The organism is Mycobacterium sp. NTMscope_Eco_3 (genome assembly GCF_976985685.1).
In genome coordinates, this window is the sequence record NZ_CDRJYZ010000001.1 from 2,121,289 (window position 1) to 2,346,858 (window position 225,570).

The 225,570-nt window shown below is 66.7% G+C and carries 216 protein-coding genes, 9 pseudogenes and 1 other annotated feature (2 of these 226 cut by a window edge); of the genes and pseudogenes, 115 read left to right on the forward strand and 110 right to left on the reverse strand.

Translation table 11 applies throughout. The features are described from left to right. On the reverse strand, positions 1-287 hold the 5' portion of the coding sequence (locus tag AC0KTM_RS09700) for an acyltransferase family protein (RefSeq protein WP_238957990.1). It extends 1,021 nt beyond the left edge of the window; 287 of the gene's 1,308 nt are visible here — the first part of the coding sequence; it begins with the start codon at positions 285-287; its stop codon lies off the left edge, out of view. Positions 288-369: 82 nt separating this feature from the next. Here AC0KTM_RS09700 and AC0KTM_RS09705 point away from each other — a divergent pair, with 82 nt between their 5' ends. Together AC0KTM_RS09705 and AC0KTM_RS09710 are read left to right on the forward strand one after the other, a co-directional pair. Next, positions 370-1,341 (forward strand): aldo/keto reductase, encoded by a 972-nt coding sequence (locus tag AC0KTM_RS09705; protein ID WP_225326778.1) that lies wholly within the window; start codon positions 370-372, stop codon positions 1,339-1,341. Next, on the forward strand, positions 1,341-2,318 hold the full coding sequence (locus tag AC0KTM_RS09710) for an NAD-dependent epimerase/dehydratase family protein (protein WP_238958050.1): 978 nt from the start codon (positions 1,341-1,343) through the stop codon (positions 2,316-2,318). Before AC0KTM_RS09705 ends, AC0KTM_RS09710 begins: the two co-directional genes overlap by 1 nt. On the opposite strand, the gene AC0KTM_RS09715 is transcribed toward AC0KTM_RS09710, so the two are convergent. The 3 genes from AC0KTM_RS09715 to AC0KTM_RS09725 all read right to left on the reverse strand — a co-directional run bounded on the left by AC0KTM_RS09715 (position 2,315) and on the right by AC0KTM_RS09725 (position 4,809). After that, a complete protein-coding gene (locus AC0KTM_RS09715) occupies positions 2,315-3,415 on the reverse strand; it encodes an NAD-dependent epimerase/dehydratase family protein (protein ID WP_238957991.1) in 1,101 nt (366 codons plus the stop codon). The two genes, AC0KTM_RS09710 and AC0KTM_RS09715, sit on opposite strands and share 4 nt — an antisense overlap. A 6-nt stretch (positions 3,416-3,421) precedes the next feature. Then, positions 3,422-3,940 (reverse strand): nuclear transport factor 2 family protein, encoded by a 519-nt coding sequence (locus AC0KTM_RS09720; protein WP_225326776.1) that lies wholly within the window; start codon positions 3,938-3,940, stop codon positions 3,422-3,424. Between the two features lie 62 nt (positions 3,941-4,002). Beyond that, entirely contained in the window at positions 4,003-4,809 is an 807-nt protein-coding gene (locus AC0KTM_RS09725) for an acyl-CoA thioesterase (RefSeq protein WP_238957992.1), read from the reverse strand. A gap of 208 nt (positions 4,810-5,017) precedes the next feature. Here AC0KTM_RS09725 and AC0KTM_RS09730 point away from each other — a divergent pair, with 208 nt between their 5' ends. From AC0KTM_RS09730 to AC0KTM_RS09745, 4 genes are all read left to right on the forward strand, one after another. Continuing rightward, positions 5,018-6,265: an acyl-CoA dehydrogenase family protein gene (locus AC0KTM_RS09730; RefSeq protein WP_472415484.1), complete on the forward strand. Its 1,248-nt coding sequence runs from the start codon at positions 5,018-5,020 to the stop codon at positions 6,263-6,265. Next, a complete protein-coding gene (locus tag AC0KTM_RS09735) occupies positions 6,262-7,128 on the forward strand; it encodes a hypothetical protein (protein WP_238957993.1) in 867 nt (288 codons plus the stop codon). The genes AC0KTM_RS09730 and AC0KTM_RS09735 overlap by 4 nt, the downstream gene beginning before the upstream one ends. 78 nt (positions 7,129-7,206) lie before the next feature. After that, complete coding sequence (locus AC0KTM_RS09740) at positions 7,207-8,136, forward strand: TIGR03564 family F420-dependent LLM class oxidoreductase (protein WP_238957994.1); 930 nt, start codon at positions 7,207-7,209, stop codon at positions 8,134-8,136. A gap of 77 nt (positions 8,137-8,213) precedes the next feature. Further along, a complete protein-coding gene (locus AC0KTM_RS09745; protein ID WP_238957995.1) occupies positions 8,214-9,005 on the forward strand; it encodes an SDR family oxidoreductase in 792 nt (263 codons plus the stop codon). A gap of 28 nt (positions 9,006-9,033) precedes the next feature. On the opposite strand, the gene AC0KTM_RS09750 is transcribed toward AC0KTM_RS09745, so the two are convergent. The 4 genes from AC0KTM_RS09750 to AC0KTM_RS09765 form a co-directional block, all read right to left on the reverse strand. Further along, the gene (locus tag AC0KTM_RS09750; RefSeq protein WP_225326770.1) at positions 9,034-11,937 is read right to left on the reverse strand and encodes an MMPL/RND family transporter; all 2,904 of its coding nucleotides are present in this window, start codon (positions 11,935-11,937) and stop codon (positions 9,034-9,036) included. After that, on the reverse strand, positions 11,934-12,368 hold the full coding sequence (locus AC0KTM_RS09755) for an MmpS family transport accessory protein (RefSeq protein ID WP_308011532.1): 435 nt from the start codon (positions 12,366-12,368) through the stop codon (positions 11,934-11,936). Before AC0KTM_RS09755 ends, AC0KTM_RS09750 begins: the two co-directional genes overlap by 4 nt. A gap of 299 nt (positions 12,369-12,667) precedes the next feature. Next, complete coding sequence (locus AC0KTM_RS09760; RefSeq protein ID WP_225326769.1) at positions 12,668-13,276, reverse strand: TetR family transcriptional regulator; 609 nt, start codon at positions 13,274-13,276, stop codon at positions 12,668-12,670. Positions 13,277-13,455: 179 nt separating this feature from the next. Beyond that, the gene (locus tag AC0KTM_RS09765) at positions 13,456-14,382 is read right to left on the reverse strand and encodes an alpha/beta hydrolase (RefSeq protein WP_238957996.1); all 927 of its coding nucleotides are present in this window, start codon (positions 14,380-14,382) and stop codon (positions 13,456-13,458) included. 322 nt (positions 14,383-14,704) lie between these two features. Between AC0KTM_RS09765 and AC0KTM_RS09770 the strand changes: the two genes are divergently transcribed. From AC0KTM_RS09770 to AC0KTM_RS09780, 3 genes and pseudogenes are all read left to right on the forward strand, one after another. Beyond that, complete coding sequence (locus AC0KTM_RS09770; RefSeq protein WP_238958051.1) at positions 14,705-15,712, forward strand: CobW family GTP-binding protein; 1,008 nt, start codon at positions 14,705-14,707, stop codon at positions 15,710-15,712. A 26-nt stretch (positions 15,713-15,738) separates the two neighbouring features. Further along, a complete protein-coding gene (locus AC0KTM_RS09775; protein WP_472415485.1) occupies positions 15,739-16,566 on the forward strand; it encodes an acyl-CoA thioesterase in 828 nt (275 codons plus the stop codon). A 133-nt stretch (positions 16,567-16,699) separates the two neighbouring features. Further along, positions 16,700-16,861 (forward strand): annotated as a pseudogene (locus tag AC0KTM_RS09780) (YnfA family protein); the annotation flags it as partial. Here the strand turns inward: AC0KTM_RS09780 and AC0KTM_RS09785 are convergent. From AC0KTM_RS09785 to AC0KTM_RS09805, 5 genes are all read right to left on the reverse strand, one after another. Continuing rightward, the gene (locus AC0KTM_RS09785; RefSeq protein WP_007172605.1) at positions 16,858-17,121 is read right to left on the reverse strand and encodes a hypothetical protein; all 264 of its coding nucleotides are present in this window, start codon (positions 17,119-17,121) and stop codon (positions 16,858-16,860) included. The pseudogene AC0KTM_RS09780 and the gene AC0KTM_RS09785 overlap by 4 nt on opposite strands. Positions 17,122-17,178: 57 nt before the next feature. Then, complete coding sequence (locus tag AC0KTM_RS09790) at positions 17,179-18,255, reverse strand: IS110 family RNA-guided transposase (protein ID WP_238955752.1); 1,077 nt, start codon at positions 18,253-18,255, stop codon at positions 17,179-17,181. Positions 18,256-18,586: 331 nt separating this feature from the next. Beyond that, on the reverse strand, positions 18,587-18,925 hold the full coding sequence (locus AC0KTM_RS09795) for a transposase (RefSeq protein WP_033718757.1): 339 nt from the start codon (positions 18,923-18,925) through the stop codon (positions 18,587-18,589). 11 nt (positions 18,926-18,936) lie between these two features. Beyond that, positions 18,937-21,306, reverse strand: a complete 2,370-nt coding sequence (locus AC0KTM_RS09800) for a copper-translocating P-type ATPase (protein ID WP_089150873.1) — start codon at positions 21,304-21,306, stop codon at positions 18,937-18,939. A gap of 55 nt (positions 21,307-21,361) precedes the next feature. Continuing rightward, positions 21,362-21,658 carry a DUF1490 family protein gene (locus AC0KTM_RS09805; RefSeq protein ID WP_033718771.1) on the reverse strand — a complete coding sequence of 99 codons (297 nt, stop codon included), beginning with the start codon at positions 21,656-21,658 and terminating at the stop codon, positions 21,362-21,364. Between the two features lie 121 nt (positions 21,659-21,779). On the opposite strand from AC0KTM_RS09805, the gene AC0KTM_RS09810 reads away from it, so the two are divergent. From AC0KTM_RS09810 to AC0KTM_RS09820, 3 genes are all read left to right on the forward strand, one after another. Then, complete coding sequence (locus AC0KTM_RS09810; RefSeq protein WP_007170246.1) at positions 21,780-22,211, forward strand: heavy metal-responsive transcriptional regulator; 432 nt, start codon at positions 21,780-21,782, stop codon at positions 22,209-22,211. 3 nt (positions 22,212-22,214) lie between these two features. Beyond that, positions 22,215-22,985, forward strand: coding sequence for a DUF2182 domain-containing protein (locus AC0KTM_RS09815; protein ID WP_007170247.1), 771 nt, complete (start codon positions 22,215-22,217; stop codon positions 22,983-22,985). Positions 22,986-23,425: 440 nt separating this feature from the next. Further along, positions 23,426-23,758, forward strand: a complete 333-nt coding sequence (locus AC0KTM_RS09820; protein ID WP_007170248.1) for a YnfA family protein — start codon at positions 23,426-23,428, stop codon at positions 23,756-23,758. A 242-nt stretch (positions 23,759-24,000) separates the two neighbouring features. Here AC0KTM_RS09820 and arsB read toward each other — a convergent pair. Next, positions 24,001-25,508 (reverse strand): annotated as a pseudogene (gene arsB / locus AC0KTM_RS09825) (ACR3 family arsenite efflux transporter). A gap of 101 nt (positions 25,509-25,609) precedes the next feature. Beyond that, positions 25,610-26,410, reverse strand: a complete 801-nt coding sequence (gene arsM / locus AC0KTM_RS09830) for an arsenite methyltransferase (protein ID WP_007170251.1) — start codon at positions 26,408-26,410, stop codon at positions 25,610-25,612. Between the two features lie 88 nt (positions 26,411-26,498). On the opposite strand from arsM, the gene AC0KTM_RS09835 reads away from it, so the two are divergent. Continuing rightward, positions 26,499-26,885, forward strand: coding sequence for an ArsR/SmtB family transcription factor (locus AC0KTM_RS09835; RefSeq protein ID WP_007170252.1), 387 nt, complete (start codon positions 26,499-26,501; stop codon positions 26,883-26,885). Positions 26,886-26,938: 53 nt separating this feature from the next. Here the strand turns inward: AC0KTM_RS09835 and AC0KTM_RS09840 are convergent, their stop codons facing one another. The 7 genes from AC0KTM_RS09840 to AC0KTM_RS09870 all read right to left on the reverse strand — a co-directional run bounded on the left by AC0KTM_RS09840 (position 26,939) and on the right by AC0KTM_RS09870 (position 34,833). Further along, entirely contained in the window at positions 26,939-29,227 is a 2,289-nt protein-coding gene (locus tag AC0KTM_RS09840) for a heavy metal translocating P-type ATPase (RefSeq protein ID WP_033718775.1), read from the reverse strand. 64 nt (positions 29,228-29,291) lie between these two features. Next, a complete protein-coding gene (locus tag AC0KTM_RS09845; RefSeq protein WP_033718759.1) occupies positions 29,292-29,588 on the reverse strand; it encodes a DUF1490 family protein in 297 nt (98 codons plus the stop codon). 81 nt (positions 29,589-29,669) lie between these two features. Continuing rightward, positions 29,670-30,026 (reverse strand): Cd(II)/Pb(II)-sensing metalloregulatory transcriptional regulator CmtR, encoded by a 357-nt coding sequence (cmtR, locus tag AC0KTM_RS09850; RefSeq protein ID WP_007170255.1) that lies wholly within the window; start codon positions 30,024-30,026, stop codon positions 29,670-29,672. Between the two features lie 71 nt (positions 30,027-30,097). Next, entirely contained in the window at positions 30,098-30,919 is an 822-nt protein-coding gene (locus AC0KTM_RS09855; RefSeq protein ID WP_065018912.1) for a hypothetical protein, read from the reverse strand. A gap of 79 nt (positions 30,920-30,998) precedes the next feature. Then, a complete protein-coding gene (locus tag AC0KTM_RS09860) occupies positions 30,999-32,024 on the reverse strand; it encodes a TniB family NTP-binding protein (RefSeq protein ID WP_007172501.1) in 1,026 nt (341 codons plus the stop codon). Further along, entirely contained in the window at positions 32,012-34,087 is a 2,076-nt protein-coding gene (locus tag AC0KTM_RS09865) for a Mu transposase C-terminal domain-containing protein (protein ID WP_224860251.1), read from the reverse strand. The genes AC0KTM_RS09860 and AC0KTM_RS09865 overlap by 13 nt, the downstream gene beginning before the upstream one ends. A 5-nt stretch (positions 34,088-34,092) precedes the next feature. Then, on the reverse strand, positions 34,093-34,833 hold the full coding sequence (locus AC0KTM_RS09870; protein ID WP_099459185.1) for a TnsA-like heteromeric transposase endonuclease subunit: 741 nt from the start codon (positions 34,831-34,833) through the stop codon (positions 34,093-34,095). A 1,573-nt stretch (positions 34,834-36,406) separates the two neighbouring features. On the opposite strand from AC0KTM_RS09870, the gene AC0KTM_RS09875 reads away from it, so the two are divergent. From AC0KTM_RS09875 to AC0KTM_RS09900, 6 genes are all read left to right on the forward strand, one after another. After that, positions 36,407-37,534 carry a tyrosine-type recombinase/integrase gene (locus AC0KTM_RS09875; protein ID WP_472415486.1) on the forward strand — a complete coding sequence of 376 codons (1,128 nt, stop codon included), beginning with the start codon at positions 36,407-36,409 and terminating at the stop codon, positions 37,532-37,534. Then, positions 37,494-38,603, forward strand: coding sequence for a tyrosine-type recombinase/integrase (locus tag AC0KTM_RS09880; protein WP_007172192.1), 1,110 nt, complete (start codon positions 37,494-37,496; stop codon positions 38,601-38,603). Before AC0KTM_RS09875 ends, AC0KTM_RS09880 begins: the two co-directional genes overlap by 41 nt. After that, positions 38,600-40,855, forward strand: coding sequence for a tyrosine-type recombinase/integrase (locus tag AC0KTM_RS09885; RefSeq protein ID WP_007172193.1), 2,256 nt, complete (start codon positions 38,600-38,602; stop codon positions 40,853-40,855). Before AC0KTM_RS09880 ends, AC0KTM_RS09885 begins: the two co-directional genes overlap by 4 nt. Further along, the gene (locus AC0KTM_RS09890) at positions 40,845-41,285 is read left to right on the forward strand and encodes a DUF6262 family protein (protein ID WP_007172194.1); all 441 of its coding nucleotides are present in this window, start codon (positions 40,845-40,847) and stop codon (positions 41,283-41,285) included. Before AC0KTM_RS09885 ends, AC0KTM_RS09890 begins: the two co-directional genes overlap by 11 nt. Positions 41,286-41,521: 236 nt before the next feature. Further along, positions 41,522-41,875 (forward strand): helix-turn-helix domain-containing protein, encoded by a 354-nt coding sequence (locus AC0KTM_RS09895; RefSeq protein ID WP_472415487.1) that lies wholly within the window; start codon positions 41,522-41,524, stop codon positions 41,873-41,875. A 76-nt stretch (positions 41,876-41,951) separates the two neighbouring features. After that, on the forward strand, positions 41,952-43,358 hold the full coding sequence (locus AC0KTM_RS09900) for a hypothetical protein (protein ID WP_472415488.1): 1,407 nt from the start codon (positions 41,952-41,954) through the stop codon (positions 43,356-43,358). A 151-nt stretch (positions 43,359-43,509) separates the two neighbouring features. Here AC0KTM_RS09900 and AC0KTM_RS09905 read toward each other — a convergent pair. Then, positions 43,510-43,666: pseudogene (locus AC0KTM_RS09905) on the reverse strand (IS256 family transposase); the annotation flags it as partial. Between the two features lie 133 nt (positions 43,667-43,799). Here AC0KTM_RS09905 and AC0KTM_RS09910 point away from each other — a divergent pair. The 3 genes from AC0KTM_RS09910 (at position 43,800) to AC0KTM_RS09920 (ending at position 45,393) form a co-directional block, all read left to right on the forward strand. Continuing rightward, the gene (locus AC0KTM_RS09910) at positions 43,800-44,537 is read left to right on the forward strand and encodes a hypothetical protein (RefSeq protein ID WP_472415489.1); all 738 of its coding nucleotides are present in this window, start codon (positions 43,800-43,802) and stop codon (positions 44,535-44,537) included. A gap of 96 nt (positions 44,538-44,633) precedes the next feature. Next, complete coding sequence (locus AC0KTM_RS09915) at positions 44,634-44,816, forward strand: hypothetical protein (protein WP_472415490.1); 183 nt, start codon at positions 44,634-44,636, stop codon at positions 44,814-44,816. After that, positions 44,800-45,393, forward strand: a complete 594-nt coding sequence (locus AC0KTM_RS09920; protein ID WP_472415491.1) for an AAA family ATPase — start codon at positions 44,800-44,802, stop codon at positions 45,391-45,393. The genes AC0KTM_RS09915 and AC0KTM_RS09920 overlap by 17 nt, the downstream gene beginning before the upstream one ends. A gap of 418 nt (positions 45,394-45,811) precedes the next feature. On the opposite strand, the pseudogene AC0KTM_RS09925 reads toward AC0KTM_RS09920, so the two are convergent. The 3 genes and pseudogenes from AC0KTM_RS09925 to AC0KTM_RS09935 all read right to left on the reverse strand — a co-directional run. Then, positions 45,812-46,303, reverse strand: a pseudogene (locus AC0KTM_RS09925) (GNAT family N-acetyltransferase); the annotation flags it as partial. Beyond that, positions 46,300-46,575, reverse strand: a complete 276-nt coding sequence (locus AC0KTM_RS09930; protein WP_472415492.1) for a type II toxin-antitoxin system TacA family antitoxin — start codon at positions 46,573-46,575, stop codon at positions 46,300-46,302. The gene AC0KTM_RS09930 and the pseudogene AC0KTM_RS09925, both read right to left, overlap by 4 nt. 505 nt (positions 46,576-47,080) lie before the next feature. Continuing rightward, a complete protein-coding gene (locus AC0KTM_RS09935; RefSeq protein WP_472415493.1) occupies positions 47,081-47,758 on the reverse strand; it encodes a TetR/AcrR family transcriptional regulator in 678 nt (225 codons plus the stop codon). A 113-nt stretch (positions 47,759-47,871) separates the two neighbouring features. Here AC0KTM_RS09935 and AC0KTM_RS09940 point away from each other — a divergent pair, with 113 nt between their 5' ends. Together AC0KTM_RS09940 and AC0KTM_RS09945 are read left to right on the forward strand one after the other, a co-directional pair. After that, complete coding sequence (locus AC0KTM_RS09940) at positions 47,872-48,558, forward strand: hypothetical protein (RefSeq protein ID WP_472415494.1); 687 nt, start codon at positions 47,872-47,874, stop codon at positions 48,556-48,558. Between the two features lie 229 nt (positions 48,559-48,787). Next, the gene (locus AC0KTM_RS09945) at positions 48,788-49,336 is read left to right on the forward strand and encodes a nitroreductase family deazaflavin-dependent oxidoreductase (RefSeq protein WP_472415495.1); all 549 of its coding nucleotides are present in this window, start codon (positions 48,788-48,790) and stop codon (positions 49,334-49,336) included. 276 nt (positions 49,337-49,612) lie between these two features. Here the strand turns inward: AC0KTM_RS09945 and AC0KTM_RS09950 are convergent, their stop codons facing one another. Further along, positions 49,613-51,025 (reverse strand): phytoene desaturase family protein, encoded by a 1,413-nt coding sequence (locus AC0KTM_RS09950; protein ID WP_472415496.1) that lies wholly within the window; start codon positions 51,023-51,025, stop codon positions 49,613-49,615. Positions 51,026-51,254: 229 nt separating this feature from the next. On the opposite strand from AC0KTM_RS09950, the gene AC0KTM_RS09955 reads away from it, so the two are divergent. Continuing rightward, the gene (locus tag AC0KTM_RS09955) at positions 51,255-51,725 is read left to right on the forward strand and encodes a nitroreductase/quinone reductase family protein (protein ID WP_472415497.1); all 471 of its coding nucleotides are present in this window, start codon (positions 51,255-51,257) and stop codon (positions 51,723-51,725) included. 367 nt (positions 51,726-52,092) lie between these two features. Here AC0KTM_RS09955 and AC0KTM_RS09960 read toward each other — a convergent pair whose 3' ends face one another. Further along, on the reverse strand, positions 52,093-53,205 hold the full coding sequence (locus AC0KTM_RS09960; protein ID WP_472415498.1) for an oxygenase MpaB family protein: 1,113 nt from the start codon (positions 53,203-53,205) through the stop codon (positions 52,093-52,095). A 329-nt stretch (positions 53,206-53,534) separates the two neighbouring features. After that, positions 53,535-54,083 carry a hypothetical protein gene (locus AC0KTM_RS09965; protein ID WP_472415499.1) on the reverse strand — a complete coding sequence of 183 codons (549 nt, stop codon included), beginning with the start codon at positions 54,081-54,083 and terminating at the stop codon, positions 53,535-53,537. Between the two features lie 164 nt (positions 54,084-54,247). Here AC0KTM_RS09965 and AC0KTM_RS09970 point away from each other — a divergent pair, with 164 nt between their 5' ends. Beyond that, positions 54,248-55,072, forward strand: a complete 825-nt coding sequence (locus AC0KTM_RS09970) for a DUF1906 domain-containing protein (RefSeq protein WP_472415500.1) — start codon at positions 54,248-54,250, stop codon at positions 55,070-55,072. A 413-nt stretch (positions 55,073-55,485) separates the two neighbouring features. Here AC0KTM_RS09970 and AC0KTM_RS09975 read toward each other — a convergent pair whose 3' ends face one another. After that, on the reverse strand, positions 55,486-56,094 hold the full coding sequence (locus tag AC0KTM_RS09975) for an LGFP repeat-containing protein (protein ID WP_472417435.1): 609 nt from the start codon (positions 56,092-56,094) through the stop codon (positions 55,486-55,488). A gap of 235 nt (positions 56,095-56,329) precedes the next feature. Further along, positions 56,330-57,244, reverse strand: a complete 915-nt coding sequence (locus tag AC0KTM_RS09980) for an acetoacetate decarboxylase family protein (protein WP_238955768.1) — start codon at positions 57,242-57,244, stop codon at positions 56,330-56,332. A gap of 309 nt (positions 57,245-57,553) precedes the next feature. Here AC0KTM_RS09980 and AC0KTM_RS09985 point away from each other — a divergent pair, with 309 nt between their 5' ends. Together AC0KTM_RS09985 and AC0KTM_RS09990 are read left to right on the forward strand one after the other, a co-directional pair. Then, a complete protein-coding gene (locus AC0KTM_RS09985; protein ID WP_275254295.1) occupies positions 57,554-57,955 on the forward strand; it encodes a nitroreductase family deazaflavin-dependent oxidoreductase in 402 nt (133 codons plus the stop codon). 36 nt (positions 57,956-57,991) lie between these two features. Next, positions 57,992-59,101, forward strand: a complete 1,110-nt coding sequence (locus tag AC0KTM_RS09990) for a saccharopine dehydrogenase family protein (RefSeq protein WP_238955770.1) — start codon at positions 57,992-57,994, stop codon at positions 59,099-59,101. Here AC0KTM_RS09990 and AC0KTM_RS09995 read toward each other — a convergent pair. Further along, positions 59,098-59,787 carry a type 1 glutamine amidotransferase domain-containing protein gene (locus AC0KTM_RS09995; RefSeq protein ID WP_238955771.1) on the reverse strand — a complete coding sequence of 230 codons (690 nt, stop codon included), beginning with the start codon at positions 59,785-59,787 and terminating at the stop codon, positions 59,098-59,100. The genes AC0KTM_RS09990 and AC0KTM_RS09995 overlap by 4 nt on opposite strands. Before the next feature lie 214 nt (positions 59,788-60,001). Here AC0KTM_RS09995 and AC0KTM_RS10000 point away from each other — a divergent pair, with 214 nt between their 5' ends. Genes AC0KTM_RS10000 through AC0KTM_RS10010 form a run of 3 tightly spaced genes read left to right on the forward strand, consistent with a single transcriptional unit; the run spans position 60,002 to position 63,017 of the window. Then, positions 60,002-60,961, forward strand: coding sequence for an AraC family transcriptional regulator (locus AC0KTM_RS10000; protein WP_275254296.1), 960 nt, complete (start codon positions 60,002-60,004; stop codon positions 60,959-60,961). After that, positions 60,958-62,019 carry an AraC family transcriptional regulator gene (locus AC0KTM_RS10005; RefSeq protein WP_472408510.1) on the forward strand — a complete coding sequence of 354 codons (1,062 nt, stop codon included), beginning with the start codon at positions 60,958-60,960 and terminating at the stop codon, positions 62,017-62,019. Before AC0KTM_RS10000 ends, AC0KTM_RS10005 begins: the two co-directional genes overlap by 4 nt. An 11-nt stretch (positions 62,020-62,030) precedes the next feature. After that, on the forward strand, positions 62,031-63,017 hold the full coding sequence (locus AC0KTM_RS10010) for an NAD(P)H-quinone oxidoreductase (protein WP_238955773.1): 987 nt from the start codon (positions 62,031-62,033) through the stop codon (positions 63,015-63,017). 158 nt (positions 63,018-63,175) lie between these two features. On the opposite strand, the gene AC0KTM_RS10015 is transcribed toward AC0KTM_RS10010, so the two are convergent. The 3 genes from AC0KTM_RS10015 to AC0KTM_RS10025 form a co-directional block, all read right to left on the reverse strand. Continuing rightward, on the reverse strand, positions 63,176-64,051 hold the full coding sequence (locus tag AC0KTM_RS10015; RefSeq protein ID WP_238955774.1) for an SAM-dependent methyltransferase: 876 nt from the start codon (positions 64,049-64,051) through the stop codon (positions 63,176-63,178). Between the two features lie 206 nt (positions 64,052-64,257). After that, positions 64,258-64,686 (reverse strand): cellulose-binding domain-containing protein, encoded by a 429-nt coding sequence (locus tag AC0KTM_RS10020; protein ID WP_238955775.1) that lies wholly within the window; start codon positions 64,684-64,686, stop codon positions 64,258-64,260. Positions 64,687-65,024: 338 nt separating this feature from the next. Next, entirely contained in the window at positions 65,025-65,825 is an 801-nt protein-coding gene (locus AC0KTM_RS10025) for a PPOX class F420-dependent oxidoreductase (RefSeq protein ID WP_308193053.1), read from the reverse strand. Positions 65,826-66,038: 213 nt separating this feature from the next. Between AC0KTM_RS10025 and AC0KTM_RS10030 the strand changes: the two genes are divergently transcribed. Both AC0KTM_RS10030 and AC0KTM_RS10035 read left to right on the forward strand, forming a co-directional pair. Next, positions 66,039-66,749 (forward strand): DUF899 domain-containing protein, encoded by a 711-nt coding sequence (locus AC0KTM_RS10030; RefSeq protein ID WP_238955777.1) that lies wholly within the window; start codon positions 66,039-66,041, stop codon positions 66,747-66,749. Then, positions 66,746-67,222, forward strand: coding sequence for an SRPBCC family protein (locus AC0KTM_RS10035; RefSeq protein ID WP_472415501.1), 477 nt, complete (start codon positions 66,746-66,748; stop codon positions 67,220-67,222). The genes AC0KTM_RS10030 and AC0KTM_RS10035 overlap by 4 nt, the downstream gene beginning before the upstream one ends. A 16-nt stretch (positions 67,223-67,238) precedes the next feature. On the opposite strand, the gene AC0KTM_RS10040 is transcribed toward AC0KTM_RS10035, so the two are convergent. After that, positions 67,239-67,877 (reverse strand): maleylpyruvate isomerase family mycothiol-dependent enzyme, encoded by a 639-nt coding sequence (locus AC0KTM_RS10040; RefSeq protein ID WP_472417437.1) that lies wholly within the window; start codon positions 67,875-67,877, stop codon positions 67,239-67,241. A 458-nt stretch (positions 67,878-68,335) separates the two neighbouring features. On the opposite strand from AC0KTM_RS10040, the gene AC0KTM_RS10045 reads away from it, so the two are divergent. From AC0KTM_RS10045 to AC0KTM_RS10070, 6 genes are all read left to right on the forward strand, one after another. Next, positions 68,336-69,094 (forward strand): TetR/AcrR family transcriptional regulator C-terminal domain-containing protein, encoded by a 759-nt coding sequence (locus tag AC0KTM_RS10045; RefSeq protein WP_238957275.1) that lies wholly within the window; start codon positions 68,336-68,338, stop codon positions 69,092-69,094. Between the two features lie 186 nt (positions 69,095-69,280). Beyond that, positions 69,281-70,027, forward strand: coding sequence for a cutinase family protein (locus AC0KTM_RS10050; protein ID WP_308193078.1), 747 nt, complete (start codon positions 69,281-69,283; stop codon positions 70,025-70,027). After that, a complete protein-coding gene (locus tag AC0KTM_RS10055; RefSeq protein WP_238955780.1) occupies positions 70,027-70,968 on the forward strand; it encodes an MEDS domain-containing protein in 942 nt (313 codons plus the stop codon). Before AC0KTM_RS10050 ends, AC0KTM_RS10055 begins: the two co-directional genes overlap by 1 nt. A 27-nt stretch (positions 70,969-70,995) precedes the next feature. Next, positions 70,996-71,751: a GAF and ANTAR domain-containing protein gene (locus tag AC0KTM_RS10060; RefSeq protein WP_238955781.1), complete on the forward strand. Its 756-nt coding sequence runs from the start codon at positions 70,996-70,998 to the stop codon at positions 71,749-71,751. Between the two features lie 77 nt (positions 71,752-71,828). Further along, entirely contained in the window at positions 71,829-72,971 is a 1,143-nt protein-coding gene (locus AC0KTM_RS10065; RefSeq protein ID WP_238957277.1) for a PP2C family protein-serine/threonine phosphatase, read from the forward strand. Between the two features lie 121 nt (positions 72,972-73,092). After that, the gene (locus tag AC0KTM_RS10070) at positions 73,093-73,803 is read left to right on the forward strand and encodes a cutinase family protein (RefSeq protein ID WP_238955782.1); all 711 of its coding nucleotides are present in this window, start codon (positions 73,093-73,095) and stop codon (positions 73,801-73,803) included. A 15-nt stretch (positions 73,804-73,818) separates the two neighbouring features. Here AC0KTM_RS10070 and AC0KTM_RS10075 read toward each other — a convergent pair whose 3' ends face one another. The 6 genes from AC0KTM_RS10075 to AC0KTM_RS10100 form a co-directional block, all read right to left on the reverse strand. Further along, positions 73,819-74,793 carry a PPE family protein gene (locus AC0KTM_RS10075; RefSeq protein ID WP_238955783.1) on the reverse strand — a complete coding sequence of 325 codons (975 nt, stop codon included), beginning with the start codon at positions 74,791-74,793 and terminating at the stop codon, positions 73,819-73,821. Between the two features lie 21 nt (positions 74,794-74,814). Then, entirely contained in the window at positions 74,815-75,972 is a 1,158-nt protein-coding gene (locus AC0KTM_RS10080) for a hypothetical protein (protein ID WP_238955784.1), read from the reverse strand. A 29-nt stretch (positions 75,973-76,001) separates the two neighbouring features. Then, positions 76,002-76,739 carry an ABC transporter permease gene (locus AC0KTM_RS10085; protein ID WP_275254299.1) on the reverse strand — a complete coding sequence of 246 codons (738 nt, stop codon included), beginning with the start codon at positions 76,737-76,739 and terminating at the stop codon, positions 76,002-76,004. A gap of 118 nt (positions 76,740-76,857) precedes the next feature. After that, a complete protein-coding gene (locus tag AC0KTM_RS10090; protein ID WP_238955786.1) occupies positions 76,858-77,592 on the reverse strand; it encodes an ABC transporter ATP-binding protein in 735 nt (244 codons plus the stop codon). 75 nt (positions 77,593-77,667) lie between these two features. Then, complete coding sequence (locus AC0KTM_RS10095) at positions 77,668-78,687, reverse strand: ABC transporter substrate-binding protein (protein ID WP_238955787.1); 1,020 nt, start codon at positions 78,685-78,687, stop codon at positions 77,668-77,670. A 203-nt stretch (positions 78,688-78,890) separates the two neighbouring features. Next, positions 78,891-81,245 carry a CehA/McbA family metallohydrolase domain-containing protein gene (locus AC0KTM_RS10100; RefSeq protein ID WP_238955788.1) on the reverse strand — a complete coding sequence of 785 codons (2,355 nt, stop codon included), beginning with the start codon at positions 81,243-81,245 and terminating at the stop codon, positions 78,891-78,893. A 78-nt stretch (positions 81,246-81,323) separates the two neighbouring features. Here AC0KTM_RS10100 and AC0KTM_RS10105 point away from each other — a divergent pair, with 78 nt between their 5' ends. From AC0KTM_RS10105 to AC0KTM_RS10125, 5 genes and pseudogenes are all read left to right on the forward strand, one after another. Further along, positions 81,324-82,286, forward strand: a complete 963-nt coding sequence (locus AC0KTM_RS10105; RefSeq protein WP_238955789.1) for a LysR family transcriptional regulator — start codon at positions 81,324-81,326, stop codon at positions 82,284-82,286. A gap of 584 nt (positions 82,287-82,870) precedes the next feature. Beyond that, positions 82,871-84,136 (forward strand): PPE family protein, encoded by a 1,266-nt coding sequence (locus AC0KTM_RS10110; protein ID WP_472415502.1) that lies wholly within the window; start codon positions 82,871-82,873, stop codon positions 84,134-84,136. 14 nt (positions 84,137-84,150) lie between these two features. Next, positions 84,151-85,389: pseudogene (locus AC0KTM_RS10115) on the forward strand (PPE family protein); the annotation flags it as partial. Between the two features lie 48 nt (positions 85,390-85,437). Continuing rightward, positions 85,438-86,678 (forward strand): IS3 family transposase gene (locus AC0KTM_RS10120; protein WP_374109800.1). Its coding sequence is split into 2 segments (ribosomal slippage): positions 85,438-85,726 and positions 85,726-86,678, totalling 1,242 coding nucleotides; the frame shifts between segments, so codons are not numbered across the junction. Beyond that, positions 85,713-85,830 (forward strand) — a sequence feature (AL1L pseudoknot). (Overlaps the previous gene by 118 nt.) Before the next feature lie 22 nt (positions 86,679-86,700). Further along, a pseudogene (locus tag AC0KTM_RS10125) lies at positions 86,701-86,898 on the forward strand (DUF732 domain-containing protein); the annotation flags it as partial. Between the two features lie 111 nt (positions 86,899-87,009). Here the strand turns inward: AC0KTM_RS10125 and AC0KTM_RS10130 are convergent. The 3 genes from AC0KTM_RS10130 to AC0KTM_RS10140 form a co-directional block, all read right to left on the reverse strand. Then, complete coding sequence (locus AC0KTM_RS10130) at positions 87,010-87,474, reverse strand: SRPBCC family protein (protein WP_238955792.1); 465 nt, start codon at positions 87,472-87,474, stop codon at positions 87,010-87,012. Between the two features lie 171 nt (positions 87,475-87,645). Beyond that, complete coding sequence (locus AC0KTM_RS10135; RefSeq protein WP_472415503.1) at positions 87,646-88,281, reverse strand: AAA family ATPase; 636 nt, start codon at positions 88,279-88,281, stop codon at positions 87,646-87,648. Positions 88,282-88,312: 31 nt separating this feature from the next. Next, positions 88,313-88,669: a type II toxin-antitoxin system prevent-host-death family antitoxin gene (locus tag AC0KTM_RS10140; RefSeq protein WP_308011570.1), complete on the reverse strand. Its 357-nt coding sequence runs from the start codon at positions 88,667-88,669 to the stop codon at positions 88,313-88,315. Positions 88,670-89,053: 384 nt separating this feature from the next. Here AC0KTM_RS10140 and AC0KTM_RS10145 point away from each other — a divergent pair, with 384 nt between their 5' ends. Further along, positions 89,054-89,596 carry an FKBP-type peptidyl-prolyl cis-trans isomerase gene (locus AC0KTM_RS10145; protein WP_425326367.1) on the forward strand — a complete coding sequence of 181 codons (543 nt, stop codon included), beginning with the start codon at positions 89,054-89,056 and terminating at the stop codon, positions 89,594-89,596. 28 nt (positions 89,597-89,624) lie between these two features. Here AC0KTM_RS10145 and AC0KTM_RS10150 read toward each other — a convergent pair whose 3' ends face one another. Together AC0KTM_RS10150 and AC0KTM_RS10155 are read right to left on the reverse strand one after the other, a co-directional pair. After that, the gene (locus tag AC0KTM_RS10150) at positions 89,625-90,068 is read right to left on the reverse strand and encodes a limonene-1,2-epoxide hydrolase family protein (protein WP_238955795.1); all 444 of its coding nucleotides are present in this window, start codon (positions 90,066-90,068) and stop codon (positions 89,625-89,627) included. A gap of 165 nt (positions 90,069-90,233) precedes the next feature. Further along, positions 90,234-90,995: an SDR family NAD(P)-dependent oxidoreductase gene (locus tag AC0KTM_RS10155; RefSeq protein ID WP_238955796.1), complete on the reverse strand. Its 762-nt coding sequence runs from the start codon at positions 90,993-90,995 to the stop codon at positions 90,234-90,236. Positions 90,996-91,391: 396 nt separating this feature from the next. Here AC0KTM_RS10155 and AC0KTM_RS10160 point away from each other — a divergent pair, with 396 nt between their 5' ends. Next, complete coding sequence (locus tag AC0KTM_RS10160) at positions 91,392-92,075, forward strand: GAP family protein (RefSeq protein ID WP_238955797.1); 684 nt, start codon at positions 91,392-91,394, stop codon at positions 92,073-92,075. A 52-nt stretch (positions 92,076-92,127) separates the two neighbouring features. Then, positions 92,128-92,895: a class I SAM-dependent methyltransferase gene (locus tag AC0KTM_RS10165; protein ID WP_238955798.1), complete on the forward strand. Its 768-nt coding sequence runs from the start codon at positions 92,128-92,130 to the stop codon at positions 92,893-92,895. Here the strand turns inward: AC0KTM_RS10165 and AC0KTM_RS10170 are convergent. Then, positions 92,892-94,127: an osmoprotectant NAGGN system M42 family peptidase gene (locus AC0KTM_RS10170; RefSeq protein WP_225328897.1), complete on the reverse strand. Its 1,236-nt coding sequence runs from the start codon at positions 94,125-94,127 to the stop codon at positions 92,892-92,894. The genes AC0KTM_RS10165 and AC0KTM_RS10170 overlap by 4 nt on opposite strands. A gap of 82 nt (positions 94,128-94,209) precedes the next feature. Further along, entirely contained in the window at positions 94,210-95,091 is an 882-nt protein-coding gene (locus AC0KTM_RS10175) for an HpcH/HpaI aldolase/citrate lyase family protein (RefSeq protein WP_238955799.1), read from the reverse strand. Positions 95,092-95,281: 190 nt separating this feature from the next. Here AC0KTM_RS10175 and AC0KTM_RS10180 point away from each other — a divergent pair. Further along, positions 95,282-96,204 (forward strand): annotated as a pseudogene (locus tag AC0KTM_RS10180) (class I SAM-dependent methyltransferase). Positions 96,205-96,214: 10 nt separating this feature from the next. On the opposite strand, the gene zwf reads toward AC0KTM_RS10180, so the two are convergent. Continuing rightward, a complete protein-coding gene (gene zwf / locus AC0KTM_RS10185; RefSeq protein WP_238955801.1) occupies positions 96,215-97,714 on the reverse strand; it encodes a glucose-6-phosphate dehydrogenase in 1,500 nt (499 codons plus the stop codon). A 144-nt stretch (positions 97,715-97,858) separates the two neighbouring features. On the opposite strand from zwf, the gene AC0KTM_RS10190 reads away from it, so the two are divergent. Next, positions 97,859-98,029, forward strand: coding sequence for a hypothetical protein (locus tag AC0KTM_RS10190; protein WP_238955802.1), 171 nt, complete (start codon positions 97,859-97,861; stop codon positions 98,027-98,029). Positions 98,030-98,033: 4 nt separating this feature from the next. On the opposite strand, the gene AC0KTM_RS10195 is transcribed toward AC0KTM_RS10190, so the two are convergent. The 3 genes from AC0KTM_RS10195 to hrpA all read right to left on the reverse strand — a co-directional run bounded on the left by AC0KTM_RS10195 (position 98,034) and on the right by hrpA (position 104,639). After that, the gene (locus AC0KTM_RS10195) at positions 98,034-99,011 is read right to left on the reverse strand and encodes a DUF1444 domain-containing protein (RefSeq protein ID WP_472417439.1); all 978 of its coding nucleotides are present in this window, start codon (positions 99,009-99,011) and stop codon (positions 98,034-98,036) included. Between the two features lie 96 nt (positions 99,012-99,107). Further along, a complete protein-coding gene (locus tag AC0KTM_RS10200) occupies positions 99,108-100,580 on the reverse strand; it encodes an FAD-dependent monooxygenase (RefSeq protein WP_472417441.1) in 1,473 nt (490 codons plus the stop codon). Positions 100,581-100,733: 153 nt separating this feature from the next. Continuing rightward, complete coding sequence (hrpA, locus tag AC0KTM_RS10205) at positions 100,734-104,639, reverse strand: ATP-dependent RNA helicase HrpA (RefSeq protein WP_472415504.1); 3,906 nt, start codon at positions 104,637-104,639, stop codon at positions 100,734-100,736. 135 nt (positions 104,640-104,774) lie between these two features. Here hrpA and AC0KTM_RS10210 point away from each other — a divergent pair, with 135 nt between their 5' ends. From AC0KTM_RS10210 to AC0KTM_RS10220, 3 genes are all read left to right on the forward strand, one after another. Then, positions 104,775-105,797, forward strand: coding sequence for a YhjD/YihY/BrkB family envelope integrity protein (locus AC0KTM_RS10210; RefSeq protein ID WP_472415505.1), 1,023 nt, complete (start codon positions 104,775-104,777; stop codon positions 105,795-105,797). A gap of 58 nt (positions 105,798-105,855) precedes the next feature. Continuing rightward, on the forward strand, positions 105,856-106,629 hold the full coding sequence (locus AC0KTM_RS10215; RefSeq protein WP_225328890.1) for an enoyl-CoA hydratase/isomerase family protein: 774 nt from the start codon (positions 105,856-105,858) through the stop codon (positions 106,627-106,629). A 67-nt stretch (positions 106,630-106,696) separates the two neighbouring features. Then, on the forward strand, positions 106,697-107,359 hold the full coding sequence (locus tag AC0KTM_RS10220; RefSeq protein ID WP_238955805.1) for a cutinase family protein: 663 nt from the start codon (positions 106,697-106,699) through the stop codon (positions 107,357-107,359). 7 nt (positions 107,360-107,366) lie between these two features. On the opposite strand, the gene AC0KTM_RS10225 is transcribed toward AC0KTM_RS10220, so the two are convergent. Next, on the reverse strand, positions 107,367-108,041 hold the full coding sequence (locus AC0KTM_RS10225) for an IF2 family translation initiation factor (protein WP_238955806.1): 675 nt from the start codon (positions 108,039-108,041) through the stop codon (positions 107,367-107,369). A 26-nt stretch (positions 108,042-108,067) separates the two neighbouring features. After that, a complete protein-coding gene (locus AC0KTM_RS10230) occupies positions 108,068-108,625 on the reverse strand; it encodes a CsbD family protein (RefSeq protein WP_238955807.1) in 558 nt (185 codons plus the stop codon). Between the two features lie 323 nt (positions 108,626-108,948). On the opposite strand from AC0KTM_RS10230, the gene AC0KTM_RS10235 reads away from it, so the two are divergent. The 3 genes and pseudogenes from AC0KTM_RS10235 to AC0KTM_RS10245 form a co-directional block, all read left to right on the forward strand. Next, positions 108,949-109,965, forward strand: coding sequence for a zinc-dependent alcohol dehydrogenase family protein (locus AC0KTM_RS10235; protein ID WP_472415506.1), 1,017 nt, complete (start codon positions 108,949-108,951; stop codon positions 109,963-109,965). Between the two features lie 45 nt (positions 109,966-110,010). After that, a complete protein-coding gene (locus tag AC0KTM_RS10240) occupies positions 110,011-110,265 on the forward strand; it encodes a hypothetical protein (RefSeq protein ID WP_225328885.1) in 255 nt (84 codons plus the stop codon). A gap of 80 nt (positions 110,266-110,345) precedes the next feature. Further along, positions 110,346-110,504 (forward strand): annotated as a pseudogene (locus AC0KTM_RS10245) (glutathione-dependent formaldehyde dehydrogenase); the annotation flags it as partial. 83 nt (positions 110,505-110,587) lie between these two features. Here the strand turns inward: AC0KTM_RS10245 and AC0KTM_RS10250 are convergent. Continuing rightward, positions 110,588-111,433, reverse strand: a complete 846-nt coding sequence (locus AC0KTM_RS10250; RefSeq protein WP_238955809.1) for an MOSC domain-containing protein — start codon at positions 111,431-111,433, stop codon at positions 110,588-110,590. 99 nt (positions 111,434-111,532) lie between these two features. Further along, entirely contained in the window at positions 111,533-112,906 is a 1,374-nt protein-coding gene (locus AC0KTM_RS10255; RefSeq protein WP_472415507.1) for a PPE family protein, SVP subgroup, read from the reverse strand. 461 nt (positions 112,907-113,367) lie between these two features. Here AC0KTM_RS10255 and AC0KTM_RS10260 point away from each other — a divergent pair, with 461 nt between their 5' ends. Both AC0KTM_RS10260 and AC0KTM_RS10265 read left to right on the forward strand, forming a co-directional pair. Continuing rightward, the gene (locus tag AC0KTM_RS10260) at positions 113,368-114,549 is read left to right on the forward strand and encodes a glycosyltransferase (RefSeq protein ID WP_472415508.1); all 1,182 of its coding nucleotides are present in this window, start codon (positions 113,368-113,370) and stop codon (positions 114,547-114,549) included. 58 nt (positions 114,550-114,607) lie between these two features. Further along, complete coding sequence (locus AC0KTM_RS10265) at positions 114,608-115,654, forward strand: class I SAM-dependent methyltransferase (protein ID WP_238955812.1); 1,047 nt, start codon at positions 114,608-114,610, stop codon at positions 115,652-115,654. A gap of 13 nt (positions 115,655-115,667) precedes the next feature. On the opposite strand, the gene AC0KTM_RS10270 is transcribed toward AC0KTM_RS10265, so the two are convergent. Both AC0KTM_RS10270 and AC0KTM_RS10275 read right to left on the reverse strand, forming a co-directional pair. After that, a complete protein-coding gene (locus AC0KTM_RS10270) occupies positions 115,668-117,158 on the reverse strand; it encodes an FAD-dependent oxidoreductase (RefSeq protein ID WP_472415509.1) in 1,491 nt (496 codons plus the stop codon). A gap of 60 nt (positions 117,159-117,218) precedes the next feature. After that, positions 117,219-117,971, reverse strand: coding sequence for a hypothetical protein (locus AC0KTM_RS10275; protein WP_238955814.1), 753 nt, complete (start codon positions 117,969-117,971; stop codon positions 117,219-117,221). A 99-nt stretch (positions 117,972-118,070) separates the two neighbouring features. On the opposite strand from AC0KTM_RS10275, the gene AC0KTM_RS10280 reads away from it, so the two are divergent. The 3 genes from AC0KTM_RS10280 to katG all read left to right on the forward strand — a co-directional run bounded on the left by AC0KTM_RS10280 (position 118,071) and on the right by katG (position 122,140). Then, on the forward strand, positions 118,071-119,297 hold the full coding sequence (locus tag AC0KTM_RS10280) for a L,D-transpeptidase (protein ID WP_225329291.1): 1,227 nt from the start codon (positions 118,071-118,073) through the stop codon (positions 119,295-119,297). A 111-nt stretch (positions 119,298-119,408) separates the two neighbouring features. Beyond that, positions 119,409-119,849 (forward strand): Fur family transcriptional regulator, encoded by a 441-nt coding sequence (locus AC0KTM_RS10285; RefSeq protein WP_225329290.1) that lies wholly within the window; start codon positions 119,409-119,411, stop codon positions 119,847-119,849. A gap of 50 nt (positions 119,850-119,899) precedes the next feature. Beyond that, entirely contained in the window at positions 119,900-122,140 is a 2,241-nt protein-coding gene (gene katG, locus AC0KTM_RS10290; protein ID WP_472415510.1) for a catalase/peroxidase HPI, read from the forward strand. Between the two features lie 123 nt (positions 122,141-122,263). Here katG and AC0KTM_RS10295 read toward each other — a convergent pair whose 3' ends face one another. Next, on the reverse strand, positions 122,264-123,067 hold the full coding sequence (locus tag AC0KTM_RS10295; RefSeq protein WP_472415511.1) for a DUF1906 domain-containing protein: 804 nt from the start codon (positions 123,065-123,067) through the stop codon (positions 122,264-122,266). Positions 123,068-123,357: 290 nt separating this feature from the next. Between AC0KTM_RS10295 and AC0KTM_RS10300 the strand changes: the two genes are divergently transcribed. The 3 genes from AC0KTM_RS10300 to AC0KTM_RS10310 are packed head-to-tail and all read left to right on the forward strand — an operon-like array spanning position 123,358 to position 126,423. Next, on the forward strand, positions 123,358-124,608 hold the full coding sequence (locus tag AC0KTM_RS10300) for a glycosyltransferase family 4 protein (RefSeq protein ID WP_472415512.1): 1,251 nt from the start codon (positions 123,358-123,360) through the stop codon (positions 124,606-124,608). Next, positions 124,602-125,360 (forward strand): class I SAM-dependent methyltransferase, encoded by a 759-nt coding sequence (locus tag AC0KTM_RS10305; RefSeq protein ID WP_238955818.1) that lies wholly within the window; start codon positions 124,602-124,604, stop codon positions 125,358-125,360. Before AC0KTM_RS10300 ends, AC0KTM_RS10305 begins: the two co-directional genes overlap by 7 nt. Next, positions 125,347-126,423: a prenyltransferase gene (locus tag AC0KTM_RS10310; RefSeq protein WP_238955819.1), complete on the forward strand. Its 1,077-nt coding sequence runs from the start codon at positions 125,347-125,349 to the stop codon at positions 126,421-126,423. The genes AC0KTM_RS10305 and AC0KTM_RS10310 overlap by 14 nt, the downstream gene beginning before the upstream one ends. A 13-nt stretch (positions 126,424-126,436) precedes the next feature. On the opposite strand, the gene AC0KTM_RS10315 is transcribed toward AC0KTM_RS10310, so the two are convergent. Next, complete coding sequence (locus AC0KTM_RS10315; protein ID WP_225329285.1) at positions 126,437-127,099, reverse strand: class I SAM-dependent methyltransferase; 663 nt, start codon at positions 127,097-127,099, stop codon at positions 126,437-126,439. A 119-nt stretch (positions 127,100-127,218) separates the two neighbouring features. On the opposite strand from AC0KTM_RS10315, the gene AC0KTM_RS10320 reads away from it, so the two are divergent. From AC0KTM_RS10320 to AC0KTM_RS10330, 3 genes are all read left to right on the forward strand, one after another. After that, on the forward strand, positions 127,219-127,914 hold the full coding sequence (locus AC0KTM_RS10320; RefSeq protein ID WP_225329297.1) for a cutinase family protein: 696 nt from the start codon (positions 127,219-127,221) through the stop codon (positions 127,912-127,914). Positions 127,915-128,041: 127 nt separating this feature from the next. Next, on the forward strand, positions 128,042-129,526 hold the full coding sequence (locus tag AC0KTM_RS10325) for a UbiD family decarboxylase (RefSeq protein ID WP_238955820.1): 1,485 nt from the start codon (positions 128,042-128,044) through the stop codon (positions 129,524-129,526). Next, complete coding sequence (locus tag AC0KTM_RS10330) at positions 129,526-130,167, forward strand: UbiX family flavin prenyltransferase (RefSeq protein WP_472415513.1); 642 nt, start codon at positions 129,526-129,528, stop codon at positions 130,165-130,167. Before AC0KTM_RS10325 ends, AC0KTM_RS10330 begins: the two co-directional genes overlap by 1 nt. On the opposite strand, the gene AC0KTM_RS10335 is transcribed toward AC0KTM_RS10330, so the two are convergent. Continuing rightward, positions 130,164-131,225: an LLM class flavin-dependent oxidoreductase gene (locus tag AC0KTM_RS10335; RefSeq protein ID WP_472415514.1), complete on the reverse strand. Its 1,062-nt coding sequence runs from the start codon at positions 131,223-131,225 to the stop codon at positions 130,164-130,166. The genes AC0KTM_RS10330 and AC0KTM_RS10335 overlap by 4 nt on opposite strands. 408 nt (positions 131,226-131,633) lie before the next feature. On the opposite strand from AC0KTM_RS10335, the gene AC0KTM_RS10340 reads away from it, so the two are divergent. After that, positions 131,634-131,933, forward strand: coding sequence for a PE family protein (locus AC0KTM_RS10340; protein WP_225329282.1), 300 nt, complete (start codon positions 131,634-131,636; stop codon positions 131,931-131,933). 440 nt (positions 131,934-132,373) lie between these two features. Here the strand turns inward: AC0KTM_RS10340 and AC0KTM_RS10345 are convergent, their stop codons facing one another. Continuing rightward, positions 132,374-132,580, reverse strand: a complete 207-nt coding sequence (locus AC0KTM_RS10345; RefSeq protein ID WP_238955822.1) for a hypothetical protein — start codon at positions 132,578-132,580, stop codon at positions 132,374-132,376. 254 nt (positions 132,581-132,834) lie between these two features. On the opposite strand from AC0KTM_RS10345, the gene AC0KTM_RS10350 reads away from it, so the two are divergent. Next, the gene (locus AC0KTM_RS10350; protein WP_472415515.1) at positions 132,835-133,683 is read left to right on the forward strand and encodes a glycoside hydrolase family 16 protein; all 849 of its coding nucleotides are present in this window, start codon (positions 132,835-132,837) and stop codon (positions 133,681-133,683) included. 10 nt (positions 133,684-133,693) lie between these two features. Here the strand turns inward: AC0KTM_RS10350 and AC0KTM_RS10355 are convergent, their stop codons facing one another. From AC0KTM_RS10355 to AC0KTM_RS10385, 7 genes and pseudogenes are all read right to left on the reverse strand, one after another. Continuing rightward, on the reverse strand, positions 133,694-134,539 hold the full coding sequence (locus AC0KTM_RS10355; protein ID WP_472415516.1) for a class I SAM-dependent methyltransferase: 846 nt from the start codon (positions 134,537-134,539) through the stop codon (positions 133,694-133,696). A gap of 128 nt (positions 134,540-134,667) precedes the next feature. Next, positions 134,668-135,903, reverse strand: a pseudogene (locus tag AC0KTM_RS10360) (IS30 family transposase); the annotation flags it as partial. A gap of 117 nt (positions 135,904-136,020) precedes the next feature. Beyond that, entirely contained in the window at positions 136,021-137,475 is a 1,455-nt protein-coding gene (locus tag AC0KTM_RS10365; protein WP_238957281.1) for an aldehyde dehydrogenase family protein, read from the reverse strand. A 110-nt stretch (positions 137,476-137,585) separates the two neighbouring features. Then, positions 137,586-137,996, reverse strand: coding sequence for a VOC family protein (locus AC0KTM_RS10370; protein ID WP_238955824.1), 411 nt, complete (start codon positions 137,994-137,996; stop codon positions 137,586-137,588). Positions 137,997-138,000: 4 nt separating this feature from the next. Next, positions 138,001-138,453, reverse strand: coding sequence for a helix-turn-helix transcriptional regulator (locus tag AC0KTM_RS10375; protein WP_238955825.1), 453 nt, complete (start codon positions 138,451-138,453; stop codon positions 138,001-138,003). Between the two features lie 69 nt (positions 138,454-138,522). Beyond that, on the reverse strand, positions 138,523-139,377 hold the full coding sequence (locus AC0KTM_RS10380; RefSeq protein WP_238955826.1) for a lysophospholipid acyltransferase family protein: 855 nt from the start codon (positions 139,375-139,377) through the stop codon (positions 138,523-138,525). After that, positions 139,370-140,188: a class I SAM-dependent methyltransferase gene (locus tag AC0KTM_RS10385; RefSeq protein WP_225329273.1), complete on the reverse strand. Its 819-nt coding sequence runs from the start codon at positions 140,186-140,188 to the stop codon at positions 139,370-139,372. Before AC0KTM_RS10385 ends, AC0KTM_RS10380 begins: the two co-directional genes overlap by 8 nt. A 79-nt stretch (positions 140,189-140,267) precedes the next feature. Between AC0KTM_RS10385 and AC0KTM_RS10390 the strand changes: the two genes are divergently transcribed. Continuing rightward, positions 140,268-140,837: a TetR/AcrR family transcriptional regulator gene (locus tag AC0KTM_RS10390; RefSeq protein WP_225329272.1), complete on the forward strand. Its 570-nt coding sequence runs from the start codon at positions 140,268-140,270 to the stop codon at positions 140,835-140,837. A gap of 48 nt (positions 140,838-140,885) precedes the next feature. On the opposite strand, the gene AC0KTM_RS10395 is transcribed toward AC0KTM_RS10390, so the two are convergent. Together AC0KTM_RS10395 and AC0KTM_RS10400 are read right to left on the reverse strand one after the other, a co-directional pair. Further along, positions 140,886-141,788 (reverse strand): NAD-dependent epimerase/dehydratase family protein, encoded by a 903-nt coding sequence (locus AC0KTM_RS10395; protein WP_472415517.1) that lies wholly within the window; start codon positions 141,786-141,788, stop codon positions 140,886-140,888. Positions 141,789-141,850: 62 nt separating this feature from the next. Continuing rightward, positions 141,851-143,035, reverse strand: a complete 1,185-nt coding sequence (locus tag AC0KTM_RS10400) for an acyl-CoA dehydrogenase family protein (protein ID WP_238955827.1) — start codon at positions 143,033-143,035, stop codon at positions 141,851-141,853. 76 nt (positions 143,036-143,111) lie between these two features. Between AC0KTM_RS10400 and AC0KTM_RS10405 the strand changes: the two genes are divergently transcribed. Continuing rightward, a complete protein-coding gene (locus AC0KTM_RS10405; RefSeq protein WP_238955828.1) occupies positions 143,112-143,492 on the forward strand; it encodes an NYN domain-containing protein in 381 nt (126 codons plus the stop codon). Beyond that, positions 143,489-144,460 (forward strand): NAD(P)H-dependent flavin oxidoreductase, encoded by a 972-nt coding sequence (locus tag AC0KTM_RS10410; protein ID WP_275254119.1) that lies wholly within the window; start codon positions 143,489-143,491, stop codon positions 144,458-144,460. The genes AC0KTM_RS10405 and AC0KTM_RS10410 overlap by 4 nt, the downstream gene beginning before the upstream one ends. A 13-nt stretch (positions 144,461-144,473) precedes the next feature. On the opposite strand, the gene tpx is transcribed toward AC0KTM_RS10410, so the two are convergent. Continuing rightward, the gene (gene tpx / locus AC0KTM_RS10415) at positions 144,474-144,968 is read right to left on the reverse strand and encodes a thiol peroxidase (RefSeq protein ID WP_238955829.1); all 495 of its coding nucleotides are present in this window, start codon (positions 144,966-144,968) and stop codon (positions 144,474-144,476) included. A gap of 122 nt (positions 144,969-145,090) precedes the next feature. On the opposite strand from tpx, the gene AC0KTM_RS10420 reads away from it, so the two are divergent. Continuing rightward, a complete protein-coding gene (locus AC0KTM_RS10420) occupies positions 145,091-146,041 on the forward strand; it encodes a GlxA family transcriptional regulator (protein WP_238955830.1) in 951 nt (316 codons plus the stop codon). An 18-nt stretch (positions 146,042-146,059) separates the two neighbouring features. Further along, positions 146,060-146,803: a DJ-1/PfpI family protein gene (locus tag AC0KTM_RS10425; RefSeq protein WP_238955831.1), complete on the forward strand. Its 744-nt coding sequence runs from the start codon at positions 146,060-146,062 to the stop codon at positions 146,801-146,803. 76 nt (positions 146,804-146,879) lie between these two features. Here the strand turns inward: AC0KTM_RS10425 and AC0KTM_RS10430 are convergent, their stop codons facing one another. Beyond that, positions 146,880-147,356 (reverse strand): nuclear transport factor 2 family protein, encoded by a 477-nt coding sequence (locus AC0KTM_RS10430; protein ID WP_238955832.1) that lies wholly within the window; start codon positions 147,354-147,356, stop codon positions 146,880-146,882. A 59-nt stretch (positions 147,357-147,415) separates the two neighbouring features. Here AC0KTM_RS10430 and AC0KTM_RS10435 point away from each other — a divergent pair, with 59 nt between their 5' ends. Further along, entirely contained in the window at positions 147,416-148,186 is a 771-nt protein-coding gene (locus AC0KTM_RS10435; RefSeq protein WP_238955833.1) for an SDR family oxidoreductase, read from the forward strand. A gap of 7 nt (positions 148,187-148,193) precedes the next feature. Here the strand turns inward: AC0KTM_RS10435 and AC0KTM_RS10440 are convergent, their stop codons facing one another. After that, positions 148,194-148,871: a hypothetical protein gene (locus tag AC0KTM_RS10440; protein WP_238955834.1), complete on the reverse strand. Its 678-nt coding sequence runs from the start codon at positions 148,869-148,871 to the stop codon at positions 148,194-148,196. 61 nt (positions 148,872-148,932) lie between these two features. After that, positions 148,933-150,777 carry a fatty acyl-AMP ligase gene (locus AC0KTM_RS10445; RefSeq protein WP_238955835.1) on the reverse strand — a complete coding sequence of 615 codons (1,845 nt, stop codon included), beginning with the start codon at positions 150,775-150,777 and terminating at the stop codon, positions 148,933-148,935. 201 nt (positions 150,778-150,978) lie between these two features. Between AC0KTM_RS10445 and AC0KTM_RS10450 the strand changes: the two genes are divergently transcribed. After that, on the forward strand, positions 150,979-151,446 hold the full coding sequence (locus AC0KTM_RS10450) for an SRPBCC family protein (RefSeq protein ID WP_225329261.1): 468 nt from the start codon (positions 150,979-150,981) through the stop codon (positions 151,444-151,446). A 61-nt stretch (positions 151,447-151,507) separates the two neighbouring features. Here AC0KTM_RS10450 and AC0KTM_RS10455 read toward each other — a convergent pair whose 3' ends face one another. From AC0KTM_RS10455 to AC0KTM_RS10470, 4 genes are all read right to left on the reverse strand, one after another. After that, complete coding sequence (locus AC0KTM_RS10455; RefSeq protein ID WP_472415518.1) at positions 151,508-152,671, reverse strand: LLM class flavin-dependent oxidoreductase; 1,164 nt, start codon at positions 152,669-152,671, stop codon at positions 151,508-151,510. 172 nt (positions 152,672-152,843) lie between these two features. Next, positions 152,844-153,266 carry a hypothetical protein gene (locus AC0KTM_RS10460; RefSeq protein ID WP_472415519.1) on the reverse strand — a complete coding sequence of 141 codons (423 nt, stop codon included), beginning with the start codon at positions 153,264-153,266 and terminating at the stop codon, positions 152,844-152,846. A 410-nt stretch (positions 153,267-153,676) separates the two neighbouring features. Further along, positions 153,677-155,989, reverse strand: coding sequence for an isocitrate lyase ICL2 (aceA, locus tag AC0KTM_RS10465; RefSeq protein ID WP_472415520.1), 2,313 nt, complete (start codon positions 155,987-155,989; stop codon positions 153,677-153,679). Positions 155,990-156,119: 130 nt separating this feature from the next. Next, positions 156,120-156,839, reverse strand: coding sequence for an MBL fold metallo-hydrolase (locus AC0KTM_RS10470; RefSeq protein ID WP_472415521.1), 720 nt, complete (start codon positions 156,837-156,839; stop codon positions 156,120-156,122). 84 nt (positions 156,840-156,923) lie between these two features. On the opposite strand from AC0KTM_RS10470, the gene AC0KTM_RS10475 reads away from it, so the two are divergent. Together AC0KTM_RS10475 and AC0KTM_RS10480 are read left to right on the forward strand one after the other, a co-directional pair. Continuing rightward, positions 156,924-157,370, forward strand: coding sequence for an SRPBCC family protein (locus AC0KTM_RS10475; RefSeq protein WP_225329257.1), 447 nt, complete (start codon positions 156,924-156,926; stop codon positions 157,368-157,370). Positions 157,371-157,431: 61 nt separating this feature from the next. Then, on the forward strand, positions 157,432-158,034 hold the full coding sequence (locus AC0KTM_RS10480; RefSeq protein ID WP_472415522.1) for a YbhB/YbcL family Raf kinase inhibitor-like protein: 603 nt from the start codon (positions 157,432-157,434) through the stop codon (positions 158,032-158,034). 10 nt (positions 158,035-158,044) lie between these two features. Here AC0KTM_RS10480 and AC0KTM_RS10485 read toward each other — a convergent pair whose 3' ends face one another. Beyond that, positions 158,045-159,613 carry a phytoene desaturase family protein gene (locus tag AC0KTM_RS10485; protein ID WP_472415523.1) on the reverse strand — a complete coding sequence of 523 codons (1,569 nt, stop codon included), beginning with the start codon at positions 159,611-159,613 and terminating at the stop codon, positions 158,045-158,047. A 104-nt stretch (positions 159,614-159,717) separates the two neighbouring features. Here AC0KTM_RS10485 and AC0KTM_RS10490 point away from each other — a divergent pair, with 104 nt between their 5' ends. The 5 genes from AC0KTM_RS10490 to AC0KTM_RS10510 all read left to right on the forward strand — a co-directional run bounded on the left by AC0KTM_RS10490 (position 159,718) and on the right by AC0KTM_RS10510 (position 163,856). After that, on the forward strand, positions 159,718-160,317 hold the full coding sequence (locus AC0KTM_RS10490) for a TetR/AcrR family transcriptional regulator (RefSeq protein WP_238955840.1): 600 nt from the start codon (positions 159,718-159,720) through the stop codon (positions 160,315-160,317). 77 nt (positions 160,318-160,394) lie between these two features. Beyond that, the gene (locus AC0KTM_RS10495; protein ID WP_238955841.1) at positions 160,395-161,366 is read left to right on the forward strand and encodes an NAD(P)H-dependent flavin oxidoreductase; all 972 of its coding nucleotides are present in this window, start codon (positions 160,395-160,397) and stop codon (positions 161,364-161,366) included. Positions 161,367-161,521: 155 nt separating this feature from the next. Next, positions 161,522-162,151, forward strand: coding sequence for a nitroreductase family protein (locus tag AC0KTM_RS10500; RefSeq protein WP_225329252.1), 630 nt, complete (start codon positions 161,522-161,524; stop codon positions 162,149-162,151). A gap of 69 nt (positions 162,152-162,220) precedes the next feature. Further along, positions 162,221-162,877: a hypothetical protein gene (locus AC0KTM_RS10505; protein WP_225329251.1), complete on the forward strand. Its 657-nt coding sequence runs from the start codon at positions 162,221-162,223 to the stop codon at positions 162,875-162,877. 16 nt (positions 162,878-162,893) lie between these two features. Continuing rightward, on the forward strand, positions 162,894-163,856 hold the full coding sequence (locus AC0KTM_RS10510; RefSeq protein ID WP_238955842.1) for an FAD-dependent oxidoreductase: 963 nt from the start codon (positions 162,894-162,896) through the stop codon (positions 163,854-163,856). Between the two features lie 2 nt (positions 163,857-163,858). Here AC0KTM_RS10510 and AC0KTM_RS10515 read toward each other — a convergent pair whose 3' ends face one another. Then, positions 163,859-164,248, reverse strand: a complete 390-nt coding sequence (locus AC0KTM_RS10515; protein ID WP_225329249.1) for a phage holin family protein — start codon at positions 164,246-164,248, stop codon at positions 163,859-163,861. A 212-nt stretch (positions 164,249-164,460) separates the two neighbouring features. On the opposite strand from AC0KTM_RS10515, the gene AC0KTM_RS10520 reads away from it, so the two are divergent. Next, complete coding sequence (locus tag AC0KTM_RS10520) at positions 164,461-165,855, forward strand: HNH endonuclease signature motif containing protein (RefSeq protein WP_472415524.1); 1,395 nt, start codon at positions 164,461-164,463, stop codon at positions 165,853-165,855. 72 nt (positions 165,856-165,927) lie between these two features. Here AC0KTM_RS10520 and AC0KTM_RS10525 read toward each other — a convergent pair whose 3' ends face one another. Further along, positions 165,928-166,995, reverse strand: a complete 1,068-nt coding sequence (locus tag AC0KTM_RS10525) for an amidohydrolase family protein (RefSeq protein WP_225328878.1) — start codon at positions 166,993-166,995, stop codon at positions 165,928-165,930. On the opposite strand from AC0KTM_RS10525, the gene AC0KTM_RS10530 reads away from it, so the two are divergent. Further along, positions 166,994-168,346 carry a sialate:H+ symport family MFS transporter gene (locus AC0KTM_RS10530; protein WP_225328877.1) on the forward strand — a complete coding sequence of 451 codons (1,353 nt, stop codon included), beginning with the start codon at positions 166,994-166,996 and terminating at the stop codon, positions 168,344-168,346. The genes AC0KTM_RS10525 and AC0KTM_RS10530 overlap by 2 nt on opposite strands. Positions 168,347-168,348: 2 nt before the next feature. On the opposite strand, the gene AC0KTM_RS10535 is transcribed toward AC0KTM_RS10530, so the two are convergent. Continuing rightward, complete coding sequence (locus tag AC0KTM_RS10535; RefSeq protein WP_472408512.1) at positions 168,349-169,638, reverse strand: competence/damage-inducible protein A; 1,290 nt, start codon at positions 169,636-169,638, stop codon at positions 168,349-168,351. A gap of 40 nt (positions 169,639-169,678) precedes the next feature. Between AC0KTM_RS10535 and AC0KTM_RS10540 the strand changes: the two genes are divergently transcribed. Continuing rightward, on the forward strand, positions 169,679-170,173 hold the full coding sequence (locus AC0KTM_RS10540; RefSeq protein ID WP_225328876.1) for a macro domain-containing protein: 495 nt from the start codon (positions 169,679-169,681) through the stop codon (positions 170,171-170,173). On the opposite strand, the gene AC0KTM_RS10545 is transcribed toward AC0KTM_RS10540, so the two are convergent. Beyond that, the gene (locus tag AC0KTM_RS10545) at positions 170,170-170,475 is read right to left on the reverse strand and encodes an MTH1187 family thiamine-binding protein (protein ID WP_225328875.1); all 306 of its coding nucleotides are present in this window, start codon (positions 170,473-170,475) and stop codon (positions 170,170-170,172) included. The two genes, AC0KTM_RS10540 and AC0KTM_RS10545, sit on opposite strands and share 4 nt — an antisense overlap. Before the next feature lie 50 nt (positions 170,476-170,525). Between AC0KTM_RS10545 and dtd the strand changes: the two genes are divergently transcribed. After that, a complete protein-coding gene (gene dtd / locus AC0KTM_RS10550) occupies positions 170,526-170,957 on the forward strand; it encodes a D-aminoacyl-tRNA deacylase (RefSeq protein WP_225328874.1) in 432 nt (143 codons plus the stop codon). A gap of 17 nt (positions 170,958-170,974) precedes the next feature. Beyond that, a complete protein-coding gene (locus AC0KTM_RS10555) occupies positions 170,975-171,886 on the forward strand; it encodes a class I SAM-dependent methyltransferase (RefSeq protein ID WP_472415525.1) in 912 nt (303 codons plus the stop codon). A 4-nt stretch (positions 171,887-171,890) separates the two neighbouring features. Here the strand turns inward: AC0KTM_RS10555 and AC0KTM_RS10560 are convergent, their stop codons facing one another. Together AC0KTM_RS10560 and AC0KTM_RS10565 are read right to left on the reverse strand one after the other, a co-directional pair. Beyond that, positions 171,891-172,916, reverse strand: coding sequence for an alcohol dehydrogenase catalytic domain-containing protein (locus AC0KTM_RS10560; protein ID WP_225328872.1), 1,026 nt, complete (start codon positions 172,914-172,916; stop codon positions 171,891-171,893). A gap of 10 nt (positions 172,917-172,926) precedes the next feature. After that, entirely contained in the window at positions 172,927-174,876 is a 1,950-nt protein-coding gene (locus tag AC0KTM_RS10565; RefSeq protein WP_225328871.1) for a flavin-containing monooxygenase, read from the reverse strand. A gap of 251 nt (positions 174,877-175,127) precedes the next feature. Here AC0KTM_RS10565 and AC0KTM_RS10570 point away from each other — a divergent pair, with 251 nt between their 5' ends. Beyond that, positions 175,128-176,258: a nitronate monooxygenase gene (locus AC0KTM_RS10570; RefSeq protein ID WP_067248280.1), complete on the forward strand. Its 1,131-nt coding sequence runs from the start codon at positions 175,128-175,130 to the stop codon at positions 176,256-176,258. Between the two features lie 27 nt (positions 176,259-176,285). Here AC0KTM_RS10570 and AC0KTM_RS10575 read toward each other — a convergent pair whose 3' ends face one another. The 3 genes from AC0KTM_RS10575 to AC0KTM_RS10585 form a co-directional block, all read right to left on the reverse strand. After that, complete coding sequence (locus AC0KTM_RS10575; protein ID WP_008256834.1) at positions 176,286-176,507, reverse strand: Rv1893 family protein; 222 nt, start codon at positions 176,505-176,507, stop codon at positions 176,286-176,288. An 88-nt stretch (positions 176,508-176,595) separates the two neighbouring features. Continuing rightward, the gene (locus tag AC0KTM_RS10580) at positions 176,596-176,886 is read right to left on the reverse strand and encodes a hypothetical protein (protein ID WP_238955844.1); all 291 of its coding nucleotides are present in this window, start codon (positions 176,884-176,886) and stop codon (positions 176,596-176,598) included. Between the two features lie 11 nt (positions 176,887-176,897). Further along, entirely contained in the window at positions 176,898-177,302 is a 405-nt protein-coding gene (locus tag AC0KTM_RS10585) for a hypothetical protein (protein WP_238955845.1), read from the reverse strand. 245 nt (positions 177,303-177,547) lie between these two features. Between AC0KTM_RS10585 and AC0KTM_RS10590 the strand changes: the two genes are divergently transcribed. The 3 genes from AC0KTM_RS10590 to AC0KTM_RS10600 are packed head-to-tail and all read left to right on the forward strand — an operon-like array spanning position 177,548 to position 180,430. Further along, positions 177,548-178,834, forward strand: a complete 1,287-nt coding sequence (locus AC0KTM_RS10590) for a cytochrome P450 (RefSeq protein ID WP_238955846.1) — start codon at positions 177,548-177,550, stop codon at positions 178,832-178,834. 9 nt (positions 178,835-178,843) lie between these two features. Next, positions 178,844-179,857 (forward strand): alcohol dehydrogenase, encoded by a 1,014-nt coding sequence (locus AC0KTM_RS10595; RefSeq protein WP_238955847.1) that lies wholly within the window; start codon positions 178,844-178,846, stop codon positions 179,855-179,857. Between the two features lie 12 nt (positions 179,858-179,869). Further along, a complete protein-coding gene (locus tag AC0KTM_RS10600) occupies positions 179,870-180,430 on the forward strand; it encodes a YceI family protein (protein WP_238955848.1) in 561 nt (186 codons plus the stop codon). A gap of 18 nt (positions 180,431-180,448) precedes the next feature. Here the strand turns inward: AC0KTM_RS10600 and AC0KTM_RS10605 are convergent, their stop codons facing one another. Then, positions 180,449-181,591 carry a DUF7159 family protein gene (locus AC0KTM_RS10605; protein WP_238955849.1) on the reverse strand — a complete coding sequence of 381 codons (1,143 nt, stop codon included), beginning with the start codon at positions 181,589-181,591 and terminating at the stop codon, positions 180,449-180,451. Positions 181,592-182,093: 502 nt separating this feature from the next. Here AC0KTM_RS10605 and ag85B point away from each other — a divergent pair. The 8 genes from ag85B (at position 182,094) to AC0KTM_RS10645 (ending at position 187,997) form a co-directional block, all read left to right on the forward strand. Beyond that, a complete protein-coding gene (gene ag85B, locus AC0KTM_RS10610) occupies positions 182,094-183,086 on the forward strand; it encodes a diacylglycerol acyltransferase/mycolyltransferase Ag85B (RefSeq protein ID WP_225328864.1) in 993 nt (330 codons plus the stop codon). 88 nt (positions 183,087-183,174) lie between these two features. After that, complete coding sequence (locus AC0KTM_RS10615; protein WP_225328863.1) at positions 183,175-183,765, forward strand: chorismate mutase; 591 nt, start codon at positions 183,175-183,177, stop codon at positions 183,763-183,765. A 105-nt stretch (positions 183,766-183,870) separates the two neighbouring features. Next, positions 183,871-184,308, forward strand: coding sequence for a resuscitation-promoting factor RpfC (rpfC, locus tag AC0KTM_RS10620; RefSeq protein WP_374109747.1), 438 nt, complete (start codon positions 183,871-183,873; stop codon positions 184,306-184,308). A gap of 35 nt (positions 184,309-184,343) precedes the next feature. After that, the gene (locus AC0KTM_RS10625) at positions 184,344-184,823 is read left to right on the forward strand and encodes an SRPBCC family protein (protein WP_225328880.1); all 480 of its coding nucleotides are present in this window, start codon (positions 184,344-184,346) and stop codon (positions 184,821-184,823) included. Continuing rightward, the gene (locus AC0KTM_RS10630) at positions 184,820-185,653 is read left to right on the forward strand and encodes an SDR family oxidoreductase (RefSeq protein WP_472415526.1); all 834 of its coding nucleotides are present in this window, start codon (positions 184,820-184,822) and stop codon (positions 185,651-185,653) included. The genes AC0KTM_RS10625 and AC0KTM_RS10630 overlap by 4 nt, the downstream gene beginning before the upstream one ends. Before the next feature lie 12 nt (positions 185,654-185,665). Continuing rightward, positions 185,666-186,088, forward strand: coding sequence for a lipoprotein LpqH (locus tag AC0KTM_RS10635; protein WP_472415527.1), 423 nt, complete (start codon positions 185,666-185,668; stop codon positions 186,086-186,088). Positions 186,089-186,143: 55 nt separating this feature from the next. Further along, positions 186,144-187,466, forward strand: coding sequence for a cytochrome P450 (locus tag AC0KTM_RS10640; protein WP_472415528.1), 1,323 nt, complete (start codon positions 186,144-186,146; stop codon positions 187,464-187,466). A gap of 87 nt (positions 187,467-187,553) precedes the next feature. Continuing rightward, a complete protein-coding gene (locus AC0KTM_RS10645; protein WP_225328879.1) occupies positions 187,554-187,997 on the forward strand; it encodes a nuclear transport factor 2 family protein in 444 nt (147 codons plus the stop codon). A 416-nt stretch (positions 187,998-188,413) separates the two neighbouring features. Here the strand turns inward: AC0KTM_RS10645 and AC0KTM_RS10650 are convergent, their stop codons facing one another. From AC0KTM_RS10650 to bfr, 6 genes are all read right to left on the reverse strand, one after another. Beyond that, the gene (locus AC0KTM_RS10650; protein ID WP_472415529.1) at positions 188,414-189,547 is read right to left on the reverse strand and encodes an amidohydrolase family protein; all 1,134 of its coding nucleotides are present in this window, start codon (positions 189,545-189,547) and stop codon (positions 188,414-188,416) included. A 10-nt stretch (positions 189,548-189,557) separates the two neighbouring features. Continuing rightward, positions 189,558-190,910: a type I glutamate--ammonia ligase gene (locus AC0KTM_RS10655; protein ID WP_472415530.1), complete on the reverse strand. Its 1,353-nt coding sequence runs from the start codon at positions 190,908-190,910 to the stop codon at positions 189,558-189,560. A 64-nt stretch (positions 190,911-190,974) separates the two neighbouring features. Further along, positions 190,975-191,856: a TIGR03854 family LLM class F420-dependent oxidoreductase gene (locus AC0KTM_RS10660; RefSeq protein WP_472415531.1), complete on the reverse strand. Its 882-nt coding sequence runs from the start codon at positions 191,854-191,856 to the stop codon at positions 190,975-190,977. Between the two features lie 112 nt (positions 191,857-191,968). Next, positions 191,969-192,463, reverse strand: a complete 495-nt coding sequence (locus tag AC0KTM_RS10665; protein WP_472415532.1) for a carboxymuconolactone decarboxylase family protein — start codon at positions 192,461-192,463, stop codon at positions 191,969-191,971. Between the two features lie 65 nt (positions 192,464-192,528). Further along, the gene (locus tag AC0KTM_RS10670; RefSeq protein WP_225328854.1) at positions 192,529-194,601 is read right to left on the reverse strand and encodes an MDR family MFS transporter; all 2,073 of its coding nucleotides are present in this window, start codon (positions 194,599-194,601) and stop codon (positions 192,529-192,531) included. 36 nt (positions 194,602-194,637) lie between these two features. Next, positions 194,638-195,117, reverse strand: a complete 480-nt coding sequence (gene bfr, locus AC0KTM_RS10675) for a bacterioferritin (protein ID WP_225328853.1) — start codon at positions 195,115-195,117, stop codon at positions 194,638-194,640. A gap of 339 nt (positions 195,118-195,456) precedes the next feature. Here bfr and AC0KTM_RS10680 point away from each other — a divergent pair, with 339 nt between their 5' ends. Next, positions 195,457-195,642 carry a (2Fe-2S)-binding protein gene (locus AC0KTM_RS10680; RefSeq protein WP_225328852.1) on the forward strand — a complete coding sequence of 62 codons (186 nt, stop codon included), beginning with the start codon at positions 195,457-195,459 and terminating at the stop codon, positions 195,640-195,642. 14 nt (positions 195,643-195,656) lie between these two features. On the opposite strand, the gene AC0KTM_RS10685 is transcribed toward AC0KTM_RS10680, so the two are convergent. From AC0KTM_RS10685 to AC0KTM_RS10700, 4 genes are read right to left on the reverse strand one after another with little or no spacing between them, the layout of a single operon-like run. Continuing rightward, entirely contained in the window at positions 195,657-196,406 is a 750-nt protein-coding gene (locus AC0KTM_RS10685) for an enoyl-CoA hydratase/isomerase family protein (RefSeq protein WP_225328851.1), read from the reverse strand. An 18-nt stretch (positions 196,407-196,424) separates the two neighbouring features. Beyond that, positions 196,425-196,868, reverse strand: coding sequence for a TIGR03618 family F420-dependent PPOX class oxidoreductase (locus AC0KTM_RS10690; RefSeq protein WP_225328850.1), 444 nt, complete (start codon positions 196,866-196,868; stop codon positions 196,425-196,427). 10 nt (positions 196,869-196,878) lie between these two features. Continuing rightward, positions 196,879-197,580, reverse strand: a complete 702-nt coding sequence (locus AC0KTM_RS10695) for an EthD domain-containing protein (RefSeq protein WP_225328849.1) — start codon at positions 197,578-197,580, stop codon at positions 196,879-196,881. Between the two features lie 36 nt (positions 197,581-197,616). Beyond that, entirely contained in the window at positions 197,617-198,552 is a 936-nt protein-coding gene (locus AC0KTM_RS10700; RefSeq protein ID WP_225328848.1) for a hydrogen peroxide-inducible genes activator, read from the reverse strand. Positions 198,553-198,654: 102 nt separating this feature from the next. Here AC0KTM_RS10700 and AC0KTM_RS10705 point away from each other — a divergent pair, with 102 nt between their 5' ends. From AC0KTM_RS10705 to AC0KTM_RS10715, 3 genes are read left to right on the forward strand one after another with little or no spacing between them, the layout of a single operon-like run. Next, the gene (locus AC0KTM_RS10705) at positions 198,655-199,242 is read left to right on the forward strand and encodes a peroxiredoxin (RefSeq protein ID WP_225328847.1); all 588 of its coding nucleotides are present in this window, start codon (positions 198,655-198,657) and stop codon (positions 199,240-199,242) included. Positions 199,243-199,280: 38 nt separating this feature from the next. After that, complete coding sequence (locus AC0KTM_RS10710) at positions 199,281-199,817, forward strand: alkyl hydroperoxide reductase (RefSeq protein WP_225328846.1); 537 nt, start codon at positions 199,281-199,283, stop codon at positions 199,815-199,817. 10 nt (positions 199,818-199,827) lie between these two features. Then, positions 199,828-201,156, forward strand: coding sequence for an alpha-amylase family protein (locus AC0KTM_RS10715; protein WP_238955850.1), 1,329 nt, complete (start codon positions 199,828-199,830; stop codon positions 201,154-201,156). A gap of 162 nt (positions 201,157-201,318) precedes the next feature. On the opposite strand, the gene AC0KTM_RS10720 is transcribed toward AC0KTM_RS10715, so the two are convergent. Continuing rightward, complete coding sequence (locus AC0KTM_RS10720) at positions 201,319-201,756, reverse strand: DUF1810 domain-containing protein (protein ID WP_225328844.1); 438 nt, start codon at positions 201,754-201,756, stop codon at positions 201,319-201,321. A gap of 19 nt (positions 201,757-201,775) precedes the next feature. On the opposite strand from AC0KTM_RS10720, the gene AC0KTM_RS10725 reads away from it, so the two are divergent. The 7 genes from AC0KTM_RS10725 (at position 201,776) to AC0KTM_RS10755 (ending at position 208,939) form a co-directional block, all read left to right on the forward strand. Continuing rightward, a complete protein-coding gene (locus AC0KTM_RS10725) occupies positions 201,776-203,035 on the forward strand; it encodes an alpha-hydroxy acid oxidase (RefSeq protein WP_225328843.1) in 1,260 nt (419 codons plus the stop codon). Between the two features lie 122 nt (positions 203,036-203,157). Further along, positions 203,158-205,479 (forward strand): endopeptidase La, encoded by a 2,322-nt coding sequence (gene lon, locus AC0KTM_RS10730; RefSeq protein ID WP_238955851.1) that lies wholly within the window; start codon positions 203,158-203,160, stop codon positions 205,477-205,479. 61 nt (positions 205,480-205,540) lie between these two features. Further along, on the forward strand, positions 205,541-205,918 hold the full coding sequence (locus tag AC0KTM_RS10735; RefSeq protein WP_374109746.1) for a nitroreductase family deazaflavin-dependent oxidoreductase: 378 nt from the start codon (positions 205,541-205,543) through the stop codon (positions 205,916-205,918). An 8-nt stretch (positions 205,919-205,926) separates the two neighbouring features. Next, on the forward strand, positions 205,927-206,259 hold the full coding sequence (locus tag AC0KTM_RS10740) for a TfoX/Sxy family protein (RefSeq protein ID WP_238955852.1): 333 nt from the start codon (positions 205,927-205,929) through the stop codon (positions 206,257-206,259). 41 nt (positions 206,260-206,300) lie between these two features. Continuing rightward, complete coding sequence (locus AC0KTM_RS10745) at positions 206,301-206,927, forward strand: endonuclease (RefSeq protein WP_225328839.1); 627 nt, start codon at positions 206,301-206,303, stop codon at positions 206,925-206,927. Between the two features lie 7 nt (positions 206,928-206,934). Further along, a complete protein-coding gene (locus tag AC0KTM_RS10750; RefSeq protein ID WP_238955853.1) occupies positions 206,935-207,660 on the forward strand; it encodes a DUF72 domain-containing protein in 726 nt (241 codons plus the stop codon). 46 nt (positions 207,661-207,706) lie between these two features. Beyond that, a complete protein-coding gene (locus AC0KTM_RS10755) occupies positions 207,707-208,939 on the forward strand; it encodes an NAD(P)/FAD-dependent oxidoreductase (RefSeq protein WP_238955854.1) in 1,233 nt (410 codons plus the stop codon). Here AC0KTM_RS10755 and AC0KTM_RS10760 read toward each other — a convergent pair. From AC0KTM_RS10760 to AC0KTM_RS10770, 3 genes are all read right to left on the reverse strand, one after another. Further along, a complete protein-coding gene (locus AC0KTM_RS10760) occupies positions 208,913-211,072 on the reverse strand; it encodes an NAD-dependent epimerase/dehydratase family protein (protein ID WP_225328836.1) in 2,160 nt (719 codons plus the stop codon). The two genes, AC0KTM_RS10755 and AC0KTM_RS10760, sit on opposite strands and share 27 nt — an antisense overlap. Positions 211,073-211,184: 112 nt before the next feature. Further along, positions 211,185-212,669 (reverse strand): acetyl-CoA acetyltransferase, encoded by a 1,485-nt coding sequence (locus AC0KTM_RS10765; protein ID WP_225328835.1) that lies wholly within the window; start codon positions 212,667-212,669, stop codon positions 211,185-211,187. Positions 212,670-212,762: 93 nt separating this feature from the next. Then, complete coding sequence (locus AC0KTM_RS10770) at positions 212,763-215,165, reverse strand: CaiB/BaiF CoA-transferase family protein (protein ID WP_275254124.1); 2,403 nt, start codon at positions 215,163-215,165, stop codon at positions 212,763-212,765. A 212-nt stretch (positions 215,166-215,377) separates the two neighbouring features. Between AC0KTM_RS10770 and AC0KTM_RS10775 the strand changes: the two genes are divergently transcribed. The 4 genes from AC0KTM_RS10775 to AC0KTM_RS10790 all read left to right on the forward strand — a co-directional run bounded on the left by AC0KTM_RS10775 (position 215,378) and on the right by AC0KTM_RS10790 (position 220,540). Then, entirely contained in the window at positions 215,378-216,301 is a 924-nt protein-coding gene (locus AC0KTM_RS10775) for an undecaprenyl-diphosphate phosphatase (protein WP_225328833.1), read from the forward strand. A 111-nt stretch (positions 216,302-216,412) separates the two neighbouring features. Beyond that, entirely contained in the window at positions 216,413-217,261 is an 849-nt protein-coding gene (locus AC0KTM_RS10780) for an SDR family oxidoreductase (RefSeq protein ID WP_238955857.1), read from the forward strand. A gap of 30 nt (positions 217,262-217,291) precedes the next feature. Continuing rightward, the gene (locus AC0KTM_RS10785; RefSeq protein ID WP_238955858.1) at positions 217,292-219,673 is read left to right on the forward strand and encodes a phosphoketolase family protein; all 2,382 of its coding nucleotides are present in this window, start codon (positions 217,292-217,294) and stop codon (positions 219,671-219,673) included. A 105-nt stretch (positions 219,674-219,778) separates the two neighbouring features. Further along, on the forward strand, positions 219,779-220,540 hold the full coding sequence (locus AC0KTM_RS10790; RefSeq protein WP_225328830.1) for a CPBP family intramembrane glutamic endopeptidase: 762 nt from the start codon (positions 219,779-219,781) through the stop codon (positions 220,538-220,540). 6 nt (positions 220,541-220,546) lie between these two features. Here AC0KTM_RS10790 and AC0KTM_RS10795 read toward each other — a convergent pair whose 3' ends face one another. The 5 genes from AC0KTM_RS10795 to AC0KTM_RS10815 all read right to left on the reverse strand — a co-directional run bounded on the left by AC0KTM_RS10795 (position 220,547) and on the right by AC0KTM_RS10815 (position 225,284). Then, a complete protein-coding gene (locus tag AC0KTM_RS10795; RefSeq protein WP_225328829.1) occupies positions 220,547-221,575 on the reverse strand; it encodes a zinc-binding alcohol dehydrogenase family protein in 1,029 nt (342 codons plus the stop codon). Between the two features lie 47 nt (positions 221,576-221,622). Further along, positions 221,623-221,922, reverse strand: a complete 300-nt coding sequence (locus AC0KTM_RS10800) for a GlsB/YeaQ/YmgE family stress response membrane protein (protein WP_225328828.1) — start codon at positions 221,920-221,922, stop codon at positions 221,623-221,625. Positions 221,923-222,070: 148 nt separating this feature from the next. Further along, complete coding sequence (locus tag AC0KTM_RS10805; protein WP_225341309.1) at positions 222,071-223,207, reverse strand: alanine and proline-rich secreted protein Apa; 1,137 nt, start codon at positions 223,205-223,207, stop codon at positions 222,071-222,073. Between the two features lie 142 nt (positions 223,208-223,349). Further along, positions 223,350-224,453 carry a sulfate/molybdate ABC transporter ATP-binding protein gene (locus AC0KTM_RS10810; protein ID WP_225330541.1) on the reverse strand — a complete coding sequence of 368 codons (1,104 nt, stop codon included), beginning with the start codon at positions 224,451-224,453 and terminating at the stop codon, positions 223,350-223,352. Between the two features lie 33 nt (positions 224,454-224,486). Beyond that, positions 224,487-225,284, reverse strand: a complete 798-nt coding sequence (locus AC0KTM_RS10815; protein WP_225330543.1) for an ABC transporter permease — start codon at positions 225,282-225,284, stop codon at positions 224,487-224,489. 204 nt (positions 225,285-225,488) lie between these two features. Here AC0KTM_RS10815 and AC0KTM_RS10820 point away from each other — a divergent pair, with 204 nt between their 5' ends. Continuing rightward, positions 225,489-225,570 carry the start of a DUF2510 domain-containing protein gene (locus AC0KTM_RS10820; protein ID WP_225330540.1) on the forward strand. Its footprint extends 602 nt past the window's final position, so the window shows 82 of its 684 coding nt (coding positions 1-82); it begins with the start codon at positions 225,489-225,491; its stop codon lies beyond the right edge, outside the window.

Sequence of the window (225,570 nt, forward strand, 5' to 3'; positions counted from 1 at the left end):
TGCAACCAGGTCTGGCGCGAGACTCCATCGGTTTCGCGCCGATGCGTCCACGACACCGCACCGGCGTAACCCGCGACCAGGAAGAACGTCGGCACCGCTTGGAAGGGCCAGGTCAGCCACTGGGTCCAGGGCATGTCGACGAGCGGGTTCTGCCGGCCGAACTGCCCCTCGTGGTAGGTCACCGACCCGGCCAGCCAGTGTCCCAGCACGATCAACACCACTCCGGATACGCGGAAATAGTCGACTGCCAGATCGCGGGCCGGCCGCTGGCTGTTTGCGCGGCCCATCAGATCGGGGGAAGCTCGACGCGGGACACAGCGCCACGGTACCCGTCCCATCGCGTGAAGCCGCTGGGCGCACAATGACTCCATGAAACAAGCGCGCCTCGCCAACCTGCAAGTCGGCCGCCTTGGACTGGGCGCGATGGGAATGTCGGTGGCCTATGCCGGCGCCGGCAGCGACGACGCCGAATCGATCCGCACCGTCCATCGCGCCATCGACCTGGGTGTCACCCTGATCGACACCGCCGAGGTTTACGGCCCCTACGTCAACGAGGAACTTCTGGCGCGTGCCCTGAAGGGCCGCCGTGATCAGGTGGTGGTGGCGACCAAATTCGGTCTCATCTCGCATACCGGCCGTGACGGGCTCGACAGCAGCCCCGCCAATGTCCGTCTGGCCGTGGACGGTTCGCTGCGGCGGCTGGGGACCGACCACATCGATCTGTACTACCAGCATCGCCTCGACCGCCGGACCCCGATCGAAGACACGATGTCCGCACTGGCCGAACTGGTCGCCGCCGGGAAGATCCGGCACGTCGGTCTTTCCGAAGTCGGCGTAAACACCATCCGCCGCGCGCACGCGGTGCATCCCCTCACGGCCGTCCAATCGGAGTATTCGCTGTGGACGCGCGACCAGGAACAGGAGATACTGCCGTTGCTGCGCGAGCTGGGGATCGGGTTTGTCGCCTACTCGCCGCTGGGCCGCGGCTTCCTCACCGGTACCGTCCGTTCCACCCGCGAGCTTCCCGACACCGACTATCGCAAGACAAATCCGCGGTTCTTCGACGAGAACTTCCAGCACAACCTACGGTGCGCGGACGAAGTGCGCGACATCGGCGCTGACATCGGCGCCACGGCGGCCCAGGTCGCGTTGGCGTGGCTGCTGGCCAAAGGCCCCGATATCGTGCCGATCCCGGGCACCAAACGGGTCGCCCGCCTGGAAGAAAATGTGGGGGCCGACGCGATAGAGCTGGCCCCGGACCAACTGGCGCGGCTCGATTTTCTCACCCCACCCGTGGGAGGGCACCATGCGGAGGCGCAAATGGCATGGATCGACCGCTAGTGGCCAACAAGAAGCTGGTAATCGGCGCCAGCGGATTCCTGGGATCACACGTCACCCGACAGCTGGTGGCGGCCGGCGAAGACGTGCGAGTCATGTTGCGCCGCACCAGCTCCACGGCCGGTATCGATGATCTCGATGTCGAGCGCTGCTACGGCGACGTGTTCGACGACGCCGCGCTCCGCGCCGCGATGGCGGGCTGCGACGTCGTTTATTACTGCGTCGTCGACGCCCGCATGTGGCTGCGTGATCCGGCGCCGCTGTTTCGCACCAACGTCGAGGGCTTGCGCCACGTTCTGGACGCGGCCTTGGACGCCGACCTGAAGAGGTTCGTATACACCAGCACCACAGGCGCTTTGGCGATCAGCGACGACAAACCGGTCACCGAACAGGACCCGCACAACTGGGATCAGGGCGGCGCATACATCGAAGCGCGGGTGGCAGGCGAAGATCTGCTGCTGTCGTACGCACGGGACAAAGGCCTGCCGGGTGTGGCGATGTGTATCTCCACCACCTACGGACCGGGGGATTGGGGACCGACCCCGCACGGTTCGCTGATTGCTTTGGTCGCCAAGGGTCGCTTTCCGTTCTATTTCGATTATTCGGCCGAAGTGGTGGGCATCGAAGACGCCGCCAGGGCAATGCTTCTCGCGGCCGAGCACGGACGCAACGGCGAACGCTACATCGTCTCCGACAAGTACATGAGCGTCCGGGAGCTGCACGCAATCGCCGCCACCGCCGTCGGCAGACGAGCACCGCGCGTCGGCATCCCGATGTCGGTGCTGCGTGCCGGGGCGCGGGTCAACGACGCGGCGGCAAGGCTGCTGGGCCGTGACTTGCCGTTCGCCTACGCGGGAATCCGGATGGCCGAATTGATGTCGCCGCTCGACCACTCCAAGGCCACCCGCGAACTGGGCTGGACGCCCGAACCCGTCGAGGACTCGATCCGCAAAGCCGCCGTCTGGTTTGCCTCGCGCTAGTCGATGCTGGCCAACGCCGCTGTGCCGTACTTCTTTTCGATCAATCCCCATGGGTCGGCGTACGGGCCGCGTCCCTCCAGCCGGCGTTGCACCATGAAGACGGCGCGCAGGATCGGACGCAACACCGGGCCAAGCAGCCGCAACACGTTCCGCATGGGGCCCTGCGACTCGGCGAGCCAGGCCACGGTCTGCTGCCAGTCGTGCTCCTGAAACTCGAGCAGCGCCTGCGCTTCGGTGGTGTCATACCAACCGGTGAAACTCCAGCCGCGGTCGTCGCCCGGGTCGCCGGGCAGGCCGGCCGAGGGTCCGAGCGGGCCTAGGCCTGCCGCGGTCATGAGGTCGTCCTGCAGGACGTGCTGATGGAGCACGTACGTGTCGTTGCCGCCGATGAGCAACACCTTGCCGGAAATGGTGGATTCGCGGTCGACACCGTTGGCGAACGCCAGTGCCACGTCACGCGCATCCACCGCATGGATGCGGTTATCGCTCGGCATCGACCGCATCAGGATGAGGTAGTCACCATTGATGCTGGCCTGGGTGTCCGGCGAGATGACGCCGGCGAGCCGGTAGAGCGCGTAGGGCAGGCCGCTGGCGCGGATCGCCGCCTCGGCAAGCACTTTGTCCTGTCCGTATTGATCGACGGGGTTCACCGGGGTGTCCGGGGTGATCCGCTCGGGCTGGCGGAAGGGGTTCCGCGATCCGTACACCGCGGCGCTGGACGCCATGAGGAACAACGGTGGGCGGGGGAGTGCGGCGCAGGCCGCCAAGAGATGCTCGGTGCCACCGACATTGACGCGCCGGGCCAATCCGGGATTGCGATACGACGGTGGGGAGACGATGGCGGCCAGATGAACGATCGCGCCGGGTCGGTGGGCGCCGACCAGATCGCGCACCGCGTCGGCGTCCAGTAGGTCGGTGTAGGCGGGAATCAGCGTCCCAGGGTGATTTCCGGCCGACAGTGCTTTCTCGACGGCCACGGTGTTGTCGTTGCGCAGATCCATCGCCACGACGGTGCGCCCCCGGTCGAGCAGGAGCTGCGTGCAGCGCCTACCGACCTGTCCGAACGCGCCGGTGACCAGCACGGTGTCGACAGCCACGACGCGTCACCGATCCATCAGCCGGCCGGCGATTTTGCCGATCGCCGTGCGGATTCGGGGGGACACGTAGATCGAGAATAGGGGCGTCACGATGTCCTCGCGGAGTCGAGTGAGCTTGGAGCTCTTGATAAGCCATCGGCCGGCGACGTTTTCGTAGGTCTCGTGGTAGTGGCCGTAGCCGACCAAGGTCACCCCGGGGCCGAAACGCACGACGTCTTGCAGCGCCCATATCCCACGCGCCGTCGTTGCCGACGTGAGCTCGATTTCGGGGGTGTGTACCTGGTGCGCGGTGGCCTGCGTGGGGCGGCCGAGGGCCCCGCGGGTGAAGGCCACGAAGTCGTCGGCGCCGGCGATCACCTTGCCGCCCGCTTCGGAGGTGTCACTTACGAAGTCGTCGGCGAAGATCGTTCGCCAGGCCGCCCAGTCCTTGGTGTCCAGGTAGCGGCAGTAGCGGGCTTTGAGCTGCTTGATGGATTCGATCGCCGGCAGTGTGTCGGCGACCAGGCTTTCCGCGCTCTCTGTCATTGCGGCTCGATTCTGTCCGTAAGCGTCCTGGCGTGACGTTTCACTGGCGAAGTGTAAACCTGTCAGCCTTTGAAGTAGACGATCTGATTTGTGGTGGCCAGCAGGCCGCCGGCGCGGGTCCATACCTGTGCGCTCTGGTCGAAGTAGCCGTTTGCGAAGCGGTTGGCGTGGGCGGTGGCCAGCACGAAATCGCCCGCGACGGCCGCGAGTTGCTGCTGATCGGCGTGAAAATACGTGGTCAATGAGATCGTCCCGGACGGGAGGAAGCCGCCGCGGCGCAGGAACACCCGCGGGTAGAAGATGTCGCACAGCGCCGCGAGGGCCGGGTAGTCGACCGGGCGTTGCGCGCCGTCGCGCACCCACAGCGTGGAGGTCGAGGAGGGGCTGGGATCCTCGCCTTTGCCGGGCATCGCACCCTCGACGTACCGCGTGTCGTAGAGGCCGGTCCATCGAACGAGGCCCGGATCGACCGCGGACAACTGCTCAGGGCCCGGCGCGCTCGGCGGCTGCGCTTCCGTGTCGGCCCAGCTCTCGCGCCGGATCGCAAAGATCGCGGTCGCCGTGGTCTTGACCACCCCGTCCTGGCTGAGCTCGATGATCCAATGCTGGTTCGTGCGGTTGGTGCGCGCGGCCCGAAGCCCGATGTCGAAGTCGCCGTCGGCGATCGGTGCGGCGAAGTTGACGGTCAGGGCAAGCGGTTCCCCGATGCGGTCGGGGTGTCCTTCGACGGCGGCCAGCATGACGGCGGCGGTGATCCCGCCGAACGGCCCGACCATGTTGGCCCACTCCGCGTGCGTGCGACCGCGCCTGACGTCGGCGCTGATCGTGTCGAGGCGGACCGCCTCGTCGAGGGGATGTGCGTTGGGCATGTTGGTTCCTTGATCGCCAGGCCGTTGGGCGCCGAAGACCAGCCGAACAATTCACCGCACGCCTCGGGCACGAGTCGACGGCAGACTACTTGCGGGCGACCCGGCGCCGGACACGGGGTCTGACACCCTTAGCGCGCCTGTACACCCGCGTATCCGTTGCTGTACAGTCGCCCAGCACAAGGACGATGGTCGAATGAGAGGCCAACCGGTGACTTCCGAGTCGGTCGAGGAATTCCGGAGCCGGGCCAGGGCCTGGCTCGCCGCGAACATGCCACGACTCGATCCGGCCAAGGCGGCGTCGCTGGAGCGAGATCAGCTGCCGTCGTGGCGCCGAGCCCGCGAGTTGCAGAAGCTCCTGTGGGAGGGCGGATTCGCCGGCATCTGTTTCCCGCGCGAGTATGGCGGCCTCGGGCTGAGCTACGAATACAAGAAGGCTTTTGATGCCGAGTCGCTGGGCTACGAGACCCCGTTGCTGCTCAACGTCCCGTCCTTCGCCATCTGCTGCGCCACGATTCTCGATATGGGCAGTGAGGAGCAAAAGCGCGCCCACATCCCGGCCGCGCTACGCGGCGACGAGGTGCTGGTGCAGCTGCTCTCGGAACCCAGCGGGGGATCGGACCTGGCGGGCGTCATCACCCGCGCCGAACGCCGCGACGGGCGATGGATCATCAACGGCGCCAAGACCTGGAGCACGTGGGCATTCGCCGCCGACTATGGCCTGTGCCTGGCCCGCACCAACTGGGACGTGCCCAAACACGACGGGCTCACGATGTTTCTGGTGCCGCTTCGGCATCCCGGCATCACGATCAACCGCGTCGAACAGGTCAACGGGTCGATCGAATTCTGCGAAGAGTTCTTCGACGACGTCGACGTGGGGGATGACGCCGTTGTCGGCGAACCGGGCAAAGGCGGGGAGGTCGCGTCGCGCCAGCTCTACCACGAGCGCCGCAGCATGGGCGACGGTTCCGAATACACCAGCGGGCCGGGAATCGCTGAGGCCGAAGATGTTTCGGTCGACCTGCTGACGTTGGTCGACAAGACCAACCAGCACGACAGCGAACGGGTCCGGGAGATGATCGGGCGCGCCTTGGTTCACCGCACGGTCCACGGTCAGCTCAGCGAGCACGTCTTTCATGCCGTCGCCAGCGGAGCGCTGCCGCCGACCGCGGGATCGATCATCCGGCTATCGATGGCCGCGGTGCACGACGTCGAAACCGACACCGCCCTCGCCGTGTCGGGGACGTCGGCCGTGGTCGAGGACGGCAGCGCGCTGCTCGACATCGGGACACGCTATCTCGGCCGGCAGACCGCCAGTATCGGCGGCGGCACCACCGAGATGGCCCGCAACGTGATCGGCGAACGCGTGCTGAACTTTCCGCGCGAGCGTGCCGACGACCGCGGCGTGCCGTTCAATCAGGTGCGACGCGGCAAAAGCCCGGGAGGCGAACGTAATTGAGCGATCAGCTGCGTGACATCCGCGAGTTGGCGGGGGACTCCGACGCCTACCGCGACGAACTGTACCGACGCTGGACGGGGCTGCTCAGCTACCGCTACATCGGCCGCAAACACTCTTCGATGAACCTCGGCGAGACCGACGACACCGTCACCATCCGGCGCGACATGCGCAACGATGCGGGCGGAATCATGGTGGCGCCGTTGGCCATTTCCTCCCCGGAGGGCTGCCAGACCGACATGGTCGCCGTGCCCAATCCGGTCATCGCGTCGGTACAGATCGTCGACCCCGGCTACGACGTCACACGGGTGGAGATCGTCGGGTCGGGCGTCGTGCACCAGGGACGCACCATGGGCTACGGGCGGTGCATGATCGTCGACGCCGACAATCCGCAGCGGGTGATCGCCTTCAACGAAGGGCAGGGGGCGATCATCGGCATCCCGCCCGAAGGCTTGGACAGGATGGATGTTTCGGGCACCGAACTGGTGATCGAGGACTCTCCCGACCTGCCACCGCTGTGGCAGGCCTTCGGCGCCAGCCGTCGCGACGACGGCCACTGGGTGCTGCCCGAGCTCAGCACCGAACTCGCGTCACCGGATGCAGCGCTGCACATCGGACCCCAGCACGTCGTTCTCGAGGCCGCCGCAATCGATTTGGCCGCCGAGGTCGCGGGAACCAAGATGCTGCAGGTCGTCAGCTGGCACGTGATGTTCATGTCCCGCGGCAAGGTGGGTCCCTTCCGAGTCGAGGGGACGGCACATCCCGGCGGGCGCGGGCGCGTCGGCGTGCGCATGCTGCTGCACGACGAGGGCAACGCCGACAAGGCCGTCACCTCCGCCGCGGCGGTCTTCGACATCGTCGGCTGAGCCGGGTTAGGCGCCCTCCGCCTGGGTGCACCCCGGCGAAGGGCGATAACCTTCCCGGAGGCGACGCGAAGGAGCGTGATGGTCATGCAGGTTTCTCTGTTCGGGCAACTCAGCGGATCGGGCAGTCAATCGCCGATCGACGCAACGATCGCCAACCTCGAGATGCTGCGAGACGAGGGTTTTGCCCGGGTGTGGATGAGCCAATTGCCTTATGAGCCAGACCTTCTCACGATCCTGGCCATCGCGTTGCACGAGGTCGACACCATCGAGGTGGCCAGCGGTGTGGTGCCGATCCAGAATCTGCATCCGATGCTCATGGCGCAGCGCGCCCTCACGTTGAGCCTCGCCTCGGGTGGCCGGTTCACCCTCGGGCTCGGGATGACCCATCAGGCGGTCACCGAGGGGATGTGGGGCATCCCGTGGGACAAGCCGGTGCGCAGGCTCAACGAGTACCTCGACGGGTTGTTGCCCCTGCTGGCCGGTGAACCCGCGGCCGCGGCGGGGGACACGGTGACCACCCGCGGTGCGCTGATGATCTCCGAGGCGCCGCGCCCCGACGTGTACATCGCGGCCCTGGGTCCGCAGCTGCTCAAGATCGCCGGGCGGCGCACGTCGGGCACCTGCACCTGGATGACCGGACCCAAGACACTGGCCGAGCATGTCGGCCCGACGCTGCGGCAGGCGGCCGCCGACGCCGGCCGGGAAAACGAGGTGCGCGTCGCCGCCTCGTTGCCCATCAGCGTCACCGACGATGTCGACGCCGCCCGCAAGCAGGCGGCCGAACAGTTCGCCATTTACGGCCAGTTGCCGTCGTACCGCGCGATGCTCGACCGCGAGGGTTACGCGGGGCCGCAGGATGCCGCCATCATCGGCGACGAGGACACTGTCCGCGGCCGGCTCGACGAACTGCGTGCCGCAGGCGTCGACGAGTACGTCGCCGCGACGTTCGATCCGTCGCCGGAGGGCCGGGCTCGCACGCGGGCGCTGCTGCGGGCGTACGGCTCCTGACCGGCGTGTGGCTATGGCCATACATTGCCTCCGGTACGTATGGTGCATAGACGAGCTCACACGACAGGAGAAGCGCAGTGGCAGAACGGTTGGCGGGAAAGGTCGCCCTCATCAGTGGCGGCGCCCGGGGGATGGGCGCATCGCACGTGCGGTCGCTGGTCGCCGAGGGAGCCAAGGTGGTGTTCGGTGACATCCTCGACGACGAGGGCAAGGCCGTGGCCGCGGAGGTCGACCCTCATTTCCAAGCGGTCCGCTACCTGCACCTCGACGTGACCAGGCCCGAGGATTGGGATGCGGCGGTGGCCACCGCCCTGAGCGAGTTCGGCCGCATCGACGTGCTGGTCAACAACGCGGGCATCATCAACATCGGCACCCTGGAGGACTACGCGCTCTCGGAGTGGCAGCGCATTCTCGACATCAATCTGACCGGAGTGTTTCTCGGGATCCGTGCCGTGGTGAAGCCGATGAAGGAAGCGGGCCGGGGATCGATCATCAACATCTCCTCGATCGAGGGGATGGCCGGCACCATCGCCTGCCACGGCTACACGGCAACCAAATTCGCGGTGCGGGGGCTGACGAAGTCGGCCGCACTGGAACTGGGGCCCAGCGGAATCCGGGTGAACTCCATTCACCCCGGCCTCATCAAGACCCCAATGACCGATTGGGTCCCCGACGACATCTTCCAGACGGCTCTGGGCCGGGCCGCGCAACCCGTCGAGGTCTCCAACCTCGTGGTCTATCTGGCCAGCGACGAGTCCAGCTACTCCACCGGCTCGGAGTTCGTCGTCGACGGCGGCACCACCGCCGGCCTGGGGCACAAGGACTTTTCCAACGTCGAGACCGACGCGCAGCCGGACTGGGTTACGTAGGCTCCGCCCTCCACCGCGACGAAATGGGTTACGTAGCGGCCGTGACCGATTCGCGCTCTTGGGCGGCGGGTTGGGGCCATGGTGACGGGACCGGGCGTTGACGTACGTGTTGTGGCCACCAGAACCACTTGCCCAGCAGCGCCGCAATCGATGGTGTCATCAGCGACCGCACGATCAGGGTGTCGAACAACAGACCCAGGCCGATGGTGGTACCCACCTGGCCGATGACCGTCAGCTCGCTGACCGCCATCGTCATCATCGTGAAGGCGAACACCAGACCGGCTGACGTGACCACCGACCCGGTGCCGCCCATCGAGCGGATGATGCCCGTGTTCAGGCCGGCGTGGATCTCTTCTTTGAACCGCGCCACCAACAGCAGGTTGTAGTCGGCGCCCACGGCCAGCAGGATGATCACCGACATCGCGAGCACCATCCAGTGCAGCTCGATGCCGATGAGGTGCTGCCAGATCAGCACCGACAGCCCGAAGGATGCGCCCAGCGACAGCAAGACGGTTCCCACGATGACCGCCGAGGCCACCACACCGCGCGTGATGAGCAGCATGATGATGAAAATCAGGCACAGCGAAGCGATTCCGGCGATCAACAGGTCGTAGGTGTTGCCGTCGCTGAGGTCTTTGTAGATCGACGCGGTGCCCGCGAGGTAGATCTTGGAGCCCTCTAGCGGCGTGCCCTTCAGTGCCTCGTAGGCCGCCTTCTTGATCGCGCCGATGTGCGAAATGCCTTCCTGCGACATCGGATCGCCGTCATGGCTGATGATGAAGCGCACGGCGTGCCCGTCGGGGGAGATGAAGTTCTTCATGCCCTTCTTGAACTCTTTGTTGTTGAAGGTCTCCGGGGGCAAGTAGAACGAATCGTCGTTTTTGGAGGCGTCAAACGCTTTACCCATGGCGCTGGAGTTCTTCTGCGCCTCTTTCTGCTGATCCTGCAGACCCTTCTGGGTCGAATACATGGTCAGCATGGTCGTTTTCATCGCCTTCATGTTTTCGATCATGGACGGCATCAGCGCCACCATCTGGGGCATCAGCGTGTCGAGATGATCCATGACCGGTAGCAGGCTCTCGATGTCGTCGGTCATGGTGTCGATGCCGTCGAGGCCGTCGAACACCGAGCGCAGCGACCAGCACGCCGGGATGTCATAGCAGTGCTTTTCCCAGTAGAAGTAGCTACGCATCGGCCGGAAGAAGTCCTCGAAATCGGCCATGTGGTCGCGTAATTCGTTGATGTCGATGGTCATGTCGTGCATCTTTTTGACCATCACGTGCATGTCGTTGGCCATCTGCACGGTGATGCTGGACATCTTTTCCATGCTGTCGATGGTCGTCTGCATCATGTCGGCCTGGTGCAGCATGTCGGCCATCTGATCTTCTTGGTACTTCTGGCTCATCTGCTGGCTGACGCCCTGCATGCTGATCTGGAAGGGTATCGACGTGTGCTCGATCGGCGTGCCCTGCGGACGGGTGATTGCCTGCACGCGCCCGATGCCCGGCACGCGGAAGACCGTCTTGGCAATCTTGTCGATCACCAAGAAGTCCGCCGAATTCCGCAGATCGTGGTCGCTTTCGATCATCAGCACCTCGGGGTTCATCCGCGCCTGCGAGAAGTGCCGATCCGCGGCCGCATACCCCTCGTTGGCCGGCAGGTCCGTCGGTAGGTAGTTGCGGTCGTTGTAGTTGGTCCGGTAGCCGGGCAGGGTCAGCAAACCCACCAGCGCCACCCCGATGGTCATCACCAGGATCGGGCCGGGCCAGCGCACGACGAGCGCACCGACCTTGCGCCACCCGCGAATCCGTTGCGTGCGCTTGGGTTCCAGTGTCTTACCGAAGCGGATTACCACGGAGATGACCGCGGGACCCAGCGTCAACGCCGCCGCGACGACGACCACCATGCCGATCGCCAGCGGGATACCCAGCGTCTGGAAGTAGGGCAGGTTGGTGAAGTGCAAGCAGAAGGTAGCACCGGCGATGGTCAAGCCCGACCCGAGCACCACGTGCGCGGTGCCCTTGTACATCGTGTAGTACGCATCGACTCGGGACTCGCCGATAGAGCGGGCTTCCTGATATCGGCCGATCAAGAAGATCGCGTAGTCGGTGGCGGCCGCGATCCCCAAGGTGACCAACAGGTTCGTGGCGAACGTGGAGAGCCCGATGAGCTTGAAATAGCCTAGGAACGCGACCATTCCGCGCGCGGCCGACAGCTCGAGGACGACCATCACCAGCGTGAGCAGCACCGTGATGACGGAGCGATAGACCAACAGCAGCATCGCGATGATGACGGTGAACGTGGCCGCGGTGATGAGCTGCATGCTGCGGTCGCCGGCCTCGTGCTGGTCCGCCGACAACGCCGCGGGACCGGTGACGTAGGCCTTCACCCCTTTGGGTGGGGTCACGCTCTTGACGATGTGTTGGACCGATTCCACCGACTCGTTGGCCAGGGCCTCGCCCTGGTTACCGGCGAGGTAGACCTGGACGTAGGCGGCCTTGCCGTCGTTGCTCTGCGCGCCCGCTCCGGTGAGTGGATCGCTCCACATATCTTGTACGTGTTCAACGTGTTTGGTGTCGGCGTCGAGCTTCTTGACGACCTCGTCGTAGTAGGCGTGCGCGTCCGCGCCCAGTGGATTCTGTCCCTCGAGGACGATCATCACCGAGCTGTTGGACTTGTACTCGTTGAAGATCGCGCCCATGCGCTTGGTCGCGACCACCGACTGCGCGTCATCCGGTGCCATCGACACCGAGCGCATCTTGCCGACCTCCTCCAGCTGGGGGACGGAGACGTTGAGCACCGCGATGATCGCGATCCAGCCCAGGATGATCGGTACGGCGAACGTCCGGATGAGCCGCGGGATCTTGTCGCGCACCGGTTCGTCGACGACGGGGATGGTGTCGGTACGGGCGTCGTTGAACGTTGTGCTCATGCGGATTTCACCAAGCAGAAGGTCAGGGCGTGTACGCCGTGGGTGATGTTCTCGTCCTTGACTTCGTCATCGATGGTGATGCGGCAACCGAGGGAGTTGCCGTCGCTTTGTGCCGAAAGGTTCGGGAAGACCGAAGGGGCGGTGGTGCTCAGGACCAGCGTCCACGGCAGAGGTGCCCCGTCGATTCGCTTCGGGTCGGCGGCCAGATCCAGGTAGTTCACGTTCGCGTAGCTGGCCGAGCCGAAGACTTCGTATTTGACGACCTTGGGCTTGAACGGCTTGGACTCATCGAGTCGCGGGCTGGTCATGACGCCCGTGTCGTGCGCGCTGAAGAACGACTTGACCCGAACGACGGCAAACCCGCCGACCAGCACCACCGCCACGATCAACAGCGGCAGCCAGGCGTTGCGCACAAATCTCGATATCTGCACCTAGGTGATCCCTTCCTCATCACGCGGACGTGACACGGATCAGCGTTTGCGCGACTGGAGGTCGTGGCCAGGTGAGTGCCCACAAGTCGCACCGATCAACAACGAATTACGTCGATTGCTTTGGTTCGTGCGCAAGACCGTCAAATGCGGTGAAAGTCACCCATCCCCACTGCTGACGTCCCCGGCGGCGACACCCGGCTCACCTTGTTGCTGCAGCCTCCCCGGGCACCGCCACCAGCGCATAGTACATGATGTGCATATCTTGCAGTGTATGCAACATTTGCTGCTGGTGTTTCAAATCACTTCGTGAAGATGCTGTTCACCAGCGCGGCGGCACGTTCAACATAGGGCATCGGCGTGTCGGCTTTTTCACTCGCCTCGCCGCTTGCCCACCGCTCGAGGCCCGACCGCACCGCCGTCAGCGCCAGCGCGGAAATCAGCGCGGCCATCTCGTCATCGGGTTGCATCGCCTGGCGGCGGACGATGATGTCGGTCAACTGGTTCTGGAATCGTTCCAGATCGGCGAGGAATGCCGCCAGAACGGCGGGCGAAGTCTTGGCGAGTTCGAGCATGTGAGCCGCGTGTTCGCGCCGAGGTGGCACGTCGCGCAGGTGGTGTGCCGCCAGGGTGATCAGCTCTGCTAGGACGACCGAGTAGGGGGCGGGTCCGGCGGCGACGAAATCCTCGGCCAGCTCGGCGGGGATGTCTGAGGGGCCGTAGGCGAGCGCGGACTCCTTGTTGGGGAAGTAATTGAAGAACGTGCGGGTCGACACTCCGGCTTCGGCGCAGATTTCGTCGACCGTGACCTTGTCGAATCCCCGTTCCAGCGTGAGGCGCACGGCGGCGTCGCGGATGTCGGCGCTCGTCTGGCGGCGACGGCGCTCGCGCAGCCCTAGGGGATTGGCCATACCCATATAGTTGCACGTTGTGCACAGTTTGCAGTCAAAAGGTGCCATCTTGACGGTCGGAGGGCACACCTGACGGCGGAAGCAACTACGTTCCGGGCTTTCGGCACATCGCGCCATCGTCGTTCTGGCGCAACATCATTGGACCAGCCGCGGCGGTACAAGAGCCGGGTTCGGGCGGGTCATCCGCTGGGGGCGAGGGCGCCCCGCAAGTAGTCGCATTGACTCTCGAAGAACTTCGCCGAGATCGCCGCCTTGTCGGCGATCTGGTCGAAGGCGTGAAACGCCCCCGGAACGATCTCCTCCTGCACCGGCACGCCCGCTTCACGCAACCGCCGCGCGTACTCGAGGCTCTCGGAATAGAAGAGGTCCAGCGTTCCCACGCCGATCCAGGCGGGCGGCAAGCCCGACAAATCCTTCCGGCGCGCCGGTGCCGCTTCTTCGGGGTCGGCCCCGTTGAGGTACCACTGCCAGGCCAATTGGTTATCGGATTCGGTCCACATGATCCGCCTGGGGCCATCACGCCGGGCGCCGGTGCGATCGTCGAGCATCGGATACACCAGCATTTGGAAAGCGACTTTGACGTCCTGGCGGTCGTGCGCCCGCTGCGCCACCGCGGCGGCGAAATGCCCGCCGGCGCTGGCCCCGCCGACGGCGACTCGATCCGGGTCCACCCATGGCTGGCGCGCCAGCCAGAGCAGGGCCGCATAACAGTCCTCGACCGGTATCGGGTAGGGGTGTTCGGGGGCTAGCCGGTGTTCGACCGCCGCGATCGCGACGCTGGTGAGCTCAGACAGTTGGCGCAGATACTTGTCGTCCTGGGCAGCGTGGCCCATGATGGTGCCGCCGCCGTGGATCCACAGCAACGCCGGTGCGTGGTCGGCAAGGCCGGCCGGACGGTGCAGACGCACGCTGACGTGCTCATTGACCGCGGCCACCGGCACGGTGCGGATGCGGCCGGCGTTGCCCATCAGGTTCATGATGGCGCGCTGCAGCTTCAGACCGCGGTGCAAGGCGTAACCCCGGGGCAGGAATCGAGCCACTTTGCGAAGACCGGGATCCAAGACGTGGGGCGACGTGAAGGCGTTGTCGGGGAGCCTGTTTGCCATCGAATGCCCTCTGTTCCCTTGCGCCGGCAGACATGCTGACCATACAGGACGGAGGTAATGTCCATGCGTGGGAAAATTGAACCGGCTGAGCGTCCGCGCATTGGTCACGCGTCGCACTGGGCAGCCGACGCATTAGCCAAGCGGCACAGTTCGTTTCAGCGCGTCCGGTCGTCGCCGCCGGTGAGTGAACGCGCGACGTGACCAAACCTTGCCGCCCAGTGCGCGGAGCTCGTCAATCGCGGTGCCGGTGACCGCGTCCGCGTACCGTGATGTAGCGCCGGTTAGCATCGGACGTCCGGATGTCGGTGCGGAAGGTAGGGCATTGGCTGCGATACCCGTCATCGCGCTCACCGGTCACCTCGGGGCTGGCAAGACGACTCTGCTCAACCACTTGCTACGCCATCCCGGCACACGAATCGGCGTGGTGGTCAATGATTTCGGCGATATCAACATCGACGCTTCTCTGGTGGCCGGCCAGGTCGACGAGCCGGCCTCGATCGCCGGCGGATGCATCTGTTGCCTGCCCGATGGAGGTGGGCTGGATGAGGCACTGATCAAGCTCGCCGACCCGGCTCGGCGCCTCGATGCCATAGTGGTCGAGGCCAGCGGTCTGGCCGACCCCGTGGCGATCGCGCGGATCATTGGCTTCAGTGAGATACGCGGGGTCCGCGCAGGCGCGCTTGTCGACGTGGTCGATGCCGTGAATCACTTCGACACCGTCGACTGCGGCACGCTACCGCCGGTGCGGTATGGCGCGGCGTCGCTGATTGTGGTCAACAAGCTTGATCAGGTTCCCGAGAATGAGCGATCGGCCGTGGTGCAACGTGTCATACAGCGGGCGGCGCAACGTAATCCGCGCATCCACGTGGTCGGCACCAGCGGCGGCCGGATAGACCCAGCGCTTCTCTTCGACGCGTCTGGCATGTCCGGACAGGCTGGGCAGCTCTCGTTTCTGGACTTGGTGTCCGAGCACGAGCATGACCACGTCCACGCGGATGCCGTCACCGTCAGCAGCGATGGTTGCGTCGACCCTGATGCCCTGCTCGATCTTCTCGAACAGCCGCCGCCGCAGGTTTTCAGGATGAAAGGCATTGTGGCGGTGCGGAACAGGACGACCGTCCGCGAATATGTCGTCAACCTGGTGGGTAGCGCAATACACATCGCAAAAGCACCGCCGGGGTCCATGGCCAACTGCCTGGTGGCGATCGGGATGCATCTCGACATCCCCGCCGTACGCGCGCGCCTCGACAACGCGCTGCAGCCGGCGTCGGGGTCGGCGCCGGCGCCGGCATTGCGGCGTCTTCAACGGTACCGGCGGTTCAGCGGGTGAGCGATGATGCGGCAAGATACGGCTTGATGTCTTCTTCGCTGGGCGACGTGCTCGCCACCTTGGAGCTCGACCGAGTCGACCAGTGGCTCTTCGTCGGGCAGCAGCTTCCCGCGCCCGCCAATCATATTCTCGGTGGGCATATCTCGGCTCAGGCGTTGTTGGCGGCAAGCCACACCGTGCCGGGTCGAGCGCCGCACAGCGTCCACACGTACTTCCTGCGGCCGGGCGACTCGCGTCGGCCGGTTGATTTCGAAGTTGTCGACCTGCAAGAGGGCCGGACGTTTTCGGCGCGGCGGGTCACCGCACGCCAAGATGGCAAGATTCTGATGGAAGCGATGTCGTCGTTCAAAGTCGCCGATTCCGCGCCCGCGCACGTCGTTTACCAGCCGCCCATGCCAGCAGCTCCGAGCCCAGAGTCCCTGCCGTGGGTTACCCCGCATTTAGCGGAGTCCGACGAAGGCACCCAAGGGCGCTGGGCCAGCCTGCGCTGGTTCGAACGCCGGATCATCGACACCGAGGTCGCTCCACCCGCACGCGCGTCGATGTGGTGGCGACCCGACGGGCAAGTTCCCGACGATCCAGTCCTGACCGCCAGCCTGGTGGCCTACCTGTCGGCGGTGACGTTGACCGAACCGGCATACGCGGCACGCGGTGGTGTCGGGGCATCGGCTCAGCGTGACCATTCGGTGTGGTTCCACGCTCCGGCGGCGTTGTCGGATTGGCTTCTCTACGACCGCTCGTCGCCGAGTAGCGCCGGTTCGCTGGCGCTGGCGAGTGGGACGATGTTCAACCGTACAGGCGAGCTGGTGTGCACGGTGAAACAAGAGATGTACTTCCCGCCGTACGCAGCCTGAGACCGCAAATTGATGGTTCGCCTTTTGTCCGTTGTCGTTCTATCTGAGGCAGGTGCGGGCGTCTGACCTGCGGTGCCTCAGATCAAATGGCGATCCTGTTGCGGGTGGTTTGTCATCTGATCTGAGGTAAATAGGCCGGATCCTGGCCGCCTACGGGGAGGCGTGTTCGTCGGCGGCTCGCTGGCGTGGGGTATGGCCCTCGAGGGGTTCCGACCCGGCCGCTGGGACGTGCTTGGCGCCCCTGGTTTTCCTGGCCGGCGTTGCCGTGAACATGTACGCTCCTCGCGGCCACTAGCTTTCGGCCGCAATCGCCCGTCGCAGCGCGGTCAGTATGACGTCACGGCTGGGCAGATCCAACCGACAGACGTCACCCGTCGGCGGCCGATCGGGACGCATCACATCGGTGCCGTCAATCAGTATCGACGGTGACGGAAAGGGTCCGACCCGCTCAACGATCGCCGTGTTGATCCCGACCACGGCCAAACAGTCGACCAGCATTTCATGGGCCGTTGCCGCGTTCGGACAGCCCGGGCTGCTCAGAATCTCAATCCGCATCCCACGGTCTCCCAACACCCGTCATTAGCATCTCAGGTGGGATGCTCCTATAGATTGTCAAGGGCTGACCGCTGGGTCTTCGGGTGTGGGTGTGAATCGTGTTGGGCGCGTGAGTTCCTGGTAGATCTCGCGGGCGATGGCCCGTTTGAGGCAGCGCATGATGTCCTTCTTTGACAGTCCTTCGGCGGTTCGCCGGCGAGCATAGGCGCGGGTGCGTTCGTCATATTTCAGCCGCACGACAGCGACGGTGTGAAGTGCTTTGTTCGCTGCCCGGTCGCCACCCCGGTTGAGCCGGTGGCGGTTCGTGCGTCCCGAGGATGCCGGGATAGGAGCAACACCGGCGAGATGGGCGAAGGAGGCCTCGGAACGAAGCCGTTCGGGGTTGTCGCCGGCACTGACCAACAGTTGTCCGGCGACCTCGGTGCCGACGCCAGTCTTGGCCAGCAGACCTGGAGCAGCAGTGGTGGTCAGCTCATCCAAGACGATGTCGAGCTCTTTGATCTCGTCATTGAGCGCCAGGTGGCGGCGAGCCAGGGATCGAAGCGTAAGTCTGATCGCTGCCGCTGGCGCCGAGAGGTCTGTTCCGGGGCGCAGACGCGACAGCGCCTGGATCAATGCAACGGTTCCCAACGGTTTCATGTGCTCACGCAAGTCCATCGGGCCGGTGATCAGCAGTCCGCGAATCTGGTTGATGCACTGAGTCTTTGCCTTGACTGCCGATCGCCGAGCCACGCGAAGACAACGGATGGACTCCACGATGCCGTCTCGTGATTTCGGAACGCTGTCGGCTCGCCCGGAGGCTACCGCTTGGGCTGCTGCGTAGGCATCAACGGGATCAGACTTGCCATTGGCGCGCCGGGTCGCACGGTCGGGCCGGTTGACCTCGAGCACCGCCAGGCCCGCTGCCGTCAACACCCGGCCCAGTTGGGCTCCGTAGGTTCCGGTGCCTTCCACTCCCACACCGGCGACCGATCCGATCGAGGAGATCCAGTCCAGGAGGCTGCGGTAGCCGTCCGGATCGGCGGGGAATTCTCGGTCGCCGAGGTGGCGTCCGAGTTGGTCGATGACAGCAACGTGGTGCGTATCGGCGTGGGTGTCGACCCCGACAAAGACAGCGGTCGATGCGGCAGGCATTGGCCTCCTTCAGTGGTACTGATACGGACAGCACCCTGAGCGCGGGCCGATGGGACAAGACAGTGATGGGCCCCGTTGCTACGACAAGCTCCTATAAGGTCACCAAGCACGCCCTCAACGGGTGCATGGGCTCAGTGACGGACCGGCAGATCCCACTCAAAGGCAGCCATCCGGCGCCGGTCAATTTTCGGGCCAGGCCCGCCACCAAGCTCCGAAACAATGATCACTGTCAATTTTCGCGACCCGGTGACAGTTGCAGCCGGAGTTCGACGCGCCCGGTAGCTCGGCGATTTCGGGTACGCCGTGGCAGGCGCACTCCCTTGCGGCGAGTTCAAGCCGCGGCTCGCCGCTGCTGCGGTCGCAAAGTGTGCCGAGACGCGTCTATGCCGGCCATTTCTTGCGCCTGCTCGGCTGCGGTCTGCCCTAGCCGGACCAAATCCGCTCGCTCCTGGACCGAAAGCGGCTGTTCGCCAGCGACATCTGGCCGCTGGCCGTCACCGCTGCGGGCCTGGGACATCAGCCACCGCTCATCGCGCACCCATGTATGCAGCAGGCTCGTGTCCACGTTTAGCTGGCGGGCTACCTCAGCGACTCGCCGCTGCCCGTCGATCACCATGTGCGCGGCCGTGACTCGATACTGCGGGGTGAATGAGCGCCGATGTTGTGGCATACCTACTGGCTTCACGAATCCCACGTCGCGCTATCTGGGATGTCCACCATGTGGGCGGTCTGGGGCGATCCTTGTCGGGTGTGGCGGCCGAAGCGGCGTAGCCGCAGCGAGTTGGTGACCACGCTGACCGAGGAGAGCCCCATCGCCGCTCCCGCGATGATCGGGTTGAGCAGACCGAGTGCGGCTAGGGGGATCGCGGCGGTGTTGTAGCCGAAGGCCCAGCCAAGGTTCTGGTGGATCGTGCGCAGCGTCTGCCGCGAGAGCGCGATCGCCTCCACAACACCGTCGAGCCGGCCGGACATCAGCGTGATGTCGGAGGCCTCGATGGCCACGTCGGTGCCGGTGCCGATCGCAATGCCCAGATCGGCCTGCACCAGCGCGGGGGCGTCGTTGACGCCGTCGCCCACCATCGCGACCACCCGCCCCTGGTCTTGTAGCCGCTCGATCTCGGTGACCTTGTCCTGCGGCAGCACCTCAGCCAGGACGTGATCGATGCCGACCTGTGTGGCGATCGCGGCGGCGGTGCGCGCGTTGTCGCCGGTGATCATGGCGACCTGCAAGCCCATGGCGTGCAGTTGAGCGACCACGTCGGCGGCGTCGTCCTTGACCGTGTCAGCGACGGCGAGCACGCCCACAACGTGGTCGTCGCGGCCGACGAACACCGCGGTGCGGCCCTGCTCTTCGAGTTCGGCGGCCGCCGCCGCAAGGTGCTCAGGCAGCAGCAGCTCGTGGTCGTCGACAAGTGTGCGACGTCCGACCAGCACGGTGCGGCCGTCGATCTGGGCCTGCACCCCGTGGCCGGCGAGGCTGGCGAACGCCGTGGCGGCCGGAATCTGCAACCCCAGCTCGCGCGCGGCCGCGACGATCGCCGCGCCGATGGGGTGCTCGGAGCCCGACTCGACCGCGGCGGCGATCTGCAGCACCAGATTGGGCTGGCGCCGCTTGCCGGCAATCACATCGGTGACCCGCATCTGGGCGCGGGTCAGCGTGCCGGTTTTGTCGAACACCACGGTGTCGATCTTCTTCGACGCTTCCATCACCTCGCCGCCTTTGACCAGGATCCCCAGCTCCGCGCCGCGGCCGGTGCCGACCGTGATCGCCGTGGGAGTGGCCAGGCCCAGCGCACACGGGCACGCGATGATCAGCACCGCCACCGCGGCGGTCATACCGGCGACCGGGTTGGCGGCGATCAGCGTCCACCCGGCAAACGTCACCGCGGCAACCCCGACGACGGCCGGGACGAACACCGCCGAGACCCGGTCAGCCAGTCGCTGTACCGGCGCCTTGCCGCCCTGTGCCTGCTCGACCAGGCGCACAATCTGCGCCAGCGCGGTATCGGCGCCGACGGCGGTGGCGCGCACGGTCAGCAGCCCGTCGATGTTGACCGTCGCACCGGCAACACGGTCGCCCACCGATTTTTCGACCGGGACGGACTCGCCGGTCAGCATTGACTCATCGACGACGGCGCGCCCGTCGGTGATCTCGCCGTCGACCGGGATCTTCTCCCCAGGCCGTACCCGTACCAGGTCTCCGACTTGTACCTGATCAACCGGCACGAGAATTTCTTGCCCGCCGACGAGCAGGCAGGCTTCCTTGGCGCCCATCTCCAAAAGCTTGCCGATCGCCTCCGACGCCTTGCTCGTGGATCTGGCCTCGAAATAGCGACCCAGCACCACGAACGCAATGATCAGCGCCGCCGTCTCGAAGAACAGTGCGCCACCGGCGAACAACTCATACGTGGAGTAGCCGAATGCGGTCAATGTGCCCAGTGTGATCAGCGTGTCCATGTTGGCGCTTCCCGCCCGCGCCTGCTGCACCGCGCCGCGCAGGAACGGCCACCCGGCGACGAATTGCACCGGTACCGTCGCCGCGAACGCCAACCACCCCGCCCACGGATAGGCGCCGAACACCATCGTCGACACCGACGCCAGCAGCGCCAACGGCATGGCCAGCCACAACCGCCGCAACCAGTTCCGCTGCTCACGCCTGTTCAGTTCACCCGAGGACGCCGTGCCGCACGCACCGCCCTGTCCCTGCCCGCAGCCGCCACTACCCTCGGTGTCGCGCGGCGCGTCGCTATCGGGCCGGGCGCCCAGTAATCGGCGGAGTCCACCGATGGCCTTGCGCACCACCCCGGGGGTGCGCGCATCGCCGGAATGCGGGGCACGGGTGGGCACCAACTCTGCAGGGATGTGCTCGGCTACGCCGATCGCCGACAGCACCGCCGCGGTGTCGCAGCGCTGCGGCGAATACTGGATCACCACCGATGCCGTGCGCGGATAGGCCGTCACCGCCTGCACACCGGGCACCGTGGCCAGAGTCTCCTCGATCGCGACGGCCCGGACCGCATCGACATGAAATCCGGTGATGCGCAGCCGCATCCGCCCGGACGCGTCCGATACGACCGTCGCCGTGGCGTCGGCGGCCGGCAGGACCTCAGTCGTCATGGCCGTCGCCCGGGCTCGTCACGATCGCCGGTTCGGTGTCCTCTCCGGCGCGCTCTCGTGCCTCGGCAACCACGTCGGCGACCGTCAATCGGATCTGTTCCGTGTTCGTTTCGGCCGTGCGCTGCGCTTCGCGGGCGGCCCGGATGCCCCACGCGGTCACAGCAACGGTTGCCGTGCGCAACGGAACCTTCGCCACGGCCGTGCGCACTGCCTCATACGCCGCAACCCCCACCACCCCGGTTACCACCGTGGGCGCCGCCTTCATCAAGAACCCATGCCACGCCATACCAAGCACTCCCTTCCCGTCGTTGCACCGCCAAACGGTGACCAGTCGGCCACGGTCGCTGCGGAGCGACACGAACCCATCCTTGACCTTCCAGTACAGTGGAAGGTCAAGGATGGGTTCCATGCAGATCGGCGAACTAGCGAAACTCAGCAATACCAGCGCGAAAACCATTCGCTTCTACGAGAACGCGGGGCTGCTCCCGCCACCGGCACGCACGGCGTCGGGGTACCGCGACTACGGGCCCGAGGTCGTGGATCGGCTGCGGTTCATCCATCGGGGCCAAGCCGCCGGGCTGACCTTGCAGAAGGTGCGCCAAATCCTGGCGATCCACGACCGCGGTGAGGTGCCGTGCGGGCACGTGCAACAGGTCCTGCACACCCGTCTGGACCAAGTCCGCGCGCAGATCGCCGAACTGGTCGCCCTCGAAGGCCACCTGCAGACCCTTCTCGACCACGCGGCGCACGCCGCGCCCACCGAACATGACCAGTCCACGGTGTGCTGGATTCTGGAAAGCGACCTGGATGCCGACGCCACCGTCGGTCCCGGCCACTAGACCATGAACAGCACCGAAATGCGTGAGTGGTCATGGACTGATGCGTGGTTGCCGGCCGCCCTGCTGGGTGTGGCGGGGGTGGGCTGGTGGTGGTCAGTGGTCAGCATGACCGGCGACGCCATGTCTATGGACACCGAGCCAGGAATGCCCATGGAGACCGCGCCAATGATGTCGTTCGCCGGTTTCCTCATCGCGTGGGTGGCCATGATGGCCGCGATGATGCTTCCTGCGGTCCTGCCCGTCGTTCGCGCCTACGCCCGCGCCGCCACCGGCAGCGCCGCTCCAGCGATCGTCTTCGTCGCCGGATACCTGGCCCTGTGGAGCGCCACCGGGATCCCCGCCTTCTGGGCGTGGAGCCACCTCAACGGGCCACTGGCACACGGATCACCGTGGGTCGGCCGCCTGGCCGGCGCCATAGCGCTGGCCGCCGGGATCTATCAGCTCACGCCGCTGAAAGCAGCGTGCCTGCGGCACTGCTACTGGCCATTGTCGGTTTCCCCGCCGTGCGGCAAGTACCACGACAGCCCGGCCCGGGCGCTTCGTGCCGGTGGGCGCTACGGCGTCTTTTGTCTGGGCAGCTGCTGGATGCTGTTCGTAGTCATGATCGCCTTCGGCACCATGCAATTGGCGTGGATGCTGGCGCTCTCGGTGGTGATCTGGCTGGAGCGAGTCGCCTCCTTCGGCGATTGGCTCACGCGCGTCACGGGGGCGGTGCTCGTAATCCTTGGCGTTGTGCTGCTGGTGCACCCCGCGTTGGTCATCAACCTTGTCTAGCGAGGAGTTAAGTCATGACGACGACGACACAACCACGCACCCGCCCCTGCGCTTTAGCGGCGACATTTTGATCTGGCTGTCCGCTGTCGTTTGATCTGAGGCGCTGCTGGCCGTTTGACCTGCGGCGCCTCAGATCCGTGCGCTTGAGCACAGTATTGCGGGGTTGATCGAGGATGCCGGTGCTGCCTGCGTGAGCGGGTCCAGTGCCGAGTGCCCAGTTCTCGAAGAACTGACTGAACCGGCAGTGCGGCATTCGATTTGAACGCCAACGCATTGCCGTGTTCACGTCGGTTCCCGTGGGTTGGCTCTCTGAGTATGGTGTGCGGGGCAGGTGTCTGTCACGGGTACGCGCACGGGTCGACGATCGGGTTGTGGGGCTGCCGCGTCCGGAAGCCGGGGACGCCCCGATGCCCCGGCACGGTCTCCTAAGATCAGCAATCATGGTGGCGCGTTCAATCCTGTTATTCGTCCTGGCTGCGGTCGCCGAAATCGGCGGTGCCTGGCTTGTCTGGCAAGGCGTCCGCGAGCAACGTGGTTGGCTCTGGGCGGGACTCGGCGTCATCGCGCTAGGAATGTACGGGTTCGTCGCCACCCTGCAGCCCGATGCCCATTTCGGCCGGATCTTGGCCGCCTACGGCGGCGTATTCGTCGCCGGCTCGCTGGCGTGGGGCATGGCCCTCGACGGGTTCCGACCCGACCGTTGGGATGTGATCGGCGCCCTGGCCTGCCTGGTAGGCGTTGCCGTGATCATGTACGCCCCTCGCGGCCACTAGCTCAGCATCACGTGGCGGCCGGGCAGGCCCAAACCGACCCATCGGGGGCGGATCGGGACGCATCACCTCGGCCCCGCCGATCAGTATCGACGGTGACGGAGACGGGCCGGCACGCTCAGCGATCGCCGTATCGATCCCGGGTACGGCCAGACAGTCGACCAGCATTTCATGGGCCGTTGCCGCGTTGGATAACCCGGGGGGATCTCAGTGGCGCAACAGGTTTCGGTGACTGTGGGTTTGGGTTATGTAGTGGTGCCAGGTAGCAGTTCGGCGATCAGGGTCTGGACGCGGTTGGCGATGTCGTCGCGGATGGAGCGGACGACCTCAAGGGCTTGGCCGGCGGGGTCGGGCAGTTTCCAGTCCCGGTAGGTGACTCCCGGGAAGTATGGGCAGGTGTCTCCGCAGCCCATGGTGATCACGACGTCGCTGGCTTGCACCGTGTCGGCGGTGAGCACCGCGGGGCTGTTGGCTGTGATGTCGATGCCCAGTTCGGCCATCGCGGCAACGGCCGCCGGGTTGACTTGGTCGGCGGGTTCGGTGCCCGCGGAACGGACCTCGATGCGGCCACCGGACTGGTGGATCAGCAGTGCGGCCGCCATCTGGGAGCGACCGGCGTTGTGCACGCAGACGAACAGGACGCTGGGTTTGTCGGCCATCAGCGGGCACTGCGTGATTGGGACTCGGGTCCGAAGAGGCGGGTACGCAGCGCCAGGGACACGTAGACGAGTCCGACCAGCACCGGTACTTCGATGAGCGGGCCCACGACCCCGGCCAGGGCCTGCCCGGAGGTGGCGCCGTAGGTGGCGATCGCGACGGCAATCGCGAGTTCGAAGTTATTGCCGGCAGCGGTGAACGCCAACGTGGTGGTGCGCTCGTACCCGACGTTGAGGAGGGCGCCGAGCAGGTAGCCGCCGGCCCACATGATCGCGAAGTAGGCCAGCAGCGGCACCGCGATGCGGGCGACATCGAAAGGCCGGGAGGTGATCTGATCACCTTGAAGGGCAAACAGGATGACGATGGTGAACAGCAGTCCATAGAGTGCCCAGGGGCCGATGCGGGGCAGGAATTGCGACTCGTACCAGGTGCGGCCTTTGGCGCGTTCGCCTAGGCGGCGGGACAGGTACCCGGCCAACAGTGGGACGCCGAGGAAGATCAACACCGATTTGGCGATCTGCCACGGGGAGACCTCGATCCCGGTCTGGGACAGGCCCAGCCAGCCCGGCAGCACCGACAGGTAAAACCAGCCCAGCGCGGCGAACATGAGAACCTGAAAGATCGAGTTCAACGCGACCAGCACTGCGGCGGCCTCGCGGTCCCCGCAGGCCAGGTCGTTCCAGATGATGACCATGGCGATGCAGCGGGCCAGCCCGACGATGATCAACCCGGTGCGGTATTCGGGCAGATCGGGAAGTAGCAGCCACGCCAGGGCAAACATCACCGCCGGCCCGATCAGCCAGTTCAACACCAGCGAGGACGCCAGCAGTTTGCGGTCGGCGGTGACCTCGCCGAGCTGGTCGTAGCGGACTTTGGCCAGCACCGGATACATCATCACCAACAGCCCAAGGGCGATGGGCAGCGAGACTCCGTCGACCTCAATGGCACTTAGGCCCGCGCCCAGGCCGGGCACCAGCCGCCCCAGCAGCAGGCCGGCGGCCATCGCTACCCCGATCCATACCGGCAAGAGCCGGTCCAGGGTGGACAGCTTGGCGGCCACTGCGGGTGCAGCAGTCGATATGGCGGTGTCACTCATGAGGTTTCTCTCCCGTGGCGCGAGCGGCGTACCGCTTCACTGGCAGCTGTCAACGTGAGGTGGGTCGGGGCGCGGTGGCGCGGTCGTTCGCTGCGGCTGTCTCAATCAGACGATGCGGCGGGTTTGGTGGCGTGGATGATCGCGCCGTGCATCCCTTCGGCCACCTGGTGGGTGAACGTGACCGTGGCATCGGTGAACCCGGCCGCGGCCAGTCCGTCGAGGTACTCCTGGCGGGACAGCGCTCCGGCGATGCAGCCGACGTAGGAGCCGCGTTCGGCGCGCTCGGCCGAACTGAGGTGGTCTTCGGCGACGACGTCGGAGATCCCGATCCGCCCGCCGGGGACCAGCACCCGGAACATCTCGGCGATCACGGCCGGTTTGTCGGCGGACAGGTTGATCACGCAGTTGGAGATCACCACATCGACGGCGGCATCGGGCAGCGGGATGTCTTCGATGGTGCCCTTGCGGAACTCGACGTTGGTGACACCGGCCTTGGCTCGGAATTCTTCGGCGTTCCGCCTCGCCAAGGCCAGCATCTCGTCGGTCATGTCGACGCCGTAAGCAAACCCGTCCGGGCCGACCCGGCGCGCCGACAACAAAACGTCGATCCCGCCGCCAGAACCCAGGTCAAGCACCCGCTCTCCGGGGTGCAAGTCAGCGACCGCGGTCGGGTTACCGCAACCCAGGCTGGCCGCAACCGCTTCAGCGGGAATCTCGGAGTGCTCGTCGTCGCCGTAGAGACCGGCGCCGAAGATGGTCCCGATATCGGCTGAGTCGCTGGACCCGCAGCAGCTCGCGGCGGTCAGCACATCGCTGTTGGTAGCGCCCCCGCTGATCGCGGTGGCGGCGGCGCCGTAGCTGGCCCGGACCTGATCACGCAGCTCATTGTGTTCGGCGGTCATCGCACCTACTCTTTCCATCGACAGACATCTATGTGAGCAGTGTGCGGGAAACATCGATGACTGTCAATGCGTGTGTCATACTGGGGCCATGCCCGCCGCGATCGCCTCCCCGACCGAACGCGATGACTCGTTGCTGGTCGCTGACGTTGCGGCGTGCTGCAGCCCGATCACCGACGGCGTACTCGACGCGGCCGCCGCCGAGCGGCTGGCCGGCGTGCTCAAGGCGCTGGCCGAACCGACCCGGCTACGGCTTGTGTCAATGATCGCGGGCCATGAGGGCGCCGAGGCGTGTGTATGCGACCTGACCGCTACTGTGGGGCTATCCCAGCCGACGGTGTCGCATCACCTCAAGATCCTGGTCGAGGCCGGCCTGCTCGACCGAACCCAGCGCGGCAAGTGGGCGTACTACCGGCTGGTGCCCGCGGCCCTGGATGCGCTCGGCGGGGTGTTTGTTGTCCGTTGTCGTTGTGGCTGAGGCAGCGCTTGAGGGCCTGACCTGCGATGCCTCGGATTCAGTGACGGCCGCCGCTACCTTGAGTTGTCCTGCCGCCGGGTGTCTCGTGCTGGCCCCGCAAGAGGCGTTATGCGTCCGGCGCGTACGCCGTTGGCGATGACGACGACTTCGGCAAGCTCGTGCACCAGTACGACCGTGGCCAGGCCGAGGGTTCCGAACATCGCCAGCGGCATGAGCACGGTGATGATGCCCAGGGAGAGTCCGACGTTTTGCACCATGATCTGCCGGGAGCGTCGAGCATGTGCTAGTGCGTGGGGCAGGTGCCGCAGGTCTTGGCCCATCAGGGCGACGTCGGCGGTTTCGATCGCGACATCGGTTCCCATGGCGCCCATCGCGATTCCCAGGTCGGCGGCGGCCAGGGCCGGAGCATCGTTGACGCCGTCGCCGACCATCGCGGTGGGCCGGTGAGCGCCCAGTTCTGCGATCAGGTGAGCCTTGTCCTCGGGGCGCAGTTCGGCATAGACGTGCTCGATGCCGGCTTGGGCGGCGAGCGCCGCCGCGGTGGCGTGATTGTCGCCGGTGAGCATCGTCACCTGGTAGCCGCCGGCACGTAGCGCGGTGATGACCTCGGGAGCTTCTGGGCGTAGTTCGTCGCGCACGGCGATGGCACCGAGCAGCCGGTCATCGCGTTCTACGAGCACCGCTGTGGCCCCGGCTTGTTGCATGTGCGCTACGTGATCGGCGAGGTCGGCGGGGTCGATCCAGCCGGGCCGGCCCAGCCGGATGGCTTGCCCGTCGAGGTGGCCGGTCAGCCCAGCTCCGGCAACGGCGTGCACGTCACTCGCGGCGGCCACCGGCGCTTGGGTAGCGGCCAGGACGGCCGCGGCCAGCGGGTGTTCACTGCGGGTTTCCAGCGCGGCCGCGACCGCCAGCACCTCTTCGCGGGTGGCGTCGTTGGTGGTGGCGATGTCGATGACGGTGGGCCGGTTGGCGGTCAAAGTTCCGGTTTTGTCCAGCGCGATCCCACTGATGGTGCCCAGGGCTTCCAGCGCGGCACCGCCCTTGATCAGTACCCCGATCTTCGAGGCGGCACCGACTGCCGCCACGACGGTCACCGGCACGGCGATGGCGAGCGCGCACGGGGACGCGGCGACGAGCACCACCAGAGCGCGTTCGATCCACACCAGCGGGTTACCGAAGATGCTGCCCGTCCCGGCGATCAGCGCCCCGGCGATCATGATGCCCGGCACCAACGGCTGCGCGATCCGATCGGCCAGGCGCTGGCTGGCGCCCTTGCGGGCCTGTTCGGCTTCCACGATCTGCACGATTCGCGCCAACGAGTTGTCCTCAACGGTCGCGGTGACCTCCACCTGCAGCACTCCGGACCCGTTGATCGACCCGGCGAACACCTCATCACCGGGTCCGGCCTCTACCGGCACCGATTCGCCGGTAATCGCCGAGACGTCCAGGGCGGTGCGCCCGGCAACAATGATGCCGTCGGTGGCCAGGCGTTCCCCGGGTTTGACAATCATCTGATCACCGACGCGCAGTTCGGCTGCGGCCACCACGGTTTCGACACCTGCGCGCAAGACCGTGGCCTGATCCGGCACCAGCGCCAGCAGAGCACGCAGGCCGCGGCGGGTACGGGCCACCGCGTATTCCTCCAAACCCTCGCTGATGGAGAACAAAAACGCCAGCATCGCGGCCTCGCCGACCTGACCGAGTCCAACAGCGCCGAGCGCGGCGATCGTCATCAACGTGCCGACACCGACACGGCCCTCGGTCAGTCGCCTAACGGTTGAGGGCACGAACGTCGAAGCGCCCACCGCGAGCGCCACGACTTTCAATCCCAACGCCACCGGCCCGAATGGAGTCAGCCACGCCGTCACCAGTGAGGCTGTCAGCACCACCCCGGAGAACGCGGCCCGCCGCAGCTTGACAACGCCCCACAGCCGCTCCGACTCAGGGTGGCTGTCGTCGTGGTCGCAGCAGCCATCGCTTCGTTGCACTGGTCGTTGTGAAACCCTGTCAGCTTGCTCGCCGGATAGCGTCCGCTCGCTCCAGTCGAGGATTCTCTGCACCACACCGGGGTTGCCTCCCTCGACCGAGTGCGGCGCCCGGGCGGGCACCGACTCGGCAGGGATGTGCTCGGCGGCGGCGATCGCCGACAAAATGGCAGCGGTGTCGCAGCGCTCGGGTGAATACCAGACCACCACGGAAGCCGTGCGCGGATACGCGCGGACCGCATCCACACCAGCCACCGTGGCGACCGAGTCCTCGATCGCGACAGCCCGCACCGCGTCGAACCGAAACCAGTTAGCACGCACCCGTATTCGTCGCGCACCCGCAGACACGACAACCAGCGCGGCCCCGTGATCGGAGGAAACCTCAGCAGTAGGCACAATCGACCTTTCCCCGTGAAAACGGCTAACCCATCACTTGGCAGCAGTCGTCATCGTCAGCCTTGGCGGCGGGCGGCCGAGGGGCATCGTCGCCGATGCGTCCGCGGGCTTCGGCGACCACGTCGGCGACTTTCAGCCGGGCCGACTCCGCTGCTACCTCTGCGCTCCGAGTTCCGCGCAGTCCCCACTCCGTCACGGTCACCGCTGCCCGGTGAACCGGCGCCGTGCCCACCGCCTTGCGCAGCACCTCGTAGGCGCTCACCCCGACCAGCCCGGTGAACACTGTCCCGGCTGCTTTGGCCACGAACCCATGTATAGCCACTGCTTATCCCTTCTGTTCTGCCAACTCACTACGATTGAGCGACCGCGATCTTCAAGGTCACCGGATCGCTGCCACTGATGGTCATCGACCAACGGTGGCCTCGGCTGCGCCCGATGCGGCGTCCTCGCCGACACAGGGCTGGTCGGTATCCACCGCCAAAACAACCTGGACCAGCTCGCCCAGAGCACGGGCGAGGTGAGGGTCGGCCAGCGCGTAGCGAACCTGCCGGCCCTCATAGGTCGCGATGACCAGCCCGCAGCCCCGCAAACACGACAAATGATTGGACACATTCGACCGTGTCAACCCCAGCTGCGCAGCCAACTGGCCCGGGTAGCACACCCCATCGAGCAGTGCCACCAGAATCCGACACCGCGTCGGATCCGCCAGCGCTCGGCCCAGCCGAGCCAGCGCCGATTCCCGCGTCTCACACGTCAGCATGCACCAAACAGTACAGCCGATACTGATATGTCAGCAAGGGCTGAATTGTGCCATGGCTCCACACGCCGCCGTCAGCCCTGACGCCGCCCAGCTGGCCCAGCCGGGCACGGTGATCGCGGGGATTGACCTGGTCGTGGTTTCCACGCGTCGAAGTGGTGTGCGCGGCGGGTGGCGCTGAGTTGTTGATCGTGGATCCACTGTTCGATGGGGCGGGTTTGGTCGCGGTGCTGGGGAAACCGGGCGCTGACGTTGACGTAGACCGCATCGACGGCGCGGGCACGGGCGGGTGTGGCTGGCGCGGTGCCCCAGATCCGGCGATGAGCGCCGGCCAGGATGGCGGCCAAGGCGATCAGGTCCGGGTAGGCGCCGATGTGCGTGTCGGCGTCGGCGCGGGCAGGCGGCAGCGTAAACGGGCTGGTGCTGCGTGCCCAGCAGCGGTGAATCCGCGCGGCATCCCTGACCGCGAAGCGCGCAGCGTCGCCGTGACACCGATCCAGTCGGGCATGGCGCTGCGCTGCGGCGATCACCGCGGGGGCGCAGCGCAGATCGCGTTGATCGTCGAGGGTGGAGGTGCCTGCACCGATCCATCGGCGGTGGCGGCAGCAGACGGTCGCGTAGTCGGGCAACCAGCAGTAGACCGGCTCATAGACACCGCGGCGTGCCATGCACAGGCGGCATGCGGGCCGGGCGTGGCGGCGTTGGCGGGTGGTGTCGCGGTCGGGGGCGGCCAGCCCGATGAGCCGGGCGTGAAGGATGCCCACGGGCTGGCCGCTGGCGGTTGCCAACCAGTCCGGCCGGGGACGGCAGATCGCTGGACCGTCGGCCAGGTAGCGCCGCAGACCTCGGGGTTCTAGGTGGTTGGCGTGCGCGAGCCGATCAAGATAGGACTGCACCGTTTCGCCACGAAACGGTGTGACGGTGCGCGGTAGTGGCGCGGCAGGCCCCTGCGGCCACGCCGGTGGGGTTGATACGTCAGCTGGCATGGCGTTGCGCCGATGTTTGGGCTGCGTAGTCGATGAGCACCGTGTCCATCAGATCCCTGGTGAGGTTCTCGGTTTCGTCGAGCATGCTGCGGATCGCAGCCGAGCGGATCAGGTGCGCCAGGCTGCCGATCATTCCGCCGGTGCGTCGATGCAGGTATTTGGCTTCGGCGACCAGCGTTCCCGCGGTGTGATGGTGCAACCGCAGGGTGCCTTCCATCGCGGCCACCAGCGACTTCCATTCCCCGGCGTACGGGAACGGGCTGGTGTTGATCACACCGCAGCGCCCGGCGAGCTGGCGTCCGCGGGTGCCGGTGAACACACCGGAGCGCTCGACGTCGATGCCGGCGTAGACGAACGTGGCGGGCAGGTGTTCGGTGAAGTACTTCAGGTGATCGGACAGTTCCTCGCCGGCCCGGGTATCGAGGTTGAGGTTGTGGATCTCGTCGACGATCACGATGTCGGTTCGGGCGTCGATGAGGACCTGGCAGACAGCGTCGGCGATATCGGTGACATTCATCCGCGGTTGCATCGGCGGAAGGCCCAGGAATCGCGCGAACTCCATCGCGAGTTTGCGCGCCGAGCCTTTCGGGGGCGCGGTCACGTATACGATCGGGATCCGGGACTTGTCGGCGAATCGTGTCCTGATACGCAGTTCGTGGAATCGGCCGAGTTGTTTGACCGCGGTGGTCTTGCCGGTCGCGGCCGCCCCGGAAATGATCAGCCCGCGCCGGGCGCCGATCTCGCGTTGGTTGAGCAGGGTCAGCAGCCGGCCTTCGTTGGTGATGCGCTGGATCGCCGACGTGGTGACCACGACCAGTTCACTGTGATGCGCTACCCGGGCTTCGTTGTAGTTGGTCCGTTCGGTCTCCGACAGGGTGCTCCACTGCTCATCGGGTAACAGGGTGAACTCGGGTGGATCGGCATCGACGAAACGGCGCCAACCCTCGAGCGTGGTGGTGGGTTGGCGCCGGTCCTCGAGTTGGCTCACCGGGGCAAAAGTGTTCACAGCCGCCACGATTCAGCCTCCTTGCGTGCATCGAACACCGGTAGTGGAATGACTTGGGCGATCTCGATGTCGTCGGCGTCCTCGTCACCGCCTGGCGGCGGCTCCTCATCGCAGGGTTCTGCGGTATCCGGCGGGCGGGGCCAGGCCGGTGTCGCGGTGGCTCGCGTTCGACCCGCCACCCTGCGATCCTTGGATTCCTGTCGGGTGGGGGCGGGGCCTTGCGCGGCCCGGTCGAGCAGGTCATCGGCCGCGCGGGCGATCTCGGCTTCGGTGGCCTGATCGCATCCGCGCTGGGCCAGCACGGACCGCGCATGCTGCCATACCAATTCGCCGAACGGTACCGGGTGGCTGCGCAAATGCGTCCAGGTCGCGGCCAGCCAGCCCTCGTCGTGATGGTTGCGCACCCAGATCCGCGACACGTCGTAGGGGTCGTAGTGCACCTCCCACTGGCCCTTCTTGGATTCCACCCCCGAGTGCTGGCGGCGGTAGGGGTTGAGTGCCTTAGCGTCGTAGCTGCGGTTGTTGACCCGGATCCCGTAGGAATTGATGCGCCGCCAGCACGACGGCAGTAACTCGATGTAGTCCTCGGCCGACAGCGGCACCGGAACATACCCGGCGACCTCGACCAAGGCGGCGTACTTTTCGTTGGGCGTCAACGCCTTGCCCGGGGTGACGGGGTCACGCAGGCCGTCGTGGGGCCGGTTTTGCCATACCGCGACGATCCACTCATCCAGCAGGGCTTGCAGCTCCACGATCGACCACACTGCGTCCTGTTCGGCGTTCTTGCCGCGCCGCTCGACGCTGGAGCCGACATACCCGGCGACATGCTGGGCGAACAAGGTGGCCACCGACTGCAGGGTCCGCTCGATCTTGGGTTTGTCGGTCGGCGTATCCGGGTGGGCGGGCTGCAGATTGATCCCCAACGTGCAACACGCCTGCCGGAAGGTTTGCGACAGATACGCCTTCCCGTGGTCGCACACTACGGTCTCCGGGGCGATCACCGGCCGGGCGGCCGCATCGGCCAACCGTTGATCCACGCCGGTCAAACAGCGATACGGCAGCACCGACCGCGACATCCGCAGCGCATCGGACCACTCCGGCCGCATCGGTTCTGGCGTCAACGCTCGGGCCAGCAGCAGCGCCGCGTCGACCGCTTTGGTCGTGGGCCGCAACACCGCGGCCGGAATCGAGCAGGTCGCGTCGTCAACCATGCCGGTCAGCTCGACCCGGTCCACCGTGCCGTCATCGAGGACCACCCGCACATCCAGGGGGGTCGAATCGATCTCGACCACCTCGCCGGGGCGCGCCACCGTCAGCGCACCGAACGGGCCGTCGGGCTGTTTGGACAACGAACGCCGGGTGCGCGCGGACCCGAACGTGTGCCGGCCCTCCGACAGCCTCTTCACCAGACGATAGAACGTCCGCTGAGACGGCATCGCCGGTGCGTCCTGGGCACCGTATTGAGCCACCAGCGATTTGGTCACCCGTCGCTGCAGGCGGCTCACCGTCCCGGTCGACACGTCGGTCTCGTCATCGATGGCCTGCCGCACTGCGGCCACCAGCCGCTCGTCGACGCGGCCGAACATCGCCCGCCGGGGAATGTGCCGGCGATCCACAACCCCCAGCAGGCCGTCTCGTTCGTAGGCATAGCGTTGCCGCTGCAACGTGTACAAGCTGATCTCGTGGCCAGCCGAGCGCAGCTCGGCGAGCTTGGCCAATTCGCGCTGCCGCAACGAACGCGACGCCGGATCGAACTCCGGCCGCGGCCGGCTACCCGCCTCGGAATCAACCCGTCGACCCGTCAACACCTCGATCAAGTGCCGTTCCCACCAGCGGGCCCGCTCGGCGGCAGCCTCGGGCACCCCGGCCAACGCTTCTTCGGAACACAAAGCCGGTCGCGATCCTGACACCAACTCCAACGCCGGGTCGCCCAGCAGCCGAGACAGCGGTACCACCGACTGCCCGCCGACCGCATCGGTCAGCCTGGCTGAACTGCCCGAAAGTGTGACAACCGTGAATACGCCGTCGGATAACCGGATTTCATCGCCCTCGCGGATGACACCCGACCGCATACCCGTCATCGTGACAACGCGGGCCCGACGATCGACTCCTCGGTCAAGACAGCCGCGGAAAGATCCACGCCCAGTCGCCGGTGCCACAACAGGTGAAACAGCACCGGCAACACCATGATCGCTTCACCGACCGGTCTCACCCCGGTCATCAGCGGCCGCGCCGAGTCGAACACCGCCTCCAACGCTGCGGCGACCGCCGGGCGGTACACCCGTGGATGCCGATACCCAGACAACCAGCGCAAATTCGCCGTCACGACCGGATCCGCAACGCCCGCTCGCCGATAGGCCCATCCCAGGGAACGGCACGCCTGCTCGGACCGGTCGAACAACTCAGCATCAGCATCCGATATTCGGTCATCGGCCCGCACGTCAAGAACCGTCGCCGTTCCGTCGGACAACCGCACGAAGTAATCAGGCACGTGGTGCCTGCCGTCACCCCAATGGAGCCGGAACGGCTGCGACGCAACACCAACCACCGCGGGATCGGCGTCCAGCGCGATCAAATGGTCACGCTCCGACCACGACTCGTACCCAACGTGCTCACGAGTCGTCGAAAACCACCACAGGCCTGGATAATTGCCCTGCCCGCGAAACGCTGGGAAACCACGCACGGGTGAGCAGTCCAACTCAAAGGCCACTGCGGCACACTCCGCCAGCGGCAAGCGCGAAGAACCCCCGGAGGAGTTGAATTCCACCTCAACGCCACCGTTGACCTGCGGCCATAGCGCCGCCGGCGCCACACTCACCTAAACAACGCTACCGGCGGTACCTCGGATAGATTGGCAAAGACACGCCGATACCGCAGATACGGTGGCAATACATCACATCGGATGTCAACGGACACCTTTCAACGTGACGCCGTTGCCATCTCAATAGGGCTGCGCTGCAAGGAAATTCGTCACAGTGACGTAATTAGGCCATAGGAGCCCCGGAAGTGGGGAAGGGGATATGGCGGTCGGGTTCGGTCCGCAGCGCGACTCGGTGCCCCTTCCGCGTCATGTCGTTCCACTATCCCGTCGCCATCGGAAATCTCGCAACGGTCGCTGCGCTTGACGAAGGAGTCGAAGCCTGGCGCGCCACGGTGCCATTACCGCCTTACGCAAACGTCACGGTGACGAATTGGGCGGGTCGGGTGGCCACTCGCCGAGCGGGGGCGACTCGGCCGGCGCGGACAAATTCGGCGTAGTGATTGCCGGGCCGCCGGAATGGGTAGTCGGTTTAAACTCACGCCCAGCTAAAGTCTGGACGCTTGCGATGGGAGGGCTCGATGAGTGTGTTCGTTCGTCGCGTCGTGTGCGCCGTGGCGGTGGCATTAGGACCCATGGCGTACGTGGCAGCGGTATCGCCCGGCGTGGCCTCCGCCCAACCCCCGGATTGCGGTGCCGGTAACTGGTGGAATCCGGGAGCCAATGCGTGTCAGCCGGTGGCGCCGCCGCCCCCGGATTGCGGCCCTGGCAACTGGTGGAATCCTGGGGCCAATTCGTGCCAGCCGGTGGCGCCGCCTGATTGCGGTGCCGGCAACTGGTGGAATCCGGGAGCCAATGCGTGCCAACCGGTGGCGCCGCCGCCGGAGTAGCGCGTCGCCGCTGCGGCAAGTAGTTTTGCCGAGCGCGGCAGTGTTCTAGATGTGGCAGCCGGCGTGGACTTGGGAGGTGCGCGCCGGCCAACCGTTCGCGTGATCAGACGTGTGCGTCGATGTAGCGACAAGGACGGGAATCTGGCCCGCGGTGGCCGCGCATTGGTGCGGGCCTCATGTGCAGCCGCCACAAAGCAATTCGTCACTGTGACGCAATGATGTCGGTAAAGGCCGGTCGGGCATGCGAGGCCGAGGATCACTCAATGGGCCTGCGCTGCGATGTCGTGGGATGCGTTCGTTTAGCGATCACAGAGCTAGTTCATCGCGGGACTGGCGCGCGTACACCGACGGCAGCTTTCTTACAGAGCGTTCCGCGGCTTTCGCAGTGGTCACGGGGTTGCGGGGGCTCGTTTTTCGCCCGACGCGACGCGCTAGCCGCTTCGCGCTGGTCAGCATCATGCCGATAAGCGACATTATGTCGGGTAAACTACTCCGTTTTCATCTGATGAATCAGACCTGCCCGACCGCACGTCGCCTACCCCAGGTGGTCCGGCCGGGTCAAAACGCCTGGACAGCAGCAAGTTTGGGCAGGTAGCGATTTCTGGACTCGGACTCGGCTCGGGGTTGTTGGTTCGACACTTGGTGGTGAGTGCCCCGGATGCGCTGGATCTACGTGCACGGATGTGGTAATGATTCATTAGATGATTCAATGATGCATCAGATGATACGGATTGGAAGCCTGGATGCCGGTCGATAAGAGCGGTCGCGTGTTCCTGATCGGCTCCGTTCCCCTGCTGCATCCTGAGGTCCAGACCGTCGACGAGATGCTGGATGGCTGGCGCAACCAGCAACTGTGCCGCAACCTGGCCCACGACACGATCGACGCGCGGATCGCCACCGTTCGGCGGTTCATCGAGCAGACCAACGAGTTCCCGTGGTCCTGGACGCCGGCCATCGTCGAGGAATTCTTCGGCGACCTGCGCGGCATCAAAGGCCGACGGCAGTCCACGGTGCGCGGTTATCAGAATGCGCTGCGGTTGTTCTGCTCCTACATCGCTGACCCCGATTACGGCTGGGATCGGGTCTGCGAACAGCGGTTCGGCACGCATCCGGCTCAAGTGTTTTTCGCCTGGAACACCGCGACGCATGTCCAGGACAACGAACAGTCCCCCGCGAAGCGGCCGTTCACCAAACAGGAGCTCCAAGATTTCTTCGACCACGCCGACGACCAGGTCACCTTGATTGCCAACTCGAAAAAGAAGGGCTGGCTGCCGGCGTACCGCGACACAGTCATGTTCAAGCTCGCCTACTCCTACGGGCTACGGTTCAACGAACTACGACACCTGCAAACGGTCGACTTTTCCCGCAATCCCCACGCCTCGGAGTTCGGCCGCTACGGTGTGGTCAAAGTCCGGTATGGCAAGGCCAAGAAGGGTTCCCCACCCAAGCGACGCACCGTGCTGACGGTGTTCGATTGGACACCGGAGGTGCTCGCCGACTGGCTCACCCACGGTCAGCCCTATATCGACGACGGCATCGATCTGTTCCCCAGCGAGCGCGGCTTACTGGTCGCAGAGAACACCCTGCTTCGACGGTTCAGGCGGTATTGCAACGACCTCGAACTTCCCGACGGTCTGGATCTGCACTCGTTCCGCCGCTCCTACATCACCCACCTCATCGAAGATGGCTGGGACGCCAAATTCGTTCAAGTTCTCTCGAGCCCGCACAGGGGTGTCCACGACGTGCAACACGCACGTGGCGTTGGCGGCGATCTTCGTGGCGGAGGTGGTTATCTGCAGCGGTCCATCACGCAGATTCCACGGAGGTTTGATGCTTGTGCAACGGGTACTGATGCCCACTTCGTCGCTTGAATCCTGGACGGTCCTCGGCGACGGAGGCGGCTCGGTGGAGCCAATCGAGCGCTACCTGGCCTATCTGACCGACATCGAGCGGTCCCCGAACACGGTCAAGGCCTATGCGCACGACCTGAAGGACTGGTTCGTCTTCCTCGACGCTCGCAGCCTGAACTGGCGCGAGGTCCGATTGGAGGATCTCGGGGAGTTCGTGTCCTGGCTGCGGCTGCCGCCGGCTGGCCGGGCTGGCGCAGTGGTGCTGTTGCCCTCGGCTGAGCATCACTGCTCTGCGGGAACCGTCAACCGGAAGCTGGCGGCGATCAGCGGCCTCTACACGTTTCACGCCCGGCACGGAGTCGACCTCGGCGACTTGGTCACTGAACTGCACCCAGGTCGGCGCCGGCGCTCGGGATGGAAGCCGTTCCTCTACCACCTGAGCAGCGGCCAGCCGGAGCGGCGGCGCACGATCAAGCTCCGGACCCCGCGTCAGCATCCGACCATTCTGACCGCCGGTCAGGTGCAGGCGATCCTAGATGCCTGCATCCACCTGCGGGATCGCTTGTTGTGGGCGTTGTTGTGGGACACAGGGATTCGGATTGGTGAAGCGCTAGGTCTGCGTCACGAGGACGTGGCCGCTGCCGAGGGTGAGTTGACGGTCGCGCCGCGATCCAACGACAACAGGGCGCGCGCCAAGTCGGCGACACCGCGCACCATCCCGATCAGCCCGCAGCTCATCCGCCTCTACGCCGACTACCTGCACGACGAATACGGCGATCTGGACTCCGACTACGTGTTCGTCAACCTCTGGGGCGAACCGTTCGGGCACCCGTGGGGCTATCCCGCGGTCTACGACCTGGTGTTGCGGCTGCGCCGGAGCACCGGCATCGACTTCGATCCCCACTGGTATCGGCACACCTACGCCACGCGTTTGCTCCGCCAGAACACCCCGATCGAGGTCGTCAGCACGCTGCTGGGACACTCCTCGATCGCGACCACGATGGACATTTACGGGCATCTGTCCGTCGAGGACGCCCGCCGGGCTCTGGAGGCGGCCGGCTTCCTGACCGGGCAGGAGGTGCAGTGGTGACCGCGGCAGTCCCGCCGCTACCGTCGGCTGCGGCTCCGGGCTTGCTGCGCAAGCTGGTGGCCGCGGTTCGACCGGAGTTCCGGGTGGACATCCTCGTTCCCGAGCGTGGTGCGCTGGTGTTCGACACCGCGCCGTGCCGGGTGCCGGGCTGCGTGCGCCAACCGCGCACCCGCGGGCTCTGCAAAGGCCACTACGTCGGTTGGCAGCAAGAAGGCCGCCCGGACATCGACGTGTTCGCCACGACTGCAGCACCGGAAGGGCTCGGGCGCAAAGAGCTCACGGTCTGCGCCGTCCAGGGCTGCCGGTACGGAGGTGCTCGCCGGGGTTTATGCCCACGCCACCAAGGGTTTTGGGAACGGTCCGGCATCGCCGACCGAGACGTATGGCTGGCTGCCGTTGCTCCGGTGGATGATCCCGATCATCCCGTCTGCGCGTTGTCCTATTGCACGCTATGGACGCAGGGACGGTCGCCGTTCTGCGTCAATCATCGGTCCCGATGGGCAGCGGTGGGATGTCCCGACATCGACGAGTTCATCGTGCTCTGCGAGTCCTATGGCGACGACCGGTTCGACTTCCGACCGTTCGGTGATCGCCGACAGCTCAAATTGGAGATGCAGTACGCGCTGCAGTGCCGGCACGATGAACGCCAGGTCAAGACTCCCGCTGCCGTCGCGCGTCCTGTCATCGCACTCACGGCCGCCAGTGGGGTGGCCTCGCTGCTGGACTGGCCGATGGCACGTTGGATCGAGTTCTTCGACGCCAACCACGCTGCGCAACACGGCCAGAACGGACAGCTGGCGTTTCTGCGTTACGCCTATCGCTGTCTGGAGGACCTGCACTGCGGCAGCGGGTGGGAGGCCGAGTTCCCGCGCGACGTGTGGGAGCTGCACCGGCTCGGCGTCGAGGGCCGCAAGCGGCTGCGCTTCGACGGCATTGCGCAACCGTGGCTGCGGGATCTGGCCAAGCGGTTCGCCCGCTGGCGGTTAAGCATCGGACGCAGCCCCAACCAGACCTACATCGACGTCCAGGCGGTGACGCGTTTGGCCGGCTTCTTGGCGTCCCCGCCGGTCGACATCACCAGCCTGGCCGGCATCAACCGCGCGGTATTGGAGCGCTACCTGGCCGACCTGTCCACCGACCCCCGGGCACTGCACTCCCGCAGCCGCGACATCAGCTCGCTCGGTGCGTTCCTCGACGCGATCCGCCGCCACGAGTGGGACCACGACCTGCCCGCGAGTGCCGCGTTCTATCCCGACGACTTCCCCAAACCCGCGAAACGCCTGCCCCGCGGGCTGGCCGAGCACATCATGGCCCAGGTCGAACAGCCCGCGAACCTCGACGGATGGAACAACCCCGAGAGTCGGCTGCTCACGATCATCCTGATGCGCTGCGGACTGCGCGTCGGTGACGCCACCAAGATCGCCTTCGACTGCGTCATCCGTGGCGGCGACGGAGCTCCCTATCTGCGCTACACCAACGGCAAGATGAAACGCGAAGCTCTCGTCCCGATCGACGAGGAAGTCGAGCAGGCCATCGCCGAGCAACAACAGCGGATCCTGCGCCGCTGGACCAACGGCAGCCCCTGGCTGTTCGCCGCTCCGAAGATGAACCCAGACGGCCGCCGGCCGCTGACTACGCCCTCCTACCGCGGCCAGCTACGGGACTGGCTGGCGCGCTGCGAGATCCGCGACGAGCACGGCCGTCCAGTGCATCTGACTCCGCACCAATGGCGGCACACCTTTGGAACACGGTTGATCAACCGGGACGTGCCGCAAGAAGTCGTACGGGTGTTACTCGATCACTCCAGCGGTGAGATGACAGCTCACTACGCCCGCCTTCACGACACCACCGTCCGCCGGCACTGGGAGTCCGCCCGCAAGGTCGATGCCAGGGGCCAAACCGTTGCGATCGACCCCGACGGCCCACTGGCCGAAGCGAACTGGGCCAAGCAACGGCTCGGGCGCGTGACCCAAGCATTGCCCAACGGCTTCTGCGGGCTGCCAGTTCAAAAGACCTGCCCGCATGCCAATGCTTGTCTGACATGTCCGATGTTCGTGACTACGCCCGAGTTCCTGCCGCAACACCACGAACACCGTCAGCAAGTCCTGCAGATCATCTCCGCTGCCGAGGCGCGCGGTCAGTTACGCCTCGTCGAGATGAACCAACAAGTCCTGGGAAACCTCGACACCATCATCACCACACTCGAAACCGACTCCGGTTCAGAGGAATTGGATTCTGCTGATGCGGGCTGACAACACCCGGCACCTCATCGTCGCCGCCCGACAACGCCACGAACTCACCCGAGCCAAGGCGATCCAGGCATTGAGGACCCTCGACGCCGAAGGGCGCCCGGTCACCTTCGAGGCCGTGGCTCAAGCAGCGGCGGTGTCTCGGTCCTGGCTCTACGCGCAATCCGACGTCCGAGCTGAGATCGAACGGCTTCGCGCTGCCCACCGTCGAGCACCCGCGACACCGGTCCCCGCGCGGCAACGAACCTCGGACGCCTCACTGCTACGCAGGCTCGAAGCCGCCAACCAGCGCAACCGGAAATTGGCCGAGGAGAACCGCACGCTCCGAGACCAACTCGCCCGAGCACTCGGCCAGCAGCGCACCGCATCCGAAACCACGTCAACCCGCACCCCCCGGAAACGTCTCAGCTCGATAACGATCGGTCCCTGCTGAAAGGCCTCCCCCATGACCCCACCTCAAACGTCGACGACAACGTCCACAACGAAACACCGCAGGTCAAAGCCCCGAATAGGCCAGCGGCTCAAGATAATGCAAGACCAGGCCGGCCACGACTACGCCAGTACCACATCGCTTTACACCGGCGTCTCCAGCGATTATCGGACCCGGGCTCTGCGCCGTGTCCTCGACCGGACCATCAAGGATGCGCTCTCCCTGGGAGAGGAAACATCATGAAACGGGAAGTCGACTACACCTGGCGCCTCGCTGAGCTGATGGCGGCCCACGGCATGCACAACAGCACCGACCTGATCCCCCGGCTCGCTGAACGCGGGATACAGCTCTCACGCCCTCAGGTCTACCGCGTTGTTCACCAACGCCCCGAACGGGTTTCCCTACAGCTGATGGCAGCCTTGTGCGATATCCTCGGCTGCGGGGTGGACGACCTGGTGACCGTGACCGCCACCGAAGTCCGCCGACGAAAGAGCGCCTCCGGGGCTGCCCCCACCCCGCCGCCGAATGTCGTCGAACTCAACAAGTCAGTCCGCCCTCGGCGAGCACGAATCATCACCGATGGCAACGATTGAGCCCACACCGCGTTCCACCACACGCGGACGACCACGCGTCACTGCCGGCGTCTTCGAATGCAGCCGATGCCACCGCATGGCCAACAAGCTGCGCGTCTACTGGCCCGGAGATCAGCTCTGCCACAGCTGTTTCTACACCGCGATGCGCACCCACGGCATCTGCCCCAGCTGCGGACACGACGGCGTCCTCCCTGGCCGCCGCAACCGCACCGACCCGCACCCGGTCTGCCTGAGCTGCGCCGGCATCCCCGGCGCCTTCACTTGCAAAACCTGCCACCGCGAAGGCGAGATCTACCGCTGCGGCCAGTGCGCCCGCTGTGCCCTGCGCGAGGACCTCTGCAAAATTCTGTTGCACCATCCCGCCGACCTCGCCGCCATGCAAACGCTGATAGAAGTACTCTGTGGCGTCGATCGACCCGAAAGCATCCTGACCTGGAAACGCAACAGCCAAGTACTCGAGCTGCTCGGCGGAATCACCTCCGGCGCAATACCACTGACCCACGACGGGCTCACCGCGGCGGGATCCGGCCGCCATATCGATCACCTGCGCAGCCTCCTGCAACACCACGGCCTGCTCCCACAACGCGATGAACACCTGGCGCGCTTCGAAGTCTGGCTGGCCGACAAACTCGACGCGATCGACTCCCCCGCGGTTCGCGCTCCGGTCGAACAGTTCGCAACCTGGCACCATCTCCGACGGCTCCGAAGTGAATCGCGACCCGGCCAATCCTCGGACGGCCCAAAGCGTTCCGCGAAACAAGAAATCGCCGAGACTATCAAGTTCCTCACCTGGCTCGAACAGACTCACGAGCGCACTGTCACCGACTGCACGCAACGAGATGTCGATGAGTACCTCGCCTCAGGCCCGACCACTCGTCACTCAATCCGAACGTTCTTCGTCTGGGCGAAGAAGAGCAAGCTCAACGGCGCGGTGCAGATCGGTTTCAGACAGGCGAAAACCACCCCGACGATCACCCAAGACCAACGCCTGGCCTGGCTCAAGGAACTGCTCATCGGCGACTCCGAAAGCCTGCCCTACAGAGTCGCCGGCGTTCTGCTGCTGCTCTACGCCCAGCCGCTGACCAAGATCGCCACGCTACAGTCCACCGCGATCTCCCAAGCCGATGGGGAGACCCGTATCGCGCTCGGCAAGGACCCTATCCCTGTTCCCGAACCATTCGCCTCCCAGCTCAACTACCACGTTCGCCATCGCCCCAACCTGCGCACCGCTGGCGGAACCACTGGCACACCGTGGCTCTTTACCAGCAGCCGACCAGGACGGCACATCGATCCACAGGCCATCATGAAGCGGCTACGAGGGCTCGGCATCAACCTGCAGGGCGCGCGAAACACCGCCCTACAAGCACTCGTCTCCGAAATCCCCGCTCCCCTGGTCGCCGAAATGCTCGGCTACAGTGACCAAGTCACCCAGAAGCACGCCGCCGAAGCCGGCAACACCTGGGCCAGATACGTCAAGCATTAAACTGTTGTGGCGGAGTGAAATTCATTTATCATCCTTGCGTTGTGAATTTGGACGTTTCCGTCGGCGGTCCGGAAGCCCATACTTCACTCGAAGCTCATTACGCTAACAGTGCGGCCAGCTGCGTAATATCCGTCGGCCTGCGCCAAAGCCTCTCGGGCACTGTCTTGGTCAGCTGTTTGTGCAGCCCGTCGGGCCCGGTCAGCGACAGTCCCTGTTCCTGGGCCAGGCGGCACCAACTCGACCGCGGCATGCTGCTCTGCGGACTGCTCAACCTGCTTCTTCTTCGCCCCACCATCCAGTGTCGTCATCACGGCACCTACCCCGCTGAGCAACGCTCAGCGCGTTAGGACGGAAACACCGATAAATCCAAAGTCCCTTCACCAGAACTGTCGGCGCTGGGGGTTAACGTAGTCACTCCCAGGGACGAAGCAGGAGCGGTCGATGTTCGATGATGAGGTGAATTACCCCACCGCAGTGACCAGCTACGACGACGACGGTGTAGCTGAAGCCATCCGCTGGTGCGCGTCCCACATGGAGAAGGGCGACACCCTGACCGTCTGGACCAAGCTGAAGTCCAACCTGCGCAACTGCGACGCGTTGGACCGACTAGTCAGCCGCCACTCGGACGTCGAGCACATAACCGGCAGAGGAGGCGCATACGTGCGTGCCCATGGCCCCGTGCTGATGGCCTGGCCGAACATGGACGACATCGGCGAGTTGGTCCGATTCAGCAGCCACATGATCCGGGGGCTGTGTGTCATCACTTGGAACGCCGACCGGATTCGTCCGTGGGTGACGCAGATGCGACCGGATATCCTCGGCGACGGCTCGGAGTGGCAGGACCGCACGCCGGAGCTGGACCCCGTGGTGATCGAGGCGATGAGGAGCCTCACGCTGACGATCAACCACAACAACACTATCGCGGCGGGCTACGAGAAGGACGACGTCGTGAGCGTGCTCCTTGCACTCCACGATGCCCGCATCCCGATGGACAGCAACGCGATGCAGGGATGGGCCCTTGCCCACGGCTGGTCCGGCAAGAACCCGGCATTGCTGGCGAAATACGTCAAGGAGATAAATGGCGGCAAGCGCCCTCGGTGTAACCGAGTGATCCAGTCCGACTACATCGACCACCTGAAGGAGCGGGTGGCCGCGGGCATAGAAGACGGCCCGGAGTGACCGTGGCGGTTACTCACGCGGGTCCCTTCCTCCGATTTGTCGTCGTGGTCAGGTCCAGCCATCGGCGTGCGTGCGATCCCGGGTGGAGGGCTGGGAGTGAGTGAGTTGATTCCGAATCTCGAGGACATGCGCGCGCAGTTGCCAACCGATGGCACCGCGCAGGATGCCCATGAGTTCGTTGCTGAGCTGGCCATTGTCGTATCGGCTGAAGACGTGGACATGACGATCGACGCCCTTGTGGATCGTTGGCTGGAGGTATCCGATGACCATAAGGCCTGATGCCGGAAGCGGTGGCACGGTTCGGATCCTCTGCCTGCGCATCCGGGGATTCCGGTCGTATGGCACTGAGGCGCGGGAGATGGACCTCGACGCACCGCTCGCCGTCGTCAAGGGCGACAACAGTCAGGGGAAGACTGCAACTGCGGAGGCGCTGGAGTTCCTCTTCACCGGATGCAGTAGTCGCAGGGATCTCTTCGGCGGGGCAAAGACGGAGTACGACCGGATGCTCGCCAACGTCCACCTGCCGGAGGGTGATACCGGTGTCTGGGTAGAGGCCGACATACGGTGTGCCGACGGTGTCGTGCGGACTGTGCGGCGGGTGCTCACCGCCGACTACTCGCCGACCTCCGACTGTGCGAGCGAACTGGCCGTCGATGGCCAGCAGGCAGATCTGAACGACCTCGGCATTCCCTTTGGTGACCCGCCGCTCGCGGCGCCTGTGCTGCTGCAGCACAACCTGCGCTACGTGCTCTCAACCGAGCCGAACAAGCGGGCGGCGTACTTCCGCTCTTTGCTTGACCTTACGGATCTCGACATCGTGAGGAGTGCCGTAGCCCGGGCGAAGGGTTACCAGTAATGTACGCCGTATTACCTTGCGCGCCATGGATTTTGAAAAATGCTGTCACCGTCACCGCTGTCACCTCGAGAAGACGGAGTCACGCATCATCGCCTTCAACGGTGTCGCGAACCTCGTCGTCGACGTGATCGCAGCTACCGTCAACGAGTACCCCGGATCCGTCGTCGAGGGTAACGACTCGCAGGTCGCGATCCACGATGCCGGTTGCTTCTCGGGCTGCTGCTAACGTCGCGTCAGCGCCATCCGGGTCGATCTCGTGCAGCTGGTCAGCGTTGGTGAGCGCCGCGAGCGCGATGAGCCGCCGCAGCTGCTCGTCGGTCAGAGATTCGAGATGCTCGCGATCAGCACCGCTTTCGGCCATTGTTTCGATCACCTCGCGACGGCGTTGCTCGGCCTCCCCATTGTTCTGTAGTGCTGCCACGCTCGCCTTGGCGTCCTTGATCAGCAGCAACAAGTGAAGAGGGTCGGTAGGCGACGGTTCGAACTGGTAGCGGGTGTAGAACTGGCGGGCTTCGTGGTGGAGCGCGTGCACAAGGATGGCGCGGACGCCGATCTGTTCGGCGACTTGTACGCTGCGGGCAATGGCGTCGCGCAGCAGGTTCTCTCCCAACCCGCAGCCCTGGTGTTTGCGGTCGACCGCGAGGCGCGACAGCAGGATCACCGGCACTGGGTTGGGCATGTTTCGGCGGAACTTGCCGGACAAATCGGCGTGTGACACAGCTCCCGACGCGAGTGCGTAGTAGCCGACAACTCGGCCACCTTGGCAGGTGACGAAGCAGCGAGATGCGCCGCCGGCGTGGTTGGTCAGTGCACGCGTGCGGAGGTAGTTGTCCAGACTTGGTTCTCCACTGTCGAAGGTCGCGACATCGTCGGACTCGTTAATCGGCCGCGGGAGGCTGTAACCACTCACGCTTCAGGATCGAACAGCGATGGCTTGTCGAACATCTTCGCCAACGCCGGCTTGTACCGAACGGGCCGGTCGAGCAAGGTGCTGAACTCAGCCCAAGCAGGGTCATCAAGTAAAAAGTGCCGACGGTCTGCGAGAACGTCGCGAGCGTGCGCGACCGTGGCACAAACAGTGAAGGTCGTCAGGTCGGTCCCTTCGACCTCGGCGGCACGGCGAATCAATGCGTCCTGCTCAGGCGTCAGGCGCACCGCGAAGCGTTCAGACTTTGTAGCCACATACCCTATTGTGTGCCTGATAGGCGTACAGGTCAACCAGGGGCGCGATGTGGCGCCAAGGCTTGCCGCACTAGAAACAATCACACTGCGGGCAACCTTTCCGCGTGGGCCGGTCTGAGTCAGGTACCGGCGCCGAGTCGTCGGAGGCGGCTCGTCCAGATCCGCCCAAGTCGCCGCCGACGGGCTAGTGAAATACGGCGGAATCGAATACGGCGGGTTACCAGTAAACTACTCCCACATACTCTTAATACCGCTGTGCCCCAAAGCAATTCGCGTTACGCTGACTTATCAATCGTTGGCATGATTCTGGAATAGTTTGCTGTGCAGCATCATTCGATCCATCGACTCGGTGCCGCGATGGAACCTTGATGATTCATCAGATGAATCAGCGCGCAGCCGGCATACTGCCGAGGCGATGGAGATCTGTTGGTGGCTATCTCTCCCCCGCTGGGGGATTGACGCCGGGCGACGGTCGGACTACCTCTTGTTCCGTTCCAGGGAGGGCCTAGGCGATTTGTTGTTTCGCTAGTTCTCCCAGCGCGATGACGCCCCCGGTGATCTGCGCGGCGAGCTCGGTGGGGTCGGCGTTCTGTTGCTCCGGGATGTTGGCAGTCAAGGCGAGGGTGGCGAAGCCGTGGGACAGCGACCATCCCGCCATGGCTAGCCCACGGACATCTTCGTCGGTGACCGGTCCCAAGCGATGCGTCGTGAGACTGGTCCGCGCGGTGTCGTACAGGATGTCGAAAGCTGCGTTCTTGGCTAGCCTCAGCTCTGGGTCATCGCTGCGGTACAGGTAGGGGCGGAACATCACTTCGAAGTGGCCGCGGTGGGAATCTTCTGGGTCAGCGCGTACAGGTAGGGGCGGAACATGCGAGTGGCCGCGGTGGGAAAGCGCGAATGCGATGTAGGCCTGCCCGCCTCGGAAGAACCCATCACGACCGGTCGCAGCCGCACCAATCATCTGTGCTTGAAAGCGAAATCCCTCGGTCGCCACTGCGGTAAAGATCCCGCGCTTGTCGCCGAATTGGTAGGCCAGCGCGGCATGGGACACGCCCGCTCGGCGGGCGATCCGGCGCATGCTCACCGCCGCGACCCCGACGGTTTCGACTTCCTCGACCGCACCGTCGATCGCCGCTCGCTCAAGCTGCCCGTGGTGATAGGGCCGCGCGGGACTCGTTGTCATAGTTGGCCACTGTACCGACACAATCTAACCATTGATAAGTTGCGCGGGCTGGGGCAGACTGGGGATCGTCACGAGGAACTGTCCACTGGTAAGACTCGTGCTCAGGAGGGCCTGTGAACGACAACAGCGCCGCGATCGTGTTCGACCAGCGTTGGCCTTCGGCGCGCATAGCGCGGTGGGCCGGCACTGTCGGAGTCGTCCTGCCCGCCATCACCCTCGTGGTTTATCCGATCTGGTCATTCCCCGGGACTCCGACGTCGGGTAGCGAAGTCGCACGCTGGGCGGCGATTCACCACGATCGGTTGATCGTGACGATGCTGCTCAATACTGCTGGCGTCACGCTGTGGCTGGTATTCAGCGCGGCGGTATGGAGCTACCTGCGCGATCGACTCCCCGCACGATCGTCGCTCGCGACATGCTTTGCCGCCGGCTTCATCGGGTGCGTGACGCTTTTATTGAGCGGGTTCAGCGCGTTCGACCTGCTGCTCTACCGGCCCCACAGCCCCGAGACGTCAACGCTGCTCTACGATTTGACCTTCGGATTGCTGGCAATGTCGGGAATGCCCACCATCGTGGCGGCGGGGTCGTTCGCGGTTGCCATCTACGTTCATCGGGTGCTGCCACGGTATGCCGCCCACCTCGCCACTGCCGCGGCCGTGATACACCCCCTGCTCCTCGCAGCGTTCATCGTCCACGATGGGCCGCTTTCGCTCGAGGGTTTCTCGATCACCGGAATGCCGGCTGTTCTGTTTGCCTGGATTTTCGGAACTGCAGTCGCGATGCCGCGCGAGGTTCAGTGATCAACGAATAAGCCATCCAGGGCCAGGAGCCGCGGGTGTCGCGCCAGCCGCCCGCTCCCCCGTCATGTCGATCACGGACCACCTTTTTGGCAATCGTGGGACCGCCCTGCGCGACCCCATTGCCACGCCGAACGTGTTCCATTTCCGGGGCTTCTCTTTCGTCGAGTGCCCGGCGGTGATGGACTAATCGGAGTTCCGTTCAACCGGCCAGCATGGAGGAAGCCTTGACGTGAGCGGCACAGGCATCGAAGCGGCATCCAGCGATGGCGTTCCGCAGGAATGGCGGCACAACCCTTTCACCCGCTGGCCACAGCGCGGCGGGAAGGCTCTGTCGGCGTTGCAGCTGCCGTTCTTTCTGCTCCATGCGCCGACTGGCTTCGGAGTACTCACCACGACCGGACGCCGGACCGGGAAACGACGACGGAAATGCGTGCGGGTCATTGTGGACGACTCCGTTGCCTATCTGGTGATGCTGGGGCCGGTGCTGTTGAGAGCACCCAAGGACCAAGCCATTACGCACTGGCTGCGCAACATCCGCGCCAACCCAGTTGTGCGACTGCGGGTGTCCGCTGGGACTCTCACTGGCACCGCGCGCGAACTCAGTGATCCTGCGGAACTGGCCGTTGCTCGGCGGGCATACACCCGCACGGTGAACCCTTTCGATTTTTGGGAATACCGTTTCCATACCGGCGACCGGCCCACCCCCGACAAGATTCAGCGCCTGCACCAACATTGGTTTGACGCGGGTGTACCGGTCGTTATCGAACTCCCAGACTGATGTCTGCACTGACCCACCAGCTACGGTTCCTCGCGGCGATCCTAGGCTTCATCGGGCCGACGGACATGTATCCGGTTGCGCCGCAGGCAGCTTCCTAGCTGTGCCTTTTCCGCGCGGCCGGTGAACCCGGGTACTCGAAGGAATAGCATTGGGGGGTTCCGAAAGCCTCCCTCAGCCACGCCTTGGAGCAAGGTCGTTGCTCCCCGCCGGGGCACACGCGGCGCGGCTGGACCACAGCGGCTGTCGTGGACGCGTTGCCGAGCACGGTGTTTGGTACTACGCGCACAGGTGCCGAATCGCGCGTTGCGCAGCCAGGTGCCCGCACATACCGTGGGGGCCGGCTCCAGGTGGCGTCGATGCAGAACAGAGATACATGCCCGGGACGCCGATGTTGTATGGCGAAACGAGCTTCGGGCGCGCGATCATCTGGTGGAGGCCGGGGGCGCCGCCCATGACGTCGCCACCGACGATGTTGGCGTTGTAGTCGCTGAACTCGGCCGTTTTGCGGGTGAAGGTTCCGACTATTCGCTCGCGGAAACCGGGTGCGAAGCGTTCGATTTGCCGCATTATTGCCTCGCTGGCATCGCCAGCGTAATCGTGCGGCACGTGCGCGTAGGCATAGAACGGGTGCACATTACCTACCGACCGGCTCGGGTCGGCCAAATACTGTTGCGCCGCAATGATGAACGGCCGCTCCGGCATTTTTCCGGCATTGGTGTCTCGCTCAGCGGCTACCACTTCCTCAAGGCTTCCGCAGACATGCACAGTGCCAGCGGATCTGCAGTGCTCGTTGGTCCACGGAACCCCATCCTCGACCGCAAAATCGATCTTGAACGCGCCGGGCCCGAAACGGTAACGGCGATAAGCGCGCCGCACGTGGCCCGGCAGAGCATCACCCGCAAGCTCGACGACCGCGTGGGGCGTCAGGTCGAACATCACGATATCTGCCTGGCGTACCTCAGCGAGAGACTGCACTCGCTGGCCTGTTTCGATCATCCCGCCAAGTCCAGTCAGGATCCGCTGCAGTGCCGTGGCGATCTGCGAGCTCCCGCCCTTGGGCACCGGCCAGCCGTAGCGGTGAACTGTCGCGCCGAACATGACCGCGAACGCAGACGAGGGCGGCCGTCCCAGCGGACCCCAGCCGTGGGCAGCGTTCCCCGCGAACAGTGCCTTGACCTCATCAGTACGCCACAACCGCGCGAAGGTGGTTGCTGGTATCAACCCCGCTGCCCCGAAACGAGCGAGCTGCAACGGATGACGTGGCACATGGATCAATGGACGAAGAACGTCTGCTACGAGATCATCGAAACCGTTCGCGTATGGCTCAAATATCCGCCGCCATCGGGCTCCGTCGGCACCGAGCAGGCGCTCAGTTGTCTCGAACGACTGCACCTGCACGCCAGCGCGGCCTCCGTCCAAAGGATGCGCAAGGTCGACCTCAGGCCACACCCACTCCAATCCGTGCGACGCGAGATCCAGAGACTTGAGAAACGGCGACGCGAGGGCGATGGGAACCACCGCGGCGCAATCGTCATGCAGGAGTCCCGGCAGGGTGTTCTCACTAGTGCGGACCCCGCCCCCGATCGTGTCGGAGGCTTCCAGCACGGTTACCCCGATGCCGTGCTGGACAAGGGTGACTGCCGCGGCGAGCCCATTGGGCCCCGACCCGACGACGATCGCTGTCGTCACTCACGCCTCCCTGTCGAAGAATCTCCGGCCGGAGTCCACACCGCCACACGGTCCGCGGACGTACTCCCCGCTTGGACGTCCTGCTCGGCGCACTGTCCACCACCCCAGCACCCGTTCGCCATCTTTGCAGACGAACGCGCGCGAATGACGGCTTCCAGCGCCTTACCGGTCCTCGGCGGTTAGCCCGAACCCCGAGATCGTTGCCTCGCGTTGCTGCACACTAATAGTCATGGCCACAGGGGGCCGACTTCAGCGTCGGCTGGAAAAGTCGGTATTCAATCCTGGGTTTCGGGTCGCTTTGCGACTTGGCATCGCGCCCAAAGCGCTCGCGTTGCTCGAGACAATCGGACGGCGCAGTGGGAAGCGACGATTGACTCCGGTAGGCAACGGACTAGACGGCGAGGTCTTCTGGCTGGTCTCTGAACACGGCCGCCAAGGCGGCTACGTCAAGAACCTCGCCGCGAATCCGCGTGTGCGCGTCAAGGTTGGCCGCCGCTGGTACGCCGGCACCGCCACGATCGTCGACAGCGACGATGCGCAGGCCCGCCGCCGCCGGATTGACGAAAGTAACGGCCTCGCCGGTCGGATCGATGGCATCATCTTCCGAGCCTCGGCCAGCACCCCAACCACAATCCGGATCGACCTGGACAACCCACTAGACGAGAATATGCACGGATCGAATATGGAGGATTACTGGTAATCGGAGAAGGCTCCACTCTCGGACGTTGCCATCAGTGTCGGTGTCCTGCGGCATGCGTTGGCCATGACATCGACACCGTCTGACTTGGAGTTGATCCGGCTGCCCTCCCATCAATTGGTGCGGACAACTCAAAAACCCCGCAGTCGGATGGCGCGCGGACGTTGATCTCACAGGGTTGGCGGGTTGTGCCCATCGCGCAATGCCGGCCTCGGCGCGTATTGCGATGATCCCAATCAGGCTCAACGCAGCGATTGACTATCTCAAAACGCACCTGTGCCGTGGTGCGGAAACCGGATCTCAAAGTGGTTAGTGGGCAATCCTCGGGCGGACAGAGCGGCCGGGTGAAACCGACGGCCCAGCAACCTTATTAGCCGGAAGCAAGCACCCCCCCGCTCGTCTCATCGGTTGGTGAATTTTCTCGCGGGGCGCGGCGGGCGCGACTTTCCCGGAGGGCTTGCTGCGCAGACTCCAGGGTGATGTTGCGTGGATCGACCCCTTCCCTCTCGAAGCCTTCCACCGCGATGGGCAAATAGAGAAACTTCAGCGGGACGAGACGCTCGACGACTGCGTAGAACCGCCGATACATCCACATAAAGCGGCGCGACATCTCCTCGTCGTCGGGGGTCCACTCTAAGTTGAACAGCTCCCGCACATGGGGTGGAAAACTGTTGACAACGACTTGCCGCCGCGCCGCCACCCAGGGCCACACTGTCTTTTTCAGGACCGGAGGCCACCACCGCGGCGCCGGGCGTCGCTCGATAAATTGTTCGAGCATGACCTGAGTTACCTGTGTATTAACCAGATGATTACGCTCGATGTTGTCCAGGTACTGCTCGAAATCGTCGTAGGTATCCGGCTGAGGGCTATCGTCCACTCCCAACATGCTGTACCACTCTTTGGATTCCTCGAATATTTGCTCCTTCATGGCTCGCGGCATGGCCCCGTCAAAATACAGCTGCTCCGTGATTACGATCAATAAGTGATAGAAGAAAGTGACATGCGCAAAATAAAAGGTTTCCGCATTCAAAGCGTGATACGTGCCATCCTGCAGGGTCCCTTTGATGGCCTTGTGCATATTCCGAGTCTTCAGTCCGTATTTCATCGCTTCTTCAGGTGCGTCGTACACCGTACCGTAAATGTACTCACGAGATCTCTGACGCCGCTCTTTATATATCTTGCGGCGCGCGCCGAAGGAGCTGTCACCAGTGAAAAGTACTGAATTCGCGGTTGCTTTCGCCATCTGCGGCCATGCGCCCGCAATTGTGCCCACTACTCCGCCACCAAAAAAGGCAACATCAAGACGCCCCCAATATTTCCATATCAGAGAGCCGGCAGGGAGCGGATGCTGAAGAAGGTCGCTCCGGGACAAACTATGATCGTCCGTAAATTCCGTCACTCTAACGTCTCTCGGGACTACGAGCTCTGGATCAAATGTTGTCTGCATGATTTTCCTGAGCGCCCTGAGGCCCCGGACCGCCATGTAAAACTCCTTGCGTTGCCGATACTCGTCATTTGATTAAGCTCAGTACCCGGCCGTTTACACGCCCAGCCTCGGGTAGCTGATCGACTATCAGCTAACCACCGTTATGCCGACTCTGTCTTGGGTTTCGAGGGTCTGTCGTTCCTTGGCGGGGTTTATCGCACAGCGGAGCGTAACCAGTAAGCGAAACCGCTTGATCTGCTGGTTCCTTAGCGGGTTGAACACTCGATCTGGATGGCGCTGAGAGCGTTTCGCTCGACCGCGGCCTTCAGCCGGATCCACGCCAGCTCCGACTGAGGGCTGCCACGGTGGCGCGAAGCTGCGTCGGGCTAACCCATTGTCAAGATTGCGGCCGCGGCGAGGCCAAGCACCGTCACGAGGGCCACGAAAATCACCGTGATCGCCGCGCGCACGATCTCTTCTTCCGTGAGCCTCGGGCGCGGCTTCGATTCAACGCGAACGGTGTCTCTTGGACAGCCATTTGCGTTCACTTTTGCGACCGCCAAAAGGAGATCGTCATGCCCGTCGGCCACGTCATTGTCGACTGGGTCGTGCGCGGCGATTGCGGTCGTCATATCAGCCCCCGGGACGCCTACAGGCGTTATTGGACGGTCGAAGCTTCGGCTTTCTCGTATATCCGAAGATACGAGCGCGAGATCACGATTGCGGTAACGATCCTTAACGGCCGCAGCACAGTCGTGCTCCTGCACTGCGCGGCGAGCAGGGTGAGCCGCGGTGAAGTTGCCATCGTGACGAAAGACCTTCCCTGCTGCGGCGCGGGAGGGATATGCACCAAACCAATATGGATGTTTACCGGCCGATGCTTCGGCTATGCCCACCATCACTTCCGGCAACACCAACGCGCCGACCATGCTCATCGCCGAGCGCGCAGCGCGGGCGACCGTCGGTTAGGTCGTTCTCCTGCATGTCCTTTCGCGGTTATAGCCGAACGATCACCACTTGGTATCTATTTGGGAATGCAACCGCGTTTCGACTGGCGCAGCACTATCGGTAACAACAGTCACATGTTTAACCTTGCGCCGTGCGCAATTTGCCCTCTGCCGCCACCGATGTGCCATTGCGCACCGTCTCCCGGCGCGACGCGCTGCGCTACGCCGCCACGTTGGCCGGTCTGGGTGCCGCATCGGTGGCCTGCGGCATGCCGACAGCGACTGCCGCCGCTCCCCCTCAGCTGATCGACTTTGCCGCACACCAGATTCCGGCGCAGCAGATCCGGGCTGCCGGCTATAGCGGGGTGGTCAACTACGTCTCGTTGTCACGTCCCGGCTCCTCGTTCGGCGCCAAACCCATCACTCGGTCCTACGCCGACTCACTGACAGCCGCGGGTTTGGTGATTGTCAGTAACTACCAATACGGCAAGCCGGGTGGGTCGACACCGTCAGACTTCACGCGGGGCTACGCGGGCGGCGTCGCGGATGCGCGCACCGCCTGGCGTTTGCACACCGCGGCAGGCGGCGGCCAGAGTGCGCCGATCTTCTTCACCATCGACGAGGACATCAACCGCAACACCTGGATTCACACCGCGCTGCCGTGGTTTCGCGGAATCAACTCAGTTCTTGGGGTTCAGCGCACTGGGGTCTACGGAGGTGTCAGGGTCTGCCAGTGGGCCGTGGCCGATGGCGTTATCGGGTCTTCGAGCACACCTGGCCGCCGGTGGGCCTGGCAAACTCGAGCCTGGTCCGGTGATCAGGTCCACCCCGCCGCTGTTCTCTACCAGCGCGTCGTGAGCGCCGCGTCCAATCCCGGGCCGAAGGTCGGCGGATTCGAAGTGGACGTCAACGACGTCCTGGCCCCCGACTGCGGCCAGTGGAATCTCCATGCGGGTCGTCCAAGCGGCGACGTGTGATAGGTGTTGCCGCCACTTCCGGCGATACCAACGCGCCGATCATGCTCGTCGCAGAGCACGCAGCGCGAGCGTTCATGGAATAAGTCGGTTAAGCGCCGACATCAAAGATGTTGCGGTGCAATCTGACCCAGGGCTGGTGGGGGCTTATGCGCCAGACGGCAGAACTACGCCGGGTTCATCTGATGAATCAGGCCCGCCGGAGGCCGTGCTCACCGAGGAAGATCTGAGGCAACATCTCCGTTCAATGACCACTACCGTTCAGAGTGCCAAGTACCGCGAGTTGGTGGGACACAGCCTGCCTCCATTCGATTTCAGCATTGCGTCGTTCCTTGACGGCGGTCTTAGCTGCCTTGCTGGTTGGCTGAAATCGAGCGGAGTTCATCGCGCCCGCGTGCCACCTCGCCTGATTCGGGCTACAGCCCGGATGGTACGACGTTGCCGTTGACCGTCACTTCGACCCGGCCGGTCTTCGGGTTGTACTCGATTTTGCCGTGCTCGAAATTCGACACGAGCAGATCGCCGACGGTGTTCACGTCGCTGGTCGGAAAGCCCAGCGCACCCGCCGACCCGTTAGTGCCCGTGACCGCAGGCACGCCGTTCGGGTCGCGTGGCACATTCCAGGCCTCCCGGATCTTGCCTGTGGTGATGAACGTGGGTGTACCGGGCTCGTCGTTCTTGGCGGTGATCACGCCGCCCTGGAACTGCTGGAATACCAAGCCGCTCTCCCGCTTTCCCGCGTTGCGGTCACCCGTGAGCGGCTTGCCGAGAGCCTGCTTCTGATCCTGCGTTGCCGACGAGTACTTGGCAGCGATCGGGCCGGTCAGAGTTACCTCAACGTTGCCCTCCCCGAGGACTTTCACCTCAGTGGGCGGCGCCGGGGGTTTAGACGTGGAGGTGGCGCTCGCCCCGACCTGAGGCGGCGCCGGCGCGTCGACGCTCTTGCCATTGCTGCAGCCCACAGCAATCAGTGCGACGGCGGCCAGGCCGGCGACTGCCGCGTGGCGGTATGCGATCGTTCTCATGGCTTCCTCTCGCGTCTTCCTAAGGCAGGCGGTCGCGGTCTTCGTGGCTCCGACCGAACTTACGCCGCGGGCATAGACGGCGAGCCAGAGGACCGGGGTAAGGATCACCGGTGCGATGAAATCCACCGTGGCCATCGGCGGGCAAATTCCATGGCATGTCGACCACGCAGTCGCCGGTTACAGCCAGCGTGAATGCCGGGCACGCGCGTCTCGCGTGATGCCAAAGTCCCAGCTTTTAGCCGAATGCTTCCAGGGGCCGCGGCAGGTTCAGCACCAGTTGCGCATCTTTGGTGACCTCTAGACGCAGGATTGTGGAGGCGCCAAGCCCGTCGAGAAGATCGCTCAGCGGGCCGCCGTGTCGGGTGAGTGTGACGTCACGCGGGAAGCTGCGTTGCGCGAACGACAGCGTGTTCGATTGCACCGAGGTTTGGCGCCATTGCCCGTCGACCAAATGAACCATGGTGTTGGTGCCGAGCCGGGACTGTGATGGGAAATCGGTGAACTCTGGTAGCGGCGCCTGCAGGCTCACATCCGGTTTGCCTGTGGGGCCAGCGATTCCGGCCCGCACGGCATCGCTGATGTCGACACTGATGTCGGTGCGCCACTTCGGCAGCTGGTAGCCTTCGACGCCGCGGACCCGGGCAATCTCGGTGGTGACTGGTAGCGCCAGGACGTGAGCGTAGAACTTCCTGCGCCGCATGGTGTTCAGCAGTTCGAGCTCGGGAAGCAGGCCGGACAGCAGACCCCGTTCACCGGGCTTTCGGATGACGACCGCGACGGACACTTCGTCATATGGATCGTTGTCGCAGACCGCATACGAGAAGAAAGTCAGGGCCGCGACTCCATAACCGGGGACCGCCCGCAATGGCTCGAGAGGCTCTGGAAGCATCGCCGCCAGACGGTCGAACGGAGCGAGCATGTTCGCCTGAACGATGGTCGCGCGGTAGTAGAAGTTCGGCGCCCAAATCGGTCCGATCCGCGAGTCGACCTGGACCTTCGGGATCCGTCGGAACCAGTCGATGTTTCCGGCGGCGGGGTCTTGTGCCACCTCGTCGAGGTCGGGATTCGAGCGATATCGGTCGTAGTACCCACCCTTCGGCACCTCGACGGTCTGTCCAGCGAATTCGACCTCGGTGAGTTGCGTTGCCATTGTCGTTGACCTCGTCCTTGTATGGGTCGGTAGCCGTTCGGTGGGTATCGACCCCCAACGCTAAGACTATGTACGTCCCAGGCAGATCCACAGGTGATGAATGGCCAACAAGTTGTGACTAGTGGCCATGAAGATGCCGTTCGAAAAAGATCTCGGCAAGAATCGGATCCGACCCAACCACATTGTCCGTCGGTCTGCGTGCGAAGTGGCCGCCCAGAACTGGATAGAGCCTTTATTCACAGCAACATCATTCGAGACAGGAACTTTATGGTGAGCAGTTACGCCCTGAAAGACACCGGAGCCAGGCTGATGAACCGCATGCACCGGTTGATCCTCACGGTTAGCGGGAACAGGCTGTTGGCCAAGCCGTTTGGGATGCCGGTGGTCGAGCTCCATACGACTGGGCGCAAGTCTGGGCTGCCCCGGTCCTGCTACCTGACGACGCCCATTCACGATTTGGATCGGGTTGTCCTCGTCGCGTCGAAGGGTGGCGACGACCGCAACCCCGACTGGTACCGGAATCTTCAGGCGCATCCCGACACCGAGCTGGTGATCGATGGTACCCGCCGAAAGATTCACGCCCGCACCGCAACCGCGCAAGAGAGGGCCGAGTTGTGGCCGAAGATTGTTGCGGCGTACAAGGGGTATGCGGATTACCAAACGCGGACCAGTCGTGAGATACCCGTGGTGATCTGCGAGCTGCGGAGCTGACGACGTTGTGAACTCGCGGACCGAAAGGGCCAATTCATGACCAACCGGATCGTCGTCTTCGGGGCCACCGGGTACACCGGTGGACTGGTGATCGACGCCCTCGTGCGGCGCGGGATTCGGCCAGTGTTGGCCGGACGGGGAACCGAACGTCTGGCCAGACTGGCCGAAGGATTCGGCGGACTGGAATACCGGGTTGCCGATGTCAGCGACCCCGCCAGTGTCCGCGCCCTGGTCGACGCGGGCGACGTCCTGGTCACGACCGTCGGTCCATTCGAACAGTTCGGCCACCCCGTCGCGCAGGCGGCGGTCGATGCCGGCGCCCACTACGTGGATTCCACCGGTGAGGTCGGCTTCGTTCGTACGCTGCGGGAGCGTCACGACGCTCGGGCCCGCGAGGCGGGAGCCGTGATCGCACCGGCGTTCGGCTATGACTACGTTCCGGGCGTGCTTGCCGGTGCGCTCGCCGCACGAGCCGGCGGTTCGGCGGTCCGCGCGATCGAGGTCGGCTATTTTGCCATCGGCTCGCTGCGCAACGGGCTGAGCCAGGGCACCCGGAAGACCATGGCCGAGGGGCTGATCCTGCCCGCGCCGGTGTGGCGGCACGGGCAGCTCGTCGACGAAACCACCGCGCGCCAGGTCCGCGAATTCCCGGTGCGCACGACGCGCAAGAAGGCGTTTCTGGTCTCGGGCACCGAGGTGCTCTTCCTGCCTTCGCAGCTGCCCCGACTTGACTCGGTGACGGTCTACAACGGCTGGTTTCCACAGCTGAGCCGCGCGATCCAACTTGTGTCGACGCTGGCGAACACCACCGCGAGACTTCCCTACGGCCGCAACCTTGTCGAAGCGCTGGCGGCGCGCACGGTCGGCGACAGCGGCGGTCCCGATACGGCCGAGCGGGCCCGCACGCTCAGTCACGTCGTCGCGGTGGCACGCGCCGCGTCGGGTGAGGCCGTCGCGGAGGTTCACCTGGAAGGACCCAGCCCCTACTCGTTGACCGGTGAGCTGATGGCCTGGGCTGCACACCAACTCGCCTCCGGGGCCGGTATCACACCCGGGGTTGTTGGTCCGGTTGACGCCTTCGGTCTCGACGAACTCGTCACCGGTTGTGCCGGCGCCGGTCTGGTGCAGGTCCGACTTGCCGGTTAGCCGCCCAGCACCGAGACGACCTTCTTGGCCGTAGCCTTGGCCGATCCCGGATTCTGGCCCGTGACCAGCCGCCCGTCGACGACGACGTGCGGGGCAAAGGGAATCAGCCCCTTGTTGTAAAGGGCGCCGCGCTTCTTGATTTCCGCCTCGGCGTTGTAGGGCACCAGCTTGTTGACCCGGGCCAGGACCTCCTCCGACCAGGCGAACCCGGTGAGCTTGCGCCCGGCAACCAAGAGGGATCCGTCCGACAGCCCGGTGTTGAGTAGGCCGCAGTAGCCGTGGCAGACCGAGGACACGACTCCCCCGCGCTCGAAGATCTCGCGCGTGATGCGTTGCAGGCCTTCGCTGTCCGGGAAGTCGTACATGACCGCGTGACCGCCGGTGAAGTAGATCGCGTCATAATTCGTCGAGTCGATCTCATCGGGTGAGGCGGTGCTGGCCAGCAGCGCCATCTTCGTATCGTCGGCCTTCCACGCCTTGGCGCTCTTGCCGAAACTGGGGAACTTCAACGAACGCGGCTCCAGCGGTGAAGTGCCGCCTTTCGGGCTGGCGATGGTCTGTTGGTAACCCGCTTCGGCGAAGATCTCGTAGGCGTGCGTCAGCTCGGAAAGCCACAGCCCGGTCGGCTCGGCGGGGTCGTCGTAATGGGCGACGTTGGAGACGACGTTGAGAATGCTCTTGGTCATCCTCCCAGGATTCCACCGAAAGTCCTGGGCGCCACCGAGCTGGCCACTTCTCACAACTAGTTGGCCATCCATCACCTGTTGTGTGCGGCCGGCCTAGCGCATGATGAGAGCAATCAGCCAGCTACGCCCAGGTGGGGTCGATGTGAGTACGCACGATGTTCTGCGCTCACCCGCAGGTGCGGCGCTGCTCGTCGACCTGGCGGCAGAGCATGGAATGTCGCACACCGACGCAGTGCGCGGCACACCGCTGACTCGGGAAGCACTCGATGACCTCGACGTCCAGGTCCGCCTTCGTGACGAACTCCAGATCATCAGCAACATCCTCGGCGCACTTCCTGACGTCCCCGGGTTGGGCGTCGAGGCCGGCGTGCGGTGCCATGCCGCATCACCCGGGATCTGGGGGTTGGCACTCATGAGCTCTGAGACATTGGGAGATGCGATGTCGGTCGGCATGTCACTGGCCGCACTGAGCTTCTGCCTGTGCCGGCTCAGCGCCGCCGCCGACCCGGAGGGAGATGCCGTCCGGTTGATTCTGGACCCTTCGGCCCTGCCCGTCGACTTACGCGCGTTCGCGGTCGAACGCGACAGCGTCGGGATTCAGACCTTGCAACGCGACCTGCTCATGGCGCCTGATGTCGAACTGCGGGTTGCCTACACGATGACACGGCCAGCAGAGGAAGTGGTGCAGAAATACATCGAGGTGTTCGGGCTCGAGCCCGAGTTTGATGCACCGCAGGACTGCCTCATCGCCGACCGGGAGTCGCTGGCCAAGCCGCTGCCGCAGGCGAATCAGTACGCCCGCTCGATGGCAGAGAAGCACGCCGTCGAACTGCTGCGGCAAAGGTCCGCACGTGCCGGCGTCGCGGGCCTGCTGCGCGACCTGATGTTGGCGAACCCGTCGCCGGCGCTGTCGCTCGACGACGCCGCGCGGCAACTGACGGTCAGCTCACGGACGCTTCGGCGGCACCTCGCTCTCGAAGGGGTGTCGTTGCGCGTATTGCAGGAAGAGGTACGTGAGGCGCTCGCCGAGGAACTGCTCGTCAGCGACGGACGTACCGTCGCGGAAATTGCTGAACGCCTTGGCTATTCGCAGGCGTCAAGTTTTACCCAGGCCTTCCGACGCTGGAAAGGTGTCGGCCCCCGCGAATACCGCCAGCGGGTGCGCACCCGATGACGACACTTGACCTGCAATCCAAAAGGTCGGCCGCGAGTCTGGTGGTGATGCTCGACTGGGCCGCTGAGCTCGGATTGACCTCAAAACACTGTCTCGCTGGTACCAGGACGACGCCGGCAGCCGTCCGGAGCCCTGCCGCCGAAGTCAGCGGACAACAAGAACTCAAGGCGATCGCGAATATAGTCTCCGCGCTCGGGGACCGGCCGGGGCTCGGCCTGCAGGTCGCGGCGAGATATCCGGTCACTGCCTTCGGGGTGTGGGGATTTGCCATCCTCACCAGCCCGACCCTGGGTGAGGCGATCGACGTCGCCGTGCGATTTGTGCGACTCAGCTACGCTTTCTGCGCCTTCGAAACACGTCAACATGGGGACGAACTTTCGATCGTCATCGATGCCCGTTCCGTGCCGGCGCCGGTGCGCAGGTTCGTCCTGGAACGCGACGCCGCAGCCATCCCGAACTTGTACCGCGAGATCTTCGGCGCGTCGCCACCACCGAGCCGTATCGCGTTCGCTCTCCCAGATCCGGGGCCAGACCTCCTGTTCTATGAAGAGATGTTCGGTGCGGCGCCTGAATTCGACCACGCAGAAACCTCCGTCACCCTCTGTGCGGAACAGTTGCACGTTCCACTCCCCCAGGCGAGCACCCACACCGCCAAACTCGCCGAGCAGCAATGTCGAATGCTGCTCGAGCAGCGCGAAGCGAGAACGGGCCGCGCCGGTTTGGTGCGTGATCTGTTGCTGGCCAACCCGACTCGGCCCCCGAGTCTGGCCCAAGTGGCGGATCGGCTGGTTACCAGCACCAGGACGCTGCGACGGCAACTGGAGGCGGAGGGAACCTCGTTCCGCCGGCTGCTCGACGAAGTGCGCCAACATCTGGGGACGGAATTACTCCGAAGCGGCATGACCGTCGAGCAGGTGTCGAACCGGCTGGGATACACCGACGTCAGCAATTTTTCGCACGCGTTCCAACGATGGAAGGGCGATAGCCCGCGGGCCTACTTAGCCCGGCGAAACACGTCCCTGTATACGCGACGAACCATGACCACGAAGAACAGGTAAGGAGAATCTGGATGTATGCCATAACACTCAACGGTTTTGGCGACCCGGAGGTGATGGAATGGTCGCAAGTCGACGACCTTCCCTCGCCGGGCCCTGGGGAAGTCGCCATCGATGTGGTGGCTGCGGGGGTGAACCGCGCCGATGTGATGCAACGGATGGGCCTGTACCCACCTCCGCCGGGTACCAGCGAGATCCCCGGACTCGAGGTGTCCGGTGTTATCGCTGAAGTCGGTGCAGGAGTGAAGGATTGGACTCCCGGCGACGCGGTGTGTGCGCTAATGGCTGGTGGCGGATACGCCGCACGAGTCAACGTGGCCGCCACCCAGGTGCTGCCGGTGCCGCAAGGCATCAGCGTCACTGCTGCGGCAGCCTTGCCGGAAGCCGCCGCGACGGTATGGTCCAACGTGGTGATGACCGGGGGCCTCAAGCGGGGCCAGACGTTGCTGATTCACGGCGGAGGCAGCGGAATCGGCACGCACGCAATACAAGTGGGCCGCGCGTTGGGCGCTCATGTGGCGGTGACCGCGGGAACGCAGTTCAAGTTGGATCGCTGCCGCGAACTTGGCTCACAGACTTTGATCAACTACCGCGAACAGGATTTCCCGGCTGTGGTCAACGCCGAGTACCCCGGCGCCAACGTCATTCTCGACATCATGGGCGGCAGCTACCTGGCCAAGAACCTGGAAGCACTTGCCGAGAACGGCCACCTGACGATCATCGGGTTACAAGGCGGTGCCACCGCGGAACTGAATCTCGGTGCACTGCTGTTCAAAAGGGGATCGGTGCACGCGACCAACCTGCGTCGGCGTCCCGAGCAAGGCCCAGGCTCCAAGGCCGAGATCGTCACCGAACTGCGGCAGCATCTGTGGCCGATGATCGCCGAGGGGGCCGTGGCGCCGGTCGTCGCAGCCGAAGTTCCGATCACCGATGCGGCCGAGGCGCATAAGCTGCTCGACTCCGCCGAGACGGTGGGAAAAGTTCTGTTGACCGTAGGCTGACCCTGACTTCGACCGGGCCACGCCCAGTGGTGAACGCATGCGCATCGATCACAAATGTATGAAAAGTGTCACCTGATCCGGACCAGTGCGGCAACACAGTCCTCCGAAAGATGTTGGCATACATCAAGTTCACACGTGACGGCGCCCTTGTCGCCAATTTATCCCGCTGTGTTCAGCGTTGACGTGTAGTAGGTGACACCGTTCATCGTTTGTCGATTGTCGATTGTCTGTGGGATCACCCCCAGCTCGTGGTCCGCGAGCAGTCGACCCATGGGAGTTGCGACCGATGTCCAGCCGCGCGCGTCGAGATACTCGCCGACGTCGTGGCGTTCGAGCTCGAACTCGATCACGGTGAAGTCGGGTTCGAAGCCGTGCTGGCGCCACTTGGCGGTCGCCGCGTGCATGCGTTCGCGGGCCGCGTCGGGGTCCATGTCGACCGTATTCGGGACGGCCTCGGTGCCGAGTCGACTGCCTGGCGCGCTGAGCGCGCTGACGGCGTCGAGCAGTTGGTCTTGGGCCTCGGGTGTCAGGTAGCCAAACAGACCCTCAGCGATCCACGCCGAAGGTTTGTTTGGCTCGAAGCCCGCCGCGTTCAGGACAGTCGGCCAGTCCTCGCGCAGGTCGATCGCGACCGGCCGGAAGTCGACTTTCGGTTCGGCGCCGATACTGGCCAGAGTCGTTGTCTTGAACTCGATGACCGCCGGTTGATCGATCTCGAACACCGTCATCCCTACGGGCCAGTCCAATCGATAGGCGCGGGTATCCAGGCCCGAGGCGAGAATGACGGCCTGGCGGATGCCCGCCGCGGCCGCATCAGCAGAGAATCCGTCAAAGTACCGCGTGCGTGCCGCGATGGATGCAGGCATCTGTGCCAGGCCCCACGTGCTGCCCTCCACGTCAACATCCGACGCGGACAGCTCACCGGTTGCCCAGCGGGTCAGAAAGGTCACGCCGACCGCGCGGACCAAGGGCTCCGCGTACGGATCGTCGATGTCACCATTTGTGGTCGCAATGGCCCGCGCCGCGGCCACCATCGTCGCCGTTGTTCCTACGCTCGTGGCGGGATCCCACGATCTTTTCTTAGGTGGCAATCTCAACCTCCGAAGTTGTTGGCTACGTAGAGCGTCGCCCTGGCCCTCGGTCTCGGGATGTACCGAACTCGCCGCTGCACGGCATCAAGCGCCGGTTTGGGGCTGGTGGGCCTCGGAGCGGTCGAGCCTACCTCAGTGCGCAGACACCGCTATGTGCAAGGATATTGCCCGTTGAGCACACAATTCACCGGTGGCGAGTAGGCACCGCTCAGCACGCCTCTGAAACCACCTGTGGCCGAACTGCCGGGCGCAATGGTGCGGTTCCAATTCGCGGGGGTGAGAACATAATGCGTGCCAGACTGCGTGATGGTGCCGTTCCACGTGTGCGAGACGGATTCTCCCGCCGGCATATCGAATTCCAGCTTCCAATCGTTTAGCGGCGCCATGCTCGAGTTGGTGACGGTGAAGTGGGCGATGAAACCGGTCTGCCACGAATGTGACACCGACAACGTCGCCGTGGCCGCAGCCGCATGAGCTACAGGCGCAATGGCGAGTCCGAGGATGACAACCATCAAGGCAGACACGACTGCGTGAAGCACTGTGCGCCAGCGCTTCACGCAATTGTCCAGTCCCGCCATACCAGCAACACTAAAGCCGAATAGGCGACAGTGGGCCTCGCAGCGCGGGTACGCTGCAGTACCTTTGCACAACCGAAACCGTCACGAAATCTAGCCACGATCCACCCTGAATTCCCCTCAGTCGCGCCGGGGGTGCGGATCAGCAAGGCGATCGGCAGCGTGGCGATCGCGAGGGTCGTTGTCTGCGCAACCGCGGCCGCCGTCGTGAAGTTCTCGAGGTGTGTGACGTGGAAGACCAAGTGCGGGACTGCGAATAGAAGGTAAGCGCCCAGTGCCGCTGGATGTCACGGCCGGCGCGGCGCTGCTGAATCTGGAACCGTGAGGTTGAGCTACTCGGATCAAGACGACGGGGTCAGCTCCGCGTGGACCGTGCGACCGAACTTGGACCGCATCAGCCGGTGCGCCGACGGGACCAGGACGCCATGCAGGAAGGGATATTTCCGCCGCAGCAGGCGGCCCACCTCCCGGTCCTCGTCCCCGTCGAGCAAGCGCACGACGCCAGGCTGCACGGGTCCCGTCGGCTTGCCCGACCCGGTGGACGGCCCGAATTCGACGCCCGGGTTACGCCGGACCCGGCGGATCTTGATCGCTTGCTCGAAGCTCCGAAAGTAGGCGCGATCACCGTCCACCACGATGCTCACCGGGCTCGAGCCTGGAGTGCCGTCCTTGCGAAAAGTGATCAGCCGGATCGTCTTCTGCCGCACGAATGGCGCCAACGTCCGGTCGGTGGCGGTGGGAACGCTCCCCAGGACGTAGCCCAGTTGGTATAGCCGCAGCACGAACGCCGCGACCAGCGCCACCGACACCGCACCGAGGGCCCAGGCTTGGGCGGCCGAACCTCCCAGGTCGAGGTCCATCACGTGGTTCACGGTATGCACCGTGTTGGCCACAATGAACCCCGCGAGTGCGACAGCCAGAGCGTCTGCCCAGATCAGGGCGAGCAGCAGCGTGATTCCCAGACCGATTTGGAACGCGCCGACGTCGTGCAGAAAGTGCTGGTGCTCGCCAAACCCGACGACACGGGCGAATGAGGGTGGATCGAGCACACACCAGATCCCGATCCCGAAGGTGACCGTCCCGACCAAAGCCGTCACCGCGATCAGGTATGCCCGCGCAATGGCACTCAAGCGCTGCATCATGCCGCCTCTCCCACAATGCTTGTCTGTTCCTCATTCCCTAGACGGGATAGGGCACCGACATGTGACATCGCTAGCGACGGCATCGACGGGCCGCCCAAATGTTGGTCGACGCCGACGATGTCGCCCCGCGGGCCAAGATCCCGACCGATGAATTACGGACACTCCGACAGTCAGACCTTCCAGACGAACAAATCGAGAGCAAAGGTGGATGCCATGTCCCCCGAAAAGACCGCGGCCCTGCCGCCGATCGTCGATCACCAAACCTGGCGCGCCGAGCTCGACAAACTGCGCAAACGCGAGAAGGCCGCCACCCGCGAACTGGATGCGATCGCCGCCCAGCGCCGCCGACTGCCGATGGTCGCGTTGCCCGACTACATTCTCATCGGCGCCGACGGGCCCATCCGACTGGTCGACGTGTTCGACGGTCGGTCCCAGCTCATCGTCTACCACCACATGTGGTCGGACGGCGCGGAATGGCAGTGCGGCGGCTGCACCGGCTTCACGTCGCAATTCACCCGATTGGAGTTTCTCGACAACTACGACGCCCGGTTCGTGATCGTGACCAACGGACCGATCGAGGAAGCACTCGCCTACAAGCGCAAGGTTGGCAATCACATGGACTGGTACTCGTCATCGCAGAGCCCGTTCGGTTCTGACATGGATGCGCCGCCCGGCGGCGGTTTCGGCGTCAACGTCTTCCTACGCGACGGCGACACCGTGTACCGCACGTGGCATACGAACGGGCGGGGCACCGAGCAACTCAGCCACACGTTTGCATTGATCGACGTGCTGCCGTGGGGCCGCCAAGAGGAATGGCTCGATTCGCCCGAAGGTTGGCCCTCGCGGCCCACCTATTCGGGGTGGCTCGACTCCCCCGCTATCGCAGCCGCCTACGGACGAAAGACAAACGAGGACAACACGTGAGCGCCCGCGAGGAACGTTACGTCGTCAGCCGTACCATCGCCGCGGCCCCGGCCGAGATCTTCGCTGTCCTCGCCGATCCATCGCGCCACCAGGACACCGAGCCCACCGACTGGGTCCGCGACCCCGTGGACCCCGCGCCGATCACCGGTGCGGGACAAATGTTCGCGATGAACATGTACCTCACCCGGGCGGGAGGTGACTACGTCACGCACAATCTGGTCAACGTGTTCGACGAGAACCGTGTCATCGGGTGGATGCCGGGCGTGCTCGACGACGCCGGCAATCATGTGCCCGGCGGGTGGTTCTGGCGTTACGACCTCGCCCCGAACGACCACCGCACGGACGTCACCCTCACTTACGACTGGAGCGGCACGCCGCAGCACTTCCGAGAACGCGTTGGCGAGATGCCCATTTTCACTGAGGATTACCTGGTCGCATCGCTGGCCGCTTTAGAGGGATGGGTCGCGGGCTGAACTAATGTTCCCACCGTCAAGAGGGCAGCAGCCGTTGGCGCAGTAGAGGTAGTCCCGGCCCATCGAGTGTGTCCAGCAGCGCGGTGCGGCCGCTGACGGCCATCATCAAGGCCGACGCACGACCGCGGATTTCGGCTCCCTTACGCCAGGAACGATCAATGTCGGTGGCGTGCACCGAGATGCTCCGCAGTCGGCCCGGCCGCACGAAGCCAAGGGGCCATGGCCCGGTCAGGAAATCCAGTGCAAGCCCGACGTGTTCGGGGTCGGGATCAAACGGGAGGCTGAGAGGAATCCTGATGTCGCCGCCGTGAATCAAGATATCGGTGAAGGGGGCCACCGGCCCGATCACCGGCGGGCTCAACGGGTAATCGGCGCACTCACGCAGGGTGGCAACGATCTCGGCGGCCGGCAACTGCGCACGACGGCGCGCGAGCTCATCGATCGCGCGGTCCAGGCTGCCGCGGCGCAGAGCCATCGTCATGGCGGGCGAGAATCCGTCAGCGACAGAGCAGGCGAGATGGGCTGCCACCGTCTTGACGTCCCAGCCGGCACACAGGCTTGGCGTTGCCAGCTGGGTATCGTCCAGCCCCTCGATCAGTGTCGCGATCTCGCGCCGCTCGTTCGCGATAGCGGCGAAGACACGCTCGCGGTCCACGCGCACGAGAAGACTCTATCGCTGGGACGCGACCTCTGTAGCGGCTAAGAAGGTTTAGCGCGCCTGGCGTGCATCGACGTTGATCGCTGGTGGCACGAATCCGACTGTGGGACTGAAGATTTGGCGTGCACTACGGGCGCCCCGCCGCAGCAGGACCGGCCCGGACTCGAATCTGCCGAGTCACCGGGCGGGAAAACTTCGTGTCGGCCGGCGGAGCGTCGCGGCCTTCGAGGGCAAACGGGCGCCGAGCGCACCTCATCGCAGGAATCGCTGTCGGACTGGCATCCTTATCTACTGAGATGCCGGCAATCCGCCGTATTGCGATCGGCAGCAGTTGTAGAGTCGGCGATAGAAAGAATTACCGAGGTGATCATCTCGCCGCATCTGGTCGACAAACACCACTTGTACAGGCCGAATCTTTGATGACACGTCACCGATCCAACGTAGGAGGCGATTCGGTGAATGGTGAAGGCCGCGACCGCACCCAGCGCGACATAGCCGATGCCGACCAGCAGTTGGTGACGTCAGGTGATGGGGAGGATGCTCCCCGGGGCGCACGGCTGACTCGCGAAGTGGTTTTGGATACCGCCATCGCGCTCGTTGACCGCGACGGTCTGCCGCAGCTGACGATGCGTCGGTTGGGGGCGGCCTGCGGCGTGGAGGCGATGGCGCTGTACCGCCACGTTCACAGCCGTGGTGACCTGCTCACCGGCATCATTGACCGCATCGTTGATCGCCTACACGCCGAACAACTCGCGGCCCGTCGTCAAGAGGACGGCTGGCAGGACTACTTGGTACGCCTGGCGCACGGGGTGCGCCAAATTGCACTTGAACACCCCCAGATATTCCCGCTGTTGGCCACGCATGCGCCCGAAGCGCCATGGGTCCGCCCGCCGCTGCGCAGCCTGCGCTGGATGGAAACCTTCCTCGAGACGCTGTTTTCCTACGGCTTCGACGACGATGCGGCGGTGGCCGCATACCGCGCCTACACCACGTTCCTGCTGGGTCAGTTGCTTTTGGAAGTGCACGCCCACGGCGCCGAACTACACCCGGATGAGGCCATTCTCGACGGCGAGCCGCCGCGTCGGCATCTCACGGGCTACCCGTGCCTGCAGCGGTTACAACCGATGTTGTCCGAGGATCACAGCACCGCAGAGTTCGAAGAAGGACTCGAGTCGTTGCTCGACCGGATCGAAGTTCTGGTGGCCCGTCGCTAGTACGGGCGCTGCCCGGCGATGGCCGACCAATCGCGCCCACCTGTTTACAACGTAAGCGGTGCTGTTTACGCTGTAAACGACACGGCGTGCTCGTCAGCAACCAGCAACGCGACTCTGTTCGTTGCGGCCTAACGATGCACTGCGTTCCGGTCAGGCCCGAAACGACGAGGAATACGAAACGTGCGCGTGCATTTGGTCGCTGGATTTTTAGGTATTGCGCTGGCATCGGTGCTGCCGTCTGCCGCGGTTCCCCTCGCCGTTGCCCGGGGATGTCCCGATGTGGAGGTGGTGTTCGCGCGCGGTACGGGTGAGCCACCGGGCGTGGGCCCGACGGGACAGGCGTTCGTTGACGCTATGCGCTCGCGGGTGCCCGCCAAGTCGTTCGATGTGTACCCGGTCAACTACCCCGCCAGCGACCAGTGGGACACCGGCCTCGAGGGCATCAAAGACGCTGGCGCTCATGTGGTTTCCACGGCCAACGGATGCCCCAGGACCAAGATGGTGCTCGGAGGCTATTCCCAGGGCGCGGCCGTGATGGGATTTGTCACCTCGGATGCGGTGCCCGACGGCGTTGATCCCGCCACCGTGCCGAAACCATTAGCGCCTGATGTGGCCGACCACGTTTCCGCGGTGGTGCTGTTCGGAATGCCCAATGTGCGGGCCATGAACTTCCTGGGCCAGCCACCGGTGGTCATCGGACCGACATATGCGGCCAAGACCATCAAAGTGTGCGTTCCCGAGGACCCAGTGTGCTCTGACGGTCTCAATTTCGCCGCGCACAACACCTATGCAGACAACAGCAGCATGATTGACCAGGGCGCAAATTTCGCCGCCGGCCGGCTCAATCAAGGTGCCGACAACTCCCCGGTACCAGGGCCAGAGCCTAATACCCCACCCGCGCCGGGTGACTGGTCTGGAAACCCCACCGCCTGATGGCGCGGGATCAGGATTGGCTCTGCACGCAGCCACAAGCAGCACTGGTGACCCCGGCTGCTGGCCTGGCGTCGTTCGAGCATCTCGGCTGGAAGTTCCAGGACCGCACGGACTTCCACGCCCGCGCTGCGCAGTACATCGCCGAGGGGCTCGCTCACGATTACTGGACTGAATTCGTCGGGCACGGTAGCCGCGAGCAATTGTGGGCGGAATTGACAGAGCTGACCGGTATCGCCGACCGGCTTAAGGCCGGCGGTGTCGGCGTGACACCAGCATCGAAGTTCTACGCGGTCTTAGACGGCACCGACATTGTGGACCCGCATACCGCAGTAGCCATCAGCGTCGCGGCCCTCGATCGCGCAATCCAAAATGGTTACAACGGCTTTCGTGTGGTCGTCGACGCTACGACACTGGCCCATCGACCCGACCAACGAGCCGCGCTGTCGCATTTTGAGTTTCTCCTCTCCCGCACGATGGCAGGTCTCCCCTTCTCGGCGCTGTGCGCCTACGACACCCACCAGCTGCCAGCCGCCGACGAGCTCATTTGCCTTCACCCCGATGTCGGTGAGCGTGCGCCACGTTTCCGGCTGCACCCCGCACCGCAGGCAACATTCGCGCTAACCGGAAACATCGACTTACACAGCGACGGGCTCTACACCACCGCATTGCAACGCATTTGGTCGCTGCTCGTCGATGACCCACTGATCATCGACGCGCAAGACCTGGAGTTCATCAGTCACCAGCAGCTGTACACCCTCGATCACTACGCGCGCACCGACGGCCGCACTGTGATCCTGCGGACCGGCCAACGAATCCCCACCCGGCTGCTCGACGTGCTTCACCTGACGAACGTGGAATTGCAGCCAGCACCGCCCCACAGCGCAACGCAAGCGACCACCCCCTCCGGCGACCAGATCACCTACGCAGGGTCTGCGGGATGAACCTGGGGACGACGACGCGGGTTCAGGATGCCAGACCGTAAGGAAACCCCCGATATGGGGGCATCGCCATCACCGCCGCCGTCGCGTGCCGAGCCCACCACGGTATTTACCGGCTTAGCCGACATCGTCTACCAAGGCTCAACGCCCGCAGAGATTTACGCGGCGATCTGCATCGCAGCCACACTCATGGTGCCGGGCTGCGACCATGCCAGCGTGATGTTGCGCGACAACCACATCGCCACGACGGCGGCAGCCAGCGACAGCGTCGCCCGAAAGATCGACAAGCTCGAGCAAGCGCTCGGCGAGGGTCCATGTCTGGATGCCATCTCGGAGGAAACCCCACAAATCGATCCGGATCTCCGCGCCGGCAGTCAGTGGCCCGCTCTGGCCGCCCGGGTCCTCACCGAAACACCGGCGCACGGAATCATGGGCTTTCGCCTGCTTGTCGGGCCCCACAAAGTCGGTGCGCTAAACCTGTTCTCCGACAGCCCCAATGCCTTCGACACGGTGGCCGTCGAACGCGCAATCCTTTTGGCCGCTTTCGCCGGCGTCGCCGCCAACGCCGTAGCTCAAGGTGAGGACGCAGCGACATTGCAACGCGGCCTTGCCAGCAACCGCGAAATCGGAAAAGCCATCGGCATGCTCATGGCGATCAACGACCTGACCGAAGCCGAGGCCTTCGACACGTTGCGACGCGTCTCCCAAGAGGCCAACATCAAGCTCGTCGACGTCGCCGCCGCAACCGTGAAACGTCACAGCAACAGGGCCGCGGGCGAGATCTAGACGTGGTCGGCCTCCCAACTACGCACGACAGGTCTCGCGAAGAACCACGGTTGACATGGGCCGCCACCGCCACGTCCTTGTCCGTGCTGCTGATCGAGGACGATCGCGCCGACGCGCTACTCGTGGAAGACCTCATCGATGAGGCCGTCAGCGGCATACAGGTGGTGTGGGCGCAGTCGATGGCACACGCCGAGGTCGAGTTGGCCTCGGCCCGGCCCGACTGCGTGCTGCTGGACCTGCACCTGCCAGACGCCAGCGGAATGGACGCTCTCGACCGCATCATCAAACGTGATGCCACGGTCCCGATCATTGTGCTGACGGGGCTGAACGATGAGGATTTCGGAGCTTCGGCGGTGGCGGCCGGCGCCCAGGACTTCCTGGTCAAGGGTCGCGTCCGACCCGACATGCTGCGCCGTGCGCTCCTGTACGCGATCGAACGCAAGCGCGCTGAGTTGATGGCCGTCGACCTGCATGCCACCCAACTGCGGGCCCGGGAGAACGCCATCCTCGAACGGGGCCTGTTGGCCTCGCCGCTGTTGCTGGACAACCCGGGCGTCGACGTCATCGCCCGGTACCGGCCCAGCCGCGAGGACGCGCTGCTGTGCGGAGATTTCTATGACGTCGTCCAAACAGCTGACCGCACCGTGCATGTCCTGATCGGTGAGGTCGCCGAGCACGGCCCCCACGAGGCGCCACTGGGTGCGGCATTGCGGATCGCGTTTCGTGCGCTCACCCTCGCCGGCGTGCACGAAGTGACGAGAATGCACCACCTCGAGCGGGTGCTGCGTTCGGAACGAACCGGCTCAGGGATCTGCGCCACCGCGCTCACCCTGCAAATCTCCCCCGACGGCCATCTCAAAGCGATCCGTGCCGGGCATCCCGGGATGTTGTTACACGGCGGCGGCACCGTGGAATGGATCATGCCTCCGGCCGGCCCAGCGCTGGGTCTACGCGCCGACGTCTGGCCACAACACGACCTGGAACTGCCGGATGGTCATGGTCTGGTGTTGGTGACCGACGGACTCTTTCAAGGGTTTTCAAGCAACAGCAGCCAATCCCTGGACGAGGACGGCCTGCTCGCACTGGCCCGTTCCCACGCACATCTGTCGGGCGCAAAATTCGTCGACGCGCTCATCGACAGTGCCCAAAAGCTGGCCCGGCCATACGGCGGGTTTACCGATGACATCGCCGTGCTGCGCCTCGAACGGTCCGCCAGATGACCATGAGCGCCGCGCCCGCCGGGCGCAATCACGCGCGGGCCTCAGCGGTTTCCAGAACCTCAGACCGCTATTGCCGAACAATTGCCTGTTTCGGGTGAATGGCGTCTGGGCACTCGCAGGCATGAGCTCGCTACGATCCCTTCGTTTTCTCGCTACTGCGGTAGTAACAGCCTCGGCGGCGCTGTTGAGCGCGCCCGTCCCGGCGGCCTCCGCCGAGCCGTGTCCCGACGTCGACGTGGTCTTTGCCCGCGGCACCGGCGAACCACCCGGTGTCGGCGGGGTCGGTCAGGCGTTCGTCGATGCGCTCAGGTCACGAGTCGGCGGCAAGTCGGTGGGTGTTTCCCCGGTCAACTACGAGGCGAGCGGCGACTTCAACGGAGGCATCGCCTTCGCCCGAACCTTTGTGGACGGAATCAAGGACGCGGGCGGCCATATCGAATCCACGGCGTCAAGCTGCCCCAACACCAAAACGGTGCTCGGCGGGTATTCCCAAGGCGCCGCCGTGGCCGGGTTCGTCACCTCCCCCGCCGTGCCCAAGGAAGTACCACAAGAATTCGTGTCCTACGTGCCGCAGCCGCTGCCGCGGGCGGTCGCTGATCACGTGGCCGCGGTGGTCCTCTTCGGAACACCGTCCAACGAGTTCCTGCGCGGTGCCGGCGCCCCGCCCATCACGATCGGTCCGCTATACGCGAACAAGACCATTCAGTTGTGCGCCACCGATGACACCATCTGCAATGGCGCCCCTCCGGGACCTCCTGGCATCGCGCACACCATGTACGCGGCGAACGGCATGGTCGACCAGGGCGCGGATTTTGCTGCGCAACGTCTTTAGGCGCCTGATGCCCGGTCACCACAGTAGATTGGACGGGTCGATCAACAGATAGTCACTGTCCGATGTTTCGACATCACTGCGGCCGGGCATCGCGGCTGTCGCCCAGGATTGCGGCACCGACAGTGCCCCCACCGAGCTCGAGCGACCTGACCGCGCGGTTGCCGAGGCGGTAGCGCCACCGGCTTGGCTCGAGAGTGGCGACAACGCCGCGGCCCTACTCAATGACGCTGTCTTGTTAAGCGAATTCAGGTGGTTTATCGCGAAGTCGGTGGGAGCGGATAGTGAACCCAGTTTTGACAGCGGTGACGTCACTGCGGACAGGCATGCGTCGACTGTCATGATCGGTGAACGAGACAGTGACCGCAGCGCTCGAGGAATCACGGGCATCACGTGGCCGCCAGCGGATACGACTTGCGGCGCGGCGATCAGGCTCCACGCGGTTTCGGCGATCGCGGGAGCGTGCTGGCCGGATCCCGCGGTAGGCGGCGAGTCGAAGGGTGTCAGAGCTGACGAGGCTTCAGAGGCTGCGGCATAGGCGTACATGGCGTCGACGTCGTGGGCCCACATCCGTTCGTAGGCAGCGTCTGTGTCCGCGATTGCCGGGCCATTTTGGGCCAGGCAATTCGCCGTCACGAGCGCCATCCGCAGCGCGCGGTTGGCGTCGATCCCCGACGGCGGCACCACCGACGCTAACGCGGACTCGAAGGCGTCGACGGATGCTTTCGCTTGTCGCGCGGCCTGTTGCGCCCGTGCAGCAACGGCATTGAGCCATGGGGTATAGGACACCACCGCCCCGGCGACCGCCATCGACGCGCGGTCCTGCCGTGCCTGGAATAGCATCGACGCCACCGAGCGATACCTCTCCGCGATGTCGTACAACTGCGCCGCCGTTTCGTCCCACGCCTCAGCCGCCAGGCTCATCGAGGCCGAGCCGGGACCTGAATGCAGTCGGCCGGAATGGATTTCCGGTGGCAGTTCGCCGAGACTCACTGATCACTCACTTCAGGCGCGTCACCTAACGACGGCCGAGCGCGATGCGCCTGTCCGCTCAAGCGAATAGGTCGTCGGCGCCACGAATGCCTTATCGAGCGTGAGGCTGCGTTCGGCCTTCGGATACCAGCCTTGGCGTGCGTATTGGCTGGTGTGCAGGTAGCACTGGACACGCACCTCGGCGCTGCCGGGCGTGAAGGTGAGCAGCCTGCTGATCGGAAGTGTGGTGATGGGCATATGGTGGCGACTCAGTGACGCGACGTTGAGAAACCATGTGCCCCAGCGTTGTTCGATGTGGGTTTTACCGCCATAGTTGTCGTCGGGGTGGGTGTGGGTGTGCCCGGCGATCCACAGGTGGACGCGGCCGGGATGTTCATTGAGGAAGTCTTCGAACGCCCCGGAGTCTGGTTTGCTGTCCACCCAGTACAGATAGGACGCCGCGTGTGGGGTTCCGAGTTCGAAGGGGCGGTGGTAGTGCTCCAGCAGCTGCCCGTCGGGCCCTTTGCGAACGCCTTCCCACTCCCCGGAGGCCACGGTGGTGTCCTTGAGGACGTAATGGTGGACGACGATGATGATCGAGTCGGGATTGGTCAGCACCATGTGTTTCCACCAGCGGAAGGCTTTGCCGCTGACGACGCCGCCCGGGTTGCCGCCGAGCGGGCCCCGCCCCACGGTCTGGCTGGGTTCGTTGCGGTCGCTGAGCATGAGGAACAAGAGGTTGCCCACCCGGAAGGAATAGTGGTCCCACTCGCCCTCGACTGGATAAGGTCGCGCGTTGGCGTCGACTCCGGAGAATTCGGTGTGCTGTCCAAGGGGATCCACCCACTTCTGCCACCACCATGCCTCGGGCTCGTGTAGGCCGCTGCGGTCGTGATTGCCGCAGACGCTGTAAATGGCCTCGCGTCGGTGGCGACGCAGGCTCGCGAACTGGCGGCGAAGTTCGGATCCCTCGGCGTCGTCGGGAAGATGGTGATGGGCCCCGGACATGTCGCCGACGTCGACGGCGATATCCCACTCGAACGGCGGCCCACCTTCGGATCCGCCGGACTCCGAATGCGTGATCGCCTCGGCGAGGCTCTGTCTTCCGAAGCGTTTGTCCGTCCCGACGTGCGCATCACCGAATGTCCAAAGACGAAAGGCGTTGTCCGGCACGCGATGATCGTGGCAGTCCTCCGACATGAGGCTCCTTGTCTGAGTGGATGGTCGAGTCATTCAGCATTGGTCTCGATCAGTCCCCAATACCGGCGGATACGCTGATCGGCCGCGTCGAAGACGGCGTCGATGGCGATGCCGATCAGAAGGATCACGATCATGACGGCAATCGCCGACGGCATATCGCTGAGGTTCTGAGCGTTTTCCAACAGCACCCCGATCGACGCGGTGTCGCTGATCAGCACCACCAATTCGCCGGCCATCAAGCTACGCCAGGCGAACGCCCACCCCTGCCGCAGACCGCTGACGAACATCGGTAGCGAGGCGGGCAGAATCACATGCCGGTATAGCCCGAACCCGTGCAATCCCAGGTTTTTTGCCACTCGCAGTTGCAGCGGCGGGATTTGGCGGGCTCCGGCGAGCACCCCGGTGGCCACCGACGGCGCGGCGCCGATGACGACGACGAACAGGATCGCAGACGTGTGCAGCCCGAAGAAGATGATGGCGAAGGGAAACCAGGCGATGGCCGGCATGGTCTGCAGACCGGTGATCACCGGCCCGAAGGCCATGCGCAGCAGTCGGTTTTGTGCGATCACCGCGCCGAGGAGCGACCCGATGAGCAATGCCAGCGCGAAGCCGGCCAGCGCCCGGCACATCGTGATCCCGATCGCGTCCCAAAGCACGGCCTCATGCAGGCGCTGCCAGAGGTTGGCTGCGACGGTTCCCGGGCCGGGCAGCACGAAGGACGGCTTCCAGCCACTGAGGTAGACGAGCTGCCAGATCAGCAGAACCATCGCGACGGCAAAGACTTTCGCCCGTACGGCCGCCAGCACCGACGTGATCCGAACTCGGTTCTGGTGCGGCGCTTGGGGCGTCAGCGCAGGTCGGTGACTCTTGGCAGAGAGATCACTGTCAAGCACCGCCACGGTTTCCCTCGTTTCGTAGCTGGGTGGAGATGCGGGAGGCCAATTCGGCAACGGCCGGGTGGTGGACTCTGTGGCGGCGCCCCACCGGGACCGCGAACTCGTCGACGATGCGACCGGGCCGCGGGCTGAGCAATACGACACGGTCGGCGAGTCGCACTGCCTCGCGAACGTTGTGCGTAACAAACACAACGGTCAGCCCGCGTTCGTCAACGATGCGCTCGAGCTCTTCGTGCAGGCGATCACGGGTCAGGGCATCCAGCGCCCCGAACGGCTCGTCCATCAGCAAGACGTCCGCATCTTGGGCGAGCGCACGCGCCAATGCGACGCGCTGCTGCATGCCGCCGGACAGCTGATGAGGACGCTTGTCGGCGAAGTCAGCCAAGCCGACCGTCTGCAACAAGTGAGTAGTCCGCCGGCGGCGTTCCGGGCGTGGCACCGAGCGCGCCCGCAAGGCCAACTCCACGTTGGCGGCCGACGTCAGCCATGGGAACAGCGCCGGTTCCTGGAACATCAAGGCCACCCGTTGCCCATCGGTGCTGAGCTCGCCGGTGGACGGTTGGTCCATCCCTGCGATCAGCGACAGCAGTGAGCTCTTACCGCAGCCGGATGCTCCTACAACGCAGACGAATTCACCGGCGTTCACCGTCAAGGTGATGCGATCGAGGGCCGTGACGGCCGAGGGGCCCCGGCCGTACTGCTTGGTCACGTCCGTGAGCCGCACGGCGCGTAGCGAATGTGGGTTGGCTTCGGGCCGTGAACCGGTGAGGTGATCAGACTGAACGTAGTGGATCACGGGTCACCTGGGGCTTGCCGGCTCGGCGAGCACTTTGTTGAGTGGTCCCGGCTCGTACAGGCCGCTGATATCGAGCGGCTTCAGCAGCCCTATGGACACGGCCTTAGCGACCTGGTCGCGCAGTGAGGCCATTCCGGGATCGTTGGTGTAGGTGGTTTCCTCGAAGGAGGCCGCGAGTACGTCCGGTTCAAGCCCCTTGCCGAGATCTTTCGCCAGAGCGGCATTAGCCGATTGCGCCGCGCCACTGCGGTCAGCGGCGATACGGTCGGTCGCCTCGGCCTGGGCGCGCAGCAGTCCGGCGACCGCGTCAGGATGGGCCGCAAGGAATTCTTGGCGGACAACCAGGACGGTGATGGTGTTCGGGTCCGACCACAGTCGCACCCCGCCGGCCTTGATCATCTGCACATCAAATGGCGCGGAGTCGATGGCGCCGGCGATTTGGTCGGTGAGGAATTGTTGCACGATGGCCGATTCCGGGCTGGTCGGTTTGACCGAAACATCGCCCCCTCCTTGGATATTCGTCTTCAAACCGTTGTGGGCGAGCCAGTCGCGGAGGCTGACGTCCTGGGTGCCGCCGAGCGCGGGGTCCGCGACGGTCTTGCCTTTGAGGTCTGCGGCCGTCTTGATGTCGGGTTTGACGACCATCGAGGTACCTCCGCTGGCCGCGCCGGAGATGATCTTGATCGCTTTCCCTCCCGACTTCTGCCAGGCGTTGAAGGCGGGATTCGGGCCGACGTAGGCGGCGTCAAGTTGGCCCGACAGCAGCGCGGTCACTTCCTCGGTGCCTCGACTGAAAGGTTTTGCGGTGAAGTTGACTTGGGGTCCGAGTTGCTTGGTGAAGAAGCCGTCGTGGACAGCCACCAGTGCCGAGGCGTGCGTGATGCGCGGCAGATAGCCCAGGCGCAGCGATACGGCGGAGGCGGTCGGCGACGCGCCCTGGCTTGAGCACCCGGACAGCGCGGCGGCGGTCGCTGACGCGGCGATCAGCGCGATGAGCTTGCTGCCGGATCGGTGCAGTGACATGGTTCCTCGAATCGAAATGGATGAGAACTGGCGGATTGGGCCGAGGCTGGCAACGAGAGTTGCTGCCGTACCGCTGAAACGGTGAGTGCTGATGACGCGGCGGTGCGCGTGTCAGACGGCCGTGGGAGCCGGACAAGCCGCGCAGGTAATGCGCCGCAAGTCGATGTGGAGGCGGCGGGTAAGACCGGTTCGAAGTCGGGTCACTACGGGTTGCCTACCGCTCGGGTCACGAACAGCGGGCTTGTCCAAACCTGATGCCCATCGAATTGCTTGCCGCGCAGATAAATTGCGCTGTCGCCCCCAGGCAGCTGCAGGTTGAGTTCGCCGGCGACGGTGTTCGGCAGCGCCTTCGGGTCGGCGATGCGTTCGAGGCGGACACGCAGATTGAGACCGCCGACGGCGATGTCCCGATGACCTTCGGCGATGAGCTCTGCCCCGGAAAGGCTCGCCTGGGCGCGCAGGCCGTCTTCCTGCACCGTCGCATCGACCTCGAATTGCGCGCGGGTCAGGTCGGTGAGCCGTACCACGATGCCGATATCCGACCCGTAAGTTGTGGTATCCCAGGCCACGGCCGATCCGTCTACATCGACGATCTGCTCGGGATGCGTGATCGCCCACGGGGTTACGTCTTCGACGGCGGTGCCGTCGATACGCAGCCGGCCTGACCAGGTGGCCCAGCGGTAGCGGTCACGGTGCCGAGCCCCACCCCAGCTGATGCGAACCAGGTTGGGCGAAAGGCCCGTCTCGGCGTGCAGGTCACGACGCCAGAGCAAACCGGCGCTGTCGTAGACCGTCACGTCATCCCATCCCGTCGTGCCATACAAGGCGTAACCGGCGGTCAGTTCGCCGGCATCAGTGGCGAACTCGTCACCCATCCAGTTCTCACCGCTGCGCAGCAGGGCGACCGCGCGCGCACCGGTTGTGGCCCAGGTGCGGCGGGCGCGCAACGAACGACCGACGTCTGCGGCGGAAAGGGTCGGCGCGAGGACGCCGGTGAGCCCGCCGAAGCCGCCGAAGATGTTGGCTCCCGGTGCCCCGGCACCCGGCCGTCCGCGGTGTTCATCGCTCGCGGCACTCGCCCCGAGTCGTAGGCCGCGCGCCAAGGCGTCTTCGAAGAACCATGGGCTACTCCCCCAGGCGGAGTGCACCTCGATCAGCCGCTCGAGCTCGGGGTGATGCCAGTCCAGGATCGCTCGTCGCCCGCCCACGTGCGGGATCAAGAGGTAAGACTCCGGGTCCTTCTCGTAGGCGGCGTACAACTGGGTCACCGGCCAGTTCTGCGGCGTGGGTACCGCGGTGGCCATGCGCTGATGCCATTCCAGCGAGCGGGCCAACGTGGTGTCCTCACCGAGGAAGACGACATTGTGGTCACCGCCGGCGCCGGCGGTGCCGCACCACTCCACTCCGGGGTAGCAGACAAATGCGCCGTCCTCGGCGATCTGCCGGCAGGCCCTGACGACGTCGTCCCACGTGTCGTCGGTGATCTGGAAGTCGTTGGCGGTATAGCCAAGTACGTCGAGCGCGGCGATATCGCGCGCGTAGTGCAGATTCCAGTCGGTGTCCTGAGTGCCCACGGTGTCGTTGGAATGAACGTGCAGGTCGCAGAAGTACGCCCGCGGCGACGGGAAATCGTCGACGACATCGATCACGGTCGCAGCGCTCTGAAGCACGGCGGTGCTTGTCTCGGCGGCAACGTCGATGCGGGCGGCGACCGACGGCACGCGGAGCGACGCCTTGGACCACCCCTTCGCAGGCGTACGGGCGCTGTCCACGACGACACCGTCGATGAGCGCATGCATCGTCGCGGCAATGTCGGAACAGGTGTTGCCCCAACGGTCTTGCAGGTGGGCGTGCAGGTGCACGGCCGGCGCCTCGCTGCGCACAATGCGAGGACCGTGCACGACGACTCGTTCGGGTGCACCTGGTACGACAGCAATCCGATGCACATCAGCGTGAGCCATACGCGAAGTGCCCAGCGGGTCGACGAACAGGTGGACCTCGAACTGGTCTTCGACGAAAGTCTGCACGCGCGTGCCGGGTCCACCGAAACGACGGTCGCCGCAGCGGATTTCGATCACATCACCGGGGCGCAGGTACCCGTCCACGACGTGGATCAGCAGCGACTTCTGAAATGGCCGCTCACCGCCTTTGACGTCATATTTCGTGGCCAATTGCCGCACCGTCGCCGCACTGTCCTCGGAGGCCCCGCCGATCAGGGACCGACTCACCAAGCGGGCGGTCGCGAAGTCGCGGGCGTCCGGCGACGTTGTCTGCAGATCCCAATCCGAGTAGTAGCGGAAGCACAGCTTCAGCCAACCGCTGTCGGCAATGCCGGATCCGCCGACGGTGTAGGTGAACACCAACTCCTCGAGAGAACCCGCGACCACCCGGTCATGGGAGCAACGCAACTCCCCCAGAAACGCAAGGCGGTCAAACTGTTCGGTGATTTCGTCGCGCACCGCCGCCACCGAGCAGTCATTGCCGGCCAACGCTGACTGCGGACGCACCACGATGCCGCCAGCCGCCAAGGCAGCCGGTGACGACGGATCCGCGGACATGCCCTTGATCCTGAAGGCAACGCATCCACTAGTCCAGTGAATAGATATGATGCGATTAATCACGAAAGATGAAGGATTGTGAACCTGCAGCAATTGCGCTACGTCGTGGCGTTGGCCGAGTCGAATAGTTTCACGAAGGCGGCCGAGGCGATGTTCGTCGTGCCATCAGCCTTGAGTCAGCAGGTCGGTCGGTTCGAAAGTGAAATCGGCTTACGGCTGTTCGAACGGACTACTCGCTCGGTCTCGCTGACCCCCGCCGGCGAGGCGCTGATGCCGCTGGTGCGCCAAGTGGTTGCCGGCATTGACCAGATCGCCGTTGACGCACAAGCTCTCGGCGGCACGGTCGTTGGCCGGCTCACGGTCGGGATGATGGAGATCCCATCCGAAAGCCTCGATGTGGCCACCCTGATGGCGACCTTTCACTCGCACTATCCCGACGTCAGCGTGACGTTGCGCAGCGGTGGCAGTGATGTGCTGATCGAGGCGGTCCGCGACCGGAAACTGGACGTGGCAATCGTAGGCTCCAACGTATCCGGCACCGGCGGTGTCTTGACGTTCACCCATCTGTTCAGCGAACCGCTCGTCGCCGTCATGCCCGCTCACCATCCGCTGACAAAAAAATCATCGATGTCGATAACTGCGCTGGCCGCATTACCGTTCATCGACTTTCCCCCTGGCTACGGTCTGCGACACGAAACCGACCGCGGCTTCGCCAACGTAACCCGGCGTGTGGCTTTCGAAGTGACGCGTGTCGATGAGGTCACTCATTTCGTGCGCAAAAACCTGGGTGTCGCGTTGCTGCCCGAATCCGTTGCGCGCACGCGCGCTAACGCCGATTCGGGACTGGCATTGCGGCCGGTCGCCGGTGCTGACATGTACCGCCGAGTAAACCTCGTGGCACCGCGCCCTGATAAGCGCTCCGCCGCATGCCAGGCCTTTGTCGGTTGCGTCGACGACCACATCGAACAGGCCGTGCCATCTCGCGACGAGTTGTCGAAAAAGGCTGCGGGAGCCTCAAAGCCGGCCCGCCGGACTAACTGATCATTGCGGGTATGCCGGAGCTGGCCATGCATGTCATCGCTTGGTCCGCGGTACGGTCGACGTAGCGATAGTCGTGCGGTGCAGCACATGGAGATGCAGCTCAGGCGCTGGAAACCTTGAGGCACGGCAACATTCGACGGCGACGCAAGGTCGTCACTGTTCGAGCGGGAAGCCGGCGAACGGGCTCGCAGCCAGAGCGCCCCATTCGAATTATTTGACGGCGAGATTTTTACTGATGAAAACTGTTTCATCTAGCAACGTTTCCTCCAAGATTCTGGCTCCCTTCACGCCGGGGTAGTTCGCGATTCGTCCGAGGTAGACGGGGCGTACGGGCGCTTTTGCCGACCGCGCCGCCAAGGCGCTCCCACTGCCCTTTGGGAGGTGGTGACCGTGCGGAGTCGGCTCTTGTTGGTCGATGTTGCTTCCGCCGGAGCTGGCTAGTCTTCTGGGCACACGAGCATTCTAGCTATCGGCAGCCCAGGGGTTTGCGAAGCCGAGTGTGCTGAATGCTGTTGAAGGACAACGGTATCCGGCGGTAGCAATGCTGGGTCGACGTTGGTCATATCCGGATGCGGAGGAACCAGATGGAATTCGGAGCGTTGCCTCCGGAGATCAACTCCGGCAGGATCTACTCAGGTCCCGGGCCGGCACCGTTGTTGGCCGCTGCGGCCGGCTGGGACGGATTAGCGGCCGAATTACGCGCCACGGCAGCGTCTTACGGATCTGTCGTCGCGGAGCTGAGAACCGCATGGAATGGGCCCTCGTCGGCGTCGATGGCGGCCGCGGCCGCACCGTACATTGCGTGGCTGAGCAGCAGCGCCGCGCAGGCCGAGCAGTCGGCAAGTCAGGCGAAGGCGGCGGCAGGCGCTTATGAGGCCGTCTTCGCGGCCACGGTGCCACCGCCGGTGATCGCGGCCAACCGGGCGTTGTTGGCGTCACTGGTCGCGACCAACATCTTGGGCCAAAACACCCCGGCCATCGCGGCCACCGAGGCCCAGTACGCCGAGATGTGGGCCCAAGACGCGGCCGCGATGTATGGCTATGCGGGTTCCTCGGCGGTCGCGGCCCAGCTGGTCCCGTTCACCGCGCCGCCGTCGACCACCGACAGCGGTGGGGAAACGAACCAGGCGGCCGCGGTCGCCTCGGCGGCCCAGTCGTCGGCGAGCTCCCATGTGGAAACCGCGCTCTCCCAGGCGGTCTCGCAGGCTCCCGCCGCGGCGCAAAGTGCCGCCGCGAACGCGGCGGGGACGTCGTCGACCGGGGTCTCGCTCGGTCTTGGGGAAGCCACGGGGGGTTTGAAGAGTTTCAACAACTTCCTCAACGCACTCACCGGGCCGTACTCGCCGCTCGGGATCGGGACCGCGGGGAAGGGTTTTTATCAGCTTGCGCTCAATGTGCGCGGGATGGGCAACAACCTGCAAAGCATCGGTGGGACACTGCATCCCAAGGCTCTGCACGGGGTTTTGGCGCCGTTGCTGCACAGCGAACTGCTGACCGGATCCACCTCGTTGCAGGCGCCGGGTGTGGGAACGGTGTCTGCGGCGGTGGGCCGTGCCGGTGTCGTGGGGTCGTTGTCGGTTCCCGCGAACTGGGCCTCGGCCGCGCCGGCGATCAGGACCCTGGCAGCCGAGTTGCCCGAGACGATGCTCGATGCCGCGCCGGCGATGACCGTCAACCCCGGGCAGGGTCTGTTCGGGCCCACCGCCTTGTCGAGTCTGGCCGGACGCGCGGTCGGTGGTACCGCCACCCGTGCGGTGGCCGGGCCGGCGGTCCGGGTGCCTGGTGCGGTGGCTGTTGATGACATCGCCACCACCTCCACGGTCATCGTGATCCCGCCGAACGCGAAATAAGGAAAGGCACGGCCATGGTTTTCGCCGATTTCGCAGCGCTGCCACCCGAGGTCATCTCCACCCAGCTCTACGCCGGCCCCGGCGCAGCACCCATGCTATCGGCGGCCGCCGCGTGGGGAGCGCTGGCCGCCGAATTACATTCCACCGCATCCTCTTACGGCGCGGTGATCTCCGAACTCATCACCGAGTGGCAGGGCCCGTCCTCGGCCTCCATGGCAGCCGCGGCCGCACCGTATGTGGGCTGGATCTCGACCACGGCGGGCCTGGCCGAGCAGACCGCCGCCCACGCCCAAGCCGCCGCCACCGCCTATGAGGCCGCGCTGGCCTGCGTCGTCCCGCCGGCGCTGATCGCCGCCAACCGCACCCAGCTCGCAGCACTGCAGGCAACCAACCTGTTGGGGCAAAACGGCGCGGCGATCGCGGCCACCGAAGCCCAATACGCCCAGATGTGGTCCCAAAACGTCACCGCGATGTTCGGCTATGCCGCCGCCTCGCAGGCCGCCGGGGAGCTGACCCCCTTCGAGCAGGCACCCGCTGTCAGCAAGGACACCGGGACGGCGCAGGCAACCACCACGGCCGCCGCGGCCTCGAGCACCTCGTCGTCGTGGATGCAACAACTGCAGGACTACATCAACTCACTGACCACCGGATACACCCAATCATGGCAGCAGCTGATCGAGGGCATGACCGGCAGCAAGGAGATCGCGCCGCTATGGGAGGCGCTGTTTTCCAGCGTCAAGGGCATCGGCGGGCAGGCCACCTGGACCAACGTCGTCGGCGCCAGCGGCGGGCTGGGCGTCTCGGAATGGAAGGGCGCCTTCGTCTACGCGCCCTGGAGCGCCGGCATGCCCAAAGCATCGTTGGGTGCCGGTCTGGCCTCACCCGCAGGTCTTGGCGCCGGCATCCCGGTGCGGCCCGTATCCGCGGTGCTGGGCAGCGCACCCACCGTGGGAAAGCTGTCGGTGCCCTCGAGCTGGGCCAGCGCCGCCCCCGCCATCCGGTTGGCCTCCACCGCACTACCGGCCACCACCACCACCGCCGTGGCCGCCGCGGCGGGTTTTCCCGCCGAGCTGGTCAACGACGCCACCCTGGGCAGCCTGGCCGGCGGCGCACTGGGCGGGCCCGCCGCCCGCGCCATCAACACAACAACACACATTCAGACCCGCGCGATCACCGGCCAGCGCCGCACCCAACCGGTCAAACTCGACCGCATCATCGCCCAACTACAACAAATGCCCGACCAGGTACAGCACTGAACTACCCCAGGTTTAGTTCCGATCCTTATAGGAGGATTGGAAGCTATGCCCCGTCAGTATTCGCCGGAGTTTCGGCAGCGTGCGTTGCGGTTGTTGGACACTGTGATGGAAGCCTCGGAAGTGTCGGAGTTCGAGGCCATAAAGTCTGTCGCCAGCAAACTCGATATTTCGGAGGAGTCGGTGCGTCGGTGGCGACGCAAGGCCCAAGTCGATGCTGGTGAACGGCCGGGCATGACCAGTTCTGAGCATGCCGAGATCCGTAAGCTCAAGCGCGAGAACGCTGAACTGCGCAGGGCTAACGAGATTTTGAAGTCAGCGTCTGCGTTTTTTGCCGCGGAGTTCGACCGCCCCGCGACGAAATGATCGCCTACATCGATGCTCATCGCGATCAGTTCGGGGTCGAGCTCATCTGCCGTGTGCTGCGGGCAGCTATCCCCGGATTCCTCACCTCGCGGGGTTATCGGGCCGCGCGGACCCGACCACCGTCGGACCGGGAGATCCGCGATGAGCAGCTGATCGCTGACCTTGAGGCGGTGCACCGGCAGAACTACTCGGTGTATGGGGTCAAGAAGATGCACGCGGCGATGACACGGCGTGGTTGGCAGCTGGGCCGTGAACAAACCCGCCGGTTGATGCGCAAGGCCGGGTTGCGCGGCGCCCAGCGGGGCAAGCCGGTGTTCACCACGATCAGCGACCCGGCCGCGATCCGGCCGGCCGATCTGGTCAACCGCCAATTCCGGGCCGCTGCACCGAACCGGCTATGGGTCGCCGACATCACGTTCGTGCGGACCTGGCAGGGGTTCTGTTACACCGCGTTCGTCACTGATGCGTGCACCAAGAAGATCGTTGGCTGGGCGGTCTCGGCCACGATGCGCACCGAAGACCTCCCGCTTCAAGCATTCAATCACGCTGTGTGGCAGTCGAATACCGATCTATCCGAGTTGGTTCATCATTCCGACCGCGGATCCCAGTACCTATCGCTGGCCTATACCGACCGGCTGGCTGAACTGGGGATCGCGCCCTCGGTCGGGTCGCGTGGCGATAGTTATGACAACGCCCTCGCTGAAGCGGTCAACGCCGCCTACAAGACCGAGCTCATCAACCGCGGCAAGCCCTGGCGGTGCATCGATGATGTCGAACTCTCGACCGCCGAATGGGTGGCCTGGTACAACCAGGAACGCCTGCACGAAGCCCTCGGCTACGTTCCACCCGCCGAGTACGAGGCCGCCCTCACCGGCACCTCACACCCTGCGAGCCAGCCGACCCCGGCCCTCGCAACCGAGTAGGAACTAAACCTGGGGTAGTTCACCCAGCCAAGCCGTCGCAGCGGGAAAATCCGTGTGCGCCATGATCACCCGCGGCGTATCCGGACTACAACTCCTCACCGACATACGCGACAACAACCCCGCCCTGACCACCAGCGGCGCCGCCCAATTCGCCACCATATCGGCCAAAGCCTACTGCCCAGGACAACTCGAAGAAAGCAAGGGCAAAGGCGGGGGCTGACTGGCCGGTCAAGCGCGGTGCTGCGCCCAATGTTGTTGCAGCACAGGGGTGAACTCGTCGGCGTGATAATGAATAGAAGTGACCGGTGTTCGAGATGGTCTCGGCGAGACGTCAGATATTCGTTTGGTCGCCAGTCAAAGCCCGCTCCGCCGTTCGCAGAACCATGCGGATCCCCAATCCGATCAACGGTGCATAGAGCCGGGTGAAGAAACCAGCGAGGATGGGGCTTTTGAGCCGGAAGGTTGTCGTCCACAGAACTTCGGTGCCTCCCGGCACCTCTCGCAGCGTTACCGATCCGCCGCTGTGTTGCGCCGGGGGCACGGTTGACAGGGCTTGATAGCTCATCAAGTGCGGTCGTTCGAACGCTGTGACGACTTCGGTGACCTTTGAACCCGAGCTGGCGAATTCACGAATTGAGCCGACCCCGAAGGGTTCTGGGCCATCGACCGGGCGAACGCGAGAGTAGAACATCCCCGGTATGTCGCTCCAATTGTTTCCGTCGATGAGCCAGTCGAACACCGCATCGATTGGCGCAGCGATGGATCGGCGTAGGCTCATTGTCCGCATTGCCGCCATCGTTCATCCTGACCGGTAGGTTCGCGAGTCTTCGCAGCCGTTACGCGAACGAGTGCCTTCATTTGCGGCCCTTCCCTCGTGTATGGGGATATCGAACCGAGCCGGCCGATGGGGATCAATACCTTGTGGCAGATCGCGAACGGTGAGCGGGGCGCAAATCCAGGCTCCCGTTCACGATCCCTGCGCGAGCTCCAGCGCGGCGGCGACGACGGGCTTGGCCCAAGGCGGTGTGTTGGTCAGATCGGAAGGCCCGACGATGCGCCCGCGGTCCATGTGCAACATCAAGGCCGGCTTCGGTGCCTGCCCGATTGCGGGATCGGCGCTCGCAGAGTTGTCATACACCCGCAGCCCGGTGAGTGCGGGCAGTAATTTCACGAGATTGATCAGGCTGTGGCGATAACGGCGGCGGATGTCGGCGTCGGAAATGTCATGCCCGCCGGCGCGGACCCGTTGTCGCACCCGCGCGATGCACGTATCCGCGCTGTCGAGCCCCACATAAAAAACGCGGATCTCGAGTCCGCGCTTGGCGGCCTCAGCCAGCAGTCCCGGCATCGTGTTGCCGCCGAGCGTGGTCTCAAAGGTGAAATCGAGGCCCTGATCAATCGCCTGCTGCATCAGCCTCCGGCCCTGTTCCCATGCCGCCGCGTCGGCGTCGGCCTGTCCCAGCCCGGGGTTGGCCGCCATGATCTGGCGTGCGGCCTCGTCGGGGTTGTAGTACTCGCCGCCCTTATCGCGGATCGTCGCGCCCACGACACTGCTCTTGCCGGCGCCGTTGACGCCTGCCAACACGTGTATCTGCGCCGGCATCGTTGTCGTGCGAGCCACGGGCCGCGTTGGATCAGCGCAGCTGCGCGGCGCGTGCCGCCTTCACCGCTGCGGCGCCCATCTCGTCCGGTGTGGCGTCGAATGCCGCGGCTACCCCGGCTTTGGCCTTCGGCGCCTGCATCGTCGCCAACAGCTCGTCGAACCGCTCGCTGAGATCGTCGAGCGCGGGTGCCGCCGTCGCGGCCAAGGCCTCGAATTCGGCGTACGACAGCAGCACGGCCCTGGGGGTGTTGTGCTTGGTGATCACCACCGCCCCGCTGACCGCGGCCTCATCGAAGACGCTGCCGAACTCATTTTTGAGGCGGCTGGCGGTCACCGAGGGGACATCGACGAGCTTGCCGTCGCGGTTGCGGAACGAGACGGTGGATATGGCGCTCCCCTGCTTGGTCTGCATGTCCGCCATTCTAGCTGTTTTGTCCATTTTGTACGAACAGGCCATTTTATGCGGACGACCTGTGCTCGGCGCTTATCGGGGACTGGCCCAGCGCGGTCGTCTACAGGTGAAGTCCTGCGCTTTGCACGAGACGACCAGCGCCGTCGGCCCGGTTCGCCGTCGATCTGGTGGCCGCCGCGCCGACTACCGCCGCCGGTCGCCGGCGGCGGGGTACCACTGCGGCCCCGTGTTCGGCGACGCGAAGACACGTGGTCTTGAGCGCAGACCCGAAACGACGACGCAGGCCGTGACCATGGACTCGGGCTACGACGAAGGGGCGCCATGCGTCGCTGTAGCGTGACGGTCGTGAACTCCTTCCGGATGCATTCGTCTGTGGCCCTCGCGGCCAGTGCCGCGGCAACCGCTCTCCTGCTCACTGGATCGGGCACGGCAAACGCGGCCGACTCGTGCCCAACCGCGGCCCCGCAGAATGGCGGAACGCCCGACTGGACCCTCGCCGGGAACACGGGAAGCGTCGCTGTCACCGGGTCTACCGATACGACGGCCCCGCGTGTCACCGTGACGGCACCGTTCGCCGTGACCCAGACCCAGGTGCACACGCTGCGCGCCGGAGATGGACCCGTGGTCCCGAGCACCGCCAAGGTCTCCGTCTGCTACATGGGCGTCAATGGTCGCGACGGGTCGGTGTTCGACAGCAGCTACCAACGCGGCGCCCCCGTTGACTTCCCGCTGACCGGAGTCGTGCCGGGCTTCCAAAAGGCCATCGCGGGACAAAAGGTCGGGTCCACGGTCGCCGTCGCGATGGTCCCCGCGGATGGCTACCCCGAAGGTCAGCCCAGCGCCGGAATCCGGCCGGGCGACACGCTCGTCTTCGCGATCAAGATCCTCGGCGCATCGGGCTAGGACGCCGCCAAAGGTCTTGCACCGTCGGCTAATTGCTCAGCGGGGCGAACATCAGCGCGGGATCGATGCCGAGTTGCTGCGCGACGTGGGCGGTGTCCCAATACTCTCGCCAATGAGTGATCGCGCCGTCGCGAACCTCGAAAATCGCGGTGACACAGAACGTGACGGCCACGCCATTCATTGAGTTCACGTCGACTCGTTCGACGATGACGGTGTCGCCGTCGGACACGATGGTGCGGATCTCGCTCCCCTCGATCATGCCGGTTGACAGCGTGCTGTGCTTCTCGAGTTCTGCGCGCGCCGCGTCGCGGCCCCGCACGACCGGAGACAGAGGAACGTGGAGTTGCCACACGAAGTCGTCGGCCATGAGCGCGGTCATCGCGTCGACGTCCATGCTCTCGCCGTAAGCGGCATGTATAAAATCGACCACGATCTTCTCGTTGTCATTCTTGGTGGCAACACTTTTCGCCATCTCGTTTTCCCTTAAGTGTCAGTGCGGGGTGTTCGCTATTTGTCGAACTGTAGAGGGCCGCGGCCGTCGGCGTTCGCACTTCGCGCGATTAGCGCAGGTATACGAAGCGCTTAGCTCCATGCTGCGGTGAGTACCTCAGGGGCGCCCGCCGCGGGGTGTTCCGCTTCAGACTTGGTTGAATCCGCCGTCGGCGGTCACCGTGGATCCGGTGGTGAAGCTGGACAGATCGCTCGCCAAAAACACTGCAGCATTGGCGATCTCGATGGGATCGGCGAAGCGGCCCAACGGGATGGTCGCGATGCGGCCGGCGCGGAACTCCTCGATGGAGGCGTCGGGGTTGGTTTGCGCGGCCAGCGCATCGCTTCCCGGGGTGGCGGTGGATCCGGCGACGATGACGTTGACCCGGATGTTGCGGTCGGCGAGCTCGTTGGCCCAGGCGCGGGCCAGTGACCGGACGGCGGCTTTGGTGGCGGCGTAGATGCTCAGCCCGGCGCGGCCGCGGTCCGCGGTGGTGGAGCCCGTCAGGATGACGGAGGCGCCGTCGTTGAGCAGCGGCAGCGCCTTCTGGACGGTGTACACGACCCCCTTGACGTTGGTGGTCAGCAGTGCGTCGAGGTCATCGTCGGTGATCTCCCCCAGCCGTGCCACCCTGGTCGACCCGGCATTGGCCATGACGATGTCGAGGCCGTTGCCGGTGGACGCGACCTTTGCGTAGAGCCGATCCAGGTCCTTCGGAATGCCGACGTCGCCGGGCACGGCGGTGGCACGAGGACCCAATTGGCTTGCCGCGGCGTCGAGTTTGGGCCGGCGCCGTCCCGTGATGAACACCCGTTCGGCGCCCTCGGCGAGGAATCGCTCGGCGGTGGCCAGCCCGATCCCGGAGTTGGCGCCGGTGACGACGGCGGTCTTGCGGTCGAGCAGTCCCATTCAGTGCTCCTGACGTCGGCGAGGGGGTTCGGTGATCTACGTCCGAGTGCCATTGGGAGTCAGATTATTTGGCGGAATTCACCCGCGGAGCTTTGATAGGACTCCAACGTCCAAGCCCCGATGAGGTATTCGCGAAGGCCCTGCGGGAAAAGCGCGGTCATCGGTGGCGCACCTCCGGATTCGATGTGCCGTCGTTGTGTGGATGCGTCAGCCACGTCGCCGACGACTCGATCATGCCGCGGATCCCCCGCGCTGACACCATCGCCCCCTGCCTGCGCGCTCCCGTCTGACCGTATTGTCTGCAGCATGATCGCCGCTTTGATCGTGTCGCCGTGGTCAGTGCCCAGCCGCTTTCGGGCGCCCGGCGAATCCGCACGCTAGGCCCGGTACAGGCGCGTGGCGGCTCTGATACTTGCCCTTGCGGGCCTGGCGTTTCTCGATTCACTCAACGTCCTCAACGTCGGAGTCGTCTCGGCGGTGATCTTCGATAGCCGGCTCAGCCGCCGTTCCCCCATCCCGGGCGCCTTGAGCTTCGTCGCGGGCGTGTTTGCCGTGACGACCACGTTCGGCCTGTGCACGGTGCTGGGAATCAGCTTCATCACCGAGGCGCTCGATTTCCGCATCACGCCGGCCATCCGGTTTCGCGGCGAACTGCTGTTGGGAATCGTGCTGATCTGCTTGGCGTACTTCCCGCTGACCGCGCAATCCGCGGCTCCCGGCTGGGCAATGGCGGCCATGCGCAAACGCCCGTGGCTGCTCGGATTCCTCGGGCTGGCGGTGGGAAGCGGACAGGCGCCGACCGCGGTGCCGTACCTCACGGGCCTGGCCATGCTGGCCGCGCTGCATCCACGACCGCCGCTGTGGCCGCTGGTCATCATCACCTACTGCGCAATCGCGGTGTCGCCACCGCTGGCGATCCTTGCACTGTCGATGAGACGCACGGCGCGGGCCGCGCGCATTCAGCGGGGACTGATACGCGTGCTCACCCGCTACGGGCCCATGTCGGTGCGACTTTTGTTTCTGGTTTTCGGAGTCGGGCTCATCGCCGATGCGCTCGTCAATCACAGCGCACTCTGGTGACGCGCGATCCTTTCTCACGTTTTGCATAGCGAGCTGAATTACGTTGTCGCATGTGACTGATCGTCAAGCGCGCGCAATGTCGTTCGGAGCCATCGCCGAGGACTACGACGGCCTGCGGCCGCAAGCCCCGCGGGAGGCGGTGGACTGGCTGATGCCGCCGGAGTGCGACGTGGCCGTCGACGTCGGCGCGGGCACGGGTTTGTTCACCCGCACGCTCATCGGCCGGGCGGCGCGCGTCATCGCCGTTGAGCCCGACGCCCGGATGCGGGCGGTCCTGGCCGACCGGTCCCCCGGTGTCCGCGTCGTCGAGGGCAGCGGTGAGTCGATCCCACTCCCCGACCGTGCCGCGGATGCGGTGTTCGTCTCGGCGGCGTGGCACTGGATGGATCCCGAACGGGCGGTCCCGGAAATCGGGCGGGTACTTCGCGACGGCGGGCGCTTCGGGCTGATTTGGACCAGTCGAGATCGTGACGTGGACTGGGTCCGCGACCTCGACCTGCTGCCCGGCGACGAAAAGACCGAGGCGGATGGACCCGAGCGCTTCCGCCGGCTCCACGAAAACGTCGCGCTCCCCGATCCGCAGATCTTCCACCATGTGGCCCGCGAGGCGTTCACGTTCGTGCGCACGATGCGGGTCGACGACGTCGTCAAGATGGTGGGCACCTACAGCAGGATCATCACCGCGTCTCCCGAGGACCGCGAACGCCGGCTCACCAATGCCCGCGCCGTGCTGCGCGAGCGCTTCGGAGCGGCCGACGCGATCGACGTCCCCATGCAGTCCCGCTGCTGGCGCGCCAACCGGATGCCCCGCGGCTGTTAGGCCTGGGGTCCCTCCGACGGCGGCCACGGCGTTCCGGGCGACGCCTCGCCCGGGCTTTCGTAATCGCCGCGAGACAGCGGCACCCACCGCTCGCTGGGCGCGGGCTGCTTCGACGACGGAAAGTCGCGCAGACTGCCCGTCGGCTTGGCGTCCCACTTGGCGAACGTCAACGGCGTCTGCAGCCAGCAGTGCAGGAGGTTGTAGGCGGCTTCGAGCGAATCGATGTGGGTGCGCTCCCAGCCGTGGCTGCCGTCGAGGCCGAAGCCGACGAGCGCGGCGCGGGTGTTCGCCCCCGCCTCGATCGCCGCGGCGGCGTCGGAGCGGTAGTAGCGAAAGATGTCGCGGGCGAACGGGATTCCCCGCTCCTGGGCGAGGCGGCAGAGCTTGCGGGTCAGGTGATAGTCGAACGGGCCGTGCATATCGGCCATCGGGATCGTCACGCCGTCCTCGAGCGAGTGCTGCCCGGGCGCGCACACCGCGTTGTCCACCGACACCAATTCGGCGACGTCCGCGGGCAGCCCGTGGCTGGCCCCGTGACCGACCTCCTCGGTGATGGTGACCATGATCGTGGTGCGGTGCGGCAACACCACCTTGTTCTCGGAGAAGTTCTTGGCCAGGGCGAGCGCGATCGCGACACCCGCCTTTCCGTCCAGGTGGCGGGAGACGATGAAGCCGTCGGCGGTGAGCTCGGGGCTGGTGATCAACGCCACGAAGTCGCCGATCTGCAGGCCGAGACGAAGCAGGTCCTCGCGCGAGGACACTTTGCGGTCGATCCGAACCTCGACGTGGTCCCAGTCGGTGGGTTGGGTGTCGATCTCGTCGCCGAACGCGTGGCCACTGGACTTGAGCGGCATGACCGTGCCGGTGATGAACTCGTCGGGGTCGTCGATGAAGATACGCACGCGGGCTCCCGCGGCGAACCGGGCCGAGAAGGTGCCGACCGGGACCAGCTCCAGGCGGCCGTTGTCCTTGAGGTCGCGCACCATGCAGCCGATGGTGTCCGAGTGAACCACCAGCGCCCGGTCGGTGGTCGCCGACTCCCCCGGCAGCTCCGCGGTCAGCGCCCCGCGCCGCGTCAGCGTGAACGGCACGCCGAAGTCGTCGAGGATGTCGCCGATCAACTGCATCACCGCGTCCGTGCGCCCCGACGGACTCGGGGTCTGCAGCAGCGCCAGCAGCGTGTCGATCATCCACGTGCGGTCGGCCTCGGCCATGGCCGCGGTCTCGCCCACCTTGTCTCCTCTCGAGTCGTCGGGAATCGCGTACAACCTACCGTGTGGCCGACCTCGATCGCTCTGCCCGGCCTAATCCGAGCTAGGAAGCGGTTTCCATCTCCGAGATCAAATCGGCCAGGGCAAGAATCCGCTGGGCGTCGCGCACGTGCAGGCTCTCGATCATGCGGCCCTCGACCGTGATGACGCTGGTGCCCGCGGCCCGCGCCTCCTCGTAGGCCGACACGACCTTGCGGGCGTCGTCCAGCTCCCCCCGCGAGGGGCCGAACAGTTCGTTCGCCGGGGCGATCTGTGACGGATGGATCAGGGTCTTCCCGTCGAATCCCATTTCGCGGCCGTGCCGCGCCTCGGCCCGGAATCCGCCCTCGTCGGTGATGTCGTTGAACACACCATCCAAGATGATTTTTCCGGCCGCCCTCGCTCCCAACAGGGCCATGCCCAGCGCGGGCACGACGGGCGCGCGCCCGGGGACGTGCAGGCCGTGCAACTCGTTGACGAGATCATTGGTGCCGACCACCAGCCCGGCCAGCCGCTCGCTGGCCGACGCGACCTCCTCGGCCCTCAAAAACGCCCGGGGCGTCTCGATCATCACCCACAGCTGCAACGCCTTCGGGGCGCCCAGCGCGTCGAGCGCGTCGGCCAGCGCCCGAACCTGTTGGCCCGTCTCGACTTTCGGCACCAGCACACCGTCGGCGGCCGATCCCGCCACCGCGGCCAGATCGTCGCTGTGCCAGTCGGTGTCCAGCCCGTTGATGCGCACCACGACCTCACGCGGCCGGTAGCTCTGCGAGGAGATCGCCTCGCACACCGACGCCCGCGATTCGGCCTTCGCGTCCGGCCCCACGGCATCTTCGAGGTCGAATATCAGCACGTCCGCCGGCAGCGATTTGCCCTTTTCCAGCGCCCGGGGTTTGTTTCCGGGTAGGTACAGGGCGGATCGGCGCGGGCGCAAGGTCGGTGCCATAGCGTGATTCACTTCCTGTCGTCGAGCGTCGCGGGAATGCGGTCAAGGCGGTGGGCGCGGGGTGACCGCGGCATACGCAGAAAGTACCGTTGCGGGTACCGATGTGTAGTCGCGGGTGGCGGCGCGCGCATCGCGCAAATGCGGGCCTGATCGGCCGACGCGGCGACTGGATCCCGGAAGGGGAAAACGGATGTCATCGACTGATTCGGCACGGACCGAGGGCGATAGCTGGGACCTGGCGTCGAGCGTGGGGGCGACCGCGACGATGGTGGCGGCCTCCCGGGCGCTGGCCTCCCGCGAGCCGGACCCACTGCTCGACGACCGGTTCGCCGAGCCGTTGGTGCGGGCGGTCGGACACCCCTTTTTCACCCGGATGCTGGACGGCCAAATCTCGCTCGACAGCGACGATTCGCCGATGACGCTGCAGCAGCGGCGCGAGCAGATGACGGTGCGGACCAGGTTCTTCGACGATTTCCTCCGCGCCGCGACGGCGGCCGGCGCGCGCCAGGCCGTCATCCTGGCCGCCGGGCTCGATGCCCGGGCCTACCGGTTGTCGTGGCCGGCGGGCACCGTCGTTTTCGAGGTCGACCAGCCCGAGGTCATCTCCTTCAAGACCGACACGCTCGCCCGGCTCGGCGCGGAACCGACCGCCGAGCGCCGGACCGTCGCCATCGATCTGCGCGATGACTGGCCAACCGCCCTGCGCGACAGCGGGTTTGACACCAACTCCCGGCCGCCTGGATCGCCGAAGGCCTGCTGCCCTACCTGCCGCCGGAAGCCCAAGACAGGCTGCTGGACAACATCACCGCGCTCAGCGCGCCGGGCAGCCGCCTGGCCACCGAGAACATCACCGATATGAGCGTGTTCACCGACGAACGGGCTCGGGCCATGCGCAACACCTGGCGTCAGCACGGGCTCGACATCGACGTCGCCGAACTCGTCTGGCTCGGTGCACGCCGTCCGGCCGCCGAGCACCTGGCCGATACCGGCTGGAACGTCACCCGCCACCCCACCGAACAGGTATATGCCGACTACGGTTTCGTGGTGCCGGACAACGAGATCCTCAAGGAATTCCGCCACGCCATCAGTTATCTCAGCGCCGAACTGAGCTGAGCCGCCCCCATCAGGGCCTGGCGTCGCGCCACTCCCGCTCGAACGGCAACCGCCACGCGTTGGGGGCGATCAACTGGTGAATCGCGTTGGGCCCCCACGTCCCCGGCTGGTACAGCTTGACCGCGGGCGGATCGGTGAGCAGCTCTTCCGAACGCTCCCATAACGATTCGATGCCTTCGGCGGTGTTGAACAGCGTGTGATCGCCGCGCATTGCGTCGAGGATGAGTCGTTCGTAGGCCTCCAGCACATCCACGACCGTCTCGATCTCCTGCGACGAAAATTGCATCGACAGCTTGTCCAGCTTCATGCCGGGGCCGGGCCGCTTGCCGTAGAACGACAGGGACACCTTCGAGTTGTCGGCCAGGTCGAACGTGAGGTGATCCGGGCCTTGGGTTCCCACTCCGGATCCGGGCGGGAACATCGTGCGCGGGGCCTCCTTGAACGCGATCGAGATGACGCGGATGCCTTCGGCCATCTTCTTACCCGTCCGCAGGTAGATGGGCACCCCGGCCCACCTCCAGTTGTCGATGCCGACCTTGAGGGCGATGAACGTCTCGGTGTCGGAATCCCTTGCCACCCCGGCTTCGTCGCGGTATCCGTGGTACTGGCCGCGAACCACATTCGACGGCTTGACCGGCAGCATCGATCGGAACACCTTGTTCTTTTCTTCGCTGATCGCAAACGGTTCGAGCGCCGTCGGCGGCTCCATCACCACGAACGCCATCACCTGGAACAGATGGGTGACCACCATGTCCTTGTAGGCGCCGGTTTCTTCGTAAAAGCTCGCCCGTTGATCCAGGCCCAAAGCTTCGGGGATATCGATTTGGATGTGGTCGATGAAGTTGCGGTTCCAGATCGGTTCGAACAGACCGTTGGCGAAGCGGAACGCCAAGATGTTCTGGGCGGCCTCTTTGCCCAAGAAGTGGTCGATACGGAAAATCTGGGATTCCTCGAAGGTTTCGTGCACGAAGTCGTTGAGCGCCACCGCACTGGCCAGATCGGTGCCGAACGGCTTCTCCATCACCACCCGTGAGCGTTCGACCAGTTTCGCGTCGCGCAGCATGCTGATCACCGCGCGCGCCGCCTTGGGCGGCACCGACAGGTAATGCAGTCGCCGGGCCTTGGCGCCCAAATTGGCTTCGGCCTCCGCGACGGCGGCGGCCAGCGCTTCGGGTCCGGCGCCCTGCGGCACGTAGGTGATGATGTTCGCGAAGTTCGCCCATTGGTCGGGCGTGAGCTTGTGCGTGCCGAACGAATCGATCGCGTTCTTGGCGAGGTCGCGGAATTCGTCGTCGGTCAAATCCTCCAGCGACGTGGCGACGATTTGGATGTCGGGTGCCAGCTCGGACTGGTCCAAGTACGCCAGACCGGGGAGCAGCTTTCGCTTGGCCAGATCCCCCGTCGCCCCGAAAAGGACGATGACGTGGGGGTCCAGCGGATCGGAATGGTGGCGGCGCGGGCGTGCGTCGGGCGCCGGATACGAGATGGTCTGAGGTTTCGCGGTGGCCACCCTTGCGATAATTCCACCGTCGCGGCGCTCTGTCGCCTATGTCTCCTGCCCGCCGGCTCGGTTAGCGATCGCACGATCGGGTATGGGATAGCGGCGGGCTCCCGGCATCGGGGTTCGCCCCTCACCAAGCCAACGGAAAGCGACATGACAAGACCCGACAAAGACCCATTGAGCCGCGCTCAGGAGCTGGAGAACATCGTCGATCGGCTCGAGGAGAAGGTCGCCGAGGACCGCGAAGCCGAAGACGTCCCCGGTAAGCCCAGCGACCGGGAGCATGCCGCCGTCCGAGGCTCGGAAACCGAGCCGCCGGACTAGCGGGTCATCCGCTCGGCAGATCTACGGCGTGAGCTTTCAACGTCGCTAGCGTTTCCGCCGCCGGCCACTCGTTGGCGCGGAATCGCACGGGGGTGATCCCCGCAACGGGAAGGATGCCCACCACGTCGACCACCGTGGCGAACGGCACGGCGAACTTGTCCGACACGTTCGCCGGATCGCCGAGGAGAAACGTCACATAATCGGTGTGCGGCAGCTCCCAGGCCGGGCCCTCCCCCCAAACCGTCGTCGTGCGCCGCCCCCACGGAGTGTCAATCACCTGCGCCTCGCCGACGTATTGCGGGAATAGTTCGCGCTCGTAATGCGCCCGCAGATATTCGGTCTGATATTGGTATTCCCTTGCGGCCAAAAGGCTTCGAGCCGTCAGGCCAAAACTGCGCAGCGGGTGCGGGCCGGCCTGGTCGAACGGGACGATGACGGCGCCCTCGATGGTGTAGCCCTGGGGCGAGACGGGTTGTTCGGCCTCGAGGTACAGCTGCTCGGCGGCCTCGAAGAGCTCGGGCACCTCGTCCGGGGCGTCGGTGCCCAGCACCAACGCCCCGTCCCCGGGGAAGAACACCAGAGGTCGAGGCCCGCCCGCTACCGCCAGCGAACCCAGCCACCCCGCGGCCAAAATCATCGAGTCGACGTAGCTGGCGCCGTCGTCGTCCTTCAACAGGTACTTTTCGCCCGGTGTGAAGCTCTGCTGCCGCGCGGTCAGATTCTCCCGGGCCACCGCGAACGCCTGATCGCCGGTGATGCCCCACGCGCCGGTTTCGGCCGTCGTCACCATGGCCCGCACCGTGGGCAGGTCGACGACGACCATCTCGTTGATGTGCGGGAACACCGGGCGCACCCAGGGCTGCGCCCCGGTGTTGACCAGTTGATTGGCGTAGCTTTGCGGCCGCAGCACCGGCCTCAGCAGGGGTTGGGCTTCGGCCCAATTCAGCGGCGGTGTCGACGATTGGTCGCTTGCCATGTCCACGGTGCGTGCTTCCTGCTCATGATCAAGGAACACGCACGATACACCGTGCGCGGGGCAAAACAAGTCACCGATTCGCCGGCTCGCGACCCGCGCCCGTCACCCCGCGGGTGGTCCGAACCAGACGCTGAGGGCATCACGAAGCGCTGGGTCGGGCCCCTCGCCGACCCACGCAACGTGTCCGTCCGGCCGAACCAACACCGTGGCCGGCGGGCTCACCGTCCCCAGCGCCGGAAGTTCCCAATCCCCAGCGTGTTTCGCGTCGACCACGCGCACCCGTCCCGCCCACGGCGCGAGGTCGATGCACCCGGCCTGGCCGAAATTGAGCAGCACGGGCCGGCCACCGCGTAGCAGGGCAAACACCCGCAGCGGACCGTCAGCGGTGACCAGGTCCAGGTCGGGCATGCGGCGCCCCAGAAGCGGGTGCCCCTGCCCGAGGTCGTACCGGATGTCCAGTCCGGACATCATCGCGGCGAACCGTTTGCGGGGCTCCTCCATGCCCAGCAGCTCGCACATGCTGTCTCTCACGGCCTCGGTGCCGTCGTCCGCACGAAGGAGCGCCAGCTGCGCGATCGAGTTGCGCAGCACCCGTTGGGCGACCGGGTGCCGTTCGGTGTGATAGGTGTCGAGGAGGCTGTCGGGCGAGGTCTTGTTGACCACTTGGGCCAGCTTCCACCCCAGGTTCACCGCATCCTGGACGCCGGTGTTCAGCCCCTGCCCGCCCACCGGGTGGTGGACGTGGGCGGCATCGCCGGCCAGCAGCACGCGTCGGTCGCGATAGGATGCGGCCTGCCGGGCGGCATCGGTGAATCGCGAAACCCAACGGGGACTGTGGATTCCGTAATCCGTCCCGTAGACGGCGACGAGCGCGTGGCTCAACTCGTGCAGTGCGGGTTCGCCCCCGGTTCGAAGGTGCTGTTCGGTAACCATGATCCGCACCGGTCCGCCCTCCTCGGTGCTGGACAGGGCATGGACACCGCGCGCGTCCCGGCGGATACCCCATGGTGGGGATTGGCCGTCCTTGCAATCCATTTCGGCCTCGGCAAGCAGATAGCTCGTCGTGGCATCCCACCCCGGAAATTCGATGCCGGCCGCTTTGCGAACGACACTGCGTCCGCCGTCGCACCCGACGAGATATCCCGCCCGCATCGCCCGGCCATCGGAGAGCACGACGTCGACGCCCGTGTCGTCTTGGGTGAGAGTCGCGACCTCCCGGCCGCGGTAGATCCGCACGCCGAGCTCGCCGACCCACTCGGCCAGAGTTCGTTCGATCTGGTTCTGCCACAGCGCCAGTCCGTAAGGGTGGCGGGTGGGAAAGTCGCTGATGTCCAGCCGAATCTGGGCGAAACCCGCCACCTGCGCCACCTGACCCTGCGACAAGAACCGGTCGGCGATGCCGCGCTGGTCGAGGATTTCGATGGTGCGGGCGTGCAGGCCGCCGGCGCGCGAGCCGATCAGGTCCTGGTTGGCGCGCCGCTCGACGATCGCGACGTCGACCCCGGCCAAACCCAATTCGCCGGCCAGCATCAGCCCCGTCGGGCCGCCGCCAGCGATGAGCACCCCATGTTCGATTTCGCCACGCGACTCCTCCGACCTATGCGTAACACCCACTTCGCCACCCCGTTCCTCCCGAATTTCGGTTTCGGACAGCGATTTTGCGCCAACACCCGGGTCTTGCGGCAAGCCCCCGGGTGCGCTATAGGTTGAAAGTGGCGGGGAAAAGAATCAGGAACGATCGCGGACGGCGTCGATGGCGCGGTAGATCCGCTGCTCGCTGACCGGCCGCGGCGTGCCGAGCTGCTGGGCCCACAGGCTCACCCTGAGTTCCTCGATCTGGCGGGCGATATCGCGGACATCGGCGGCCGTCTTCGCCGCGTGCGGCAGCTCACGCAGCAGTTCGTCGTAGGCATCCTGCACGATGTGCACCCGATCCATGCGCTCCCGATCGGCCTGAACGCCACGGGCGAGCGCGTCCAGGCGGCGACGGATCGCGACCAAGTAGCGGGTGAGATCGGCGAGGTGCGCGCGCCCGGTGGCGGTGACGAAGCCGGGCGTCAAGAGCCGGTCCAGCTGGGCGCGCACGTCGGCGACCGCGTCGGCCTGCGCGGGCGACGGGTTGGCGGGCAGCACGAGTTGCACCTCCTGGGCGGCGGCCAGCACGCGCTCGACTCCCCGCACAATCTCGGCGGTCATGGGCGCCAAGGTCTTTCCCGCCCGTTCCCGCAATGCGATGAACTCCCCCAGTGTCCACGCCGTTGCCGTGATGAGCGCGTCGGCCGCGGCGTCGGCGCAGTCCTCCAGCAGGGCGGGCAGGTCGCCGTCGGGGTTGACGCCGAGCGTCAATCGGGTGCGCGGATCAAGTTGACGCGCAAGTGCTTTCACTGGAGAGGGGACGCTGAGCCGGACCAGCCGCCGAAGGCCGGGGCCCAACGCCCGATCCTGTTCCTCCGACGTCGCGAACACCTTCAGGTCGACGGCGCCGCCGGTGTCGACGAACGCGGGAAAGCCCCGCACCGTGCGTCCCTCGATCGCGCGCTCGACGACGCGGGGCAGTTCGTCGAGATCGTCGGGCCAGGTGCGCAATCCCGTGCGCTCCAACTCGGCGGCGACCGCGTGCGCGACGGCTCGGCGGGCCGGCGCCGTAAGGCGTTCCTGCAGCTGGCGCAGATCCTTGCCGCGGGCGACCTCAACGCCGTCGGCGGACTCCACCGCGAACGTCACCCGCAGGTGCGGCGGCAGCTTGTCCAGGTCGAACGCGTCGACGGGTACCGAAACCCCGGTGCGACGGCGCAATTCGCGCTGCAACGCCGGCAGCAGCGGCTCGCCGGCCGGGTCGATCGCGGCCAGCACCGCGCGGGCCGTGTCGGGGGCGGGAACGAAGTTGCGGCGCAGGTCTTTCGGCAGTGAGCGGATGAGCGCGGTCACCAGTTCCTCGCGCAACGCGGGCACCTGCCACGCGAACTCGTCGCCACCCAAGCGCGCCAGCACGTCGATCGGTATATGCACCGTGACCCCGTCGTCGGCGGCTCCCGGCTCGAACCGGTAGGTCAGCGGCAGCGCGGCGTCACCCGTCCGCCACGTGGTGGGCCGATCGGCGTCCGCCTTGTCGTCGGTGCGCAACAGCTCGGCGCGGGTGAAGGTCAGCAGCTCGGGTGTCTTGTGCCGCTGGCGTTTCCACCACGCGTCGAAATGCCGCGCCGAGACCACCTCGGCGGGGATGCGGGCGTCGTAGAGCTCGTAGACGTCGTCGTCGCCCACCAGTAGGTCGCGGCGGCGGGCCCGCTCCTCGAGCTCCTCGAGCTCGGCCCGCAACCGGGCGTTGTCGCGAAAGAAGTGATGGCGGGTCTGCCACTGCCCTTCCACCAGGGCGTGCCGGATGAACAATTCCCGCGCCAGCACCGGCTCGATGCGGGCGTACCCGACGCGGCGGCGCGCCACCAGCGGCAGCCCATACAGGGTCACCCGCTCGTAGGCCATCACCTCGCCGCGCTTGGCGTCCCAATGCGGCTCGCTGTAGGTGCGCTGCACCAGGTCGCCGGCGACCCGCTCGACGGCCTCCGGCTGGATGCGCGCGGCCGTGCGCCCGTACAGGCGGCTGGTCTCGACCAGCTCGGCCACCACGACCCAGCGCGGCGGTCGTTTGGTGAGCGCCGAGCCGGGCGCCAGCACGAAGTTCGCGTTACGCGCGCCCAGATACTCGCGAGTGTCCTCGCGGCGCATGCCCACATGCGACAGCAGCCCGGCGACCAGCGCCGCGTGCACCCGGGCCGGATCGGCGGGCTCGTCGGAGGTGTCCTCGACGATCCCCAGGTCGCGGGCGATGCTGCGCAGCTGTCCCGCCAGGTCCTGCCATTCGCGGATGCGCAGGTAGTGCAGGAATTCGGAGCGGCACATCCGCCGAAACGCGTTGCCGGATAACGTTTTCCGTTGTTCGCGGAGGTAGCTCCACAGGCGCAGGTACGACATGAAGTCGGAGTGCTCGTCGGCGAAGCGGGCGTGCTGTTGGCGGGCGGCCTCCTCGCGGTCGCTCGGCCGTTCCCGCGGGTCCGGGATGGTCAGCGCGGCGGCCAGCACCAGCATTTCGCGCACGCACCCCTCGGTCTCGGACTGCAGGATCATCCGGCCCAGCCTCGGGTCGACGGGCAGTCGGGCGAGGCGGCGGCCGAGCTCGGTGATCGCGCCCTGGCCGTCGAACGCGCCGAGCTCCTGCAGCAGTTGCACGCCGTCACGGATGCTGCGCCGGTCCGGCGGATCGAGGAAGGGGAACTTGTCGATGTCGCCGAGCTGCAGCGCCGCCATCTGCAGCAGCACGGCGGCGAGGTTCGTCCGCAGGATCTCGGGCTCGGTGTAGCGCGGCCGGGACGCGAAGTCCTGCTCGGAGTACAGCCGGATGCAGACACCGAGCGCGACCCGGCCGCACCGGCCGGCGCGCTGCGCGGCGGACGCCTGGGAGATGGGCTCGATCGGCAAGCGCTGCACCTTCAGGCGCCGGCTGTAGCGCGAAATCCGGGCGTTGCCCGGGTCGATGACGTAGCGGATCCCCGGCACGGTCAACGACGTCTCGGCGACGTTGGTCGCCAGCACGACGCGGCGCCCGGTGTGCGGCGCGAACACCTTTTGTTGCTCGGCGGTGGGCAGCCGGGCGTACAGCGGAAGCACCTCGGTGTGCTTGAGCCCACTCAAAGCCTCTGCGGTGTCACGGATTTCGCGTTCACCCGAGAGGAAGACGAGGACGTCCCCGGGCGGCTCGGCCTGCAGTTCACCGATGGCGTCGACGATCGCCTCGACCTCGTCGCGGGTCTCGGTGCGGACGATCTCGTGGTCGGGGTCGTCGGGATCATCGTCAGAGCCAACCGGCACAGGGACTTCGAGTGGCCGATAGCGGATTTCCACCGGGTACGTCCGCCCGGACACCTCGATGATCGGCGCGCCGCCGAAGTGCGCCGCGAAGCGCTGCGGCTCGATGGTGGCGGACGTGATGATCACCTTCAAATCGGGCCGGCGCGGCAACAACTCGCGCAGATAGCCGAGCAGGAAATCGATGTTCAGGCTGCGCTCGTGGGCCTCGTCGAGGATCAGGGTGTCGTAGCGCAGCAGGCGGCGGTCGCGCTGGATCTCGGCGAGCAGGATGCCGTCGGTCATCAGCTTGACCAGCGTGCGGTCGCTGACCCGGTCGGTGAACCGCACGGTGTAGCCGACGGTCTCGCCGAGCGGGCTGCCCAGCTCGTCGGCAATGCGCTGGGCGACGGTGCGCGCGGCCAGCCGGCGGGGTTGGGTGTGCCCGATGGTTCCGCGGATGCCGCGGCCTGCCTCCAGGCAGATCTTGGGCAGCTGGGTGGTTTTGCCAGACCCGGTCTCCCCCGCGATCACCACCACCTGATGCGCGCGGATCGCATCGGCGATTTCCTGCCGCCGTTCGCTGACCGGCAGGTCGGGATAGGAGACGTTCGGGACGGCGGCGCGGCGGGCCGCGACGATCGGCCGCGCCGCCGCGATCTCGTCGGCGAGCCGCCGCAGCTTCTCGGGCGGGGCGCCGCGGAGGCTCTTCAGGCGCCTGCCGATGCGGGCGGCGTCGCGCAAGGTCAGGCCATCGAGCTCGTTGCGCAACTGCGCTACAGACGGTTCGGCCACCCCGCACACGATAGGCACCCCACCCCGGGCGGCGCCCCAAAACCCCACGGCGACCAGCACGATTGACGGCAGCCGAATTCGGGTATGACCTCGCGAGCGAATTGTTGTGGGCTTGTGCGGGGGACGTGATCGGCGATGGTCGGTTGGTTAGACGAGCTGCAGCGGCGGAATCGAACCGTCGGCGTGATCGTCGCCGTCATCTACAAATACAACGACGACCAAGGCGGTTACCTCGCCGCACTGCTCACCTACTACGGCCTGGTATCCCTGTTCCCGCTGCTATTGCTGCTGACCACCGCGCTGGGAGTGGTGCTGGCCGGCCGACCCGATCTACAGGCGCAGGTGCTGCACAGCACGCTGAGCCAGTTCCCGGTCCTCGGCAGCCAGCTGCATCACCCCGAGGGGCTCAGCGGGGGCACGGTGGGCGTGGTCGTGGGCCTGCTCGGGGCGCTCTACGGCGGGCTGGGCGTGGGACAGGCGCTGCAGAACGCGATGGATTCGGTGTGGGCGGTCCCGAAGCACAAGCGGCCCAACCCCATTCGGTCCCGATTGCGGAGCGCCCTGCTGCTGTTGGTGCTCGGTTCGGCGGCCATCGCGGCCACCGTGTTGGCCGCGGCCGGACACGCCGCCGGCGCCGTTGGCATCGCCGAAACCGTCGGCCTCGCGCTCGCCGCCGTCGCGATCAACGCGTTGATCTGCCTGGTGGCTTTCCGCGTGACAACCGCGCGGGCACTGACCTACCGGCAGGTGTTGCCCGGCGCGGTCGCCGCGGCCTTGATTTGGCAGATGCTGCAGTGGTTCGGGGCGGGCTACGTTGCGCACACCGTGAAGCGGGCCAGCGCGACCAACAGTGTGTTCGCACTGGTGTTGGGGGCGTTGGCCTTTCTGTTCCTCGCGTCGATGGCGCTGGTGCTGTGCGCCGAGGTGAACGTCGTCTTGGTGGACAAGCTGTACCCGCGCGCGCTGCTCAGCGCGTTCAGCGACGACGCGGACCTCACACCGGCCGACCGCAGGACCTACACCAAGAAAGTCAAGGCCGAACGCGTCAAGGCCTTCGAGCGTGTCAGCGTGCGGTTCGATGACGTCAAGCGGATGCCCGCGAAGGCCGTTGGGCGCCTTGGGGTTTCCGACGACTCTCACCACTCCCGCGCGCCATGAGGACGGTTCGCCCCGGCTGATGGCGTGCTCGCTGTGCCCGGCGCAATAGTCTGCAGTCATGAGCCTGGTCACCTATGAGCTGCACGATCACGTCGCCACCATCACGCTGAATCGCCCGGAGGCGCGCAACGCCATCAACGGCGCGCTGCGCCAGGACCTCAACGCCGCGTGGGATCGTTTCCGCGACGACCTGGACGCCTGGGTCGGGATCCTGACGGCCAACGGCAGCGTTTTCTGCGCCGGCGGCGACCTCAAGGACGGCGAGGGCTCCGTCGGCACGTTCGGCGGCACCTTCTGGGAGAAACCGACAATCAACTCGTTCGAGAGCGGCATGGAACTCTTCAAGCCGACCATCGCCGCCGTGCACGGTCCCTGCATCGGCTACGGCGTGACCGGCGTGTTGTTCTGTGACTTCGTCATCGCCAGCACCGAGGCCACCTTCTGTTTCCCCGAGGTCTCGATCGGGGTGCCCACCATCGTCGGGGCGATCCGGCTGCCGCAGCGGGTGGGCTGGGCCAACGCCATGGAACTGCTGCTGACCGGGAAACCGATGAGCGCCGAGCGGGCGAAAGAGGTCGGCCTGGTCTGGAGACTCGTCGAGCCCGACCAACTGCAGGCCGAAGCGCAGGCCTGGGCCCGCACCCTCACCGAGGCCGCGCCCTTGGCCCAGCGGGCGACCAAGGAGGTGGCCTGGCGGACCGCGGACATGGGCTGGATCGAGTCGGTGCGCTTCGGGGAGACCATGCGCAAGGTGGCCGGCGCGACCGAAGACGTGGCGGAGGGTCTGCGGGCGTGGGGTGAGAAACGCAAACCGCAGTGGCGTGGCCGCTGACGCGTCACGGATCCCGCAGAACCGGCCACCGCCACCGTCGGGGCGGAGCATGTGTCAGGATTCGGGGATGAATGCACGCAGACTTGCTCGCTTCGTTGGTATCTCGATGGTGACGGCGTGGGCGGCGCTGAGTGCACCCATCGGTGCTCCTACCGCGGCCGCCGATCCATGCTCGGACGTCTCGGTGGTCTTCGCCCGCGGCACCCACCAGGAGCCCGGCCTCGGCAACATCGGCCAGGCATTCGTCGACTCGCTCACGTCGCAGCTCGGCGGACGGTCCGTCGACGTCTACGCCGTCAACTACCCGGCCAACGACGACTACCACAACAGCGCGAACGCCGGCGCCAATGACGCGAGCGCTCACATCCAGGACACCGTGGCCAACTGCCCGAACTCCCGGATCGTGCTCGGCGGATACTCGCAGGGCTCGACGGTGATCGACCTCGCCACCAACTCGCTGCCCGCCTCGGCGGCCGATCATGTGACCGCCGTCGCCCTCTTCGGCGAACCCACCAGCGGCTTCTCCACCATGTTGTGGGGCGGCCAACCGCTCCCGACGATCAATCCGGCCTACGGCGCCAAGACCATCAGCCTGTGCGCCCCCGATGACCCGATCTGCTCCGGCGGCGGCAACATCATGGCGCACGTGTCCTACATCGACGCCGGGATGACCGCCCAGGCCGCGACGTTCGCGGCCGACAAGGTCAACCAAACTGCGCCGCGCACCTGAGCCGCGGTCAGTCGTTCGCCCGCTGCTCCTGCCGTTCTTGCTTTTCGGCGGCCGCCAATTCCGCGACACGATCCGCTTCGGCGCGCTTGTCGGCGGCCTCGCCTAGCTTGTCCTCGGCCTCATCGAGTTTGGCGGCGGAAGCCTTGGACGCGGCGCGCTCGGCGGCCTGAGTCCTGTTCTCCACCTGTCGTTTGGCCGATTCGACCGCGTCCTTCTGCTTGGTGGCCACCTCGTCGACGCGCTGCTTCGCCGAGGCGCTCTTCTTCTGGGCCGACTGTGCCGCTTGCCTTTTGCGGTCCTCGGCGGCGTTGCGCGCCTGCGCGATCTCCTGAGCCGTTGCCGCCTGCGCTTCCTGACGTTCCTCGATCGCCTCGTCACGAGCAGCCGTCAACTTCGCGTCGGCCTCCTTCTTCCTGACCGCGGCGGTCGCGTCCAGCTGCGCGGCACGTCCCAGCGCGTCGCTGCGTTCGACGAGCGCTGTTCCCCGCTCGACCAGCTGCGGGTCGCCGAGCGCATTCCCGACCGTGCTGTCAAGCATGCCGAGCGAGCGCTCATAGAGCAGTCGCGCACGCGCTTCCGCCGGGATCCGGGTGACGACCCGATCCTCGATCAACTGCAAGGGGAACCGGGCGAGTTGGTAGTGAAACCGCAGAACTGCCAACGGGGCGTCGGATATCTTCATCATCTTCTCCTGTACGTGGCCCGCCCTCAGGGCAGGTCGGCTTCGTCGGACACGTTCCGGGCATGGTGGCGAAGGCGATCGGCCTCCGCTTTTTCGTTGGCGGCCACCTGCACCGAGGTTTGATGCTGGGCGGCGGCATCGACGACGTCCTGCGTCGCCTCACCGATTTCCTCTCGCTCGTCGGCCCGGGCCCGCTGTATCTGCTGCTGTGCGTCGAGCTCAGCCCGAGTTTGTTCCGAGGCGGCGCTTCGTTGCGCTGCCTGGTCGGCCGCGCGCTTCTGAGCGGCCTGTCGGGCTTCGATCGAGTCCTCCGCGGCAACCGCGTGGGCGTTCGCCGCCAGGCGTTGCTGGGCGCCGTCCGCCTTCGCTTCGGCCGCGTCATCCCGCGCTTGCTGGGCCTGGGCCTCGGCGACCGCCTCGGTTGCGTTCGCTTCTTTGCGCTCGTGCGCCTGCGTCTGCTCGAGCTGCCCTTCGGCGGTCAGCGAATCATTGCCCGTGACGGCGCCGACGACCTCTTTGGCTTTGCCTTTGACCGAATCGATCAGGCCCCTACGCGCTTCGTCGGCCTTGTTGTGCTTACTCATCGAAATCTCCTTGAGGCGTTGGCCAAGAACGTTCGTTCACGCATGGGGATTCCACGGACCCGGCCGATCAAACACGACGTGAACTGGGTCACTGATCGCCAGGACGTCATCGCCGCGGTCGGCGGTCGTGAATCGGTAACTGCCTCAACATCTTTCGCCGCAAAGGCTCCTTGCCGTGCGCGAAAGACGGGCGTGGCGTTACCCTTGCCGGCATGGCCATCGAGTCCAACTCGACGGATGCGGAACATCAATGGCGTCCAGGCGCGGTTGAAACCCATCGATTTGGGTAGGTCGGCCGCCACCGCCGCGAGAGGGAAGGCATTATGCGAGGAGCTGTCATTTACGGCGCCGGCGATGTCCGTTTCGAGGACATCCCGGATCCCGAGATCGTCGCCCCGACCGACGCCATCGTCCGCACCACCGCCACCTGCGTCTGCGGCTCGGATCTCTGGGACTACCGCGGCATCAACCCCGTTCCCGAGCCCAAGCCGTTCGGTCACGAATACTGCGGCGTCGTCGAAGCCGTTGGTAGCGAGGTCACCTCGGTCAAGCCCGGCGAGTTCGTCATCGGATCCTTTTTCGCGTCCGACGGCACCTGTCCGAACTGCCGCAACGGAGTTCAAACCTCGTGTGTGCATGGGGTGCTGATGAGCGGTTGCCAAGCGGAGTTGGTGCGCATCCCGATGGCCGACGGCAGCCTGGTCGCACTCCCCGACCAACCCGACCAGGACTCGATTCCGGACCTACTGACCTTGTCGGACGTGATGGGGACCGGGTGGTTCGCCGCCGAAGCGGCCAACGTCGCTCCCGGCATGACGGTGGCCGTCGTCGGTGACGGCGCGGTCGGATTGTGCGCGGTGCTGGCCGCCCGCGAAAAGGGCGCCGAGCGGATCATCGCGATGAGCCGCCACGAGCCCCGACAGAAGCTGGCGCGCGAGTTCGGCGCCACCGACATCGTCACCGAGCGCGGCGACGACGGTATCGCCGTCATCAAGGACATGACCGAAGGCGTCGGCGCCGACGCCGTGCTGGAATGCGTGGGCACCGGCCAATCCATGCAGCAAGCCATCCAATCCGCCCGCCCCGGCGCCTTCGTCGGATTCGTGGGCGTCCCCCACGACGTCAGCATCACCGGCGAGCAACTCTTCAGGACGCAGGTCGGGCTCCGCGGTGGTCCCGCCCCGGTCCGGCACTTCCTGCCCGACCTGATCGAGTCGGTGCTCGACGGGCGCATCAATCCCGGCAAGGTTTTCGACCTGCGCCTGCCCCTTGAACAAGTCGCCGAGGCCTACCGGGCCATGGATGAGCGGCGTGCGATCAAGGCATTCCTGCAGCCCTGACCTGGCCTCGGCGGCGGCGGACGGACATCGGCTACGGTCGACGGTATGTCCAAAGCCTCCGGTAACGACCTCATCGACGACGTCACCCCTGGCGACATCATCGCCGTTGACCGCGGCTCCGGTGCACAGCCCTACAAAGTCGTGTTCAAAGACTCCACCGATGCGGGATACCTCGTCACGCTGGAAAGCGACAGCGGGGAGACCTTTCAGCTCGACGTGGCCGCCGGCACCGCGGTGGAAAGGTCCCTCGAGGCGAAGTGGGAGTCCGCGCAAAGCCCCACACCGAACTCGGAAAACTAAGGACACCCCGGGCGACCGCGAGACATGAACGCGGTGGTCCACACGGAAAGTGTTGGCCCGCCGGCCATTCGGTGATCAACTACATAACCCGGCTTTTCGACTACGTCGAGCAGGGCGACCTCGACCCGGCGAAACTGATCACCCACGACGTGCCGCTCGACGAGGGCGTACGGGCCTACGACTTGTTCAAGAACAAGAAGGACAACTGCATCCGGGTGGCGATGCGGCCAGGAGTGTGACCGTCGCCGGCTGGCGCGAGCTGGCCGAGCAAGCCGAAGAACTCGACACGGCGTTGCGCAATCTGGGTGGGCGACGGCCGTGGCTACGGCTGGATGCTGACCGGATCCCCCACGCGGATAACGCCTTTGGTGACCACCGAGAGGTAGGCGCCCGCGCAGGCCTGCGCCCCGTGACCGCCCGTGTTCAACCGGTTTTCCTTCGCGGGGATGCGAAGCGCCTGCGGGGCCCGCGGCAGCGCGCCGTGTTCGAGCGTGGGAACCACGCACCGGGAGGTGGCGGTCAGCACCCGCAGTCGCGCCTCACCGACGGTGATATCGCTTCCGACCCAGTCGTTTTCGGCGTACGGCGGATAGTCCGGCGGTGTCGCGATCACCAGATTCGGCCGGTACCGCAGAGCCTCCACACCGATGTGCTCGAGGGTTGCCGTCGTGATCGCGTGCAGTGGGGCTTCGTCGGTGAACGAGTCCCCCGGGGTGGCCTGGGCGATCCGCAGGATACGGCCGTCGACCTCGGCGTCGAGACCGAGTTCGAGCAGTTTCTCCGGATCGGGGCGGACCAGCGTCGCCCCCTCGGGCCGCTGGGCCACGAGTTGGACCGGTCGTCCGGTCAATCGGGAGATCAGCTCGTCGACACCGGGGTCGTCGAAGGCCACGTTCGTCCCGTCGGGCAGCCTGATGCTCACGCCCTCGGCGCCCGCGTGGGCGGTGCACGTCAAGAGGTTCCGCCAGAGCCGTGGATTCTTGGCGCTGGCCACGTGGCCGGTTTCGCCGTCCACGAGTGCCAGCCGCCGGTCGCCCTCGGCACCACGCTCGTCGACCGACAGGGCATCGAGCGTTTCGCCGAGCATGGACTTCACCGGGTAGCGGAGCAACGCCGCCACGCGCATCTGCACGGCACCGGGGCCGTGGCCGGCCGACGACTTCTCCATAGGCACCTTCACTCGAGCGTCACTGCCCACTGTGCCTCAAACCGGAGCGCGTCACCACTGATCTATACGCGCGGGCGGCAAGGGCGATGGTCGGTCGGATCAGCCGGGAAGCAGGCGCTTTTTCTGCTCTTCGAATTCCTGCTGCGTCAGGATTCCGGCGTCGCGCAGCGATGCCAGCTCGCGCAGCTCGGCGGCGATGCTCGTGATCGGTCCCCCCGCCGACACCTGCGGGGTCGTTGCGGATTCGTCCGTCTTGTCTTTCTTCTTCGGGTCGCGCCCGGCCTTCGCCGTCTCGGCCCGGCTTCGCTCCCGACCCATCGCGCTCGTGCCGGCCATCGCGCGCCCGGCCATGCTCGCCACCGCCATCTCGCCGAACAGACTCCCGGTGCCGCTGGGGGCGGCTGCGGCAGCGGCTTCAGCGGCGGCGCCGGCGCTGGTCGCCGGCAACGCCAAAGCGGCCGGCCGTATCGCCGGGGCGGCGGCCGTCCACCCGGGCGGTACCGAGAGGCCGCCGACGGTGTTGGCCTCACCGAGCCCCGCTGACGCCAATCCGAATCCGCCCGCGGGGTTCGTGATGACGGGGAATGGCGATGGCGGAACCGCGCCCATCCCCGGGAAGGACTGCACCCCGGCCCAGCCGCTGACGATGTCATCGGTGTGGAAACCGGTCAGCGCGCCGGCGATGTCGAAGGGAAGGGCAATCGTAGCCGCGGGTGCATCGACAAAGAACGTGACCAAGCTGCCCGGCGCATCCAGAAAATACGTGATGAGGTCGGCACCCACGTCCAGGGCTTCCACCGGCGACGGGTCGATGGCGCCTGGAGTCACCGCGGCTCTGGTCAGCATGTTGGGTACCGCCGAGAACGGTTGCTGGGCAACCGCGTTGCGTGTGCTCCCGGCGGCGGTGCCGGTGGCCTGGGCTACGGCTCCGGATTGGTCGGCCCCGGGGTTGGTGGTCTGATCCGGCTGGACGAACGGTGTCAGCGTGGTCGCCGACGCCGTGGAACCCGCGTAGCCGAACATCGCCGCGGTGTCACGCGCCCACATCTCCGCATACTCGGTCTCGGTGGTGGCGATCGCCGGCGTGTTCTGCCCGAGGAAGTTCGTCGCGACGAGGGACGCCAGCAGGGTGCGGTTCGCCGTGATCACGGGGGGCGGCACCGTCTGGGCGAAGGCCGTCTCGTAGGCGAACGCCGCGGCCCGGGCCTTGGTGGCGGTTTCTTCGGCCTGGGCGCCGGTGGTCCGCATCCACTCCAGATAGGGGGCGATCGCCGCGGTCATGGCCGCAGCTGACGGGCCGACCCACGGGCCGGAGGTGAGGGCGGTGATCTCCGCCTGGTAGGAGTCCGCCGTCGACTGCAGCGCGGCGGCCAATTCGTCCCAGGCCATGGCGGCGGCCAGCATGGGTCCCGACCCCGGACCGGCGTACATCCGCGCGGAGTTGACCTCCGGCGGTAGTACTGCGAAGTCCACGTTCTCCTCCGATCGCTCTCATGGCCGCGAGGGCATCGACGGCTCCGGTGCGCGTCGTATGGGGGTAGCCAGCCGAACAGCAAACAAATCGCAATCCTTCGGGCAGTGCCGGTACCGCGAAGAAAGGCGACCTAATGAGACCGTCCCGACTGCTGAGGGGTCGGCCTCACACGTTTGCAGGTGTGGCCCAACGTTAACGAATACAGCGAAGTTGTTGCGATGGGTTAACGATAGGTTACCGGCGCATGACTCAGGAAACTCACAAGGGTTATCCGCGTGGTGCGCAAATCCTTTTCAGCCCGTTCTCAGTGGGACGCGAGGGTTTCGTCCATCGGCCCGGCGCGGCCCGTATCTCCCGAGCGGCGATAAAAGCGGTGGTCAGACGGCTGTCTCATGCCCAGCGGGTTAGGCGTCGACGGTTCTGCTTGGATTTGTGGCACCACCGTGAGCGAGGTCCTTTGATGAAATGTGTGCTGGCCGCCTACGGCAGTCGCGGCGACGTCGAACCCTGCGCCGCCGTCGCGCGGGAGCTGCAACACCGGGGCCACGACGTCGTGATCGCGGTGCCGCCCGACAAGCTCGCCTTGGCCGAGTCGGCCGGGCTGGCCGCGGTCGCCTACGGGCCCGACAGCCGCGAGCAGTTCGATACGGCCACCGACTTCGTCCGCAACGTCCAGGAGCCGATCGGCGTCTTGCCCCAACTCATCGAACGTGTCACCCAGATCTGGACGGAAAAGAGCGAGACGCTGGCCTCGCTGGCAGCCGATGCCGGCCTCCTGGTGGCCGGCATGAACGAGCAGCGGCTCGCCGCCAACGTCGCTGAGCGCTTCGGCATTCCGCTGGCCGCGCTGCACTTCTTCCCCGCCGACGCCCTGGAGCTCGGCTGGTTACAGTCCCACGTCACGAGCGCGGCCGAAGCCGCACAACGTACAGCGCTCGGTTTGCCCGCGGCAGCCGCACCGTCGACAGGGCCGACGCTCGAGGTGCAAACCTATGACGAGCTGTGCGTGCCCGAGCTGGCAAAGCGGTGGGCCACCCCGCAGTACCGACGGCCGTTCGTCGGTTCCCTGACGCTGGGCATGCCCGGCGATGCCGACGACGAGGTGTTGTCCTGGATCGCCGGCGGGGCCCCGCCCATCTACTTCGGGTTCGGTAGCACCCCCGTCACCTCCCCCGCCGAAACGGTCGCCGTCATCAGCGCGGCCTGTGCGCGCCTGGGCGAGCGGGCGTTGATCTGCAGCGGCCCAAACGATTTCACCCGCATCCCGCCGTCTGATCACGTCAAGATCGTGGAGGCGGTGAATCACGCCGCCGTCTTTCCGGCCTGCCGCGCGATCGCGCACCACGGGGGGGCCGGCACCACCGCCGCGGGTTTGCGGGCCGGAGTGCCCATGCTGATTCTGTGGCTCTGGCTCGATCAGCCGATGTGGGCCGAGGCCGTCAGCGCATTGGAAGTCGGCGTAGCGCGGGCGTTCTCAGAGTCCACCCTGGACTCACTGGCCGCGGACCTGCGCTGCGTGCTCGACGCGCGCTATCTCGGCCGAGCCCGCGAGGTCGCCACCCAAATGACAAAACCCGCCCAGAGCGTTGCCCGCGCCGCCGATCTCCTCGAAGACGCCGCCCGCACGGCGCGGCCGGACTGACCGGCGCACGCCGGGCCGGCCGGTGGTGCAAACGCGGCCCGTCGTGTAAAAGGTTCTGGTGCAGGAACCGCCGGATGGATCATTCGATCCGTTGATGCTGCGCGAAGCGCTCATCCGGCGGATGTATCGCCGGTCGTCGGCCGAGGGCCAGATCAGGGTGCCGGCCGTGCCGGGCCTGATCGACGAGTACGTGCAATTGTGCGGCAACGTCTGCGCCACGCTGGGCGTCTGGTACACCCCCGAACAGTCCGCGCAGCTGCGGGCCGCGCTGGAAGTCGAGTTGGCGAAGGCGTTCAAGGCCTCCCCCCGCTCCGACGTGGTCATCGCCTACCACTCCCCGTTCGGGTCGGGCGGCGTGAACTTCCGCGTCCAAGCCGACGCGCGGACGATCGAGGCCGACTACGAGCAGTGGGTTGCCGCGCGCCCGCCGCCGCTGTTCGGCACCGAGCCGGACGCGCGGGTGCTGGATCTCGCCGCGCAAGCGGCCGACCCCACCGCCTTTCGGGTGCTCGACGTCGGCGCGGGCACCGGACGCAACGCCCTGGCCCTGGCCCGCCGCGGTCACCCGGTTGATGCGGTGGAGATGACCCCGAAGTTCGCCGACGTCATGCGCGCGGAAGCCGACAGTGCAGCGCTGCGCGTGAACGTCATCCAAAGCGACGTGTTCACGGCGATGGAGGGTGCGCACGCGGACTACCACCTGATGGTGCTCTCGGAGGTGGTACCCGACTTCCGAACTCCGCACGAGTTGCGCGGCATGTTCGAGCTCGCCGCGGAATGTCTGGCGCCGGGTGGGCACCTGGTCTTCAACACCTTCCTGGCCCGTGAGGGCTACGCGCCCGACGCCGCCGCGGTGCAACTCAGCCAACAGTGCAACAGCATGATCTTCACCCGAGACGAGGTGAAAGACGCGGCGGCCGGGCTGCCTCTCGAGCCCGTTGCCGACGACTCCGCCTACGCATACGAGAAGGCGCGGTTGCCCGCCGAGGCGTGGCCGCCCACGGGGTGGTTCGAGGGATGGGCCACCGGCATCGACGTGTTCGACGTCGAGCGAGACGACTGCCCGATCGAGCTGCGCTGGCTCGTCTTTGCGAAGACCGGCTGAGATCGGTTGCGGCCTATGCGGTCAGGTCGCGCGTAGCCGGACCTTCCAACAAGGTGCCGTCGGGCGCGAAGCGCGACCCGTGCAGCGGGCATTCCCACGCCTTGTCGGCGTCGTTCCAGTTCACGATCCCACCGAGGTGTGGGCACACCGGTGAGACGCGGTGCTCGACACCGTCGACGCGGCAGCGGGCTTCCAGGTGCCACGGCGGACCGCTCACCACGCCGCCTTCCCCGTCGACGGGGCTGCGGCGCCCGATGCGTGTCGCCGGGGTGATCCAGCCCTTGGTCAAGTTGAAGCCGACCTCGAGGTTGGCCTGCAGGGCCGTCGCCAAGCCCGTCAGCTCGTGCGGGCTCCAGCTGGCGAACGCGCGGGCCCAGTCCATCCGCCCGCCCAGCATCCGGCTCGACAGCGCCAAGGCGGCCGCGGCCCCGTTGGTCATGCCCCATTTGTTGAAACCCGTTGCGACAAAGATGCTTTCGTTGTTCGGTAGGATGGGACCCACGTAGGGCAGATGGTCGATGGGCGTGTAGTCCTGCGCGGACCAGAAATGGGTTTGCACGGCGCCGGGATAGTGCTTGCGCGTCCACGCGGCCAGTTCGTCGAGCGCTTCGGACGGGCTCTTCTCGCGACCGACGGTGTGGCCGGCTCCCCCCACGATCAGCCGCTCGCCGTCCGCGACCGGCGCGTAGCGCACCGAACGTGTCGGCGAGTCGGTGGTGATCATCATCGGCCGGGTGATGTTGCCGGGGACCTTGAAGGCCAGGCAGTAAGACCGGCTGGGTTTGACCCGCGCGAAGTAGCCACCGCGATCCAGGATCGGGATCCCGGTGGCAAGCACCAGCTGGCCGGCCTGGAGTTCGACGTCCTGCTGGGCGGCGTCGTTGACGTGCACCCGCACCCCCTTGCCGCGCGAGGAGACTCGCCGCACCCGGGTGTGCTCGACCAGCCGCCCACCGCGATTGAGCAACTCGACGGCCAACGAGTCGAGGAAGGGCATGGGGTCGAACTGCGCCTGGTCGGGCAGCCGCACGCCGCCGTGATATTCGAACGGCAAGTCGGCATCGTCTTCCCACACCGCCGGCAGGCCGACCGCCTGGCACGCCTTGAGTTCGGCGCGCGCCGACGGCACACCCCGAGCCGACTGGGCGTAGGTGTAGGCATCCTCGCGCTGCACTGCCACCCCGTGCGCCTCGCAGTGGCCCAGCACCCATTCCTGTCCCTCGCGATTGCCGTCGACGTACGCGCGCGCCACATCCCTGCCGTGCCGCGGCAGCACCTTCGACAGCTGGCTACCTTGCAGCAGGCTGATTTTGGCGGTCGTGTTGCCGGTCGCACAGGCACCCACCGTGCGCGCCTCCAGCACCAGCACGTCCTTGCCCGCGCGGGCCAGCAGTACCGCCGTCATCAGGCCGGTGATGCCGGCGCCCACGACGATGACATCGGCGGATGCGGGGCCCCGGTCAAGCGGGCTTGCCGCCCAAGGCCGTTCGGTTCGGTCGGTCATCCACAAAGAAGTCACGGCTGTGCTGATACCCCAACCCGGCACGGGGAAACGCCGCGCGGCTCACCCCTGCGTCAACCGGGCTTTCGCCTCCTTAAGCGCGTCGGCGGCGGCTCGGCTGGCTTCCTTGGCCTTGTCGTAGTCGTGTTCGGCGCTGGCGAGTTCCCGCTCGGCTCTCCGCAGCGCCCTTGCGGCGTCGTCGCGGCGCTGCCGGGCCTCATCGCGCTGGGCTTCCCGCTCGGTCAACCGGTCGTCGGCCTCGGCTATCGCCCGTTCGGCGGCGGCGACGGCCGCGCCGAGCTTCTCGCCGCGCCGGCTCGGGGATTTCTTGCGCGACGATCCCGGCGCCGCGTCACCGAAGGCGCCGAAGCCCGACCACTGCTCGGGCCGGGTCAGCCGGCCCAGCCGCGCCCTCGCCTGCGGGTCGGCGATGGCGGCTTGCAGCGTGCTGGTCAGGTCTTCGCGCACGGACGCCGATGGCTGTTTCACATCGGCGACGTGTAGCGCGTCGCGAGTGAGTTCGTCGATCAGCGTGCGTTGCTCGGCCGACAGGTCGCGGATGCGTGCGCCGTCCATCGCGGCGTGCGCGGCTCGCAACCGCTCACCGAGGTCGGCCAGACGCTCCCGGGTGTCCTTGCGCCGCAGGGCCAGCCGGTTGACGATCCACGCCGCCGTCGTCGGTTTGTTGGCCGCCGAAATGCGTTGGGCGGCGTCGTCGTCACCGCGCTGCTTGGCCGCCGCGGTCAACCTGGCGCGCTCCGCCGTGAAATCCTTGGGCGGCACGTCATAGAGATCGTCGAGTTCGTCGTCGGCCATGAAGCCATGATCTCTCACGGCCCGGGCGACGGCCCGCATCCAAGGGCGCAGGGCACCCCACGTTTACGAGAGCGTTGCGGGGGTTATCAGGTGCACACCATGACAATCCGTTGGTCCCGCCGGCTGCTGCTGGCCGTGTTCGTAGTCGTCGGGGTGGTCGGCTCGATCCAGATCGCGGCGCGGGGTCATCACCCCGGAACCGCCGCGACGGCGCCCGGGCCGGCGCAAGTGACGTTCACCCCCGGCCCCGACGCGCACGATGTCGACCCCGTCGCCCCCGTCATGGTCAAAGCCGAGGTGGGCACCCTGGCCGGTGTCGACATGGTCAACGAGGCCGGCACCTCGGTCCAGGGCGTCATGACCCCGGACAACCTGGTGTGGAAGCCCACCGTCCCGTTGGGATACGGGCGCACGTACACGCTGACGGTCACCAGCCGTGGCACCAATGGCGTTGCGGCCAAACAAGTCTCGACGTTCACTACCTTGCGACCGTCCAACCAGACCAAGGTGTCGTTCACCACCACGGCGGAGGCCCCGCTGCGCGACGGCGGCACCTACGGCGTCGGAACGGTGATCGTCGCGCACTTCGACGAGCAGATCGCCGACCGGGCCGCCGCCGAGCGACGCCTGGCCGTGACCACCACTCCGAAGGTCCAGGGGTCGTGGTTCTGGGTCGACGGCCAAAACGCGCACTGGCGACCGGAGCACTACTACGCCCCGGGTACGCAGATCACGGCCGAGGCGCAAATCTACGGAATCGCCTTGGGCGACGGGCTATTCGGCCAAACCGACAGCCGGGTCTCGTTCCGGATCGGTGACGCGCACGTCTCCATCGCCGACGACGCCACCAAACAGGTCAGCGTCTTCAACAACGGAGCATTGGTGCGCACGATGCCCACCAGCATGGGAATGGGCGGCACCGAAGATGTCGGCGGCCGCAAGATCTCGCTGTGGACCCCGCCGGGCGTCTACACCGTGCTCGACAAGGGCAATCCCGTGGTCATGGACTCCTCGACGTTCGGGTTGCCCAAAAACTCCCGGCTCGGGTACCGCGAAACCATCAACTACGCCACCAAGATCAGCACGGACGGCATCTACCTGCATGAGCTCGAGGCGACGGTGTGGGCCCAGGGACATCGCGACACGTCCCATGGGTGCTTGAACCTCAATGCCGACAACGCGAAATGGTTCTACGACTTTTCGGTGCCCGGCGACGTGGTCGAGGTCCGCAACAGCGGCGGGCCGCCCCTGGCGCTGGAGCAAAACGGCGATTGGACGCTCAGCTGGGACCAGTGGCGCGAAGGCAGCGCGCTCAAGCCCACCTGACGCCGGCGCGCCGTGGCTGCAAAGTGGCGCAGCTCATTGGTCACCCGGAATTGTGCTCCACTTCACAAGAAACTCTTGACTCGTTCCAGATAAGTGCGTCATATTGGTGCGGTGTCATCGACGGCCGATTACGCGGACAGGTTGCGGATGGCCGATCTGCGGGTCACCCGTCCCAGGGTTGCCGTGCTGCAAGTCGTGGACGCCAACCCGCACGCCGACACCGAGACGATCTTCTCGGCGGTCCGGGTGGGCCTGCCCGATGTGTCGCGCCAGGCCGTCTACGACGTTCTGAACGCGCTGACCACGGTGGGTCTGGTCCGGCGCATCCAGCCGTTGGGCATGGTCGCGCGCTACGAGTCGCGGGTCGGCGACAACCATCATCACGTCGTGTGCCGGTCCTGCGGGATCATCGGCGACATCGACTGCGCCGTCGGGGAGGCGCCGTGCCTGACACCGTCCGACGACGACAACGTTCTTGATGGCTTCGTTCTCGACGAGGCCGAAGTCATCTACTGGGGCCTGTGCGCCGATTGCTCGACTGCAGGCTCCTAGATCACGCCCCGTGATCGCAGCCCGATTCACCCACCCTCGAAAGGAATGCTGTGTCATCTGATACATCCGGTAGCCGCCCACCCCAACCGGCCGGCGGGACGGCTAGCACGAGCGAGAGCGAAAACCCAGCAATCCCTTCACCGCAGCCGAAGGCCCACGCCCCGCTGACCAACCAGGACTGGTGGCCCGACCAGGTCGACGTCTCCAGGCTGCACCCGCACTCGCCGCAGTCCAACCCGCTCGGGGACGACTTCGACTACGCCGCGGAGTTCGCCAAGCTCGACGTCGACGAGCTCAAGGCCGACATGATCTCGCTGATGACCACGTCGCAGGACTGGTGGCCCGCCGATTACGGCCACTACGGCGGCCTGTTCATCCGCATGAGTTGGCACGCCGCGGGCACCTACCGCATTCACGACGGCCGCGGCGGCGCCGGCCAGGGCATGCAGCGTTTCGCCCCGCTGAACAGCTGGCCGGACAACGCCAGCCTGGATAAGGCCCGACGGCTGCTCTGGCCGATCAAGAAGAAGTACGGCAACAAACTCTCCTGGGCGGACCTGATCACCTTCGCCGGCAACGTGGCCCTGGAGTCGATGGGCTTCAAGACCTTCGGCTTCGGCTTCGGTCGCGAAGACGTCTGGGAGCCCGAAGAGATCCTCTGGGGAGAAGAGGAGGAATGGTTGGGCACCGACAAGCGCTACTCGGGTGAGCGCGATCTCGCGCAGCCCTACGGCGCGACGACCATGGGCCTGATCTACGTCAACCCCGAAGGCCCGGAGGGCAAGCCCGATCCGATCGCCGCGGCGATCGACATCCGCGAGACGTTCGGCCGGATGGCGATGAACGACGAGGAGACCGCCGCGCTCATCGTCGGGGGTCACAGCTTCGGCAAGACCCACGGCGCCGGCGACGCCGACCTGGTCGGTCCCGAGCCGGAGGCCGCCCCGATCGAACAGCAGGGGCTCGGGTGGAAGAGCTCGTATGGCAGCGGTTCGGGCAAGGATGCGATCACCAGCGGCCTCGAGGTGGTCTGGACGCCCACCCCGACGAAGTGGGACAACAGCTTCCTCGAGACGCTGTACGGCTACGAATGGGAGCTGACCAAGAGCCCCGCCGGGGCGTGGCAGTTCACCGCCAAGGACGGTGCGGGAGCTGGCACGATCCCCGACCCGTTCGGCGGTGCGGGCCGCGCCCCGACGATGCTGGTCACCGACATCTCGTTGCGGGAGTCCCCGATCTACGCCGACATCACGCGGCGCTGGTTGGACCACCCCGAGGAGCTCGCCGACGCGTTCGCCAAGGCGTGGTACAAGCTGCTGCACCGCGACATGGGCCCGATCACCCGCTACCTGGGCCCGTGGGTCGCCGAGCCGCAGCTCTGGCAGGACCCCGTCCCCGCCGTCGACCACGAACTCGTCGACGACAACGACGTCGCGGCGCTGAAGAAAAAGGTGCTCGACTCCGGGCTGTCCATTCCGCAGCTCGTCAAAACGGCCTGGTCGGCGGCGGCGAGTTATCGCAACACCGACAAGCGCGGCGGAGCGAACGGCGGTCGGCTGCGCCTGCAGCCGCAGCGCAACTGGGAGGCCAACGAGCCCTCCGAGCTGGACAAGGTGCTGCCGGTGCTGGAAAAGATCCAGCAGGACTTCAACGCCTCGGCATCCGGCGGCAAGAAGATCTCGCTGGCCGACCTGATCGTGCTGGCGGGCTCGGCGGCCGTCGAGAAGGCCGCCAAGGACGCCGGCTACGAGATCTCGGTGCACTTCGCGCCGGGGCGTACCGACGCCTCGCAGGAGAGCACCGACGTGGAGTCGTTCGCGGTGCTCGAACCGCGGGCCGACGGGTTCCGCAACTACATCCGGCCGGGCGAGAAGGCTCCGCTGGAGCAGCTGCTGCTGGAGCGGGCGTACCTGTTGGGCGTGACCGGTCCGGAGATGACGGTGCTCGTCGGGGGCCTGCGTGCCCTCGGCGCCAACCACGGCGGCAGCAAGCACGGTGTGTTCACCGACAGGCCGGGCGCGTTGACCAACGACTTCTTCGTCAACCTGCTCGACATGGGCACCGAGTGGAAGGCGTCGGAGACCGCGGAGAACGTCTACGAGGGACACGACCGGGCTTCCGGCGCGCTCAAGTGGACCGCGACCGCGAATGATCTTGTCTTCGGCTCCAACTCGGTGCTGCGTGGACTGGTCGAGGTCTACGCCCAGGATGACGCCCACGGGAAGTTCGTGGAGGACTTCGTCGCGGCGTGGGTGAAGGTCATGAACAGCGACCGGTTCGACCTCAAGTAGAAGCCGGATAGCGAGCGGCACCCCGCGGGCCATCGGCGCGCGGGGTGCCGTTTCGAGTGTGGGGCTTGTGCACTGAATCGGGCCGCCGCTTTTCGTGCATGAGCCCCACGGTCGACGCGCGGATCAGCGGGCCAGATCCCATTGCCCATAATCGGCCGCGAGGACGTCGTCGACGTCCACGTTGATCCCGCCGAGCAGCGGGCCCGGGTTCGACGGGCTGTTGACGACGGCCTGGTAGAGCACCGCCGCCGGTTCGCGCTCCCCGTGCGACCACGAACGCGTTTGCCACGCCCACCGGTGGCCCGGCGTGCTGGAACTCCCGATGACGCCGTCGCGGATGGCCCACCCGCACGCCCTGGCATGCCCGTAGATGCCGGTGCGAGCGACGCCCAGCACGGAGTTGATCCCCCGCAACCAGTCGACACCAACGCTATTCCAGGTGTTGTCGTCGATATCGTCGTCGATGCTGAAGAAGATCGGCGCCGAATCCGGTCCCCCGGCCGCGGCGTGCAGCCGCATCGCCGTCTGGGCGTCGGCCACGCCGCCGTCGTGCCCGCGGGTGCAGTCCGACGGGTCGGGCCAACCCGGCTTGCCGTACTGGAAGTTGCTGACGATCTGCAGCCCCGCCGCGCGCAGCGAGTCCGCGTACTGGCGGGTGATGGGCTTCGCCTCGAAGTTCGCGCCGGGGCGCGACTCGGACACGTAATTGACCACCCCGCCGTATCCCGCGGCCTTGATCTCCTCCGGCGCGATCCTCTTCTCGGCGAAATCGATCAGCGTCAGACCGGCGGCCGCCGCGTGCGGCCCCTCGGCAATCGCGCCGACCGCGCCCACGCTCAGCAGGGCCGGGGCGAGCGCGTACTTCAGGACGTCGCGTCTGGAAACAGAGCGCGGCGTGTGTCCCGCCGGTGCAGCCGAATCCCGCATCGCGCGATGGTAACAAAGCCCCCCGACCGCGCATTGTCGCCGGTCAGCGGCCGCGACCCACCGGCCGGAAAGCCGGCCGGCGTCGGCCAGTGGCATGATCTTGGCGTGTCGGATATCCCGGAAGCCGTCGTCGCGCGGGGCGGTGGATCTCGGGCTCGTTGCGCTCACTTAGGTGACCGAACTATAGTCTGGACACATGTCCAGTTTGCTGTCACGGAGTTCGGGAGCCCGTTGACCGCGATGGATTCGGCGCCTTTCCGCGGTCATTTTCCAGCACAGAAGAGTTGAGTATGCGAATTGCCCTGCTGTCCTACCGTAGTAAGACCCATTGCGGCGGACAGGGCGTCTACGTGCGCCATCTCAGCCACGGCCTGGTGGAACTCGGTCATGACGTCGAGGTGTTTTCCGGCCAGCCCTATCCCGACCTGCTCGACCCCCGCGTCCGGCTCACCGAGGTTCCGAGCCTTGATCTCTATCGGGAACCCGACCCGTTCCGGGTGCCGCGGCCGAGCGAAATCCGCGACTCCATCGACCTTCTGGAATTGCTGACCACGTGGACCGCGGGCTTTCCCGAACCGCGGACCTTCACGATGCGGGCCGCACGGTTATTGGCCGAGCGGGCAGCCGATTTCGACGTCGTCCACGACAACCAGAGCCTGGGCACCGGGCTGCTCAGCATCGCGGGCGCGGGGCTGCCGGTGGTGGCCACGGTGCACCACCCGATCACCCGCGATCGGGTGCTGGATCTGGCGGCGGCGCGATGGTGGCGAAAACCGTTGGTGCGCCGCTGGTATGGGTTCTTGGACATGCAGCAGGAGGTCGCCCGCCACATCCCCGACCTGTTGACGGTCTCGTCGTCGTCGGCCGCCGACATCATCAGCGACTTCGGTGTCTCGCCGGACCAGCTGCACGTGGTGCCGCTCGGGGTGAACACCGAGCTGTTCAAACCGGGCTCCGGCCCGCGGGAGCCGGGCCGCATCATCGCGATCGCCAGCGCCGACACCCCGTTGAAAGGCGTCCGCACCCTGCTGCAGGCCGTCGCCAGGCTGCGCACCGTCCGGGATCTCGAGCTGCGGCTCGTCGCCAAGGTCGAACCCAACGGCCCGACCCACAAGCTCATCGCCGAGCTCGGCATCTCCGACATCGTGCACATCACCAGCGGGCTCTCCGACGCCGAGCTCGCGGCGTTGTTCGCGTCCGCGGAGGTGGCCTGCATCCCGTCGCTCTACGAAGGCTTCTCGCTGCCGGCCGTGGAGGCCATGGCCAGCGGCACCCCGATCGTCGCCAGCCGGGTGGGCGCGCTGCCGGAAGTCCTTGGGACGGACGGCGCTTGCGCCGAGCTGGTGCCACCCGCCGACGTGGAGGCCCTGACCCGCGCGCTCGGTGAACTCCTGGATTCTCCGGAAAAGCGCCGCCACCTCGGCAAGGCGGGACGGACACGCGCAGTCGACGTGTTCAGCTGGGAAGCCGTCGCCGCCCAAACCGTTCGGGTCTACGAGCGGGCGATCGCACGCGCCGCGCGAGGCGAAGCGACATGCTGACAGTCGATTTCGACCGGCTGGGGATCGGGCCGTCGAGCAAGGTCATCGACGTGGGTTGCGGCGCGGGCCGGCACGCCTTCGAAGCGTACCGGCGTGGTGCCGACGTTGTCGCCTTTGACCGCGATGAGGACGAATTACGGTCGGTGGACACCATTTTGCGCGCGATGGCCGACAACGGCGAGGCGCCCGCCGGCGCCTCGGCGAAGGTGGTCGTCGGGGATGCGCTCAAGTTGCCCTACGCCGACCAGACATTCGACTGCGTCATCGCCTCGGAGATTCTGGAGCACATACCGCACGACGACATCGCCATCGCCGAACTGATCAGGGTGCTCAAAGTCGGTGGCACGCTGGCGGTCAGCGTGCCGCGCTGGCTGCCCGAGCGGGTGTGCTGGTTGCTGTCCGACGAATACCACGCCAACGAGGGCGGCCACGTGCGGATCTACCGGGCCAACGAATTGCGCGGCAAGATCCTCGATGGCGGAATGGAATTGACGCATACCCATCACGCGCACGCGCTGCACTCCCCTTTCTGGTGGCTCAAATGCGCTGTGGGCGTCTCCAACACCGACCACCGGGCGGTGACCGCCTACCACAAGCTTCTGGTCTGGGATCTGATGCAGCGACCCAAGGTCACCCAGCTGGCCGAGTCGCTGCTCAACCCGCTGGTGGGCAAGAGCGTGGCGATGTACTTCGTCAAACAACAGCAGGCCGATAGCCAAGCGACCGCGGGATATTCAGTTGCATCGGTCTAACCTGCCCGCGGTCGCGGGGGTACTCACTCCCGAACAATGCCGACAGACCGCGCTGTCCATTGCCGCCGCACAGGAATCCTCGGGAGCCATCCCCTGGTTCGACGGCGGCCACACCGACCCGTGGGATCACGTGGAGTGCGCGATGGCGCTCACCACCGCCGGGCTGCTGGAGCCGGCGCGGGCGGCCTTCGACTGGAGCCGCCGCACCCAGCGGTCGGATGGCTCCTGGCCCATCCAGTTTCGGGCGGGTGTGATCGAAGACGCCAACAGTGACAGCAACTTCTGCGCCTACATTGCCGCGGGTGTCTGGCACCACGTAGTGGTCACCGGCGACGCGTCGTTCGCGGCCGAGATGTGGCCGGTGGTGCACAAGGCGATTGACTTCGTCATCGACATGCAGATCGGCAACGGCGAGATCGCTTGGGCTCGAAGCGAAGCCGGTCTGTTGCCGGAGGCCCTGCTGACCGGGTGCTCCAGCGTGTTTCACAGCATCCGCTGCGCGCTCGCGCTGGCCGCCTTCGTTGACGATCCCCAGCCGGAGTGGGAATTGGCGGTGGGCAGACTGGGCCACGCCATCACCGACCACCCGGAGGCGTTCACCGAAAAAGAGCGCTACTCGATGGACTGGTACTACCCGATCCTCGGCAGCGCCTTGCGTGGTCCGGCGGCGGCCGCGCGCATCAAGCAGCGCTGGGATGACTTCGTGGTCGATGGTCTGGGCATCCGATGCGTCGGCGATCGCCCCTGGGTCACCGGCGCCGAGACGTGCGAGCTGGTGATGGCGCTGGATGCCCTCGGCCAGCGCCAGGACGCCCATCGCCAGTTCGCCGCGATGCAGCACCTTCGCGAGGACGACGGATCCTATTGGACGGGCCTGGTTTTCGCGGACGGGAAACGGTGGCCCGAGGAGCGCACCACCTGGACCGGCGCCGCGATGATCCTGGCGGCGGACGCCCTGTCGGGCGCGACCGCCGGCGCGGGGATCTTCCGCGGCGACGCGCTACCGATGGGCCTGCAGACCGACTTCGACTGCGAATGCGTCGTCACCGGGCCGGGCCGGTAAGCGCAGACCTCCGCTACACCGGCTCCCCGGGCTGGCCGCCGACCCGTTCGAGCACCCGTAGCGATCCGGTGGCCGATACCTCCCGGAACTTCCCGGAATCGATTGCGCGGCAGTAGATGTAATACGGCGGACGCCCACCGTCTTTGGGGTCGGGGAACACGTCGTGGATGACCAGCGCCCCACCGGCATCGACCCACTTGGCCCAACCGTCGAAGTCCCGGTTCGAGGCGTCCTCGCTGTGGCCGCCGTCGATGAACAGGAACTGCAACGGGGCCCGCCACGCCCGCGCCACCAGGGGCGACTTGCCGACGATCGTGACGACGTGTTCGTCCAACTGGGCGGTGTCGAGGGTGCGACGAAACGTCGGCAGGGTGTCGAACAAGCCCGTGACCTCGTCCACCAGCGAGGCGTCGTGGTATTCCCAGCCGGCCTGATGCTCCTCGGAGCCGTGGTGGTGGTCGATCGTGTAGAGCACGCTGGCGGTCTGCTGCGCCGCCGCGCCCAGCAACAGCGTGGACTTGCCGCAGTATGTCCCGATCTCCACGCCGGTGCCGCCGCGGAGATAGCGCAGCGCGGCGTCGTAGAGCGCGCGCCCTTCGTCGGCCGGCATGAAACCTTGTACCTGTTCGGCCAGTGCGAACAAGCGCTCGGGCGCGCCCGCGTCGACGTGATCCATCAGGTGAACCTATCGTCTGGATCGGCGCCGCCGTCGCCGTGGTCGATGTTCGCGCTGAGCGATCACACGAGGTCGTCGTGCCGGCCGGCCAGCGGGCGCGGCGCGATCCCTTTACCATCATGGGCGTGCGCGCCTTGCCTATTCGTAAATTCGGTGCTGTCGGCCTTGCCGCGGTCACGGTCGCGGCCGCCCTTGTGCTGGCTGCCGCACCCCTTCCGCCCGCGTCGCCACTCGCGGCGCCACCGGCGGCGGCCGCCTGCCCGCCGGTGCAGGTTGTGTTTGCCCGCGGCCGCAATGAGTCGCCCGGACCCGGCGTGCTGGGCAACGCGTTCATCAGTGCCCTGCGGTCCAAGGTGAACCGGACCGTCGACGCCTATGCCGTGCGATACCCCGCCGACACCGAGGTCGCCCAGGGCGCCAACGACATGAGCCACCACATCCAGGACGTGGTCAACAGTTGCCCCGACACGCGGCTGGTGCTCGGCGGCTACTCGCTGGGCGCGGCCGTCACCGACGTCGTGCTCGCGGCGCCCATCGGCGCGTTCGGTTTCGACAGCCCCCTGCCGCCGGGCGTCGATCAGCACATCGCCGCGGTCGCGTTGTTCGGTAACGGAAGCCAATGGGTGGGTCCGATCACCAACTTCAACCCGACCTATAACGACCGGACCATCGAGCTGTGCCACGGCGCCGACCCGATCTGCAACCCGGCCGACCCCAACACGTGGAAGCAGAACTGGCCGCAGCATCTCGCCGGCGCCTACATCGACGCGGGCATGGCCAATGAGGCCGCCGACTTCGTCGCGGGCAAGCTCTGATCGATTCGGCTAGGCGCCGATAGCCCAGGCTCCAGACGCCCGTGTTGTTTCCGGCGGCTGGTGCGTGCGTTGATCCCGGCACAGACGGGTATTAGGAACTCCAGCTGCGCGCGGAGGGATTTAGCCATTGCCGGATGACCAGATCGTCGACCTCAGATCCGCGCTCGCCAGGCTAGCGCGCCATCCCAAGCAGCTGATCGAGACCGACCGTCCGATCGACCCTATCGGCGAACTCGCCGGCGTCTACCGCCGCATCGGCGCCGGTGGAACCGTCGAACGACCGACACGCATCGGACCGGCCATGATTTTCAACAACGTGACCGGCTTCCCCGGCTGGCGGGTGCTCGTCGGACTGATGGCCAGCCGCAAACGTGTCGGCATCCTGCTCGAATCACCGGCGAACCGGCTCACCCAACGCATGGCCGAAGCCTACGAAAACGCCTTGGGACCAACGGATTTCAGTGGCGACCAGGCGCCCTGTCAAGAGGTCGTGCATCGCGCCGACGCCCCGGACTTCGATCTGCGGACTCTGCTGCCCGCGCCCACCAACACCGACCTGGATGCCGGCCCCTACTTCTGCCTCGGTTTGGTGCTGGGCAGCGACCCAGAACTCGGCACCGATGTCACCATTCACCGGTTGTGCGTGCAGGGCCGCGACGAGATGACGATCTTCTTCGCGCCCGGCCGCCACATCGACGCCTTCCGGCAACGCGCCGAAGCCGAGGGACGAAAATTCGAGATCACGGTCAACATGGGCCTGGACCCGGCGATCCCGATCGGCGCCACCTTCGAAGCGCCGACAACCCCGCTCGGCTACGACGAGCTGGCCATCGCCGGCGGCCTGCGCGGCAGGCCGGTCGAACTTGTCAGGGGCGTCACGGTCGAACAGAAGGCAATCGCCTCGGCCGAGGTCGTCATCGAGGGGCACATCATTCCCGGGGAACGGCAGGCCGAAGACCAGAACACCCACACCGGGCACGCCATGCCGGAGTTCCCCGGTTACGACGGGCCGGCCAACCCCGCGTTGCCGGTGATCAAGGTGACCGCGGTGACCACCCGCACCGATCCGATTTTGCAGACCCTGGTCGGCCCCGGCGAAGAGCACGTCAGTCTCGCCGGAATCCCCACGGAGGCCAGCATTTTCCACGCCCTGCACGACGCCATGCCCGGCTTCGTGACCGACGTCTACTCCCATAGCGCCGGGGGCGGCAAGTTCCTGGCCATCCTCAAGTGCAACAAGACCAAGGCCTTTGATGACGGTCGCGCGCGCCAAGCCGCGCTCGTGGCGTTGGGTGTCTATTCGGAGTTGAAGAACGTCATCCTGGTGGATGCCGACGTCGACATCTTCGACAGCGACGACGTGCTGTGGGCGATGCAAACCCGGATGCAGGGTAACCGCGACATCATCACCATTCCCGGTGTGGCCGGCCACGTTCTGGATCCGACCCAGCAGCCGGAGTACGACCCGACGCTGCCGGCTAAAGGCACCAGCTGCAAAACAATTTTCGACGCCACCGCACCGTTTCACATGCAAGCCCAGTTCGAACGCGCGCACTTCCGCGACGTCGACCCCCGCCCGTATGCCCCCGATCTCGACTTGGAGTATCCGTGATGACCCAGCCGACCCAGCCCGACCGCCTCATCGTCGGGATCACCGGCGCCACCGGAATCGTCTACGGTGTCCGGGCCCTCGACGTGCTGCGCAGCGTCGGCATCGAGACCCACCTCATCGTCACCCGCGCCGGGCACCTGACCCGCGCCTACGAAACCGACCTGACCCGAGAGGAAATCGAGGCCCGCGCCGACCACGTGTACAGCGTCACCGACGTCGGCGCCCCCATGGCGTCAGGTTCCTTCCTCACGCGGGGCATGCTGATCGCGCCCGCATCGATGCGCAGCGTGGGCGAGATAGCCAACGGCGTGTCCAGCTCGCTGCTGTCCCGGGCGGCGGACGTCGTCCTCAAGGAACGTCGCGGTTTGGTGCTCATGGTGCGCGAAGCGCCACTCAACCTGATCCACCTGCGCAACATGGCGACCATCAGCGAAGCCGGCGGCACCATCTTTCCGCCGGTGCCGGCCTTCTATTTCCGGCCCACCAGCATCGAGGACATCGTCGACCACTCCGTCGGCCGCGCTCTCGACCAATTCGGCATCCACACCGACGTCTTCCCCCGGTGGGACGACGACCTGCGCCGGGCCGTCGCGCAACGCGGAACGCAGGAATCGCAGGAAGTGCCGACGGGCCACGCTTAACGCAGGTTGGTGGGGTTCAGATCCTCTGGGATCTGCTGGCCGGCGTCCTCGTAGGCCTTCTTGATCGCGGCCATCGCGGGCGCGCCATAGTCGCGCTTCTTGGCCACCACCGTGTCGTAGCTGGCCCGAAGCGGGTCCAAATGCCCACGGAATTCTGGGATCACGTAGCGCCCCATCAACTCGTAGCTGCGCAGCGTGGTCTCACGGTCGGCCCAGTCGCCGGCCAGCACCAGGAAGCCGCCGAACCCGCCGGTGACGTTCCGCAACCGGTGCAACGCCTCGATCATGTCGTCCGGCGTGCCGACGATGGCGGCGTCCTCCTCGATCTCCTGCTCCAGCGTGTAGTCGTTCTTCAGCCCGGCCACCCGTTTGAAGTACCCGACACGTTCCGCCTCGCGGCCTTCGCGCACCTCGGCCTTGGCCTGTTCCCGCGTGGGCGCCAGATGTGCGCGGATCACCAAGCGCCACTCCTCGCGCCGCAGTTGTTTGCCGCTCTCCGCGGCGGCCTTCTCCCCCAGCGCCCAGTGCGCAGCCAGATCCTTCTTGCCGCCGTTCAGGCCGGCGCCGAGTGACAGCACGCCGACCCCATGCGTGCCCGCCGCCGTCATACCCGACGGCGAGGTGCTCGACGCGACGGCGATCGGCATCGAACCGTTCACCGGAAGCAGTTGCAGCCGAGCCTCCTCCAACGTGAACCAGTCGCTGTGGTGGGTGACGGTCTTACCGGCCAGCAGCCGAATGATCACGCCGAGCGCCTCGTTCATCCGCGGCCGCTGGGTCACCGGGTCGATGCCCATCATCGTCGCGTCGGAGACCAGTGTGCCCGGACCGACGCCCAGCATGGCGCGGCCCTGGGTCAGGTAGTCGAGTTGCACGAACCGGTCGGCCACCATCATCGGATGGTGGTACGGCAGGCTGACCATCCCGGAACCAAGCCGGATCCGTTGGGTCCGTTGCCCGGCAACCGCCAGGAACATCGCCGGATCGGCGATATTCTCCCAGGCGGCGGAGTGATGCTCACCGACCCATGCCTCGTCGAATCCCCAGCGGTCGCACACTCGATCAGCTCGAGGGGCGACTACTACGAACCGTAGTATCTATGGCAATCGGTGTAAATATCCCGCCCGGAACCCGGCGCGGCGGACCGTCGCCGGATCAGGCCCGAGGACCGCTGAGTCAATGTGCGAGCGGAAACTAAAATAGAACACATATGTTCAGCCGCAGTATATGTTTTTCCGGCCGCGATATATATGTCTATAGCAAATTCATAAGGTGGATTGCGCGTGTTTATAGGGCCGCCAAAAGGTCAATTAAAATCAACGAGAACGTGTACGAAAACCGAAGTTCAGCGTCCTTTTGGCCACGTCGGACGTGTTGAGTTCGCCGCAACCCGATAAATAGCGTCTCGGGGCAACCGGGCACGCCGACGTGTTCGTTCCGGTCCAAGTCCGCTGAAGGGAAATCGGATGTCATTCGTATCTGGTGCTCCAGACAAGTTGTCGGCCGCGGCCGCAAACCTCCAATCGATCGGCGCCGCGCTGAACGCCGAGAACACCGCCGCGGCGGGCCCGACGGTCGCGGTCGTTCCGGCGGCGGCCGATGAGGTTTCGGTCTTGGCCGCGGTGCGGTTTGCCGCTCATGCTCAGCGGTTTCAGGAACTGAGTGCGCGCGCGGCCGCGATTCAAGACTTGCTGGCGGTGATGTTGGCCGCGAGCGCCGGCTCGTATGCGGCGACCGAGGCGGCCAACGCGGCGTCGGCCGACTGAGCGCGCGGGGCTACTGAGGGACCAGAGCAACGGACTATGGCTTGCTGCCGCCCGCGGTCAACTCGGCGCGCATTTACGCCGCGCTGAAAAGTATTGACCACTATATTTCGGAATACACGATGATCGACGATATGGTCGCGCTGCACAGCAAGTACTCGGGCCATTCATGCCAACGGCAACGGCAGCCGCGCAGGGCACTAACGCCATTGTTGCCGTGACGACATTCATGAAAGGTTTGACGCCCGCGGCCGCCTGGGCGGCCAAGGCGGTCGAGGGTGGAGCTAATGCGCTGGGTTCCGCCGCCGCCGGGGCTGGCGGAAATGCGCGGCGGGGCGCACCCTTGCGGCGTACGGATTCACGCCGGGGGTGATGGCCAGGCCACCGGCCGCCGGCTGGGACGATAAAGGGCGCTACGCGCGCCCGGCGAATCAAAAAGGTGATCAGGCCGGGGTGTTACTGCTGGAGCAGGCCCTGAAATTGCGGATCAGCGGAATAACCGCACTGCCCGAGACCGCGGCGCGCTGACGGGCGCGAAACGAAGGGTGGCGACGCATCGCTTCGTTACGTTCGCGTTCCCGACGTTGGGCGGCGGCCCATACCGGGTGGGACTGAAGGAAGATAACCGTGCCTTCTTGGTTATTCGCCACGATCGTCACTCCTCTCAGACCACCCGCAAAAGCTAGGACAGTGGTTATTGGATCGTGATTCCAGAATGCCCGCCGAATCCTGAGACCAAACCATCCGTCAAGATGAGAATTGACCATGAATTCCTCAGGCCTCGTTCGGATGCCACTGCCGTGCCGCCGTCCGCGCTGACCCGGCCGCGATTCGCACCATAGCGGCACGCTCCGACAATTCCCGTTTAACGTCGTGCACGGTTGGCTGCTATGGTCCCTTGCTTATGCCGGAGATCGATCGTCGCCGCATGATTCTGACGACCGGGATCGGCGTGCTGGCAGCCGCGCTGCCGGCCCCGAAAGCCTGGGCCCACCCGGCCGGACGGGATGAACCCGCCGGTCGGATACCGGCGCCTGCCGCGCCCAGCGGCCAGTCGGGGACCTATATTTTCGCCGACGAGTTCGACGGCCCTGCCGGTTCGGCACCCGATGCGTCCAAATGGGCAGTGGCGAAGGCCCGCGAGACGATCAAGGACCCGACCTATTGGGAGCGCCCCGAGAACATCGGCCAGTACCGCGATGATCGCCGGAACGTGTTCCTGGACGGCAAGTCGAATCTGGTGCTGCGCGCCGCCAAGGACGGGCCCACCTACTACAGCGGCAAGGTGCAGAGCCTGTGGCGCGGCGGGGTCGGCCACACCTGGGAGGCCCGGATCAAGCTGAACTGCCTGACCGCGGGTGCCTGGCCCGCGTACTGGCTCGGCAATGACGATCAGGGCGAGATCGACGTCATGGAGTGGTACGGCAACGGCAAGTGGCCGTCGGCCACCACCGTGCACGCCAAGGCCAACGGCGGCGAATGGAAGACGCACAACATCGCGGTGGACAGCGCCTGGCATACCTGGCGCACGCAGTGGGACGAGGCGGGCATTCGGTTCTGGAAGGACTACACCGATGGCGCCGCGCCCTACTTCGACGTGCCGGCCAGTTCCCTGCCCGATTGGCCTTTCAACGGGCCGGGTTACGCGGCCTATCCGGTTTTCAACCTGGCGGTGGCCGGATCGGGCGGCGACGACCCGGGCCCCGGCACCTACCCCGCCGACATGCTCATCGACTGGATCCGCGTCTGGTAGACGGGCGCTCTCACTGCGTCAGCAGGGCGGTCGCGCTCCAGGCCCTGCCACCCGGGCGGCGGGGATCTGGCTGCGGCAGCCAGGCAAGTGGGCGCATCACGAGCGGCAAGCGATGCATCCGGCGAGCGGCTAGATACAGCGCTTCCACGTCGACGGTGCGCCAGCCGAGGTTTTCGAAGTAGGCCAGCCCGTTCTCGGGCGCGAACTTGAACGGCGCGTTCTGCAACATGCCCGCCATCTTCTTGTTCATCATCTTCTTCAAACCGGGCCCGGCGAAGTCGAGCATCCACCAGTGGACCTCGGGCCGCTTGATTGCCGCGGAAAGGGCTGTCACGTCAGCGTCTTCCAGATACATCAACAGGCCTTCGGTGAGCACCAACGCCTTGGTCGCGCCGTCGAGCGCCTCGTTCAGGAAGGCATCCCGGGCCTGCGGGTCGGCAAGGTCGACGGCGGCCCGCGTCAACCGGCAGCGCGGTACCTGGTCGGCCAGCACTTCCGTCTTTTCGGAGAGCAGCTTCGGCAGATCCGCCTCCACCCAGACGAAGTCGGGCGGAAGGTCGAGCCGATACGGCCGGGTGTCCAACCCGGCGGCCAGATTCAGCACCCGGTCGCAACCGTCGGCGATCGCTTCGGCGATGGCGTCATCGATGATCTTGGTCCGGGCGACCAGCCACCAACCATTGCGGGTCGTGCGGGGCACGTTGTCGACGATCGCGCGGCCGTGGTCACCGGCGAGAAGCCCGGCGAGCGGGTCGCTGAACAACGCGTCGGGACGGGCCGATTCGGTCGCCCGGTGCAACGCCGTCCAGCGGGCCGTATCCGAAACATGGGTGATCGTGTGCGCTGGGCCTGACATACGTGCGTTATAGCAGCCTCGTCGCCGCCCTACTGACCTGCCCCGTCCGTGCAGCTTGCGCGCGAGAGTGCGACTACCGACGGTCTCTCTCGGGCGGTTTCACGCGGTGGATGCACGGTGGGTGGTTTGGACAATAGTTCGTTGAGGGCTTCGGCGGGTGTATTCCAGTCCAGGGTTTGGCGTGGTCGTCCGTTGAGTTCGGCGGCGACGTAGTCCAGGTAGCCGGCGCCATAGACCGATAGGTCGGTGCCTTTCGGAAAGTATTGGCGCAAAAGCCCATTGGTGTTCTCGTTGCTACCGCGTTGCCACGGCGAGTGTGGATCGCAGAAGTAGATATCCAAGTCAGTGGCGTCAGCGATGGCGAGGTGGTTGGTCAACTCCTTGCCCTGGTCCCAGGTCAACGAGCGGCGTAGATGGTCGGGCAACTCGGCCATTTTGGCCACGATGGCGTTTTGCACCGCCAGGGCGCCGTGGTCATCGGGCAGGTGCAAGAGCATGACAAAACGGGTGGTGCGCTCAACCAGAGTGCCAATCGCGGACCCCGATTTGGTGCTGCCCAGGATCAGGTCGCCTTCCCAGTGACCGGGGACGGCACGGTCGGCGACCTCGGGTGGGCGTTGGCTGATATTGACCATGTCGGGGATACGTCCGTGGCGGCGGGCCCCGGGCTGGTGCTGGGATCGGCGCACCGCGCGTTTGGTCCGCAGGCACCGATGCAGCTCGCGGCGCAACGAGCCGCGGCCCTGAACGTAAATGGCCTGGTAAATGGCCTCGTGGGACACCCGCATCTCCGGATCATCAGGGAAGTCGCGGCGCAGCCGCGCGGCTATCTGAGTTGGGCTATGCAACTGTTTTAACCGAGTCTGCACTTCGGCGTGCAGCCTGTCATTGATCGCGAGCTTGCGGGTCTTGGGGCGCCGCGCCCGATCAGCGGCACGGTCATGCGCCGACACGGCCAGATAGCGCACGCTCGCGGTCTTGCCGCTTTGGCGGGCCCCGAACGCCTCTTTGCGCCGATACCCCGATTTGCAGCCCGTATGGCGGTTACGCAACTCGCAGTTGCTGTCGATCTCACGCTTAATCGTCGATGCTGGCCGGCCCAACCGGCGCCCGATCGAGCGCAAAGATTCCTGGGCATGCACACCGGCCTGGATCTCGATGCGTTCCTGCAAGCTCAACCGCGGCCGGGGACCGCAGATATTCGGTGTCCTGAAACGGGGTTTCACCCCGCCAGCCTCACGGAACCACTGCCGACCCGTGCCTTGCGACACGCCGACGGCCACGCCCGCCGAGCCCGGATCAAGGCCCCGCCGAACACATTCCCAAAACACCGGAACCCGCGACCGCAACGTCCCATTGGCCATCGCAACACTCCTCACTCAGAAGATGTGTTGCATCCATCCCTTGAAATCAAGTCGAAAAACGTGTCGGCAGTTGCACTCTCGCGCGTCGGATAGCCGGCGGCGGGGTCTGACAGGGGTCTAGAGCTGGGCCCAGACCGACTTCGTCTTCAGGTAGATCTCCAGGCCCTCTTTACCGAACTCGTGACCCCAGCCGGACTGCTTGTAGCCGCCGAACGGCACATCGTGGTCGAAGACCAGCTGGCAGTTGACCTGAACGCTGCCGGCCTGCAACCGCCTCATGATCCGGTGGGCCCGACCGAGGTTCTCCGTCCACGCGGTGGCCGCCAGGCCGTAGGTGGTGTCGTTGGCCAGGGCCACGGCCTCGTCTTCGTCGTCGAACGGCAGGATGGTGACCACCGGCCCGAAGATCTCCTGCTGGTACAGCCGCATGCTCGTGCCGACGTTGGTGAGGACCGTCGGGTGGACGAAGTAGCCCTTGCGGTCCAGGCGGTGGCCGCCGGTGACCACCTCCACGCCGTCCTGCTTGCCCTCGTCGATGAAGCCCATGACCCGGTTCAGCTGCTTCTGGCTGATCAGCGGGCCACTGACGCAGCCCTCCTCGCTGGGGGCGCCCAGCTTGAACGAATTCGCCATCATCGCAACGCCTTCCACGACCCGGTCGTAGACGCCGCGCTGGGCGAAGATGCGTGACCCGCACACGCAGCCCTGGCCGGAGTGCACGAAGATGCCCAGCGACGCCATCATGATGGCGTTGTCGAGGTTGGCGTCGTCGAAGATCAGCACCGGCGATTTCCCGCCCAGTTCCAGCGTGACCTTCTTCAGGTTGTCCGCCGAGGCCCGCACGATCTCCTTGCCGACCTCGGTCGAGCCGGTGAAGGCGACCTTCTGGACGTCGGGGTGTGCGGTGATCGCGGCGCCCGCGGTGTGGCCGTAACCGGTCAGCAGGTTGACGACGCCCTCGGGCACGCCGGCCTCGTGAATGAGCCTGTCCAACAGCACCGCCGACAGCGGCGTCTCCTCGGCGGGCTTGACGAGCAGGCTGCCGCCCGCGGCCAGGGCCGGCGCGAGCTTCGCGCTGGCATTGAAGATCGGGCCGTTCCACGGGAAGATCAGGCCCACCACGCTGTAGGGCTCTTTGAGCGTGTAGGCGTGCATGTTGACGTAGTTGTCGGTGGCGATGCCGTCGGTCTTCACGTCGTAGGCGACGCCGTTGATCTTCGAACACCAACCGGCGTAGTAGCGGAAGAACTCCGAACAGGTGGACATCTGTAACTGGGCCTGCATCAACGGCATTCCCGTGTTCAGGGAGTCGAGTTGGGCGAACTCCTCGGCGTGTTCGTCGATCAAATCCCCGATCCGCCACAAGACCTTGGCCCGCTCGCGGCCGGGAAGCTCGGACCAGACACCCGACTCGAACGACTCCTTCGCCCGCGCGGCGGCGTCGTTGACCGCTTCCTGCCCGCAGTCGGTGAATTCGGTGATCGTCTCTTCGGTCGCGGGATCGATGACCGTGATGACGTCCCCCGTTCCGGGGCGCTTTCGAATGTCGTCCAGTACCGCCTGCACCGTCATCTGATCCCTTTCGTCTTGCCAGTCGTCGCACCAGCGCCGAATGCGCTCAGTGCTGAGCACTTGCTTAGCATTCTGCACACGGCTGGTCAAGCATTCGCAGGCGGATGGCCTCAGCGCAGTTCTTGGATGCGAATGAGGTTGCCCGCGGGATCGCGGACGGCGCAGTCGCGAAGGCCGTACGGCTGGTCGGTGGGCTCCTGGACGATGTCGACATCGTTGTCCTGCAGGCGTTCGAAGGTGCCGTCCAGGTCCTTGGTGGCCAGCAGCAGCATGGCGTAGCTGCCCTTGGCCATCATCTCGGCGATGGAGCGGCGCTCGTCGTCGGTGAGGCCCGGGTTGGCGGCGGGGGGGTTCAAGACGATGGAGGTGTCCGGCTGGTTCGGCGGGCCGACCGTGATCCAGCGCATCGTGCCCTTGCCGACGTCGAGGCGGACTTCGAAGCCGAGGACGTCGCGATAGAAGGCGAGCGACGATTCCGGATCGTCATGGGGAAGGAAGCTCGAGTGAATGGTGATGTTCATGCGGTCAGGCTAGGCCCGGTGCGACGGCGGCTGCTTCTCGATTCCTGATCGGTCTCGTCACCTGTTTTTCCACGCATGGAGGTATGCCGGCCAGCGCATCCGCCGACTGCCGGCGGTAGGTGCTGGGCGGCACACCGACCAAATCGGTGAATCGGCTGCTGAAGGTGCCCAATGACGAGCAGCCGACCGCGAAGCACACCTCGGTGACGCTCAGATCGCCGCGGCGAAGCAGCGCCATCGCGCGCTCGATGCGCCGCGTCATCAAGTAGGAGTACGGCGATTCGCCGTAGGCAGACCGGAATTCGCGGCTGAGGTGGCCGGCGGACATGTGCGCGTCACGTGCCAGCGCTTCGACGTTCAACGGTTGCGTGTAGTCCCGGTCGATGCGGTCCCGGACGCGACGCAACAGCGCCAGGGTCCGCAGCCGCTGCGCCGTCGCGTCCGATCTGCCGGTCACTCGTTCGATGCTGCCACCCCGGGCCGCAAATCGCCTAAACCCGTGCGTCTCTGACCGTGCGTCGAACCTTCAGGCTGTCGTGGCGCTGCGCCATGCCAGCGGGTTGAGCCCGCGGTAGGGATCCTTTTCCCGCAACCGAAGCAGTTCGGCCAGTAGGGTTTCCAGTCGCCGTCGAGTCCGCTCTTTTACGATGTCCACCCACTGCTGGTTCTCGACACCGAGCGGTGTCGTGGTGTCGATCGGGGCGCCGAACCGCAAATACATCCGCTGCGGCCGCGGGATGAGGGTGGGGCCAATCCCCCGCACCAACGGCATCGCCATGTCCGGTCGGCCATTCAGTCGTCGAGTCAGCGCCGCACTGAACTTCGCGTACGCGCTGTCGCGTGTGGTCCAACTGCGATAGACGTCGTCGCCCCCGACCAGCCCGACCGGCACGATCGGGTAGCCGTTCTCCACCGAAACGCGGGCGAATCCGGAGCGTCCTTGCCAACGCAGCGCGTACTCCTCGCCCTTGAATTTCGCGATCTCGCGTCCGCCGCCGGGAAACACCAGGATGGTTTCGTCGTGGCGCATCAGTTCGCGGACAGTCTCGGGTGCGCCGATGACGCCGCCGAACGCCGCCATCAGGTCGGCGGGCAGCCCCCGCAGCCGCCCGAAATTCCGGTCAGCCAGCGGCCGCACCCGCGTTCCGATGCTGCGGCGCACCGTGTCTGGGATCAGAAAGACCTCGGAGCCGAACTGAGTGTGGTTACCCACCAACAGGAATCGCCCGTCGGGCGGCAGATTCTCCAGGCCGTCGACGTACGGCCGGGACAGGTCCAGAACGGGTTGCAGCCGGTTGGTCACCACATCGAGCACCCGGCGCAGCGACCGGACGCGCCCACTGGGTTCCATGATGCCAACCAGATCAACGTCGTCACTCATGGTCGGCGGGGCCGTCCGGACGCGAGAACACGACGATGCTCGCCGGCATCCCGAGTCGGCGCGGCGAGGTCAGGACCTCGACCCGTATCCCCGGGGCGGCGGCGTGGCCAAGGGTCTCGAGCGCCGATGTGCTGTATGCCCGCAACGCGCTGATGAACCCGTCGTGCAACGTCGGTGGTATCCAGGACCACGGCAATAGCGCGAGGTTCACCGGCAACGCCATCACCGGAAACAGCAAGGTAGCCAACGGCGTTCGCCTCTTGAGGTCAATGACCAAGAACCGCTTCCCGACCCGGGTGGCCTCGGCGATGGCGCGACAGGCGATCGCCGGCGGCAAGTGGTGAAACGCCATCGCAAACACCACCAGGTCATAGCTGTCGTCCGGGGCGTCAATGGCGGTTGCGTCGATCACCTCGGCGTGCGCCCGAGGGTGAGCGCCGAGCTCACTCGCGTTGATGTTGGCGACCGAGGTGGAGTCCACATCGGAGACGGTGACCGTAGCCGTGGGGTGCAGTTCGAGGAGCTTGGCGGACAGCTTGCCGTGACCCGCGCCCAGCTCGAGGACGCGTGGGTTGGGGATGTCGCCGACAACGTCCAGGGCGATCCGGGCGAAAGTTTCGTGCTGGTTGGTCAGGGTGCCGATGCGATCCAGCATCCCGATGACCTTCTGCTTGACCTCGTCGGCGATGTCGTCGCGGTCGAGGTACTCCAGCGCATCGGTCTCGAACCGACGATCCAGCCACGACGCATCAGGGCCGCCCCGCGGCATCGTCGCAATAGCGGTCTGGTCGAGCGTCTTGGCCGTGCCCATCACAACGTCTCCTTCACGATTTACCTTGTGCTCCCACCACCCTAACAAACGAACCAGTTCGTCCGCCTATGATGACCGTGTGAGGACGACCACTGAGCTGCGCGGCGAAATTCTCGCCGCTGCCCGAGCGGAATTCGCGCAGTACGGATTGGCGGGCGCGCGCATCGATCGCATCGCGCGGGCCGCGAGCGCGAGCAAGGAACGCCTGTACGCGCACTTCGGCGACAAGGAAACGCTCTTTCGCGGCGTGGTAGCCGCCGACGGCGCGGAGTTCTTCCGCGCGGTGGAGTTGCGTCCCGATGCCGTGCCCGAGTTCGTCGGTGACATCTTCGATCTCGCCCAGAACAGGCCGGAGCATCTGCGGATGATCACCTGGGCGCAGCTGGAGGGCTTTCCCCTCGACAAGCCGGAGTTCGAGGGCGAATCCCCACCCGATACGGCCATCGCCGCGCTGGAACAGGCCCGGCTCGACGGCCACGTCGACCCGTGGTGGGACCCTCGCCAACTGCTGGTACTGCTGTTCGGAATCGGGCTCTCCTGGGCCCACTGGCCCGACCCCGACGCGGCGACCACGGACGCGGACGTCATCGCAGAGCGGCGCGCGGCCGCGGTGGAGGCGGCTGCCCGCATCGTCAGCGCGCGAGCTTAGCCCGGTCGTCGACGAATTTGCCGTCGAATAGTATTGTGCTGCAACGTATTAGACGCCGACAAGTTCAGGGTGGAACTTGGCCGCCATGCGCCGAATTCCGTCCTGCCAGTCGACCGTGGTGCCGCCGATGAGCTCGTGCATCCGGTCGATGGTGGTCGGGTTGCCGCGTAGCGCTTGCTCGTTCGCCTCGAAGATCGGCTCCTTGCCGACCAGGGAGCCGAGGTAGTCACACCACTCCTGCAGGCTGACGGTCTGGTCACCACACCAGTTGACGGTGGTCGCCGGGACCGACGCGACCTCCAGCAGCTTGGGGATGGTGGCGATGATGTCGTCCTCGTGAATCGGGTTGTAGCGGGCGGGCTCACCGGGCGGGACCGGGATCGGGATGCCCGCCAGCATCATCTCCATGTGGTAGAACGGCCACCCGCCGTTGTCGCCGTAGGGGACGTTGAGCCGGGCGATCGTGGTGGGCAGCCCGATGACCCGCGCCACCGAACGGGCGACCACCTCGCCGGCGATCTTGGAGATGGAATAGGTGGGAAACAGCGGCTTGTGGTTGTCGCCCAGGGCGGAGCGCTCGCTGCGCGGGGCGTCGTCCGGCGGGTCGTACACGGCGGCCGACGAACAATGCAGGAAGGCCTTCGCCTCGCGGCAGTGGGCCATGAGCAGGCCGACCGACTCCGCGTTGGCCGCCAGGTCCTTGTCCCAACTGCCGCTCTTGGCCACCGCCAAGTTGAGGACGTAATCGAAATCCGTTGGCAGACCGGAGAAGTCGCCGGCGGCCAAATTCACCGCCTCGCAACGAATTCCGGCCACCTCCAGGGCTTCTCGCGCGGCGGGATCGGTGAAGCGGGCGATTCCCCACACTTCGTTGTCGGCCGCGAGCGCCCGGGCGATGGGGGTGGCGATTTGACCGGTCGGACCGGTGATCAGGATCTTGGAGCCGCGCATGGGCGCAATGCTAGCGAGGAGCTGATTGGCCGTCAGTGGATCCGTCAACGTTCGCCGGCGAATCACAGCCCGGGCTGGTCGTCGATGATGCCCAGCCATATCTGCGCGACGTCGATGGCCACCTTCTCACTGATGAAGGCGTGCTGGGTTCCGGTGTAGATGTCACGGAAGGCGCGTTCCAGCCGGCTGCCCTCCCGGATCGAGCTGGTCCCCGCGACCAGGTGGGCCCACTCGGCGCAGCCTCGGGCGGTGTCGGTGGCGTAGACGGCGGCCACTCGCATGTCGGCGCGCAGGGCCGGCGTGAGCTCCTCCCCCGACGCCACCGCCGCCTCGGCGGTGGTGAACGCGTCGAGCACCAGCAGGCGGGCCGCTCGCCAGGCCGCTCGGTGGTGCGCCAGTCCCTTCTGGAAGGTCGGGCGGCTGGCCAGCGACGCCATGTCGCTCATCCGGAATTTCGTCGCGGCCAGCTCTTGCACGTCGTCGAGCATGCTCTTGGCCACCCCCAGCGCCCACGAGGCGTGCCCGGCGGCGCTGACGGGCATCAGGCCCATCCGGGTGGCCGGCGACGTGCCCCGGTACGGGCGCCGCGTGAACAGTTCGAACGTGCGGCCGGCGGGGACGAACACGTCGGTGGCGCTGTAGTCGTAGGAACCGGTTCCCTTGAGCCCCTGGACAAACCAGCCGTCGTCGAAGCTGATCTCGGACCGGGGAATGATGGCAACCCGCATCTCGGGGAAACCCTCACTGATCCAGCGCATCTCGCCGTTGTCCGTCGGAAGGAATCCGGCCGCAACGTATTGCGAGTGCCCGATCCCCGAACCGAAGTTCCACGCCCCGGTGACGAGGTAACCGCCGTCGACGGCCGACCCCTGCCCATTGGGAAAGAACTGACCGCCCATGGTGACGCGGTTGTCGTGGGCGGTGAACACTTCGGCGAAGCCCTCGTCCGGCAAGTACGCGGCGGCCGCGAAGGACGACGGCAGATTGGCGATCCCCACCCAGCCGAACGAGCCGTCCTGCCAAGCCATTTCGATCCAGGTTTCGATCATCTCGGTGAAGGACGGCTCGACGCCGCCGGCCACGACCGGGTTGAACGCGGACATCAGCCCGCTGGCCCACATCTCGTCGACGATCGCCGGAGTCAGGGTGCGCAAGCGTTCGGATTCGGCGGCCTGGGCAGCCACCAGCTCGCGCATACCGCGCGCCAGCGAAACGACCCGGTTTTCGGTGTCGGCGATCGACGTCATGAGGGTGACCGTATCAACCAGCCGACGCACGACGAATGAAAATCGCGTGTCACGCCGCGTCGCTTACCGTGTATTCGTGCGCTGGATCGTTGACGGCATGAACGTGATCGGGAGCCGGCCCGACGGCTGGTGGAAGGATCGCAACGGCGCGATGGTCGCGTTGGTGCAGCGCCTGGACCGATGGGCAGCCACCCAAGGAGACGGGGTGACCGTGGTGTTCGAACGTCCGCCCGCGACCGCCCTCACCTCATCGGCGGTCGACATAGCCCACGCCCCCAGGGCCGCCGCGAACTCGGCCGACGACGAGATCGTCCGGCTCGTCGCGGCCGACGCCCACCCGCACGACATTCGCGTCGTGACATCCGACCGAACCCTGGCCGAGCGAGTGCGAAGCCTGGGCGCGTCCGTCCATCGGTCGGAGAGCTTTCGCGACCTCGTCGACCCGCGCGGCCGATGAGTACCGCCGGCGGAGCCCCAGCGCCCAACCGGGTCTGCACGCTCGCGGGCATCGACATCCCGATCATTCAGGCGCCGATGACCTACATCGCCGGCGCCCAGCTGGCCGCGGCGGTATCGAACGCCGGGGGCCTCGGCATCATCGAGACCACCTCAGATCAAGGTCGAGCCGACCTGCGGCGCGTGCGCGACCTGACCGACGGCGCCGTCGGCGCCAACATCGCCCTGCTCTTCAACCGTGATCCCGCCATGCTGGATCTGCTTGTCGCCAACGACATTCGGTTCGTGACCACCTCGGCCGGGGACCCCTCGCTGTTCACCGATCGGCTGCACGACGCGGGCATCACGGTCTTCCACGTGGTGGGTACCCTGGCCGCGGCGCGCAAGGCCGTCGACGCCGGCGTGGACGGGCTCGTGGTCGAAGGCGTCGAGGGCGGCGGATTCAAGAACCGCTTCGGTGCCTCCACCATGGTGCTGCTGCCCTTGGTGGCGGCCCACGTCGACGTCCCGATCGTGGCCGCCGGCGGGATCTGCGACGCCCGGTCGATGGCGGCCGCCTTCGTCCTCGGCGCCGAAGCGGTGCAGATGGGCACGCGGTTACTCGCCTCGGCGGACTCCCCCGTGCACGGCAACCTCAAGCGAGCGGTCGTCGAGGCCGACGAGACGGGCACGGTCCTGCTCCCCCTCGACGGCAAACGAATGATGCGCGTCATCCGCACGCCCGCCGCCGAGCGGCTGGACACCGCGACGTCGGCCGGCGAGGGCGCGGCGGCGCTACAACGGGTGCAGCGGCTCTACTTCGAGGGCGACCTGGACGCCAGCGTCGCCAACACCGGCCAGGTGGCCGGCCGTATCCACGACCTGCCCCCGGCCGCCGACATCATCGATCAGATGTGGAAAGGCTGCCGCGAGGCGCTGGCCACCACCGCCGACCGCCTCGGGACGGTCGGCAGCGAGGCCGGCGCCTAGCTGTCCGGCGAGATCAGCCCGCCGCGGCCAGCGCCGCGTCGTAGTTGGGCTCCTGCGCGATCTCGGGCACCAATTCGGTGTAGGCGACATTGCCGTCGGCGCCGATCACCACGATCGCCCGCGCGAGCAGCCCGGCCATCGGGCCGTCGGCGATGGTGACGCCGTAATCCTCGCCGAAGCTGTCCCGGAACGCCGACGCGGTCTTGACGTTCTCGATGCCCTCGGCGCCACAGAAACGCGCCTGCGCGAACGGCAGATCCTTCGAGACGTTCACCACGGTCGCCCCGCCCCCGGCGGCGCGCTCGTTGAAAGTCCGCACGCTCGTCGCGCAGACCGGGGTATCCACGGACGGAAAGATGTTGAGCACCACGGGCTTACCGCCGAACTGCTCACTGCTGACCGGCGCCAGATCGCCGCCCGTCAGGCTGAAGCCGGGGGCTTTGGATCCGACGGCAGGTAGCTCGCCGACTGTGTTGATCGGGTTTCCACGCAACGTTATCTGTGCCATGCGCACAGTCTGCCAACACCGCCCCGGACGCCCCGGGGCAGGGTGGGGCGCAGCCTTTCGTGTCCTAATTGGTGGGATACATGGCGTAGACGACGCACCCCGCTGTGTCCAACACTGGGTTCATGCCTCGCAAGGTGGTCATCGCCGGTTACCCCGGCGTGCAGGCGCTCGACGTGATCGGGCCGCACGACGTGTTCACGACCGCATCGCTGTTGACGGGCGGAAGCTACGACGTCACCGTCGCCTCGGTCGACGGCCAACCGGTGTCGACGGCCACCGGGCTGGCCCTCGTCGCGACGCCGTTGCCGGACCCGGGCGAGCCGATCGACACGGTCGTGCTGCCCGGCGGCGCGGGCGTCGACGCGGCGCGGGCCGATGCCGAGCTGGTGGCCTGGGTCAAGGCCGTCGCCGGACATGCCCGCCGCATGGTGACGGTGTGCACCGGCGCGTTCCTTGCCGCCGAGGCGGGTCTGCTCGACGGGCAGCGCGTGACCACGCACTGGGCCTTCGCCGAACGTCTGGCGAGCGAGTTTCCCGCCATCGACGTCGACGCCGACCCGATCTTCGTCCGCACCTCGGACACCGTATGGACCGCCGCGGGGGTCACCGCGGGAATCGACCTCGCCCTGGCGCTGATCGAGGAGGACCACGGCACCGAGGTCGCCCAGACGGTGGCTCGCTGGCTGGTGCTGTATCTGCGCCGGCCCGGCGGACAGACGCAGTTCGCGGCGCCGGTGTGGATGCCGCGGGCCAGGCGCGACTCGATTCGCGAGGTGCAGGAGACGATCGAGGCCGAACCGGGCGGCCCGCACACCGTCGACGATCTGGCCCGCCGGGCCGCGATGAGCCCGCGCCACTTCACCCGGGTGTTCACGGCCGAGATCGGTGAGGCGCCCGGCCAATACGTCGAGCGCATCCGCACCGAAGCCGCGCGCCGACAGTTGGAGGAGACCGACGACACCGTCGTCGCGATCGCCGCCCGATGCGGCTTCGGTACCGCGGAGACGATGCGCCGCAATTTCCTTCGCCGCGTGGGCATTTCGCCCGACCAGTACCGCAAGGCCTTCGCTTAGCCGGAAAGGACGACACCAATGACCCAGATCGCCATCGTGGCCTATCCAGGATTCACCGCGCTGGACATGATCGGCCCCTACGAGGTGTTGCGCAACCTCCCGGGCGCCGACGTGCGGTTCGTCTGGCACGACGCCGGGCCGATCACCGCCGACTCCGGCGTGCTGGTCATCGGCGCCACGCACTCGCTGGCCGAAACGCCTTCTCCCGACGTGATTCTCGTCCCGGGAGGCCCCTCGACCCCGGTCCATGCGCGCGACGACGCGCTGCTCGACTGGCTGCGCCGCGCGCACCGCACCGCGAGCTGGACGGCGTCGGTGTGTTCGGGCTCGGTGATCCTGGCGGCCGCGGGGCTATTGCAGGGCCGGCGGGCGACGTCGCACTGGCTGACGATTCCCGCGCTGAAAGCCTTCGGCGCCGTTCCGGTGGGAGACGAGCGAATCGTGCACGAGGGCAACGTCGTCACCAGCGCGGGCGTGTCCGCCGGACTCGACCTCGCGCTGTGGCTGGCCGGACAGATCGGCGGCGAAAGCCGCGCCAAGGCAATCCAACTCGCGCTGGAATACGACCCGCAACCACCGTTCGACTCGGGCCACATGTCGAAGGCGTCGGCGACCACCAAGGCCGCGGCGACCGCGCTGCTGTCCAAGGACAGCGTGAAGCCGGCCAACGTGAAGGCCACGACCTTGCTGGCCTGGGAGCAGGCGCTGGGCAAGGTCCGGTCGCGGCGCCGGCGGCGCGTCGCCCCGGTGGTCGCGCGCTAACACCAACGCCGAGTGTGCGATTCACGACGCGACACGCTGGTGATGCGTCGCAGACCGCACGCTCGGGTCGGCCTAGTTAGGCGTTGGGCTGCAGGATCTCGGTCGTGGCGAGCTTCCCGCCGGCCTGCATCCAGGCCGCGACGACGCGGGGTGCGTCACGGTCGGGGTTGTAGATGTCCTCCTCGCTGGAGAACAGACCGTCGCCGGCGTAGACCAGCCGGGTCCAGTTGGGGAACCAGAACGGTTCGCCGTCCGGATCGGTGGGGTGGTCCAGCAGGTTCTTGATCATGACGACGACGGCGTCGTTGTCCTCGTCGTGCGCGATCCAGTCGTTGGGGAAGCGCATGTGCGGAAACGGCGCCATCACCGCGACGATCCAGTCCCGCACCGCCTCGCGCCCGTGGAAGACGCCGTAGTGATGCTCGGTGTAGACGACATCTTCGGTGAACAGATCCGCGAACGGGCGCCAGTCGCCCGACGCGCTGCACCCTTCGACGACCTTGGTGTAGTTCTCGACGGCTTCGTCGATTTCTGCCCTGGTGAATTTGCCCATAGCGGACACACTAGAACGTGTTTCGGTTTTGGGTTGCCGGTTGCGAATAGGGTTATCGAATGAACGTGTGGGACCTGTTCGACTTGCGCGGCAAGCGCGCGTTGGTGACCGGCGCGTCCAGCGGCATCGGCAAGCAGGTGGCACAGGCGTATCTGCAAGCCGGCGCCCAGGTCGCCCTTGCGGCACGGAATTTCGAAGCCTTGCAACGCATCGCCGGCGAGCTGTCCGCAGACGGAGAAGGCAACGTGGTGCCGATCCGTTGTGACGTCACGCAACCGGACCAGGTGGGCACCATGGTGGACCGGGTGATCGCGGAGTTGGGCGGCATCGACATCGCCGTGTGCAACGCCGGGATCATCGCCGTCACCCCGATGCTGGAGATGTCACCGGAAGAATTCCAGCGCATCCAGGACACCAACGTGACCGGAGTCTTTCTCACCGCGCAGGCGGCGGCCCGGGCGATGGTCCGGCAGGGACACGGTGGCGCCATCATCACCACCGCCTCGATGTCGGGCCACATCATCAACGTGCCGCAGCAGGTCGGCCACTACTGCGCCTCCAAGGCGGCCGTCATCCATCTGACCAAGGCGATGGCCGTCGAATTCGCGCCCCACAACATTCGGGTCAACAGCGTCAGCCCCGGCTACATCCTCACCGAACTCGTCGAGCCCCTCGAGGAGTATCACCGCCTGTGGGAGCCCAAGATTCCGCTGGGCCGCATCGGCCGGCCTGAGGAACTCATCGGCCTCTACCTGTATCTGGCCAGCGAGGCGTCCAGCTACATGACCGGTTCGGACCTCGTGATCGACGGCGGGTACAGCTGCCCGTAACGGGACGTCAGCGCTCGATCTCGCCGGAGATCCCGCGTTCGATGTTCGCCCGTGCGCCCGACGGCAGCACCAAGAGGCCGTCGAGTTCGTTACGGGCCACCTCGTAGGCGCGCTGACGTTCGTGCGCCGCCGCCGCGGGGTCGGCCGCCACCCGAAGCAGGCTCTGCGCGCGGGCGATCCGTTGCTGATCCGCCCGGGAAAAGTCGTTGCGGCGTCGGCGCATCGCCTCGGCCTCCGCGGCGTTGAACGCGGTCGCGTAATCCTCGACGGCGGCCATGTATTGCGCGGCGGCTTCCCGATCGTCGAGGAGATCTTCGGCCTTGACGGGCCGCAGGAAGTCGGCGCGGAGTTTGGCTTTGTGGAACGCGACCGTCAGCGCATCGCGCATGTCGGTCATGAGCGGAAAGTCCAGGAGCTTTGCGACGTCGAGTTCGTACTCGAGCCAACGATCATCGGTGCGGCTGTGTTCGTCGAGGACGCGCCGGATCGCGCGCCATTGGGCCGCGTGGTTGTTCGCTGCGGCTGGGCCGGCGGGCGCGTCGGGCAGCGGTGTCCGCTCGGATTCCCGCGCCCGCTCGTCGGCGCGCCGCCGGTAGGCGCCGAACGCACGCACCGCGGCCACGATCGCGCCCGTCAGCGGCAGGATGAGGATCAGCAGCTCCGCCAATCGGAATAGCAAGCCCACATGGCCAGGATGCCATCAGGACGGTCGGTGTCCGGCCTGCTCCGCCGCCGCGCGAATCCGATCAGTGGGCGCCCAGGCCGCCACCGAGGTATTCGGCGCGGCATGCGCGACGGGCGAGCTTGCCGCTGGTCGTCCGTGGGATGGCCCCCGCCGGTAAGAGGCGCACGTCCGCGACGGTCAGACCGTGGCGCTGCGAGACCGCTTCACGAATCGCCCCGATCGCCGGCTGTGGGTCCTGACGGCTGGTGCCGGCGGCGCGTTCGGCGACGACGACGAGCCGGTCGACGGCCGGGTCCTCCTGGGCCGGTACGGAAAACGCCGTCACGTATCCGCGCCGAACCATCGGGGACGCCTCCGCGACGGTGGCCTCGATATCGTGCGGATAGTGGTTGCGGCCCTCGATCGTGATGAGGTCCGCCATCCGCCCCGTCACGTACAGCTCGCCGTCGAGGTACACGCCCAAATCGCCGGTGCGCAGCCATGGGCGTTCGAGGTCGGCGCCCTCAGCGTGGCTGCCATCGGTGCGTCGCGATCGCAGTGCGGCGCCGAACGCCAGCCGGGTCTCTTCGGGGAGTCCCCAGTATCCGCGACCAATGTTGTTGCCCTGCAACCAGATTTCACCCACCTCGCCGTCCGGCAATTCGGCGGCGCTGCCGGGGTCGACGATCACGGCCCATTCGCTGCGTGCCACCTGCCCGCATGACACCTGAGCGACGGCGTTGGGGGCGTCCGCGGGCACGCGCACCGCGTGCCCGGCGCCCAGCTGTTCGCGGTCGAAGTACACCGCCGTCGCCTCGGCCACCGGCGCGATGGTCGCGACGAGCAACGTTCCCTCGGCGATGCCGTAGGACGGATTGAACGCGGTGCGGGGCAACCCGTATGGCGCGAACGCCTTGTTGAACGTCCTGATCGCGTCGATGCTGACGGGCTCGGAGCCGATGATCATCACCACGTTGCGCAGGTCGATGTCCTCGCCGCCGGTGGGCAGGCCGCGCTGCGCCGCCCACTCGTAGGCGAAGTTCGGCGCCGCGGTGACGACATTGCCCTGCCGCGAGCCGTCGGACAATGCCTGGATCCACCGCAGCGGCCGGCGGACGAACGCGGCTGGAGACATCAGGGTGGAATGGCCGCCGTAGACGGCCGGAAAGCCGATCATCGACAAACCCATGTCGTGGTAGAGCGGTAACCAGCTGACGCCGTGAGTGTTTCGGTCCAGCAGGTCGATCGACAGAATCATCTGCACCAGGTTGGTGCCGACCGCGCGGTGGGTGATCTCGACGCCGACCGGCGGCCGGGTGGAGCCCGACGTGTACTGCAGGTGCGACACATCGTCCATGCCGAGCTCGGTCGCCACGAACGACTCACCCGCCGAGTCGGGAATCCGGTCGATGGCGATCACCTGCGGCCGGCCCAGGTGCGGGTGACCGGCTAAGAATCCCGCGACCGCGCCTTCCGCGGCGGTGGTGGTGAGCAGGACCGTGGGCTTCGAGTCGCGCAACGCGGTATCGAGGCGCTCGGCATGCCCGGGCAATTCCGGGGCGAACAGCGGCACCGCGATGGTTCCCGCCTTGACCGCCGCGTAGAAGCCGGCGACGTAGTCGATGCCCTGCGGCGCGAGGACCGCAACGCGCTCACCACGGCTCGCGACTTGTTGGATGCGCGCGCCGATGGCTTCCAGCCGCACGCCGAACCGGGTCCACGTCACCTCTTCGGCTTTGCCATTCCCCTGGCCGCTGTAGTCGAGGTAACGATAGGCCACGGCGTCACCGACGTTGGCGATGTTGCGGTCGATCAGCGATATCAGGTTGACGCCGGGCGGCAGCGCGATATTTCCGTCGCCGTCCAGGCAGTCCTCGATTCGAAGCAGCCCGGGGACACCGGCGTCATGCCGGGAGCCGTGATCCATGGGTGCCAGTCTAGGCAAGCCGTTTCCGCGGTCCCTGCGCCGACGAAGCGGGCAAACGCCAAGCGACGCGGCCGCATTCGCTCATTCCGTGAGGTGTAGGTGGCCCCCGAGCCGGGGGTTCGGCGGGTGGGCGGTAGCCTACCGGCGAGCGCAGTCCAGGGCCATCGAGGGCCGTAGCGTTTGCTATCACCAGGAGTTGTCATGTCGGGCCGCAAGTTCTCCTTCGAAATCACCCGTACCAGCAGCGCGCCCGCCGCGACGCTGTTTCGGCTCGTCGCCGATGGCGCCAACTGGTCGCAGTGGGCCAAGCCGATCGTTTTGCGCTCGAGTTGGGCCCGCCAGGGCGATCCCGCGCCGGGTGGGATCGGGGCCATCCGCAAGGTGGGCATGTGGCCCGTCTTCGTGCAGGAGGAGACCGTCGCGTACGAGCCGGACCGCCGCCACGCCTACAAGCTGGTGGGACCGCCGACCCCGGCCCAGGACTACGCCGGCGAGGTGGTCTTCACGCCGAATGCGGCCGGCGGCACGGACATCCGGTGGACCGGCTCATTCACCGAGGGCGTTCGCGGAACGGGACCGGTGATGCGCGCCGCGATGGGCGGGGCGGTCCGATTCTTCGCCGGCCGCTTGGTCAAGGCCGCCGAACGCGAGTCGAACACCGGGCGGTAGCAGTCCGCGAAATACGCGATACGCGAAGCACACTCGCGAGGATGGTCGCGGCTGTGCGCCGCTACTTGGAGCCGACCTCGTCCTGATACTTCTTGGTCATGTGCGCGACGGCGTCGAGCTGTGACTGCGCGAGGCTCTCCCGGGCCTGCCCGGCGCGCGCCGCGGCGTCCAGCGTCGGCTGCGCCTGGCCCTGGAAGTGCGGCATCACTTCGGCGGCGAACAATTCGGCGGACCGTTTGGTGGCGGCGGGGTTCGCCCACTCGTGACCCATCTGCAGCATGCAACCGAACCCGCCGGACTGGTCCCACAGCCGCTGCACCTGCTCGCGGGCCCGCTCGGGCGTGCCGATCACGCCGGCCCCGTTGTCGTTGATCACGTCGATCATCTCGTCGAGCTGTTCTCCCGGCATCGTCATCTGCGGGAAGGCGGCCACCTTCTGGAAGTACCGGAACCACGGCTCGATGCCGAACTTGACCTCTTCGCGGGCCTGCTTTTCGGTCTCGGCGAGATGGAACAGGCCGACCAGGCTCCAGTTCTTGCGGTCGACCTGCGCGCCGAAGGTCGCCGCCCGCTCCTCGACGATGTCCCAGTGGTAGGACAGCGCGTTGAAGCCCTCGACGGTCAAGGTCGCCCCGATGGACAGCAGGCCGATGCCATGCTTGCCGGCCAGCCGCGCGCCCGTCGGCGAGGCGACCGCGGCCACCGACAGCGGGATCCCGCCGTCGGAGTACGGGGCAAGCTGCAACCGGGCATCGAACAGCTGGTGGGTCGCCGTTTTGGCACTCACCGTCTCCCCCGCGAGCAGCCGGACGACGATGTCGAGGTTCGTTTCCAGCAGCTCCCGCGTGTCGGTGGGGGTGAGACCGATCATGGACGAGTCGCTGGGCAGCGAGCCCGGCCCGACGCCGCCGATGATGCGGCCGTGCGTGAGATGGTCCAGCAGCATCAGTCGGTCCGCGACCCACAGCGGATTGTGGTACGACAGCGAAATGACCCCGGTGCCGAACCGGATTCGCTTCGCACGTTCGGCGGCGGCGGCGATGAAGATCTCCGGGGAGCTGATGATTTCGCTTCCGGCCGAGTGGTGCTCGCCCATCCAGACTTCGTCAAAGCCGAGGGCGTCGAGGTGCTCGATGAACTCGAGATCGCGTTGCAGGGCCAGCGTCGGATTGGTGCCCGCGCGATGGAAGGGGGCGATGAAATATCCAAACCTGAGCTTGCCCATGGGATCCCTTTTGCAGTCGAGTCCCCCGAACCATAGCTCAAAGGACGCTGCGGGAAGCCGGAAGAAATAAGCCCAGAGTTATCAGCCGGTGGGGCCAGGTAACCATGACCCCACCGGCTAGGGCAACAAGCCTGGGACTTCGAACTAGAACGGGCTCAACGACAGTGGCTGATCACGGGTAGCCGCCGCAGACGTTGCCGACGCACCCGCCGCCACCGCCCGGGCCACCGCCGCCACCGCCGACGCCGGGGATGCTGCCGCCGCCGCCACCGGGGCCGCCGCCACCGGTCGGGCCACCGGGGACGCTGCCGCCGCCGCCACCGGGACCGCCGCCACCGGTCGGGCCACCGGGGATGCTGCCGCCGCCGCCACCGGGGCCCCCGCCGCCGGTCGGGCCGCCGGGCACATTGCCACCACCGCCGCCGGGACCACCCTCACCGGGTGTCGTGGAGGGCGCGACGCTCGAAGACGGCGTGGTCGTCGGGGTGGTCGTGCTGCTTGGCCCTTCTTTGTGCCCGCCGCCGCAGCCGACCGCCAGTACGAGCATGGCCGCGCCGCCGAAAAGGGCGACCGTTGTCCTCGGTCCAGATCCCATCAGATCCCCCAATCTCCACGTGCGCCACGTCGCGGCGCCCACTGTTTCTTACCCCGGGGCGTGGGCGCGCAAACTACTTCCGGCGCCGAGATTGCGATGCGCGACGGTGGCCGTCACGCGGGCGAGCGGGCATCGTCGGGGAAAAGAGCGGGTTAGCGATTCACGGGCGGAGCCGTAGTGGCACAAGGGAATGTGCCAACGCGGGGCACCATCGAGGCTTTGAAGCCGATGGCCCATCTCGGGCCTATGGACCATCGGCGAAACAAATCGTATCTGTGTCCGGCGCTTGCCGTGGGCGAAATGTCTTACTCGCAAATTAGAAAATTTCTTATATTCACTAAGTAGACCGTCCTCGGAGCGAACTCAGGCGGCCGCGAAAGGCCGTGACCAGGGCCGCGGCTGCATCGCGGCTACCCCTCCTTGGTGATCAGCTTGCGCAGCGCCACGCGATCGGGCTTGAGCAGTTCGGCGATGCGGGGCTGGTTCACCTCGGCGACGATGATCTCGCCGACCTCCTGGTAGACCTCGCTGAAGATACCGTGGGACTTCATCTTCGAGGTCTGATAGAGGTTGTCCTCGGTCGGCGTCACGTAGATCACCCCGTCGGCCTTGAAGCGGTGCACCAGCCAGAGGTGAATCAAGGTCATCAGCCGCTTTTGCCGGAGCTTCTCCGCGAAGGTGTTCTGGTCGCGCACCTGCAGGATGCTGCGGCCGTGCCGGTCCTTGATCGGATCGACGACCACGTTGGCCAGCTGCTCGTCGCCGTTGCCGTAGATGCCGAGTTCGAGCACGTCCGAGCCGGCCCGGCGGGGCCGCAGTTGCACCCGCAGTTTCTCGCCGAGGTCGTAGTTTTCGCTCCACATCGCCAGCCACTCCTCGAGCAGCTTCTTGGGCACCTCGGTCTGCACCAGGTGCTGGTGCTGGGTCGAGCCCTCGCCCATCGACTTGGTGGTGGCGGTGCGCCCCGAGGATGCCGTCAGCGCGGCGTCGCTGCGCGGCCCCCCGACCAGGGTTTGCGGTGTGCGGTAAGGGGATTCGACCAGGCGCATCTTGCGCTGCAGCCGGGCCAGCGCCAGCATGCCGTCCTGTTGCAGCGAGGTGGCGAACTCCTCGGCGGCGACGCCGTCGATCTGGTGTCCGCCGTAGGTGATGAAGTTGAAGACGAAACCCATCTTGCCCAGTTCCTCGGGGAACTGCTTCATCTGCTCGTCGGTCATGCCGGTGGTGTCCCAGTTGAACGACGGGGACAGGTTGTAGGCCAGCATCTGGCCGGGGAACTTGGCGTGGATGGCGTCGGCGAACTGCCGGGCGTCGTCCAAGTCGGCGGTCTTGGTCTCCATCCAGAGAATGTCGGCGAACGGCGCGGCCGCCAGCGATTTGGCGATGGCGTACGGGATGCCGCCACGGATCTGGTAGTAACCCTCGGGCGTCTTCGACAGTTCGCAGTCCCAACCGGGGTCGACACCCAACTCCTTCGCCTTGGCCTTGGCGGAGTACAGCGAGGCAGTCGCCGCGAAAGCCCGCCATTCGTCGGCGCTCATCTCGGCCGGTTCGCCCTCGCTGGCGGCGAACGCGAGCACATCGGCGACGGCCTCGCCGTAGGTCATCAGGCCGGCGTCGTCCTCCCAGGCGGCCACGAACCGCGACTCGACTTGGTCGAACAGGTCGTCGATCGATTGTTGACCGTTCTCGCGCCAGGCGTTGACGGCGTCGGAGATCACGCCCTGGATCCCTTGGCGCTCAAGCCATGCGGCGGCCTCCGCGTACTCGCCTTCGGGCAGCGCGTAAAGCAGGTGCCCGTTGAGATCCTTGACGCCCAACTCGTAGAAGCGACGCACCAACGCCAGGAAGCACGACTTGTACGAAGGAATCTTGAGGTTGGTGGCGCCGAGCAGGAACGGCTGATCGCGCTCGTCGGCCCGGCTGTCCAGCAGGTTGGCGGCCTCGGCGTCGGTGCGCGCGACGATGATGCCCGGCACCTTCATGATGTCGAGCTGGAAGCGCGCGGTATTGAGGCGTTTGATTTGTTCGTCGGATGGCACCAAGACCTTTCCGCCCTGGTGGCCGCACTTCTTGGTGCCGGGGCGCTGGTCCTCGATGTGGTAGCCGGGCACGCCGACCTCGACGAACCGGCGGATCAGGTTGCGTACGTGCGGGTCACCGCCGTGGCCGGTGTCCGCGTCGGCGATGATGAACGGCCGGTAGTCGTAGGTCGTGGCCGCGGCGCGCTGCTTCTCGCTCATCTGCAGGCGCTGGTACTGCTGGTTGCGGTCGGCGGTGAGCAGGGCGCGCACCAGCACCGCGGCGTCGTCGGGCACCTGGCTCAGCGGATAGCTGGCCAGGTCGGGTCCGGGATCTTCGGTGGTGGAGCCCTTGGCCGAGGTGGCCCAGCCGCCCAGATAGATCCCCTCGATGCCCATCCGCTTCATCGCCACCGCCTGGCCGGGCGAGTACGGGCCGAACGTCGTGATGCTCTTCTTCTGGGCGAACAGCTCGCGCAACCGCTCATAGAAGGCCGCCGCCGCGTCGCGTGCCACGGTGTAGTCGGTCGGGATGGTCCCGCGCTGCTCGGCTACCTGGCGGGCGGTATAGAGGCGGGTGATCCGGGAGAAGCGCGGATCGTCGAAGTATTGCTGCGTGGCAGCGACCTCGTCGTCGAACGTGGCAGCGACCTCGTCGTCGAACGACGCCCGGACTTGCGTGTCCTTATCGATGATCGCCATGTCTTACGCCCCTCTCCGGCACGACTCCACTGAACGTGAGTCTATCCCCGCGAACGGCAGTTCAATCAGGAGTCGAAAGATCGGGCCAAAACAGTCGTGAAACGCTTGGGACACAACATGTTTCAGTTCACTATCGCTCAAGGCTGGGCCGCCGCGCGGCCAGCCAGTCCCGCTGACGACGGACGAATGCCGCATCGACGACCTTGCCGTGGCCCGGGACGTAGATGGCGTCGGGGCCACCGACCGCGAGCAGCCGGTCGAGGGTGGCCGGCCACGCCGCCACGTCGGAATCGGCGTCGATCGCGGGGTCGGCGGACTCCTCGACCAGATCACCGGTGAACACCACCACCCGCTCGCCGGCGTTGGTCGCCGGCGCGAGGACCACCAGGTCCGAGGCGGTGTGGCCGCGCCCGAGGTATGAGATCGTCACCGTCCGGTCCCCCAGATCGACCGAGGCGTCATAGACGCCGCGGGGCGGAGGGCGTAACGCGGCGATCGCCGCGTCCACCTCGGCGGCGTCGGCACCGTGACGCAGCGCGTCCGCGCGGATCTGGTCGGTCGACGACGTGAGGTGCCCGACCACCTCGGGCGCGCAAAATATCTCCGCCTGCCCGAACAGCGAGGAGCCCAGGGCGTGGTCGAAGTGCTTGTGCGTCAAGACGATATGGCTCACCGGTCGCCCGGCAAGCCGACGGACGTCGGCGTCGATCGCGGCCGCTTCGGTCAGCGTGGTGCCCGTGTCGATGAGTAACGTTGCCGCGCGGCCGCACACCAGACCGATCGTGACATCGCAGAACGGGAGCCGGCAGCGATGCACACCGCCGGTCAGCGTTTCCCAGGCGAAATGCACACCCCGGAAGGTAACGCCCGGGGCTTGCCTCCGGGCGCTGACGCGGTCGGTTTCGAGCGTCATCGCACCGGCTATCTCCCCGACATGGCTATCACCGATTCCCGCGAAGTCGTCATCGAAGCGACGCCGGACGAAATCCTGGATGTGCTGTTCGACCTCGAGTCGTTGACCGAATGGTCGTCGGCGCACAAAAAGGTCGAGGTGCTCGAGCGCGACGACCAGAACCACCCGATTAGATCCAGACAGGTGGTCAAACTCGTCGGCGTCAGCGATGAACAGGAGCTCGCCTACACCGTTCACGACGATGGCGTCGGCTGGACCCTGGTCAGCTCCAAACAACAACGCGCTCAGGAGGGGCGGTACACGTTGACGCCCGACGGGGACTCGACCCGGGTCCGCTTCGATCTCACCGTCGACCTGGTGGCACCCGTTCCCGGATTTCTGGTCAAGAAGGGCGCCAAGAGCCTGATGGACACGGCCACCGAGGGATTGCGCAAGCGGGTACTCGAAGTCGAGAAGCGCGGTAAGTAACGCGTGCGTCGCCGCGAAACGGGTGCTTCCGCAGCGCGACCGGGCGGGTCAGACTGTCTTCATGGACACGACTCCGGTGTTTCGTCGAATCGCAGCGCTCATGGGCGGGGCGACGCTGCTGGGGACGCTGGCCGGCTGCGGCTCCGCTGGGGATAGCCCTCCGACGTCGTCTCCGGCGCCGAAGGTCACGACGCTCGGGAAGACGGCGCCCAACGCGCCCGTGGGTGGGCCACTGACGATCAGCAGTCCGGCCTTCGCCGACGGCGCGCCGATTCCGGTGCAGTACACGTGTAAAGGCGCCGACATCGCACCGCCGTTGGCGTGGTCGGCCCCGCTGGGTGCGGCCCTCGTCGTCGATGACCCCGACGCCCCGGCCGGGTTGTACGTCCACTGGGTGGTGATCGGAATCGCGCCCGGGGCCGGCAGCACGGCCGAGGGCCAGACCCCGGCCGGCGCCATCACCCTGCCGAATACGTCCGGCCAGTCGGCGTATCAGGGTCCCTGTCCCCCGGCCGGAACCGGCACGCACCGTTATCGGTTCACGCTGTATCAGCTTCCCAACGACTACCGGCTGCCCGGCGGCCTGGCCGGCGTGCAGGCCGCGCAGGCGATCGCCGGCGCCGCGACCGCCCAGGCCCAGCTCGTGGGGGCGTTCGGCGGCTGATCCGTCCTCGTCAGGACGCGTCGTCGAGCACCTGATAGCCGGCGTTGTACCCGGGGGTGAAGGTGATGCCCGGTCCGCCATGACAGCCGGCGCCGCCCAGGTAGAGGCCGTCGATCGGGATGGGCAGATCGAGGAAGCCCCTCGGTCCGGGCCGGTTGGGGCCCATCAGGTCTGGGTGCAACAGCCCGTGGCAGAAGTCGCCGTCGGGCGCTCCGAACATCGTGTTCATGTGGTAGGGCGCGAACGTGATGTGGCGTATCACGATGTCCTTGAAGTTCGGCGCGAACCTGGTGATCTTGTCGATAACCCGTTGCGCCATCTCGTTTTTGAGGTGCCCATGCTGCGAGCGGCTGACTTCGACCGGAAACGCATAGGCGAACGCGCTCGCCGCGTGCTTGCCCGGCGGCGCCATTGCGGGGTCGTGGACCGACGGGATCTGCATGCCCATCGACGGATTGTCCGGGACGATGCCCCGCCGGCAGTTTTCCCAGTGCAGCTGTTGGGATTCGGGCGACCCGAAGATGCCGATCGACTGTTGCATGCCGTCGGCGTTGAGGAACTCGTACGGCGGGGCGAACTCGGGCAGCCCGTCCAGGGCGAAGTGGATCTGCACGAACGAGGCGCGGTGGTCGCGACCGGACACGCGCGAGACAAGCTCCGCCGGAACGTGTTCGGGTGCGACGAGGTCGGTGAGAGTGACATCGGGTGACAGGTTGGACACGACGATCGGAGCCGAGATCGTCGACCCGTCGCGCAGTCGCACGCCGGTCACCCTCTGCTTGTCGACGAGGATCTGCCCGGCCTTGGTGCGAAAGCGGATCTCGCCGCCATGGGAGATGAAGAGCTCGCGTAGGTGTTCGGTGAGTGCGCCGATGCCGCCCTTCAGCTTGGTCATCATCGCGGTGCTGCCGTCGGGCACCGCCAGCGCGAACGCCAAACATGTTGCGCTGCCCGGGGTATACGGGCCGCGGTAGGTCGAGTTGACGGCTAGGAACGCCAGCATCCCGCGCATGACCGCGTGCCTTTGCTTGTCGGGCAGGTAGCGGTCGATCACGTCCATCGCCGAGCCGAACAGCATTTCGTGGATGGCCCGGCGTTCGGCGTCGTTGGTTGCGCAGGCATACATTTCGTCGAGCGTCTTGGGCGGCCGGCGCACTTCGAAGCGACCCAGCGCCTTCGCCGGTGCCTGGCTCCAACCGATCAATTCGGCCATGCCGGTGACGGCCTCGATTCCGTGTCTCTCGCCCAGGTGCGTCATCAGTTGCATCGGATCGCGATAGAAGATCATCGGTTCTTCGCCGTGTTCGCCGAGGTTGATCGACATCACCTCGGGCTCCACCGCCGGCAGCGTGTCGAGCCCGAGGTCTTTGGTGAGCTCGCTTGCCATGGGGAACTGCACCGAACCGGCGACCTCGTATCGGAAGCCGTCGATCAATTCGACCGTCGCCGCCATGCCCCCGGCATAGGTGTTGGCTTCCAGGCACACCGTGCGCAGGCCCGCGCGTTGCAGAATCGCCGCAGCGGTCAGCCCGTTGTGCCCGGCGCCCACCACGATGGCGTCGTAATCCGTTGTGCTCATGGCCCTCGCCTTCGTCGGGTTATCGAATGCAGAATATGTCAGTACTGACATAATTGGAAGGTGTCAGTATTGACCACTTCGGCTGGGATACGATCTCCCCTGAGATGACCGCCCTGGGCAACCGTCATGAACAACGACGACGATCGACGCATGAGGCACTTCGTCGTGCGGCGTTGAAGAGCTTCGCCCGCAAGGGTTTTGCGAATGTCACCGTCACCGAGCTGGCGCGCGAGGCCGGCGTCACCGAGCGCACCTTCTTCCGGCACTTCCCCACCAAGGAAGCCGTTCTTTTCCAGGACTACGAGACACAGCTGGAATGGCTGGCCGAGGCGCTCGCGCAACGCCCGCCGTCCGAGTCGTTGTTCGATGCGGTGCTGGCAAGCGTTTCCGCGTTTCCCCACGACCTCGAAGTGGTCCGCCAGGCCGCGACCGCGCGCGCCGAGCTGATCAGCGCCGACCGGATCGCCGGCCACCTACGGGTGGTGCAATCCTCGTTCGCCGGCGTGCTCACCGATTTCGTCAGGAAGCGCAACCCGGATCTGGCGGACATCGACCTCGCCGCCGAGGTCGCGGGTTCTGCGCTGGCCGCCGCCCTCGTTGCGGCAGTGGAGAATTGGGGTCGTAAGGGTTGCGCGGGCGACCTCGGCGAAGACGTTGCCGCGAGTCTGGATCTGGTGCGCTCCGGTCTGGCGCGGCTTGCCTGAGCAACCGAGGGATTTCCGCGGCCCTAACGTCGGTTGCAGTAGACGTCCCGTCCGCGCCAGCTGAAGCGAGTAACACCATGCCACTGCCTACGCGTCTGACGGAGTTTTTCGGTATCGGGCACCCCATCCTGCTCGCGCCGATGGCCCTGGTCTCTGGGGGCCGGCTCGCGGCGGCGGTGACATCGGCGGGTGGCCTGGGCCTGATCGGCGGGGGCTATGGCGATGCCGAATGGCTGGAGCGCGAATTCGACCACGCCGACGGCACGCGAGTCGGATGCGGATTCATCACCTGGAGCCTGGCCCGCGATCCGCGTCTGCTCGACATCGCGCTGGCTCGGCGACCGGCGACGGTCATGTTGTCCTTCGGCGAGTTGCGGCCCTTCGCCGATCGCATCCACGCCGCCGGCGTTCCGCTCACCGCCCAGGTGCAGAACCTGGACCAGGCGCGCCGGGCCCTGGATGCCGGGGCAGAGGTCATCGTGGCGCAGGGCGGCGAGGCGGGCGGGCACGGGATGAGCGTGCGTTCGACGTTCACGTTGGTGCCCGAGGTCGTCGACTTCGTCAACGAACGCTCCCCCGACACATTGGTCGTGGCCGCCGGCGGCGTGGGCGATGGCCGTGGGCTGGCGGCCGCGCTGGCCTTGGGTGCTGACGGCGCCCTCGTGGGCACCAGGTTCTGGGCGTCGCCGGAGGCGCTGGTGTCACCGCGGGCGCAGCAGCGGGCGGTGGCCGCCCGCGGAGACGACACCGTGCGCACCCGCGCCTATGACGTTGTGCGCCGCCTCGATTGGCCCGCCGAGTACAACGCGCGGGCGCTGCGCAGCGCCTTCCTGGACACCTGGCACGGTCGCGAGTCCGAGCTGTCGGCACAGCTGGACCAGGCGGTCACTGACTACGAGAAGGCCGTTGCCGCCGGGGATTTCGATACGGCCGCGATACTGATCGGCGAAGGCGTGGGGGGCGTCCGCGGCGTCCGTCCCGCGGCTGACATCGTCGCCGACATGGTCAGCGAAGCGGCGCACATCCTGAATCGCGACGCGACGGCCTAGACAGCCGAGCGAGGGGTCTGGTTTGCTCAGCTCGATACCCCATTGCGCGGGCAGGATTCGCCGACGGAATCCCCGCCGCGATGATCGGCCGCAACATCGAACGACCCTGTGCTATCGACCTTTACCCGCTCCCTACCGACACATGTAAGGACCCCATGGACATCGCCACCGTCGACGAACTGCTGAGCACCACCCGATCGGTGCGCAAACGGCTCGACCTGACCCGGCCGGTCGGCCGCGACGTGATCCTCGAGTGCATCCAACTGGCAATGCAGGCGCCCACGGCGAGCAACACGCAGGACTGGCGTTGGCTGGTGATCACGGACCCGGACAAACGCGCCGCCATCGCCGAGATCTACCGGAGCGTCGGCGCGCAGTACCTGGCGTACGCGGCGGACAACGCGACGGATCCGCAGACGCAGCGGGTGTACCAGAGCGCGATGAGCCTGACCGAAACGTTGGGGGACGTCCCGGTACACGTCATCCCCTGCCTCAACCAGCGCATCGACACCGCCGAACCGGGCATCGCCGCGGCGGCATGGGCGTCCATCATCCCGGCCGGCTGGAGCTTTCTGCTGGCGCTCCGCTCGCGTGGGCTGGGATCGGTGTGGACGACAATGCATCTGTTCAAGGAGCGGGAGGTGGCCGACCTGCTCGGCATTCCCCCCACCGTCACGCAGGCCGCGCTGTTCCCCGTCGCCTACACGCTCGGCACCGACTTCCGGCCGGCCGTGCGGCCGCCGGCGGCGACCATCACCTTCTGGGATGGCTGGGGGGAAAGCTGATGCAGTCCCACGCCGCGCGATTTCACAACGAGATGAATTAGGTTCTTGACCCCGGTACCCTCGATCCCTATGGGTGGAGTACCTAGGGCGGCACGGTTGGCTGCCGCGAGCCTGATGATCGCGGGGTGGGCCGCGTCGACGGTCGTTGCCAGCGCCGATCCCGACGAGACGCGGGGTCCCGCGCCCGGGCCCGCGGCCTCACCAGCACCGGCCGCCTCCCCGGCGCCGTCACCTGCACCTTCGGCAGCCCCGTCGCCCGCAGCGTCGCCTGGGGCCTCGCCGGCACCCGCCCCGGCAGGGCCGAAGACCACCATCGACAAGGACGGCATCTACGCGGTGGGGACTGACATCGTCCCGGGCATCTACAGCTCAGGTGGTCCCGTCGGCAACGGCACGTGCTACTGGAAACGGACCGGCAACCCCGACGGCGCGCTCATCGACAATGCCATGACCAAAAAGGCGCAGGTAGTTCAGATCGAGCCGGGCGACAAATCGTTCAAGACCTCGGGCTGCCAGCCCTGGCAACTGACGCCGGACGCGGTTCCGCCCTCGCAAGCGCCGCCCGCGGGCGTGCAGGGCACGCTCGGCATCCTCAACGGTCTGTTGGGTGGGAACGCGCAGCGGCCTCCGCAGGCGTCGCCTGCTCCGCAAGCCCCGGCACCGGCCCCATCGCCGGCACCGGCGCCGGCCCCGGCTGCGCCCGCCCCGCAAGCCGCGCATTCCTGATCGGCCCGCCGGCGCCGTGGCCAGCACGCAGCAGATCGTCGTGGTCGGCGCCGGCGTCAGCGGATTGACGTCGGCCATCTGTTTGGCCGAGGCGGGCTGGCCGGTCCGGGTATGGGCGGATGCCACGCCCAAACAAACGACTTCGGCGGTGGCGGGCGCCGTGTGGGCGCCCCCGCGGCCCGCGGAACGCGCGGGCGAGACGCTGCGTTGGACCGAGCACTCTTTGCAGGTGTTCCGTGATCTCGCCGGGGATCCCGACTCCGGCGTGCTGCTGGCGCCGGCCCTGGCCGTCGGCGAGCTGACCGCCGCCGAGGCGATGTCGTCCGCGGCCGCGCTGATCCCCGGCCTGCGGCCGGCCGACCCCGCCGACATCCCACCGGGTTTCGGAACCGGATTTCGCGCCACCGTGCCGATGATCGACATGCCGCACTATCTCGATTACCTGACCCGGCGGCTGGCTGCGGCCGGCTGCGACATCGAAGAACATCCCGTTCGATCCCTGGCCGAGGCGGCCGACACCGCCGAAATCGTGGTCAACTGCACCGGCCTCGCCGCGGGCGCGCTCACCGGCGACCCCACCGTGCGGCCGCTTTTCGGCCAGCATGTGGTGCTCACCAATCCCGGTCTGCGGCAACTGTTTCTGGAACTGAACGACGGCCCGGAATGGACCTGCTACTTCCCTCACCCGCAGCGGGTGGTGTGCGGCGGAATCAGCATCCCCGACCGCTGGGACACCGCCCCGGAACCCGAAGTGACCGAACGCATCCTGCAACGCTGCCGCCGAATCGAGCCGCGACTGGGCGACGCCGAGGTGATCGAGGTCATCACCGGGCTGCGGCCCGACCGCCCCTCGGTGCGCGTGGAGGCCGAACCGCTCGGGCGGGCGCGCTGCATCCACAACTACGGTCACAGCAGCAACGGCGTCACCCTGTCCTGGGGCTGTGCGCGTGACGTGGTGAGCCTGGCCGGCAGCCGCTGATCTCACGCACCGGTGCGGCGAATTATCAAGGACAGCAACCAACTAACGATCGACAAGACGATCGCCGCCCAGATGGCGGTCCACCAAAAGTGGTCGATCTGCAGCCCCCAGTGGGTGGTGTGCTCGGTGATCCTCGCGGTGATCCAGAGCATCAGCGCGTTGATGACGACATGGAACAGGCCGAGCGTCACGATGTAGAGCGGGATCGACAAGATCTGGACGATCGGCTTGATGAACGCGTTGACCAAACCAAAGATCACGGCGACGACGAAGATGATGCCGACCCGCTCGAGCCTCGTGCTGCCGCCCACGAAGCTCAGGCCATGCACGAAAAGGGTGACGATCCACAACGCGAATCCGGTCAGCGCGGCACGCACCAAAAAAGGGCCCATGCTCGTAAATCCTGCCATCCGGACCGCGAAGGTAAGCAGGAATCGGCGCGGTTAGTTCTGACCGGGGTGACCGGCTTCGCCCGTCGGTTCTCGTGCCTCGCTCGCTCGCGATTTCGGATGTCGGAAACGTATATTGAATTCCCTTGTGTCACTGTGTTTTCAGTGGTCACAATTCGGGGTTTTGTGTCGGTGGGCCTCGATAGTTTCGCGGTATGAGTTCGGGCATCGTGGATCGGGACGCGATCAGCGCGGCCTTCGACGCGCTTGATGCCGCCCTCGAGGGCGTGGCGGGGCTGTGTTTTGACGCGCTGGCTCCCCGGGAGTGCCTGGCGCTGCTGGAGCGCTGCGAAAAGGCGCGCCGACGCCTGCCCGTGCCCGAGCATGCGTTGATCAATCACCTGGCGCGGCAAGCCAGCATTCAAGAACTCGGTTCCACGCTGGATCAGGCGATCGCTGACCGCCTGCGGATCAGCCACACCGAGGCCGGCCGGCGGGTCAAAGAGGCCGCCGATCTGGGCCCGCGCCACGGGCTGACCGGTGAACTGCTGCCCCCGGTGCTGGCCGCCACCGCCGCCGCCCAACGCCGCGGTGAACTCGGCGCCGCCCATGTGGCGGTGATCCGCCGCTTCTTTCGCCGGCTGCCCGGCTGGATCGACCCGGCCACCCGCGAACGCGTCGAGGCCGACCTGGCCGGCCACGCCGCCTATCACCGGCCCGACGAACTCGACGGCCTGGCCCACGTCCTCGAAGATTGCCTCAACCCCGACGGTCTTTTCACCGACGAGGACCGCGCCCGTAGCCGCGGGGTAACCCTGGGCAAACAACAACCCGACGGCATGTCGGAGTTGCGGGGGCTGATCACTCCCGAACTACGGGCCACCGTCGAAGCCGTGGAGGCCAAACTCGGCGCGCCGGGCATGTGCAACCCGCTTGATGAGATGCCGTGTGTGGAGGGGACGCCCAGCCAGGCCGCCATCGACGGTGACACCCGCTCCAAGGCTCAGCGCGGCCATGACGCCCTGCTGGCCGCACTGCGGGCGCTGTTGGCCTCCGGGGAGTTGGGTCAGCACAACGGGTTGCCGGCCTCCATCATCGTCACCACCACCCTGGCCGAGTTGGAGGCCGCCGCCGGACGCGCCCTCACCGGTGGGGGCACCATCCTGCCGATGAGTGAGGTGATCCGCCTGGGCCGCCACGCCCATCACTACTTGGCGATCTTCGATAAGGGCAAGGCCCTGGCGTTGTATCACACCAAGCGGATCGCTTCCCCGGGGCAGCGGATTGTGTTGTACGCCAAGGACCGCGGCTGCACCGCCCCAGGCTGCGGGGTTAAGGGCTACTACTGCGAAGTCCACCACACCACGGACTACAGCAAGTGTCACAGCACCGACATCAACGACCTCACCTTCGCCTGCGGCCCGCATCACCGCATGCTCAACCCCGGCGGATGGCACACCCGCACAAACGCCCGCGGGGACACCGAATGGAAACCCCCGCCCCACCTCGAGCGCGGCCAACCCCGCACCAACACCTACCACCACCCCGAAAAACTCCTCCACCACGAACACGACGACGACGAAGAAGCCGACAACCCCGGCGCGGCATAACACTTCGCGATCGCCGCTAGACCCGAGGGCGGCGACCCGCCTCGCCCGGCTGCGCCGCGCTCGCGATCGCTGCTAGTTCAGGTTGTAGAAGCGCTGCGCGTTGCGCCCGCCGATCTTCTCGCGGGCCTCCTCGCTGATATCGGAGCGAGTCCGCAGGTGTTTGGTGCTTTCCGGCCACTCGCCGTCCCAATGCGGGTAGTCGCTGGCGAACATGATGAAATCGGCGCCCAGCACATCGATCACCCCGGGCAGAATCGGTTCCTCCGGTTCACACGTCACCCAGATATTGCCCGCGGCCAGATAATCGTGCGGATCGCGACGCCAGCCGCGCTCCACCCAGTCGCCGCGCTTCTCGTAATGCTCGTGCAGCCGATCGATGAAGAACGGAACCCACCCCGCGCCCGCCTCGAGGAAGGCCACCCGCAACGCCGGATGGCGCTCGAAGACGCCGCCGGAGACCATCGCGGTCATCGCGGTCATCTGGTCGAACGGAAAGCTGATGCAGTGCACCTGAATGTAATTCGTGAAGCGGTCCACGCCGATCTTGGGCAGATGAATGCCGGGGGCGCCATGCACACCCAGCGGCATCCCGAGGTCGACGGCGGCGGCGTAGAACGGATCGAGGTCGGGATGGTCGAGGTTGCGCGTCTTGAGCGCCGGCGGCACCAGAGTCGCCACCAGCCCAAGGTCTTTGGCTTCGGTCATGACATCGATCGCCAGCCGGCCGTGCTCGATCGGAGTTACCGCGACGCCGCGTAGCCGCCCGCCCGAGGCGGCGCAATAATCGGCGATCCACTCGTTGTAGAGCCGGGCGAATCCGGCCGCGAAGTCCGGGTCTTCGAGACTCGGCGCGCACAGGCCGAGGCTGGGGTAGAGCACCATCGTGTCGATGTGGTCGCGGTCGGCGTCGCCCAGCACGCCTTCGGCCGACCGGCAGTTGATATCGGGCGCCTTACTGATCCCGTGTTCGGGCGGGCAGCCTGCGCCCGGGCCGCGGTCCTCGGGGTAGTTGCGGCCTTCAAGCGTCAACCCGAGCTGCCCGTGTGTGCCTGGCTTGACGTGGTCCGGCCATCGCTTGATCGCTTCGACTGCCAGCGAAGAATTTTCGGCGACATGGCCGTCGGCGTCGATGATCCGCATGTCTCCGGAACTTACTCCCGCGTGGTGCGCGGCGAAACGGGTCGCGCCGACGCGCTCGGTAGGCCACGATGCTGACGTGACAACGCAGAGCCCGCAAAACAAGTTGACCGCCGATCAGCGCAATTCCTTCATCGCCGCCCTGTTGGGTTGGACGATGGACGCCTTTGATTACTTCATCGTGGTGCTCGTCTACGCCGACATCGCGAAGACGTTTCACCACAGCAAGGCCGAGGTCGCCTTCGTCACCACGGCCACCCTGTTCATGCGTCCCGTCGGCGCGTTGCTGTTCGGGCTGTGGGCCGACCGCGTCGGCCGGCGGCTGCCGCTGATGGTCGACGTCATGTTCTATTCCGTCGTGGGCTTCCTGTGCGCCTTCGCGCCCAACTTCACCGTGCTGGTGATCCTGCGCCTGCTGTACGGCATCGGCATGGGCGGCGAATGGGGGCTTGGCGCCGCGCTCGCCATGGAGAAGGTGCCGGTTCAGCGGCGCGGATTTTTCTCCGGGCTGCTGCAGGAGGGTTACGCATTCGGCTACCTGCTGGCGAGCGTGGCCTCGCTGGTGGTGATGGATTGGCTCGGGCTGTCGTGGCGCTGGTTGTTCGGCCTGAGCATCGTTCCCGCCCTGATCAGCTTGATCATTCGCTACCGGGTGGAGGAATCCGAGGTGTGGGAGGCCGCGCAAGACCGGATGAAGCTCACCAGCACCAGAATCCGGGACGTGCTGCGCAACGGTGCGATCATCCGGAGATTCGTCTATTTGGCGTTGCTGATGACGGCGTTCAACTGGATGAGCCACGGCACGCAGGACGTCTACCCCACCTTCCTGGGCGCGCACGCCAATCAGGGGGCCGGCCTGTCCAGCACGACGGTCAAGTGGATCGTGGTGGCCTACAACGTCGGCGCCATCATCGGAGGGCTCGTCTTCGGAACGCTGTCACAACGATGGAGTCGCCGCTACACGGTCGTCTTCTGTGCGGTGTTGGCGCTGCCGATCGTGCCACTGTTCGCCTACTCGCGCAGCGCTGCCATGCTGTGCCTGGGTTCGTTTTTGATGCAGCTCTTCGTGCAGGGCGCGTGGGGCGTGATTCCCGCCCACCTCACGGAGATGTCGCCTGACGCCATCCGCGGCCTCTACCCCGGTGTGACGTACCAACTCGGAAACCTGTTGGCGGCGTTCAACTTACCGATTCAGGAACGTCTCGCCGAATCCCACGGCTACCCGTTCGCGTTGGCGGCGACGATCGTGCCGGTGCTGGCCGCGGTTGTGGTCCTGACGCTGATCGGAAAGGATGCGACGGGAATCCGCTTCGGCACGACGGAAAGTGCTTTCCTCGCAACGGAAGCGACGTAAAGCTAGTGGGGGTCGCCCAGCATGCGCCGGAGCAGGTGCATGGCCACCGTCGTCGAGCGTTCCCGGATATCGGACCGGTTGCCGGGAAGACGCAAGGTGCGGGTATCCGTGCGGCCGTCGGGCGCCTTCACGCTGAAGCAGACCGTGCCCACCGGCTTTTCTTCGGTGCCCCCGCCCGGTCCGGCGATCCCGGTGATCGCGACCGCGGTGTCGGCGCCGAAGCGTTGCAGCGCGCCCGCGGCCATCGCCTCGGCCACCGGCTCGGACACCGCGCCATGGGTTTCGATCAGCGCGGGGTCGACGCCCAGCACCTCCGCTTTCGCCTCGTTCGAATAGGACACCACCCCGCCGGCCACGTAGTCCGACGATCCCGGCCGGTCGGTCAGCCGCGCGGCCAGCAGGCCCGCGGTGCAGGACTCCGCCGTCGCAATCCGGTGCCCGGCGAGAAGCTGCGCAACAAGGTCGTCGACGCGGGAGCCGTCCTCTGAGTAGAGCTGATGCCCGTGCCGTTCGCGCAGCAGCTTGGTCAGTTGCGCGTATGCGTCGGCGGCGCCCGGCTCGTAGCGGGTGACCATTTCGATCTCCCCGCGCCGCAGGCAGGTGGTGATCTCGAGCTGGTCGAAGCCGGGCACGGCCTTTTCGGCGTCGCGCAGCGTTTCGGCCAGCCCCGACTCGGGCAGCCCGAACATCCGCAGCATCTCCTGCCGATAAATGGTCCGGCCGGCGATCGCATCCTGCGCGGCCGGCGTCTGGATCGCCGTGTGCCACATCGGCTGCAGCTCGCGCGGCGGCCCCGGGAGCACGATCACCGTGGGCTTGCCGGGCACCACGACGCCGGGCGCCGTGCCGACCGGGTCGAGCACCTGCGCCCCGGCGGGAACCATGGCCTGCTTGCGGTTGGCGGCCCGCAGCGACTCGAAAGTGCCCGGATCCAAGGCGGATTGGAAGGCGGGATTACGCGCCATCAGCTTCTTGAGGATGTTCGCGATCTTCTCTTCGACCTCGGCGTCCAACAGCAGCTCGCGCCCGCAGAAGCGGGCCACCACCTCGACGGTCATGTCGTCGGCCGTGGGGCCCAGGCCGCCGCTGGTGACGATCAGGTCCACGCCTTGGTCGGCGAGAAACCGCAGCTGCGCCTCGATGTCGGCGGGGCGGTCGCCGCAGATCGTGATGTGCGCCAGCTCGACGCCCAGCTCCAGGAGACGGTCGGCGATCCAGGGTCCGTTGGCGTCTTGGACGCGTCCGGTGAGGACCTCTGTTCCGGTGACAACGATGCCTGCGCGTGCGCTCACCGGGATGAGCCTACGCATGGGTTTGCGGGACAATAAGCCGATGATCGAGTTAGAGGTGCTTGCGGCCGACGTGACCAAGCTCGACGTCGACGCGATCGCCAACGCGGCCAACACGCAGCTGCGGCACGGCGGCGGCGTCGCCGCGGCCATCTCGCGCGCGGGCGGGCCCGACGTGCAGCGCGAATCGACGGAGAAGGCGCCGATCGGGCTCGGTGAAGCGATCGAAACCACGGCCGGCGACATGCCGGCGCGATACGTCATCCACGCGGCGACCATGGAGCTCGGGGGACCCACCTCGGCCGAGATCATCGGTGCCGCCACGGCTTCGACATTGCGCAAGGCCGACGAACTCGGCTGCCGCACGCTGGCGCTGGTGGCCTTCGGCACCGGCGTCGGCGGTTTCCCGCTCGACGAGGCGGCCCGGCTGATGGTCGACGCCGTCCGGCGGCACCAGCCGGACTCGCTGCGCAAGGTGGTGTTCGCCGTGCACGGTGACGCGGCGGAGCAAGCTTTCCGGGCGGCGGTGCGGGGCTAGCGCTCGGAAAGGTAGCGCTCGACCGAGGCGACCTTCTGCGTCATCGCGTCGCTGGCCCCGGTGCGCCAGTCAGCCTTGATCACCGTGCTGACCCGGGGGGCCCGGGCGGCCACGGCCTCGACGGCCCGCTGCACCACCGCCATGACTTCTTCCCAGGTGTCGCCCTCGATCACCGTGAACATCGAGTCGGTCTTGTTGGGCAGGCCGGACTGACGGACAACCCGAACCGCGTCGGCGACGATCTCGCCGACACCCTCGCCGACCCCCATCGGGGTGACGGAAAACGCGACGAGCACGGACACCCTTCGAGCGTACCCACCCCCGCCCGGCCGGTCTGGCACCATCGAGGCCCATGCGGGTCTTGGTGCAACGGGTCTCGTCGGCCACGGTGTCGGTCGAGGGCGAGGTGGTGGGCGCGATCCGGCCGGATGGCCAGGGGCTGTTGGCATTCGTCGGCGTCACCCATACCGATGACGGGGACACCGCGCGCCGGCTCGCCGAGAAGCTCTGGAACCTAAGGATTCTCGCCGAGGAGCGGTCCGCGGCCGACGCAAGAGCCCCCATCCTCGTCGTCAGCCAGTTCACCCTGTACGCCGACACCGCCAAGGGCCGCCGCCCGTCATGGAATGCGGCCGCTCCCGGGGCCGTCGCCGAGCCGCTGGTAGCGGAGTTCGCCGCGGCGCTGCGGGGGCTGGGAGCCGAGGTGCAGACCGGGGTGTTCGGCGCCAACATGCAGGTCGAGCTGGTCAACGACGGCCCGGTGACGGTGCTTCTCGAACTCTGAAGGGTACGTTGGCCACCGTGGGCAGGACACCGGACTTCGGATCGCTGCGCTCCGACGACGACAACTGGGACATCGTCAGCAGCGTCGGCTACACCGCGCTGCTCGTGGCGGGTTGGCGTGCCCTGCACGCCGAGAGCCCGCGGCCGTTGGTACGCGACGAATACGCGAAAGTCTTCATCGCCGCCTCGCAGGACCCGTATCTGGCGGGGGTGCTGGCCAACCCGGGCAGCTCCGAGGACGAGATGGCCTTCCCACGCCTTTACGGCGTGCAGACCCGGTTCTTCGACGACTTCTTCGTCGCTTCCGGCCAGGCGGGCATACGACAGGCGGTGATCGTGGCCGCCGGGCTGGACTCGCGGGCGTTCCGCCTCGAATGGCCGGACGGCACAAGGGTGTTCGAAGTCGATTTGCCCAAGGTTCTCGAATTCAAGGCACGCGTGCTCGGTGAGCAGGGGGCGGCGCCGAAGGCCAGTCGGATCGAGGTCGCCGCCGACCTGCGCACCGACTGGTCGCGGCCGTTGGAGGCGGCCGGGTTTGACGTGGAGAGCCCGAGCGCCTGGTCGGTGGAGGGGTTGTTGCCCTACCTGACCGACGAGGCCCAACACGCGCTGTTCACCCGGATCAGCGGGCTCAGCGCGCCGGGCAGCCGGATCGCCATCGGCGCACTGGGGTCGCGGCTGGACCACGACCAACTCCACGCCCTGGAGGCGAATCACCCGGGGGTCAACGTGTCGGGCAACGTTGACTTTTCGGCCCTGACCTACCAACCGCAGTCCGACCCCGCGGAGTGGCTGACCGCGCACGGCTGGGCCGTCGAACCCGTCCGCAACACGCTCGACTTGCAAGCCGGGTACGGCATGACCCCGCCGGAGGTCGACGTCAAGATCGACAGTTTTATGCGGTCCCAATACATCATGGCGACCCGGTGAGGGCCTAGGGCTTCAGCAGGATCTTCACATCGTCGCCGGAGCGCGATTCCGCGGTCGCGTAGCCCTTGGCCGCGTCGTCCAAAGGCATTGTCGTGGTGAAGATGCCGTCGACGTCGAGGCGGCCGGACTGCAGCAGCGGGATCAATTCCGGCCAGGTTCGCTGCACCGGCGCCGTGGTCATCCGCAGCGTGATGCTGCGGATCAGGCAGCCCAGGGCGTTGAGGGGATACGGATTCATGTCGTGCACGCCGACGACCGAGACGGTTCCACCCGCCCGCACGGCGTTGAGCGCCTCGGTCAGCGAAGCGTCCGTGGCGACGGCGTCGATCACCGCGTCGACGCCTCGGCCGCCGGTGGCCGCGAGTATGGCCTCGAGCGCCGGCGCTTTGACGGGGGTCGCCCCCCACTGGGCGGCGCGCTGCAGCCGGCCGTCGACCTGATCGACCGCGAAAACCGTTGCGGCGCCCTGGAAAAGCGCGCTACGCAGCGAACACAGGCCGACCGCCCCCAGTCCGATGACGGCCACGGTCCCGCCCGGCGGAATGTCGGCGCGCTGCGCCGCTGCCCAGCCGGTGGCGAGATTGTCGGTGAGCAGCAACGCCTGCTCGGTGCTGATGCCCTCGGGCATCTTCAGCAGCTGGAAATCGGCGGCGGGCACCGCGAGCAGATCGGCCTGCGCGCCACCGAGCACGCCGCCGCCGAAGATCTGAAAACCGGAGTGGCACATGACCGGATCGCGGGTGGCGCACCCCGCGCAGGCGCCGCAGCCGGCGACCGACGACACCAGGACCTGATCGCCGACCTTGACGTTGCGCACCTGCGGCCCGGCCTCCACGACCGTGCCGACGGCTTCGTGGCCGAGCGCGATGGGGTCGGGCATCGGGAAGTCGGCCTCGTAGAAGTGCAGATCGGAGCCGCAGATTCCGGCGGCGGACACCTCGACGATCGCTCCGTCCGGGCCCGGCAGCGTTGGGTCGGGGCGGGTGTCGACCCGGATGGTGCGGGGCCCTTCGACGACTACCGTGCGCATATCGGTGTGCTCACTTCCCTTGTCGCGCTTGGTCTTTCTGGCGCACTACAAATTGTGACCAGTCGGGTTCGCACACCGCTGACCAGTATTCGTTGAGCCGCCACGGGCTGACGGTGTGAATCTCGCCGTCGGCGTTTTTGAAATACGAATGCGTGACCGCCGGGTGTGACCACACCATCTTCTTGATCTGGGTCTGCGTCCGCCGGTGCCAATCCGTGGCGGCGTCGGGTTTCGGCTCGACGGAGTGCACGTCGGAATCGGCCAGTCGTGCCAGGCACTGGTCGATGTAGCGCATCTGCAGTTCGGACTGGAAGATCAGGCTGCCGCCGTGGGCGAGGTGCGTCCCGGGCCCGTACACGATGAAGAAGTTCGGGAAGTCCGGCACGGTGATCCCGAGGTAGGCATAGGGCCTGCTCCCCCACATCTCGTGCAGGTCGACGCCGTTTCGGCCGGTGACCTTCAGCGGCCACAGCACATCGGTGTGCCGGAACCCGGTGGCGTAGACGATGACGTCGACGTCGTGCGTCACTCCGTCCTCGGTGACGATGCCGTGCGGCGTGATCCGGTCGATGGGGGTGCGCACCAATTCGACGTTGTCGCGCTGCAGCGTTCGCAACCAGGTGCCGTTGTCCTGCAGGGTGCGTTTGCCGCAGGCGGGATAGTCCGGCATCACCTTGGCCAACAACTCCGAGTCTTCGCCGACCTGGCTGGTGATCCACTGCGAGAACATCATGTGCGCGGCGGCATTGATGTCGCTGACGGCGTGGTCCTGATCGGCATAGTTCGGGTCGCCCTCGGCGGCGTCGAGGCCCTTGTCCGAGCCGGGCCACAGCACCAGGAACCGATACCACCTGCCGTAGAACGGCAGGTGGCGCATCGCCCAGCGCACACCGTCGCCGACCTCGTCGTGATACATCGGGTTCGGGAACATCCACTGCGCGGTCCGCTGGAACACCGTCAGGTGCTCGACCTCCTCGGCGATGGCGGGCGCGATCTGGAACCCGCTGGCGCCGGCGCCGACGAGCGCGACCCGCTTGCCTTTGAGATCCACCGAGTGATCCCAGGCCGCCGAGTGAAACGACGGGCCCCGAAAAGTCTGCGCTCCGGCGAATTCGGGAATGTTGGGCCTGTTCAGCTGGCCCACCGCCGTGATGAGCGCGCGTGCGCGCAGGGTCGACGTGCCACCGTCGGCCGACCGCAGCGAAACGTTCCAGGTGCCGTCTTCGTCGTCCCATTCGGCCGCGAGAACCTCGGTCTGCCAACGTATCCGGTCGGCCAGGTCGTGTTCGTCGATGACCTTGGTGAAATAGTCCTGCAGCTCGTACTGCTCGGCGAAGAAATGGGTCCAGTCGTTGTTGGGTGCGAAGCTGTAGCAGTAGAAATGGTTCGCCACATCCACCCGGGCGCCGGGATAGCTGTTCTCCCACCATGTTCCGCCGGGCCCGGCGTTCTTCTCGACGATGGTGAACGGAATGTTGGCCTGCTTGAGGCGCACGCCGGCCAGGATGCCGGATTCGCCACACCCGACGACGAGAACGGGAAGCTGCGCCGCGCGCTCGGCCGGCAACGCGGCTGGCCGCCGGGGGTCGACCCCGTCGAGGTCCAGCTCTTCGGACACCAACGACAGATAGTCGTCGGGAACGTGCTCACACGCCGCCCAGTCCATCATTTCCCTGATGAGTTCCGGGCTCAGCGGCTCCGGTTCGGGGCAACCGCGGTCCCGATACTCGGTGATCGCCGTCAGCGCCTCGGCGCGGGCGCGCGCCTTGTCCTCCTCCGACATGAACCCCTGGACCTCGTTGAGGAAGACGCCCATCTGCTTAAAGTCGCGGATGAATCGGGGGTCGCCGGTGATGTGGACGAGGGAGAGCAACAGCGTCGGGACGCTGACATCCTCTAGGGCGGTGGCGATCTCGGGCGTGGACGTGGTGAAGGGATCGCCGGCGTAGCGGCTGCGCATCAAGCCGATCCTCTCGGTGGTTTGGAAGCCAATTACGCTACGCGTAGTTTCGTAATTGGCAGCACTACGCTACCCGGTCGCTCGGTGCAGGATCAAGGGATCGGGCCGGGTGGCCGGCGGATGCCGCCGCAGCCGCGGTTCCGGCGACGGGTCGTAGTGATAGGGCGCAGTTCGGGACCCGCTGGCCACGTCAGTGCGCTCCGTACTAAACTAGAACACGTTCCAATTCGGCGAGCATCCCAGGAGTTGTAATGCACACCCCTATTTGCGACGAACTCGGCATCGAGTTCCCGATCTTCGCCTTCACCCACTGTCGCGATGTCGTCGTGGCGGTCAGCAAGGCCGGGGGGTTCGGCGTGCTCGGGGCCGTCGGCTTCACGCCCGAGCAGCTCGAGATCGAGCTCAACTGGATCGACGAGAACATCGGCGACCACCCCTACGGCGTCGACATCGTCATCCCCAACAAGTACGAGGGCATGGACTCGCACCTGTCCGCCGAGGAGCTGGCCGAGACGCTGCGCAAGATGGTGCCCCAGGAGCACCTGGACTTCGGGAAGAAGATCCTCGCCGACCACGGCGTGCCGGTCGAGGACAGCGACGGCGACAGCCTGCAGCTCCTCGGCTGGACCGAGGCGACGGCCACGCCCCAGGTCGAGGTGGCGCTCAAGCACCCCAAGGTGAAGATGATCGCCAACGCGCTCGGCACCCCGCCGGCCGACATGATCAAGCACATTCACGACGCCGGGCTCAAGGTCGCCGCGCTGTGCGGCTCCCCCTCGCAGGCCCGCAAGCACGCCGACGCGGGAGTCGACATCATCATCGCGCAGGGCGGCGAGGCCGGCGGGCACTGCGGCGAGGTGGGCTCGATCGTGCTGTGGCCGCAGGTCGTCAAGGAGGTCGCCCCGGTTCCGGTGCTGGCCGCCGGCGGCATCGGCAGCGGCGAGCAGATCGCGGCCGCGCTGGCTCTCGGCGCGCAGGGCGCGTGGACCGGATCGCAATGGTTGATGGTCGAGGAGTCCTCGAACACCCCGGTCCAGCAGGAGGCCTACGTCAAGGCCGGCAGCCGCGACACCGTCCGCAGCCGCTCGTTCACCGGCAAGCCGGCCCGCATGCTGCGCAACGACTGGACCGAGGCGTGGGAGGCCCCCGACAACCCGAAGCCCCTCGGCATGCCGCTGCAGTACATGGTGTCCGGCATGGCGGTTCGCGCCACCAATAGGTACCCCAACGAATCCGTCGACGTCGCGTTCAACCCCGTCGGCCAGGTCGTCGGGCAGTTCACCAAGGTGGAGAAGACGTCGACGGTCATCGAGCGGTGGGTGCAGGAATACCTGGAAGCCACCAACAGGCTGGACGAGCTGAACGAGGCCGCCTCCGTCTGACGACGGAGGCTGGCCCGGCCGGCGGGGCTAGACGTCGTCGACGTCCTGCCGGCCGGTGAAGACTTCCTTCGTCCGGTCCAGCGCGTACGTGCCAATGTCGATGGAATTCTGAACGATTCCGCTGGCGCCGCCGGCGAGGTCACCCCGGATGATGTCGCTGGCGTGCTCGACGATGTCGGACGCTTTCTCGACGGCGTTGGTCGCGATGTCCCTCGCCGCGTCGACCGCATCTTTGGGATTGAAGGCCATCTCGAGTCTCCTTTTGTCGCAGGTTCGTTGCTCTGACTCTAGACGGGCTGAGGCACCATTTCTCGACGGCGCCAATGCCTGCCGAGGCTCAGTAGTGCACCAGGGAGCGCCAGAAGTCTTCGGGAATTTCGGCCCCGGAGCGCAGTATTCGGGCCAGCCCGATGGCCATCGCGATGCCCAGCAGCCCCAACCAAAGCCCGACCACCGCGATGATGCACCACAACACGGTAGTGACCGCCGGCCACGGCGAGAACACGGCCAGCACCGGCGCGAAGAAAAATCCGGTGCCGATGTACCACGCCGACCCGGCGCGATCCGAGGCCAAGACGAAACGCAGCCAGCGGGGCACGGGCACCGCGCCGGGCTCGCTCCGTTTCATCGTCGTGCCGATCAGTCGGAGGGTGGGAAAAACCCTGCCCCGGTAAACCATCCGGGCTGCCACCCCTGGTCTCCCAGGCACAGCATGGGAAGCCCGTCCGGGGTCTGCGCCGCCGCCTGCGAGCCGGGGCATTTCGCGCCGGTCTGCTGGACTCCATACAGCGGGTAGGAAGCCACCCAGTACCCGATGGTGGCGGCCGGGAACTGATTGGGCGGCGGGAAGTGGCAGGCCTCGGCCTGGCCGCTGGGCCCTCGTCCGAAGATGAAGCGCTCGTAGTTGTCGCACGGAGCGCCCAGCGAAGCTTGGTAATTCATGCCCGGAACGTCTCCGTCGTAATGCGGGTCGGCGGCCGCGCACGGCGCCATGCCGATCGTGATGCCCGCTATCGAAGCGGCGCTCAGCAATTCCCGAATCATCTTCCACCCCGCCTGTCGTCGCCGGTGACCTGCACCAAAGCATATCGGTCGCGTCGCCGGCCACAAGACGGTTTCGGCGTGCGGCCGCGATCCCCCGTGTAGGCCCGCCGCGGCGGACAAAGCGCACCTGCGGAACACGTTCCAATTTGCCCTCGGCGATCTTGCGTCAATGCTTCCCAACCGTGGTCCGGCAGTGGTTTCCTTGCACAAGGACGCCTAGACGACTTCGTATCGAGGAGTGCGCCATGTCAACCGTCGAGTCCAGCACCAAGCCGGTCCCCAATCTGCCTCCCGGCTTCGACTTCACCGATCCGGACATCCACGCCGAGCGATTGCCGGTCGAGGAACTGGCCGAGCTGCGCCGCACGGCGCCGATCTGGTGGAACGAACAACCGATCGGGGCCGGCGGGTTCGACGACGGCGGCTTTTGGGTGGTGTCCAAGCACAAGGACGTCAAAGAGGTCTCGCTGCGCAGTGACGTGTTCTCCAGCCTGCAGAAGACAGCGCTGCCGCGCTATAAGGACGGCACGGTCGGCGAGCAGATCGAGCGCGGCAAGTTCGTCCTGCTCAACATGGACGCGCCGCAGCACACCCGGCTGCGCAAGATCATCTCGCGGGCCTTCACTCCCCGAGCCATCGAGCGCCTGCGTTCAGACCTCGCCGAGCGCGCCCGCCACATCGTCGAGGAGGCGGCCGCCGAGGGCCGCGGCGACTTCGTCGAACAGGTGTCGTGCGAGCTGCCGCTGCAGGCCATCGCCGGACTGATGGGTGTGCCGCAGGAAGAACGCAAGAAACTCTTCCACTGGTCCAACGAGATGGTCGGCGACCAGGATCCCGAATTCGCCAACAACGACGCGATCACCGCCTCGGTCGAACTCATCATGTACGGCATGCAGATGGCGGCCGAGCGGACAAAGAATCCGGGGGAAGACCTCGTCACCAAGCTGGTCCAGGCCGACATCGACGGGCACAAGCTGTCCGACGATGAATTCGGCTTTTTCGTGATCCTTTTGGCGGTGGCCGGAAACGAGACCACCCGCAACTCCATCACCCAGGGCATGATGGCCTTCACCGATTTCCCCGACCAGTGGGAGCTGTTCAAGAAGGAGCGGCCCGGCACCGCGGCCGACGAGATCGTCCGGTGGGCCACCCCGGTCACGTCGTTTCAGCGCACCGCGCTCGAGGACTACGAACTGTCCGGCGTGCAGATCAAAAAGGGCCAGCGGGTCGTAATGGTCTACCGCTCAGCCAATTTCGACGAGGAAGTCTTCGACGATCCGTTCACCTTCAACATCCTGCGCGATCCCAACCCGCACGTCGGCTTCGGCGGAACGGGCGCCCACTACTGCATCGGCGCGAACCTGGCGCGCATGACGATCGACCTGATGTTCAACGCGATCGCCGACGGCATCCCCGATCTCGAGTCCATCGGCAAGCCCGAACGCCTCCGGTCGGGCTGGCTCAACGGGATCAAGCACTGGCAGGTGGACTACCACACCGATGGAGCAGCGAAATCGCCTGCCGCGCACTAAGCTAGGCCGATGCCCACACATCAAGCTGTCCGGATACAGTCCGCGGGCGGCCCCCTAGAGCTGGCCGAAGTCGAAACCCAACCACCCGGTCGCGACGAGGTGCGACTGACGGTCGCCGCGTGCGGCATCTGCGGCACCGACGCGCACTTCGTTAACGGTGGGTTCCCGGGCATGTCGTGGCCGCTGACCCCCGGGCATGAAATCGCGGGCAAGGTCGCCGAAATCGGCGACGGCGTCGAGGATTTCGCGATCGGCGATCGCGTCGCGGTCGGCTGGTTCGGTGGATGCTGCTATCACTGCGAGCAGTGCCGCAAAGGCCTGTTCATTCACTGCGAGAACGGGAAGGTGCCGAGCTGGCAGTACCCCGGCGGGTACGCGGAGTCGGTGACGGTTCCGGCCAGCGCCCTGGCCCGGATACCGGACGAGCTCTCCGACGCCGAAGCTGCCCCCTTGGGTTGCGCGGGCGTCACCACCTACAACGCCTTACGTCACGCCAAGGCGCTGCCCGGCGATCGGGTGGCGATACTCGGCGTCGGCGGCCTGGGGCACCTCGGCGTGCAGTTCGCCCGGGCGATGGGCTTCGAGACCATCGCGATCAACCGCGGTACCGGCAAAGCCGACGACGCCCGGAAACTGGGCGCCCATCACTACATCGATTCGACAGCCAACGATCCCGCCGAGGCGTTGAAGGACTTGGGTGGCGCGACGGTCGTCCTGGCCACCGCGGGCAATTCGAAGGCCATGGCCGCCACGGTCGGTGGCATAGTCCCCCGGGGCGAACTGGTCACCGTCGGCGTCACGCCCGAACCGCTGCCGATCAGCCCCGTACAGCTGATAACCCCCGGAGTCAGCATCGTCGGCCACCCCTCCGGGACGGCCAAAGATGTCGAAGACACCATGCGTTTCGCGGTCCTGTCCGGCGTCCGGGCGTGGATCGAGGAGTTGCCGTTGGCGCAGGCGGCCGAGGGCTATGCGGCGCTGGAGCAGGGACGAGCGCATTACCGCACCGTCTTGACCATGTGACACCGTTGGTCCGTGACTGCTGACGAGGGCGCGGCGTGGACGATCGGGCCATCCGACGGTGAATTGTTGCTCCACACCGGGGTTGCCGGCCGAGCCGCACGAATGGGCCACCGCCTCACCATCGCGATGTCGCGCTGGCGTGCGACCGTGGGTTGGGCCGGTTCCCGACCCGTCGGTGCGGAGCTTGTGGTCGAGGTCGATTCGCTCGACGTACTGAGCGGCAAGGGTGGCGTCAAAGGGCTGTCCGCGATCGAGAAAGCACAGGTCCGGTCCAACGCTTTGAAGTCGTTGCACGCCAACCGCTTTCCCGAGATCCGCTACACCGCGGACGTCATCGAGCAGGCCGACGACGGGTACCGACTCACCGGCACGCTCGCGATCCGGGGCACCTCACGAGACCACGTCATCGACGTGCGCACCGAGGATCTCAAAGACGCCTGGCGCATGTCCGCTGAAACCACCGTCCGTCAAACCGATTACGGCGTGAAGCCCTACTCGCTGCTGATGGGCTCGGTTCAAGTCGCGGACGATGTGTCCTTGACCTTTACCGCGGTTCACGCCAAGGACGGGTGAGCCACCCGCTCGGGAGAATCAGGGTTGCGGCTCGGCCGCTGCGCGCGGCGCTGAATCGGCTGCCGCGTCGCCCGCGTCGCCGGGGATGTGCTCGAGCACTCGGGTCAAATAGGGCTGCCCGTTACCGGAATCCGGCTGCCGGTCGCCGCCAATGCCCGCTTGCTCTTCCGGAGCGGCCGGCGCGGGGGCGGGTTCGCCCGCGGGCGGCTGGGCGTGCGCGGCGGGGCGCTTGAGCTGGGGGGCCGCCGGAAGCGGCGCGACGGCCTTGGCCGCCTCGGCGGCCTGGGGCGTGGCTGGATGGGTGGTGTGCTTGGCCGCGGGCGCGCTGGCCGGGCCCACGTGAATCCCCACCGCGAGCGACACCGAGCCGACGAAGGTGATCGCGCCGGCCGCCAACGCGGTGAGGGCTCCGGAATACGAGAGGTGCCGCTGGCGTGCGGGCGCCGCGGAAAGGGGTTCGCTGTGGTGCTCCACGAGTTGTTCGTCGGTGAACTCGGTGCTGCGAGCCGCCGACAGCGCTGCGCCGCGCGCGATCGTCACCTGGGCCATCGATTGCACGAAAACCGGCACCGGCAACGCCTTTTCGAGTTGCCATGAGAACCCGTCGATGTCGGCGCCGACGACGACAACCCCGCCCGGCTGCCATCCGTCGCGGTCGAACATGCCGGTCAGCCATCGGGTCAGGCCATCGAGGCCGCCGCGCACATGTTTGGTTGCCGTCTGGGTCTCCCCGTCATGGGTGTCGACCATGACGACGGTCGTGGCGTCATGGTCGAGAATGCAGACCGCGGTCTGCTCGTAACCGATGACGGGCGCAATGGCCTGCGCCAAGGTCTCGATGGCCTCGAGGAACCGGATCGGCACGACATTGTCGAAGCCCGCGTCGGTCAACGCCTCCAGCACCAGTGCGGCCTGAGCGGATGCGTCGTCGTTCCAGGTCACCCCGATGACACGCAGGCGGTGATCACTCGCGGCCGCCGCCGTGTCGACCCGCAGTACCTCGTCTACCACTTGCTCCGCGGTGCTCACGGCGCGGACGCCCCGGCCGGCGCGCAGCGCCAACTCCTGGTGATCCAGGATGGTGCCGTCTGCGCCGTGTCCTTCAGCGAGGACCCACCCGACGGCGGTCGACGTCACTGATAGGCCAAGTACCGTGTCCAAATCTATGCCCCAATCGGTCCCGCGCCTCGGCTCCCAGACACACCGACGCGCACCATGAAGCCGCTGGTGCGGAGGTTCGTGAGAGCCGGAACAGACCCGGGATAGCGTGGTCTTCATCGGCTTGCTTCGACAGAGCCTACGCGGTCGGCGAAATCCCGGTCGCCCCGGTCCGCATCGCCTCGCGACACGCCGGCGATGCCCCGCACGAATCCGCTCTGGGTTCATCGGGGCGCTTTTTTCTATCGCGCGGTATCAACGGCTTTCGGTCTCGGCAAACCGGACGCCGCTGCGGACCGGCCGTTTTCGCGGTGAACCGGTTAGGTGGTCGCCGAGCGGGTACCCGCCGATCGTCGCCGCTCGGATCACCGGGTGGCGAAATTGCGAGGTAAAAAGCGATGCAAAATCGAGACGCGTCCGCGTCCCAATCGACATTTGACGGACTTACACGGTAAATTCCTGTGAGACCGCGATCACATTCGATCACATCCGACAAGGGGCAGGTATGACAGATCTGAACGAGAAGGTCCGGGCCTGGGGGCGCCGACTTGTGGTCGGTGCAGCCGCGGCTGTAACCCTGCCGGGCCTGATCGGCATTGCCGGCGGCGCGGCGACCGCGAATGCATTTTCGCGTCCGGGCCTGCCCGTCGAGTACCTGCAAGTGCCGTCCGCCGGAATGGGTCGCGACATCAAGGTCCAGTTCCAGAGCGGCGGCAACGGCTCCCCCGCGGTCTACCTGCTGGACGGGCTCCGGGCTCAAGACGACTACAACGGCTGGGACATCAACACCCCGGCGTTCGAGTGGTACTACCAGTCGGGCCTGTCGGTCATCATGCCGGTCGGCGGTCAGTCCAGCTTTTACGCCGACTGGTACCAGCCGGCGTGTGGGAAGGCCGGCTGCTCCACCTACAAGTGGGAGACCTTCCTGACCAGCGAACTGCCGCAATACCTGGCCTCGAACAAGAGCGTCAAGTCCACCGGCAGCGCCGCGATCGGCATCTCGATGTCGGGCTCCTCGGCGATGATCCTGGCCGTGAACCACCCCAACCAGTTCATCTACGCCGGCTCGCTGTCGGCGCTGCTGGACCCGTCCCAGGGCATGGGACCGTCGCTGATCGGCTTGGCCATGGGAGACGCCGGCGGCTACAAGCCCGACGCCATGTGGGGCCCGTCGAGCGACCCGGCCTGGCAGCGCAACGACCCGACGGTCCAGATCCCCGCGCTGGTCGGCAACAACACCCGGCTGTGGATCTACGTCGGTAACGGCACACCGTCGGAGCTGGGCGGAGCGAACATGCCCGCCGAGTTTCTGGAGAACTTCGTGCGCAGCAGCAACCTGAAGTTCCAGGACGCGTACAACGCGGCCGGCGGCCACAACGCCGTGTTCAACTTCGATGCCAACGGCACACACAGCTGGGAGTACTGGGGTGCCCAGCTCAACGCCATGAAGGGTGACCTGCAGAGCGCTCTGGGCGCTTCGGCGGGTGGCGGCGGATAACCCATTCACCTGACGCCACTACTGCGCTTGACGACACGTCAGGCGCAGTAGTGCGTTAAGGGGCGGCGATCACGCCAGAATCGTCGTCATGCCCCGCAGCACGCGCTCGCCGCGCCGCGTCCACCTCGTTCCCCTGTGCTGTGCCGTGGTGGCCGGCGCCCTGGCGCTGTGGGCGCCGTCGGCCCGGGCCGACAGCGTGAGCCCCTTGACCCCGTTGGTCGACGCCGCCGCACAGCGGTTGCAGATCGCCGAGTCGGTGGCCGCTTATAAATGGCACAGCCATGGGGCCATTGAAGACCCGGTACGCGTCCGGCAGGAATTAGCACGGCTGGGCGACGAAGCCGTCGCCGCGCGCATCGACCGCGACTACGTCATCCGGGTCTTCGGTGACCAGATCGGTGCCACCGAGGCCATCGAGTACAGCCGCTTCGCGGACTGGAAGCTCGATCCGGGCCAAGCGCCGGCCGATCCCCCGGACCTGGCGGCGTCGCGGTCGGTGATCGACGGCCTCAACCAGGCGATACTGACTCAGATATCGGTCAACTGGGACGTGCTGCACTCGCCGGCGTGCGCGCTGCAACTCGATACCGCAAGGAGCGACGTCGTCCAGAGTCGTCAGCTCGACGGCCTCTACCGACGGGCCCTGTGGTCGGCGACGCAATCGTATTGCCAGCAATAATTTAATTTTTCCTCACCATTTCCTAACCGTCGAATTTGGCCTGGCGAAAAGGCGATTTCCGCAGATAGAAGGCATATCTCGCGCCATTTTCGAATAGGTAACGCTTTGGCCACACGCGCCGAAAACCTTGACATGAAGAATCTCTGCAAGCTTCTCGTCAAGTCCGTAGCGGTCGGCGGGTTCGTTGCAGCATCGATGGCTTCGTCCACGGGTGTGGTGAGCGCGGACGCCGCTCCCAACTGGGACGCGATCGCTCAATGCGAATCCGGCGGCAACTGGCACGCCAACACCGGAAACGGCAACTACGGTGGGCTGCAATTCAAACCGGGCACCTGGGCTCGCTACGGCGGCGTCGGCAACCCGGCGGCCGCGTCCCGGGAGCAGCAAATCGCCGTCGCCAACCGGGTTTTCGCCGAAGAGGGCGTGGAGCCCTGGCCCAAATGCGGTGCACAGTCCGGCCTGCCGATCGGTTGGTATTCGCACCCGGCGCAGGGCATCAAGCAGATCATCAACGGGCTGATCCAGGCGGCCGTCCCGCACTGATGACACGCCCGCGCGGTCTATGACCCGACACGAAGCTGTGTTTGGATCAGCCCATGGAAGGTTCGGCGACTGTTCACATGGCGGCGCCCGCGGCCAAAATCTGGGATCTCATCGCGGACGTCCGCAACACCGGACGGTTTTCCCCGGAAGTTTTCGAAGCCGAGTGGCTGGGCGATGCGACCGGCCCGGCCCTCGGCGCGAAATTCCGCGGTCACGTCCGGCGCAATGAGATGGGACCGGTGTATTGGACGACCTGCAAGGTCACCGCGTGCGAACCGGGCCGCGAATTCGGCTTTACGGTGCTGCTCGGTGATCGGGAGGTCAACAACTGGCATTACCGCTTGGCGCCCAGCGGCGGCGGGACCGACGTCACCGAGTCGTTTCGGCTCAACCCCGCGCCGTGGCTGGGCGTGTACTGGTTGTTCGGCGGCTTTCTGCGCAAGCGCCGCAACGTCCGCGACATGACCAAGACGCTGAACCGCATCAAAGATGTCGTCGAGGCCGACCAGTCGTGAAATCGGTCTTCATCACCGGCGCGGGCAGCGGCATGGGGCGCGAAGGCGCAAAGCTGTTCCATGCCAAGGGTTGGCGGGTGGGCGCGGTGGACCGCAACGACGACGGCCTGGCCACACTGACCGAAGAACTGGGTGCCGACCGGCTGTGGACCCGCGCCGTCGACGTGACGGACAAGGCGGCCCTGGACGGCGCCCTCGCCGACTTCTGCTCCGGCAACACCGGCGGCGGCCTCGACATGATGTGGAACAATGCCGGCATCGGCGAATCCGGATGGTTCGAGGACGTGCCGTATGACGCCGCGATGCGCCTCGTCGAGGTGAACTACAAATCGGTGCTGACCGGTGCCTACGGCGCGCTGCCGTACCTCAAGAAAACGCCCGGCAGCCTGATGTTTTCGACGTCGTCCTCGTCGGCGACTTACGGCATGCCCCGCCTCGCCGTCTACTCGTCGACCAAGCACGCGGTCAAGGGGCTGACCGAGGCGCTGAGCGTGGAGTGGCGGCGGCACGGGGTGCGCGTCGCCGACGTGCTGCCCGGTCTGATCGACACCGCCATCCTCACCAGCACGACCAACCACTCCGACGACGGCGGCGCGCCCAGAACCGCCGAGGAGCTGCGCGCCACCGCCCCGAAAAAGGGCCCGCTGCGGTTGATGCCGGCCAGCAGCGTGGCCGAGGCGGCGTGGCAGGCCTACCACCATCAGAAGCGGCTGCATTGGTATGTGCCGAAAAGCATTCGCTTGATTGACTTCTTCAAGGGCCTGAGCCCCGAATTCGTGCGACGCAGTATCGTCAAAGCCCTACCCGCGCTAGCGCCGAAGCGGCAGTAAGGAGGTCGGCTGGTGCAAAACCGCTTGCCCACAGTCGCTTTGGTCCTGGCGGCGGTGCTCGTCAGCGTCGCGGGGTGCAGCGCGGCGCAAACGACACCCCGTCGGGCCGCCCGCCTGACCATCGACGGCGCCACGCACACGACACGTCCCCCGGCGTGCCGGCAAGACCAGATGTATCGGACCATCAAAATTCCGGACCACGATGGCGGCGTCGAAGCGGTCGTGCTGCTCAGCGGTTACCGGGTCATGCCGCAGTGGGTGAAGATTCGCAACGTCGACGGCTTCACCGGCAGCTTCTGGCAAGGCGGGGTGGGAGACGCGCACGTCGACCTCAACAACGACGCGTACACCATCACCGGCAGCGCCTACGGCATCAACAGCAGCAACCCCAACAAAGTGGTGACCACCGACTTCAAAATCGTCGCGCAGTGCTGACCGGCTCGGTGCGTGCGGCCTACGCTCGTACCGACAGCTGAGCGAGGGAGGGCCGGTGAAGGAACGACTGCACTGGTTCGCGATGCACGGCTTCATCCGCGGCGTCGCGGCGTTCGGCGCCCGCCGGGGTGACGTCCAGGCGAGGCTGATCGCCGATCCGGCGGTGGCCGCCGATCCGGTGCGCTTCTACGACGAAGTCCGGGCTCGGGGCAAACTGGTGAAGGGCCGCGTCGCCTATCTGACGGCCGATCACGCAATCGCCCACGAGCTGTTGCGGTCCGACGACTTCCGGGTGCTGATCTTCGGATCGAATCTCCCGGCACCGTTGCGATGGCTGGAGCGCCGCACCCGCGACAAGCTTCTGCATCCGCTACGGGCGCCCTCCCTGCTGGCCGTCGAACCCCCCGACCACACCCGTTACCGCAAGACCGTGTCCGCGGTGTTCACGCCCAGGGCGGTCGCCGCACTGCGGGAGCGGGTCGAGCAGACGGCCGCCGACCTGCTCGAAAAGCTGACCGGCGAGTCCGGCGTGGTCGACATCGTCGGACGCTATTGCGCGCAACTTCCGGTCTCGATCATCAGCGACATCCTCGGTGTGCCCGAGCCGGACCGGCCGCGCGTCCTGGAATTCGGCGAGCTGGCCGCGCCGAGCCTGGACATCGGATTGCCCTGGCGGCAGTACCGCAGCGTGCAGGACGGGATCGCCGGCTTCAGCTCCTGGCTCGCCGAGCACCTACAACGGCTGCGCCTGGACCCCAGCGACAATCTGATGAGCCAGCTGATCCAGACCGCCGAAAGCGGCTCTGCGGACACCTATCTCAACGACAACGAGCTTCAGGCGATCGCCGGTCTGGTGCTGGCGGCCGGCTTCGAGACCACGGTGAACCTGCTCGGCAACGGGATTCGCATGCTGTTGGACGCGCCCGGGCACCTCGAAGCGTTACGGCGACGCCCGGAGCTGTGGCCCAACGCCGTCGAAGAGATCCTGCGACTGGAATCGCCGGTGCAGCTGACCGCGCGGGTGGCGCTGCGCGATGTCGAGATCGCGGGACGGCAGCTCGCGCGTGGCGACCTGGTGCTGGTGTATCTGGCTGCCGCCAACCGGGATCCGGCCGTGTTTCCCGATCCGCATCGATTCCACATCGAAAGACCCAATGCTGGAAGGCATCTCGCCTTTTCCGGTGGCCGGCACTTTTGCCTGGGCGCGGCGCTCGCCCGCGCCGAGGGCGAGGTGGGCCTGCGGACGTTCTTCGACCGCTTCCCCGAGGTGCGCGCGGCGGGCGCCGGATGCCGGCGAGAGACCCGGGTGCTGCGGGGATGGTCGTCACTGCCGGTGGCGCTCGGGCCGGCCCGGTCGATGGCTGCCGCCGACAGCTGACCGATCGCGACTGCGGCGCGAGTAGACCCCCCATGGTTGACACCGGCGCGCTAACCGAGTTTATTTGCCGGTATGACAGAGGTTTCTATGATCGCGGTCGAGGATGTCGTCCGTGGGCTGTGGCAGGCCCTTTCACGTCGTGATTGGGAGGCGATCCCGACGTTTTTGTCCGACGACTGCCTCTACGTCGACATGCCGGTTCCGGCCGTGTCGGCCCGCGGTCCCGAGGGCATCGTCAAACGCCTCAGGATGGGTCTCGAGCATTTGGCGGGCTATGAGAACCACACCGGCGTGCTGGTGTCCAATGGTTCCGACGTGCTCTACGAGCACTCGGAGACATGGACATTCGCGACCGGGGAACAGGGTGTTCTGCGATTCGTGACCGTTCACAAGGTCGTCGACGGCAAGGTCACCGTCTGGAAAGATTATTGGGACATGAACAGCCTCGTCGCCTTCGCTCCCCCGAACCACTTCGAAGCCCTGGCGACCGGCGACACGAGTTGGGTGTACGACGCGTCAGCATTGGTCTGACAGTTCCCATATAACCGCAGCGCTCGCGGATTGCATTGCCGCCCACGGCAATACGCCGGGTCGATACGCGGTGCCGTGGAATGCCGGCATGGCCACCCCTCATAGACCATTCCGGCAATTCCTCGGCACAAACGGCGATCGGGCTCGGCTACAGCCCGCCCTGATGCGGATATGACACGCAGTCACCAGAACTGGCGGCGTAGCAACCACCACTGGGTGACGCGTAGGTCGGAGGCGCCGAAGCGGCGGCGACGGTAACGATGGCGGCGTCGACGAACGCAGCGCGGGACAACATGTGCCCAAACCTCCTTGATGCCTCAGTTTGGTGACGTTGCCCGATTCGTCTCTCGAAGCCTATGCGCCCCGGCGGGTGGTTACATCGGAATTTGTGAAAATTTTGTGCACGCGCCGGTTTCTCACGGCCGCTGACCGGGCGAGGCGAGGTCGTAGATCCTTCGAGCGTTCTCGCGGGCGATGAGATCGACCACCCGGATGGCGTCGGCCTCGCTCCAGTCGCCGCCGTCGACGAATTCGCGTAGCACCCTGTGCAGGCCCCGGCGCCACAGAACCGCTCCGAGACAGTGCAGTTCCGCGGGGCCGAATCCGTCTGACGAGTAGAGGATCTTGGAAAAGGGCGCCAGCTCCAGCAGTCGCGCGAGAAACGCCGGCGACCGCGCCCCCAAGTAATTCACGCTCAGTCCGCCGTCGAGATAGACGTTGTTGAACGCCTGCGCCAAATAGCCGGCCTCACGCTCGTACGGATAGCAGTGCAACAGCACGATCGGGACGTCCGCCGACTGGCGCAGAAAGTCAAGCAGCAGGAGCGGATTGGCCTTGCGCAGGTCGCAGTCACGATCGCCGAACCCGACGTGGAATTGCAATGGCTTGCCCAGTCGCAACGCCTGGTGCAACCCGAACCGCAGCAGGACCCGATCCCGCAATCGTGTCCCGCCGCGCTCGCGCCACCGGCCGGCCGCGTCGGCGACCTCCCGCGCCGACGGCTCACTGAGGTCACCCTCGAAACCGCCGCGGTAGGCCAGGATCGATTTGGTGCCAACGGCTCCCGCCGCGCGCCGGTGCAGGATCTCTCCGAACGCCGCCGCGTAGTCACCCGGCGCTCGGGCGGCCTGCTCGGCCACCTCCTCGAGGCGCACGATTTCGTGCGCACGCTTGCCCGACAGCCGAGCCACCTCCCCAACCCCGGCGACCTCACCTCCGCCGATCCCGGTGTCCACCAACCAGTCGCTGACGCCGGCGGCCGAAAGGAACAGGCGGGCCAGTTCGTCTTCGGCGAACTGGCGGCGACGGTCCCAATAGGCCTGCGGGTCGGCGTGTTTGGGCAGCCCCAGGGCGGGGGCGCAGTGAGCGCGCACGGCAAACCCGAGTTGTGAGTCGAAACCCGAATCGGTGATGGGCTCGGTATTGGCCTCGTTGAGCGCGTTCTCGAATCGCTGCCGGTCTGCGGCCGTCAACCAGCAACCGTGGACGTGCTGATCGATCAGCGACACCGCGCCGATGTGCTCGGCCAGGTCGCGGGTGTCGGCGCTCATCACCAGCCCGTCACAGACTCCAGGCCATGCGGAACCGATCCGCCAGTTGCTCGGGTTCCAGATCGCCGTAACGTTCGTGTTCCAGTCGGCGCACCGCGACCACCATGTCGACCGCCGGATCGCCCAGGATGCACCGCATCCGCGCCGAAGCATCCAGCGCCGCGATCGCTTCGGCCTGCGATGCGGTCAGGCGCACGACGCCGTCACGCGCGCGGTCGGCATCGGACCGGGTCGCAGGGTCGACCGTGATCTCCGGCGGCAGCGCGGCCCGCGATGTGATGCCGTCCAGCGCGAGTCCCAGGATCGCCGCCGACGCCAGATATGGATTGGCCGAGGGATCGACGATCTTGACCTCGACGTTTCCACCCCGCGGGCTGGCGGGTCCGCCGGTGACGAATCGCACCGCGGCTTCGCGGTTTTCGGTGCCCCAGCACGCGTAGGCGCCCGCCCAATTGCCGGGCCGCATCCGCAGACCCGAGACGATCGAACCGCACAGCACGCCCTGGGCTTCCGGCAGGCCGCGAACCACTCCCGCCACCGCGCTCTCCCCCGCCGCCGTCATGCCCGCGGCGCCCGCGCCGTCGGAGAACAACCGGCCTTCCGGGGTCGTCAACGAAAAGTGTTGGTGGGCACCCGATCCGACACCACCGGCAAAGGGCGCGGGCGACAAGCTGATGCGAAGGCCGTGGCGGCGCGCCACGCGGCCGATGATGAGCCGCATCAGGATCAGCTGATCGGCGGCGGCCACCGGCGGTTGCGGCGGCAGCGAGATCTCGAACTGGTTGGCGCCATACTCGGGGTGGAACTGTTCGATCGCGATCCCGGCCTCCGTCGCCGACCCGATCACCTCCCGGATGAACGTTTCGCGCTCCAGCACACCGGCGAGGCCGTACTGGGCCCACAGCGTCGACGGCAGCCGGCCGCCGTCCGGCGCGACCAAGAGGAATTCGATCTCGTGCCCTACAGCCGCCTCGATGCCGGCGTCGGCGAGCGTCGTCTCGATCCGTCGCAGCGTTCCCCGGCCGCACGTGGGGACCGGCGTGCCGTCCTGACAGAAAAACGCGGCGGGCGCCCACGCCAGGCCGTCGCCCACGATGCGCAAGGCCGACAGGTCGATCCGGAGGCGTTGGTCCCCCACCACGCCGACGTCGGCGGTGAAGGCGATCCCGGTCTGGTCGATGGCGAACGCATGCCACGAAGGGCTGGCGCCCAGGCCGGGATCGGCGAACGTGTTGGTCTGGCGGATCGGCACCGCCTTGGCCAAGGTAAGCCCGGCGGGGTTGACGACGGTGCCGATGACCGTGTCGACGCCCTCGGCCTCCAGCTGGGCAATCGCCGCGGCCGCGAGCGGTGTGCCGGTCATGGCAGTCATTGTGCAGCCTCGTGGGCCCCGGTAGGGAGAACCGTGCCGTCGCCCGTGTGGCCGGTCAGTTCTGGCGGCCGACGAGTTCGGAGACGAACCGATCGAGGAACGCGTCCAGGGGCGCCTTACCGGCGGGCCGGATGACGAACTTCGTCAACCCCGCCGCGACGTAGGCATCCAGTTGGCGGTGCAGCGCATCCCACCCGGCGGCGATCAACTCACCGGGGTCGAGGTCCGGTCGCCGCTTGCGGACCGCCGCGGCCAACTCCGCGGGCAGCTCGCCATCGGTGACGGCCAACGAGATCCCGAAGTGGTCGGGTTCGATGTGCCGGCCGGCCCGCTCCGCGGCGCGCTTGATCGCCTCCCGCCCGGCCCCGGCCTCCGCCGGGGTGAGGAAACTGCCCAGCCAGCCGTCGCCCAGCGCCCCGATACGCCGAAACGCGGCCGGCGCCGACCCGCCCAACCAGATGTCCAGCGGCGGTGCCGGCTTCTGGGCGACGGCCGCGCCCGTGACGGTGAAGTATTCGCCCGTGAACGTGGCCGGCTCCCCTTCCAGCGCCGCGCGCAGCACCCGCAGCGACTCGTCGAACACCGCCGCCCGCTCGCCGTCGGGAACCACGAACACCTCGCGCTCGGCCGGAATCGCCGACCGCAGACCGAACACCGGAAGGACCCGCTTCGGGGCGACGGCCGCCAACGACGCCAACTGCTTGGCCACCAGCACCGGGTGGCGGCCGGGCAGCACCGCCACCGAGGTGCCCACCTTCAACCGGCTCGTCCGGGCGAGCGCGTACGCCATCCCGACCGTCGGGTCGACCGCCGGCGAGTACACCAGCTCGGAAAACCACAGCGAATCCACGCCGCTGGCCTCGAGATGATCGACGATGGCGGCCAACTGATTCGGAGCGGTGTCCGCACCCAGCCCGACGCCGAATCGAACCTTCACCGGCGCCTCCTAACGCGTGGTCTCACCCCTGGCGCAACGCCGCGGCGCCACCCTTTGTGCCCGCGGCGCGCGTCATCGCCCGGTTGCCCGGATTTCGGCGAGCCCAAAACGGCTATACGCGGCTGGGAATCGTCAGCTTGCAGGCCTGGCCGATGTCGAGGGTCCGCAGCACCCGACCCATGCCCACCCACAACGCGCAGGACAGCGCCAGGTCGGCCAGCAACTCATCGGAGAAGTGTCCGGCGCAGCGGCTCCAGAAGTCTTCGTCTTCGCGCAGGCCGGTGTGATCGGTGGCGAACCGGTCGGCGAACTCGGCCGCCAGCCGCTCCTGGTCGCTGTAACCGGGCCAGGTGCGCCACTCGTGGACGTGGTCGTACAGCTCTTCGTCGACGCCCGCGGCGGGCCCGTCTTCATCGCGGGTGTTGACGCAGACGACGCATTCGTTGCGGTGGGCGATCACGGCGCGCGCCACTTCGCGGGTGCGCAACGGCAACCGGTTCATGCCGTACACCGCCTCGCTGAAGCCGGCGAGCGCGCCGCCGATGTCCGGAGACTTCACAAACCAGCCGGCCAGGTCGTCGTCAGCAAATGTTCCGATTCGGCTCATGGCGTGATGGTACGCCCGCCTAAGGGCCCGGGTCGGGGTTGTCCGCAAACGGGTGTCGCCACCGGTTAGCGAGCGGGCGGACCGATCGCCGTGGTCGGCGTTTCCTCATGCCAATCGCGTTGGGCCAGAACCCGATGCGCGACGCGTTCGAGCGCGGCCTGCACCGCGCGGCGGTCCGGCCGGCCCTCGAAGCCCGGCGAGCGGGCGAGCTTGTCCACGAGCCAGGCCACCAGCAGCGAGTGCACGTAGCCGACTTGCTGGGCGCCGGCGGGGGTGAGCCACATCTGGTCGCCGTCGCTTTGCGCGTAACCGTTGGCCGCCAAGCGCGAGAACGTCGGCTCGAGAACCTCGAACGGTATCCGGTGATAGTCGGCCATGTCGGTGAGACGGGCGATCCCGTACACCTGCGTGTAGCGATTGATGCGCAAAACCCCCCATAGGCCGGCCACATCGAGCCGGCAATCGGGCCGCATGGCGATGCTGCGCAACCGCATGCCGGTTTCGCCGCGCAACATCCGCGCGATCGCGTTCTCCAGCATCTGGTCCGGTGTCTCGGTGGTCGGCATGCCGAACGCGTCGCCGAGATCGACTGTGCTGGCGTGGATGTCCCGCAGCGGGACCTCACGCAGGCACAGGGCCAGCACGAAACCGACCACGGCGACCGGCGCCGCCCACAAGAAAACCTCGGTGAGCGAATCGGCGTAGGCCGTCACGATGGGCGCGGCCACGTCAGGTGGCTGCCGGTGCAGGGCCCCGGGCGAACTGACCGCGCTGGGCGGCGCGCCGCTGGCGGCCAGGGCCGGACCGATGCGGCGATCGAGGAAGTTCACGAACAGCGAGCCGAATATCGCGGCGCCGAACGAACTTCCGATGGTGCGGAAGAACGTCACCCCCGACGTGGCGACGCCGAGATCTTCGAAGTTCGAGGTGTTTTGCACGATGAGAACCAGCACCTGCATGGACAGCCCGATGCCCGCGCCCAGGATGACCAGGTACAGCGACTGGATCAGGGTGGACGTGGACGGCTCCATCCGCGACATCAGCAGAAACGCCAGCGCCATCAGCGCGGTGCCGGCCACCGGAAAGATCTTGTAGCGGCCGGTGCGGCCGACCAGGATGCCGCTGCCCGTCGAGGTGATCAGCATCCCGACCACCATGGGCAGCGTCCGCAGGCCGGAGGTGGTCGCCGAAACGCCGTTGACATACTGCATATAGGTCGGCAGGAACGTCAGCGCGCCCAGCATGGCGAAACCCACGACGAAGGACAGCACGCAGCACACGGTGAACACCGGACTGGCGAACAACCGGATGGGCAGGATCGGCTCGGCGGCGCGACGTTCCACCACCACGAAAACACCCAGCGCCACCGCGGCGCCGACGAACAAGCCGATGATCGTCGGCGAGCCCCACGCGTACAGGGTCCCGCCCCAGCTGGTGGCCAGCGTCAGCCCCGCGGCGCCCAACCCGACGAACGCGATTCCGGAGTAGTCGATGATCGGTTTGGTCGACGCGCCCAGGGCCGGAATCGCCGCGGCGGCAACGAAAATCACGACCACCGAGATCGGCACGTTGATCCAGAACGCCCACCGCCAGGTCAGATAGTCGGTGAAGTAGCCGCCCAGCAAGGGACCGATGACGGTCGTGACGCCGAAGACCGCTCCGAGGATGCCCTGGTACCGGCCCCGCTCCCGCAGCGGAACGACCTCGCCGATCAGCGCGCTGGCGGTGACCGTGATGGCGCCGCCGCCGATCCCTTGCAGGGCACGCGATCCCACCAGCATGGCCATCGACTGGGACAACCCGCACAGCGCCGATCCGATGACGAAGAAGACGATGGCCGCCTGGAACACCCGCTTGCGCCCATAGGAGTCCCCAAGCTTGCCGGCCAGCGCGGTGACGACGGTCGACGCGAGCAGATAGCTGGTGACCACCCAGGACTGGTGGCCGGCGTCGCCCAGGTTGGCGACGATCGTCGGCAGCGCCGTGGCGACGATGGTCTGGTCCAACGCCGCGAGTAGCATCCCGAGCACGATCGCGACGAAGATCAGGTTGCGCCGTTGCGGACTGATCAGCTCGCCGCTGGCCGCGGAATTCGCCGCCGGGGTCGCCTGGGTCACCGCTGCTCTCGGGCTCGTCATGCCGGCCCGACGTTACCTACGTCGCCGCCGCCCGCGTCAGCTGGGTGGCCGGGAGACGCACTGCGCCGAGTAGAGCTCCACGCCCAGCTTGTCCATCAACTCCAGCTGGGTCTCGAGGTAGTCGATGTGCTTTTCCTCGTCGGCCACGATGTCCTCGAACAGCGTGGCGGTGGTGGAGTCCTGCTTGTCCCGGCATAAGACGATGGCCGGCTTGAGGCGCTCCATCACCTCGTATTCAATGGCCAGGTCGGCCTCGAATTGCTCACGCAAGGTCTGGCCGATGCGCAGCGAGAAGAGGCGCTGGTAGTTCGGCAACCCGTCGAGCAACAGGATACGATCGGTGATCGCCTCGGCGTGTCGCATCTCATCGAAAGACTCGGCGCGGGTGTGCTCAGCTAACTCGGTGAAACCCCAGTTGTCCTGCATCTTGGAGTGCAGGAAGTATTGGTTGATCGCGGTGAGCTCGCTGGTCAACTGCTCGTTGAGCAGACGCAAAACTTCCGGATCCCCTTGCATTTTCACTCCTACGGTGGCTGCGGCTGGCATGTTCGGCCGCGGTCGGTGCGCTGGGCTGGAGCGCACAAACCCGGCCTGTAGCAGCACTTTGCCACGGCCGCCGCAAATGTTCTAGCAAGGTTTGGCTGCGCTCAGTGCGTTGCCGAGCTAGTCTAAGCACCCTGTTGTTAGGTTAGACTGCACTAATCAGGTTAGGTTAGACTCCACTAATATGCGGCATGTTCGTTCGGCACCTCCGGCCGGGGCCTCGAGTCCCCGGGAGGCCAGGCGCGGGGCGGACATCCGGTCACTCGGACGAGTTGTCGACGAAGGGGATGCCCAGATGCATGAGGTGCGCTGATGTACGTGTGCCTGTGCGTCGGGGCTACCAGTCAAACCGTGTGCGACGTCGTCGCGCAGGGCGCGTCGACCTCCAAGGAAATCGCCGCCGCATGCGGGGCGGGCGGTGACTGCGGTCGCTGCCGGCGCACCCTGCGCGCGATCCTCGCCGACTCGGCGAAGTTAGAGACGGCGCCGTTGGCCTGACGCCGAACGCCGCTTCAGCCCTTATTGAAATCGGCCAGCGCCGCCGCGTTGGCTTGCGCACCCATGAGCTCGGCGAAGTGCGCGTTCTCGCGCGCGGTGGCCGCGGCGATCTCGGGGCGGACCGGCTCCATCATCGTGTGTTTGACGGCCATCAAGCTCGAAATCGGCCGGGAGGCAAGGATTTCGGCGTGGTGGCGGGCCTGCGGCAGCAGCTCGTCCGGTTGGCACACCCGCCAAACCAGGCCCATCCGCAACGCCTCCTCGGCGTCGACCCATTCGGACGACATCAACAGCCACGCGGCGTTCTGCCGGCCCACCAGCTGCGGCAGCAGATAGGACGACGCCGCCTCCGGGGCTACACCCAAGCTGGTGAACGGGCACTTCAGGCGGGCCGTCGAGGACATGAACGTCAGATCGGCATAGCCCAGAATCGTGGCGCCGATCCCCACCCCGACACCGTTGACCGCGCAGATCAGTGGTTTGGGAAAGGCGCTGAGCGCGTTGATGAGTCCGATGAAGCCGTGCTTGCCCGGGGTGAAGTCCGGGTCCGTGATGCGGGCCTGCATCTCGCCCAGGTCGGTACCGGCGCTGAACCCGCGACCCGCACCGGTCAGCAGGACCACGGCCACCTCGGGATCGTCGGCGGCGGCCAGCAGTGCCTCGGCCGTGGCGTCATAGAGGGCTTCGTTGAAGGCGTTGAGCGCCTCCGGCCGGTTCAGCGTGAGGGTGCGTACCCGGTTGTCGTCATCGATCTGCAGCGTCACCCCCGCAGCCTAGCGAGGCTAACCATTGCTGTAGACGCGGGTCGGCGCGATCAGCACCACGGCGCGCCCCTCCGAAGCCATCACCCGGTCGTACTCGTCCCAGTTGTCGTGGGTGCCGCCCGCTGCGGTGAACACATCGCGCAGCAGCACTCGTAGCCGATCGGGATCCGTCAGCCATGGCTGGGTGTCGTCGGGGCCGACCAGCTCCGCGCGGCCCTCGACCGTCGCCCACTGCCACCCGTTGCGGAAGGTAATCGCCAACTGCGGCCGGGCGCGCAGGTTGGCCAGCTTGACCCTGCCGTAGGTGGTAAACCCCAGGACCGGTTGACCATTCGCCGGGTGTGACAACAGGCCGACGTTGACCAGCGACGCCTGCACCGTCCCGTCAGCGCGAACGGTCGATACGACGGCCAGTCCGCTTTCGGCCGCGGCCAATGCCACGGCGTCGCGCAGTGTCGTCATCGTGTCATCCTCAGTCCCCGAACGGCGTGCTGATGACGTAGCGGCTCGTCGGCACGGTGTCGATGTTCTCGTTGGCGCCAAAGGCCGTCGTGCTGGCCACCATTCGTCCCAATCGATGTTGTAGATCGTCGTCGTCGGCGGCTCCGAAGAACGCCTGAAGATCGGTGATCGCCTCCGCAGGGAACAACTCCTCGACGATGCCCGCGATTCCCGGCGCGTCCGGGGTGAGCGTGCGCACCACCCAATTCTGGGTGTAGCCGAACGTCGACTGTGTCTCGATGGCTACCGGCGTGTGGTCGCGTTGCCACCGGGTCAGCCACGTCGCCTGGTCCATGTCCGCGGGCCGGCGCAGCAACGCGATGTTGGCCAAACCCGGTGTGCGGGAACCAGACTCGACGGCAGGTGCGCTCAGCGGGACCGATTCGGTCACCAGGTACGCGGCGAGCTGCTCACACTCCTTTGCGAGCAGCTCGAGCGCGGACGTCATCTGCTCGCCGTAGCACTGCTGGGTCCACATGCTCACCACCGCGGCGACCGGTGGGTCCAGCGTCGTGAGCGTCATCAACGACTGGCGCACGGCGTCGTCACGGACATTGACCGACAATCCGAGCACACCCAGCTCCAGCAGCGCATCGGCGACCGGCCCCCGCTGCCGGGCGCACCAATCGTCGTCGGAGTCGGCGCGCATGAGCACGGCGATTACCTTTTCCATAGGCCGAACCTACCGGTGCGGGGCCGCCGGGCAGGTCTACTTCGCCAGGCGCACTTGGTGCTGGCTGCTGATCAATTTCCCGATGAGCGCGGCCAGCTGGCGGTAGGACTCGTCGCGACCGCTCGATGAGCGGTAGACCAAGCCGATTCGCCGGCCCGGGCGCGGCGCCGCGAACTGCGCCAGGCCCAGGCGGCTTCGCGAGGCCTCGACCGGCACCGCGCTCTGCGGGATCAGCGTCACGCCCAAACCGCCTGTCACGCATTGCACCGCGGTGGCCAGTGAGGCCGCCCGGGTGTTGGCGAGCTCCGCTCGGACCCCCGCCTTGTGGCAGACGTCCAGCGCCTGATCGCGCAGGCAATGCCCCTCGTCCAGCAGCAGCAGTGGCAGGTCGGCCAGCGCCGTCGCCGGAACGCGGCGCTTGCCCGCCAGCGGATGGCCGGGGGGCAGGGCGAGAACGAAATCTTCGTCGTAGATGGGGATCGCGCTGACGCCTGCGGTCTCGGCGGGCAGGGCGATCAATGCCGCATCCAATGCCCCTTCGCGCAAGACCGCCAGCAACCGTTCGGTCTGGTCCTCGGTCACCCGCAGGGTCAGCTCCGGGAGTTGCTCGGCCACCCCGGCCAGCACGGTCGGCAGCACGTAGGGCGCCACGGTGGGTATCAGCCCCAGCCGCATGTCGGTCCGCAACGGGTCCGAGGTTCCCGCCGCGGCGGCGGTGAACGCGTCGGCCGCCTCGACGACGGCCTGGGCCCGCGGCAACAACTCCGTGCCCTGGGGTGTCAAGAAGACACGCCGTGTCGAGCGCTCGACGAGGCGGGTGGCCAGTCCCGTCTCCAGCGCGGAGAGGGCCTGCGAGAGCGTCGACTGGCTGACCCCGAGAGCGGTTGCGGCACCGCTGAATTGGTGCTTCTCGGCCACCGCCACGAACGCGCGAAGGCCGGCGATCGTCGGCTGATAACTCTTATCGGACATGCCTATAAGTATAGTGGGAAATATCACCTTTACTTCAACAAGGGTAGGCGGCAACATGGTGGCAGAAAGCTAATCTTGAGTAAATCCAAATAAGGAGCGGATATGCCTCTGCTGACCATCGGCGACCAGTTCCCCGACTACGAGCTCACTGCGTTGATCGCGGGCGATCTGTCCAAGGTCGACGCCAAGCAGCCCGACGACTACTTCACCACCATCACCTCCGAGGACCACGCCGGCAAGTGGCGCGTGGTGTTCTTCTGGCCGAAGGACTTCACCTTCGTGTGCCCGACCGAGATCGCCGCCTTCGGCAAGCTCAACGACGAGTTCTCCGACCGCGACGCACAGGTTCTGGGTGTCTCGATCGACAGCGAGTTCGTGCACTTCAACTGGCGCGCGCAGCACGAGGACCTCAAGAAGCTGCCCTTCCCGATGCTCTCGGACATCAAGCGGGAGCTGAGCCTGGCCACCGGCGTGCTCAACGCCGACGGCGTGGCCGACCGGGCGACCTTCCTCGTCGACCCCAACAACGAGATCCAGTTCGTTTCGGTCACCGCGGGTTCGGTGGGCCGCAACGTCGAGGAAGTGCTGCGCGTGCTCGACGCACTGCAGTCCGACGAGTTGTGCGCGTGCAACTGGCGCAAGGGCGACCCGACGCTGGACGCCACCGAGTTGCTCAAGCAGTCGGCCTGATCCGGGCCTGATCCCGTAGGGTCTGAATAGGAGGCGAGATGAGCGTAGAGAATCTCAAGGAAGCGCTGCCGGAGTACGCCAAGGACCTCAAGCTCAACCTGGGCTCGATCACCCGCACGACCGAGCTCAACGAGGAGCAGCTGTGGGGCACGCTCTTGGCGAGCGCCGCGGCGACTCGGAACACGCAGGTGCTCAGCGAGATTGGCGCCGAGGCGGCCGACATCTTGTCCGCGGAGGCATACAACGCGGCGCTGGGAGCGGCATCGGTCATGGCCATGAACAACGTGTTCTACCGTGGCCGGGGATTCCTCGACGGCAAGTACGACGACCTGCGCGCGGGATTGCGGATGAACATCATCGCCAATCCCGGTGTGGAAAAGGCGAACTTCGAGCTGTGGTGCTTCGCGGTGTCGTCGATCAACGGATGCCCGGACTGCGTGGCTTCCCATGAGCACACGCTGCGCGAGGCCGGTGTCAGCCGGGAAACCATCCAGGAGGCACTGAAGGCCGCGGCGATCGTTTCCGGTGTGGCCCAGGCGATTGTCGCTTCCCAGACGCTGGCGACCGTCGGCTGATCGCGCCGTCGTGACCAGCGCCGTGCCGGGACCCGACTGGGTCCAGCACGCCATCTGGTGGCAGGTCTACCCGCTGGGGTTCGTGGGCGCGTTCCCCGTACCGCAGTCAAACGAGCCGCCGCAACCGGACGAACACCGGTTGCGGCGGCTCGTCGACTGGTTGGACCACGCCATCGAACTCGGGGCATCGGGCATCGCGCTGGGCCCGATCTTCGCCTCGCGCACACACGGTTACGACACCACCGACCACTACCGCATCGATCCCCGGCTCGGTGACGACGCCGATTTCGATCACCTCGTCGCCGAAGCGCACCGACGCGGCCTGCGCGTCCTGCTCGACGGCGTGTTCAACCACGTCGGGGTGGATTTCCCGCGCCATCGCGAGGCGGCCGAGGACGACGCCGCGGCGCGCTGGTTTCGCGGGCGTCCCGGACGCTTTCACACGTTCGAGGGCCACGACGGGCTGATCACCCTCAACCACGACAACCCCGACGTCGTCGACTACACCGTCGAGGTAATGGCGCACTGGTTGGGGCGCGGCGCCGACGGCTGGCGCCTCGATGCGGCTTACGCCGTGCCCCAACAGTTCTGGGCCTCGACCTTGCCGCGCGTGCGCGAGCGCTATCCGCAGGCCTGGTTCGTCGGCGAACTCATCCACGGCGACTATGCCGCGGTCGTCGGGGCCGCCACCTTCGACTCGGCCACCCAATACGAGTTGTGGAAGGCGATCTGGAGCAGCCTCAACGATGGCAACTTCTTCGAACTGGACTGGGCGCTGCAGCGCCACAACGACTTTCTGAGCCGATTCGCGCCGCTGACGTTCATCGGCAATCACGACGTGACCCGCATCGCCAGCCGGATGGAAAACCCCGCGCATGCGGCCCACGCGCTGGTGTTACTGCTCACCATCGGCGGGGTGCCCAGCGTCTACGCGGGCGACGAGCTCGGTTTTCGCGGCGTCAAGGAAGAACGTTTCGGCGGCGACGACGCGGTTCGTCCCGAATTCGGCTCTCCCCCACTGCAACTGGATGACGTCGGTGTCGAGACCTGGGCGCTGCACCAGTACCTGGTCGGGCTGCGACGCCGTCACCCCTGGCTGCATGCGGCATCCACCACCGCGCTGCGACTGGAAAACCGGCACTATATCTACGAGACGCGCAACGGTGACGACGCCCTGCTGGTGGTGCTCAACATCGACGACGAACCCCTGCGTGTGTCGTTGTCGGAGCTGGGTAAGGGACGCGCCCAGGTCATCGGCGGATCGGCGGCGCCGCCGCCGGACGTCGTCGACAGGCTGGTCGTGGAACCGCACGGCTGGCGAATCCTGCGTCCGGTCTAGGGGCGATCGCGAACGCGGCGTAGCCGGGCGAAGCGGGTCGCCCCATCCGGTCTAGGGGCGATCGCGAACGCGGCGTAGCCGGGCGAAGCGGGTCGCCCCATCTGGTCTAGGGGCGATCGCGAACGCGGCGTAGCCGGGCGAAGCGGGTCGCCGCCATCCGATCTAGTGCGACGCCAGGCGCGCCAGGGTCAGCTCGTCTTGGCGTCCGCCGTAATACTTCTCGAGCACCGCGACGAAGTCCCCGTCGTCCTCGGTGGCGTGGGCGAACAGCGTCATCGACGAGCACAGCTTGAGGTCATCGGGCGAACCGAAGATCTGCCCGACCGATCGCCCTTGCACCGCGGTGACCAGCCGGGCGCACTCGCGCAGCCGTGGGCCCAGCAGCTCATGGCGCAGGTACGCGCGAGCCTCGTCCAGCGAGGAGATGCCGTAGCGGACCGCGGTCGGGCTGCCGCCCAGGCCGCGCAGCTGCGGGAAGACGAACCACATCCAGTGACTGCGCTTTCGCCCGCCGCGTAACTCGTCGACGACATTGGCGTAGGCCGGCTCCTGGGCGTCCACAAAGCGTTGGAGATCGAACGGGTCGCCTGCCGAGTCCATACGACTACCGTTGCACAGTATGGAACTCGAAAGACGACAGGCCGTCCGACGACGAGTGCCCAAAGTGCGCGACCTCGCCCCGCTCCTGCAGTTCAAGCGGCCCGAGCTCAACGCGACCAAGCGCCGGCTCGACGCCGCCTACACCATCGAAGACCTGCGGCGCATCGCCAAACGGCGCACCCCCAAGGCGGCGTTCGACTACACCGACGGCGCCGCCGAAGACGAGCTGTCCATCGAACGCGCCCGACAAGCCTTCCGCGACATCGAATTTCATCCGACGATCCTGCGCGACGTCTCCCAAGTGACCGCAGGGTGGAACGTGCTCGGCCAGCCGGTCGTGCTGCCGTTCGCGATCGCGCCCACCGGATTCACCCGGCTGATGCACACCGAGGGCGAGATCGGCGGCGCGCACGCGGCGGCCAGGGCGGGGATCCCGTTTTCCCTGTCCACCTTGGGCACCTGCGCGATCGAGGACCTCGTCACCGCCGTCCCGCAGGGCCGCAAGTGGTTTCAGCTCTACATGTGGCGCGACCGCGAACGCTCGATGGAGCTGGTGAAACGCGCGGCCGACGCCGGCTTCGACACCCTGCTGGCCACCGTGGACGTCCCGGTCTCCGGCGCGCGGCTGCGCGACAACCGCAACGGGATGACGATCCCGCCCACGCTGACGCTGCGCACCGTGCTGGACGCGTTGCCCCACCCGAAGTGGTGGTTCGATCTGTTGACCACCGAGCCGTTGGCGTTTGCGTCGCTGGACCGCTGGCCCGGCACGGTCGCCGAATACCTGAGCACGATGTTCGACCCGAGTCTCACGTTCGACGACCTGGAGTGGATCAAGGAGCGATGGCCCGGCAAGCTCGTCGTGAAAGGGATTCAGACGCTTGCCGATGCCCGCGCGGTCGTCGACCGCGGCGTCGACGGCATCGTGTTGTCCAATCACGGTGGGCGCCAACTGGATCGGGCGCCGGTGCCGTTCCATCTGCTGCCCACGGTGGCGCGTGAGCTGGGTCAGCACACCGAGATCCTGGTGGACACCGGCATCATGTCGGGCGCCGACATCGTCGCGGCGATCGCGCTCGGCGCCCGGTGCACGCTGGTCGGGCGGGCGTACCTGTACGGCCTGATGGCCGGCGGTGAGGCGGGGGTGAGCCGTGCGATCGACATCCTGGCCGAAGGGGTGATCCGGACCATGCGCCTGCTCGGCGTCACGTGCCTCGAGGAGCTTTCGCCCCAGCACGTCACGCAGCTGCGGCGGCTGGGCCCCGTGCCGCCAGCGTGAAGCTGGCCGCACACTCGGGCCTCAATGTGAGGCTGGCCGCACACTCGCGACCGCGGGGCCCACGGGAACAAACCGGCGCCCGGCTGGGTTAAGCGCATCAGACTCAATTTTTGGAGGATTTGATGGCTGAAGCCAAGTCGGTGCCGGTGCTGTTTGTCACCGACACCATCGTGCTGCCCGGAATGGTGGTGCCGATCGCGCTGGACGACGCGGCCCGCGCGGCGACCGACGCCGCCCAGGCCAGCGAGTCGGGGCAGCTGCTGATCGCCCCCCGGCTCGAGGACCGGTACCCCTCGCACGGCGTGATCGCGAAGATCCTGCAGGTCGGGCGCATCGCCGGCGGCGGCACCGCCGCGGTGGTGCGCGGTGAGCGCAGGGCCCAGATCGGGGCGGGCGCATCCGGCCCCGGGGCGGCGCTGTGGGTCGAGGTGACCGAGGTCCCCGAGACCGAGGCGACCGACGAGATCAAGGCGCTGACAGCGGAATACAAGAAGCTGCTGCTGGCCATGCTGCAACGCCGCGAGGCCTGGGAGATCATCGACTACGTCAACCGGCTGACCGATCCGTCGGCGCTGGCCGACACCTCCGGGTACGCGTCCTACCTGACCAACACGCAGAAGAGACAGCTGCTGGAGACGATCGACGTCGCCGAGCGGCTGCGCGTGCTGATCGACTGGACCAGCGATCACCTCGCCGAGGTCGAGGTCAGCGACAAGATCGCCGAAGACGTGCGCGAGGGCATGGAGAAGACGCAGAAGGAATTCCTGCTGCGCCAGCAGCTGGCCGCCATCCGCAAGGAACTGGGCGAGGGCGAACCCGACGGCTCGGATGATTACCGGGCCCGCGTCGAGCAGGCCGATCTGCCCGAGACGGTGCGCGAGGCGGCGCTGCGCGAGGTCGGCAAGCTGGAACGCTCGAGCGACCAGAGCCCGGAGAGCGGCTGGATTCGCACCTGGCTGGACACCGTGCTCGACCTGCCGTGGAACGTCAAGACCGAGGATTCCACCGACCTGAAGGCGGCGCGGGAGGTGCTGGACGCCGATCACCACGGCCTCGACGACGTCAAAGATCGCATCGTCGAATACCTCGCCGTGCGGGCCCGTCGCGCCCAGCGCGGGCTGCAGGTGGTCGGCGGGCGCGGCTCCGGCGCCGTGATGGTCCTGGCCGGTCCCCCCGGCGTCGGCAAGACGTCGCTGGGTGAGAGCGTGGCCCGCGCGTTGGGCCGCAAGTTCGTCCGCGTCGCCCTGGGCGGCGTGCGCGACGAGGCCGAGATCCGCGGGCACCGTCGCACCTACGTGGGCGCGTTGCCGGGCCGGATCGTGCGCGCGATCGGTGAGGCGGGATCGATGAATCCCGTTGTGCTGCTGGACGAAATCGACAAGGTCGGTTCCGACTACCGCGGCGACCCGAGCGCGGCGCTGCTCGAGGTGCTCGACCCGGCGCAGAACCACACCTTCCGGGACCACTACCTGGATCTGGACCTGGATCTGTCCGATGTGGTGTTCCTGGCCACCGCCAACGTGATCGAGAACATCCCGTCGGCCCTGCTGGACCGCATGGAGCTGGTGACCATCGACGGCTACACCGAGGACGACAAGGTCGCCATCGCGCGGGACTACCTGCTGCCCCGGCAGCGGGAGCGCGCGGCGCTGACCGAGGACGAGGTCGCGGTGACCGACGCGGCGCTGCGCAAGATCGCCGCCGACTACACCCGCGAACCCGGTGTGCGACAGTTCGAACGGCTGCTGGCCAAGGCGCTGCGCAAGGCGACCACCAGGCTGGCCGACCATCCGGGACCGATCACCATCGATGAGCCGGATCTGGTTGACTACCTGGGCCGTCCGCGGTTCATGCCGGAATCGGCCGAACGGACGGCGGTGCCCGGTGTGGCCACCGGCCTGGCCGTGACGGGCCTGGGCGGTGACGTGCTCTACATCGAGGCCGGCTCCACCGACGGTGAGCCGGGCCTGCAACTGACGGGCCAACTGGGTGACGTGATGAAGGAGTCGGCGCAGATCGCGCTGTCCTACGTGCGCTCGCACTCCGCCGAGCTCGGTGTGGATCCCAAGGCCCTGGACCGGCGCATCCACGTGCACGTGCCGGCGGGCGCGGTGCCCAAGGACGGCCCGTCGGCCGGTGTCACCATGGTGACCGCCCTGGTCTCCATGGCCACCGGACGCCAGGTCCGCTCCGACGTCGGCATGACCGGCGAGGTCACGCTGAACGGCCGGGTGCTGCCCATCGGCGGTGTGAAGCAAAAGCTGCTGGCCGCCCAACGCGCCGGGCTGTCAACGGTTTTCATTCCATCGCGCAATGAGCCGGATCTCGATGACGTGCCCGCCGAGGTGCTCGAGGCGCTGGACGTGCGGCCCATGACCGACGTCGCCGAGATCGTGGCCCAGGCGCTCGAACCGCCGGCCGGGGCCGCCACGGTGGCCGCCTGATCTCGACGCCGGGCGTGACCCAGGGCTTTCCCCGTGGTCACGCCCGGCGTTGAATGAACCCGTGACTCTCAAACGACAAGTGGTCCATCGTGTTCAACGCCTGCTGGTCAATCCGGTCGGCCGGCAGCTGCCCATGACCATGCTCGAAACAACGGGACGCAAGAGCGGGCAACCGCGGCGCACCGCGGTGGGCGGGCGCGTCGTGGACAACCAGTTCTGGATGGTCTCCGAACACGGCGAACACTCGGACTACATCCGCAATATCAAAGCCGATCCCGCTGTGCGGGTGCGCGTCGCCGGCAAATGGCGCAACGGCACCGCCCACCTCCTGCCCGACGACGACGCGGTGCAGCGCCTGGGCAACCTGCCGCGGCTGAACAGCGCGATGGTGCGCCTGATGGGCAGCGACCTGCTGACCGTCCGAGTCGATCTCGACTGACCCGGCGCATGGCCTACGACGAAGACCTGGCCAATCGGATCCGCGAACTGCTCGCAGGCCAGCCCGGCATCGACGAGAAGCGCATGTTCGGCGGTCTGGCGTTCCTGGTCAACGGCAACATGTCGGTGGCCGTCAGCGGCCAGGGCGGACTGTTGGTGCGGGTGCCGCGCGAGGACACCGACAAACTCGCCGGGCGCGCGCACGTCGGCCCCATGGTGATGGCCGGGCGGGAAGCCCGGGGCTGGTTGCGCGTCGAGGCCGCCGGGGTGCAAACCAAACGCCAGCTTCACAGTTGGGTCACCCGCGGCGTCGAGCACGCCCGCAGCCTGCCGCCCAAATAGCGAGCGGTTTGCCCCGGCAGCGTGGGGGTACGCGATGCGGTATGGACTCCCGGGTGCGACGGCTGCTCGACGTTGCCGGCACGACTTATGCGGCACAGGCGCGCATCACGATGAGCGACAAGCCGATGCCGCTGTTCCAGCTTCTCGTGCTGTGCATGCTGGCCAGCAAACCCATCGACGCGGCCATCGCCATGGGCGCCGCGCGTGAACTCTTCAAGGCGGGCCTGCGGACGCCCAAAGCGGTGCTGGCCGCGGATCGACAAACCATGATCGACGCCTTCGGGCGCGCGCACTACGTGCGTTACGACGAGAGCTCGGCCACCCGGCTCACCGATATGGCCCAACGGATTCGCGACGACTACTCGGGTGATCTGCGTGAACTGGCCGATCGCAGTGGGCACGATGTGGCCGCGGCGAAACGGATGCTCAAGCAATTCAAGGGAATTGGCGACACCGGTGCCGACATCTACCTCCGCGAGGTGCAGGACGTGTGGACCTGGGTGCGCCCGTACTTCGATGATCGGGCCACCGGGACCGCCAAGCGGTTGGGGCTGCCCGCTGAGCCGAAGAAGCTGGGAACCCTTGCGCCGCGGGATAATGCGCGGCTGGCCGCCGCTCTGGTCAGGGCGTCGCTGGACGACGATGTGCGTCAGCAGGTGGCTGGCTGAGCGCGCAGTGGCCATACGTATCGGTACCTCGGGGTGGTCGTACAACCACTGGAACGATGTGCTGTATCCACCGGGAACACCGTCGGCGCGCCGTCTCGCCCGCTATGTCGAGGTGTTCGACACCGTCGAACTGAACGCCAGTTTCTACCGGTGGCCCAAGGATTCGACGTTCGAGGGCTGGCGCGATCAGCTGCCGGACGGCTTCGCGATGTCGGTCAAGGCGCATCGCGGTCTGACGCACTACCGTCGCCTGGCCTCCCCCGAGCCGTGGATCGAACGATTCGAACGGTGCTGGCAACTCCTGGGTGATCGCCGTGGCGTGCTGCTGGTACAACTGCACCCCGAACAGCAGCGCGATGACGCGCGCCTGGATTCGTTCTTACAGCTCATGCCCGCGTCGATCCGCGTCGCCGTCGAACTGCGGCACCCGTCGTGGAATCACCCCGCGGTGTTCGAGATATTGGAGCGCCATCGCGCCGCGTATGTGGTCATGAGTGGGCTCGGCCTTGCGTGCATTCCCCGCGCGACGACCGATTTGGTGTACATCCGGATGCACGGGCCGGATCCGGAGGCGAACTATGCCGGTTCCTACACCGACGACGACTTGCGGCGCTGGGCCGACCGGATCACCGCGTGGGACGGTGACGGAAAAGACGTGTGGATGTACTTCAACAACGACCTGGGCGGCCACGCGGTCCGCAATGCGCTCGACCTGCGCGAGCTGTTGCGTTGAGCGCCCACGGGTAGGCTGAAAAATCCAGGAGAACGGAGCACGAACCATGGCCAATTCGACCAGCTTCGTCATCATCGGCGGCGGACTCGCGGCAGCCAAAGCCATAGAAGCGTTGCGCGACAACAGTTTTGATGGACACATCATTGTGTTCGCCGACGAGGAGCATCTGCCCTACGAGCGGCCCCCGCTGTCGAAGGACTATCTGGCCGGCAAAAAGTCGCTGAACGATTTCACCGTGCAGAACTCCGACTGGTACCGCGACAACAACGTCGACCTCCGGCTCAACACGCGGGTGACCGCCCTGGACGCGGCCGGCCACACCGTGGGGTTGCCCGACGGCGCCACCGTTCCCTACGACAAGCTGCTGTTGGCGACGGGATCGGCCTCGCGGCGCCCGCCGATACCGGGATCGGACTCCGGCGGTGTGCATTACCTACGCACCTATGAAGACGCCGCCGCGTTGAATGCCGTGCTGACCGAAGGGACTTCGCTCGCGGTCGTCGGGGCCGGGTGGATCGGGCTGGAAGTGGCCGCGAGTGCGCGTCAGCGAGGCGTCGACGTCACCGTCGTCGAAGCCGCCAAACAACCGCTGATGGCCGCGCTGGGTGAGACCGTCGGCGAGGTGTTCGCCGCCCTGCATCGCGAGCACGGGGTGGATCTTCGGCTCGAGACGCAGGTCGAGGAGATCACCCGGGCCGACGGTTCGGCGACCGGCCTGCGAATGCGGGACGGCGAGACGATCGCCGCCGACGCCGTGCTGGTGGCCGTCGGCGCCAAACCCAACATCGAACTGGCCGAGCAGGCCGGGCTCTCCCTGGGTGACGGCGGGGTGCTCGTCGACGCGTCGTTGCGCACCAGCGATCCCGACATCTATGCGGTCGGCGACATCGCCGCCGCCGAACACCCCCTATTCGGCACCCGCATCCGCACCGAGCACTGGGCCAACGCGCTCAAGCAGCCCGCCGTGGCGGCGGCTGGGATGCTGGGCAGGCCAAGCGAATACGCGGAGCTACCCTATTTCTTCACCGATCAATACGACCTCGGCATGGAGTACGCCGGCCACGCCCCCAGCTTTGAGCGGGTGGTGTTCCGCGGCGATGTCGCCGGCCGCGAGTTCGTCGCCTTCTGGCTCGACGGCGAGAACCGGGTGCTGGCCGGAATGAACGTCAACATCTGGGACGTGCTTGACGACGTCAAAGCGCTGATCCGCTCCAAGGCGTCCGTCGACCCCGCCAAACTGGCCGACCCGCAATCACCCCTGGGCGAGCTGCTCGGCTGAGCCGTCCTCGGCGGTGGGCTCGGCGCCCGAGCCGTCGGCGCCGGGCGGGACGGGCGCCCAGGCTCCGTCGATGACGTCCGGTGGGCACTGCGCCTGCAGGCGTTCGCGTTCGGTGCGGCGGCGTTTGATCCGCAGCCGCGCGTCGCCCGGCATGGTGACCAGTTCATTGCAGGTCAAGTAGTACACGTCGTCGACGGCGTCGATCAGGTCCGCCTCGACCCGCAGAGATCCCAACGCGCGCAACGTCATCCGCAGCTCGTGCGTGAACCGCATCGTGGTGTCGTGGGCCAGCTCCCGCGAACCGCGCGCGTTGGCGGCAAGCCGCTCGGCCAGCGTGGCCGACGCGGGGTCGGGGGGCGCGGCCGCCGCGGCGGCGGTCAGCAACATCGTCGGGTCGTCGGCGAAGGTCGTGCTGGCCAGCTCGGCCTCGCCCGGGCCGCGGTGCCCGATGCGTGCGACGACCGCATCCACGGTGGCGGCGGTCTTCGGTGACAGCGCACGAATGCTCGCGAGGTTGCCCTCGGCCGCCAGCCCGCACAACGGCGGGTCGGCCCGCAGCGCCGACGCCAACTCCGCGATCTCCGCCGCGACGAGCCCGCTGTCGGTGATCATGCCCATCCCCGGCACGCTGCGGCCGGCCTGGCGGCGGACCGGCGCCGCGGCGCTGACACCGGTGTCGATCAACCAGAGCGCGTTGAGGATCCAGCCTTGGTGGATCCGGTCGCGCAACAGCCGCAGCCGCACTTCCAGAGCGGCTTCGGGCAGCAACGCCAGTTGGGTGGCATCGAGGTGCTCGGCTTCCGCGACGGCGCAATACGCCCGGGTGTCGGCCCGCAGGTGACGCAAGAGCGCAACCGACCGTCCCGCGGCGACCGCCTTGGCGACCGAGCCAAGCGCGCCCGTCGTCCCGGCCGGCTCGCCGAACGGCAGCGGATCGCCGACCTGGGGCTGGCCGACGAGGGCGTCGCGGACCACGGCGTCCTGGTCCCACCCGGGCAGCTGGCCGGCCGCGACCATGTTGACCGACACCCCGACGTAGGCGCGGTGCCCGAACACCGCGATGGCCCGGCTGCCCCATTCGGCCTCGGCCACGCCGCCGAGCGCGAGCACCTGTCCCAACACCCGGCTCGCGGTGCGCAGCCCGCTCAGCTGGACGTCCAGCGTGATCGGGGTGAGCGGTCCGGGCAGCGCCTCGGCCAGCGCGGCGCCGCTGAAAACCGGGAACCGCGCATCGATCTGATCGTCGAATTCGCCTTCCATGCCTTCCGGCGCGGCGGTGCGCACGTCGTCGCCGGCCGGTCGCCGGGATTGCGGCAGCACCTCGACGGGCAGCGCGAGCTGTCCCCCCTGGTTGATCGCGCCGGCGGTGTCGAGCCGGCGCCCGACGAGTCCGCGCGCGGTGTCGGCGACCGCGTCAAGCGCGTGCCAGCCGTACTCGAACATCCAATCCTCTTGTGCCGCAGCGACGTCGAACTCCGGCATCAGCTGCGCCCAACTGCGGACCCGATGCAGCCGGGAGCGTGGGTCGGTGGCTCGCAACACCCGCCAGGCCGTGACCATGTTGACGGTGTCCGGGCTGGCGAGGTCCACCACGCCGGTGCGATCGGTGTTCAAAGACAGGACCAGAAAACGCATCAGGTCGTCGAGATGCAGCACGCGCATGGGTTGCGCGGAGACCTTGCTGCGCAACAGCGTGGCCACGGTGCGGCACACCATCCAGTCGAGTTGGCGCCCGACCGGTGGCGCGATCCGGATGACCGCGGTGGGCCCCCAACTCGAGGACACCAGGTCCTCCGCCGGTCGATACAGCTCGGGCCGGCCCGCGGCCTGCGACACGAACAACAGACGGGAACCGGCCCGGGCCGCCGCGTCGGTGACCCGCGCCAGCCCGTCCATGCCGGCGCTGCCGGGCGCGGTGGGATCGATCGGGGCCAGATGGATGACCGCGTCGGCCTCGTCGGTGAGTTCCCGCAAGACGCGGTCGCGCAGCGATGCGCAAACAAATTCGACGTTGCGGTCCAGGCAGGGATGCGGGAGCTCAGCAATGCCGCTGACCGTGTGCCCGGCAGCGATGAGCTGCCCAGCGACCAGGCGCCCGAGTGCGCCGGTGGCGTCGGTAACCAGGATGTGCACCTGGGCTCACCTCCCCCAACCCTCAGCACTCAACAATAGGCAAGTCGGCCTGGGCTACGCGACCGTTACCGCACGATCGGCGCCCTGACCTGGCGTCGTGCCCGCGACGGGCCTATTGCAGCGTCGCGCTGCCGTCCGCGGCGACGGCAACCTTGGCGCCACCGATATCTTCACGCACCGATGCCTGCGTCGCGGCGTCATCGGTGACCACGGCCAGCGCACGCGACCCATCGGGTGTGCGCACGGCCAGAAAGGCCTTCTCCGGCCGCCCCTCGCGGTCGTACGGCGTGGTCCAGGCCTCGACGGTGCCGACACCCTCCCACTCGACCACCGCGTCGGTCGTCGGCTCCCGATCGACGGCCGGTTGCGTGTCCTCCCAACGAAATTCGGCCGGCGGTTCGGTGCTGTAGACGCCGAAGCTGTGTTTGGTCAGGTAGCCGCCGTTGGCGGTGATCAGCCCGCGCCGGCCCGGATTGGCCACCAGCAACTCCGCCATGGTGGCGATCGAATGCATCACGTAGTTGCTCCACGGGCCGCCGGCGAACGTCAGCCCGCCGGTCACGGTCAGCGGCCGGGCGGGGTCGTCGACCCCCAGCCCGAGTTCGGCCGCCGCCACTTGCACCGCGGAGGGAAAGCACGAGTACAGGTCGACGTAGTCGACGTCGTCGATGCCCAGCCCGGCCAACTCGAGCGCGCGTGCACCGGCGATCCGGATGGCCGTGGACCGGTGCAGTTCGTGACGCTCCGCGATGGACGGTGTGTCGTGCGCGTCGGTGCCCGCGTGCGGGTACACCCATTGATCGGCCGGGATCTTCAGCCTCCTGGCCTGCTCGACCGAGGTCAGGACGAGCGCCGCGCCCTGGTCGACCATGTTGTTGGAGTTCATCAGCTTGGTGTAGGGCCAGCTGATCATGCGGTTCTGCGGGCCCGCCCGGCGGATCTCGTCGGCGCTCGACGGCGTGCGGATCCATGCGTGCGGGTTGTCGACCGCCACCGCGTTGAACCGCGCCCACAGCTCCCCGATGCGCTCGAGGTGATCGTCGATCGACTCGCCGTTTGCCACCCGCAGCGCCTCCTCGAACAGCGGGTAGACGTAGGAAGGCCGGTCGAGCTGGATCCTGATCTCGGCGTCGCCGGCCATCGGGACGTCGTCGCCGCTGACCTCGGCCATCGGCACGGAGCGGTCCTGCTCGGTCCACACCAGCTTGCCGCCCTGGGCCCGCAGCCCCCGCCGGGTACGCCAGGTTTCGGCGCCGGCCAGCAGCACGACGCCCGCGCGGCCGCGCTGGATGTCCAGGCAGGCCTGGTTGAGCAGGGATTGCGGCACATTGCCGCCGACCGGGCTGTACAGCGTGGTGAAGTCGGAGGCGCCGATGCGCTGGCCGAGCAACAGGCCGGGATCGCGGTACTGGGCCGACAGGATGTTCACGATCCGAATGGAATCGACGGCCTCGATCACCGCGGTGCCGGCGGCCCGCTCGACGGCGGCCACCATCAGGTCCATCGGCTCGACGGACCGCTTCGACGGGTCGATCTCGTCGCGATGGTTGACCTGGCCGTAGCCGACCAACACCGGGGTCCTGGGGTCGACGGTCATACGACGAACTTATCGGACCCCCAACGGGCGGCTCGCCGCACATTCGGCCGCGAGCGTGCGGCTGGCCGCACACTCGGGCGATCTGGGGGTGGCTCAGGCGTCGGCGGGCGGGGCGAACAGCACGCGGTCGTCGATCAGCCGCTGAATGTCGGCGGCATTCATTCCCAGCACGTTTCGGCAGATCTCGACGGTGTCCTGCCCGGGCTGCGGTGCCGGCGCCCGCCGGGCCGACGGGATGTGGCGGTAGGGCGCCGGGCCCGTCTCGGCGGGCAGTGGGTTCTCGATCAGCGGATGAGTCATGGCGCTGTACACATTTCGCGCGATCAGCTGCGGATCCTCGAGTATGTCGGGCGGACGGTTCATCGGTCCGGCCGGAACACCCGCGGACTGCAGCAGTTCGGCGGCCCGCGGCGGGGTGCGGGTGCGGGTCCAGGCCGAGACCCGTTCCTCTAACTCGCCCCGATTGTCCAGTCGGGCTTCCCCGGTGGCGAACCGTGGGTCATCCGCCCATTCGGGGTGGTCGAAAACCGAGGCGGCGCGCCGCCATTCGTCGTCCGAGCGGATCGAGATGACGCACCATTCGTCGTCGCCCGCGCAGGGGTAGACGGCGTGCAGGCTGGTGTCCTGCCGGATCTGGGCGACGCCCGCGGCCAGCGCGGCTTGCGTGACGTACAGGGTGTCGAGCTGGTTGACCACGACTTCGGCCTGGGAGATGTGGACGTGGGCTCCGTTGCCCGTCCGGTCGCGGTGGATCAGCGCGGCGAGCGCGGCGATCGCGGTGACGCGGCCCACCACGTGGTCGGGGAATACCGTCGTCGCGTCGTAAAACGCGTGCCGCGCCGCCTCGGTGCCCTCCCCCGGGCCGTCGCTCGTCCAGAGCCGGGTGACGCCGGTCGTGGCGCGCACCAGTGGGCCGTATCCCAGCCGCGCGTTCCACGGCCCCGTGTCGCCGAACGCGCTGCTCTCGGCGAGCACGATCCGCGGGTTGAGGGCGCGCAGCTCGTCGTAGGAAAACCCCAGTGCGGTAAGGGTTCCCGGCTTGAAGTTGGCGAAGACCGCGTCGGCCTCGGCGACCAGCCGGCCGAAGACCTTCTTGCCCTCCGCGCTGCGCAGGTCCAGCCCCAAACCGCGGTTGTTGCGGTGCGTCCAGGCGAAGGACTCGCTCATGGCCTCGCCGACGCGGGCCTGCCGCAGCCCGTCGGGGTAATCGGCGCTTTCGACCTTGATCACGTCGGCGCCCAGGTCGCCGAACAGCCGGCTCAGCTCACCGCCGGCGACGATGATGCCAAGATCCAAAATCCGCAGTCCCGCAAAGGGATAATCGCCGAGCCGGCCCGAGGCCGACGGCACCACCGACGGGTTGCCGCGCCAATACGGTTCGTCGTGCCCCGCGGCGGGCGCCGGCGTGCGAAAACCCGCGCGCCGGCCGTCGACCACGAAATATCCGGTCGGCACGCCGGTGCGCACGCCCGGGACGAGTTCGGCGTCGGTGATCGCGCCGACCGCCTGGAAGTGTTCGGACCCCAGGATCCGCGCCGGCGTCAGCACCGCCGCGATGGGCACCCCGTGCGCCTGGCCGGCGGCCACCAGATCCTTCATGGTCTGTCCGGCGAACAGCTTCTCCAGCAGCTCGCTGATCTGTGGCCACACCGCGAACCGCGCGCCGATCACGTCGTATCTGGGGTCTTGGAAATCTTCGGGCTCCCCCAGCCAGCGCCGCAGACCCCGCCACTGCCGGGGCGCCATCACGCACAGCCGGACGTAGCCGTCCCGGCAGGGATAGATCGGGTAGGCGTCCTGGTTCTTCGGGCGCCCCCGCCACCGCCCCGTCCGCCGGATGCCGGCGGCGGCCTGCCCGTGCGCGCCGAAGGCCGGGTCGAGGGCCATGACGACCGCGTCGAACCACGAGAAGTCGATGTAATCTCCCGTGCCGCAACGCAGTCGGTTGTAGTACGCCGCGAGCGCGGCCCACGCCGCCTGGACGGCCGCGGTGGCCGACGCGATGCCGTCCGGCGGCAACACCGGGGTGCCGGTGGTGGGGCCGGACCGCGACAGCGCGCCGCACATCGCGTACAGCACCGGATCGGTGGCGCGCCACGAGGAGCGCGGGCCCGTCGCGCCGAAGTCGGTGATCGACAGCACCACCAGGTGTGGGTAGCGGGCGGCCAGCTCCTCGCCGGAGGTCCCGAACATGGCGCCGCGCTCGTCGGCGCCGGCGTCCACGACGATGTCGGCGTCGGCGGCCAGATCGAGGAAGCGGGCGCAGTCGTCGTCATCGAAGGGGTCGAGCGCCGCGCTGCGCTTGTTGGCGTTGTGCACGGCGAACGGGATGCTGGCGCCGCGCAGCGTCGGCAGCGCGTCACGCCCCAGGCAGCCGCCCGGCGGTTCCACCTTCAGAACGTCGGCACCCAGGTCGGCGAACAGGCGGGTCACCGCGTCGGCCACCCCACTCGTCACGTCGAGGACGCGCACGGCATCGAGCAACCCGTCGACCATCTGCACACCGTACCTGCCTGGTCAGGGCGCTGCACGACGGGCGCTCACCCACCCTGACGGGGCGGGATGCGGTGAAAAGGCCGGGTGGGCAAGCGGATTCGGCGCCCGCCGGTCGGGGTCGGCCCGAAGGCTCAGTCGGGGACCCGCGCCGGCGCGGCGTGGGCTATCGTCACAGGCCGACCGCGACCCGTCGTCCGATGGAGGCCTCCGCTATGACCGCGCACCTGAGCTACGTCGAGGCCGTGGTGGTCGGCGCGTTCCAGGGCGTCACCGAGCTGTTCCCGGTCTCCAGCCTGGGGCACGCGGTGTTGGTGCCGGCGCTCGTCGGCGGCCGGTGGGCTGAAGACCTCAGCGTCTCGGCCCCCCACTCGCCCTACCTGGCGTTCATCGTCGGCCTGCATGTGGCCACCGCCGCCGCCCTGCTGCTCTTTTTCTGGCGCGACTGGGCGCGCATCCTGTCGGGGTTCTTCTCGTCGCTGCGGTATCGCCGCATTCAGACGCCCGACGAGCGGCTGGCCTGGCTGATCGTGGCGGGCACCATCCCGGTGGGCCTGGCCGGGCTGGCGCTCGAGCAGCTGTTCCGCACCACGCTCGGCAAGCCCGTCCCGGCGGCGACGTTCCTGTTGCTCAACGGCATCGCCCTGTACGTGGGCGAGGTCCTGCGCCGCCGCATCGCGCCCGCGCCCGCGCCGGGCACACCCGCAACGGCCGACGCGGAGCTCGAACACGGCGACGAGGCCTCGGACCAGCGGCTCGCCCAACTTCCGCTGCCCCGCGGCCTGGTGATCGGCGCCGCGCAGATCCTCGCCCTGTTTCCCGGTATCAGCCGTTCGGGGATCACCATCGTGGCCGGCCTGTGGCGCGGCCTGTCGCACGAGGACGCCGCCCGCTTCTCCTTCCTGCTCGCGACGCCGATCATCCTGGCCGCCGGGGTGTACAAGATTCCGGAGCTCTTCGGGCCGCTGGGCGCCGGCATCGGCGGCCAGGTGCTGGCCGGCAGCGTCGCCTCCTTCGTCTGCGCCTACCTGGCCGTGCGCTTCCTCACCCGGTACTTCCAGACCCGGACGCTGACCCCGTTCGCGATCTACTGCGCCCTGGCCGGGGCCGCCAGCCTGGTGTGGCTCGCCGTGCACTGAACCTCGCGCGTCGCACGTGAGGCCCACCGGCTGTTGCGCGGCCGGACTTCGAGTGCTGTGCTTACCGGATTGTCTAGTTGACACCCGTCAAGAATCTGGAAGGCACCGAATATGGCAGACACGGGTTCCCTCGGCCTCAAAGTCCGCGGAAAGGTCATCGTCATCACCGGCGGAGCCCGGGGAATCGGGCTGGCGACCGCGACCGCGCTGCACAATCTGGGCGCCAAGGTCGCCATCGGCGACGTCGACGAGGTGCGGGTGAAGGAGTCGGGCGCCGACCTCGGCCTCGACGTCTACGGCAAACTCGACGTCACCGACCCGCACTCCTTCTCCGATTTCCTCGACCAGGTCGAACGCCGGCTCGGCCCGATCGACGTGCTGATCAACAACGCCGGCATCATGCCGGTCGGCCGGATCGTCGACGAGCCGGACGCGGTCACCCGGCGGATTCTGGACATCAACGTCTACGGCGTGATCCTGGGCAGCAAGCTGGCGGCCCAGCGCATGGTCCCCCGCGGCACCGGCCACGTCATCAACGTCGCCTCCCTGGCCGGTGAGCTCTACATCGTCGGCCTGGCGACCTACTGCGCCAGCAAGCACGCGGTGGTCGCGTTCACCGACTCGGCGCGGCTGGAGTACCGCTCGGCCGGGGTGAAGTTCTCGGCGGTGTTGCCGACGTTCGTCAACACCGAGCTCACCGCGGGCACCAACGGGGCCAAGGGGTTCCGCAACGCCGAGCCCGCCGAGATCGCCGACGCGATCGTCAAGCTGGTGGCCCACCCCAAGCCGCGGGTGCGGGTCACCAAGGCCGCGGGAGCGATGGTGGTGTCCCAGAAATTCTGGCCGCGCCGGATCGCCGAGGGCCTCAACCGGATGCTCGGCGGCGACCACGTCTTCACCGACGACGTCGACGTCGAAAAGCGGCAGGCGTACGAAGCCCGCGCCCGCGGGGAGGAGTAGCGGGAGGGATCGGTGGGAACAATCGGTGAGATGACCGACGCAACCGCGCTCTCCGACGACGAACTCGCCCTGATCGACAAGTACTGGCGCGCCGCCAATTATTTGTCGGTCGGGCAGATCTATCTCCTCGACAACCCGCTGCTCACCGAGCCGCTGACCACCGAGCACGTCAAACCGCGGTTGCTGGGGCACTGGGGCACGACACCGGGGCTGAACCTTGTCTACGCGCACCTGAATCGGGTCATCCGCCGCCGCGACGCCGACGTCATCTACGTGACCGGGCCGGGTCACGGCGGACCCGGGCTGGTCGCCAACGCCTACCTCGAGGGCACCTACAGCGAGGTCTACACCGGCATCGAGGAGGACACCGAGGGCCTGCGCAAGCTGTTCCGGCAGTTCTCCTTCCCCGGCGGCATCCCCAGCCACGTCGCGGCCCAGACGCCGGGATCCATCCACGAAGGCGGCGAGCTCGGCTACGCGCTGGTGCACGCCTTCGGCGCCGCCCTGGACAACCCGTATCTGGTGGTGGCCTGCGTCGTCGGTGACGGCGAGGCCGAAACCGGGCCGCTGGCCGCCAGCTGGCACTCCAACAAATTCCTCGACCCGGTGACCGACGGCGCCGTGCTGCCGATCCTGGCGCTCAACGGCTACAAGATCGCCAACCCGACGGTGCTGGCCCGCATCCCGCACGCGGAACTGGAATCGCTGCTGCGCGGCTACGGGTACCGGCCGATCACGGTGGCCGGTGACGACCCGGCCGACGTGCACCAACAGCTCGCCGCCGCCCTCGACGACGCCTTCGACGACATCGCGGCCATCCAGAGCGCGGCGCGCGGCGGCAACGGGGTCGAGCGGCCGGTGTGGCCGATGATCGTGCTGCGCACCCCCAAGGGCTGGACCGGGCCAAAGGTGGTGGACGGCAAGAAGGTCGAGGGCACCTGGCGCTCGCACCAGGTGCCACTGGCCGAGACGCACGGCAATCCCGAACACCGCGCCCAGCTCGAGGAGTGGCTGCGCAGCTACCGACCCGAGGAGCTTTTCGACGAAACCGGCCGGCTGCGTCCGGAGCTGCGGGCGCTGGCGCCCACCGGTGATCGGCGGATGAGCGCCAACCCCCACGCCAACGGCGGGCTGTTGCTGCACGACCTCGACCTGCCGGACTTTCGTGACTACGCCGTCGCGGTCGAGCGGCCGGCGGCCGTCACGCACGAGGCCACCCGGGTGCTGGGCGGCTTCCTGCGCGACGTGATCGCCCGCAACAAGGACCGATTCCGGCTCATGGGCCCCGACGAGACGGCCTCGAATCGGCTCGACGCCGTCTACGGATCGACCGACAAGGTGTGGCTGTCCGAGATCGAGCCCGACGACGAGCACCTGGCGCCCGACGGCCGCGTGATGGAGGTGCTGTCGGAGCACCTGTGCCAGGGCTGGCTGGAGGGCTATTTGCTGACCGGGCGGCACGGCCTGTTCAACTGCTACGAGGCGTTCGTGCACATCGTCGACTCGATGATGAACCAGCACGCGAAATGGCTTGCCACCAGCCGGGAGTTGCCGTGGCGGCGGCCGATCGCGTCGCTGAACTACCTGCTGAGCTCGCATGTGTGGCGGCAGGACCACAACGGCGCATCGCATCAGGACCCGGGTTTCATCGACCTCGTCGCCAACAAGCGACCCGAGCTGACCCGGGTGTACCTGCCGCCGGACGGGAACACGCTGCTGTCGGTGGCCGATCACTGCCTGCGCAGCCGCGACTACATCAACGTCATCGTCGCCGGCAAGCAGCCCGCGCTGGCCTATCTCGACATGGACCAGGCCATCGCGCACTGCACCCGCGGACTGGGCATCTGGGAGTGGGCGAGCACCGCCACCGACGAGCCCGACGTGGTGCTGGCGTGCGCCGGGGACATCCCGACGTTGGAGACGCTGGCCGCCGCCGACATCCTGCGCTCCGAGCTGCCGGAGCTGGCCGTCCGGGTGGTCAACGTCGTCGACCTGATGCGGTTGCAGCCCGATACCGAGCACCCGCACGGCCTGCCGGACCGCGAGTTCGACGCGCTGTTCACCCCGGACCGGCCGGTCATCTTCGCCTACCACGGCTATCCGTGGCTGATCCACCGGCTCACCTACAGCCGCACCAACCACGCGCACATGCACGTGCGCGGCTTCAAGGAACGCGGCACCACGACGACGCCCTTCGACATGGTGATGCTCAACGATTTGGACCGCTTCCATCTGGTCATCGACGTCATCGACCGCGTCGACGGATTGGCCAGCCGCGCCGCCATGCTGCGGCAGCGCATGGTCGACGCCCGCCTGGCCGCGCGGATGTACACCCGCGAGCACGGCGAGGACGACCCGAAGATTTCGGGGTGGACCTGGGAGCCGAGCGAGCAGAACGAGCGAAGTGAGTGATGCGAGCGAGGCGACCCATCCAACTGGAACAAAGCGACGATGAGATTCGTGTGACGGCAATCGCGTTGCCCTGGTGCGCCGGGGGGCCGCCGGTAGACTGGCCGGATGCTTGAGGCCACCGGGATAGCCGACGTTCACCCTGTGGTGCCCCAGCTTTCGGCGGCCCACCGGTTCCGGATCCATCTCGACATCGCCGTCGTCGTCGTGGTGCTCGTGCTGACGGACCTGATCGCGCATTTCACAACGCCGTGGGCGAGCATCGCGACCGTCCCGGCCGCCGCCGTCGGGCTGGTCATCTTGATGCGGTGCCGCGGTTTGGGCTGGGCGGACCTCGGCCTCGGCCGCGAGCACTGGAAGCCGGGACTGGGTTATGCGCTGGCGGCCGTGGCCGTCGTGGCCACGGTGATCGCGATCGGCGTGCTGCTGCCGGCGACGCGGCCGATGTTCCTGAACAACCGCTACGCCACGATCTCGGGGGCGATGGTCGCCTCGATGGTCATCATCCCGCTGCAGACCGTCATCCCCGAGGAGCTGGCCTTCCGGGGCGTCCTGCACGGCGCGCTCAACCGGGCGTGGGGCTTTCGCGGGGTCGCGCTGGCGGGCTCGCTGCTGTTCGGACTCTGGCACGTCGCCACGTCGTTCGGACTGACCAGCAGCAACGTGGGCTTCACCCGGCTGTTCGGCGGCGGAATCGTGGGAATGCTGGCCGGGGTGGCCGGCGCCGTGTTGGCGACGGGCGCCGCGGGATTCGTCTTCAGCTGGCTGCGCCGGCGCAGCGGCAGCCTGATCGCGCCGATCGCACTGCACTGGTCACTGAATGGCCTCGGTGCGCTCGCCGCCGCGTTCGTGTGGCATCTGTCCACCTGACGCCGGTCACACCAGCAGCACCGCCGCGCCCGCGATGCGCCCCGCGCTCAAATCCGCCAACGCCCGATCGGCTTGTCCCAGAGGGTATTCCGGGGTGGTCACCTCGATGTGGTGCTGAGCCGCGAAGTCGAGGAAGGCCCGCGCGTCGGCCCGGGTGTTGGACGTGACCGATCGCACCTGGCGTTCCTGAAACAGGTGACGCTGGTAACTCAGCGCCGGGATGTCCGACAGGTGGATCCCGGCGATCGCCAGCGTGCCACCGCGATCCAGCGCCTCGAGCGCGGGCAGCACCAGATCACCGACCGGGGCAAAGAGGATCGCGGAGTCCAGCGGCGCAGGCGGCCGATCCGCCGCGCCTTGCGCGGACGCGGCGCCGAGTTCCAGCGCCAGCTCGCGGGCGCGTGATCCGCGGGTCATTACGTGCACCTCGGCGCCTTGGGCCAGGGCGACCTGCGCGGTGAGGTGGGCGCTACCGCCGAAGCCATAGAGGCCCAGGCGCCCACCGGGCGGCAGGTCGGCGCGAAGGAGCGAGCGATAACCGATGATGCCCGCGCACAGCAACGGGGCGAGTTCGCTGTCGCTGTAGCCGCTGGGCAGGGGATGCGCGAAAGCGGCCGGGACGGTGGCGAATTCGGCGTAGCCGCCGTCGGCGTCCCAGCCGGTGTAGCGGGATTTCGGGCAGAGGTTTTCGTCGCCGCGGCGGCAGTATTTGCACACGCCGCAGGTGTGGCGCAGCCAGGCGATGCCCACCCGGTCCCCCACCCGGAACTCGTCGCCGGCCTCCGGGCCGATTTCGACGACCTCGCCGACCACCTCGTGGCCGGGGGTGACCCGGTCGCGGTGGACGGGAAGGTCGCCTTCGGTGACGTGCAAGTCGGTGCGGCACACCCCGCACGCGCGCACCGCCACCAGCAGTTCGGCCGGCGCCGGCCGCGGCACCTCGGCGGTGACCTGCTCGAGCGGGCCGGTGTCCATCGGCCCGGGCCGACGCACCCGCCAGGCCCGCATTGCCGTGGTGGTCACCGGTGACGCCATCACACCATCATGCCGCTAACCACCACGGCCGCAACGGGTTAGGCCCGCTACGTCCTGCGCACCATGCCGACGATCCAGAGCAGGATCACCGAGCCGAGCAGGGCGGTGAAGAAGGTGAAGAAATAGCCGCCGCTCGCGGTGTCGACGAAGAAGCTCAGGATGAACCCGCCGACCAGGGCGCCCACAATGCCGATCACGATGTCCATCAGGATGCCGGCTCCGCTACCGCGGATGATCTTGCTGGCGATCGCACCGGCGATACCGCCGATGATGATGTAGCCGATCCAGCCGACGCTGGTGAGTGTGCTTGATCGAGCGAGGAATTCCGTAGCTGCCATGATGTCCATCGCGGGTCTCCTTGCAATCGCTGGCAAAGCCCAGCACTTTGCTGGGCCGTCACTTCGGTATACCCAGTTTGGGTCACAAAACGAGTGCCGAATTGGAGACGGTTGACCAGTCGGTTTTCCGTCGGCCCGTGCGATCAGGGCCGACCGGTCAGGCCGAAAGGGTTTGTTGCGGTGCCGGTGTGGGGGTGGGACTGACCTCCACGGCCGGCGCCTGACCCGGAACCGGTGCGGGAGCCGGCGCCGGGGCTCCCGGAGCCGCAGGCGCTGGCGCCGGTGCGGGCGCTCCCGGAGCCACCGGTGCGGGAGCCGGTGCGGGCGCAGGGGCTCCCGGGGCCGCCGGCGCTCCCGGGGCGCCCGGCGGCGGTGGCGGAGCCGCCGGCGGTGTCCACGCCTGGATCGACTCGGTCAGCGCCTTGGCCGCGCCCCGGTCCACCGGGTCGTTCGAGGTTCCGAGCCACACCACGAACCAGCGCTGCGCATTCCCGCCGTTGGCCGAGCCGATGACGCCCGTCCAGATCTGGCCGTTCGGCTTGGAGGCATCACTGAATTTGACTTCGTAGTACGAGCCGCTCCCGGTGCTTCCATTGGCGCCGGTGAGCGGGGTGCTCTCCTGGTTGACGCGGGTGCCGGGATAGGGCATGAAGAACTCACCCATGTCCGAACCCAACCGCACCGCGGCCTTGGCATTGTCGGCTTCCGCACTGGCGTAAAGCTTTTGGTCGAGGCGGCCCATCACGATGCGGGTGTCGTTGGCAACCGGCGGCGGCTGGTCGGGCATCGGTGGCGGGCCCGTCACCTTGCTCAGCAGCGCCGAGCCGTAGTCCAGATGGGAAGCGTCCGACTCCACCCACCCGGCGGGCAGGACGTAGCTGAATCCCCCCACGGCGTTGTTGATGCGCCCGGCGTTGGGGTCGACCGGCGGTGGCGGGGGCGCATTCGGGTCCACGGGCGGCGGGGGGGCGTTGGGGTCGACCGGCGGTGGCGGTGCCCCGTTCGGGGCGACGGCCGGCGGGACCGCGTTGGGGTCACCCGGTGCCGGTTGCCCGTTCGGCGCGGGTGCGGCCGGCGCCGCGGGCGCCGCGGGTGCGGCCGGTGCCGCGGGTGCGGCCGGTGCCGCGGGCGGGGCCGTGGCCGTGCTCGGCGGGACGGGGGTCGGGACCTCGGGATCGGCATACGAGGTCGCCGGCAATGCGATGGCGAGGGCGCTGGCACCACTCACCGTGGTGATCGCCAGCGTCGTCCACAGTCCTTGGCGGCGTGTCGAGGTCGGTTCCACCTGCTCCATGGCGACGAACCTACCGTGTTACCGCTGTGACGCAAGGAGCTTTGCGGACTAATGCAGCGCAGTTGTGCCGATGTTGCCAATGTGCAACCTGCCGAGTGCCGCCCGGAGATCGAGTGCCGCACGGACATTCGGCCGCCGGCGCTCAGTGCGCGGTCGGATACAGCGTCACCTCATGGGCTTTCACGGAGAACCACACCCGGTCGCCCGGCGCCAATCGCAACTCCGCGGCGGCGTCCGCGGTGATCTCCGCGGCGAGGCCGGGGGCACCGTCGGGTTGCTGAGCGCCGCGCACCAGCACCGCCGACCCGCGGATATCCATCTCGGACACGGTGACCTCGACGGCGTTGCGGGGGCTGCCGTGCGGCCGATCGCGATACACGGCCACCACCGTGGGCGGGAAAACCGCGATCGCGTGCTGCCCGGGTGAGACCAGATCGCCGCGCTCTTGTGGGGCCGCATACCAGCGGTCGCCGGAGTGCGCGACCAGCGAGCCGTCGGTGTCGACCGTGCCATTGACCAGGTTGATACCCGCGATCCGGGCGGCGAAATGACTGCGGGGCGCGGTGAGCACCTCGGGCACCGGGCCGATTTCGGCGACCCTGCCCGACTCGAGCACCAGCACTCGATCGGCCAGCGTGAACACGTCCAGCAGGTCGTGGGTGACCAGGATCGCCGCACAGCCGATGCGGGTGACGACCTTGCGCAGCACCGCCCGGATCGCCGCGGCCGCGGCGACGTCGAGCCCGGCCAGCGGCTCGTCGAGCAGCAACACATCGGGTTCGGCCGCCAGCGCCCGCGCGATCGCGACCCGCTGTGCCTGTCCGCCGGAGAGTTGCCGCGGTTTGCGGTCGGCGAAGCGCTCGGCGTCCACCTCGCGCAACCAGCGCGCTGCCGTCGCCTTCTCCGCCGCGCGGGCCGAGCGCAGCCTCGCGCGGCGACTGTGCGGTCCGAACGCGACGTTGGCGGCAACACTCATGTGCGGGAACAACAATGCGTCTTGCAGCAGCAGCCCCACCCGGCGGTCGTGCGTCGGGACGTCGACCCCGGTCGCGGTGTCGGTCAGGACTCGGTCGCCCAGCCGCACCACCCCGCGGTCGGGTCGAAGCAGGCCCGCGATGACGTGCAGGACAGTCGATTTGCCCGCGCCGTTGGGGCCCAGCACCGCGAGCACCTCCCCCGCGGCCACGGAGAACTCCACGTCCACGTGACGCTCGGAGACGACCGCGCGCAGCTGCAATTCACTCATGGTCCGGCCCTACCTGTCACTCATGGTCCGGCCCTACCTGGCGTCCGCGCCGGTCAGCCGGCGCGTGCCCAGCCCCAGCACCACCAGGGCCGCCACCACCACCAGCAGGATCGACAACGCCACGGCGGCGTCGGCGTCAGTCACCCGCTGCAGATAGATCTCCAGCGGAAGCGTGCGGGTCACCCCTTGGCGCGAGCCGGCGAAGGTCAGCGTGGCGCCGAACTCCCCCAGCGAGCGGGCGAACGCCAGCACCGCGCCCGATACGACGCCGGGCACCAACAGCGGCAGGGTGACCCGCCACCAGACCGCGCTGGGCCGCGCCCCCAGCGTCGCGGCCACCACCTCGAAATCGGACCCCGCGGTGCGCGCGGCGCCCTCGAGGGAAATCACCAGGAATGGCAGCGAGACGAACGTCTGCGCCAGCACCACCGCGGTGGTGCTGAACGCGATGCGGACGCCGGCAGCCTCCAGGTACTGGCCGAGCAATCCGAACCGTCCGAACGCATACAACAGGGCGATCCCCCCCACGACCGGCGGCAGCACCAGCGGCAGCAGGATCAACGGCCGCAGCAACCGCACCGCCCGCGCGGTGCTGCGGGCCAGCACCAGCGCCATCGGCACGCCCAGCGCCACGCACAACACCGTGCTGGCGGCGGCGGTCTGAAGGCTGAGCGCCAGCGCCGTCCTCGACGAGGAGCTCGTGATCAGCGACCAGAAATGCGGCCAATCGACCTTGACCGCGATGGCCAGCAATGGCAGCACCACGAAGACGGTCCCGACGGCCGCGGGGAGATACACCCAGCGGGGCAGATCCGTGCTATGCGCGCTAATACATGCCCTCCTGCCGACGGTCACTTCGAACACTCACGCGGGACCCGCTCACCCACTCTCCGCATTACACCGGAATGCCGCGGGCGGCGCGCCGAAGCGGGGCCGATACCCGCCGAGCGGTAGTCCGCCGGTGCGACGAGAATGGTTTTGCGCGGCCATCGCCGCGGGTAGCCGGAAGGTCACCGCCAGGACGAAGGTGCATGGATGCCATCTGAACAGGCGCCGCCCCCGCCCAAATCGGCGCCGGGCTGGTACCCCGATCCCGCCGGGGTAGGCCATGGGCTGC

Bases quoted from the DNA above. Each gene is read 5' to 3' on its own strand.
- AC0KTM_RS09705 (WP_225326778.1), top strand. From the start codon at position 370: ATGAAACAAGCGCGCCTCGCCAACCTGCAAGTCGGCCGCCTTGGACTG.
- AC0KTM_RS09720 (WP_225326776.1), bottom strand. From the start codon at position 3,940: ATGACAGAGAGCGCGGAAAGCCTGGTCGCCGACACACTGCCGGCGATC.
- AC0KTM_RS09725 (WP_238957992.1), bottom strand. From the start codon at position 4,809: ATGCCCAACGCACATCCCCTCGACGAGGCGGTCCGCCTCGACACGATC.
- AC0KTM_RS09740 (WP_238957994.1), top strand. From the start codon at position 7,207: ATGGTCATGCAGGTTTCTCTGTTCGGGCAACTCAGCGGATCGGGCAGT.
- AC0KTM_RS09750 (WP_225326770.1), bottom strand. From the start codon at position 11,937: ATGAGCACAACGTTCAACGACGCCCGTACCGACACCATCCCCGTCGTC.
- AC0KTM_RS09760 (WP_225326769.1), bottom strand. From the start codon at position 13,276: ATGGCCAATCCCCTAGGGCTGCGCGAGCGCCGTCGCCGCCAGACGAGC.
- AC0KTM_RS09765 (WP_238957996.1), bottom strand. From the start codon at position 14,382: ATGGCAAACAGGCTCCCCGACAACGCCTTCACGTCGCCCCACGTCTTG.
- AC0KTM_RS09775 (WP_472415485.1), top strand. From the start codon at position 15,739: ATGTCTTCTTCGCTGGGCGACGTGCTCGCCACCTTGGAGCTCGACCGA.
- AC0KTM_RS09785 (WP_007172605.1), bottom strand. From the start codon at position 17,121: ATGCGGATTGAGATTCTGAGCAGCCCGGGCTGTCCGAACGCGGCAACG.
- AC0KTM_RS09790 (WP_238955752.1), bottom strand. From the start codon at position 18,255: ATGCCTGCCGCATCGACCGCTGTCTTTGTCGGGGTCGACACCCACGCC.
- AC0KTM_RS09795 (WP_033718757.1), bottom strand. From the start codon at position 18,925: ATGCCACAACATCGGCGCTCATTCACCCCGCAGTATCGAGTCACGGCC.
- AC0KTM_RS09800 (WP_089150873.1), bottom strand. From the start codon at position 21,306: ATGCGGCTGCGCATCACCGGATTTCATGTCGATGCGGTCCGGGCCGTC.
- AC0KTM_RS09805 (WP_033718771.1), bottom strand. From the start codon at position 21,658: ATGGCGTGGCATGGGTTCTTGATGAAGGCGGCGCCCACGGTGGTAACC.
- AC0KTM_RS09810 (WP_007170246.1), top strand. From the start codon at position 21,780: ATGCAGATCGGCGAACTAGCGAAACTCAGCAATACCAGCGCGAAAACC.
- AC0KTM_RS09815 (WP_007170247.1), top strand. From the start codon at position 22,215: ATGAACAGCACCGAAATGCGTGAGTGGTCATGGACTGATGCGTGGTTG.
- AC0KTM_RS09820 (WP_007170248.1), top strand. From the start codon at position 23,426: ATGGTGGCGCGTTCAATCCTGTTATTCGTCCTGGCTGCGGTCGCCGAA.
- arsM (WP_007170251.1), bottom strand. From the start codon at position 26,410: ATGACCGCCGAACACAATGAGCTGCGTGATCAGGTCCGGGCCAGCTAC.
- AC0KTM_RS09835 (WP_007170252.1), top strand. From the start codon at position 26,499: ATGCCCGCCGCGATCGCCTCCCCGACCGAACGCGATGACTCGTTGCTG.
- cmtR (WP_007170255.1), bottom strand. From the start codon at position 30,026: ATGCTGACGTGTGAGACGCGGGAATCGGCGCTGGCTCGGCTGGGCCGA.
- AC0KTM_RS09865 (WP_224860251.1), bottom strand. From the start codon at position 34,087: ATGCGGTCGGGTGTCATCCGCGAGGGCGATGAAATCCGGTTATCCGAC.
- AC0KTM_RS09875 (WP_472415486.1), top strand. From the start codon at position 36,407: ATGCCGGTCGATAAGAGCGGTCGCGTGTTCCTGATCGGCTCCGTTCCC.
- AC0KTM_RS09880 (WP_007172192.1), top strand. From the start codon at position 37,494: ATGCTTGTGCAACGGGTACTGATGCCCACTTCGTCGCTTGAATCCTGG.
- AC0KTM_RS09890 (WP_007172194.1), top strand. From the start codon at position 40,845: ATGCGGGCTGACAACACCCGGCACCTCATCGTCGCCGCCCGACAACGC.
- AC0KTM_RS09895 (WP_472415487.1), top strand. From the start codon at position 41,522: ATGAAACGGGAAGTCGACTACACCTGGCGCCTCGCTGAGCTGATGGCG.
- AC0KTM_RS09900 (WP_472415488.1), top strand. From the start codon at position 41,952: ATGGCCAACAAGCTGCGCGTCTACTGGCCCGGAGATCAGCTCTGCCAC.
- AC0KTM_RS09910 (WP_472415489.1), top strand. From the start codon at position 43,800: ATGTTCGATGATGAGGTGAATTACCCCACCGCAGTGACCAGCTACGAC.
- AC0KTM_RS09920 (WP_472415491.1), top strand. From the start codon at position 44,800: ATGACCATAAGGCCTGATGCCGGAAGCGGTGGCACGGTTCGGATCCTC.
- AC0KTM_RS09935 (WP_472415493.1), bottom strand. From the start codon at position 47,758: ATGACAACGAGTCCCGCGCGGCCCTATCACCACGGGCAGCTTGAGCGA.
- AC0KTM_RS09955 (WP_472415497.1), top strand. From the start codon at position 51,255: ATGGCCACAGGGGGCCGACTTCAGCGTCGGCTGGAAAAGTCGGTATTC.
- AC0KTM_RS09960 (WP_472415498.1), bottom strand. From the start codon at position 53,205: ATGGCGGTCCGGGGCCTCAGGGCGCTCAGGAAAATCATGCAGACAACA.
- AC0KTM_RS09965 (WP_472415499.1), bottom strand. From the start codon at position 54,083: ATGAGCATGGTCGGCGCGTTGGTGTTGCCGGAAGTGATGGTGGGCATA.
- AC0KTM_RS09975 (WP_472417435.1), bottom strand. From the start codon at position 56,094: ATGAGAACGATCGCATACCGCCACGCGGCAGTCGCCGGCCTGGCCGCC.
- AC0KTM_RS09980 (WP_238955768.1), bottom strand. From the start codon at position 57,244: ATGGCAACGCAACTCACCGAGGTCGAATTCGCTGGACAGACCGTCGAG.
- AC0KTM_RS09985 (WP_275254295.1), top strand. From the start codon at position 57,554: ATGAACCGCATGCACCGGTTGATCCTCACGGTTAGCGGGAACAGGCTG.
- AC0KTM_RS09990 (WP_238955770.1), top strand. From the start codon at position 57,992: ATGACCAACCGGATCGTCGTCTTCGGGGCCACCGGGTACACCGGTGGA.
- AC0KTM_RS09995 (WP_238955771.1), bottom strand. From the start codon at position 59,787: ATGACCAAGAGCATTCTCAACGTCGTCTCCAACGTCGCCCATTACGAC.
- AC0KTM_RS10000 (WP_275254296.1), top strand. From the start codon at position 60,002: ATGTCGCACACCGACGCAGTGCGCGGCACACCGCTGACTCGGGAAGCA.
- AC0KTM_RS10005 (WP_472408510.1), top strand. From the start codon at position 60,958: ATGACGACACTTGACCTGCAATCCAAAAGGTCGGCCGCGAGTCTGGTG.
- AC0KTM_RS10010 (WP_238955773.1), top strand. From the start codon at position 62,031: ATGTATGCCATAACACTCAACGGTTTTGGCGACCCGGAGGTGATGGAA.
- AC0KTM_RS10015 (WP_238955774.1), bottom strand. From the start codon at position 64,051: ATGGTGGCCGCGGCGCGGGCCATTGCGACCACAAATGGTGACATCGAC.
- AC0KTM_RS10020 (WP_238955775.1), bottom strand. From the start codon at position 64,686: ATGGCGGGACTGGACAATTGCGTGAAGCGCTGGCGCACAGTGCTTCAC.
- AC0KTM_RS10025 (WP_308193053.1), bottom strand. From the start codon at position 65,825: ATGATGCAGCGCTTGAGTGCCATTGCGCGGGCATACCTGATCGCGGTG.
- AC0KTM_RS10030 (WP_238955777.1), top strand. From the start codon at position 66,039: ATGTCCCCCGAAAAGACCGCGGCCCTGCCGCCGATCGTCGATCACCAA.
- AC0KTM_RS10055 (WP_238955780.1), top strand. From the start codon at position 70,027: ATGGCGCGGGATCAGGATTGGCTCTGCACGCAGCCACAAGCAGCACTG.
- AC0KTM_RS10060 (WP_238955781.1), top strand. From the start codon at position 70,996: ATGCCAGACCGTAAGGAAACCCCCGATATGGGGGCATCGCCATCACCG.
- AC0KTM_RS10070 (WP_238955782.1), top strand. From the start codon at position 73,093: ATGAGCTCGCTACGATCCCTTCGTTTTCTCGCTACTGCGGTAGTAACA.
- AC0KTM_RS10080 (WP_238955784.1), bottom strand. From the start codon at position 75,972: ATGTCGGAGGACTGCCACGATCATCGCGTGCCGGACAACGCCTTTCGT.
- AC0KTM_RS10085 (WP_275254299.1), bottom strand. From the start codon at position 76,739: ATGGTTCTGCTGATCTGGCAGCTCGTCTACCTCAGTGGCTGGAAGCCG.
- AC0KTM_RS10095 (WP_238955787.1), bottom strand. From the start codon at position 78,687: ATGTCACTGCACCGATCCGGCAGCAAGCTCATCGCGCTGATCGCCGCG.
- AC0KTM_RS10100 (WP_238955788.1), bottom strand. From the start codon at position 81,245: ATGTCCGCGGATCCGTCGTCACCGGCTGCCTTGGCGGCTGGCGGCATC.
- AC0KTM_RS10110 (WP_472415502.1), top strand. From the start codon at position 82,871: ATGGAATTCGGAGCGTTGCCTCCGGAGATCAACTCCGGCAGGATCTAC.
- AC0KTM_RS10130 (WP_238955792.1), bottom strand. From the start codon at position 87,474: ATGGCGGCAATGCGGACAATGAGCCTACGCCGATCCATCGCTGCGCCA.
- AC0KTM_RS10135 (WP_472415503.1), bottom strand. From the start codon at position 88,281: ATGCCGGCGCAGATACACGTGTTGGCAGGCGTCAACGGCGCCGGCAAG.
- AC0KTM_RS10145 (WP_425326367.1), top strand. From the start codon at position 89,054: ATGCATTCGTCTGTGGCCCTCGCGGCCAGTGCCGCGGCAACCGCTCTC.
- AC0KTM_RS10150 (WP_238955795.1), bottom strand. From the start codon at position 90,068: ATGGCGAAAAGTGTTGCCACCAAGAATGACAACGAGAAGATCGTGGTC.
- AC0KTM_RS10155 (WP_238955796.1), bottom strand. From the start codon at position 90,995: ATGGGACTGCTCGACCGCAAGACCGCCGTCGTCACCGGCGCCAACTCC.
- AC0KTM_RS10175 (WP_238955799.1), bottom strand. From the start codon at position 95,091: ATGGCACCGACCTTGCGCCCGCGCCGATCCGCCCTGTACCTACCCGGA.
- AC0KTM_RS10190 (WP_238955802.1), top strand. From the start codon at position 97,859: ATGACAAGACCCGACAAAGACCCATTGAGCCGCGCTCAGGAGCTGGAG.
- AC0KTM_RS10210 (WP_472415505.1), top strand. From the start codon at position 104,775: ATGGTCGGTTGGTTAGACGAGCTGCAGCGGCGGAATCGAACCGTCGGC.
- AC0KTM_RS10215 (WP_225328890.1), top strand. From the start codon at position 105,856: ATGAGCCTGGTCACCTATGAGCTGCACGATCACGTCGCCACCATCACG.
- AC0KTM_RS10220 (WP_238955805.1), top strand. From the start codon at position 106,697: ATGAATGCACGCAGACTTGCTCGCTTCGTTGGTATCTCGATGGTGACG.
- AC0KTM_RS10225 (WP_238955806.1), bottom strand. From the start codon at position 108,041: ATGAAGATATCCGACGCCCCGTTGGCAGTTCTGCGGTTTCACTACCAA.
- AC0KTM_RS10230 (WP_238955807.1), bottom strand. From the start codon at position 108,625: ATGAGTAAGCACAACAAGGCCGACGAAGCGCGTAGGGGCCTGATCGAT.
- AC0KTM_RS10235 (WP_472415506.1), top strand. From the start codon at position 108,949: ATGCGAGGAGCTGTCATTTACGGCGCCGGCGATGTCCGTTTCGAGGAC.
- AC0KTM_RS10240 (WP_225328885.1), top strand. From the start codon at position 110,011: ATGTCCAAAGCCTCCGGTAACGACCTCATCGACGACGTCACCCCTGGC.
- AC0KTM_RS10250 (WP_238955809.1), bottom strand. From the start codon at position 111,433: ATGGAGAAGTCGTCGGCCGGCCACGGCCCCGGTGCCGTGCAGATGCGC.
- AC0KTM_RS10260 (WP_472415508.1), top strand. From the start codon at position 113,368: ATGAAATGTGTGCTGGCCGCCTACGGCAGTCGCGGCGACGTCGAACCC.
- AC0KTM_RS10270 (WP_472415509.1), bottom strand. From the start codon at position 117,158: ATGACCGACCGAACCGAACGGCCTTGGGCGGCAAGCCCGCTTGACCGG.
- AC0KTM_RS10275 (WP_238955814.1), bottom strand. From the start codon at position 117,971: ATGGCCGACGACGAACTCGACGATCTCTATGACGTGCCGCCCAAGGAT.
- AC0KTM_RS10280 (WP_225329291.1), top strand. From the start codon at position 118,071: ATGACAATCCGTTGGTCCCGCCGGCTGCTGCTGGCCGTGTTCGTAGTC.
- AC0KTM_RS10295 (WP_472415511.1), bottom strand. From the start codon at position 123,067: ATGCGGGATTCGGCTGCACCGGCGGGACACACGCCGCGCTCTGTTTCC.
- AC0KTM_RS10300 (WP_472415512.1), top strand. From the start codon at position 123,358: ATGCGAATTGCCCTGCTGTCCTACCGTAGTAAGACCCATTGCGGCGGA.
- AC0KTM_RS10305 (WP_238955818.1), top strand. From the start codon at position 124,602: ATGCTGACAGTCGATTTCGACCGGCTGGGGATCGGGCCGTCGAGCAAG.
- AC0KTM_RS10315 (WP_225329285.1), bottom strand. From the start codon at position 127,099: ATGGATCACGTCGACGCGGGCGCGCCCGAGCGCTTGTTCGCACTGGCC.
- AC0KTM_RS10320 (WP_225329297.1), top strand. From the start codon at position 127,219: ATGGGCGTGCGCGCCTTGCCTATTCGTAAATTCGGTGCTGTCGGCCTT.
- AC0KTM_RS10330 (WP_472415513.1), top strand. From the start codon at position 129,526: ATGACCCAGCCGACCCAGCCCGACCGCCTCATCGTCGGGATCACCGGC.
- AC0KTM_RS10340 (WP_225329282.1), top strand. From the start codon at position 131,634: ATGTCATTCGTATCTGGTGCTCCAGACAAGTTGTCGGCCGCGGCCGCA.
- AC0KTM_RS10350 (WP_472415515.1), top strand. From the start codon at position 132,835: ATGCCGGAGATCGATCGTCGCCGCATGATTCTGACGACCGGGATCGGC.
- AC0KTM_RS10355 (WP_472415516.1), bottom strand. From the start codon at position 134,539: ATGTCAGGCCCAGCGCACACGATCACCCATGTTTCGGATACGGCCCGC.
- AC0KTM_RS10365 (WP_238957281.1), bottom strand. From the start codon at position 137,475: ATGACGGTGCAGGCGGTACTGGACGACATTCGAAAGCGCCCCGGAACG.
- AC0KTM_RS10370 (WP_238955824.1), bottom strand. From the start codon at position 137,996: ATGAACATCACCATTCACTCGAGCTTCCTTCCCCATGACGATCCGGAA.
- AC0KTM_RS10380 (WP_238955826.1), bottom strand. From the start codon at position 139,377: ATGAGTGACGACGTTGATCTGGTTGGCATCATGGAACCCAGTGGGCGC.
- AC0KTM_RS10385 (WP_225329273.1), bottom strand. From the start codon at position 140,188: ATGGGCACGGCCAAGACGCTCGACCAGACCGCTATTGCGACGATGCCG.
- AC0KTM_RS10395 (WP_472415517.1), bottom strand. From the start codon at position 141,788: ATGCGCGGCTCCAAGATCCTGATCACCGGTCCGACCGGTCAAATCGCC.
- AC0KTM_RS10400 (WP_238955827.1), bottom strand. From the start codon at position 143,035: ATGACGTCGATCGCCGACACCGAAAACCGGGTCGTTTCGCTGGCGCGC.
- AC0KTM_RS10410 (WP_275254119.1), top strand. From the start codon at position 143,489: ATGAGTACCGCCGGCGGAGCCCCAGCGCCCAACCGGGTCTGCACGCTC.
- tpx (WP_238955829.1), bottom strand. From the start codon at position 144,968: ATGGCACAGATAACGTTGCGTGGAAACCCGATCAACACAGTCGGCGAG.
- AC0KTM_RS10420 (WP_238955830.1), top strand. From the start codon at position 145,091: ATGCCTCGCAAGGTGGTCATCGCCGGTTACCCCGGCGTGCAGGCGCTC.
- AC0KTM_RS10425 (WP_238955831.1), top strand. From the start codon at position 146,060: ATGACCCAGATCGCCATCGTGGCCTATCCAGGATTCACCGCGCTGGAC.
- AC0KTM_RS10430 (WP_238955832.1), bottom strand. From the start codon at position 147,356: ATGGGCAAATTCACCAGGGCAGAAATCGACGAAGCCGTCGAGAACTAC.
- AC0KTM_RS10435 (WP_238955833.1), top strand. From the start codon at position 147,416: ATGAACGTGTGGGACCTGTTCGACTTGCGCGGCAAGCGCGCGTTGGTG.
- AC0KTM_RS10445 (WP_238955835.1), bottom strand. From the start codon at position 150,777: ATGGATCACGGCTCCCGGCATGACGCCGGTGTCCCCGGGCTGCTTCGA.
- AC0KTM_RS10450 (WP_225329261.1), top strand. From the start codon at position 150,979: ATGTCGGGCCGCAAGTTCTCCTTCGAAATCACCCGTACCAGCAGCGCG.
- AC0KTM_RS10455 (WP_472415518.1), bottom strand. From the start codon at position 152,671: ATGGGCAAGCTCAGGTTTGGATATTTCATCGCCCCCTTCCATCGCGCG.
- AC0KTM_RS10460 (WP_472415519.1), bottom strand. From the start codon at position 153,266: ATGGGATCTGGACCGAGGACAACGGTCGCCCTTTTCGGCGGCGCGGCC.
- aceA (WP_472415520.1), bottom strand. From the start codon at position 155,989: ATGGCGATCATCGATAAGGACACGCAAGTCCGGGCGTCGTTCGACGAC.
- AC0KTM_RS10475 (WP_225329257.1), top strand. From the start codon at position 156,924: ATGGCTATCACCGATTCCCGCGAAGTCGTCATCGAAGCGACGCCGGAC.
- AC0KTM_RS10480 (WP_472415522.1), top strand. From the start codon at position 157,432: ATGGACACGACTCCGGTGTTTCGTCGAATCGCAGCGCTCATGGGCGGG.
- AC0KTM_RS10485 (WP_472415523.1), bottom strand. From the start codon at position 159,613: ATGAGCACAACGGATTACGACGCCATCGTGGTGGGCGCCGGGCACAAC.
- AC0KTM_RS10490 (WP_238955840.1), top strand. From the start codon at position 159,718: ATGACCGCCCTGGGCAACCGTCATGAACAACGACGACGATCGACGCAT.
- AC0KTM_RS10495 (WP_238955841.1), top strand. From the start codon at position 160,395: ATGCCACTGCCTACGCGTCTGACGGAGTTTTTCGGTATCGGGCACCCC.
- AC0KTM_RS10500 (WP_225329252.1), top strand. From the start codon at position 161,522: ATGGACATCGCCACCGTCGACGAACTGCTGAGCACCACCCGATCGGTG.
- AC0KTM_RS10505 (WP_225329251.1), top strand. From the start codon at position 162,221: ATGGGTGGAGTACCTAGGGCGGCACGGTTGGCTGCCGCGAGCCTGATG.
- AC0KTM_RS10515 (WP_225329249.1), bottom strand. From the start codon at position 164,248: ATGGGCCCTTTTTTGGTGCGTGCCGCGCTGACCGGATTCGCGTTGTGG.
- AC0KTM_RS10520 (WP_472415524.1), top strand. From the start codon at position 164,461: ATGAGTTCGGGCATCGTGGATCGGGACGCGATCAGCGCGGCCTTCGAC.
- AC0KTM_RS10530 (WP_225328877.1), top strand. From the start codon at position 166,994: ATGTCTCCGGAACTTACTCCCGCGTGGTGCGCGGCGAAACGGGTCGCG.
- AC0KTM_RS10525 (WP_225328878.1), bottom strand. From the start codon at position 166,995: ATGCGGATCATCGACGCCGACGGCCATGTCGCCGAAAATTCTTCGCTG.
- AC0KTM_RS10540 (WP_225328876.1), top strand. From the start codon at position 169,679: ATGATCGAGTTAGAGGTGCTTGCGGCCGACGTGACCAAGCTCGACGTC.
- dtd (WP_225328874.1), top strand. From the start codon at position 170,526: ATGCGGGTCTTGGTGCAACGGGTCTCGTCGGCCACGGTGTCGGTCGAG.
- AC0KTM_RS10560 (WP_225328872.1), bottom strand. From the start codon at position 172,916: ATGCGCACGGTAGTCGTCGAAGGGCCCCGCACCATCCGGGTCGACACC.
- AC0KTM_RS10565 (WP_225328871.1), bottom strand. From the start codon at position 174,876: ATGCGCAGCCGCTACGCCGGCGATCCCTTCACCACGTCCACGCCCGAG.
- AC0KTM_RS10570 (WP_067248280.1), top strand. From the start codon at position 175,128: ATGCACACCCCTATTTGCGACGAACTCGGCATCGAGTTCCCGATCTTC.
- AC0KTM_RS10575 (WP_008256834.1), bottom strand. From the start codon at position 176,507: ATGGCCTTCAATCCCAAAGATGCGGTCGACGCGGCGAGGGACATCGCG.
- AC0KTM_RS10580 (WP_238955844.1), bottom strand. From the start codon at position 176,886: ATGAAACGGAGCGAGCCCGGCGCGGTGCCCGTGCCCCGCTGGCTGCGT.
- AC0KTM_RS10585 (WP_238955845.1), bottom strand. From the start codon at position 177,302: ATGATTCGGGAATTGCTGAGCGCCGCTTCGATAGCGGGCATCACGATC.
- AC0KTM_RS10590 (WP_238955846.1), top strand. From the start codon at position 177,548: ATGTCAACCGTCGAGTCCAGCACCAAGCCGGTCCCCAATCTGCCTCCC.
- AC0KTM_RS10595 (WP_238955847.1), top strand. From the start codon at position 178,844: ATGCCCACACATCAAGCTGTCCGGATACAGTCCGCGGGCGGCCCCCTA.
- ag85B (WP_225328864.1), top strand. From the start codon at position 182,094: ATGACAGATCTGAACGAGAAGGTCCGGGCCTGGGGGCGCCGACTTGTG.
- AC0KTM_RS10615 (WP_225328863.1), top strand. From the start codon at position 183,175: ATGCCCCGCAGCACGCGCTCGCCGCGCCGCGTCCACCTCGTTCCCCTG.
- AC0KTM_RS10645 (WP_225328879.1), top strand. From the start codon at position 187,554: ATGATCGCGGTCGAGGATGTCGTCCGTGGGCTGTGGCAGGCCCTTTCA.
- AC0KTM_RS10650 (WP_472415529.1), bottom strand. From the start codon at position 189,547: ATGAGCGCCGACACCCGCGACCTGGCCGAGCACATCGGCGCGGTGTCG.
- AC0KTM_RS10655 (WP_472415530.1), bottom strand. From the start codon at position 190,910: ATGACCGGCACACCGCTCGCGGCCGCGGCGATTGCCCAGCTGGAGGCC.
- AC0KTM_RS10665 (WP_472415532.1), bottom strand. From the start codon at position 192,463: ATGAGCCGAATCGGAACATTTGCTGACGACGACCTGGCCGGCTGGTTT.
- AC0KTM_RS10670 (WP_225328854.1), bottom strand. From the start codon at position 194,601: ATGACGAGCCCGAGAGCAGCGGTGACCCAGGCGACCCCGGCGGCGAAT.
- bfr (WP_225328853.1), bottom strand. From the start codon at position 195,117: ATGCAAGGGGATCCGGAAGTTTTGCGTCTGCTCAACGAGCAGTTGACC.
- AC0KTM_RS10680 (WP_225328852.1), top strand. From the start codon at position 195,457: ATGTACGTGTGCCTGTGCGTCGGGGCTACCAGTCAAACCGTGTGCGAC.
- AC0KTM_RS10690 (WP_225328850.1), bottom strand. From the start codon at position 196,868: ATGACGACACTGCGCGACGCCGTGGCATTGGCCGCGGCCGAAAGCGGA.
- AC0KTM_RS10695 (WP_225328849.1), bottom strand. From the start codon at position 197,580: ATGGAAAAGGTAATCGCCGTGCTCATGCGCGCCGACTCCGACGACGAT.
- AC0KTM_RS10700 (WP_225328848.1), bottom strand. From the start codon at position 198,552: ATGTCCGATAAGAGTTATCAGCCGACGATCGCCGGCCTTCGCGCGTTC.
- AC0KTM_RS10705 (WP_225328847.1), top strand. From the start codon at position 198,655: ATGCCTCTGCTGACCATCGGCGACCAGTTCCCCGACTACGAGCTCACT.
- AC0KTM_RS10710 (WP_225328846.1), top strand. From the start codon at position 199,281: ATGAGCGTAGAGAATCTCAAGGAAGCGCTGCCGGAGTACGCCAAGGAC.
- AC0KTM_RS10720 (WP_225328844.1), bottom strand. From the start codon at position 201,756: ATGGACTCGGCAGGCGACCCGTTCGATCTCCAACGCTTTGTGGACGCC.
- AC0KTM_RS10725 (WP_225328843.1), top strand. From the start codon at position 201,776: ATGGAACTCGAAAGACGACAGGCCGTCCGACGACGAGTGCCCAAAGTG.
- lon (WP_238955851.1), top strand. From the start codon at position 203,158: ATGGCTGAAGCCAAGTCGGTGCCGGTGCTGTTTGTCACCGACACCATC.
- AC0KTM_RS10740 (WP_238955852.1), top strand. From the start codon at position 205,927: ATGGCCTACGACGAAGACCTGGCCAATCGGATCCGCGAACTGCTCGCA.
- AC0KTM_RS10745 (WP_225328839.1), top strand. From the start codon at position 206,301: ATGGACTCCCGGGTGCGACGGCTGCTCGACGTTGCCGGCACGACTTAT.
- AC0KTM_RS10755 (WP_238955854.1), top strand. From the start codon at position 207,707: ATGGCCAATTCGACCAGCTTCGTCATCATCGGCGGCGGACTCGCGGCA.
- AC0KTM_RS10765 (WP_225328835.1), bottom strand. From the start codon at position 212,669: ATGACCGTCGACCCCAGGACCCCGGTGTTGGTCGGCTACGGCCAGGTC.
- AC0KTM_RS10770 (WP_275254124.1), bottom strand. From the start codon at position 215,165: ATGGTCGACGGGTTGCTCGATGCCGTGCGCGTCCTCGACGTGACGAGT.
- AC0KTM_RS10775 (WP_225328833.1), top strand. From the start codon at position 215,378: ATGACCGCGCACCTGAGCTACGTCGAGGCCGTGGTGGTCGGCGCGTTC.
- AC0KTM_RS10780 (WP_238955857.1), top strand. From the start codon at position 216,413: ATGGCAGACACGGGTTCCCTCGGCCTCAAAGTCCGCGGAAAGGTCATC.
- AC0KTM_RS10785 (WP_238955858.1), top strand. From the start codon at position 217,292: ATGACCGACGCAACCGCGCTCTCCGACGACGAACTCGCCCTGATCGAC.
- AC0KTM_RS10790 (WP_225328830.1), top strand. From the start codon at position 219,779: ATGCTTGAGGCCACCGGGATAGCCGACGTTCACCCTGTGGTGCCCCAG.
- AC0KTM_RS10795 (WP_225328829.1), bottom strand. From the start codon at position 221,575: ATGGCGTCACCGGTGACCACCACGGCAATGCGGGCCTGGCGGGTGCGT.
- AC0KTM_RS10800 (WP_225328828.1), bottom strand. From the start codon at position 221,922: ATGGACATCATGGCAGCTACGGAATTCCTCGCTCGATCAAGCACACTC.
- AC0KTM_RS10805 (WP_225341309.1), bottom strand. From the start codon at position 223,207: ATGGAGCAGGTGGAACCGACCTCGACACGCCGCCAAGGACTGTGGACG.
- AC0KTM_RS10810 (WP_225330541.1), bottom strand. From the start codon at position 224,453: ATGAGTGAATTGCAGCTGCGCGCGGTCGTCTCCGAGCGTCACGTGGAC.